The 181,315-nt window shown below is 69.4% G+C and carries 125 protein-coding genes and 3 pseudogenes (1 of these 128 cut by a window edge); 51 read left to right on the plus strand and 77 right to left on the minus strand.

The window, feature by feature from the left end; translation table 11 throughout:
- A protein-coding gene (locus ACLJPY_RS02410) for a VOC family protein (protein WP_410586310.1) crosses the window boundary here: on the plus strand, window positions 1-43 show its end. 326 nt of this gene lie to the left of the window's left edge; 43 of the gene's 369 nt are visible here — the last part of the coding sequence; its start codon lies off the left edge, out of view; it ends in the stop codon at window positions 41-43.
- Window positions 44-76: 33 nt separating this feature from the next.
- A complete protein-coding gene (locus tag ACLJPY_RS02415) occupies window positions 77-826 on the plus strand; it encodes an SDR family NAD(P)-dependent oxidoreductase (RefSeq protein WP_410586311.1) in 750 nt (249 codons plus the stop codon).
- On the opposite strand, the gene ACLJPY_RS02420 is transcribed toward ACLJPY_RS02415, so the two are convergent.
- Entirely contained in the window at window positions 747-1,430 is a 684-nt protein-coding gene (locus ACLJPY_RS02420; RefSeq protein WP_410586312.1) for a glycosyltransferase, read from the minus strand. The two genes, ACLJPY_RS02415 and ACLJPY_RS02420, sit on opposite strands and share 80 nt — an antisense overlap.
- On the minus strand, window positions 1,394-1,612 hold the full coding sequence (locus ACLJPY_RS02425) for a hypothetical protein (protein ID WP_410586313.1): 219 nt from the start codon (window positions 1,610-1,612) through the stop codon (window positions 1,394-1,396). Before ACLJPY_RS02425 ends, ACLJPY_RS02420 begins: the two co-directional genes overlap by 37 nt.
- A gap of 162 nt (window positions 1,613-1,774) precedes the next feature.
- Between ACLJPY_RS02425 and ACLJPY_RS02430 the strand changes: the two genes are divergently transcribed.
- A complete protein-coding gene (locus tag ACLJPY_RS02430; protein ID WP_410586314.1) occupies window positions 1,775-2,017 on the plus strand; it encodes an acyl carrier protein in 243 nt (80 codons plus the stop codon).
- A gap of 485 nt (window positions 2,018-2,502) precedes the next feature.
- Here the strand turns inward: ACLJPY_RS02430 and ACLJPY_RS02435 are convergent, their stop codons facing one another.
- Entirely contained in the window at window positions 2,503-2,811 is a 309-nt protein-coding gene (locus ACLJPY_RS02435) for a DUF3099 domain-containing protein (RefSeq protein WP_410586315.1), read from the minus strand.
- 369 nt (window positions 2,812-3,180) lie between these two features.
- Window positions 3,181-3,444: pseudogene (locus ACLJPY_RS02440) on the minus strand (phytanoyl-CoA dioxygenase family protein); the annotation flags it as partial.
- Between the two features lie 220 nt (window positions 3,445-3,664).
- On the opposite strand from ACLJPY_RS02440, the gene ACLJPY_RS02445 reads away from it, so the two are divergent.
- On the plus strand, window positions 3,665-7,138 hold the full coding sequence (locus tag ACLJPY_RS02445) for a ricin-type beta-trefoil lectin domain protein (RefSeq protein ID WP_410586316.1): 3,474 nt from the start codon (window positions 3,665-3,667) through the stop codon (window positions 7,136-7,138).
- A gap of 381 nt (window positions 7,139-7,519) precedes the next feature.
- On the opposite strand, the gene ACLJPY_RS02450 is transcribed toward ACLJPY_RS02445, so the two are convergent.
- Window positions 7,520-8,701, minus strand: a complete 1,182-nt coding sequence (locus tag ACLJPY_RS02450) for a PP2C family protein-serine/threonine phosphatase (RefSeq protein WP_410586317.1) — start codon at window positions 8,699-8,701, stop codon at window positions 7,520-7,522.
- Window positions 8,702-8,832: 131 nt separating this feature from the next.
- Here ACLJPY_RS02450 and ACLJPY_RS02455 point away from each other — a divergent pair, with 131 nt between their 5' ends.
- The 5 genes from ACLJPY_RS02455 (at window position 8,833) to ACLJPY_RS02475 (ending at window position 11,517) form a co-directional block, all read left to right on the plus strand.
- Window positions 8,833-9,294: a MarR family winged helix-turn-helix transcriptional regulator gene (locus ACLJPY_RS02455; RefSeq protein ID WP_410586318.1), complete on the plus strand. Its 462-nt coding sequence runs from the start codon at window positions 8,833-8,835 to the stop codon at window positions 9,292-9,294.
- 142 nt (window positions 9,295-9,436) lie between these two features.
- Complete coding sequence (locus ACLJPY_RS02460) at window positions 9,437-9,928, plus strand: MarR family transcriptional regulator (protein ID WP_410586319.1); 492 nt, start codon at window positions 9,437-9,439, stop codon at window positions 9,926-9,928.
- A 167-nt stretch (window positions 9,929-10,095) separates the two neighbouring features.
- A complete protein-coding gene (locus ACLJPY_RS02465) occupies window positions 10,096-10,539 on the plus strand; it encodes an STAS domain-containing protein (protein WP_410586320.1) in 444 nt (147 codons plus the stop codon).
- 56 nt (window positions 10,540-10,595) lie between these two features.
- On the plus strand, window positions 10,596-10,754 hold the full coding sequence (locus ACLJPY_RS02470; protein WP_410586321.1) for a hypothetical protein: 159 nt from the start codon (window positions 10,596-10,598) through the stop codon (window positions 10,752-10,754).
- 97 nt (window positions 10,755-10,851) lie between these two features.
- Window positions 10,852-11,517 carry a SigB/SigF/SigG family RNA polymerase sigma factor gene (locus ACLJPY_RS02475; RefSeq protein WP_410586322.1) on the plus strand — a complete coding sequence of 222 codons (666 nt, stop codon included), beginning with the start codon at window positions 10,852-10,854 and terminating at the stop codon, window positions 11,515-11,517.
- Between the two features lie 37 nt (window positions 11,518-11,554).
- Here ACLJPY_RS02475 and ACLJPY_RS02480 read toward each other — a convergent pair whose 3' ends face one another.
- From ACLJPY_RS02480 to ACLJPY_RS02520, 9 genes are all read right to left on the minus strand, one after another.
- Entirely contained in the window at window positions 11,555-11,992 is a 438-nt protein-coding gene (locus ACLJPY_RS02480) for an ATP-binding protein (protein ID WP_410586323.1), read from the minus strand.
- Entirely contained in the window at window positions 11,989-12,375 is a 387-nt protein-coding gene (locus ACLJPY_RS02485; RefSeq protein ID WP_410586324.1) for an STAS domain-containing protein, read from the minus strand. The genes ACLJPY_RS02480 and ACLJPY_RS02485 overlap by 4 nt, the downstream gene beginning before the upstream one ends.
- Window positions 12,376-12,498: 123 nt before the next feature.
- Window positions 12,499-12,825: an ANTAR domain-containing protein gene (locus ACLJPY_RS02490; protein WP_410586325.1), complete on the minus strand. Its 327-nt coding sequence runs from the start codon at window positions 12,823-12,825 to the stop codon at window positions 12,499-12,501.
- Between the two features lie 91 nt (window positions 12,826-12,916).
- Window positions 12,917-13,489, minus strand: coding sequence for an alkaline shock response membrane anchor protein AmaP (locus tag ACLJPY_RS02495; protein WP_410586326.1), 573 nt, complete (start codon window positions 13,487-13,489; stop codon window positions 12,917-12,919).
- The gene (locus ACLJPY_RS02500) at window positions 13,486-14,013 is read right to left on the minus strand and encodes a DUF6286 domain-containing protein (protein WP_410586327.1); all 528 of its coding nucleotides are present in this window, start codon (window positions 14,011-14,013) and stop codon (window positions 13,486-13,488) included. The genes ACLJPY_RS02495 and ACLJPY_RS02500 overlap by 4 nt, the downstream gene beginning before the upstream one ends.
- Window positions 14,010-14,384 (minus strand): Asp23/Gls24 family envelope stress response protein, encoded by a 375-nt coding sequence (locus ACLJPY_RS02505; protein WP_410586328.1) that lies wholly within the window; start codon window positions 14,382-14,384, stop codon window positions 14,010-14,012. Before ACLJPY_RS02505 ends, ACLJPY_RS02500 begins: the two co-directional genes overlap by 4 nt.
- 5 nt (window positions 14,385-14,389) lie before the next feature.
- The gene (locus ACLJPY_RS02510; RefSeq protein ID WP_410586329.1) at window positions 14,390-14,566 is read right to left on the minus strand and encodes a hypothetical protein; all 177 of its coding nucleotides are present in this window, start codon (window positions 14,564-14,566) and stop codon (window positions 14,390-14,392) included.
- Complete coding sequence (locus tag ACLJPY_RS02515) at window positions 14,563-14,871, minus strand: hypothetical protein (RefSeq protein WP_410586330.1); 309 nt, start codon at window positions 14,869-14,871, stop codon at window positions 14,563-14,565. Before ACLJPY_RS02515 ends, ACLJPY_RS02510 begins: the two co-directional genes overlap by 4 nt.
- Window positions 14,868-15,338, minus strand: a complete 471-nt coding sequence (locus ACLJPY_RS02520; RefSeq protein ID WP_410586331.1) for an Asp23/Gls24 family envelope stress response protein — start codon at window positions 15,336-15,338, stop codon at window positions 14,868-14,870. Before ACLJPY_RS02520 ends, ACLJPY_RS02515 begins: the two co-directional genes overlap by 4 nt.
- A 296-nt stretch (window positions 15,339-15,634) precedes the next feature.
- Here ACLJPY_RS02520 and ACLJPY_RS02525 point away from each other — a divergent pair, with 296 nt between their 5' ends.
- The gene (locus tag ACLJPY_RS02525) at window positions 15,635-16,276 is read left to right on the plus strand and encodes a carbonic anhydrase (protein ID WP_410586332.1); all 642 of its coding nucleotides are present in this window, start codon (window positions 15,635-15,637) and stop codon (window positions 16,274-16,276) included.
- A gap of 163 nt (window positions 16,277-16,439) precedes the next feature.
- On the opposite strand, the gene ACLJPY_RS02530 is transcribed toward ACLJPY_RS02525, so the two are convergent.
- Together ACLJPY_RS02530 and ACLJPY_RS02535 are read right to left on the minus strand one after the other, a co-directional pair.
- Window positions 16,440-18,134: a hypothetical protein gene (locus tag ACLJPY_RS02530; protein WP_410586333.1), complete on the minus strand. Its 1,695-nt coding sequence runs from the start codon at window positions 18,132-18,134 to the stop codon at window positions 16,440-16,442.
- A gap of 37 nt (window positions 18,135-18,171) precedes the next feature.
- Complete coding sequence (locus tag ACLJPY_RS02535; RefSeq protein ID WP_410586334.1) at window positions 18,172-19,068, minus strand: hypothetical protein; 897 nt, start codon at window positions 19,066-19,068, stop codon at window positions 18,172-18,174.
- 370 nt (window positions 19,069-19,438) lie between these two features.
- Here ACLJPY_RS02535 and ACLJPY_RS02540 point away from each other — a divergent pair, with 370 nt between their 5' ends.
- The 3 genes from ACLJPY_RS02540 (at window position 19,439) to ACLJPY_RS02550 (ending at window position 22,072) form a co-directional block, all read left to right on the plus strand.
- Window positions 19,439-20,437, plus strand: a complete 999-nt coding sequence (locus ACLJPY_RS02540; RefSeq protein WP_410586335.1) for a ferritin-like domain-containing protein — start codon at window positions 19,439-19,441, stop codon at window positions 20,435-20,437.
- Window positions 20,438-20,524: 87 nt separating this feature from the next.
- A complete protein-coding gene (locus tag ACLJPY_RS02545; protein ID WP_410586336.1) occupies window positions 20,525-20,926 on the plus strand; it encodes a DUF4383 domain-containing protein in 402 nt (133 codons plus the stop codon).
- 468 nt (window positions 20,927-21,394) lie between these two features.
- Complete coding sequence (locus ACLJPY_RS02550; RefSeq protein ID WP_410586337.1) at window positions 21,395-22,072, plus strand: fasciclin domain-containing protein; 678 nt, start codon at window positions 21,395-21,397, stop codon at window positions 22,070-22,072.
- Between the two features lie 356 nt (window positions 22,073-22,428).
- Here the strand turns inward: ACLJPY_RS02550 and ACLJPY_RS02555 are convergent, their stop codons facing one another.
- From ACLJPY_RS02555 to ACLJPY_RS02570, 4 genes are all read right to left on the minus strand, one after another.
- Window positions 22,429-22,716, minus strand: a complete 288-nt coding sequence (locus ACLJPY_RS02555) for an STAS domain-containing protein (RefSeq protein WP_410586338.1) — start codon at window positions 22,714-22,716, stop codon at window positions 22,429-22,431.
- The gene (locus tag ACLJPY_RS02560; protein ID WP_410586444.1) at window positions 22,713-26,759 is read right to left on the minus strand and encodes a SpoIIE family protein phosphatase; all 4,047 of its coding nucleotides are present in this window, start codon (window positions 26,757-26,759) and stop codon (window positions 22,713-22,715) included. Before ACLJPY_RS02560 ends, ACLJPY_RS02555 begins: the two co-directional genes overlap by 4 nt.
- A 417-nt stretch (window positions 26,760-27,176) precedes the next feature.
- Complete coding sequence (locus ACLJPY_RS02565) at window positions 27,177-28,511, minus strand: tetratricopeptide repeat protein (RefSeq protein ID WP_410586339.1); 1,335 nt, start codon at window positions 28,509-28,511, stop codon at window positions 27,177-27,179.
- A gap of 400 nt (window positions 28,512-28,911) precedes the next feature.
- A complete protein-coding gene (locus tag ACLJPY_RS02570; protein ID WP_410586340.1) occupies window positions 28,912-29,271 on the minus strand; it encodes a group I truncated hemoglobin in 360 nt (119 codons plus the stop codon).
- Window positions 29,272-29,600: 329 nt separating this feature from the next.
- Here ACLJPY_RS02570 and ACLJPY_RS02575 point away from each other — a divergent pair, with 329 nt between their 5' ends.
- The 6 genes and pseudogenes from ACLJPY_RS02575 to ACLJPY_RS02600 all read left to right on the plus strand — a co-directional run.
- Window positions 29,601-30,167, plus strand: coding sequence for a TetR/AcrR family transcriptional regulator (locus ACLJPY_RS02575; protein WP_410586341.1), 567 nt, complete (start codon window positions 29,601-29,603; stop codon window positions 30,165-30,167).
- 103 nt (window positions 30,168-30,270) lie between these two features.
- A complete protein-coding gene (locus ACLJPY_RS02580; protein WP_410586342.1) occupies window positions 30,271-31,692 on the plus strand; it encodes a DHA2 family efflux MFS transporter permease subunit in 1,422 nt (473 codons plus the stop codon).
- Window positions 31,689-32,126 carry an SRPBCC family protein gene (locus ACLJPY_RS02585; RefSeq protein WP_410586343.1) on the plus strand — a complete coding sequence of 146 codons (438 nt, stop codon included), beginning with the start codon at window positions 31,689-31,691 and terminating at the stop codon, window positions 32,124-32,126. Before ACLJPY_RS02580 ends, ACLJPY_RS02585 begins: the two co-directional genes overlap by 4 nt.
- 35 nt (window positions 32,127-32,161) lie before the next feature.
- Window positions 32,162-33,514 carry a carotenoid oxygenase family protein gene (locus tag ACLJPY_RS02590; protein WP_410586344.1) on the plus strand — a complete coding sequence of 451 codons (1,353 nt, stop codon included), beginning with the start codon at window positions 32,162-32,164 and terminating at the stop codon, window positions 33,512-33,514.
- 30 nt (window positions 33,515-33,544) lie between these two features.
- The gene (locus tag ACLJPY_RS02595) at window positions 33,545-34,093 is read left to right on the plus strand and encodes an SRPBCC family protein (RefSeq protein ID WP_410586345.1); all 549 of its coding nucleotides are present in this window, start codon (window positions 33,545-33,547) and stop codon (window positions 34,091-34,093) included.
- 451 nt (window positions 34,094-34,544) lie between these two features.
- Window positions 34,545-34,961: pseudogene (locus ACLJPY_RS02600) on the plus strand (IMP dehydrogenase); the annotation flags it as partial.
- A 276-nt stretch (window positions 34,962-35,237) separates the two neighbouring features.
- Here ACLJPY_RS02600 and ACLJPY_RS02605 read toward each other — a convergent pair.
- Window positions 35,238-36,896: a hypothetical protein gene (locus ACLJPY_RS02605; RefSeq protein ID WP_410586346.1), complete on the minus strand. Its 1,659-nt coding sequence runs from the start codon at window positions 36,894-36,896 to the stop codon at window positions 35,238-35,240.
- A 514-nt stretch (window positions 36,897-37,410) separates the two neighbouring features.
- Between ACLJPY_RS02605 and ACLJPY_RS02610 the strand changes: the two are divergent.
- Window positions 37,411-38,007: pseudogene (locus tag ACLJPY_RS02610) on the plus strand (IS701 family transposase); the annotation flags it as partial.
- Window positions 38,008-38,040: 33 nt separating this feature from the next.
- Here the strand turns inward: ACLJPY_RS02610 and ACLJPY_RS02615 are convergent.
- Window positions 38,041-38,196 carry a hypothetical protein gene (locus ACLJPY_RS02615; RefSeq protein WP_410586347.1) on the minus strand — a complete coding sequence of 52 codons (156 nt, stop codon included), beginning with the start codon at window positions 38,194-38,196 and terminating at the stop codon, window positions 38,041-38,043.
- Between the two features lie 409 nt (window positions 38,197-38,605).
- Between ACLJPY_RS02615 and ACLJPY_RS02620 the strand changes: the two genes are divergently transcribed.
- The 3 genes from ACLJPY_RS02620 to ACLJPY_RS02630 all read left to right on the plus strand — a co-directional run bounded on the left by ACLJPY_RS02620 (window position 38,606) and on the right by ACLJPY_RS02630 (window position 40,538).
- The gene (locus ACLJPY_RS02620; RefSeq protein WP_410586348.1) at window positions 38,606-39,277 is read left to right on the plus strand and encodes a DJ-1/PfpI family protein; all 672 of its coding nucleotides are present in this window, start codon (window positions 38,606-38,608) and stop codon (window positions 39,275-39,277) included.
- Window positions 39,274-39,591 (plus strand): hypothetical protein, encoded by a 318-nt coding sequence (locus tag ACLJPY_RS02625; RefSeq protein ID WP_410586349.1) that lies wholly within the window; start codon window positions 39,274-39,276, stop codon window positions 39,589-39,591. The genes ACLJPY_RS02620 and ACLJPY_RS02625 overlap by 4 nt, the downstream gene beginning before the upstream one ends.
- 317 nt (window positions 39,592-39,908) lie before the next feature.
- Window positions 39,909-40,538 (plus strand): IS5 family transposase, encoded by a 630-nt coding sequence (locus tag ACLJPY_RS02630; protein WP_410586350.1) that lies wholly within the window; start codon window positions 39,909-39,911, stop codon window positions 40,536-40,538.
- 18 nt (window positions 40,539-40,556) lie between these two features.
- On the opposite strand, the gene ACLJPY_RS02635 is transcribed toward ACLJPY_RS02630, so the two are convergent.
- Both ACLJPY_RS02635 and ACLJPY_RS02640 read right to left on the minus strand, forming a co-directional pair.
- Complete coding sequence (locus ACLJPY_RS02635; RefSeq protein WP_410586351.1) at window positions 40,557-40,751, minus strand: helix-turn-helix domain-containing protein; 195 nt, start codon at window positions 40,749-40,751, stop codon at window positions 40,557-40,559.
- 434 nt (window positions 40,752-41,185) lie between these two features.
- Window positions 41,186-42,757: a hypothetical protein gene (locus tag ACLJPY_RS02640; protein ID WP_410586352.1), complete on the minus strand. Its 1,572-nt coding sequence runs from the start codon at window positions 42,755-42,757 to the stop codon at window positions 41,186-41,188.
- A gap of 155 nt (window positions 42,758-42,912) precedes the next feature.
- Here ACLJPY_RS02640 and ACLJPY_RS02645 point away from each other — a divergent pair, with 155 nt between their 5' ends.
- From ACLJPY_RS02645 to ACLJPY_RS02655, 3 genes are all read left to right on the plus strand, one after another.
- Window positions 42,913-43,944, plus strand: a complete 1,032-nt coding sequence (locus ACLJPY_RS02645) for a hypothetical protein (RefSeq protein ID WP_410586353.1) — start codon at window positions 42,913-42,915, stop codon at window positions 43,942-43,944.
- Window positions 43,945-44,085: 141 nt separating this feature from the next.
- Window positions 44,086-44,373 carry a hypothetical protein gene (locus ACLJPY_RS02650; protein WP_410586354.1) on the plus strand — a complete coding sequence of 96 codons (288 nt, stop codon included), beginning with the start codon at window positions 44,086-44,088 and terminating at the stop codon, window positions 44,371-44,373.
- A gap of 658 nt (window positions 44,374-45,031) precedes the next feature.
- Window positions 45,032-45,172, plus strand: coding sequence for a hypothetical protein (locus ACLJPY_RS02655; protein WP_410586355.1), 141 nt, complete (start codon window positions 45,032-45,034; stop codon window positions 45,170-45,172).
- 566 nt (window positions 45,173-45,738) lie between these two features.
- On the opposite strand, the gene ACLJPY_RS02660 is transcribed toward ACLJPY_RS02655, so the two are convergent.
- Window positions 45,739-46,512 carry a helix-turn-helix domain-containing protein gene (locus ACLJPY_RS02660; protein WP_410586356.1) on the minus strand — a complete coding sequence of 258 codons (774 nt, stop codon included), beginning with the start codon at window positions 46,510-46,512 and terminating at the stop codon, window positions 45,739-45,741.
- Window positions 46,513-47,281: 769 nt separating this feature from the next.
- On the opposite strand from ACLJPY_RS02660, the gene ACLJPY_RS02665 reads away from it, so the two are divergent.
- The 10 genes from ACLJPY_RS02665 to ACLJPY_RS02710 all read left to right on the plus strand — a co-directional run bounded on the left by ACLJPY_RS02665 (window position 47,282) and on the right by ACLJPY_RS02710 (window position 65,166).
- Window positions 47,282-49,192 (plus strand): FAD-dependent oxidoreductase, encoded by a 1,911-nt coding sequence (locus tag ACLJPY_RS02665; RefSeq protein ID WP_410586357.1) that lies wholly within the window; start codon window positions 47,282-47,284, stop codon window positions 49,190-49,192.
- Between the two features lie 19 nt (window positions 49,193-49,211).
- A complete protein-coding gene (locus ACLJPY_RS02670; RefSeq protein ID WP_410586358.1) occupies window positions 49,212-50,825 on the plus strand; it encodes a CTP synthase in 1,614 nt (537 codons plus the stop codon).
- Window positions 50,822-51,583, plus strand: a complete 762-nt coding sequence (gene pyrF / locus ACLJPY_RS02675) for an orotidine-5'-phosphate decarboxylase (protein ID WP_410586359.1) — start codon at window positions 50,822-50,824, stop codon at window positions 51,581-51,583. Before ACLJPY_RS02670 ends, pyrF begins: the two co-directional genes overlap by 4 nt.
- On the plus strand, window positions 51,561-52,133 hold the full coding sequence (locus ACLJPY_RS02680; RefSeq protein ID WP_410586360.1) for a phosphoribosyltransferase family protein: 573 nt from the start codon (window positions 51,561-51,563) through the stop codon (window positions 52,131-52,133). The genes pyrF and ACLJPY_RS02680 overlap by 23 nt, the downstream gene beginning before the upstream one ends.
- Entirely contained in the window at window positions 52,130-53,317 is a 1,188-nt protein-coding gene (locus ACLJPY_RS02685; protein WP_410586361.1) for a MazG family protein, read from the plus strand. Before ACLJPY_RS02680 ends, ACLJPY_RS02685 begins: the two co-directional genes overlap by 4 nt.
- On the plus strand, window positions 53,314-54,537 hold the full coding sequence (locus tag ACLJPY_RS02690) for an FAD-dependent oxidoreductase (protein ID WP_410586362.1): 1,224 nt from the start codon (window positions 53,314-53,316) through the stop codon (window positions 54,535-54,537). The genes ACLJPY_RS02685 and ACLJPY_RS02690 overlap by 4 nt, the downstream gene beginning before the upstream one ends.
- 1 nt (window position 54,538) lies before the next feature.
- A complete protein-coding gene (locus tag ACLJPY_RS02695) occupies window positions 54,539-56,317 on the plus strand; it encodes an HAD-IA family hydrolase (protein ID WP_410586363.1) in 1,779 nt (592 codons plus the stop codon).
- Window positions 56,318-56,841: 524 nt separating this feature from the next.
- Window positions 56,842-58,035 carry an acyltransferase domain-containing protein gene (locus tag ACLJPY_RS02700; RefSeq protein ID WP_410586445.1) on the plus strand — a complete coding sequence of 398 codons (1,194 nt, stop codon included), beginning with the start codon at window positions 56,842-56,844 and terminating at the stop codon, window positions 58,033-58,035.
- Entirely contained in the window at window positions 58,032-63,566 is a 5,535-nt protein-coding gene (locus ACLJPY_RS02705) for an SDR family oxidoreductase (RefSeq protein ID WP_410586364.1), read from the plus strand. Before ACLJPY_RS02700 ends, ACLJPY_RS02705 begins: the two co-directional genes overlap by 4 nt.
- A gap of 106 nt (window positions 63,567-63,672) precedes the next feature.
- Complete coding sequence (locus ACLJPY_RS02710; RefSeq protein ID WP_410586365.1) at window positions 63,673-65,166, plus strand: hypothetical protein; 1,494 nt, start codon at window positions 63,673-63,675, stop codon at window positions 65,164-65,166.
- A gap of 78 nt (window positions 65,167-65,244) precedes the next feature.
- On the opposite strand, the gene ACLJPY_RS02715 is transcribed toward ACLJPY_RS02710, so the two are convergent.
- The 12 genes from ACLJPY_RS02715 to eccD form a co-directional block, all read right to left on the minus strand.
- A complete protein-coding gene (locus ACLJPY_RS02715; RefSeq protein WP_410586366.1) occupies window positions 65,245-67,977 on the minus strand; it encodes a glycosyl hydrolase family 65 protein in 2,733 nt (910 codons plus the stop codon).
- On the minus strand, window positions 67,974-69,293 hold the full coding sequence (locus tag ACLJPY_RS02720) for an FAD-dependent monooxygenase (RefSeq protein ID WP_410586367.1): 1,320 nt from the start codon (window positions 69,291-69,293) through the stop codon (window positions 67,974-67,976). The genes ACLJPY_RS02715 and ACLJPY_RS02720 overlap by 4 nt, the downstream gene beginning before the upstream one ends.
- Entirely contained in the window at window positions 69,290-70,246 is a 957-nt protein-coding gene (locus ACLJPY_RS02725) for an LLM class F420-dependent oxidoreductase (RefSeq protein ID WP_410586368.1), read from the minus strand. The genes ACLJPY_RS02720 and ACLJPY_RS02725 overlap by 4 nt, the downstream gene beginning before the upstream one ends.
- The gene (locus tag ACLJPY_RS02730) at window positions 70,243-77,304 is read right to left on the minus strand and encodes an SDR family NAD(P)-dependent oxidoreductase (protein ID WP_410586369.1); all 7,062 of its coding nucleotides are present in this window, start codon (window positions 77,302-77,304) and stop codon (window positions 70,243-70,245) included. Before ACLJPY_RS02730 ends, ACLJPY_RS02725 begins: the two co-directional genes overlap by 4 nt.
- Window positions 77,305-77,364: 60 nt before the next feature.
- A complete protein-coding gene (locus tag ACLJPY_RS02735) occupies window positions 77,365-78,888 on the minus strand; it encodes a DHA2 family efflux MFS transporter permease subunit (protein WP_410586370.1) in 1,524 nt (507 codons plus the stop codon).
- Between the two features lie 398 nt (window positions 78,889-79,286).
- Window positions 79,287-80,942, minus strand: a complete 1,656-nt coding sequence (locus tag ACLJPY_RS02740; protein ID WP_410586371.1) for a WXG100 family type VII secretion target — start codon at window positions 80,940-80,942, stop codon at window positions 79,287-79,289.
- 3 nt (window positions 80,943-80,945) lie between these two features.
- The gene (locus ACLJPY_RS02745) at window positions 80,946-83,423 is read right to left on the minus strand and encodes a large repetitive protein (protein ID WP_410586372.1); all 2,478 of its coding nucleotides are present in this window, start codon (window positions 83,421-83,423) and stop codon (window positions 80,946-80,948) included.
- Window positions 83,424-83,509: 86 nt separating this feature from the next.
- Window positions 83,510-83,968 (minus strand): hypothetical protein, encoded by a 459-nt coding sequence (locus tag ACLJPY_RS02750; RefSeq protein ID WP_410586373.1) that lies wholly within the window; start codon window positions 83,966-83,968, stop codon window positions 83,510-83,512.
- Window positions 83,969-84,072: 104 nt separating this feature from the next.
- The gene (locus ACLJPY_RS02755; protein ID WP_410586374.1) at window positions 84,073-84,366 is read right to left on the minus strand and encodes a WXG100 family type VII secretion target; all 294 of its coding nucleotides are present in this window, start codon (window positions 84,364-84,366) and stop codon (window positions 84,073-84,075) included.
- Window positions 84,367-84,403: 37 nt separating this feature from the next.
- Window positions 84,404-84,733, minus strand: coding sequence for a hypothetical protein (locus ACLJPY_RS02760; protein ID WP_410586375.1), 330 nt, complete (start codon window positions 84,731-84,733; stop codon window positions 84,404-84,406).
- A gap of 163 nt (window positions 84,734-84,896) precedes the next feature.
- Complete coding sequence (gene eccB / locus ACLJPY_RS02765) at window positions 84,897-86,309, minus strand: type VII secretion protein EccB (RefSeq protein WP_410586376.1); 1,413 nt, start codon at window positions 86,307-86,309, stop codon at window positions 84,897-84,899.
- A complete protein-coding gene (eccD, locus tag ACLJPY_RS02770) occupies window positions 86,309-87,706 on the minus strand; it encodes a type VII secretion integral membrane protein EccD (RefSeq protein ID WP_410586377.1) in 1,398 nt (465 codons plus the stop codon). The genes eccB and eccD overlap by 1 nt, the downstream gene beginning before the upstream one ends.
- A gap of 135 nt (window positions 87,707-87,841) precedes the next feature.
- Between eccD and eccCa the strand changes: the two genes are divergently transcribed.
- A complete protein-coding gene (gene eccCa / locus ACLJPY_RS02775) occupies window positions 87,842-91,825 on the plus strand; it encodes a type VII secretion protein EccCa (protein WP_410586378.1) in 3,984 nt (1,327 codons plus the stop codon).
- Window positions 91,826-91,951: 126 nt separating this feature from the next.
- Here eccCa and ACLJPY_RS02780 read toward each other — a convergent pair whose 3' ends face one another.
- The 4 genes from ACLJPY_RS02780 to ACLJPY_RS02795 all read right to left on the minus strand — a co-directional run bounded on the left by ACLJPY_RS02780 (window position 91,952) and on the right by ACLJPY_RS02795 (window position 94,006).
- Complete coding sequence (locus tag ACLJPY_RS02780; RefSeq protein ID WP_410586379.1) at window positions 91,952-92,572, minus strand: hypothetical protein; 621 nt, start codon at window positions 92,570-92,572, stop codon at window positions 91,952-91,954.
- Window positions 92,573-92,596: 24 nt separating this feature from the next.
- Window positions 92,597-93,022, minus strand: a complete 426-nt coding sequence (locus tag ACLJPY_RS02785) for a cold shock domain-containing protein (RefSeq protein WP_410586380.1) — start codon at window positions 93,020-93,022, stop codon at window positions 92,597-92,599.
- Between the two features lie 160 nt (window positions 93,023-93,182).
- Window positions 93,183-93,602: a type VII secretion system-associated protein gene (locus ACLJPY_RS02790; protein WP_410586381.1), complete on the minus strand. Its 420-nt coding sequence runs from the start codon at window positions 93,600-93,602 to the stop codon at window positions 93,183-93,185.
- Window positions 93,603-93,733: 131 nt separating this feature from the next.
- On the minus strand, window positions 93,734-94,006 hold the full coding sequence (locus tag ACLJPY_RS02795) for a hypothetical protein (RefSeq protein ID WP_410586382.1): 273 nt from the start codon (window positions 94,004-94,006) through the stop codon (window positions 93,734-93,736).
- A gap of 459 nt (window positions 94,007-94,465) precedes the next feature.
- On the opposite strand from ACLJPY_RS02795, the gene ACLJPY_RS02800 reads away from it, so the two are divergent.
- Window positions 94,466-94,807, plus strand: a complete 342-nt coding sequence (locus tag ACLJPY_RS02800; RefSeq protein ID WP_410586383.1) for a hypothetical protein — start codon at window positions 94,466-94,468, stop codon at window positions 94,805-94,807.
- A 65-nt stretch (window positions 94,808-94,872) separates the two neighbouring features.
- Here ACLJPY_RS02800 and ACLJPY_RS02805 read toward each other — a convergent pair whose 3' ends face one another.
- Genes ACLJPY_RS02805 through ACLJPY_RS02830 form a run of 6 tightly spaced genes read right to left on the minus strand, consistent with a single transcriptional unit; the run spans window position 94,873 to window position 127,418 of the window.
- A complete protein-coding gene (locus ACLJPY_RS02805) occupies window positions 94,873-120,294 on the minus strand; it encodes a hypothetical protein (protein ID WP_410586384.1) in 25,422 nt (8,473 codons plus the stop codon).
- A 33-nt stretch (window positions 120,295-120,327) separates the two neighbouring features.
- Window positions 120,328-120,678 carry a WXG100 family type VII secretion target gene (locus tag ACLJPY_RS02810; RefSeq protein ID WP_410586385.1) on the minus strand — a complete coding sequence of 117 codons (351 nt, stop codon included), beginning with the start codon at window positions 120,676-120,678 and terminating at the stop codon, window positions 120,328-120,330.
- Window positions 120,668-121,111, minus strand: a complete 444-nt coding sequence (locus tag ACLJPY_RS02815) for a YbaB/EbfC family DNA-binding protein (protein WP_410586386.1) — start codon at window positions 121,109-121,111, stop codon at window positions 120,668-120,670. Before ACLJPY_RS02815 ends, ACLJPY_RS02810 begins: the two co-directional genes overlap by 11 nt.
- Window positions 121,111-122,451 (minus strand): type VII secretion-associated serine protease mycosin, encoded by a 1,341-nt coding sequence (gene mycP / locus ACLJPY_RS02820; protein WP_410586387.1) that lies wholly within the window; start codon window positions 122,449-122,451, stop codon window positions 121,111-121,113. The genes ACLJPY_RS02815 and mycP overlap by 1 nt, the downstream gene beginning before the upstream one ends.
- Window positions 122,452-122,467: 16 nt before the next feature.
- Entirely contained in the window at window positions 122,468-124,975 is a 2,508-nt protein-coding gene (locus ACLJPY_RS02825) for a hypothetical protein (protein ID WP_410586388.1), read from the minus strand.
- A gap of 49 nt (window positions 124,976-125,024) precedes the next feature.
- Window positions 125,025-127,418, minus strand: coding sequence for a right-handed parallel beta-helix repeat-containing protein (locus ACLJPY_RS02830; RefSeq protein ID WP_410586389.1), 2,394 nt, complete (start codon window positions 127,416-127,418; stop codon window positions 125,025-125,027).
- 216 nt (window positions 127,419-127,634) lie between these two features.
- Between ACLJPY_RS02830 and ACLJPY_RS02835 the strand changes: the two genes are divergently transcribed.
- Complete coding sequence (locus ACLJPY_RS02835) at window positions 127,635-130,340, plus strand: AAA family ATPase (RefSeq protein ID WP_410586390.1); 2,706 nt, start codon at window positions 127,635-127,637, stop codon at window positions 130,338-130,340.
- Between the two features lie 10 nt (window positions 130,341-130,350).
- On the opposite strand, the gene ACLJPY_RS02840 is transcribed toward ACLJPY_RS02835, so the two are convergent.
- The 11 genes from ACLJPY_RS02840 to ACLJPY_RS02890 form a co-directional block, all read right to left on the minus strand.
- The gene (locus tag ACLJPY_RS02840; RefSeq protein ID WP_410586391.1) at window positions 130,351-130,881 is read right to left on the minus strand and encodes a type VII secretion system-associated protein; all 531 of its coding nucleotides are present in this window, start codon (window positions 130,879-130,881) and stop codon (window positions 130,351-130,353) included.
- A complete protein-coding gene (locus tag ACLJPY_RS02845; RefSeq protein ID WP_410586392.1) occupies window positions 130,878-133,169 on the minus strand; it encodes a hypothetical protein in 2,292 nt (763 codons plus the stop codon). The genes ACLJPY_RS02840 and ACLJPY_RS02845 overlap by 4 nt, the downstream gene beginning before the upstream one ends.
- Window positions 133,170-133,341: 172 nt before the next feature.
- The gene (locus tag ACLJPY_RS02850) at window positions 133,342-135,960 is read right to left on the minus strand and encodes an AAA family ATPase (protein ID WP_410586393.1); all 2,619 of its coding nucleotides are present in this window, start codon (window positions 135,958-135,960) and stop codon (window positions 133,342-133,344) included.
- Between the two features lie 175 nt (window positions 135,961-136,135).
- Complete coding sequence (locus ACLJPY_RS02855; RefSeq protein WP_410586394.1) at window positions 136,136-136,756, minus strand: helix-turn-helix transcriptional regulator; 621 nt, start codon at window positions 136,754-136,756, stop codon at window positions 136,136-136,138.
- A gap of 81 nt (window positions 136,757-136,837) precedes the next feature.
- The gene (locus ACLJPY_RS02860) at window positions 136,838-137,458 is read right to left on the minus strand and encodes a response regulator transcription factor (protein ID WP_410586395.1); all 621 of its coding nucleotides are present in this window, start codon (window positions 137,456-137,458) and stop codon (window positions 136,838-136,840) included.
- Between the two features lie 121 nt (window positions 137,459-137,579).
- On the minus strand, window positions 137,580-138,125 hold the full coding sequence (locus tag ACLJPY_RS02865) for a hypothetical protein (protein ID WP_410586396.1): 546 nt from the start codon (window positions 138,123-138,125) through the stop codon (window positions 137,580-137,582).
- Between the two features lie 86 nt (window positions 138,126-138,211).
- Window positions 138,212-138,493, minus strand: coding sequence for a hypothetical protein (locus tag ACLJPY_RS02870; protein WP_410586397.1), 282 nt, complete (start codon window positions 138,491-138,493; stop codon window positions 138,212-138,214).
- A 262-nt stretch (window positions 138,494-138,755) separates the two neighbouring features.
- On the minus strand, window positions 138,756-139,379 hold the full coding sequence (locus ACLJPY_RS02875) for a response regulator transcription factor (protein WP_410586398.1): 624 nt from the start codon (window positions 139,377-139,379) through the stop codon (window positions 138,756-138,758).
- Window positions 139,380-139,469: 90 nt separating this feature from the next.
- Window positions 139,470-140,297 (minus strand): acetoacetate decarboxylase family protein, encoded by an 828-nt coding sequence (locus ACLJPY_RS02880; protein ID WP_410586399.1) that lies wholly within the window; start codon window positions 140,295-140,297, stop codon window positions 139,470-139,472.
- A gap of 687 nt (window positions 140,298-140,984) precedes the next feature.
- Window positions 140,985-142,391 (minus strand): helix-turn-helix transcriptional regulator, encoded by a 1,407-nt coding sequence (locus tag ACLJPY_RS02885; RefSeq protein WP_410586400.1) that lies wholly within the window; start codon window positions 142,389-142,391, stop codon window positions 140,985-140,987.
- 238 nt (window positions 142,392-142,629) lie between these two features.
- A complete protein-coding gene (locus ACLJPY_RS02890) occupies window positions 142,630-143,835 on the minus strand; it encodes a helix-turn-helix transcriptional regulator (RefSeq protein WP_410586401.1) in 1,206 nt (401 codons plus the stop codon).
- Between the two features lie 506 nt (window positions 143,836-144,341).
- On the opposite strand from ACLJPY_RS02890, the gene ACLJPY_RS02895 reads away from it, so the two are divergent.
- Both ACLJPY_RS02895 and ACLJPY_RS02900 read left to right on the plus strand, forming a co-directional pair.
- The gene (locus tag ACLJPY_RS02895) at window positions 144,342-146,804 is read left to right on the plus strand and encodes a BTAD domain-containing putative transcriptional regulator (protein WP_410586402.1); all 2,463 of its coding nucleotides are present in this window, start codon (window positions 144,342-144,344) and stop codon (window positions 146,802-146,804) included.
- A gap of 58 nt (window positions 146,805-146,862) precedes the next feature.
- A complete protein-coding gene (locus tag ACLJPY_RS02900; RefSeq protein ID WP_410586403.1) occupies window positions 146,863-148,740 on the plus strand; it encodes a BTAD domain-containing putative transcriptional regulator in 1,878 nt (625 codons plus the stop codon).
- A gap of 47 nt (window positions 148,741-148,787) precedes the next feature.
- On the opposite strand, the gene ACLJPY_RS02905 is transcribed toward ACLJPY_RS02900, so the two are convergent.
- The 3 genes from ACLJPY_RS02905 to ACLJPY_RS02915 form a co-directional block, all read right to left on the minus strand.
- Window positions 148,788-151,607 (minus strand): BTAD domain-containing putative transcriptional regulator, encoded by a 2,820-nt coding sequence (locus tag ACLJPY_RS02905; protein ID WP_410586404.1) that lies wholly within the window; start codon window positions 151,605-151,607, stop codon window positions 148,788-148,790.
- Window positions 151,608-151,778: 171 nt separating this feature from the next.
- Window positions 151,779-152,852, minus strand: coding sequence for a hypothetical protein (locus ACLJPY_RS02910; protein WP_410586405.1), 1,074 nt, complete (start codon window positions 152,850-152,852; stop codon window positions 151,779-151,781).
- A 186-nt stretch (window positions 152,853-153,038) separates the two neighbouring features.
- Window positions 153,039-153,995, minus strand: coding sequence for a glycoside hydrolase family 26 protein (locus tag ACLJPY_RS02915; RefSeq protein ID WP_410586406.1), 957 nt, complete (start codon window positions 153,993-153,995; stop codon window positions 153,039-153,041).
- Window positions 153,996-155,075: 1,080 nt separating this feature from the next.
- Between ACLJPY_RS02915 and ACLJPY_RS02920 the strand changes: the two genes are divergently transcribed.
- Window positions 155,076-155,651, plus strand: a complete 576-nt coding sequence (locus ACLJPY_RS02920) for a helix-turn-helix domain-containing protein (RefSeq protein ID WP_410586407.1) — start codon at window positions 155,076-155,078, stop codon at window positions 155,649-155,651.
- Between the two features lie 91 nt (window positions 155,652-155,742).
- Here ACLJPY_RS02920 and ACLJPY_RS02925 read toward each other — a convergent pair whose 3' ends face one another.
- The gene (locus tag ACLJPY_RS02925) at window positions 155,743-156,222 is read right to left on the minus strand and encodes a CGNR zinc finger domain-containing protein (RefSeq protein WP_410586408.1); all 480 of its coding nucleotides are present in this window, start codon (window positions 156,220-156,222) and stop codon (window positions 155,743-155,745) included.
- A gap of 101 nt (window positions 156,223-156,323) precedes the next feature.
- Between ACLJPY_RS02925 and ACLJPY_RS02930 the strand changes: the two genes are divergently transcribed.
- Entirely contained in the window at window positions 156,324-157,205 is an 882-nt protein-coding gene (locus tag ACLJPY_RS02930) for an alpha/beta fold hydrolase (RefSeq protein WP_410586409.1), read from the plus strand.
- A gap of 78 nt (window positions 157,206-157,283) precedes the next feature.
- Here ACLJPY_RS02930 and ACLJPY_RS02935 read toward each other — a convergent pair whose 3' ends face one another.
- Window positions 157,284-158,195: a helix-turn-helix transcriptional regulator gene (locus ACLJPY_RS02935; protein ID WP_410586410.1), complete on the minus strand. Its 912-nt coding sequence runs from the start codon at window positions 158,193-158,195 to the stop codon at window positions 157,284-157,286.
- Window positions 158,196-158,308: 113 nt separating this feature from the next.
- Between ACLJPY_RS02935 and ACLJPY_RS02940 the strand changes: the two genes are divergently transcribed.
- Together ACLJPY_RS02940 and ACLJPY_RS02945 are read left to right on the plus strand one after the other, a co-directional pair.
- Complete coding sequence (locus ACLJPY_RS02940) at window positions 158,309-159,007, plus strand: SDR family NAD(P)-dependent oxidoreductase (RefSeq protein WP_410586411.1); 699 nt, start codon at window positions 158,309-158,311, stop codon at window positions 159,005-159,007.
- Window positions 159,008-159,034: 27 nt separating this feature from the next.
- Window positions 159,035-159,454 carry an SDR family NAD(P)-dependent oxidoreductase gene (locus tag ACLJPY_RS02945; RefSeq protein ID WP_410586412.1) on the plus strand — a complete coding sequence of 140 codons (420 nt, stop codon included), beginning with the start codon at window positions 159,035-159,037 and terminating at the stop codon, window positions 159,452-159,454.
- A gap of 121 nt (window positions 159,455-159,575) precedes the next feature.
- Here the strand turns inward: ACLJPY_RS02945 and ACLJPY_RS02950 are convergent, their stop codons facing one another.
- The 14 genes from ACLJPY_RS02950 to ACLJPY_RS03015 all read right to left on the minus strand — a co-directional run bounded on the left by ACLJPY_RS02950 (window position 159,576) and on the right by ACLJPY_RS03015 (window position 175,709).
- Window positions 159,576-160,073: an HIT domain-containing protein gene (locus ACLJPY_RS02950; RefSeq protein WP_410586413.1), complete on the minus strand. Its 498-nt coding sequence runs from the start codon at window positions 160,071-160,073 to the stop codon at window positions 159,576-159,578.
- Between the two features lie 142 nt (window positions 160,074-160,215).
- Window positions 160,216-160,995: an inositol monophosphatase family protein gene (locus ACLJPY_RS02955; RefSeq protein ID WP_410586414.1), complete on the minus strand. Its 780-nt coding sequence runs from the start codon at window positions 160,993-160,995 to the stop codon at window positions 160,216-160,218.
- Window positions 160,996-161,108: 113 nt separating this feature from the next.
- Window positions 161,109-161,870 (minus strand): NADPH-dependent F420 reductase, encoded by a 762-nt coding sequence (locus ACLJPY_RS02960; protein ID WP_410586446.1) that lies wholly within the window; start codon window positions 161,868-161,870, stop codon window positions 161,109-161,111.
- 37 nt (window positions 161,871-161,907) lie between these two features.
- A complete protein-coding gene (locus ACLJPY_RS02965) occupies window positions 161,908-162,918 on the minus strand; it encodes an NADP-dependent oxidoreductase (protein ID WP_410586415.1) in 1,011 nt (336 codons plus the stop codon).
- A gap of 407 nt (window positions 162,919-163,325) precedes the next feature.
- Window positions 163,326-165,566, minus strand: coding sequence for an SDR family NAD(P)-dependent oxidoreductase (locus ACLJPY_RS02970; RefSeq protein WP_410586416.1), 2,241 nt, complete (start codon window positions 165,564-165,566; stop codon window positions 163,326-163,328).
- Complete coding sequence (locus ACLJPY_RS02975) at window positions 165,557-166,597, minus strand: zinc-binding dehydrogenase (protein ID WP_410586417.1); 1,041 nt, start codon at window positions 166,595-166,597, stop codon at window positions 165,557-165,559. Before ACLJPY_RS02975 ends, ACLJPY_RS02970 begins: the two co-directional genes overlap by 10 nt.
- Window positions 166,594-167,280, minus strand: a complete 687-nt coding sequence (locus tag ACLJPY_RS02980) for an O-methyltransferase (protein ID WP_410586418.1) — start codon at window positions 167,278-167,280, stop codon at window positions 166,594-166,596. The genes ACLJPY_RS02975 and ACLJPY_RS02980 overlap by 4 nt, the downstream gene beginning before the upstream one ends.
- A complete protein-coding gene (locus ACLJPY_RS02985) occupies window positions 167,277-168,059 on the minus strand; it encodes an L-tyrosine 3-hydroxylase (protein ID WP_410586419.1) in 783 nt (260 codons plus the stop codon). The genes ACLJPY_RS02980 and ACLJPY_RS02985 overlap by 4 nt, the downstream gene beginning before the upstream one ends.
- The gene (locus ACLJPY_RS02990; protein ID WP_410586420.1) at window positions 168,056-169,759 is read right to left on the minus strand and encodes an aromatic amino acid lyase; all 1,704 of its coding nucleotides are present in this window, start codon (window positions 169,757-169,759) and stop codon (window positions 168,056-168,058) included. The genes ACLJPY_RS02985 and ACLJPY_RS02990 overlap by 4 nt, the downstream gene beginning before the upstream one ends.
- Window positions 169,760-169,883: 124 nt before the next feature.
- Complete coding sequence (locus ACLJPY_RS02995) at window positions 169,884-171,254, minus strand: aldehyde dehydrogenase family protein (protein WP_410586421.1); 1,371 nt, start codon at window positions 171,252-171,254, stop codon at window positions 169,884-169,886.
- Window positions 171,254-172,309, minus strand: coding sequence for an AMP-binding protein (locus tag ACLJPY_RS03000; protein WP_410586422.1), 1,056 nt, complete (start codon window positions 172,307-172,309; stop codon window positions 171,254-171,256). The genes ACLJPY_RS02995 and ACLJPY_RS03000 overlap by 1 nt, the downstream gene beginning before the upstream one ends.
- A 458-nt stretch (window positions 172,310-172,767) precedes the next feature.
- The gene (locus tag ACLJPY_RS03005) at window positions 172,768-173,634 is read right to left on the minus strand and encodes a UbiA family prenyltransferase (protein ID WP_410586423.1); all 867 of its coding nucleotides are present in this window, start codon (window positions 173,632-173,634) and stop codon (window positions 172,768-172,770) included.
- A gap of 79 nt (window positions 173,635-173,713) precedes the next feature.
- Window positions 173,714-173,974, minus strand: a complete 261-nt coding sequence (locus tag ACLJPY_RS03010; RefSeq protein WP_410586424.1) for a hypothetical protein — start codon at window positions 173,972-173,974, stop codon at window positions 173,714-173,716.
- Window positions 173,975-174,137: 163 nt separating this feature from the next.
- Entirely contained in the window at window positions 174,138-175,709 is a 1,572-nt protein-coding gene (locus ACLJPY_RS03015; RefSeq protein WP_410586425.1) for a salicylate synthase, read from the minus strand.
- Window positions 175,710-176,445: 736 nt separating this feature from the next.
- On the opposite strand from ACLJPY_RS03015, the gene ACLJPY_RS03020 reads away from it, so the two are divergent.
- From ACLJPY_RS03020 to ACLJPY_RS03045, 6 genes are all read left to right on the plus strand, one after another.
- Window positions 176,446-177,129, plus strand: coding sequence for a class I SAM-dependent methyltransferase (locus tag ACLJPY_RS03020; RefSeq protein WP_410586426.1), 684 nt, complete (start codon window positions 176,446-176,448; stop codon window positions 177,127-177,129).
- 314 nt (window positions 177,130-177,443) lie between these two features.
- Window positions 177,444-177,707 (plus strand): hypothetical protein, encoded by a 264-nt coding sequence (locus ACLJPY_RS03025; protein WP_410586427.1) that lies wholly within the window; start codon window positions 177,444-177,446, stop codon window positions 177,705-177,707.
- A gap of 558 nt (window positions 177,708-178,265) precedes the next feature.
- Window positions 178,266-178,985, plus strand: coding sequence for an iron-containing redox enzyme family protein (locus ACLJPY_RS03030; RefSeq protein WP_410586428.1), 720 nt, complete (start codon window positions 178,266-178,268; stop codon window positions 178,983-178,985).
- Window positions 178,985-179,716 carry a GNAT family N-acetyltransferase gene (locus ACLJPY_RS03035; protein ID WP_410586447.1) on the plus strand — a complete coding sequence of 244 codons (732 nt, stop codon included), beginning with the start codon at window positions 178,985-178,987 and terminating at the stop codon, window positions 179,714-179,716. The genes ACLJPY_RS03030 and ACLJPY_RS03035 overlap by 1 nt, the downstream gene beginning before the upstream one ends.
- Window positions 179,717-179,803: 87 nt before the next feature.
- On the plus strand, window positions 179,804-180,478 hold the full coding sequence (locus tag ACLJPY_RS03040) for a cytochrome P450 (protein WP_410586429.1): 675 nt from the start codon (window positions 179,804-179,806) through the stop codon (window positions 180,476-180,478).
- The gene (locus ACLJPY_RS03045) at window positions 180,424-181,110 is read left to right on the plus strand and encodes a cytochrome P450 (protein WP_410586430.1); all 687 of its coding nucleotides are present in this window, start codon (window positions 180,424-180,426) and stop codon (window positions 181,108-181,110) included. The genes ACLJPY_RS03040 and ACLJPY_RS03045 overlap by 55 nt, the downstream gene beginning before the upstream one ends.
- The last annotated feature ends 205 nt before the right edge of the window (window positions 181,111-181,315 follow it).

The raw sequence follows: 181,315 nt of genomic DNA on the forward strand, positions 1-181,315 counted from the left end.
CGACCCCGATGGCTACGCCATCACCGTCCACGACCGCGCCTGAACCCGCCGTGCCTCAGCGAAAGGACCTCCCCCGATGACCGACTTCTCGGGCTCCACGGCCCTCGTGACCGGCGCCACCAGCGGGATCGGCCGGGCGGTGGCCTTCTCCCTGGCCGGACGCGGCGCGCACGTGATCGCCGGCGGCCGGGACACCGACCGCGGCGACGCGGTGGTCTCCGCGATCCGCCGCGCCGGCGGCAAAGCCGACTTCCTCGCCGCCGACCTCGCCGACTCCGACGCCGTCCGCGCCCTCGCCCGCGAAGTGACCGACCTCGGCGGCGGACAAGTCGACATCCTCGTCAACAACGCCGCCGTGTACCCGGCCCCGGCACCGACGGCCGGCATCCACGACGACGACTTCGGCTCCGTCTACGCGGTGAACGTCCGGGCACCGCTGCTCCTGGTGGCCGGGCTGGCTCCTGCGATGGCCGCCCGCGGTCACGGAGCCATCGTCAACGTCCTGAGCATGGTCGCCCGTTTCGGCATGCCGGGATTCGCGCTCTACGGCTCCAGCAAAGCCGCGTTGCTGTCGCTGACCCAGGCGTGGGCGGCCGAATTCGGGCCCCACGGCGTGCGGGTCAACGCGGTCAGCCCGGGCCCCACCCGGACCGGAGGCACCGAGCGGTTCGGGCCGGGACTCGACCGCATGGCCACCGCCGCCCCCGCCGGACGCCCGGCGGTACCCGAGGAAATCGCCGCCGCCATCACCTACCTCGCCGGCCGCGAAGCGAGCTTCGTCCAGGGCGCGGTCCTGGACGTCGACGGCGGCCGCCACGCGACCTGACCACGAACCGGCTCCCCGGGCTCGCAGCAGTCACCGACGGCTGGGCAACGGCTGCCGGGCGGGGTGCGTCGGCGGGCGAACAGAGTGGAGTCGAACGCGTCGACCGTTGAACCGCCATGAGCAGAAGCTGCGCGAAACTGTCGTAGGCCTGGCGGACCCGCTGGGACAGGAAGGTCCGCACGTCCGGGGGCAGGCGCCGGACCAGCGGCGAGCGCAGGTAACGGACGGTGCCGCCCCGCGCCCGAACCGTCCGGATCAGTTCGAGGTTCTCGAAGAGCACTTCGCCGTCGTAGCAGCCGAACCGGTGGAAGGCGGTGCGCCGCACGGCCAGCGTCCCGGGGTAGTCGTGGGCGAACGCCCGGTTGAGCAGGCTGCGGGCGGTGTCCCACCGGCAGTGGCACGGCGTCGGCCGGAAGTAGTTCTGGGGCACGACCAGGTCGGCGCCGTCGAGCGCCCCGGCCACCGCTGCGAGGGTTTCTCCGTCGTACCGGACGTCGTCGTCGGCGATGATCACCCGCTCCGCCCGCACCAGACGCAGGCCGGTGATGACGCCGGCGACCTTTCCGTTTACACACCGCAGATCCGGGTCGGGAGGGACGTGCACGGCCAGGTGCCCCCCCACGCCCGCCGGTGCCGCTCGAACCAGCGCGGCGCCGAGCCGTCGACGACCACGACCTCCGCCCGGCCGGACAGCCACCGCAGGTACGCGGTCAGCTCGGTGAGATCGGCGTCCCGGTCGTGGCGCAGCGGCAGGACATAAGCGGGTCGGTGAGTCGCCGTCGTCATGGTGCGGAGTAGCCCGGAAATGCGGGACTACACCTCGGCCGGCGCCCGGATCGCCTTGTGGATCAGGTCGCACGGTTAATCGCCCGACAACCGGGAAGACCTTTCGAAACCGCGGGGTTGCCGGCGCCGAAACCATGAAAACCGAGCACGGAAGGAACTGCCATGGCCACCGGAGAAACCGGTTTCGACGACGTCACGTTCGACCTGATCTCGGTCCAGTACCACTCTTTGAAGGCCGGACACGACTACGGCCAGTACGTCCGCGACGCCGACAACGCCGGTCGCTCGGACATCGCCGACTTCTTCCGCCGCGTGATGGACGAGGATTCCGCGCGCGCCCGGCAGTGCCACGAGTTCATCAAGGAGCTCTCCGGCAGCTCCGAATCGGGCCCGGCCCTCTCCTGACGGCGATCGGCTCCCGTTCACCCGGAACGGGAGCCGATCGGCTCTGGCGGCGAACGGATCGTCCGAAGTGAGGTCCGGCGGATCACGGCACTGAACTCGGCCTCGCGTCCCACACCGCGTCGAGCGGTCCCGGCAGCCGCAGTTTCCAGCCGTGGGGCGCCGCCCGCCGGCCGGGCGCGGGCCGCCCCGCGGCCGGTGGGCGTGCAGCAGGCCGGAGATCACCGATCCGTCCGGTTCCGCGCGAAGCCGCCGGACGACCGCGGTCAGGGCGCTGTCGGCGGCCAGGTCCACGGCCGCGGCCGCCGCCGCCGGGTCGCGGCCGAAGTCGTTGGCCACCCCGGTCAGCAACTTCCCCCAACGGCGCAACGTTTCCGCGCCGCTGCCGGGGCCCAGCGACTCGGCGCCGCCGTCCGGATCCCGCAGGCGTCACCTGACGAGCGCATGAGCGACCGGGCACCTGCACTCGCCGTGGGCGGCGATGCGGCTCAGCTTCCGTCGATGATGCGGTGCTCGCTGCTCTCCAGCTTCCTCGGGTCGCGCTCGAAGGTGCTGATCTTCCCGGTCTTGCGTGGTGGCCGGTCGTTCGCGATCAGCACCGCCATCCACGGCAGCGGAACGGAGATCGCCAGCACGGCCAGCGCCAGCCACCACGTGCCGTGGAAGACCCCGGCCAGCACCAGACACGGGATCCGGCACGACATCATCAGCAGGTACTTGCGCTTCCGCGCGGCGAGCTGCTCCTCCGGCGAAGAGGCGGCCCCGGTGATCAGCACCGGGGCACCGGTCGTGGTCATGGTCGATCCTTCCCGCCGCGGGTCCAGCGCATACCGCGCCCGCGGCCGAACAAACGCCGGAACAGTCCCGCTTCCGCTCAGCGGAGGCCTGAGCGGGGTCGACCTGCGAGCGGAAGCGGGAGAACAAGGCCGGTACGGGGGTCGCCTCGCGGCGAAAGGCACGACACGGCTCCAGCATTACCGGTATTCCGTGAAGGCAAGGGGTGAGGCCCGGGGACACCGCCGTACCTACACCCTGTACAACGTCCTGCCCCCACCGGTGTTCCAGCCGGTGAACGTGACGTCCGTCGCGCGGCGTGTCACTCCGCACGGTGGGCTCGGCGAGCCGGTGTGCACGTCTCCTTCAGCCACGATCGTTCCCCGGTGATTTCGGCGCAGCGGGGTGAAGTCCCGTTCAGCCACGTATTCCCGCCGTCGCGCAGAGGCGGCGAACGGCTCGGCCAAGGTGTTCTCGACGCTGTCGAACACCACGAAGACGTTCGAGCGCAGGAACGGCGTGCTGTTGTCGGCTGAGCCGTGCAGGAGGTTGGCGTCGAACCACAACGCACTCCCGGCCGGCCCGGTGAACTGATCGATCCCGTGCTCCGCGGCCAGGCGCCGGATCTCCGTCTCGGCGGGCACGCCGCAGAACTGCACCACCGTATCGTTCAGATCCGGGGAAAGCATGGTGGGGCCGTAGCGGACGCTGCGCGATCGCGTCCACGACGCGCTGCGGCAACTCGGCCAGACCGACGCCGGCGCCCGCACGCGGAACCCCGCTCGATCCGTCATTCGGCGGCTGACATGTCCGGTGGACAACGTTGACAGTGAGTGCTCAGGCCGGGACGGCTTGGAGCGTGGACGAGGAGTGCGCGTGTTCCGATCACAGTCGATGAAGACGATCCACACGATGGTGGCGGTCCTGGCCGGCGTGATCGCGGCCGCGGGGACCGCGGCCGCGCAGACCCCACCGGTCCGGCAGGCGGACCAGGTCGTCGTCCAGGACGGCCACGCGCGGTTCGAGGTGCTGACGCCGACGCTGATCCGGCTCCAGTACGCCGGCGACGACCGCTTCCAAGACCAGCCCACCTTCAACGCCGTCAACCGGTCCTTCCCCGCTCCGAGCTTCACGACCACGGTGGCCGGCGGGTACCGCGAGATCCGGACCGCGAACCTCACGCTGCGGTACCGGCAGGGCAGCGGCCCGTTCACCCGGGACAACACTTCGGTGCAGCTCACGACGACGAACGTCACCGCCGCTCTCCTGTTCCCCTCCTACTGCGCGTTCGGCACGGCGTGCGAGGCCGAAAACGGGGTGCCGGGCGGCTCGGCGTCGACCGCCTACGACCACAGCGGGAGCACCGGTTCGGGGTTCCTCGCCGGGTTCACCGCCACCGGGGCGTCGCTCACCCAGGACGTCTCGGCCGTGCCCTCGGCCGGGCAGTACAAGCTCACGGTCCGCTACGCGAACGCGCGGGGCGGCGACGGCCAGACCACCACACGCACCCTCTCCACCACCGTCAACGGCGCCCCCGGCCCGACGGTCACGCTCCCGGTGACGACCAGTTGGGACACCTGGGCGACCGCTTCGGTGACCGTTCCGCTCAACGCGGGGACGAACACCGTGCGCGTTGAACGGAAGTCCGGCGACTCGGGCAACGTCAACCTCGACAGCCTCGCTGTCACCACGGCCGCGGCCGGCTACCCCGCCGCCGACACCTCGCTGCTCACGACCGCCTACGGCGCCGGCCCGAAGTCCGTGCTGGGTGGTTGGGACCGGTCGCTGGACAACCCGGAGGCCGTCCCGGCGCCCGAGCACCCCGGCCTGCTCGACCGCGACGGCTGGTACCTGCTCGACGACACCCGCTCGGCCGTGCTCAACGCCGACCGCACGGTCACCGACCCGCCATCCCACGGCGCACAGCCGTACCAGGACGGCTACTTCTTCGGTTACGGCAAGGACTTCAAGCAGGGCCTGACCGACCTCAACGCGCTCACCGGCGGAACGGCTCTGCTGCCGCGCTCGGCCTACGGCGTCTGGTTCTCCCGCTACTTCGCCTACTCCGACAACGACTACCGCACGACCCTGCTGCCGAAGTTCCGGTCGACGTTCACCCCGATCGACTGGCTGGTCGTCGACACGGACTGGAAGTCGCCTTCGCAGTGGAACGGCTGGAACTGGAACAACGCGCTGTTCCCCGATCCCCAGGGCTTCCTGAACTGGACCAGGCAACAAGGGCTGGCCGTTTCGCTCAACATCCACACGTCCATCGCGGGCAACGACCCGAAGTTCGCGGCGGCCAACGCGACCGCGGGAGGCCTGATCCCCGACGGCGGGAACTACGTCTGGGACTGGTCGAACCCGGCACACCTTCGCTCTTATTTCGACCTGCACAAGCCCTTCGACGCCCAGGGCGTCCGGACGTGGTGGCTGGACTACTGCACCGGTTGCGGCCGCTCGACCGCCTCGGACCCGGGCGTCGCGCCGGACAACTTCATCAACCAGGCCTACGCCGACCACGCGGCCGCCCAAGGCTTGCGCGGGTTCTCCTTCGGCCGCATCGGCGGCGCCGAGCAGGGCGGCATCCACAGCAGCTACCCGCTCGGCCCGTGGTCTGAGCGCCGCAACACGCTGCAGTTCACCGGGGACACCCCGATAAGCTGGGACATGCTGGCCTATGAAGCGCGCTTCACGCCGGACGAGGCGGCCGCCGGCCTCAGCAACGTCAGCCACGACATCGGCAGCTTCCACGGCGGGCACCTGCCGGACGAGCTGTACGCGCGGTGGCTGCAGCTGGGCACGTTCCAGCCGGTCGACCGGTTGCACTCCGACCACGGCGACCGGCTGCCCTGGGACTACCCCGGCGCAGCGGGCGACAGCGCGGAGAAGTTCCTCCGGCTGCGCGAATCGCTGGTCCCTTACACCTACACCCTGGCGCGGCAGGCGAACCAGACCGGCGTGCCGATCACGCAGCCGCTCTACCTGGACTACCCGGACCAGGACGCGGCCTACACCCACCCGCAGGAATACCTCTACGGCGACAACGTCCTCGTCGCGCCGATCACCTCGGCCGGCGGCTCGGTGTCGGCGTGGATCCCGCCGGGTACCTGGACCGATTACTTCACCGGCACCACCTACACGGGACCGTCGACGGCCGCGATCACCAAGCCGCTGTCGGAGATGCCCGTGCTGGTGAAGGCCGGCGGCATCGTCCCGCTGCGCACCAACTACGTCGACAACGCCGCCGCCCCACTGGACCAGCTCACGATCAACGTGACCGCGGGTGCCGACGGCGGCTTCTCTCTCTACGAGGACTCCGGCGAGGGTGCCGGGGCGTCGACGACCACTCGGTTCAGCTGGCAGGACGCCACGAAGACGCTCACGGTCGACCCGTCGTCCGGACCGGCCCGCGCCTACACGCTCCGGCTGGCGAATTCCGCCGCGCCCACTGCGGTCTCGCTCGACGGTCAGCGGCTGCCCGAGACGGCGTGGGCGTACAACGCCCATTCCCGCACGGTCACGGTGACCACGGTGAGTCTGCCGTCGAACGCCCGGCACACCATCACGCTGACCGGTAGCGCGGCCGACAACCCGGCCGCGGGGCAGGTGACCGGACGTGCCGGGCTCTGCCTGGCCGTCCACAACGGCGCGTCGGCCGACGGCACGGCCCTGGAGCTTGCCGCGTGCGACCACTCCGCGGGCCAGCAGTTCACCCCGCCCACCGGGGGCGCGGTCAAGGTTCTCGGCAAGTGCCTCGACGTGGCCGGCGGCGGAACGGCCGCGGGGACCCCGGTCCAGCTCTACACCTGCAACGGAACGGCCGCGCAGGCGTGGACCCAGACCACGGCGGGGAAGCTGACGAACTCCGGCCGCTGCCTCGCCGCCACGGCGGCCGGGGACGGGATGCGCCTCGCCGACTGCGCCGCCACGGCCGACCAAGCGTGGCGCTTCCCACCGGCGCCGGTGACGGGACCCGCCGGGCTCTGCGCCGACGTCGCTGACGCCTACCCCGCGTCGGGTACGGCGGTGCAGCTCTACGGCTGCAACGGCACCGATGCCCAACGGTGGACCGCACCGGGCGACACTTCCCTGCGGACGCTGGGCAAGTGCCTCGACGTCGTCAACGGCGGTATAGCGAACGCCACGCCCGTCCAGCTGTGGGACTGCAACGGAAGCCCCGCGCAGCAATGGACATCGGACACGGACGGATCACTGCACAACGTCGGCTCCGGGCGCTGCCTGGACGACCCGGACAACGCCGGCCGGCCCGGTGACCGCCTGCGGATCTACGACTGCAACACCACGGCCGCACAACGGTTCACGATCGGCACTTCCGGCGTCGCGTGAAGTGCCGGGCAGCAGCGGCAGCAGCTATCGCCTCACAGCCGCGGCCTGAGTGCGTCGCCGGGTACCTTCGCGCCGGTCTCGTACCGACGTCGCGGTCGCGCCGGCGTCACGCCGGGACACGAGATCACCGATCGGGGCGACAGGCTTGCCGATGAGGTTGCGGCCTTCCACCGCGGTGCACAGCTGGCTTCGGTCTGGGCGCCCGCGAGGCGATAGTGGCGTGGGTGGCGAAAAGGACACCGTCGGCTTCGGTGCGGTCGCAGAAAGCGTTGCGGGCGTGGAGGTTCAGGGCGCCAAGCGCGGTATCGATAGCGAACAGGAGTGACATCATCTCGGGTGATCATCACCGCTTCGCTCGACACTGCTCGGCTCTCACGTTGGTCAGGGCGCAGCCGCAGTGACGCGGTCCGCGTCGGGGCCGAACCAGTCGAGGCAGACCACCATGGCATCGTCGATGGTCCCAGCGGCCGCGCGGCGGAGAGCGGGATCGGCCAGGACCGCTCCGGGGACCTGGGCCGCGGGAAGTTCGGCAGTGTCGATGACCGTGCGGGCGAGGCCGGATTCGCCGTGGACGTCATCGCTGAGGCCGACGGCGTCGTAGACGCCGTCGCTGACGAAAACCAGCCGGTCACCGGGAGCGGCCTGCAGGCGCTGAGTGGTGTAGCGGGTGTCGCCGAAGGCGCCCAAGGGCAGCTGCTCGTCGAAGGAGACGCGGCGGGCGTCGCCGTCACGCAACAGCCACACCCGGGGTGAGCCGGTGTCGACGACATCCAGCACACCGGTCGCCAGGTCGAGCTGCAGCAGCAGTGCGGTGACGTACTCGCGCCCGTCGTAGTGACCGTGCAGGGCCTGGTCGGCGAGATCGGCTTGGGCCGTCAAGGACACGCCGGCGCGGCGGGCGTTGCGCAGGGCGTTGACCGCGAGGTGGGTCACCATGGCGGCGTCGACGCCGTGTCCCATCCCGTTGACCAGCGTGACGGTCAGCGATTTGGCTGTCGCAGACCAGTCGAAGCTGTCGCCGTGGACGGCGTAGGCGGGCTCGAGCTGCCCGCCGAGGGCGAAGCCGGGCCGGGTGCAGGAACGGCCGGGCAGCAGTTGCCACTGCATCTCCGCGGCCAGGGTGAGCCGGCTGGTCCGGCGCGCCTGCAAGTACAGGTCGGTGTCTCGCCCGGCGACCAGGAGCTCGTGAGCGAGTGCTTCGGCGATGCGGGACAGTTCGAGCCGGACCGCCGGGTCCGGTGCCGTCGCGAAGGTGACCGCCAGGACACCCAGGCGGTCGCCGCGCACCGAGACCGGGACGTGGGTGGTGACCGTGCTCGCGGTCGTTTCGAAAGTCACCTCCTGGTCGGTGAACGCCGCGCCCGCCAGGGTGCCGTGGACCGGCATCGGCTCCCGGCTGTAGGGAAGGTCTGCCACCGGCTGCAGTTCGGTCATGCCGTAGTCGGCGAGCAGCAGCTCGACGGCCTGGGCGCCCCAGCCCGCGGTCAGGACGGCTCGGAGCACCACGAGCAGTTCGTGCGGCGCGGCTTCGCGCAGCAGCCGGTCGACCGCCGTCGTCTTCACCGGGCTGTGTCCTCCTTGGAGCCCGGGGGTTTCCGGGCTCCTGTCGATGGTGGGTCCGAACCGGTTCTTCCGAGCGGCCAAGATCGCTTGTGGCGCTGCCGGACGGGGGTTCGGATGCGAAAATCGGGACCGTGGACCGGTCGAGACGGTGGCAGGCTGACGGCGTCGCGGCCGAGCCTGCCGACCTGACCGATTCGTTCGAATTCCTGCGGGACTACGCCCGGCGAATCTCCGACGACTCCTTACCGGCCTCGCAGTTCCGGGCCCTCGTGGTGCTCGATCACCACGAAGGCATCAACCTGAGCTCGCTGGCCGAACTGCTCGGAACCACGCCGCCGTTGGCCAGCCGCCTGTGCGACCGCCTCCAAGCCTCCGGGTTCGTCGAACGCACACTCAGCAAGCACAGTGGCCGCGAGCTGTCCCTGTGTCTGAGTGACCGCGGGCGGGCTCACCTGAACCGGGTGCGCGCGCGTCGGAAAAAGCACATCGCCGAAGCGCTCGCCGCGCTGCCTCCCGAAACACGTGAGGCTCTGTTCGCCGGGCTGACGGCGTTTCACGCCGCCGCTCGCCGCGAACGAAGGATAAGTTCCTGACCACACGGGTACCGTACGACAACTGTTGTCATGTGACAACAGTTTGGTGTGTGGATCGCGTGGCCGTTCAGGCCGGAGGCCACTCCGATCGGGTGACAGTGCGCGGTAGGCTGCGTCGACGGCTCGACCCAGGGATGCCACAGTGAACGCCGTGAACCGCTCCCCCAGGACGCGCGCTGCCGACCAGGTGGCCGCGGCTGTGGCCGACACCGCCGAGCTGCTTGAGATCCTTTTCGAGCGGGCCCGCGACGCCTCCCCCAGGCCGCTGTCGGTGTCGCAGGTGCGCGCCGTCGTCGCGCTCGACCGCCACGAAGGACTGAACCTGCGGACTTTGGCGGAACTGCTCGGATCCACCCCGCCGCTGGCCAGCCGGCTGTGTGACCGGCTGGAAGCCGTGGGCTTCATCGAACGGCTTCCCCATGCCCAGAACCGCCGCGAGCTGGCCCTGCGCCTGAGCGACAGCGGCCGCGCCTACCTGCAGGACCTACGGGCGCGCCGCCGGGAAAGCCTGCACACCGTTCTCGCCGCGCTGACCACCGAGGAACGAGACGCCCTCGCGAGCGGGCTACGCGCGTTCCAGGCCGCAGCCAATCGTGATCTCGCCGACGATGACAACCGCGCAGCGGGCCAGTAGGGTCAATGTTGTCATACGACAACTGACGTAGCGGTCGCCTGCTGCGCCAGGCCGTTCTCAGGTCGCGGTTCAGCCGTCAGCCGTGGCGTGCAGCACGCAGTCGTCGTTCTCGGTCGCTCGGACCGGATTTCCTCGGAGCGCAGCTCATGGAACCTGCATCCCCGCCGATGCTGGCGGTCGCCGTGAGATCGATCGGCGACATCGCGGTCCTCGAAGTGGACGGCGACGTCGACCACGTCGTGCGCACGATGCTGCGTGCGGCCATGGCGGCGGCTCTCGCCCGGGGGCCGCGGGCGCTCGTGGTGGACCTGAGCCGGGTGGATTTCTTCGCCTCGGCCGGCCTGTCCGCGCTGGCCTGGTTGCACGAAGCCGCCAAGCCAGCGGGCATCGACGTCACGCTGGTGGCAACCCAGCGCAGCGTGCTGATGCCGTTGGCCCTCACCCGGATCGACGACCTGTTCGACATTCACCCCACCGTGGACGCCGCCGCAGAACACCTTGGCGCGCCCCAGGTTCCGGCCGCCCACCACCCCGAACCCGGCGATCAGCCAACGGCGATCGAGCCGGAGCCCTCTTCACGGCTTCGGCGGTGTGGCGGCCGGCTCCGGTAGTCATCCGGGATGTTCGCGGTGGTTCGGCGAATGGCCAACACGACGGTGTCGTCGGCGTGCAGGACGACGTCCTGCATCCGGGTCACCAGCTCGGCCGGCAGCGTGTCGATCGGGTGACGGGCGTGCGCGCGGTGGCCGCACCGGTTCAGTCGTCGGTCTCGGCGGCAAACGTACTCAACCTCCCCTGTGGAGCGGTAATCCTCGCGGAGGAGTAGCTGATCGTGTGGTTTCGCTTGCGATTGGGTACCAAGTGCGCATGGTTGTCCAAGCGCCCGAACGAAACCCGTCCGGCGCGGCGAGCTGCGGGCGCGGTTGATCACCGAGCACCTGCCGGTGGCCGAACACATCGCCCGGCGCTTCAGCGGCCGCGGCGAGCCGTTCGACGACCTGCTGCAAGTCGCGCGGACCGGCCTGATCCGCGCTGTCGACCGCTACGACGCCGACCGGGGTGCCGACTTCCTGTCCTTCGCCGTACCGACCATCATGGGCGAAGTTCGCCGGCACTTCCGCGACACCGGCTGGTCGATGCGTGTCCCCCGCGCTCTGAAGGAACTCCAGCAGAAGCTCAGCGCAGCAACCGATACACTGGCGCACGACCTCGGCCGGGCACCCACGCCCAGCGAGCTGGCGGCCCATCTGGGGATGGACGTCGACTTCGTGCGGGAAGGGCTGCTGGCGGCGGAGGCTTACCGCCCCCATTCGATCGACGCGCCCGTCCGCAGCGCCGAAGACACGGTCACGGTCGCCGACCACCTCGCCGCCGAAGAACCCGGGTTCGCCCGGTTCGACGACCACGACGCCTTGCAGGCGGCGATGGCCACGTTGCCGGACCGCGAACGAGCCATCGTCAGGATGCGGTTCGTCGACGAGCTCACCCAACGCGAGATCGCGCAGCGGATCGGCGTGTCTCAGATGCAGGTCTCTCGACTGCTGGCCAAGACTCTTGAGCACCTCCGTGTGCACATGGTCGCCGAATGAGCCCGACCGTGTTCACGGGGCCGAAACCGGCGAGGTGTCACGGACCTTGCCGCGCCTCGCAGGTCCAAGTCGTGGTGACCGTAGTGCCGGAACCGCCCGTCTCGACCAGCGCCTCATCCGCCAAGGTGTGAATCAGCGGCAACCCGCGACCGCCGAGGAGGCTGGAGCGCGGAACCGGTTGCCACTGGCCACGGTCACGGATGATGACGATCACGGCGTCGCCGGCCCGGCGGGCGTGCAGAGTCAACGTGCCGATGCGGCCGGGGTAGGCGTGGACGACGACGTTGGCCATGGCCTCGTAGGCCGCCAGCAGCAGGTCCTGAATCCGTCCGGCCGACAGGCCGGCGCCGACGGCCCATGCAGCGAGCTGATCACGCAGGGACCCCAACTGAGCCGCCTCAGCCGGCACGTCCTGAAGCTGCAGGTCGGCGGCCAGAGACGTTTCGTCGGCGGGCAGATCGGCGGAACAAGTCATCGTGGTCGGTCTGCGAGCGCGTCCGCCGTGCTGGTGAACACCGGCAGCAGCTCGTGCATCCCGGTCAGGGTGATCGCGCGGTGAGCGAGACTGTCCTCGACCACCACGACCCGCACTGGGGTGCCACGGCCGCCATCGGCGTGGGCTCGCGCAAGCACCGACAGACCGGAAGAATCGAGGAAGGTCACCGCGGTCAAGTCGATCACGAGCACCGCCGGTCGCCGGGCAAGAGCGGCGGTGACCGCGTCGGTCAGCTGCTCGGTGGTGAGCAGGTCGACTGCCCCGGCCGCGGCGAGCACCAGCGCGGCCGAGGATTCATCGTCGTGCAGGCGAAGTTTCAGACCGTCTTCGACGTGGGCCGGGTGGGCGACGTGGTCGGTCACCGGCCCGCATCCGCTCTGTCGACCATCAGCTCACCCTTCTCCGCGCGCACGAGGAAGCGCAACCGCCACGCTGTTACCCGATCTCGAAGTGGGTCAAACAATGTTTTCGGCCCGGCAGGGGCTCTACGCCGGCGGTTCGGCGGGTGCGTCGAAGGCTGAGCCGAGAGCGTGCTGATGCAGTTGCTCGAGCACGAGCGCCGAGGTTTCGGCGCTGACCGAGGTGGTCTCGGCACGGCTACCGGCGGCCACCACAACGGTTGCGATGTCGTGCAGCTTGACGTTGGTGCGCTGGGAGATGTTCCGCAATGCGTCGAACGCTGTCGCCGCGGTCCAGCCGCGAACCAGCATCAGCATCCCTTTGGCTTGTTCGATGACGGGCTGGGTGTCCAAGGCGTTCCGCAGCTGAGCTACCTCGTCGGCCGGATCGTCCGGAGATCTCCACGACGTCATGGCATCATTCCACCGCACGCAATCGCGGTCGGCATCGCGACGTGGAGATCGGCCACTAGCCGCCGACATTCGGCAACGCCCGCCATTCGTCTCAACGGACCGTGCGCTCGGCCGCGGTGTCGAAGCGGAATTCCACGCTCACCGGGACTGTTTCCAGATCCAGTGCCTGCCGCAGCCGGGGCAGACCGTCGGTCGTCAGGCGGTCGCGGACCTGTCCCGGATCGCCGTCCTGAGACAGGGTCACCACCAGGGCCAGCGTCGGATCGTCGCGAGGGCCGGCCAGTGTGGCCCGCGCCCGGCGCACACCGGGGTAGGCCCGCAGTTCCTCGGTGAAGGGCGCGACCGCGGCGTCGGCGGACAGTTCGGTGCGGCCGCGGTCCGGGTCGCTGTCGAAGCGCCACGTCCGGATCGGCGGGCGGCGGGCCAGCTGGGCGAGGAGCCAGCGCAGCACCAGCAGGCCGACCAGGACGGCCGCCGCGGCGGTGACGTACAACGCCCAGGTCGGCGGCCGAGTCGTTCCCGGCACCAGCGGCGAATCCGGATCGAGCAGCCGCAGCTGCCGGAAGTGGGTCGCGACCGCGAAACCGCCGGCGGCCAGCAGGACCAGCCCGAGCAGGCCCAGGATCGTGCGGTTGAGCCGCGCGGGGCGGTTGAGGTCGGTCATGACGTCCTCCTGGGGTCGCGGACCCGCACCGCCACCGCGGGCCGGGTGGCCGGGCCGATCCGGTCGAGCCGGTCGGTGACCGCCGCGCGGACGGCGTCGGCCAGGCCGTCGGGCCGGGTCCGCGTGGTGTCGACCCGGACCTTCAGCCGCCGGGAACGCAGCTTCACCCGGGCCCCGGAGACACCGTCGACGCCGGCCGCAGCCGCCTGCAGGGTCGAGCGGTAGCTGCCCCGGGCGACGCCGGAGTGGAACGACCCGTCCACCGGCAGCACGGTCGCGGCCCCGGGCAGGACCGCGGCCAGCAGCAACACCAAGCCGGCCAGGGCGAGGACACCGCCGGCGACGGCGGGAAGCACGTCGGTCCACCGCAGGTCGTGCAGAGTGGCGGCGACGGTGTCGTAGCTGATCCACGGGCGTTCGCCGAGGATCAGCTGGATGGCGCTCACGGCGAGGAGCACGCACGTGGCCAGCAACACGAGCGCGGTCAACAGCGCCGGAACGCTCCGGCGTGGTCGGCGTTTCATTCGACCCTCCGACGCTCGGTAGCCGTGGTGTGCAGGGCGGTGACGGTGATGTCGACGCGGGTCACGACGAGGCCGGTCAGTTCTTCGACACGGCGCCCGAGGTGCTCGCGAGCGCGTTCGGTCGTGCGCGTGACGGAGGCGGGGTAGGTGATCGAGAGGCGCACGTCCAGCGTCACCTGGTCTTCCGTGACGTGCGCGGTGACCTTGGCGGAGCGGTCGAGCTCTTCGGCGCCGAGGCTGACGCCGAGGAACCGGCCGGCCGCGCCGCCGACGTCGTCGAGCTCCAGCACCGCGTGCGCGGCCAGGCGTTGCACCGCCTGCTCGGCGATGGTGAGCGTCCCGCGCTCCGGTGCGGCCAGCGTGGTCGGCATGGCGCTCAGCCCCGGTCGCGGCCGGACAGCTGCGACAGGTCGAGCTTGCCGTCGAGGACGCGGCCGACGACGAAGCCGACCGCGCCGAGGACCGCAACGGCGGCGAACGCGCCGAAGCCGCCGAAGGCGACGGCCAGGCCGAGAACGAGGCCGGTGAGCAGGCCGAGCTGGGTGGACGTCACGAGACCTTCTCCTTCGGTTGTTCCTGTGCACTGCGTGGCTCGACGATGTCCGCGACCACGACGTGCACCGCACGCCCGGCCACACCCGCTGCGCTCCGTACGGCCGCGGCGAGCTCCGTGGCCATCAAGGGGTAGCGGGCGGTGACGGCGATGGTGACGTCTCGGTCGCGGACCCGGACGCCCGCGACCCGCTGCGGCGGGCCGAGGGTGGCGATCTCCCCGAACCGGCCGCCGTGCAGGCCGGCCACGCCGGGCACGGCCAGCACGGCGGCGGCGATCCGGACGGCGTCGGGCTCGGGGATCACTGCACCCGGCCGGTGTCGGTGTGCTCGCCCTCGTCGTCATCCGAGGGCAGGTGCAGGTCGCCGACGTGGATGTTCACCTCGACCACCTCCAGGCCGGTCATCTGCTCGACCGCACCGATCACGTTGCGGCGCACCGAACGCGCCAGGTCGGCGACGGAGACGCCGTACTCGACGACCAGCTGCAGATCGACGGCGGCCTGCTTCTCCCCCACCTCCACCGACACGCCCTGCCCCGCCGAAGCGGTCGCGCCCGGGATCCGCTCCCGGATCGCCGAAAACGCCCGCGCGGCACCACCACCGAGAGCGTGCACGCCCGGGATTTCACGGGTGGCCAGCCCGGCGATCTTCTGCACCACGACATCGGAAATCGACGTCGAGCCCTGGGCACTGACCAACGCACCATCGGTCTTCGTGGCGGGCTGCGGCGAGGTGGTCTGCGCGAGGTCCTTGGCAGCGGCGGTCGTCATGGTTGTCTCCTTCGCACGGGGCGGACATGTCTTGTCGTGGCAGAGGAACCAGCCTTGATTGTTTCCTCCACACCGGATCGACACCCACCTCGAAAGATCGTCACGACCCGATCGTGTGAAGCACACCACTTCGGACGACGGGGACAGCAGGGGTATCGCCCTGCTACCCGCGCATTGGACCGCGCCGCCGTCGCCAGTGCGCGCCTACCGCATCCCCCATCCAGCCGGGCCGGTGGTCCACCGGCACGCCACCGCGGTGATCGGCCGCTGCACCGGCTCTGGCCTAGGCTTCGGCTATGCCCAAGACCGAGTCGTTGACCCCTGCTGAGGCGTTCGAGCTGCTGCTGGCCGGCAACCGGCGCTTCGTCGCCGGCGCCCCGGAGCACCCGAACCAGGACGCGGCCCGCCGCGCCGAGGTGACGCCCGGTCAGCACCCGTTCGCCGTGCTGTTCGGCTGTTCCGACTCCCGGCTGGCCGCGGAAATCATTTTCGACCGCGGTCTGGGTGACCTGTTCGTCGTCCGCACCGCGGGGCACGTGGCCGGCTCGGAGGTGCTCGGCAGCATCGAGTACGGCGTGGCGGTGCTGGACTGCCCGCTGGTGGTGGTCCTCGGCCACGACTCCTGCGGCGCGGTGGCCGCCGCGTCCGCTGCACTGGACGACGGGGGGACGCCCGGCGGGTACATCCGGGACGTCGTCGAGCGCGTGACGCCCAGCGTGCTGGCGGCCCGGGCCGCCGGGCGGGCAGAACCGGACGAGATCCTCGCCGAGCACGTCCGGCACACGGTGGATCTGTTGCTGGAGCGCTCCCGCGTACTCGCCAACCGGGTCGACGCGGGCCAGACCGCGGTCGTGGGCTTGTGCTACCGGCTGGCCGACGGCCGCGCGGACGTGGTCGCGGCCCGCGGCCTCGACGTCACCGCGGACTCCGCCTCCTGACCGGAACCCCTGCGCGTCGAGTTCCCGCAGGAACCCGTACAGGCCGCGTGCGTAATCGGCCATCGGCTCCGGGACGGCCACAACGGCGAAAGGCGGCGTCGCATGAGAGAGCGGGGGCACCGGGAATCCGGTGCCCCCGCTCCTCGTGCCCAGCCGCAGGCCGTCAGACCGTGTGCGGGGTGTGCGCGACGGTGTTCCAGCTCGACGCGGTCACGTCGGCGTCGTCGCCGCCGCCGCAGCCGGAGTTCCCGCCGGTGGTGGTGCTGGTGTTCCCCGCGTCACCGGTCGTCCCGGTGGCGCCGGTGTCACCCGAGTTGCCCGACGTCACCGTGGTGTGTGACGTCGTGCCGTTCTCGTGGTTGGAGCCACCGTGGTGGCGGTCCTGCTGCTCGTGGCCGCGGGTCGAGGTGACGGCGGTGTTGCCGCCGGTCGAGCCCGAGCTGCCCGAGTTGCCGGACGTGCCGGTCGCCGCGTTGTTGTGGCTGGCGGCGTTCCCGGCGTCGCCGGAGTTGCCACCGTTGCCGCCCTTGGCGGTGCCGGTCACGACACCCAGGACGCCCGAGCGGCCGCCCTGCTCGTGCCGGTTCCAGCCCCGTCCGTGGCCGCTGTTGTTCGTGACGGAGTTCTCGCCGGTGCTGACCACGGTGGCATCGCCGCCGTTGCCCGCGTTGCCGGAGTTCCCGCCGGTGGTGACGCTGGTGTTGCTCGCGTCGCCGGTCGTCCCGGTGGCGCCGGTGTCACCCGAGTTGCCCGACGTCACCGTGGTGGCCGACGTCGTGCCCTCGTGCTTCCAGCCGGAGTTGTGGCCCCGGCCGGAGTGGTGGTTCCAACCGCACTGCCCGTGCCCACCGTTGTCGTGTCCACGGTCCTTGTCCTGGCCGCCGAGCGTCCACACGATCGCGGCGTTGCCGCCGGTGGAGCCGGAGTTCCCCGAGTTGCCGGAGTTGCCGGTGACAGCGGTGTTGTGGCTGGTGGCGTTTCCGGCGTCGCCGGAGTCACCGCCGCTGCCGCCTTCGGCCGTGCCGGTGACCCTGCCCAGGACGCCCGTGCTGCTGCCGCCCTGGTTGTGCCGGTTCCAGCCCCAGCTGTGCCCACCGTGGCCGGTGGCGGAGTTCTGGCCGGAGCTGACCACGGTGGCGTCGCCGCCGTTGCCCGCCCGGCCGGAGTTCCCGCCGGTGGTGGTGCTGGTGTTGCTCGCGTCGCCGGTCGAGCCGGTGGCGCCGGTGATCCCGGAATTGCCCGAGTCCCCCGACACCGCAGAGTTGGAGCTGGTGGCGTTCCCGGCGTCGCCGGAGCCGCCACCGTTACCGCCCTGAGCAGTGCCGGTCACGGAGCCGAGGACCCCGAGGATGCCACCACGCGAGGAGTGCCCGCCCCGCGAACCGGCGGTGTTCTTGCCGGAGGACGCCGCGGTGCCGGATCCGCCGTTGCCGGCGTTGCCCGAGTTGCCGCCCGTTGTGCTGCTGGCGTTCGAGGCGTTCCCGGTCGAGCCGGTCGCGCCCGTGTTCCCGGAGTTGCCCGAGGACACCGAGGTGCTGCACTTGGCCAGGACACAAACGCCGTAAGCGCTGTTGTGCCCGGTGGCCCCGGAGTTGCCCGAGTTCCCGCTCACAGCGTTGTTGCTGCTGGTCGCGTTACCGCCCTCACCCGAGGTGCCGCCGTGGCCACCGGTGGCGGTCGCCGACGAGGTGCCGGCCACCACCGAGTGCAGCGTGTCGCCGAGCCCGCCGAGCGGGCCCGAGTTCCCGGTGTCCGCACTGGCCACCGCGGACCCCAGCAGGACGAACCCGCCGGAGATGAACGCGGCGGTCAGGCCGCGTCGTACGTACTTGTGCATGAACTTCCCTTTCCGTGCCATCAGTCCTGTGTGGATTTCCGGAGGTGGAAAGGGATCCTCAGCTCGGATGGTCGTTGCCGTAGAAGACCAGCCAGTACGGCGACGCACGCCCGCCCGGCGGAGGCCGCCAGGCGCGGTCGGTGCCCGGCATGAACGCGCCGGAGGCGGTCACGGCGAACTCGCCGCCGTGCGCGCTGCCGGTGCCCGCCGACATCGCACCACCCGTGCCGGACGAGCCCACTGGCAGCCCGCCGCCGGATCCGGACATCGGAGCGGCAACGCCGGCTTCGGCCGGACCGGCACGCCCGGCGAACCGCCGGACAGCCGGCGTCTCCTCGAGGCGCTGGGCAGCGGGCCGCGTTAGGGCGGCCTGAGCACCGAAGACGGCGACCGTGTCCACCACCGGCGGGGCACCGATGTCGTCGCGCGGTGCCGGCGCCGCCGCATTTCCGGCGACCGGGTGCCCGGTCACCGCCGGGACGACACGCCGGCCCCCGATCGCCCGCACCACCGGTGCGGTCACGGGAGCCGTGGCGTGCAGGACCGGTGCGGTCACCGGCGACACCGCGTGCAACACCGGCCGGGTCACCGGTCGCAACGCCGATAGCACCGGCTCCGCCGCAGCCAGCACCGGACGAGCCACCGGTGCAAGCACCGGTTCCAGCCCGCTCGTCACCGGCTCCACCGCCGAAGCGACCCGCGAGGACACCGCGTGCACGGTGCCGGTGACCGGTTCGAGCGCCGGCTCGACCGGCTTCAGCAAGCCATGTGCGGTGTCACCGGCCCGATCGAGCAATCCGGGTCGTTCCGGCGGCGGCGCACCGTCGGAGGCGTGCGCGGTACCGGACAAGGCCATGGCCAGCAAAGAGAACCCGAACAACGCGCCGGCCAGCACGAGCAACCGCAGCATCCGCGGCGGCCCGATCGAGGCGTCGTCGGTCAGGGAAGTATCCATCCATCTCACCCCCTCTCGAGTGTGGACTTCACCGTCAGTCGTAGTTCGCCGCGACAGCTTCACCGGTTTGGGGGCATATTGAGGTTTTTTCTTTCAGTCGAACGAGTTTCGTATCGCGCGTAGCGGGTACGTCATCCGCTTTCTTCGTTGAATCACTCAGTTCGCACTGCTTCCGTCCACATGCAGAGGGGTGAATGCAGACGGTGACCTCGGCAACGGTGCCGATACGCACCACCCGTTCTGAAACCCGGCCCATCCGGGGCGCGCGCAGCCTCGAACGGCAGTTGTCCAGGAAGGATCCGTCCCAGCGCCGGGCATCCGGTGGTGGGTGACGCCCGCCGTACGCGCGCGGGCGGGGAGGAGTTCGTCCGTGTTCGGCAATCGCTATGCCGCTTCGATGATCACCCGGAGCGCCGAGAACGATCAGGACCGCCGCCGCTTCCTCAAAGCCGCCGGCATGACCGGCCTCGGTGTCGTCGGCGCCGGCACCTTCAGCGGTCTCGCCGCCGGTCCCGCGGCTGCGGCCACCGTCCGGCCCGCGGCCGCCGCCGCTGCTGCCGGGGTCAGTGACGGTGCGGTGCTCAACTTCGCCCTCAACCTCGAGTACCTGGAAGCCGAGTTTTACCTGCACGCGGTCACCGGTCGCGGGCTGGCCGACGCGATGACCACCGGCACCGGCACCCGAGGCGGCGTCACCGGCGGCCGCGCAGTGCGGTTCGAAAGCCGCACGGTCCGCCAGTACGCCCAGGAGATCGCCGCCGACGAAAAAGACCACGTCCAATTCCTGCGCTCCGCCCTCGGCTCGGCCGCGGTCGCGCGGCCGGCGATCGATCTGCAGTCCAGCTTCACCGCCGCCGCCCAGGCCGCCGGCCTGGTCAAGCCCGGCCACAGTTTCGACGCGTTCGCCTGCGAGGAGAACTTCCTGCTCGCGGCGTTCCTGTTCGAAGACGTCGGTGTCACCGCCTACAAGGGTGCTGCCCCGCTGATCTCCAACAAGACCTACCTCGAAGCCGCCGCCGGCATCCTGGCGGTGGAGGCCTACCACGCCGGGAACATCCGCTCCCAGCTCTACGAACGCCGCGGCGGCATCCTCGGCCTCGGGCTGCTCGGCCGCGACCTGCGCGAAGCCTCCGTCAAGCTGTCCAACGCCCGCGACAGCCTCGACGGGCCGGCTGATGACGACCATGGCGTGATCGACAGCCGCGGCAACGCCAACATCGTCCCCACCGACGGCAACGGCATCGCCTACAGCCGCAGCCCCGGTCAGGTCCTCAACATCGTCTACCTGACGCCCAAGGCCGCCACCTCCGGCGGGTTCTTCCCCAAGGGCGTCAACGGCGACGTCAACACCAGCGCCGGCAACAGCTGACCAGCGCCTGAACGGCGAAAGGCAGGCAAGAACATGTCGACGTCCTCGGCGCCTCGCACGAATCGCTCCGCGACCCAACTCGCCGCCATGGCGGTGGCCGCGGTCTTCTTCCTGGTCGGGGTGCTCGGTTTCGTCCCCGGCGTGACCACTCACCACGACGAGCTCAGTTTCGCCGGGCACCACTCGATGGCGATGCTGCTCGGGCTGTTCATGGTGTCGGTCCTGCACAACATCGTCCACCTCCTGTTCGGCGTCGTCGGGTTCGCGCTCGCGCGCACCCACCGCGGCGCCCGCGGCTTCCTCATCGGCGGCGGCATCGTCTACCTGGTCCTCTGGATCTACGGTCTGGTCATCGACCAGATGAGCACCGCCAATTTCGTCCCGGTCAACACCGCCGACAACTGGCTGCACTTCGGCCTCGGCGTCGGGATGGTCGCTCTCGGCCTGATCACCGGTCGTCGGCCGGCCCCGCGGGCCACGCGCGGATAAGGGCTCGGCCGGCTTGACGTCCGCACGCACCGCGAGCGGACGCCAAGCCGCGTCCGTCGCCACCCACCGGGTGGTTTCCCTTGACACACTTCCAGAACCAAGACGAAGGGGCCCCGGGCTCGAATCCCGGGTATGGCTGCCACCGGCGTTTCCTCCCCAGCGACCTCGACACCCCCGCGGCCACGACTGCGGATCCTGTCCGCGGCCGCAACCGGGGTACTCGCGTTGGCTGCCGCTCTGGCTGCCGGGCACCTCGTTGCCGGTCTGATCAACATCCCGATGGGGAAGACCCTCACCGGCACCAGCGCCCGTACCTCCCGCAGATCCGGCCGGCCAGTGAGCACGAACACCGAGCGACCGAATTCACCCGATGGTGCGTATCACCCATCCGCTTCCCCAATCGGTCCGAATGACCTGCGACAGACAATTCCGCCTTGGAATGTGCAAGCCGCATTTGGAGTGATTCTTGTGAACAAGCTTCGTGTCGCCGGCGTCGGTATCACCGCGGCCGCCGCGCTGACCCTGACCGCGTGCGGCAACGACTCCGGTTCGTCGAACAACGCGAGCAGCAGCTCGATGGCGCCCTCGTCGTCGATGTCCGCGCCGATGACCAGTGCCGGCGCGACCGGATCGCCGGATGGCGTGACCACCAACGCCGACGTGTTCGGTCCGGCGTGTTCACAGCTGCCGCAGGGCTCCGCGCCCGGTTCGCTGGACTCGATGGGCCCGCAGCCGGTCGCCTCGGCCGCGTCGACCAACCCGCTGCTGACCAAGCTCGTCGCCGCGGTGAAAGCCACCAACCTCGTCGACACGCTCAACAGCCAGCAGGCCATCACGGTGTTCGCGCCGGCGGACCCGGCGTTCGAGGCCTTGGGTGACGCGAAGTTCAAGGAGCTGGCGGGCAAGCCGGCCGAGCTGGCGCCGATCCTGCAGTACCACGTCGTCGGCAAGCGCTACGACGCCAAGGGCCTCGCCGCGGCCGGTTCGGTCGACACGCTCAACACCGCCGGCGGCCCGGTCAAGATCGAGGGCTCCGGCGAGAACATGACGATCAACGGCGCGAAGATCCTGTGCGGCAACATCCCCACCAAGAACGCCACCGTCTTCGTCATCGACAAGGTGCTCACCCCCGGCACCAACAAGTAACCCGGCCTCCGGGACACACCCTTTCTTCGCGGGAGGCCCGGACATGCGGCCGCCGCACCTCGCCCGACGGGTGGAGCTGCGGCGGCCGTGTCACATCCACCGACGGTTCCCGGAGGGGAACGCCGGTGGCTCCGACCGGCGGCGGCTCCCAGGAGATCCGCCGCTGGGGGACGCCGAAAGCGGCGGCGTTCCGCCGGCCGCCGTCACCGCCGGATCACTCCCGGGCGGTGGCGGCGGCCGGCCCCGCCGGTCGCGCTCGCCGGATCGGACGGGCACCCTCGCAGGCGACAGCCGTGCCTGTACAGGAGCCCGCGCGGACCGGTCCGGGGTACCGCTTCCGGACGAGGTCGACCGGGTCATCGCTCGACGTGGACCAACGAGGTCAGGCCGCTGACGGTCAGCACGGGTCTGAGCACCGGGTTGATGAGCAGGCTGATCCGGTCGGCGTGGGCGAACAGCGCGTTGATGGCGCCGCTGTCGAGATAGCCCACTGCTTGGAGGTCGACGATGAGGTGACTGCCGGCTGTGCCGTCGTCGAGGGCGCGGCTGAAGTCGGCGATGTTGCTGAGATCGATCTCTCCGGTCGCGATCAAAACGCGGTTCCCGTCGGCGCGACGGGACGTTTGCAGAGCGAGCGGTGTCATGCGGTGATCCTCGCGTGCAAGTGGACGGTGGTGCCGCCGGCGGTGGGGTGGACGCTGACCTCGCTCACCAGTTCCCGCATCAAGGTCATGCCGCGGCCGCGCCGGGAGTTCGCGGAAGGCTGTGCGGGCTTCCAGGTACCGGTGTCGGTGATGGTCACGTGCAACTGGTCGACGAAGGCGGTCGCGTCCAGCCGGATCGCACCTCCGGGCGTGTCCCGGTGGCCGTGTTCGATGGCGTTCGCCACGGCCTCGCCCGTGGCGACCAGGAGGTTCTGGATTTGTTCGGCGTCCAGCCCGCATCGCTCGAGCCAGCCGCGCAGGGCCTGGCGGGTGGGAGCCAGCTGCCCGGCGTCGGCCGGGAACCCGATCGCCAGCGGGCCGGGCTGCCGGTACAGGAGCACCGCGACGTCGTCTTCGTAGCCGGCCGCGGGTGCCAGCTCCGTCATCAGCTTGTCGGCGAGGTCGTCCGGCGTCGCGGTGGTGCTGTTCTCGACCAGCTCGGCGACCCGGCCGATGCCCTCGTCGAGCGGGTGCCGTCGGCGTTCCACGAGGCCGTCGGTGTAGAGCAGCAGGGTGCCGCGGGGCGGGATGACGACCCGGGACTCGGGCCGGGTGTGCTCGGCGCGCACGCCCAGCGGGATGGAGTGGCCGTCCTCCAGCAGCTGGGTCGTGCGGTCGGCGTGGACCAGGAGCGGGGGTGGGTGGCCTGCGCTGGAGTACGTCAGCTCGCCGGTTTCGGGAGTGAGTACGGCGCAGAAGGCCGTGGTGCAAGTGGCGCCCGGCAGCCTGGCGGCGAACCGGTCCAGCGCGGCCAATGCGGCGGCCGGGGTCGGGTGTTCGAGGAGCATGGCGCGGCAGGCGCTGCGTAGCTGTCCCATGACCGTGGCCGCCGCCAGCCCGTGCCCCACGCAGTCACCGACGACCAGCGCGATCCGCCCGCCGTCGAGGTTCACCAGGTCGTACCAGTCACCGCCGACCTGCAGGGGCCGGGTGGCCGGCTGGTACCGCACGGCGAACCCGCCGGGCAGCTGCTGCGGGCCCAGGATGGCGTGCTGCAGCGCCAGCGCGGTCTCCCGCTGCTGGTCGTGCTGGTGGACGCGCGAGAGGCCCTGGCCGAGCCGCCCGGCGAGCACCGTCAGCAACGTCTCGTCTTCGGAGGTGACCCGCCGTCGCTCAGCCAGCTCCAGCCACAGGACCAGCACGCCTTCGGGGTGCTGCAGCGCGATGCCGACGGCCTCGGGGTCGCCGGTGACGGGAGTGAGCGGGTCACCTGCCCGCAACGCATCGATCGTCTCCCGCACCCCCGGCGCGAGTTCGTCCCAGACGGCCGGCTCACCGGAGCACACCAGCTGCGGCTCCGCACCTTCGGGGAACGTCACTGCAAGCGCGCGGCGTGCGTTCCACATGCGGCACAGCTCCTCGACCGATGCCGTGACCGCCTCGGCCACGGTGTCGGCTTGGGCGAGCTGCTGGCTGAGCGCGGCCAGCGCGGCCTGGCGCTGCACGGTGTAGTGCTCGGCGGTGACGTCGCGGAAGGTCCCGACCGTGACCCGGCGGCCGGTCTCCGGGTCGTCGACCTGGGTGAAGCTGGCCGAGACCCACACCCGGTGCCCGTCGCGGTGGATGACCGGAACGGTGAGACTGCCGCGGGAGTCGCCGAGCAGGGCGGCATACGCTTCGGAGGCCTCTTGGTGGGCGATGGGATCGGTGTCCGGATCCGGCCACCAGGGGTGCCGAGGCGGGTAGGGCAGGCCTTCCGGGCCGTACCCGAGGACGTCGGTGAAGGTCGCATTGATTTCGATGACCGAACCGTTCTCGTCGCAGACGAAGAACGCCTCCTGCAGCGAGTCGACCAGCGCGGTGCGCCACCGGGCGTGGTGGTTGCGCAGCCGCGCGAGCTCGACGTTGGCCCGGACCCGGGCCAGCAGCTCGGCCGCGGCGAACGGCTTGACCAGGTAGTCGTCGGCCCCGGCTCGCAAACCGTCGATCGAAGCCTCCTGTCCGGCGCGCGCGGAGAGCAGCAACACGGGCACCGCGGCGGTGCGGGCGTCCGCGCGCAACTCGGCCACCACGGCGAGCCCGTCCAAGCCCGGCATCATCACGTCGCTGATCACCAGATCCGGCGGATCGACGCGGGCCGACTCGAGTGCCTGCCTCCCGTCGACGGCGGTGGTGACCAGGTACTCGGCGTCGGCCAGCAGGCGCGTCAGGTATTCCCGCATGTCGGCGTTGTCATCAGCGACCAGAACACGGGCACTCGTCTGCGCCGGGCGCGTGGTGTCCTCGGGCCGCGTTTCCTCCGGTAGCCAGCGCAGGGCTTCCTGGACGTACTGCTCGGCGATGGCGAAGCCGGCGGCGCGCGTCCCGGCCGGTGCCAGGGCCTCGGCGGGCAGGTGGGCGGCTCCGAACGGCAGCCGGATGACGAACGTGGTGCCCGCGCCTTCGGTGCTGCCGGCGGTGATGGTGCCGCCGTGCAGCTCGACCAGTTCCCGCACCAGCGCCAGTCCGATGCCGCTGCCTTCGTCGGATCGGGCCCGGGTGTTTTCGATGCGGTGGAACCGCTCGAACAGGCGCGGCACCTCCGCGGCCGGCACGCCGACGCCGGTGTCAGCGACGGTGACGACCGCGCGGTCCTCGTCGCGGCTGACGGTGACGGTGATGCCGCCGTCGAAGGTGAATTTGAGCGCGTTGCTGAGCAGGTTGAAGATCACCCGTTCCCACATGCCGCGGTCCAGGTACACCGGCTCGTCCACCGGCGGGCAGTCCACTGTGAACGTCAGCCCGGCCTTCTCGACCGCCGACCGGAACACGCTGGCGAGCTCCGCGGTGACTGCCGCGAGGTCAGCCGGTTCGTACCTCGCCTGCATGCGGCCGGCTTCGATACGGGAAAAGTCGAGCAGGGTGTTGACCAGCTTGCTCAGCCGGAGGCTGTTGCGGTGGACGACTTCCAGCTCTTCGCGGTCCCGCTCGTCGCCCTCGGCCCAGCGGCTCCGCAGATCCTGGACCGGCCCGAGGATCAGCGTCAGGGGCGTGCGGAACTCGTGACTGATGTTGGAGAAGAACGTTGTTTTCGCCCGGTCCAGCTCCGCCAGTTCTTCGGCACGGCGCTGCTGGGCCTGATAGCTGCGGGCACTGGCGATCCCGGCGGCGACGTGCCCGGCGACGAGGTCGATGAACCCGCGGTAGCCGTCATCGAGTTCGCGGTACCGGTTCAGCGCCGCCACCAGGAACCCGTACGGTGCGCTGCCCGGCTGCCGCAGCGGCACGACCAAAGCTCGGGTGGGCGGTTCCGGCCACGAGCCGGACGGCAGATCCGGGAGGACAACGTCGTCCAGCTCGACCAGCACCGCCTCTCCCCCGGCGACGCGGTCGACCGGCCACGCGGTCGCCGCAGGCGCGGCCTCCACGCCGGTCGCCCCGGCGAGCACCGCGTCCGGACCGTCGAAGAGGTAGGTCAAGGTGAACGGGAGGTCGCGCAGGTCCTGACCGAGCTGCCGGCCGGCGAAGGCGAGCACCTGCTGTTCGGTTTGCACCACGCTCGGGTCCGAACCGAGATCCCGCAGCATCGCCATCCGGCGCTCGCCGATGACCCGCTCGGTCTCTTCGGCGACGACACAGAGCATCCCGACCACCTGGCCGGTGTCGTCGCGCAGCGGGCTGTAGGAGAAAGTGTGATAGGTCTCCTCCGGGTAACCCGAGCGCTCCAGGAACAGCAGCAGTGCCTCGTCCCACGTCGCCTCGCCCGTGGCGAGCACCGTCTGGATCCGGGGACCGATGTCGTCCCAGATCTCGGCCCACACCTCACTCGCCGGCCGCCCGAGCGCCCACGGGTACTTGCGGCCCAGGGTGTCCCGGCGGTAGGCGGCGTTGCAGAAGAACGTCAGCTCCGGGCCCCAGGCCATCCACATCGAGAACCGCGACGACAGCAGGATGCTCACCGCGGTCCGCAGGCTCTGCGGCCAGCCGGCCGGCGACCCCAGCGGAGACGACACCCAATCGACCCGGGCCAGGTCGCGCCCGACCTCGTCGTCGGCAGCGAACACCCCGGTCAACGGACTGCCTCCAGCAGCTTCAAGACGCACTCAGGCCCTCTCATCGTCGGCTGCCCGGCGTCAGCATTCTGCCGTGATCCGCACGTCTCAGCACCTCGCACGGTGAGGTGTTCGGAGCCGGCGAGCCGTCAGAATGCCCCGCGCAGACGACCCCGACGGCCCTGGGTTCAGGCCCGCCAGGGTCTGGATCCGAAGGAGCCCGTACGGGAGATCCGGATCTACGATGCCCTTACCCGGCTGCCGAGCACTGAAACACGAATCGCTCTCGACGCACCCTTCGTTGCGCGCAGCCGTCTCGCAGCATCTCGGAGAGACCGGCATGAGCAGCGACCATTACAGGTAGCGCGACAAAGACCATTTCGTCGCCGACCGCGAGGCTCGGCAGCCCGCGCCCGGGCCTCGCTCTCATCACGTGTCTCGGCTCCTCAGTTCGGACAGTGCGACCAGGTTGGCGTCCGCGTCGGCGTGGCCGGCGTCAGCGGCCTGGCGAAACCATCGTTCGGCCTCGTCCAGTGCGCCGTGGCGCCGCGCCAGCAGGACGCCCAAGTTGGACATGGCGGTCGGGTGGCCGGCTTCGGCGCCTCGCCGGAACCAGCGCTCGGCTTCGGCCGGGTCACCTCGCTGCTGCCGCAGCAGACCGAGGTTGGACATCGCGTCGGTACCGCCGGCATCGACGGCCTGGCGAAGCCAGCGCTCGGCCTCGTCCAGCCGGCCGTCCTGCAGCAGCAGCACACCGAGGCTGCTCATGGCCATGGCGTTTCCCAGCTCGGCCGCCCTGGTGAACGCCTGTCGCGCCGGAGACGGCAGAGCGTGGTTGACCATGGCCTGGAAACCGAGGGAGTACAGCCCTCCGTCGTCATCGGCCGAGTCGATGGCGAGCTGCCAGGTCGTGGCCGGAATGGGCTCGTTGCCGGTCGCGAGCTGGTCGAGGGCGAAGTCGTACACGCGGTATGCACCGCCGACGGGTTCCAGGAGCGACACAGCCGGGTTGATCTCCCGGGTCGCCCAGTCGAGTGCGGCGGAGTACTTCGCTTCGTCGGCCAGCTCGCCCTGCTGCCTGCTGCTCAGGTGCGGTGCGGCGAGCTGCGGCAGCAGCTCGCCGGGGACCGGCTGGGCGAGACCGGCACGAGCCCAGTCCCCCGCGCCCACGACCAGAGCGTGACCGAGCGGGTTGGCATGCGCCCCCGCGCTGAGCTGGTTGCGCACGTGTTGAGCAGCGCCGACGTACTCTCCGATGCCGATGCGCGCGATCCGTTCGCGAACCGCCGCGTCGGGGATGGCCCGGCGCACATCCTCCTCGGCCGGTCCGTCGCGCCGGCGGTCCAGGGTCACCACCTCGAACAGCCGCAGCACGTCCCACCCCGGAGGCCCCACGATGACCACCGGCCGACGCGCACGAAGGTGCTCCTGCACCTCGCGCTCTTTGGCGGCGCGGGGCAAGTAGGCCACGTCGACGACGGCGGTGTGGACGCGCAGATCATCGAGGCTCGTCCCGGCGAAAGTGCGGGCGCCGTTCTGCACGCTTCGCCGGATGACACCGGCTCCGGCCGTCCGCTGCTCGTGCCGGCGCTGCCAGATCGGCCCCACACCGGTCACGACGACGGCCAATGCCGCGGCCACACTGATCACCGGCCACGCCGCGCCCGGCCACTTCTGCGCCGCGGCGAGCCCGGCGGCGACGCCCAGCAGCACGACCAGCACCGCGAACACGAGCCGCTGCCGCTGCGGTCGCAACTCGCCCACGATCCCTCCCCCACTCCCCGCAAGCGTCGCACACGGCCCGGGCTTCCGGCACGGGTCGCCGCCAGGATGCCCGGAAGCTGAGCGTGCCCCGCGCGCGGCCGGCAAGGTCGTCCTGGAACCCGGTGAACCCGCGTCCGCCCGGCTCGCGCAGATCAGCAGTGGGTGGCGGCCGTGGGCCATCGGACGGGTGAGGAGATCACGTTCGCCGAGTAGGACCGCAGCCCGGGCGGTGTGGTGTTGAGACCGGGCGATGTGCCGGCGGCGGCCTCTCGGAGGCATCCTGCGCAACACCGGTCACCGTCGACCCGGCGTCGTGCGCTGGTGGAGCTGATCGGGCGATCGCGGGGGCCAGCGCCTCAGGCGTCCGCCGGTGGTGCGTCCCGGCGGGCGCCTGCCCCCATCAGGCCGGGGAGACGATGTCCGGCGACAACGGCGCGATGGCGCCGATGATGTCTTGCGTGGTCTCCTCGGGCACCCCCGCCGCGAGCAGGGAATCAGCCAGGTACTTCGCGACGAGGTCGAAGTGGTGCTGAGCGATGCCCCGCCCGCGGTGGACGTCCTTCATGGACCGCCCGCGGTACTCGTCCGGGCCGCCGAGCGCCGCGGTGAAGAACTCGACCTGCATGCCCTTCAGCCGGGACATGTTCGTCCCCCTGAAGAACACCGCCAGTTCCGCGTCCGCGAGAACGCGCTCGTAGAAGTCGTCGACGACGGCCGTCAGAGCTTCGTGACCGCCGATCTGCTCGTAGATGCTGGTCAAGGTCGCCTCCCGATGGTGCTGGTCACCGTGGTGGCCAGGGAACCGCGGGAAGGTTTCCGGCGCGTGAGGTCACCATCACCCGGCGGTTAGATGGTTCTCACCGCTCGGGAAGCCCATGGCCGTTGTGCGATGTCACCGGCGCCCGCTCGGTGGGCGGTCGGTCGGGGTGTTCGGCGATATGCGACCGGCACAAATCGATCTGTCGCCCATGCCCCAGGATGGGGCACAGCGAGAGCGGTCGGTCGCCGACAACGGTCCACGGTTGCCGGACCACGTGGTCCGGTCTCGGCGACTTGACAAGGCGACAGTATGAGTGATTGAGTACTCACATGACGAACGAGCGGCCACGGCAGCTTTCCACCGCCGAGGAACGACGCGAGACGGTACTGCGCACCGCGATCGGCGCCTTCGCCGCACGGGGGTACTGGGGCACCACCACCAGCGAGGTGGCGAAGGCAGCCGGCATCTCGCAGGCTTACGTCTTCCGCTTGTTCCCCAGCAAGGAAAAACTGTTCACGGCGGTCGTCGAGTACTGCTTCGTGCAGGTGCGGGTCAGCCTCGAGCGAGCCGCGGCCGACGCGAAAGGCAGCTCGCCGGAAGTGGTCCTGGGCGCCATGGGTGAGGCGTACGCGCGATTGATCACCGACAACGACCTGATGCTGATCCAGCTCCACGCCCAGGCCGCGGCGGTGTCCGAGCCGGCCGTGCGCGACGCGGTCCGCCAGGGCTACGCCCGGCTGGTGGAGTACGTGCGCGGCGCTTCCGGCGGCACGGAGGCGCAGGTCCAGGACTTCTTCGCCCGCGGCATGTTGTGCCATCTCATCGTCTCCATGGGAGCCGAAGAGGTGGACGCGCCTTGGACTCGGACGCTGACGGCAGGCATCAGGCACTACTGAGGTCCGCCGCGGACGCGCGGCGGGATCGGACGCACCGGGCGGGGCGCACAGCCCCGCCATTTTCGGCCCGCAAGAGTGAGTGACTAACCACTCAAGGTGTGTCATGAAATCCACCGCCAGTCGAGGGGCCGCGCTCGCCGCCCTGGCCGGGGCGCAGTTCGTCGTCATGCTGGCGACGTCGATCGTGAACGTGGCCCTGCCGCAGATCCGTGCCGGTGTGGGCCTGTCGGACACCGCCACCACCTGGGTGGTCAACGCCTACGGGCTTGCCTTCGGGGCCCTGCTGCTGGCGGGCGGCCGGGTCGCCGACCTGCTGGGCCGCCGCCGGGTACTGCTGGCGGGACTTGCCGTGTTCGGGATCTCGTCACTCGCCGCCGGTCTGGCCGCCTCGCCGGTCATGCTGATCGCGGCCCGGGCGGTGCAGGGACTCGGTGCCGCGGTGATCGCGCCCGCCGCGCTGGCCCTCGTGATGGGGCTGTTCCCGCCCGGCCCCGGCCGCGGCCGGGCGCTGGCCGTGTGGGGTGCGGTGTCGGGCGCCGGCGGCGCGGCCGGCGTCCTCCTCGGCGGTGTCCTGACTCAGGCCTGGGGTTGGTCGTGGATCTTCCACGTGGTCGCGATCGGCGCGTTCGCGGTCCTGGTGGGGGTGGTGGCCGGCGTGCCCGCGGAACCGGCCGTCGACAGCGGACGGTTCGACGTGTTCGGCACCGCCACCGTGACCCTGGCGCTCACCGCACTGGTGTGGGGCCTGACGTCGGCTCGCCGCTCGGGCTGGACGGACCCTGCGGTCCTGTCGGCCTTCGCCGCCACGGCAGCGCTGCTGACCGCGTTCGTCCTGATCGAGCGCCGGCACCCGAACCCGCTGCTGCCGCCCCGCCTGTTCCGCACCGGCCGGGTCACCGCGGGCAACACGCTGATGGCGTTGCTGGGCTCGGTGTGGATCGCCCTGTTCTTCTTCCTTCCCCTTTACCAGCAGGAAGTCCTCGGCTCGAGCCCGCTGGTCACCGGCCTGGGACAACTGCCCTTGGCCTTCGCCAACATGCTCGGTTCCACGCTGGCGCCGCGGATCTCGCGGCGGATCGGTTCCGCCGCGACCGTCACCGGCGCGCTGCTGACGGAGGCGGCCGGACTGCTGTGGCTGTCCGGCATCAGCGCCCACGGCAGCTACCTCGCCGACGTCCTCGGCCCCGGCATCCTGATCGGCCTGGGGCTGAGCGTCGCCTTCGTCGAGCTGACCGGCTTGTCCGTCGAGGGCGTCCCCCGGCCGGACGCCGGGCTGGCCGGTGGCCTGGTCAACACCACCCGGCAGGTCGGCGGCGCGATCGGGCTGGCGGTGCTGGCCACCCTGGCCGGCACCACGACCGCCCACACGGCCCAGCCACGCCTGGAAGCGCTCACGGCCGGCTACCGCGTCGCGTTCGGGATCTCGGCCGCGGCCGTCCTCGCCCTGCTCTTCACCCGCCGCGCCACGACCGGCGCGAACCCGCTCGTCACCAGTTCCCCGCAACCGAAAGGCGACCCGTCGTGATCACCATCGACCAGACCGCTCCCGTCATCGTCCGCCTGTCCACAGTGGTCGACGCCCCGCTGGAGCGGGTCTGGGCCCTGCACACCGACATCGACGCCTGGGCCACCTGGAACACCGACGTCGACCAGGCCCAGCTCGACGGGCCGCTGCGTCCCGGCAGCTCCTTCCGCTGGAAGACCCACGGGCTGGACATCGCCTCCACGATCCAGGAGGTCGTCCCCGGCGAGCGCGTGGTCTGGGGCGGTCCCGCCAACGGCATCGACGGCGTCCACGTGTGGACCTTCACCCAGACCGGCGACCAGGTCGTCGTCCACACCGAGGAGTCCTGGAGCGGCGCTCCCGTCGAGGCCGCCACCGCCGAACTCGGCCAGGCGCTCACCGACTCCCTGACCGCCTGGCTCGCCGCCCTGAAGGCGCGCGCCGAACAAGCCTGAACCACCCCCACCACACCAGGAAACGAGGTTCCGCCATGACCACCGAGAAGCCGTACCTGATCGGCCACTACACCCCGGCCGTCGACGAGATCACCGCCACCGAACTGGCCGTCGAGGGCGCCCTGCCGCCCGAGCTGACCGGCCGGCTGATCCGCAACAGCCACAACCCCAAGCCCGGCGTCACCCCCACCCACTGGTTCAAGGGCAGCGGCATGGTCCACGGGATCCGGCTGCGCGAGGGCCGGGCCGAGTGGTACCGCAACCGCTGGGTGCACACCCCCGCCTTGGACGGTGCTCCCTACCTGACCGAGCAGGGCCCGGACCTGACCGCCAGCACGGCGGGCACGCACGTCATCGAGCACGCCGGACGCCTGCTGGCCCTGTGCGAGGCCAACTTCCCCTTCGAGATCACCCGCGACCTGGACACGGTCGGCGCGTACGACTTCGACGGCAAGTTGCGCAGCGCGATGACCGCGCACCCCAAGACCGACCCGGTCACCGGGGCGCTGCACTTCTTCGGATCGTCCCCGTTCCCGCCGTACCTGATGTACTACGTCGCCGACGACCAGGGCCACATCACCGAAAGCTTCGAGGTGCCGGGGGCCACCGCCTCCCTCAAGCACGACTTCGCCGTCACCCGCAACCACGTCGTCTTCGTCGAGGGCACGGTGACCTTCGACCCGGCCGAGCACTCCGGCATCCCCTACAGCTGGAACGACGCGCAACCCGCCCGGATCGGCGTCATGCCGCGCGGGCCGCAAGGGGCCGAGAAGATCCGCTGGTTCGCCATCGAGCCGGGCAACATGCTCCACGCGGGCAACGCCTACGAAGACGCCCAGGGCCGCATCGTGCTGGAGGGTACGACCGTGGACCGCGAAGGCTTCCAGCTCTCCTGGAACTGGTGGGTCGGCGCCCCCGGCCGCGGCTCCGAGCCGAACACCCGCTCGTACAACCGCCGCTGGGTGGTGGACCTGGTGGCCGGCCGCGTCGACGAGCAGGTCGTCGACGACCTCGCCGTCGAGTTCCCCACCCTCAACGAGGACTTCCTCGGCGTGGAAAACCGTTACCAGTACGCAATTTCCTTTCCCGACCAGCACGGGTACGGCGGCTACGGCGTTGTGAAGTACGACCGCACCACCGGCACCCGGCAGATCCACCGAGCCGGGGACGCCCGCCTGCCCAGTGAGGCCGTCTTCGTTCCCGCCGCCGGTGCGACCCGCGAGGACGACGGCTACCTGCTCACCGTCGTGTCCGACCTCAAGCAGGACGCCTCCCAGCTCCTCGTCCTGGACGCCGCCGGGCTCGACCGGATCGCCACCGTCCACCTCCCGCGCCGGGTCACCGGCGGCATCCACGGCTCGTGGATCCCCGACACCGCCACCCGCTGACCCCCCATACCTCCGGAAAGGCCCACTGCCATGCGCACGCTCACCGCGGCGAAGTTCGCCGCCACCACCATCGTGCTCCTGCTCGCCGCCGCGGGCACCGCCGACGCTCGCCCCGCCCCCCGCGGCGACGTGGGGATCGACGAGACCGCGCCGGTCATCACCCGCGAGAACGTCCTCATCCACGCTCCCCTGCCCACCATCTGGAAGATCCAGACCGAGGTCGAGAACTGGCCCGCCTGGCAGCCCGACGTCGAAACGGTCGTCAAGGACACCCCCGGCCGCCTTCGCCCGGGCTCGGCGTTCCGCTGGTCCACCGAGGGACTCGACATCACCTCCACCGTCAAGCAGGCCAAGCACGGCAAGCGCCTGGTGTGGGGCGGCCCGGCCCAGGGCATCACCGCCGTCCACGTGTGGACCTTCACCCCGGCCCGCGACGGCGTCCTGGTCCACACCGAGGAGTCCTGGACCGGCGCGCCCGTCGTCGCCGACCAGGCCGATCTGCAGGCCGCCCTCGACAACTCCCTCCGCAACTGGGTAGCCAACCTCAAGCACGAAGCCGAGGCCAAAGCGACCGGCTAGGGTGCGCCCCGCTCAGCGCCCGGCGTAAGGCCCGCGGCTATGCCGGTGAAATCGCACCGCCGCCCGCAGTCCGCGAGGCTCCGGAGAAGCCGACCCCGAAGTACCTGGTCTCGTGAAAACGAAGCACATCGACGCCTTCGCACTGATCTGCAGCTCGAGTGACCCGCCTTGGTGCGGAAATCTCCCACGTCCACGTGTTCACAGGGAACTCACTGAAGCTCTTGGCAGCGGGGCGTCCCCGCGCACGCGGGGCTGGTCCGTTCGAACGCGCACCACCGCGCGACACCATGGCGAGCAGGACCGAGCCGCTCCACTCGCCGCCGATGGCGATGCCCTGCACCAGCCGCAGCAGCACGAGCACCAGCGGAGCCGCGATGCCGACCAGCTTGACAGGAAGGACCGGCTCGGCCGAAGCCGCTATGACCGCGCGGTGGAAAAGAGCCGGCCGTCGATGCTCGGCAGCCTCCTCGCCGGCACCGCCGAGGCACCGGGAGAACTCGTGTACATCGACGGCGAGCAGTACAAGACCTACCGGGGCATGGGCTCACTCGGCGCCATGCAGTCCCGCAACGGCAGGAAGTCGTTCTCGAAGGACCGCTACTTCCAGGGTGACGTCCTGGCGGAGGAGAATCTCGTTCCCCAGGGCATCGAGGGCCGGACGTCGTTCCGCGGCCCGGTGGCCGACGCCGTGTACCAGCTCAACGGCGGCCTCCGAGCCGGGATGGGATTCGTCGGTGCCCGCACCATCAAGGAACTGCAACAGGCCCAGCTGGTACGAATCACCGCGGCAGGCCTGCGGGAAAGCCACCCGCACGACATCACCATCACCACGAACGCACCGAACTACAACACCCCGGGCCGTCGCTGATCCACGCCCGACGCCGGGATTCCAGTCACTCACCGGCGCGAGGCGTACAGGCAATGAGCAGATCTGCTTGAGTGACCCGCTCTCGGATGTCCCGAAGGCGAGCGACTGGAGGAAATCCACGATGAACCGGGGCAGCGCCCGAAGGTGATCATTGAACTCCAGAGCCCGGCAGGTCACCACGACATCGCCGAACTCGACGGCTGCTGAGAGCAGCTCGGAGATGCCGTCGACGCGCAGGTGGGCGCCCGGTGCTTGGCCACGGGCACCCACCTGGCCTCAGATCAGCTTGAGGCCCTGCGCCACGGCCTGTGCTTTGTTGCCACCCCGCAGAAGGGCTTTCGGGTCCAGACCGAAGACCTCGGTGATGACGACATCGCGCAGCAGGCGGAAGGACTTGTGGTCGTCCTTGGCGAACAACCGTGCGTTGAGATCGCTCGGCACATGGTAGGGCCTGGTCACGTACTTCGCCGCATTCTCCAGGTTGAGCCGCTCGGAAGCGGGCATCTGCGGGCTCAGGTCCGGCTTGCCGACCGTACTCGCCGTGGCCGAGGTCGAAGCGCCCTGGGTGACGAGACCTCCCAACCCCGGGTGCCCGACACCGAACTCGAAACAGAACAGGTGGACCGCCCGGTCCTCGTGGTCGCCCTGGAAACCGCGCGCGTAGTCGACGCTCAGCTCGATCTTCAACTGGTTGGCCAGGGTGAAAGAGAACTTGTAGCGGGTGGACTTGATCGTCAGAGCCTTGACCAGCGTCGTGCTCGCCTCCGCTGCCGCGAGTGCGTGCGCCTTCTCGAGGGCGTCCCGCAGCACCCGGGCAACCACGTTGTCCACCGTCGTGTCGAGCACGAATGTCGTGAGCTGCGCGAGGTCTTCCGCCTGGCTCGCCACCAGCCGGGCCTGCCCGGCGTATCGGATCACTTCGCCGTTCTCCGCCAGTGTTCGTCCCTTTGCCGCGAGCAGGAACGTGTCGGCCGGGTCGGTCTTCGGCACGCTCCGCCGACGCAGCACGAGCGCGTTGCGCAGTAAGACATGGTCGGCGCCGAGGGCGGGAGTGAAGTCGTAATAGGTGTCGACGGTCTCCATCATCGGCTCCTCGGTGACCTCGACGAGCATCAGCCGCCGCCGAACGTCGTCCAGGGACCCGCCGCAGAACGACCGGGCCTTGGCGAGCAGGGTGTCCAGTTCCTCCGTGGAAGCCAGCTGGTACTCCGACTCGGCTTCGAGGTTCGTGGACATCGGCCGGTCGGCTTGAAGCAGCGTCGGGAACTTCTGGAACACCGGCCGGAGGTTGCTCATCTTCTCACCGAGAGTCCACTCGGTACTGAAGACCTTCTCCGAGGCCTTCAGCGCGGCCTCGGTCAGCGGCGCCAGCCGGACGACCCCGGACCCGCCCTTCAAGCCATACCCACCGCTGGAGTGGTTCTGTCCGTTCTTATCACCGATTTGTCCCTGCGCCGCCAGCCAGCTCGCCTCCACTGCGAGACCGCCCGGCAGCGCGGCTTGGATCGCGTCGACCGAGGTGGCGGCACCGGCCAGCTTGGCGAGCTGATCGAGGGTGAACTCGACCTTGATGTCCCAGGTGTTGAGCTCCAAGGTCGGCCGCAGGCAGACGAGCTGGAAGTTTTCCCTGCCCGGACGCACGTGCAAGGTGACGGGCACGCAGTCGAACTTCTCCCCGTGCTGGCGACACATGTGCTCGTCGTTGCAGGTCACCGTGAGGTTCAGGGTGATTCCACCCGGTCCCAGCGGGCCGTGTTTGACATTGATCGTCGCGGTGCCCTTGTTGTCGTTGCGCCGCCCTGTCACGGTGATCGTGGGTAGCGCACCACGACGTTTCAGGCCGGCCCGGTCGATTTCACCGGCCCTGGTCACCGCCTCGGGTGTGGCGAACTCGAAGTTGTTGGCCCCCGTGGGCAGATCCCTGTCGCAGGTCAAGACGTGGTCTCGCCCTCCGGGGCTCGCGGTCGCAATGTTGAGCGACGGCTCGCTTAACGAATGACTCATGGTGTTCCGGCCTTTGCTCGGTGAGCTCGGAGGATGCGCTGGCGAGCGGTAGGTCGTGGGTATGCGCGCGATCGTTAACGCCGCGAGGCTCCGTTAATCACAACGGACCAACGGTTCAGTCGAACGGCCCCTTGATCGAGGGAACCCATGGCTGAGCGAGTGTGGAGTGAGAAGGACCTGGTCAGGCGCGCGAACCGGCGCCTGGCCGTCCTGCGTCACGCCGAAGAAGTCAGCGGCAACGTCGCGGCGACCTGCTCTCTTCCGCGCCTCTCCGCTATTGGCTTCCGCCTCGGCCCCGGCTTGACATGCAGCTGCCCGAGCTGGCCGCCGCAGCCACCTAGTACTGCAGCGGCAGTTAGTGGTGTTGTGGTAGATCATCCTCGTGGTGGTCGATGTGGTGATGGAGCAGCTGGATCGGCTGCAGGAGCCGTGCCAGGCCATGGCGATGCTGGCGCGGGCGCTCGCCGCGAAGGTGCCCTTTGCCTGGATCACCGCAGATGAGGCCTACGGGCAGGTCAAGTACCTGCGGTTATGGCTGGAAGCCCACGATGCCGCGCACGTGCCGGCCACCAAGGTCAACGACACTCTGGTCACCACCGGCGGCCGCGAAGCCCGGGCCGACAAGCTGATCGCGGACCTGCCCGCTCGGGCGTGGCGGCGGCTGTCGGTCGGTGCTGGAGCGCACGGGCCGCGGGAGTACGACTGGGCGCGGGTGCCGATCCGGATCGGCTGGCAACCCGGGCGCGGGCACTGGCTGCTTGCCCGCCGCTCACGCACTGACCCGACCGAAATCGCCTACTACGTCTGCTACGGACCCCGCCGGTCAACCCTGCTGGACCTGGCTTGGATCGCCGGCATCCGCTGGCGGATCGAGGAGTGTTTCCAGCAAGCCAAGAACGAAGCCGGACTCGATCCCTATCAGGTCCGGTCCTGGCGGGCCTGGTATGCCCACATGCCCCTGTCGATGCTCGCCCACGCCTGGCTCGCCGTCTCCGGATCCCTTGTCAGCCACTACAAACGCCGCGGCTACCCACTCACCTAACTGCCGTTGCAGTGCTAGGAGCTGTCCTGTAAGTCATCGGAGCGAGAGCACGATGGCGGCGATGGTGTGTTCGGCCTGGTAGTAGGCGGCGCGTTTGGCGTAGCGGGTCGCTAGGTCACGGAACTGCTCGAGCCGGTTGAAGCAGTGCTCTACGACGTTGCGCTGCCTGTAGCCCTCAGCATCGAACACGGTGGTCGCCCGCCGCGGGAGCCTTTCGCTGCGCGGCCGGCGACCTGATCGTTACGCTCGGGGCTGATGAAGGTGATCCGTCGCTTGCGCATCGCCTCGCGGGTCGAAGGATGCGAATGAGCCTTATCGAAGCGCTGCCGGCCTCGAAGGTCAACCCCCGGGGCCTGCCCCGGAAATGAGCAGGCGCCGGGCGATGCCGGTATTGCCGAGCCGGTGCGCGAGCAGTCGGAACACGTCGTACTCGCGGACCGTGACGCCCGCGTCGCGCAGCTCGCGCGGAAGCCGGTGCTAACCCGGCCGCCGTCAGCCAGTGGCGAGATTCGGGTTGTCTTTGACCGGATAGCCCGTTGTCGGTCACGCCGGGAGTGCGCAGCATGGCGAGTGATCACCACCGGCGAAAGGATCACCGATGCCTCACCCACGAGCCCAGTTCGTGCTCTTCGACGGCTTCGACCCGCTCGACGCCGTCGCGCCGTACGAGGTCCTGGGGGCCGGCGGCCAGTTGCTGGGCGGCGCCCTCGACGTCGAGTTCGTGTCCGCCGAGGGGCCGCGGGACGTCGTCTCCGGCATCCCCGGCATCGCGCTCACCGCGACCGCGGCCCTGGACCCGGCCGTTGCCGGGTACGTCGTGGTGCCCGGCGCGGCCGGGCCGGTCGACGGCGACCCGGACGAGGTCGACACCATTCCCGTGCTGCTGTCCCGGTTCGCGGCCGGCGCGGCGACGCCGCTGTTGCGCGCGTGCCTGGACAACCCCGCCGTCACCGTCGCGACGGTGTGCGGCGGGTCCCTCGGGCTGGCCATGGCCGGACTGCTGGAAGGCCGCACGGCGACCACGCACGTCCTCGGCCTCGACGTGCTCGCAGCGGCCGGCGTCACGGCCGTGCGCGCCCGCGTCGTCGACGACGGCGACCTCGTCACGGCCGGCGGTGTCACCTCCGGCCTCGACCTCGGGCTCTACTTGCTGGAACGCGACTTCGGGCCGCGGATCGCCCACGCCGTCGAGGAACTGTTCGAATACGAACGCCGGGGCACCACGTGGAAGAACAGCGGCCTCACCGCCACGACGGGAGCCGCGCGATGACCGGGATCATTGGAACCTGGCACCTGCGCATGAAGACGCCGATCGGCACCTTCGACGCCGACTACCGGTTCACCGAGACCGACGGCGGCGTCACCGGCACCGCCCTCGGAGCGGGCGAGGAGACCACGCTGGAGAACGTCGTCCGCACCGCGACAGCCGACGGCGAGCGCGTCACGTGGCGTCAGGCGATCACCAAGCCGATGCGGCTGAACCTCGAATACGACGTCACTGTCACCGGCGACGCACTCGTCGGGCACTCGCGCGCGGGACGCCTGCCCCGGACTCCCGTCACCGGCGAGCGGACGGACGTGTGAGGCGTGCCCGCCCGCACAACCGGCCGGAACGCATCATCCTCCGGAGGTGAGCTCAGCGAACGCGAGCGCCGGTTTTGGCGGAAAACGAAGTCGCCCAATGTCATCGGCGCGTCGAAACCGCGACCGGAGGAAAAGGAGTGTCGGAAACGCCCGTGACGCCGGGCAGCTGACCTGATAGTGGCGGAGAGAAGAGGTGGGTTCCCGCCGGGAACCCACCTTCCTCTCCGGACCGAGTTCACGGCCGCCTCGGACTCGGCGACCGCGCCCGCGCGGCGACGGGTGAGGAAGCTGCCCAAGCGGACCTGGTCGTCGTTTCCGTGCCGCTGACCGCCTATCGGCACCTGCCGGGCGACGCCTTGGCCGGCCGGATCGTGGTGCACGCAGGCGCATCAGCATGCGGCAGGTGTGCGGAAAAGGGGGATCTGCAGGCCGAGCCGCCGGGTGGGGTCACCGTCGAGCCGGAGGATCATGCGTTGGGCCGGTCCCGCGGTGGGTTGACCACGAAGCTGCATTTGGGGTGTGAGCAGGGACAGAAGCCGTTGTCGATCGTGCTGACCGCGGGGCAGCGCGGCGATAGCCCGCAGTTCGTTCCGGTTCTGGCCGGGATCCGGGTGCCCCGACCGGGCGTCGGCCGGCCGCGGACGCGTCCTGATCGGGTTCTTGCCGACAAGGCTTACACCTCGAAAGCCAACCGGGCTCACCTGCGCGGTCGCGGGATCAAGGCGATTATCCCGAGCAAGGCCGATCAGGATGCGCATCGCAAGGCCAAGGGGTCGAAGGGCGGCCGGCCACCGGCCTTCGACCCCGAGATCTACAAACAGCGCCACGCGGTGGAATGCGGCATCAACCGGCTCAAACGCCACCGCGCTGTGGCCACCCGCTACGACAAGCTCGCCGTCCGCTACGAAGCCTTCGTCCACGTCGCCGCGATCAACGAATGGCTCTGACCGACTTCGATACAGGCCCTAGACACGCCGGGCTTGGTCCATGGCCCGGTTGAGGTGGGTTTTCACCGTGCCGGCGCTGATCGTCAGCCTGCCGCCGATCTCCGCGTTCGACATGCCGTGCCCGACCAGGCGGACCACATCGGTCTCCCGGATGGTCAACGACGTCAACGCGGGGATCCGCCGGTCGTCAGCGGGCGGGCTTATGTTCACCATCGCCTATCTCAGCTACGGCAGTCCAGAACCGGCAATCGACGAACTCGACACCCTCGCTCGAGGGTCGCACACCAACATCCGCTCATGCCGCTGGGCGGATGCACCCGAGACACGTGCCCGATGCGACACAGGAGCACGCGCGAGCCGAATCTCGGAGCCAGGTAGCACAGCCGGTCAGTCGTGCAGTTCACGAAGATTGTTAGCGCGTGCACACAACCGTACCCGAATGCTCCACGGGATCCTGCCCGCTCGGACCAACCGTGAGGCCGAACCGCCGGTGCACGAGTCCAGCCTGTCTACCAACCGCGGTCCGACGTGACCGATCCGGCCGAAGTGAGTCTCGCTTCCGGACAGATTGGATGCGAGCCGCCGGCGAGGATCAATTACAGGTCGAGGCGGCTGTGGCGGAGAACCGGGCGAGCCTGCTCCTGCGGTCAAACCGGGCTGTCTTCGCGCGGCCGAGACGATAGTGGCACGGATCTTCGGGATGGAAACCAGGCGCGGTCGTGCAGAGGATGCCGAAAGTTGCCGGCCACCACGCCGCCGACCCCGATGAGGGCCAGGAGCAGGCCGTACCCGTTGAGCTCGGCGTGCCCGAGCGCAAGAATCGTGGCCACCGCGCCGACGATGCCGATGGCCAGCAGGAGAGCCGCGCGCACTGTGGTCGACCAGCTGGCGGTCGCCGCCGGCGTCGTGACCCAGTTGGCGCTGTCGGCCACGACGCGACCCAGCCGACCGGCACCGCGGCGTTGGTCACCGGCGATGGTGAGGCGGCCGGCCCCGGCGGCGGTGAACTGGTCCTGCCAGAACCGCATCGCCGCGCGGCTGGCTGGTCGGCCGAACAGGATGACCTCGCACCCCTTGAGCCCAGGCAGGCCGGCGGTGGGTTCTTCGTGCAGGTCTGGGGCCCCGGCCCGGCCCGGCGCGGCGATTTCGTCTTCGAGACCGGCCACGATGAGCCGGTCCAAGGCCGCGGTGCTGACGCTGCGGATCGCTGTCAGGTAGGTCCGCAGCGTCTCGGCCCTGCTCGACCCGTCGGCGGTCGCCAGGCTCGGCATGTCGAGGAAGGTCAGCGCGCCCGTGGACAGCTGCAGTGTCGCCAGGTCTGCTCCGCCGGCCGGGGAGTCGGGTGGCAGTAGATAGCGCACTCGCGGCCGGGTGCCGCCGTGGTGGGCCAGCCGGTCGAGCAGATGACGCAGCAGAGACGTGGTGCAGGTGTCGGTGCTGAGTGCGTAGATCTCGGGAGTGCGGTCGGTGATGCGGGCCTGAGCCATCATCTGCTGCAGCAGCTGCCACTGCAGAGTCAGGGTTTTGCCGTTCACGGTCGAGCCGACACTGATCATGCCGATGCGCAGCACGCGGGGTCGGGCCGCCGCGCACTGAGCGTCGTCAGCCGCCTTCGCAGCAGCGGCGACGAAGGGCTCGGAGGCCAGCGTGCGCTGAGGGGCGCGCTGGAACGAGGTCAGCAGGTCCCGCCAGCTGCCGTGCTCGGCGTGGTCGAGCAAGGTGGCGCTGGTGGTGGCGGCGGTCTGCAGCAGTTCGTCCAGTTCCGCCAGTTCCGCGTCGGGGGACGCGACGGAGGTGGTCGTGTCGTAGGAGATGAACATCTGCATGCTGGCGGTGTCCTCGAGGGTGGTGGATTCGGCCAGCAGGAAGGCCGCGGCCGCGGTGAGCACCTTGCGGACGATGCGCTCCTGGGCCGGGTCACCGTCGAGGTCGCTCAGCTCGACCGGCGGTGGAGCATACCGGTCGATCAGCATCGTGGAGGTCGGGAAGAGGCTTTCCAGCAGCATCCGCCAGCGTCGGCCCGGCGTGTCGGCGGGCGTGGGCCCGTCCGCGGTGCCGGCGTGCACGCGGCGGTGCGCCCGGTCAAGGGCGTCCACCCCCTCGCGGGCCGTCAGTTCGACGGTGTAGAGCACGGCGAGGGACAATTCCCTCCCGAGTACACCGAAACGGGTTCCTATGCGATCGGCCACTGCCCTAGGAAACGTTGGCGTTCCCGTCAAGTCAAACGTTGTCCAGCTTCTGTCCGTTAATCAATGGCGCGATACATGAATCGTGACGAGGCTGGGCAAGCGTGAATCACGCATCCGCCGGCCGTTCATGATCGCCGATTCGACAGAGCGTGTCGGCGTACGCACAGAACCGCATACTTGCGTGTATGACCGCGCACGACCCCGCCGACCCCCAGGCTTCGGGCCGCACCGCGGCCGCCGAAAGCGGCTCGCCGGCCGACGAGCGCCCGCCACCCCCGCCAGCTGCGCCGAAAGGACGCTGGGAGCACCCGCGCGGCCGCGGACCCGCGGCGTTGATCCCGGTCGTCTACGGCATCGGCGTGGCCACCGAGGCCGCCGCCGAAGCCGTCATGGGACAGCTCGCTCCGTGGGTCCGCACCCGGCTGGTGGGCGTCGAGGAAGTCACTCCCGCGGTGCTCGACGTGCACGGGCTGGTGATCGTGCTGTCTTCCGATGTCGGCGGCCGCCAGAAGCCGCGGTTCCGGGAGCTGCGGCAGGTCGGGGAGCGGTTCCGGGCGGCGCGACCCCTGACCGCGGCGGACGCGTTCGTACCGGGCTCGGGCAACTGGCACCGAGCCAGCACGTTGTGGGTGCTCTACACCGACGAGGCACTGGGCGATCCCGACGCGCGCGCCCTGGTCGAGATGGCCTGCGCCAGCTACGTCTTCGCTCCCGGCGTGCCGTTCACCGGCGACCTGCTGGAGCTCTACGAGTCCGGCGTCGCCCAGGCTCGAAGACGCAAGGACCCCGCGGAGGCAGTGACGATGACCAACTGGGCGTGGTTGGGCAGCTTCGGCATCCACGATGTCGCGTTCGCCACCACGATCAAGAACGCCATCGAGGCTCGCTGCCGCGAGTGCGACGATCCCGCCTCGCCGAAGATGGCGCGGCCGATCCCCGGTGTGGAGATGAACCGCCTGGAGCTGGTGCTGTTCGCACCCGACCACAAGCCGCCCGCCGACCCCGCGCTCACCCCCAAGGAGCAGGAGCGGGAGGCGACCAACTTCACCGCCACCGGCGCCCGTGCCGTGCGCCTGCACCTGGTCAAGCTGACGCAGACTTTTGCCGGCACCGACACCCCCTTCGAGGTCCCCGAGCGCTACCGGAAGGCGAAGAACAAGCAACCCCTCTACCGTCGCCTTTACCTCACCCTGCGTGCGGTCACCGCCGATTCATGATCACCGAACCGGTTAACGCTTCACGCACCTGCAACGCAATCAACGAATAACTCACCCGCTGTCGATGCACGCTTCACGGAATCGATGATCGTTCATTTTCGGTGATTTGTCGCCGCCTGGTCGGTGCCGTAGACAAAAGGTATGCGCAAAAGCCTGAACGCCCGCGTCGCCCTCGCTGCGACTGCTGTGCTCATCGTGATCGCGGTGCTCATCGCCACTTCGATCAACCCGTCGCTTCTCTACGGCATGCCCGCGCCGCTGTGGGCGATCGCCGAGATCATCAAGGCGATCAACGGCACCCCGCGTGACCGCAGGCCCCGCCGGCGTCTGCTGCGCGGCCCGGCGGCCGAACCCGAGCTCGGCGCAGTCGGCGACGAAGACGACGGCAGCGAATCGGAGGACGACGGCCCGTCCCTGCAGCGGCCCTGACGTCGCGGCCATGACACGGGATGTCGGCTTTGAACCACCGCGAGCCCCAGCCGGACCGGCTGGGGCTCGTCGCATGCTCGGGTCGGGATCCGCTGGCGATCTTCGCCGACATCGTGAGGTTAGTGGCTCTCGGCGACCGGTAGCCTGCGCTCCGGATAGGGAAGCCACCTGGCTACCTCACTTCGCGACGATGCCGCCGTCGTAGACATCGACGCCGGTGCAGGCGGGCAGCGTCTTGACGTCCGGGTGGCTCCGGAGCACAGGCCCGCGGCACGTTCGAGCGGCATCGCTCCGAACTTCGCCGTCGCCAGTACCAGCGGAGCCGTGGCGTCTCGGCAGGGTGCGGCGATCCGGAAGGGCGTCTACGACCGGGTGCATTGCTCGAACGATGGCGCCGGGTTCGGCGCTGGCCGATCATCCCAAGACGGTGAACCCACGCGAGGACGTCGTGGTCCCACCGATCAACGACTGGCTGCGCCAGATCTTCGTCCCAAACAAACCGCGTTGAAGGGAACCGAGGAGAAGCTACGGCGACACCTGGCGGCCATCGAAGCGGGTGTCGACCCCGTCAACTCCGTCGAGCCCATGAAGCGCGCACAGGCCGAGCCAGGCTGCTATCGAGGAGCTGAAGCACCTGCCGGACACGCAGGCGGTCGACGTGGCAAAGGCATATGCGATGCTCGACCAGCTCGGCGACGTCGCCAGGCACCTCGACTCGCGGGCTCCGGAGAGGATCACACAGGTCTACCGCGACCTGAGCCTGCAGGTGTTCTACGACAACAAAAAAAGGCAGTCATAGTGCACGCGTGGTCCTGGCGGCTGCACAGCTGCCGGCTCGTTTGCGACACACCTGCAGACTACGTCCGAACGCGCACCTGACTCGGTACCCTCGCCTGCACGAGACCTCATCGCGGCCCGGCGCACGCGACTGGGCGCTGGCCCTGCCGGGCGCGGAACTGGCCGCCCGGCTCGGTCTCGAGCCGGGAACGCACGAAGCCATCATCGCGCACCCGGACGACGTCACGAAGGCACTGCAGGCAGCTGCGGCTGCGCAGAGACGACCGGGTGAAGCTCGACCGGGCTGATCACGGTGGTCGTGCGACATCGTCGCCCATGAGCCGACATCGACGGCCGAGCGGTCCGCAAAGCTGCTCGAAGAGGCGGGCCAGCGGCCCTCCGCGGGCAGGCCCCCGGTGCGAATCCACTCCCAATCGTCGCCGGCCACTGAACATCCTCACCGCGCTCATCGGATTGCCGGTTCCGCGCCGAACGACGCTTACCCATTGCACCAGTGCGACTCGCCGATCAAGCAGCCCACCTTCGTGCACGCGTCCGGAGGAACAAGCTCCGAGAGCGACTTGCGGCCTATTGGACGACGGCGCCAGCGGCTGCACGGTATCGTGTCCGCTCAGCCATCAGCACTGCACGGGTGACCCGGCCGAGATCGAAGGCATTGCGACGCATGACTTTGGCGATCGCCGTTGGGTCGATCGTCGCGGTCCGGCCGGTGACGGACAGAGCCACCGGTGGCTGATCTGCACAGCAACCGTGCACCGGAACCGCGACCGTCGTTGTCCCGCGAACCGTGTCCTGACTCTGCGCCGCGCCCAGCAACCGGACCGCCGCGAGCTCGGACGAAAGAGCTGGATCGGTGTTGACGTCGTCCGCGGCCAGCACCGATTCCACCGCGCCGCGTTGCACCCCGTTCGAGATGGAGGTCCCGCCGCAACTTCGGTGCCCGAACACCTCGTTCACCTGACGAATCCCGTCACCAGCCAAGAGGCACACCGCCGCGTACTCACCGGTGATCCGGTGCAGATCGACCAGATACGGCGTGGATTCCCGTCGAAGTACCGTGATGAAGTGTGAATCGATGCAGTGACCGGGTTCTGAAAGGTGGCGACCGGGAACGTACTTGTCGCCGAGCCGCGCTACGACGCCGTGCCTTTGCATCACGCGCAACAGACGGTGCACGGTCGCCTTGGCCAGGCCGGTCCGACGGCAAAGTGCGGCGAGGTTCAGGGAGTTCTCGTCGATCAGTACGTTCGTGAGCACAATCATCGCCTTGTCGACCGCGGTCATCACGGGCTTTCCAACGCGATCAGCATCGATTTTGCCGAGGTGAGCGACATTGTCCACGGGAATTCCATTTCGCTCGAAACATCCGAAGTCGTTACTATCCGAGCGTAGGCGACTACGTGGAGCAAGTTCCCGCCGCCGGGTGACGGGGAGACCTTCAGTCACCAAATGTGCGCGAAGCGCCCTCAAACCGAATCTCCGGGCAAGTGTTCGGGACCGCACGCCCACGCCGAGCGCCGCCTCAGGCCTATTCACGGGGTCGTCCGGCCGCGGGGGCAGGGACCGGCGCTCAGGACTCGACATGCCGGCCTCGGGTTCGCCGGCCGCAGGGGCGCGTTCGACCAGGTCGGATGGCTACGAACGGGCCAGGATGACGGAACCGGGCCCGGCGGTTCAACCAGGCCGGAGGGTGTGGGCGCCCACACGGGGGGACGATCGTACTGGTTCGACCCTTGACCAGCAAGCGGTTCGACGCAGGATGACCACCCCACGGCAAACACTGCCTGAAGAGGCCAAGATGGCTCAACCGGGAAAAAGTGAGCATACGATGCACGAAGTGTCTTCGTTGTGGTTCGGACAACGAGAAATCTTCGAGCCGACAGCGCAGATTTACGAGGACAAAGGAATATCGGCAAGCCGTAGCGCACAACAACGAACTCCGGTAGCCGATTCGCACGGGAGCAACGATGCCGCCAAGGTTTCCGTCCGCAGTCTTCTCCGACACGACCGGAACGCTTCCCGGGTGGGGCGATTCGCTTCAGGTTTGCACGTCTCGCGCACCGCGGGTGTCGATTTCCTCGGATGTCCTCGCGCTGCCAAGCCCAGGTGAATGAGCGTGGTGGGCGAAGCCGGACCGGTGCACTCCTTCTCGCCGGCGGACGCGCGCGCCGATCCGCTGTTCGAGCCGATCTCTTTGGGGCCGGTTGTCCTGCGCAACAGGATCGTCAAGGCGGCCATGGCGACGAACCTGGCCACCGGCGAAGGCATGGTGACCGGCCGCTTGCTCGACTACTACGCCGAGGTGGCGCGGGGCGGAGCGGGGCTGGCCATCGTCGAGTTCTGCGCGGTCGACGACCAGGCCGCGGTGTCTTGGCCACTGCAGTTGCGCGCGCACTCCGAGACGCACATCGGTGGCCTGTCCCGGCTCGCGGACGCGATCCATTCGGGAGGCGCTCGCGCCGCGCTGCAGCTCTGTCACGGGGGAACCCAACGGCTGGTGCCAGGTGCTCGCTGGGCTCCGTCCATGCGATCCGACCCGGACCTGCACATTCCCTCCGCCGCAGACCTCGACGCGCTCGTGCGGGCTTTCGCAGCCGCTGCCCGGCGCGCCCTGCTGGCGGGTTTCGACCTGGTGGAGGTGCACGCCGCCCACGGCTACCTGATCTCGGAGTTCCTCGCACCGGACACCAACCGGCGGGAAGACGAGAACGGGGGCGATCTCGCCGCACGCAGCACGCTCCTGCTGCGCATCGCGAGGACGGTGCGGGAGACCGGAATCCCCGTGATGGTGCGGCTCAACGGCTCCGACCTGAGAACAGGGGGAACCACCCCTGCCGACGCAGCGGCCATAGCGCTCACCTTGCAGAGCGCCGGTGTGTGTGCCGTCCACGTTTCCGCCGGTACGTACGAGAGCCGGGATGAACGCAGCACACCGTCCTACGCAGACCGCGGCAATCTGGTTGGGCTCGCCGCCGGGGTCCGGCGCGCGGTCGAAATCCCGGTCATCGCGTCGGGCGGTCTTTCCTCCGCGGACGCGATGCGGCGCTTGCTCCACGATGGCCAGGCCGATCTGGTCTCGATGGCCAGACAGCTGCACGCCGATCCGCAGTGGCCGGAAAAGGCCGAGACCGGACGGGAAGCGGAGATCCGGCCTTGCATCCGGTCGAACCGGTGCGTCCACGACGGCCTGCGAGCTGTACCGGTGCGCTGCGATGTCCGGCCGGACACGGCGGCCGGCCTGGAGCCGGCCTCGCGCCCGCGACGGGTCGTGGTCGTCGGCGGTGGTCCGTCGGGGATGGAAGCCGCGCGGGTGCTGGCCCGGCGCGGCCACCGGGTACGGCTGCTCGACGCCGCCGCGGAACTCGGGGGCGTGCTGCGGGCGGCCTCCCGGCCGGACTTCAAGAAGGATCTCGCGGCCTTCCTCGCCTACCAGCGGGCACAACTGCGGGCGCTGCCCGTGGTGGTGGAGCTGAACAGCTGTGTCACGGCTGCTCAAGTGGCCGGACTCGGCGCCGAGGTGCTCGTGGTGGCGACCGGAGCGGCTCCCCGCAAGCCGGTCACACCGGCCGCGGTCGCGGCGCTGGACGTGCTTTCCGGCGTCGTGGTTCCCGGCGCCCGGGCCGGCGTGGTCGGGGGCGGGATCACCGGCTGCGAGGTGGCGTTGCACCTGGCCCGCAGCGCGCACGAGGTCACGCTGTTCGAGCGCGGCGGGACTCTCGCGGAGGACCTCGAACCTTCGCACCGGAGGTGGTTGCTGGCCGCGCTGCGCAGACACGGGGTCGAGGTGCGCCTCGACACCGAAATCATCGCCGAAACCGACGGTGCTCCCCGCGACCGAAGCGGATCGTGCGGGCCGGCGATGGACACGATCGTGTCCGCCGTCGGTGTCCACCCGGGCAGCTCGCTCACTGGGGCTGCACGCGCCGCCGGTCTGCCGGTCCACCCGATCGGCGACTGCGTGCGCCCCGGTGACCTCGGTGCCGCACTGCGGCACGCCTGGAACACGGCGATCGCCGTCTGAACGGAAGGCAGCACCTGACGTGAAGTTCGTGTTCGTGACCGGCGGTGTGGCTTCGTCGACCGGGAAGGGGCTCGTCGCCGCTTCCCTCGGCACCCTGCTCGCCGCCCGCGGGCTGACGGTGACGTTCCAGAAGCTCGACGTGTACCTGAACATCGATGCGGGCACCATGAACCCGGTCGAGCACGGCGAGGTGTTCGTGACCGCGGACGGCGCGGAGTGCGACCTCGACATCGGCGTGTACGAGCGGTTCACCCCGGCGGTGCTGTCACGCGCCAACGACCTCACCGGCGGTGCGGTGTATGCCGCGGTGCTGCGCAAGGAGCGCGCCGGTGACTACGACGGTGCGACCGTCCAGGTCGTCCCGCACGTCACCGACGAGATCAAGGAACGCATGACGGCCTGTGCCGCAGACGCCGACGTGGCGATCATCGAATGCGGCGGCACGGTCGGCGACCTGGAACCGGTGCCCTTCCTCGAGGCCATCCGCCAGCTCCGCCAGGAGCTTCCGCCGGGCGGCTGCGCGGCCGTGCACGTGGCGGCGGTTCCGTTCTTCTCCGGTCCGCAGGAGGTGAAGACCAAACCCGCCCAGCATTCCGTGCAGGCGCTGCGGCAGGCGGGCATCCACCCCGACCTGCTCGTGGCCCGCTGCGACCGGCCGCTGGCCGCGCGCACCAGGGGCAAGCTCGCCGCGTTCTGCGGGCTGCCCGCGGATTCGGTTCTGGTCTCTCCGGACGTGAACAGCATCTACGAGCTCCCCCTCGTGCTGCACCAGCAGGGCTTCGACGAGCAGATCCGCCGGCTGCTGGCACTGACGACCGGTCCCGCGGAACTGACGTCCTGGCAGGCGGTCGTCGACGTGCTGCGAACCGCACCGGCGGGTCCGGTGATCGCCGTGGTCGGCAAATACGTGGAACTGGCCGACTCGTACAAGAGCCTGAACGAGGCGCTGGTGCACGGCGGCATCGCGTGCGAACGCAGGGTCGTGCTCAGGCACATCGACGCCGAGGAGATCGAGCGGTCGGGCGCCCACCGCCTTCTGTCCGGCGTGGACGGGGTGCTGGTGGCCGGCGGGTTCGGCACCAGGGGGATCGAAGGCAAGATCGCCGCGGCGCACTGGGCACGCACCACCGGAACGCCTTACCTCGGGATCTGCCTCGGGCTGCAGGTGGCGGTGATCGACTACGCGCGCGACGTGCTGGAGCTGACGGATGCCCACTCCACCGAGTTCGCCCCCGCCACGCCGGACCCGGTGATCGACCTGCGGCCCGACCAGCGCGCCGTGCGCGATCGAGGCGGCACGATGCGGCTCGGCTCGCACCTGTGTGCCCTCACCCCGGGCAGCGGCGCGGCGAACGCGTACGGAAGGGACCAGGTCGAGGAGCGGCACCGCCACCGCTACGAGGTGAACAACGCCTACCGGGAAGCACTCGCGCGCCACGGCATGGTCGTGTCCGGGCAATCACCGGACGGTTCGTTCGTGGAGATCGTGGAGCTGCCGGAGCACCCGTATTTCACCGCATGCCAGTTCCACCCGGAGTACCTGAGCAGGCCCACCGCTCCCCATCCCCTCTACCGCGCCTTCGTCGCAGCGGCGCTGGCCCGGGTTCCCAGTACGAACGGAGTCTTGCAGTGAGCACATCTCAAGCGCCGCCCATCTCGGTCGCCCTCGACGTCCCCGACGCCGGTCGGGCACGCGAACTGTACCGCGCGCTACGCCCGTACACCGACCACTTCAAGATCGGCCCCCACCTCCTGCTCGGCTCCGGCCCGGGCTTCGTCCGGGAGCTGGCGGACGACGGCGCCAAGGTGTTCCTCGACCTGAAGTTCCACGACATCCCCCAGACGGTTTACTCCTCCGCGCTGCAAGCGTGCCGTCTCCGGCCGTTCATGTTCGACGTGCACGCCCTGACCGGTGACGAAGCCATCCGCCGCGCGGTGCGTGCCACGAGAGACAGCGGGATCGCCCCCCGACCGAACGTCCTCGCCGTCACCGTGCTCGTGAGCCACGGTCCCGAGTACTTCGACGCCTACCTGGGCGGTCAGCGCCCCACCGAGGACGTCGTCACGCGCTACGCCGCCCGTGCCCGGCAGGCCGGAGTGGACGGGATCGTGTGTTCGCCTGACGAAGCGGCCGCGGTCCGGGCGGCGCACGGTCCGGATTTCCTCATCGTCACCCCGGGGGTGCGCTTCCGCGAGGAACAGGCGGACGATCACGCCCCGCACCGGATCGCCACCTTCGGCGACCCACGACTGAAGAACTCTTCGGTGCTCGTGGCGGGAAGGCCGATCATCGCGGCGCCGGACCCGGTCGAGGCACTGCGCACCGCGCAGCGGCTCCTCGACGAGGCCGTGACGGGGGGTGCCGACGGTGCCGCAGCCACTCAGCGCTGACGACCTCACCGACGTCATCCACACCGGACACTTCGAATTGACCAGCGGGCTGCACAGCGCGGTGTACAACCAGACCGCCGTCCTGCACCAGGACCCGGCGCGCTGCACCGCCTTGTGCACGCAACTGCTGCGAGAACTGGGGCGAGAATTCGACGTCGTGGTCGCTCCGGCGCTCGGTGCGATCGTGTTCGGCTTCGAATGCGCCCGGCTGGCCGGCCGGCCGTTCCTCTACTCGGAGCGAGCCGGTGGCAGTCAGCGTTTGCGGCGAGGCCAGCACTTGGCACCGGGGCAGCGGGTGCTCGTGGTGGAAAACGTGCTGACCACCGCCGGCACCGTGGAGGAGGTACTTGCTCTCGTGCGCGGCGCGGACGCGCGGCCGGTGGGCGTCTGCGCGCTCGTGGTGCGGCGAACTGTCCCGTACCCCTGGGAGAACGAGGTCCCGCTGGTGGCGGTGGTGCGCCGCGATATGCCCGGTCACGAGCCGGCACGGTGCCCCCAGTGCGCCGCCGGGGTGGGCATCGACAGCCCCGGCAGCAGGCGGGCGTCGTGAGCGGCCCGCTGATCGCTCTGATCGGGCCGGCGGGATCGGGGAAGAGCACCGCGGCCCGCTTGCTGGCCGAACACCTGCCTGGATACCGGGTGGTCGAGTCGTCGGCCGCGCTGCTGGACGAGTTCGAACGGCGTCGCGGCCGGCCCGGCGCTCGCCTGGACACCTACCGCGCCAAGGCGGTGGCGCGCCGTCCGCTCATCGAGCTGGCCGAGCAGCTGCGCGCGGACGCGCCGCTCTGGTTCAGCGACCGGGCGCTGAACCACCCGGGGCCGCTGATCGTGGTCGGTCTGCGGTGCGCACCCGACCTCGAACGGCTGGAGGCCCTGGGCGCGGTGTTCATCCAGGTGCGGGCGGGCCGCCGGACCCGGTGGGCACGGCTGGGGACGCGGGCGATGGTCCGGGCGGCCGCCGACCCCTTCGACCGGGAGCTGGCCCGGTTCACCGGGGCGCGGATCGTGGTGGACAACGACGGCACCGTCGACGAACTGGACGGCAGGCTGGCCCGGATCCGGGACTGGCTGCCCACGCCACGCACCGCCGCCCTGCGCGAGGCCGCGGATCTCATGGAGCGGCTGCTGGCCGGATCCGGCGGCTGTCCCTGGAACCGGGAGCAGGACATCCGCTCGATCCGGCAGTACCTCGTCGAGGAAACCTTCGAGCTGCTGGACGCCATCGACGGCGGTGACACCGAAGCGCACCGCGACGAGCTGGGCGATCTGCTCTTCCAGGTGCTGTTCCAGGCCGCACTGCGTGCCCGGGACGGAGACTTCGACCTGGCCGACGTGTGCCGGACGCTGGTGACGAAGATGGTCCGCAGGCACCCGCACGTCTTCGCGGGTCTTCCGGTCAGCGGCACCGACGAGGTCCTCGCCAACTGGGCGGCGATCAAACGCGCCGAACAGGGCGAGCAGAGCCCATCCGGCGTGCCGCTGGCCCTTCCCGCTCTGCTGCGTGCCCAGCGCGTCATCGAGCGGGCTTCCGCGGCGCCCTACGGCACCGCGGCCGAGCAGCTGGCCGGTTTCGAGGCGGCGGTGGCGCGCGGTGACACCCCCGGCGGGGCCGCGCTGCTCGGCGCGCTGCTGTTCAGTCTCGTCAGGCAGGCGACGGCCGCGAACATCTGCGCCGAGGACGCTTTGCGCGACCAACTGCACTCCTCCCCCGTTTCGGCTGGTGGTTCCCGATGAGCACGACGTATGACTGCGACCTGGCCATTGTCGGCGGAGGAGCCGTCGGCCTGGCCACGGCGTACCACGCCGGGCGCCGCGGCCACCGGACCGTGCTGCTGGATCGGCGGCAGTTCCTGCACGACGACACCGCCTCTGCCGGGACCTCACGCCAGTTCCGGATCCAGTACAACGATCCGGCCATCTCCCGGCTGGTGCTGGACTCGATACCGCTGTGGGACCAGTTGAGCCAGGACTCGGGCGAGCAACTCGCCACCCGGGCCGGTTGCCTGTGGTTCGGGGATTCCCGCGCGCCGGGTGCGGAAGGCCAGATCGAAGCCGTGCTCAGGGTGATGGATCAGCTGGACGTACCGTTCGAGGGGCTGACGGCGCAGCAGGTGACCGAGCGGTTCGGGTTCCGGGGCATTCCTCCGTGGTGGAGCGGCTTCTTCCAGCCCGACGGCGCCGCCACGGACGTGAAGGCCACTCTCCGGGCGTTGCTGCGCGGTGCTCGGGCCGCACCGCACGTCACCCTCCTGCCTGGCCGTCGTGTGATCGACATCGACGTCAGCGGTGCGGGCATCAGCCTGAGTACGGAGTGCGGCAACACCGTGCACGCCGCCAAGCTGGTGGTCGCGGCGGGCCCGGAGTCCAACGACGTGCTGCGCCTGCTGGGATTCGAGCTCCGGACCGTCGTCTGGGAAATGATCTCGGCCTACTTCCGCGCCGCACCTGCCGCGGCCGAGCTGCCCACCTGGATCAACTTCCAGGCCACGAGCGAGGACGACCCCGGGCTGTACTACGGATTCCCGGCGCTGGCTTGGGACAAGCCGGGCTACGCCCGGGTCGGCGCCAACTACCCGAGCCGAGTGCTGCGGACGCCGGCCCAGCGTTCGGCCGAGCCCGAGCCGGCGGTGGTCGCCAGGATCGGGGCGTGGGTCGCCGAGCACATGCCGGTGCTGGATCCCGTTCCCGTGGGCGCTTCCACCTGCACGAGCGCCTTGTTCACCGCGCCGGACCGGCCCGGCGAACTGGTGCGGGAGATGCTCGTCGACTTCGCCCCGGACGTGCTGGCACACCACCGCGACATCGTCGTGTGCGCCACCGGCTGGGTGTTCAAGATCGTGCCGCTGCTCGGTGCCGTCTGCGCGGACCTGGCACTGGACGGCCGTACCGCGTTCGACATGAGCAGCGCTGCGCTGCGCCCGGAACTGTGGCACCCGACGGTGAGGCAGAACTGAGATGGAATCCGACGTGAACGTCCGGCGGTACACCTCGAGGTCGGGGGTGACCTTCCACGTGGTCCACGAGAAGGATCCCGGTGCGGGCCCCGCCAACGGCGGCCTGCGTCTCCTTCCGTACCCCGACGACGCCGCAGCGCTGGCCGACGGTGTGCGGCTGACCCGGCGGATGATGGTCAAGCACGCGCTCTACCGCACCGGGTTTTCCGGCGCCAAGATCACCGCGCGTGCCGATCCCGCCACCGTGGACCGGGTGGACCTGCTCCACGCGGTGGCCGAGGTCCTGAACTCCGCAGCCGGTGACCTCTACACCGGCTGCGACATGAACATCGGCAACGCGGATGCGCAGCTGCTGACCGAGTTGTCCCCATACGTGCTGGCGGCCGTGGACGCTCCGGTCGACGCGAACGTGGCGACCGCGCACGGTGTCGTGGCTTGTGCGAGGGCAGCATTGGGGGGCCGGCTTTCCGGCCGGTACTTCCTCGTGCACGGCGTCGGCAAGACCGGCAGCGTGGTCGCCGCGCTGCTGGCCGCGGCGGGTGCCGAGGTGCACACGTACGACAAGGACCCTGCTCGGCAGGCGGTGCCCGGCTGCACCGCGCTGTCCTCGGACGCCCCCTGGTGGCGTGTACCGGTCGACGCGCTCGTGCTGTGTTCCGCTTCCGGCCTGGTGAATCCCACACTCGCTGCGGAGCTGCGTTGCCGCGCCATCATCAGCGGGGCCAACTGTCCGTACAGCGACGACGTCGTCGAGAACATCTTGAAGTCCCGGGGAATCCTCTCGGTGCCCGACGCGCTGGCGAACGCGGGTGCGGTGATCTGCGATTCGATTGAATACCGGCACCCGGAGTTGTTCCGTTCGGCCGTACCGGACGAGGTGTACCGATTCGTCGCCGAGACTGTGACCGAACGGACCCGTGAATACCTCGCGCTGGTCGAGCGCAACCCTGGCGGCGAGGTCCTGTCCCACCTGCTCGCCGGTGCTCCACCCACCGTGTGCGGTGACCGGTTCGCGGCCACATCGCCGGCGACCGGGCCGGCAGCGGTGCTGTTCGACCTGGACGGCACGCTGATCACGACCGAGGAGGTGTGGAACGAGGCGATCAGCGAGGTGCTGCGGGGGTACGGGGTGGCGGTGCCGGAAGCACTCCTGCGGAACACGACCGGACTGGACATCACCACCACCCTGCTCGTGATCGCCGACGCGCTGCACGTCTCCCTGCCGGTGGAACTGGTTGCTGCTGCGGTCGAGTCGCTCGTGGCACGACGGCTGAGCACCGTGCCGTTGGCCGTGCCCGGTGCCCGCGAACTGCTGGCCGACCTCGCCGCCGCCGGGGTGCCGACCGCACTGGTGACCTCGACCAGACGTGAGCTCGTCGACTCCGTGCTGCCGGTGCTGGGGCACACCTTCGACGTGGTGGTGTGCGCCGACGACGTCATGGCCACGAAGCCGGACCCGGAACCGTACACGACCGCCCTCACCGCGCTCGGCGTGCCGGCCGGCCGCTGTGTCGCGATCGAGGACACTGTTGCCGGCGTGACCAGCGCAATTCGAGCGGGGTGCGCGGTTGTGGCCGTGACCGCCCAGCCGATCGACTTGGCCACTTCCTCGGTCACGCTCTTGTCGGAGGTGCGAGTGGAACAACTCGGCGCGGCCCTGCGGTTCCACCGGCAGCCGAGCGCGACGTCGGACGCGATCCCGCTCCCGCTCCCGCAGGGGAAGACGCCGTCGAGCCCGCGCGGCGCAGCGGTCACTGCGGAACCGCAGTACCAGCCGTGATCGGCCGCGCCACGAGCCACGGCACCCGCCTGAACAGCTGACGAGCCGCTGGTCGGCCGAGTTCGACAGCGCGGGCGAGCGTCGTGACCGACCGAAGGCCGGATCAGCACGGCAACGGCAGCCAGACGGCGGCCGTGGGCGGTAGCTGACCAAGCAGCCGCCGGAGTCGACGCTCGAAGGGCACGGACGCACGACTTGGCGGGAAAACGTTCCGCCGCTCGGAATGCGCCATTGCCGCGGCCGCGCGAACCGGGCTAGCTTGCGTTCGACCAAGCGATCTTCCGGCTCCATCGGAGCCGGCCCGAGTTTCACCGGCGCTTTCGGCCCCGGTTCCCCGCTTCGGAAGGATCATCGTGTCTTATTCGTCGTCCGCCGGACCGGTTTTCCTGTTCCCGGGGCAGGGTGGCTACCTGCCCGGTTGTCTTTCGCGTGTGTGCGCCGGCCATTCACTTCCGGCCGTAGTCGGTGAAGTGGACGCCATATCGCTCCGATACGGCGGCCCCACTATCTCCGCTTTGCTGGAGATGATGGACGCGCCGGCGTTGGACACGCTGCTGGCCGGTGACGTCCCTGCCCTGAGCCTGGCCATCTTCGCCACCGAACTGGCGGTTCTGGAACTGTCCCGTGAACTCGCCGGTGTCACGCCCGGCCTCGTGATCGGGCACAGCTTCGGCGAGTTCGCGGCGTTGACCGCCGCGGGAGCGCTCGACCTCGCGGACGGGGTCCGGCTCGTCATCGCGCGGGACCGCGCGCTGCACGCTTCGCGCGGCACCGAGGGAGGAATGGTCGCGTTGCGCGTCGGCCGGCAGCGCGGAAGCGCCCTCGTCGGCGCTCTGGCTGACCGCGCCGTAGCCGTCGCCGCCCACAACGGGTACGACCAAGTCGTGGTCTCGGGCCCGCACGAGTCGCTGAACCGGCTGACGGCACTGGCGGACGTCCTCGAGGTCGAGGCGACGCGCCTGCGTGTCCCGTACCCGTTCCACAACCGCCTGCTGTCCGAGGCGAACCGGTTGTTCGAGGCGGAGGTGGCCGGGATCCGGATACGCGCTCCGCGGGTGCCGATGTATTCGCCGGTGCTGGGCCGTTACGTCGAAACCGAGCAGGACGGCCGCGAGATCTTGACCAGCCACCTCGAACGAGAGGTCGGCTTCCTACCGGCCTTGGTGACGGTACGGGGTGACGGGTTCACCCGGTTCCTCGAGTGTGGTGCCCGCGCCGCCCTGACCGACTTGGTGAACGCGGCCCTCCCCGGGACACGGACCGCGGCGCCCTTGCGGCAGCGCCGAACTCTCGACGAACTACGGAGCGCGTTCGCCGCCTTGTCCGCCGAAGAGGCTGGATCAGACGCATTGCCGGTCGAACGGGCCGGGGCGGAGGTGACGCCGGCCGAGCCGGTCCCCGCCGTCCCCGTCCCCGAGGCGGCACCCGCGCCGGCCGGATCTTCGCCGCCCGTGGCCGTGGCCGGTCCCGGCCTGTTGGGCGAGTTGCGTACCCTCTACGCCTCCGCGATCGGCTATCCGGAGGAAGTGTTCGAGGCCGACGTCGAACTCGAGGCGGACTTGGGGATCGACTCCATCCGGCAAACCGAGCTGCTTCAGCGGGCCCGCCGGAAGTACGGTCTTCCCGAGGCCGAGCACGTCCGGATCACCGACTACACCACCCTCGCGTCGATCGCCGGTCTGCTCACCGAGCTCGGAGCCGGGCGGGTGAACGCGTGACCAGGTCACGCGCCGGGGCCTTCACCGACCGGATCTGCCTCGTCACGGGGGGCTCGAAGGGGCAGGGCCGGGCGATTGCCCGCGAACTGGCCCGAGGCGGGGGCCATGTGATCGTGAACTGGTTCCACGACCTGGACGCAGCGCGGCAGACCGTTGCCGACATCCTCGCCGAAGGTGGCTCCGCGGAGCACCTGCGGGCGAGCGTGGCCAAGCAGGAAGCGGTCGAGGAGATGTTCGCCGACGTCGCGCGTCGGCACGGCCGGCTCGACGTGCTGGTCAACAACGCCGCCCGCGGCGTGTTCGAGCCCGGTCACGTGCTCACCGACCGCGACTGGGAGCGGGCGATCGACACGAACGTGCATGGTCCCCGCCGCTGTTGCCGAGCCGCGTTTCCGCTGATGCGGGAGCGCGGCGGAGCCATCGTGAACCTGGGGTCGATCGGCACCAGTGTGGTCATCGACAACTACAGCTGCGTAGCGGTGTGCAAGGGCGCGCTCGAGCAGCTGACGAAGTACCTCGCCGTGGAGTTCGGTCCGCACGGTATCCGGGTGAACATGGCTTCCGCGGGGATGCTGGTGAGCAAGACGGTCGACTTGTTCCCCCGCAGTGAGGAGGTCCTGGCGGCGACGGTCGCCGGCACCCCGCTCGGCCGGCTGGGCACGGTCGAGGAGCACGCGAAGCTGGTCGCCTTCCTCGCCTCGCCGGATGCGTCGTGGATGACGGGAGAGAACGTCGTCAACGACGGCGGAATACGGCTGGGCGGGGCGCTGATTCGCGCCGGGGGCACGTGGGGCGACGCCGTCCGGCCATCCGCAGGTATCGCCGCACTCAGCCCGCCGACCGCCCCGAAGGCGTCGATCCACGGAGCCGCACACACCGTCGACCGTGCCGACGACGATGGTGCCATCGCCGTCGTCGGGATGGGGCTCGTCGTTCCCGGCGCGGAGTCGCCCGAGCAGTTCTGGGAACTACTGCGGTCCGGTGCTCCTGCGTTCACCGAACCGGGAGACCGTTATCCGCTGGACACGTTTTGGGCCGCCGATCCGGGCGACCGCGACCGCACGTATGCACGTACCGCGGGCTTCGTCCGGATGGGGCGGCACGAGGACGTCGCTCCCGATGCCAGCCTGTCCTCGTCCTGGCTGCGCCACGCCCTGGGTCAGGCGTTGCCGGACGGGTCGTCGACCCGCTCTTCGCTGTTCATCGGGGCCTGCTCCGACGGTGATCAGCACTTCGAGCAGGCCATGGTGGTCGAGGGGTACGCCCGCATGCTCGCCGGGCATTGGCCTTCGCCGGGGGGCCCGGACGCGGACCGCCTGCGCTCCCTGCTGCGGGAGCGCTACCGGTTGGCCGCGGGCAGCCCCGAGACCCACTTGCCGGACGGGATCGTTCGCAACGCCCTGCGCGGCCTGCTGCCGGACACCACGCCCGTCACGATCGTGGACACCGCCTGCTCCTCCTCGCTCTACGCCATCGACCTGGGCGTGGCCGCCCTCCACGAGGGCCGCACGGACCTGGCGCTGTGCGGTGGCTACTTCATGGTCACCCCACGCTTCAACGTGCTGTTCAGCAAGCTCGGTGGGCTCAGCCGCCGCGGTGCGGTCGACGCGTTCGACGGTTCCGCGGACGGCACGCTCTTCTCCGACGGGGCGGCCGTGGTAGCCCTTCGACGGCTGGGTGACGCGCGGCGCACCGGCCAGCGAGTGCTCGGAGTACTGGCGGGCTTCGGCGCCGCGGCCGACGGCCGCGGCAAAGCCATCGCCGCCCCCAATCCGCGCGGGCAAGAACTCGCGATCGCCCGCGCCGGCCGCGGGAGTGACCGGGAGCCGATCTGGGTGGTCGGGCACGGTACCGGCACCCGGGCCGGCGACGGGGTCGAGCTCGCCGCGCTGGACCGGTCGGCCGGCCGGGAGACGTTGTGCACCAGCAACAAGTCACTGGTCGGCCACACGGGTTGGGCGGCGGGTGCGGTGTCGGTGATCCACGCGCTGCTCGGTCTGCGGCACGGTGTGGTCCCCGCCCAGCGCCCCCGGCCGGATGCGGCGGTGACCGCCGAGCACGTCACCGTTCCCCCGCAGGAGACGCCCCTGCCGCCCGGACCGCGGCTGGTCGGCGTCTCCGGGTTCGGCTTCGGCGGGACCAACGGGCATCTGCTGCTCCGTGATGACCCCCGTCCCGGCGAGCCGGCTCCGACCGCGCGGCCACCGGCGAAGGATGACCGGATCGTCCTGGTCGCGTGGAGCGCCCACCTGCCGGGCGCACCACCGTCGGCCGAAGTCGCGGACCGTCTCGGCCATGGGCGTGCGCCCGCCGCCGAGGCCGGCTTCCCGCTCCCCTACCCGGCGCCGGACTGGCAGGTCAGCCGGCTGCCCGCCGCGGTGTCGGATGCGATCGACCGCACCCACTTGATGGCGCTGGACGTGGCCGAGCGCTTCCGGTCCGAACACGGGCCGCTGTGGGAAGGCCGGGAAGAGACCACCGGCGTCATCGCCGCCCACTACGGACCGACCCTGTCCTGGTACCAGTCGGCACTGCGCTGCTACGCCGACGACCTGCTCACCGTGGCGCCGGGTGAGCTCGACGCGCGCGAGTTCACCGAGGCCGCGCGCGCGGCCGGCCGCGCGGTGCGGGCCGCAACCGCCGCGACCACCCCGGACACTCAGCCCGGCTTGATGGGGAACGTCATCGCTTCGCGCATCGCCAACCGCTACGACCTCAACGGTGCCGCGCAGCTCGCCGACGCCGGGCCGGCCGCCACCGCGCACGCGGTCCAGACCGCGGTGCGGCACCTCCGCAGCGGAGCCCTGGACCTCGCGCTCGTGCTCAGCCTCAACGGCAACAGCACCGATGAACTGCGCACCTTGCTGGGACGCGGTCCTCTCGGCGAAGGCGCTTTCCTCTTCGCCCTGGCCCGCGAGAGCACCGCCGCCGCGGCCGGATGGCCGGTGCTGTGCCAGGTCTCGGTCGTCACCGGCGGCGCCGAAACACCGGGCGGACGGGCACTGGACTACCTCGGCGCCAACGGCGCGTGCGACCTCATCGGCGTGCTGTCCCGGTTGAGGGACACGGCCGTGGTGATCGCCGACGGCCCCTCGGCGCCCGGGATCATGCTGACGCCGCACCCGGCCACCCGGCCCGTACCGCGCAACGAGCGCTACGTCTGCTCCTACGTCGAAGAACCGGCTCCCGACACGGAGTGGACCACCCCTCCCGGACCGGATTGGCTCGTCATCGTGGAACCCGGTTGCGAGGAATCGGTGCCCACGGACGTCCGCGCGTCCGGAGCGCGTGTGCAAGTACTGGACGAGACCGTACCGATCGAAGCTCAGTTTCCCGGCGCCGCGACGGGTACGGGCCGGTTCAGCCACGTCCGCCTCTTCGCGTCCGCCGGTGGGACGGCCCCCGGGGAGACCGTTTCGGAGAGCACCCTCCGCGCGCACGAAGCCCTCTTCCTCGCGGCGAAGTCGTGCCGCGACCGGATCGACGCCGGCGGCTCGCTCGGGGTCCACCTCATCGACGAACTCCGCAGCGGTGTCCCGCACCCCGCCACCGGTCTGTTCACCGGCATCGTCAGCAGCCTCGCCTGGGACCTCCACCAAGCGCGGCTGGCCGTGGTCATCAGCTCCGAAGCCGGCGCCTGGGCCGCCCTGAACCGGGAACTGGCCGGCTACGGCGGCTACCCCACGGTGCTCCATCACGACGGTGTGCGGTTGCGCACCAAGCTCGTACCCGCCCCGCTCGATCTGCGCTCGAACGTGTCGCCGCTGCGGCCGGGATCGGTCGTCGTGGTCACCGGAGGCGCGCGGGGGATCACGGCCGCCTGCGCCAAGGAGCTCGCGTCCCGGACGCCGCTGCGGTTGTGGCTGCTGGGGTCGTCCCGCCTGCAGGACGTACCCGAGGACCTGCTGGAGGCCGACGACGATGAGCTCGCCGGCCTGCGGGCGGACTTCCTCAAGACCGAGCGCGCCCGCACCCCGGGCGCCACGGTGCGAGAAGTCATGGCCCGGTTCGACCGCCTCCTCAACGCCCGCGAATCGCACCGCACCCTTCGGGAACTGCGCGAACTATGCGGTACGGACGCAGTCGACTACCTCACCTGCGACCTCACCGACGCCGAGGCCGTCCGCGCGACCGTCGGCGCGATCCGGGAGAGCACCCCGGATGTCGATCTGCTCGTGCACGGGGCGGGCCTGCACAACGGCGGTGACATCGCCCGCTTGTCGCTCGACGGGCTGCGGCACATCCGCGGAGTCAAGATCGAGGGATACCGCAACCTCAAGGACGCGTTCGGTGCCGCTCAGCCCGCCCAGTGGTGCAACTTCGGCTCGGTGGCCGGCCTGGTCGGGTTGCCCGGCGAGACGGATTACGCGCCCGGAAACGACTTCCTCCACGGGGCAGCCCGCCAGGCGGCGCTGGTCCGCGGTGCGGACGAACGGACACTGATCTGGCCGATCTGGGCGGAAATCGGCATGGGCGGCTCCGAGCTGATGCAGGGCAACAACGACCGGGCGGGGATCATGGCTCCGCTCGCTCCCGCCGAGGGCGTCCGGCACCTGGCTGCCGAGCTGACCACGCCCTCGGTCGCCCAGCCGCTGGTGGCGTTCCTCAACGCGAAGGAACGCAAGACATTCAGCGAGCAGTTTCCCGGCTTCGTGCACCCGGTGCCGGAACGCTCCCGGTGGATGCTCGGTGTTCCGCACCGCATCACGCGGAGTGCCACGCAGTGGCTGCTGGACCTCGGCGAGCGAACCGCGGGCTTCCTGGCCGACCACACGGTGAACGGCAAACCGACCATGCACGGCACCGGACTGGCCACCATCGCGGCCGAAGCGGCGACCGCCGTGGTTCCCGAGCTACCTGTCCACACCCTGGAGAACCTGCGGTTCTCGGCGTTCGTCACGCCGAAGGCCGGGCCGGGCAACCCCTACCGCGTGACCGCGCGGCCGTCCGGCGCGGATCGTGTACACGTCCGGATCACCAGCGACGTCGTGGACCGGCGTGGCCGGGTGCTCCGCGCGGACCGGGAACACTTCGCGTGCGACGTGGTACTGGGCCCGCTGCCGGCGCCGCCGCCGGCCCGAAACGTCGCTGCCGACCGTCCGTCCGAGGATCCGTACTACCGCGACGACAGCGCCGTGGTCCTTCGCGGGGTCTACCGCGCGAGCACCGACGGCCGGGAAGGACCCGGCGGCACCAGTTCCCGCTGGGAGCTGGTACCAGCGGTCACCGACGCCGACCGCGCCCTCCTGGAGAACCCGCCGGTCCCCACGGTCATGCTGGACGCCCTGGCCCGGACCCGGTTGCTGCGCACGGACGCCGACGGCGTGCACCTCGTCGCGGTACCCCGCTTCATCGCCCGTGTCGAATTCTTCACGACAGGCAGTGACTTCGCGGTGACCAAGTCGAACCCGGACGGCATCCGGCTGATCCACGTCGACGACGCGAACGTCGAGGAAGCCGTGAACGCGGACGGGCGGGTCCTGATCCGCATCTCGGGCTGCGAAACGTTCGACGTCGGCGAGACGAGCTGATCCGGCGCCGCGGGCGCGACCAGCACGGCCGGGCCTCGACTTCATCCGCGTTCACCGCCTGACCCCGCTCGCCGCGCGGCCGAGCGACCAGAACAGGGAGACGACCATGAAAGTGACTTCACCTGCTCGCTGGGACATCGGCTCGGTCAACGGATCCGAAATTGTCGGCATGCCACAGCTTGAGCACTACGCAAATGCTTTCCCGGGCGCATTGCGTGACATTCACATCCTTTACGTCAACCACTCGATCAGCGACGCACTGATGGTGGCTCGTGCGTTCACTCGACTCGGGGCCACCCTGACCAGCGTGCTCGTGCCTTATTGCGGCGTCACCAGGACCACGCAGCAGGCAGTGAGACGCGGCTACGCAACACTCGGCGACAGTTACCAGCCGTCACAGCCTCATCCGCTCCGGTTCGGCGAGGTGATGCGCAGCCAAGTGAGCGACGCCATCCGCTGCTCCGCTGAAGAATCGGCCTCCACCGGCCGCCGATGGATGATCGTCGAAGACGGGGGGTATGCGTTCCCCGCACTGCACGACGATCCGACGCTTCGCCCTCTGCTCGGCTCTTGCCTCGGCGCTGTCGAGCACACCTCTCGCGGCAGGTGGAACTACGAATACACCGAGTTCGACGACGTGCCACGCACGCCGAGGACGCTCGAACGGCCGGCCGTGACCATCTCCGGTTCCATGCTCAAGACGACCCACGAAGGTGGATTTGTCGCTCAAGCGCTGCTCGACGAGGTTCACTTTCTCCTTCGCCGCGAACACCAATTTCTCCGCCACCGCACCGTGGCCATTGTCGGCTACGGTCGCATTGGCAAAGCCTTGGCTCACGAGATCACCACGTTCACCGACGACGTCGTGATCGTCGATCCCGGCCTACCCGGTGGGCTGCCGCCCGGAATGCGCGCGGCCACGCTCGTCGACGCCGTTCGCAATGGCGCCTTCCTTGTCTTCGGAGTCACCGGGATATCTTCGTTCTCCCGTGAAGCATTGACGGCGTTTCTCCAGACCAGCCGCACTGGCACACTGTACCTGGCCAGCGGCTCGTCCAAGGCACTGGAATTCGCCGAAGCCATCACTTTGCTGGAGCGCGCGGCGACCGACCAGTCGCTGGCTGAAGATTTGGCCGGCGAGGACGCCACTGTCACCGTTCACCCGGAATCCGACCTGGGCATACGCTATCGGATCCGCCGGCCTGGGCGTGAGGTCAAGCAGATCGTCCTTCTCGGCAACGGCTACCCGGTCATTTTCTTCCCCCCGGACACCCATGGTGCCCCGAACCGCGCAATGGACCCCGTGATGACTCAGCTCTTCCTCGCCGCAGTAGGGCTTGCGTCTGGCCCAAGGATGCTGCCTCGCGTCTATGACCTCAACCGGCTGCGCACGCTCCCGCAGGCGCAGCTACCTGAGGCATGGAAAAACCTTCTCGACGAACAGAACCTGCTGGCCCAATGGTGCTCGTTCAACGACATCGACTGGCCCACCTATCGTCGTGCCATCGGATTCGCTTCCGAAGGCCCGAGGGCGGCACGGCCTGCGGCTACGGCCGCTACGCCGTCGCCGGTCTCTTCGGCGCTTCTGCGTCCCCAGTGAAAAGCCGCCTGCGCGAGCTCGATGTCGGCTGCGAGCCGATTCGCCAGCGGGAAGCCGTCCGCTACAGCCAAAGCACCATCAAGCTCCGCAGTTCATCGGGTCGCCTGCCGGATGCCTGGTGGGAATGCGCAAAGCGGCGCCGGGCCGGACCTGCTCGAGGCTACCGCCGGCCCGTACCGGAAGCGGCGGACCGGAACGAAGGGTCAGCTCGGTGACCTGCTGACCTACCGACAGGTCGAACGTACGGCCATGCCAGCCGACTCCCGTGATGTCGACACCCGGCAGCTGGGGTGGCAGGAACGGGTCGACGGTGACGGCGTCGGTTCCCCAGCGCATGCCGGTGAACCCGTAAAGAAACTCCTGCAGGTAGCCGCCTTGACCGGTGGTGAAGTCGAACGCACCGCCGGTGCGGGTCTCGCGCCACTGGTTGAACGGCGCGACCAGGTAGGGGCCGGCGCTGTTGCGCAAGGAGGTGTAGACGGCGCAGCCGGGCGAACCGAGGGCTGCCCCGGCGATGGTGGCGATGGCGTCCGTCATCGAAGGTCCGTCCGGGTCGGTGCGCTGCTGGTAGTAGTCGAGGTCGTGCTGGGCGAGACCCGGTGGCATCGGCACCGCCCAGGGGTACTGCAGCAGCGTGACGTCGGCCTGCTTGACGACCTGCCCGGCGTATCCGTCGAATTCCGGATGGACGTTCGCCGTGGTGTCGACCGGGATTTTCAGGCCGTCGGCGACCCTCCCCCACAACGGGTCGGCGCTCCGGCCGAGGATGCCCGCTGCGCGGATCGCGATGCGCAGTGAGGCTTGTGCCCCGGCGTTGGTGGTGACGCTGTTGTCGACGTTGTCGTGGTATTCGTCCGGGCCCTTGACGTCCTTGACGGCGTATCCGCCGGCCGGGTCGGGCACGGCACGGGTGACCCAGTAGTCGGCGATGTCCCGGAGCACCGGCCAGGCTTTGTCCCGCAGCCACGTCGTGTCGCCGCTGGCCTCGTAGTACTGCCACTGCGCCAGGGCGACGTCGGAGTCGATGTGGATTTCCTGCTTGCCGTCAGGAGACCAGCCCGGAGTTGTCTCCTTGCCGGTCAGCGCGCTCTGCCACGGGAACTTCGCCCCGCTGATCGGGTGGTCCGGCGTCGACAATGCCGCAGCGGCGTCCCGTGCGGCCGACAGCCGCTGCTGCCGGTAGGCGTTCGCGCCGCGGGCCAGGTCGGGGTGCTGGGCCAGCAGCGCCGGATACATCCATGTCTCCATGTCCCAGAACACGTGACCGCTGTAGCCATCCGAAGACAACCCACCCGGGCCGGCGCTCCAGTCGACTCCGGCGCGCACACTCGCCAGCAGGTAGAACATCGAAGCATGGATCTGCGCGGTCATCGCCGTGTCGCCGGGCACCGAGATGCTCGACTGCCACAGTCGTGACCATGCGTCGTCGTTGCGCGCGAGCGTGTGCCGGTAGCCGGCTTCGGCGGCGCCTGCCGCGGTCGTCGCGGCGGCCTGTTGCGGGCTCGCCGCGCGAAGCGGCCGATCGGTGTCGACGCTGGAGGCGACGCCGACGTACTTCGTGATCCGCAGCGGCTGTCCGGCGCGGACCGGGAAGTCCGCGCGCTGCCCGGCACCACCGTCCATCGGGTCCGCGAGTGCGCGGGTGGGCAACGCCTTCTCACCCACCCGCAGCACCGAGTTCAGCCCGGCGGTGACCAGATTGCCCGCACTGACCACAGTTTGTGACAGCGTCGCGGTCCTGCCGTCCACCCGTGAGTCCAGACTGGTCGCGTGATCGAGTCCTCGCCCGTCCAGTTCGTCGACGACGGTGGCCGTTCCGCTCCAGTGCGGAACAACCCGCACACTCACCGTGCCCAGATGACCCTCCGCCCGGTTGGCGTTGACTTCGTAGGCGAAGCTGGTCTTGTCGCCTGCAGGCGAGGTCCAGTCGAACGATGTGGTCAGCACGCCGATGCGCAGGTCGAGTGCCTGCCGGTAGTCCGTGGTGGTGCCGACGGTGGCGGACGCGATCTGCGTCGGCAGCTCGGCGCCGGCCGGGTACAGCGCCAGGTAATCGACGTTCACCCGCGCCGTGTCCCCTTCGCCGACGGTCACCTCGAGCGTGTTCGAGCCCGGGTTCGCCGTGACCGGCACAGTCAGCACCGCCCAGTCGTCCCAGCCGGCCAAGTTCGGTACCGTCACTTGCCGGAGCTTCCCGTTCACACCGATGTGGACGGTCTGCGGAATCCCGCTGGCGTTGCCGTACCGCACGGCCAGCGTCGCCGGACCGGCCGGCGCCCCGCGGACCGGGATGACACCGGTGCCCCCGATCGTCGGGGTGTCGTCGGTGTTCAGACCGGCCAGGTAGCTTCCGGTGATCGAGCCGGAATGGGAGTTCTCGACGAACGCACCTCCGGAAATCTTCCCGTACGCGCTCGGGCACAACTGCCCGTACTCGCAGGACCAGTCTCCGGTCCCGTACACGTCGCCGCTCCGGCCGAAACCGAGTGTCGTCCAAGCCGGCAGGCCGGCTCGCTCTTCTTGCCCGGCCGACGGAGCACCGTAGAAGCCGGCGAGCTGGGACTGGGTGACGATGGGCCTGCTGCTGTATCCATGGCCCGCCGCGGGTACTCGCGCGGCCAGGTAGCCGTTGCCGACGAACGTCGGGGAGTAGTTCGCCGACGTGTCGTTCGTGCTCAGCACCCAGCCGCCGTCATCGGCCGGCCCTGGCGCGGACGTGGCCGGCGGCACTGTCACAGTCAGCAGCAGGCCGCAAGCCGCCAGGACTGACCTGACCCGGCGGCCACCGGCGGTCTTGCGGTGGTTCGTCATCGAAACGGCACCTCTCGGTCGACGGCACGGCCGGCCATCCCGCCGCCGGGGCTGTTTCCCGAGCGGCCTTCGGCAGCCGGCCGTTCGCCCGCGCCGGCCAGCACCTCGCCGACGATGTCGGCGTTCTTGTACTTCGCGATCTCGTCGATCCGCACCAGCCGGTCGACCACGCGCTTGCCGAGGCGGAACCTGCGCAGCCAGGGCACGATGCGGCGGAACAGCAATTCGGGCCTGCTGTTCACGACGAAGACCTTGCGGTCGGCCGCCGCGCCGTCGAGGTAGTGGCCGATGTAGGGCCGCAGCGCCCGCTCCCACGCAGCCAAAGCCGTCCTGACGTCGCCGGGATGGCGTTCGAGCATCACCCCCAGCAATTCTGCTCCGGTGAGTCCTGCCGAGACGCCCATCCCCGCATAGAGCGTCACGCACCACGCGGCGTCGCCGAGCAGGACGACACGGCCGGAGTGCCAGGTGTCCATCCGGACCTGCTCGGCCGAGTCGAACAGGACGGTGCCCGCGGACTCGGCCGCGTCCAAGACGTCCTCGAGTGTGCTGCCCGGCGCTGGTGGCCCGAAGACCTCGCGCAGCCGGTCCGGCGGACGACGGCGGAATTCCGCGTCGACGTCATCGGTGCGATAGGTGATCAGCACCGTCGGATCGTGATCGCGGTAGGCGAAGACCCACATCGACCGATCCGGCTCGAGCAACGTCACCGCCTGTCCGGGGACGAGCCCCGCCGGGGTGCCGGTGAACTGGTAGGCCGCGATCATGTAACCCATCCGCCGCAGGTAACGCTCGTGCGGGCCGAACACCAGGGCACGGACGGTCGAGCGCACGCCGTCCGCGCCGACGACGAGGTCGAACCGCTCGGTGACCGACGTGCCCGCGGCGACGTCGAGCAGCGTGACGTCGACGCCGTCGGCGTCCTGCACGATCGCCGTGGGCACAGTCGAGTAGCGAAGCTCCACGTCGTCCGGTAAGACCGCAAAGGCGGCCTTTTCGACATCGCCGCGCAGCATCGTCCACGGCCGGCCGGGCAGGTCGGAAAAGGACACCCCCGGGCGCGCGGAGCCGTCGCGATCGACATCGAGTTTCGGGGTCGTCGTGGCCCGGTCGTGCAGGACATCCTGCATCCCCAGCCGGGCCGCGGCGGCCTTGCCCGCGCCGAACAGGACGATGAAGTAGCCGTCGGAGCGCCGCTCCGGCGCCCGCTCGACGAGCACGGTCCGCCACCCCGCCCGGCGCAGCCGCGCCGCCGTCGCGATCCCGCTGACTCCCATGCCGACGACGAGTACCCGACCGGACTCGGGCTCGGTCATGCCCATGTCCCTTCTCCGGCGAACAACCGCGCGAAGTCCTCGGCCTGCCGCACGCTGGTCGGATCTTGGAAGTAGACGATCAGCTCCTGTACCCCGGCCTCCTGGAACGCGGCGATGCGCTTTCGCACGGTGTCCACGGTGCCGACCAGGCCGTACGCCCCGACGTCACCGGGGAAGACGAACTTCGAAGCAAGCGGGATCAACGCTCGCGCTTCGGCGTCGGTGTCGGCGATGATGCAGGGGGTGGTCACCGTGCGGGTGATCGCGTCGTAGTCGCGTCCCAGCTCAGCGCAGTGGTCCCGCAGCACCTGGAACTTTCGCTTCGCGACTTCGGGTGAATCCATGATGTTGCAGGCGTCGCCGTACCGGGCCACCAGCCGCAACGTCCGCTTCTCGCCGGCCCCGGCGATCATCAGCGGGATGTGCGGGAGCTGCACACCCTTCGGTTCGTTGACCGCATCTTCGATCCGGTGGTGACGCCCGTCGAAAGTCGCCTTCGGTTCCGTCCACAGCGCGAGGATCACCTGCACCGCCTCCTCGAGCTTCCGCAGCCGCTCGCCGGTGGTGCCGAAGTCGAAGCCGTATTGCCGGTGGTCCGGCTCCAGCCATCCCGCCCCGATGCCGAACTGGAGCCGACCGGCGGACAATACGTCCACTGTGGACGCCATTTTCGCCTGCAGGGCCGGATTCCGGTAGCCGTTGGCCGTGACCAGGTGGCCGATCCGCACGGTGGTGGTTTCGCGAGCCAGCGCAGCGATCAGTGTCCAGGCCTCGAAGACCATATCGTCCGATGGCCGGACCGTGGTGAGGTGATCGGGTGCGAGTACCGCGTGGTACCCGGCGTCGTCGGCCAGCTTCGCGATCTCCACCAGGCGGGCGAACGCCGTGATCGGGTCGGCGAAGGCGGCGAATTCCCCGGCGAAGCCGGTGGGCAGGAAGATGCTGTACTTCATCGGGTGCCGCCCTCCTGGAGGAAGTGGGTGATCCGGGCCCAGAGACCGGTCCAGACCGCGTCCTTGTGGTCGGTGTCGTGCGCGAGGCCGGGCACGACGACCAGCTCGGCGGCAATTCCCGCCGCACTCGCCTTGCCCGCCAGCTCCTCGGACTCCGCGAGCGACGCCACCGGGTCGGCGTCACCGTGCACGATGAGCAGTGGCGCGCTCACTTCGCCGAGGGCGCTCAGCGGCTGCCGCCGCGGCGAGGAGAAGTACTCCTCGATCGCGGCCGGATCGCTCGGCGGCAGGAGAGAGCCAGGCCGGGCCTGGTCGGCGAGCACGAACCGGACCGGGTCGTAGAACCCCATGAGCAGCACGCCGCGGCGCCACAGGCCCGGCGCGCGCTCCAGCGCCAAGAGCGCGGAGTACGCGCCGCGGCTGGTCCCGAGGACGTCGATCCGCGTCGCATCGATCTCGGGCCGCTCGGCGAGGTACCGGGCCGCCGCGACCACGTCGTCGATGTCCCGGTTCCCGATTTCGGCCAGAGCGCGGAAGCCGGGACCGTGCCCCGGTGCGCCGCGCTGATCGACGGACAACACCGCGAACCCGGCCGCGTTCAACGGCGCGTGCTCGCTGGTGTGCCGGTAGCCGCCGTCGGCGTCGAGCACGCCGCCGTGGCCCGGCAGGCAGACGACCACCGCCGGGTGCGGACCAGGACCCGCCGGCAGGCTGAGATGTCCGTACACCACCGTGCCGTCGTCAGAGGTGATCTCGTGGACGGTGAGCGGTGTCCCGGCGGCCGCTTCCGGGCGGGCGCGGTCCAGTTCGTCGGCGAGCAGGCCGCTGAGCACGTCGACGCTGAGGCTGCGCTGCAGCCGGGCCGCCGGAACGGCCACGCCGAGCTGCTTCTGCAGCAACACGCGCAGCTCCACCGCGGTCAGCGAGTCGACGTCCACCGCCTGCTGCTCCCTGAGCTGCTGCTCGCCGAGGCCGGTCGTCCGCTGCAGCAGCGGGGTGACCAAGGGGGGCAGCATCGCCGTGCGCTCCGCCGGGCTCGCCTGCTTGAGCCGCAGCGCAACCGACTCTTCGCCACCCAACTCACCGTCGGCGTCCGCGGCGCCTTCCGGCACGACCGCGCGGAACTTCGGCAACGCGGCCAGCTGCCGGTTGGCGCGGGCCCAGCGCCGCCAGTCGACGTCGGCCACCGACACTTCGGCCGGGGCGGTGCGCAGCAGCGTCCCCAGTTCGGTGAGCAGCCGGGCCGGCGACATGCCCCGGTGACCGTTGCGCCGCAGAACGTTCCCGACGTGGCCGTCGCGACTGACCGCCACGCCGACCTCGTCGATCATCCCCCAGCCGACGGCGGTGGCGGGCAGGCCCAAGGCGTGCCGGTGGCGAGCCAGGCCGTTGAGGTACTCGTTCGCCGTCGCGTAGGCACCCGCGCCGAGCGCGCCGAGCTGTGCCGCGACCGAGGAGAACAGCACGAAGAAGTCGAGCCGGTCGGCCCGGGTCTCCCGGTGCAGGTGCCAGGCACCGTCAGCCTTCGGCCGGGTGGCTCGCACGAGCCGGGCCGGGTCGGTGTCCGAAAGCACCACATCGTCGAAGTCGGCCGCACCGTGCACGATCCCGCCGAGCGGGGGCATGAAGGCCCGCACCCGTTCCAGCAGCAGACGCACCTGTTGACGGTCGCCGACGTCGGTCTTGTGGACCCGCACCCTGACCCCGCGCGCGGTCAGCGCGGCCACGTCCTGCGCCGCGGCCGACGACGTCACGCCGTTTCGTCCGGCGAGCACCAGGTACCGGGCGCCGTGGTCGGCGAGCCACCGCGCCACCGCGCGGCCGAGACCGCCGAGACCGCCGGTGATGAGGTAGGTGACGTCGGAGCGCACCGGCGAGCCGGGCAGCGACCCCGCCGGAACCGCAACCGGCTCGTCGGCCAGCCGCACGACGATCTTGCCGTGGTGGTCCGGGCGCGCCATCGCCCGGAACGCCTCGCCGACCTCGGCGGCCGGGAACTGCGTGCACGGCAGCGGAGCGATCGCGCCCCGCTCGTACAGGTCGGCAACCGCGCGCATGCTCGCCCGGACGTCATCCGGTCGCAGCGCCATCATCTGGTCGTAGTCGAAGGAGTGGAACGACAAGGCCCGCCGCGCCGAGGCCAGCCGCACCGCATGGTCGGCGACCTCGCCGGGTTTGCCCAGCTCGACGAACCGCCCGAACGTCGCCAGCGCCCGGAGACTGTGGCCGATCATGTCGGCCGGCAGCGAATTGACGATCACGTCGACGCCCGTCCCGCCGGTCCAGCCGAGCACGTCGTCGGCGAAGGACGTCGACCGGGAGTCGGCGATCCGCGTGAAACCCTCCCGGCGCAGCACCTCCCGCCGCTGCTCGCTGCCCGCGGTGACGAACACCTCGGCGCCGAGCCACCGCGCGATCCGCGCGGCCGCCAGGCCGACCCCACCGGCGGCCGAGTGCACCAGCACCCGTTCTCCCGACCGCAAGTTCGCCAGCCGTACCAGCGACAGATACGCGGTGACCACGGGCAACAGCGACGCGGCCTCGGCCACCGACAGCAACGCCGGCTTCTTCACCACGCGGAACGCCTCGACCGTCACGTGCGAAGCGAACAGGTCGCGACTGTGCACGAACACCTCGTCCCCGACCCGCAGATCCGCCACCCCTTCGCCGACGCCGACGACGGTTCCCGCGCATTCCAGCCCCAGGGCCGTCCCGGAGTGGCTGCCCTCGATGGCGTGCGGGGAAATCAATCCGGTCTGCTTGAGCACGTCCTTGAAGTTCAGGCCCACCTGACCGACCGCCACCTCGACCTCCTCCGGCCCCGGCGGACGCCGGGTCGCCGCGACGAAGCCGAGGTCACCGCCCGCTCCCCCGGCCTGCCGCAGCCGCACCGCCGTCCGGTCGGTGCTGGTGCGGACGTGGTCGAACTCCGAGCCCTCCTCGGCCGGCACCAGCCGCCGGACGTACCGGCCTTCGACGCGCAGAGCCACTTCTTCGACACTGTCCTGGGTGAGCTCGGCGAGCAGCGCGCCGGAACGCACGCCCGGACCGAGGTCCACGAGCCGGCAGCGCAGCTCGGGTCGTTCGGCGGACACGACCCGTCCGAAGCCCCACAGCGCCGCGGCCGACGGCGCGGTCGTGGGATCGTCGGCGGAAACGCTCTGCGCACCCCTGGTCACGAGGACCAGATCGCCGGCCGGAAGTTCCTGGACCAGGCGCAGCGGAGCCGCGACCGGACCGCACGCGGGCGCGTCGACGTCGTGCGGGCCGTCGACGTAGACGACGCCGCGGCGACCCGGCTCACCGGCCATGGCGGCGAGCACGTCGTCGAGCCAGCGGTCGCCGGCGGGGTCGGCGCGGACGACTTCGGCGTCCGTTTCGGACAGCTCGCGGACGATCTCGTCCGCGGCGGCCGAGGTTCCCACGACGATCCAGCGGCCGTCGACGCCGGCGACCCGCTCCAGCGGTTGCGGCTCCCAGGCGTGCCGGTAGCCGAGCTTCGCCACCGGCTCCCCGGCTTCGGCCAGCCGGCTGGCCCGCAGGCCTTCGATCCGGGCGACGACTTCGCCGTCGTCGGTCACGAGGGTCAGGTCGCACTCGATGGTTCCCCGAGTGCCGGTGTCCCGGCCCCGGCCGTGGATCCACAGGCTGGTGCCCGGCGACCGGAAGAACCGCACCGCGTCGATGCGGGCGGGCACGTAGGTGCCGGCTTCGACCGCACCGCCGAGCAGGTGCGCACCCGTGATGACGGCCTGCAGCGCGCCGTCGAGCAGAACCGGGTGCAGCTGGTGGCCCTCCTGGTCGACGGTGTCCAGTCGTAGCTCGCCGAAGACTTCGCGGGTCTCCGTCCGCCACCACAGGCGTCGCACCACGCGGAACGCCGGCCCGTAGTTCAGCCCGGTCCCGCCGAGCCGCGTGTAAACGTCGTCGTGACCGAGTTCCGGCAGTCCTCCGGTCAGCTCGGCGAGGGTCTCGGTCCGCGGTGGCTCGGGACGGGTCTTGGCGACGTGGGCCCGGCGGAGCTCGGCGTGCAGCGTCCAGACGTCGTCATCGGGCTCGCTCCGGCTGTGCAAGGTGACCAGCTGCCGCGCCGGGTCGTGCCCCACGCGCAGCGTGGGGACCGAGGCGGCCGGCAGCGCGAGCGGCCGGTGGAAGACGACGTCTTCGAGGACGCACGGGACATCGTCCGGGAAAGCGGCCAGTGCGGCTTCGAGGTAGCCGGAGCCGGGGAAGATCACGGACTCGCCGACCTTGTGGTCCCGCAGGTAGGGGAAGGCGGACGCCGGCAGTTCCACATCCCGGACCGGGCTGACCGAAGGAACGGGACGGCCACTCAGCCGCGGGCCGTCGTGGCCCAGCCGCCGCTGCCGGGACGCGGCCGATTCGATCCAGTGGCGCTCCCGGTGCCACGGGTACCGGGGCAGGCCGAGGTGCTCGCGCGGCCCCGGGTGGACGCGGTCCCATGCGGGCTCGGCCCCGAGCTCGTAGAGCTGACCGAGGGTCTCCGCGAGCTGCTCGCGCTGCGGGCGGTCGCGACGCAGCGACGCGAGCCGCGCGACGGTGTCGGACCGGTCGGTGAGCGCCTCGTCGATCGCCGAGGCCAGCACGGGGTGCGGTCCCACTTCCACCACGGCGGCGACCCCGCGGGTGAGCACCTTGCGGAACGCGTCGGCGAACCGCACCGGCTGACGGACGTTGCGCCACCAGTAGCCCGCATCCAGCTCGGTCCCGTCGACCTGGTCGCCGGTCACCGTCGAGAACAGCGGGATCTCCGCTCGGCGGGGTCGGAGATCGGCCAGCGACGCGAGCAGCGGTTGCCGGAGCTCCTCCATCTGCGGGCTGTGGTAGGCGACCTCGACCCGCAGCTGCTTCACCGATGCGCCGGCCGCGGTCAGCGCGGCGGTCACCGCCTCGACAGCCTCGCGGTCCCCGGCGATGGTGGTCGCGTGCACGCTGTTGATCGCGGCCACCGTCACACCGTCGACCAGGTGGGGAGTCACCGCGTCGACCGGCAGGCCGACCGCCGCCATCGAGCCGCGCCCGGCCAGGCGCGCCTGGAGGTTCGCCCGGTGGAAGCTCACCGTGAGCGCGTCTTCGAGGGAGTACACGCCGGCCGCGTACGCCGCGGCCACTTCGCCCACGCTGTGGCCGACGATGACCGCGGGTTCGATGCCCCGGTCGCGCCACAGCGCCGTGAGTCCCGCTTGGACGACGAAGTTGGCGACCTGCGCGTAGAGCGTGCTGGTCAAGCGGGACTCTTCCTCGTCACGACGCAGTTCGTCCGCGATCGACAGACCGTAGCGGGCGAGCACCTCGTCGCAGGCCGCGACCACTTCCCCGAACCGCGGCTCCTGCTCCAGCAGCTCGCGGCCCATCCCCCACCACTGTGGCCCCATCCCGGTGTAGACGAAAGCGATCGCCGGACGGCTCACCCGGGCCGGGGTGAGCACCAGCTTCCGGAGCCTTGCCGCGGCCTCCGCCGACGTCTCGGCGACGACGAACGTCCGCATCGGGTGGTGGTCACGCTGCCGTGACACCGCCCGGGCGACCTTCCGGAGCGGTGGCGCATCCGGTTCCTCCAGCAAGGTCGCGTAGGAATCCACCAGGGACCGGAGGGCTTCCGGGCTCCGGGCCGACAGCGGCAGGAGCACCGGCCCGCCGTCGTCCGATCCGGCCGGCTCACGCTCTTGCCATTGTTCGAGGATGGCGTGCGCGTTGGTCCCGCCGAAGCCGAACGAGTTGACGCCGGCCCGCCTCGGTCCCGGCCCCGCGGGGAACGGCACCGACTCCGTGGGCACCCGGATCGGCAGCTCGTGGAAGGGAATCCGCGGGTTCGGCTTCTCGAAGTGCAGATTCGGCGGGACGACCCCTCGCTGCAGGCACAGCACGGCCTTGATCACCCCGGCCACGCCGGCGGCTGCCTCGGTGTGTCCGAAGTTCGACTTCACCGACCCCAGCCAGTGCGGTCCCGGCGAATCGCCGAGCACCTCACCGATGGCCGTGGCCTCGACCGGGTCGCCCGCCGCGGTGCCGGTTCCGTGCGCTTCGAAGTACCCGATCGACGCCGGTTCGACGCCACCGACGCGGCAGGCACGCTCGATCAGCGTGCGCTGGGACCCGACCCGGGGCACGGTGATGCCGGGCGTGCGGCCGTCCTGGTTCACCGCGGTACCGCGCACGACCGCATGGATCCGGTCGCCGTCGCGCACCGCCGCCGGCAGCGGCTTGAGCAGCAGGACCCCGGCGCCTTCGCCACGCGCATAACCGTTGGCCCGGTGGTCGAACGACTTGCACCGCGCGTCGGGCGAAAGGAACTGCCCCTTGGACATCAGGATGGAGGTGACCGGGTTCACCATGACGTTCACCCCGGCCGCCACGGCCAGCTCGCACTCGCCGAGCGCCAGCGCGGTGCAGGCCTGGTGCAACGCCACCAGCGACGACGAGCAAGCGGTGTCGAGGGTGAACGCCGGACCCCGCCAGTCGAACGCGTAGGACAACCGCGCTGCCAGCATGGTCATGCTCACCCCGGTCGGCGTGGCCGAACTGACCAGGTGCTGGTTCGACTCGGCCAGCTGCAGCGTCGCCGAGTCGAACGTGAAGCCGCCGACGTAGACCCCGACGTCCGCGGCCGCGGTGGAACTGGGCGGAATGCCGGCGTCTTCGAGAGATTCCCAGGTGACTTCCAGCAACAAACGCTGCTGCGGATCCAGCGCGGCCGCCTCGCGCGGCGACATGCCGAAGAACCCGGCGTCGAAGGCGTCGACCGGCGTCCGGAGGAAACCGCCCTGCCGGACGAACATGCGGCCGGGGGTCGCACGATCCTCGTCGAAGTAGTCCGCGATGCGCCAGCGTTCCTCCGGTACGTCGGTGATCGCGTCGGTACCCGCGACGAGCAACTCCCAGAACCCGGGCAGATCCGCCACCCCGCCGGGAAAACGGCACCCGATGCCGATGATCGCGACGGGGTCCGCACTACCTGCGGAAGCGGGGCGGACCCCGTCGGCGCCGGGCGCACGGGCCGGCGTGGTGGGTGTGCGCGAAAGTCCTGAAAAAGCCATGAACGGGTCTCCCTACACGACTGCCGGCGCGGCGGTTCGCGAGCCGGGCTACGAGGTGGTTCAGGCGGTCTTCGCCATCGCCGGGGTGGTGCGGCGCATCGCCGCCGCAGCGATGGCTCCCAGGAGCAGGACTCCCACGGGAAGCAGCAAACTCTGACTGGCCGCTTCACCCAGCCCCCGGTGGACGGCTTGGGCGGCGAGAACATCGGCTCGCGCGGCGAGATCCGGCGGGAAACCGGTCACCCGCACCGGGACAACTCCGTAGCCGCCGGCTGACACCACCGCGTCGGACACATGGTCGGCGAGAAGCTTCCGATAGTGCTCCGGCAGCAACGCAGCCGCGGCGGTCGCATCGACCGTACTGGCGACCATGAGCCGTGCCTGCAGCAGAACGCCGACCATCGCACTACCGAGTACCCCGCCGACCTGGCGGGCCGTGTTGAAGATGCCGGATGCGGTGCCCATCAGCGTCGGCTCGATCCCGCCCAAGGCGAGGCTGCTCATCGGTGCGAGAACGAGCCCGAAACCGAAACCGCACAGGAGCAAGGCGGGCAGAAGCGCCGCCGCCTCGACCACTCGGCCGGTCTGCACCGCCACGAGGCCGAGCCCGCCGGCCAGCACGACGAGACCGGACAACACCAGGTACTTGCCGCCGACCTTGTCCGACGCACGGCCGGCGAACGGCCCCGTGGCCGCGGTGACAACGGCCATCGGCGCGGTGAGCAGTCCCGTCGCGAACGGCGTGAGGTCCAGTACCGACTGGAGGTAGAGCACCAGTGGCAGGAGCATGCCGGTTATCGCGAAGCCGACAGTGGCCCAGGCGAACGTGCCCGCCGAGAAGTTCCGGTCCTCGAACACTCGCAGCGGCATCAAGGGCTCCCGGGGAGTGACGTGCTGCCAGAAAACGAACAGCCCGAGCAGCACCACGCCGATCCCGATGACCTCGAACACCGAGATCGGACCGATCACCCTGGCCCAGCCGTACTTTTGCCCGTTCTGGACACCGAAGACGACGAGGAACAACCCGGCAGCGGAAAGCAGGATGCCGGTGACGTCGAAGGAGCGGACGCGGCCCGGTCGCCAATCGGGAACCAGCCACCAGGTCAGCACGAACGTGATCGATCCGAGCGGGACGTTGACGAAGAAGACCCACTGCCAGCCGAGGTGCTCGACCAGCGCACCACCGAGCAGCGGCCCGGTGATCGTGGCCAAACCGGCGACGCCGGCCCACACACCCATGGCCGCTCCCCGTTCGGACGGCTGGAACAGGTGACCGACGAACGCGAGTGTCTGCGGGGTCAGCAGCGCGGCACCCAAGCCCTGCGCGGCTCGCGCGACGATGAGTGTCTCGACCGCACCCGACAGGCCGCACCAAAGCGACGCAAGGGTGAATACGAAAAGCCCGGCCAGGAACACTCGCCGCGGCCCGTATCGATCGCCGAGCCGTCCGGTGAACAGCATCGGTACCGCATAGGCGAGCAGATAAACGCTGACCACCCAGACGATCGCGTTGAGACTCGCGCCCAGACCGCCCACCATCGCCGGAATCGCGACTGTTACTATCGTGGTGTCCAGCAGGATCATGAAGAAACCCAGACACAGAACCGAAAGTGCCGCCCACGGCCGAACCGGACCGGTATGCATGAACGTGCCCTCCGCGATGAGCCGACACGGAAAAATCGCCGGGAGGCCGGCCGGAGCGAGCAGATCATTCCGGCCGCCGCGAGATCACCATTGTCGCGAAAAGTATTTCCCAGAAAATAGCCGATCGGGTTGCCGGTCGGCGATGATTCATCGTGGCACAACGCCTGTTCGTCGAGCCGCTCTGCCCGATGATGCACCCGCTCCGCGCGTTGCCCGGCATCAGCTCAGCGCGTTGGGCTGCTTGCGACGTTTCCCGAGTTCGCCAAGAATTTCTACGGCATTCCCGAATTCCTTACCGGCGCAGGTCATCAGCCGGCGTGTCGGCTGATGAGGTCCGCTCACTCCGAGTTCGGACGGCCGAGGCGTTCCAGCACGCGCCGCAGCTCTTCCGGGTCTTGAATCCGGGTCAGGTCTTCGCCGCCGGCCGGAACTTCTTCGTCGGCCGGCGGCGAGGTGGACCGGCGACCGAGGACCGGCGCACCATCGCCGCTGTGACTCCACGCACCGGGTTCGGCTTCCAGGTAGCCCGCCGGGTCGCGCGTACCGGCGTGTTCTTCCGCCCCCGTGCCGTCACGGAACCCCGAACCCAGGAAACCGCCGCCGACCGACGGATCACCGCCCCCTCTCGGCGCACCGGGCACCTGCGGCCCGACCGGCGGGGCACCGGCGGTCGCGGCGTCCAAGTTCCCGGTTACCGGGTGGAACGCCGGAGAGGGTGGCAGCGCACCCGGCGGACGAGCCGTGCTCGGCATTGCCTCGTGAGCCGGCGAAGGGAGCGGCTCGCCGGACAACATCGGCACCTGCCCCGGCGCGGGAGCCGGGTGTGCGGTGGCCGGCGTCCCTACCGCCGGCAGCACGGGCGCGGTGTGCGGCGAGATCGGCCCGGGCGGCGCCGCCACGGTGATCGACTGCGCTGTCCGCGCACCCGGGACTGCGTGCGCGGTGGCCGGAACCGCCGGCGCTGTCTGCGCTGCCGGTGCCGTCACCGTGGGGACGGTGGCCGGTTTGGTCGTGGACGTCGCCCCCGGTGGTTCCGCCGCGGTCACCTTCTCGTGCGAATGCGGCGCAGACGTCGTCAGCACTTCTTGCGTCCCCGCCGCGGGCTCGTCCCATCCGGCCGCCGCAGCGGTCGCGCCCGGGTCGTCCGTGGCTCGCTCGTCCCGCTTCGCCCGCACCGACCGGATTCCCGGTCGCATCACCGGTACCGGCCGGCCCAGGACAACAGCGGTGTCCCGCTGCTGCGGCTCGGCATCGATCGACGCCGTCTCCGCAGGGGCCCGCCCCAGCACGGGGGAGGTCGCGCAGGACGTTTCGGTCGGCGAGGTCGCCTCGGCGGGCGGGGTCGGGGCCAGGATACCCAGAAACGCGAAGGCACCGCCGGGAGTGAACCCCCCTGCCCTGGAGTTGTCCTGGCCGGCCGAGAACGTCTCCGAATCGTCAGAGCGCTCCCGCTGGGGGGACGAATTCGCGTCCGCCTCGCCGACGCTCGGCGCGCTTCGCTCATCCACCACGGCCCTCGGAGCGGACGGAGCTTCGGGCACACTGGTCAAGATCGTACCCAGGTCCTGGTAGGCGGTACCGAGGTCGTACACCACCTGGCGGGCCGACTCGGCATCGCTCTGACGGTTCTGCGCCCGCAGGTCGTGCATGCGCTGCTGAGCCTGCGCCAAAGCGTCTCCCACCCGACGCAGCACCGCGCCATGACCGGGGTCCGCCATGGCCTGCACCACCGCGTCGACGCGGCTCGACAGCTGCCGCGCGAAAACTTCGAACGACTCCGCGCCTTGTCCCGACCAGGCTTCCCACAGGTGGCGGGTCTGGCGGTCGAGATCCGACCGGACCTGCTCGAACCGCACCACAGCGGCTTCGAACGCCCGGGCCCGCTCGTAGAAGACCTCCGGGTTCACTTCATCGACCAGCTGAGCGAGCTGGTCGAAGGTCAGGGCCTGCAGCTCCGGGTCGAGAACCGGGGGCAGGGACTCCGGCGGCGACATCTCTCAGCTCCTGCCCAGCACGTGACCGCGTCGCTCGTCATCACCATCGCCGTTGTCCCACGCGCCTTGTTCGACTTGCAGCCAGATCTGGGGTTCCCGCTCCTTCTCCCCTTGGCCACTGTGTCCCCCGCCCATCCCGCCCATGGGCCCCATCGGCCCCATCGGCGAGCCGGCGGGACCCGAGTTCGCGGACGCCACCGGGGCGAGAGAACTGCCTTGAGTCGTCGCGCTGCCGCTGCCCTGGAACGGCTGGGTGTCGAACTTGCCCGCTACCGGGTGGTCGCCGCTCCCCGGGGTGCCCCAGCCGCTGCTCGCACCGCCGCGGGGGCCGGGTCCGGCCGAGGTCGCAGGCAGGCCGGCGCCGGCTCCCACGCCACCACCCACGCCCCCCGCGGGTGCCACCAAGCCGTCCTTTCCGGGCGGCTTGAGGAAGTCGTGCAACGCCGAACTCCCCGCTGCTCCGCCGGTACCGTCGATGGCCTGGTTGATGGCCTGCTTGGCGTCGGCGAGCGCCTTTCGTTCGGCGGGAGTGTCATCGGGTCGAGCGAGCGCGTCCACCGCCTTGGCGGCTTCGTCTTTCGCGTGCTGGAGTGCCTGCTCGTGCCCGGGACCGTTGAGCTCCGGCGTGTCGTTGAGGTCGCCGATCGCCTGGTTCGCGGCATTCTTGGCGGCCTCGAGCGCCTGCTGGCGTTGGGGGTCGTCGCCGGCCGCGCGAAGCCCGTCGATCGCACCGTCGGCAGCGGCCTTCGCGTCCTGCACATGCTTGAAGTGGTCCGGTGCCGCCACCTGGTCGATCGCATCGCCCATGGCCTTCCGGGCGTCTTCCAAGGCCTGTTTGCGTTCGGGGTCGTCCGTCTTGCAGATCAGGTCGTCGATCGCCTTCTGCGCCTCGTGCTTGGCATCGAGCAGTGCGGCGCGGTCCTGCGGGTGGGCGGGACCGTTCTCGTCGGTCGTTCCCGGCTGGTCGGCCAGGCCGTCCATCGCGTCGGCCGCGGCTCGCTTGGCGTCGTCGAGGCCCTGCTTCCGGGCATCCGAGTCGCTGGGCTGCGCGAGGTCGTCGATGGCGTGCCCAGCGGCGTCCTTGGCCCTTTCGAGGTCGCTTTTGTCCGGACCACCGACGACCTTCTCCGGCGCGCCTGCCGGATCCGCGAGTCCGTCGATCGCGTCCTCCGCAGCTTGCTTGGCTTCCTCCAGGGCCTTCTTGCGCTTCGGGTCGGTGGTCTGGCCGGCCAAGCTGCCGATCGCGTTGCCGGCAGCGTCCTTCGCGTCCGCCAGCGCCTGTTTGGTTGCCGGGTCGACTCCGCCGACCGCCCCCGGTGTCGCAGGAGCGTTGTCGAGTGCTCCGGGCACCGAGCCGGTAAGGCCGTCGATCGCTCCCTGCGCCGCCTGCTTGGCGTCCGCCAGCGCCTGTTTGCGCTGCGGGTTGTCAGACGGCGACGTCAGGCCATCGATAGCCGCGGTCGTGGCCTTCTTGGCGTCGTCGAGGGCTTGCTTCTGCGTGTTTCCGACGGCCTGAGTGGTGTCACCGGCCAGGCCGGGTTGCGCACCGGTGGGGTTTTCCGCCCGTATCCGCTCCGCCGGAATCGCCCCCTGCCCCGGTGTCACCTCTCCTGGTGCCGCCGGAGTCGCGGGTGCGTCGGCGTTTTCCTGCTGCCGGTCGTACCTCCGGTTCGGATCCGTGTTTTCGGACCTGTCCTGCTGCGGGTTGTTCGTCCGGACCTCGGTGGGGTTGTACGTCCGCTCCTGGTCGGCGGCGATCTGTTGCTGAGCGCTGCCCTGCGGCGCGGCGGTGGTCGTGTCCCCGTCGGAGATGTAGAGCGGAACCAGGTCGGCCGCCCGGGCGTTGTACTGGGTGCCCAGCCCTCCCAGTGCGTTCTGCAGGTCTTTCAGCAGCGCCGAGTCCTGGCTGGTCTTCATGGCGGCCAGATCGGTCACGTAGTTCGACACGATGGTCGCCACGTCCTGTTGCGTCTTCGCCTGGGTGAGCAGTTTTTGGGCGTTGTCACCGATCGATTTCGTCAACTGCTCCCGCACCTGGGTCGACGCGTCGTGGATGTGCCACCAGCTGGCCGCGAAGTTCTGGGAAGCACGGCCGATGTTACCCATCGTGGTGTCGAACTGCTTCTTGGTGACGGTGTCGTAGACCTCCTCACTGGTTTTCAGGACGGCCGTGGCATATTTGGCGAAGGCCTCGCCCGCCTCACCCTCCAAAGCGTCCTTCACCGCTTTGATCTGCTTGGTGAACCTTTCGTTCACCGTGGCGAGAGCGGCCTCGGCTTTCTTCATGGCCGTCTCGAGGTCGTACCACGCCTGAGCCGAAGTCGACTTGCTCGATCCGGCCTTCGAACCGTCTGCGTTGTGGACTATGTCGCTGACAATGTCCTCGATCGAGTCCAGGGTGGCATAGGAGGAGGGGTCCAGAGCGGGCGCGGCCGCCGAGTACTGACCGACCAACGGCGCCGTGCCTTCGGGAACGGGCATCGAAAATTCCTTGTCTTGGAGGCTGACACCGGGGCCGATCGCTGCAACACTTTCGCTGAACGACTTGCTTTTCGCCCGGCAGAGGGTTACTCGGTGACTTGGTCGTTCAGATTGTCGTTGTACCCGTCTCCGTCGTGCGGATTGTTGAAGCCGGGACCGGTGTGATCGTTGTCCCGCGTGTAGTTGTGCTGCGCGGACTCGGTGTTCCGGTCGAACGAATGAACCGAGCCGACGACCGAGCCTTCCAGCCCGGCCACCGCCTTGCTGATCGCCTGAGCGTTGTCGCCGTCGGCGTTCTGGAAGTTCGTCGCGATTCCGTTGAGCTTCTTTTCCATCTCGTCGAAGGCGATCTTGAGGTGGTCCGCGTGCGCGACGATCGCGTTCCGGCGGTCGTCGACGACACGCTCCAGCCACACCGCGAGCTTGAACTTGCCCGCATTGGGCCAATGTTGCTTGAGTGCCTCGAAGGCACTCATGTCGTCCATGAGACCGCCGATACTGCCGGCGGCCGCCTTGATGGCTTGGGCATCGAACTTCGTCGACACGGCAACTCCTCACTGGTCAGGGCCACGTCCGAAACAGCCGCAGGAAATGGGAACACGGTGTGCCGGGGCTTCAGGGGGAGGGTCTCCCCGGCACACCGTGTGGTCTAGTGCATGCCCTTCGCGCCACTGGCGTCGGCGTGCTTCATGCGCTCGGCCGCGTCTGCCAGCGACTTGCGCAAGGTGTCCAAGTTGCTCTTGTTCGCCTCGATGTCCGACCGGAGGTCGTTGGCGAGCTGGTTGTAGGCATCGGCCGTCGTGCCCTTCCAGTCGACCATGATCCGCTTGACGTCGGATTCCAGGTCGCCGGCCTGGTTCTCGATTTCGTTGGCCTTGGCGACCATCATCGAGAGGCATTCTTCGATGACCGGGTAGTCGTAGGTGATCGTACCATCGGACATGGGGGGTCTCCTTGTGCTCGTGCTCGGTGGGAAGGGGTCAGACGCCGAGGAAGTTGCCGGTCTCCATGGGAACGTTCAGGATCGCCTGCATGCTCTCGGAGTCCATCGCGTCCTGGTTGTTGGCCTCGCGGCGCATGTTCTCCGCCATCGCGTGCATGTGGTCGAGGACGGACTTGCGCACCGACTCCACCCAGCGGTCGGTGGTCGTGCTCAGCGCCCGCGTAGCAGCGCTGGGGCTGGCCGCCAGCGTGGATTCGATGTGCGTCTTCAGCGCGTCGAGCTGAGCGCTGATGTGGTCGGCCGTCTCCTCGTGCTTGCCGGCCTGCTGGTTGATCGTCTGTGCGTTGAGCTGAGTGGAATGCGACACTTCGAGTCCTCCTGCGATGAGTGCTACGACTTCGGTGAGCGCTACGTTTCTGGGAGTAGCACTGTCACGATTCGAAACTAATCATGGAAAGTCGGCCGTAAGTGCGTTTTTCGGCGCTGCGGAACCGCAGTAGGGATTTCCCTTGCGAAGCTCTGCCGCAGCGTCACGAAGGAGCCCCCTGCGTCTGGCGAGCGGCAGCCACGCTCAGCACCGGTCCGGTCGGAAGCAGGTCGAGCAGCGGCATGGGCACAGGAACTGCTGCAGGCTCGGTGTAGCCGAGTGCGGCGACGGCATCGCCGTCTGCCAACGGGAACTTTTCGCCCGTTTCGGTGACCAGGTAGATCACTCCTGCGGTGGTACCCGGAGCCGGCGGGTTCCTGGCGAGGACACCGCGGCCCGCCGGGATCGCGACGCGATCGGCTGTCGCGCCCGCCTGGTGTGTACCCAGCGGCACCGAAGCCCGTGACACCTGATCGTCCGGGAGCAGTTCCGCCACCGCCGGTCCCCCGGCCACCGGTTCCTGGCGCACGCACGGTTGTACTCCCGCCGGCGGGGTGACGATTTCCGGAGGATCCGGCGGAAGATCGCTCGCGACCCCCGCCGAAGCCGCGATCGGCAGGCCGCTCAACGCGTCCGGACCGACACGGGCCGGCTCGATGGGAGTGTCCGGATACGCCTGTCGGGTGTCCGGCGCAGCGAGCACCAGCGCGGCCCCGGTCCGGCTGAGGACAGCCAGACCGTCCGGGCGAACGAGGTAGTTCTGCTCCGTGCCGAGCGCCGCGTTCCGTACCTGGTAGACCTGTCCGATCCGGCTCTGCTTGCCTCCGATCACCGGGCCCGGCCCGCCGGTACCGGGCACCACCGGCGCCACCAAGTCCGGGCCCTGCGGGATCGTGTTCAGCCAGGCCGGCGGCACGTCGACCGGACGCAGGGCGCCGTAGCCGAGAGAAGCCGCGACCGCTCCGCCCGGCAGGCGGAACCGCTTTCCCCGCGAGATCAGGTAGCCGGTCCCGTCCGGAACCGCGACGTAGAACGCCTGCGCCTCCGTGAGAGCAGTACTCGTCAGCCGTCCCAGCAGGACGGTCACGACCGGCTTGCCCGGAACCGCCGAGGAGGTGCACACCGTCCACGGTTCGGCGGTGGCCTGTGCCGGAGCGGGTAAGGAGTCCGGTGCCCCCGCGATCCCGATCGGCTGCCCCACCGGCGTGCCGGCCAGCGCGCCGGGCGCGACGGCGGTGAGCTTGCCACCGGACTGGGCGGATACCAGCCTGGCCGACGAGTAGTTGAGGACGGGCCGCAACTGGCCGCCGAGGTAGACGTAGCGCGCGCCGCTCGTTTTGTCCATCACGACCGCCCCCTCCTGCCGCCAGGACGAGTCGCCGGTGGACGGGACGAACATCCCCAAGATCCCGAACACACCCATGATGACCGCGGCGAGGACGAAACCGAGCACCGTTCCGGTGGTCATCCGCTTGCTCGGCGACTCCAGCACGTCCGGCTTGCCGTGCGTGACGGCGGCCGCCAGCCGGCCGACGACGAAGAAGTAGGCCTGAACCTGGTCTTTGCGCGACTTCATCAGCCGGCCAGGTTCCGCATGAAGGTGTAGACGTGCAGGACCTGCAGGAGGATCGGCAGGACGGCGATGGCCGTGATCAGCTCGAAGATCTCCACCGTGCGCCCCCAGTAAGGCCGGAACCGTCTGCCCGGCAGGCGTTCCGCACCGAGCAACAGCAGCCCTGCGGCGAAAGCAAGCGGGACGACGACCACGAGCCGTGTCTCCGCCGGCTGGGCGGTGCCGAGGACGGCGACGGCCATGACCACCACGACACCGGCGGGGAACAGGAGGGCCCAGCGCTGTACCACTCCGTTCGGGTGCCGGGAACGCAACACCAGTAGCAGCGCGATGACGAGCGCGAGCGTCAGTTGCCAGCTGTCGCCGCCGACGAGCAGCACCGGCAGCAGCAGTGCCTGCGCGAGTCCCAGTCCGACGTGCAGCGCCGTCGCATACCCGAAAGTCGCGGCACCGCGATCCACCACCACCCGGTGCGGCACGGCGTCGATGTCCTCGTGCAGTTCTTCGGCACCGGTCGGCAGCATCGGCAGCGTCAGTCCGGACAACCGGAACGCGGTCGCCGGGATGAACAACCCCAGAAGCAGGGAGACCACCAGCCCGACGGCGGTGGCTTGGTCCGGGCCTGCCGGCGTGACCGAGCCGGTCAGCCCGGTGATCAACAGCACCACCGAAAACAGGATCGCCGCAGCGAACAGGAGCGCAGCGTCCGCGACCACGATCATCCCGGCCAGCAGGGCCAGCAGGGCACCCGAGGCCGCACCCGTCAAGCCCATCAACCACGTTGCGCCCGGATCCAGCAGGACCACCAGGCGGAACCCCGCCAGCGCGCCGTGACCGGCCGCGGCGCCGGCCAGGATCACCGCGGCCGCCGGATTCGCCGCACCCCGGGCCACCAGCGCCGCAGCCGCCAGGAGCGCGAACGCCAGTCCGGCCGAAAGCAGCACCTGGACCGCGGCGCCCGAGCCGGCCTGCAGCTGCAACCAGACGCCGAGCAGCAACGCCACTACCGCACCCGAGCGGAACACCCAGCGCAACCGTGCCGGCGTCACCGCGCCGGCGTGTTCACGCACCTGCTCCGCGACGCCGTCGACCAAGTCGTCGTAGTCGATCGCGGCCAGCTGCTCCGACCGGGGAAACAGGTGCAAGCTTTCTCCGTCGAGCACACCTGATTCGACCAAGGACCGGTCTTCGTCGAGCGCGGGTTCACCGATCCGCTGGACGACCCAGCCTTCGTGGTCCGCTCCCTCTTCGATCGCCTGCGCCCCGAACTGGGTGAGGACCGCGGGCAGCAGGTCGGCCAGCGGCACCTCCGTCGGCAGGGCGAGATCTCGCGCCTGATCACCCAAAACGAACCGTAGCCTCGCCGAACTTGTTGTGCGATGCTGTATCTGCTCTTCCATCGAAGCATCAGGCCCTTCCTGCCAGGTCCAGCCCTGAGACCGGTCCCGACGCTAACGACGCACCGCCCCCGGCGGCGCGCCACCAGCACCGCCGGACCCGAAAACGGGGAAGACCACTCACCAACGGGAGAGCCTGTGAGTACCACCTTGTTCGCGCGCCGGGCCCGCCGGCCGAAACCGCCGGCACCCGACACCCAGCTCGAGCTGCAGTCGCCGCCCGGCGTGCCCGAAGACACCGGTGGCGGCATCAGCGCGGTGATGATGTACGCCCCGATGGGCCTCGGCTCGCTCGCCATGGTCATGATGTTCGTCCGGCCGGGCGCCGGGGCGTTCGCTTACGTCGGCGGCGGCCTGATGGTCGTCTCGGCCCTCGGCATGCTCATCACCCAGATGTTGCGCAGCTCGGTCACCCACAAGCAGAAGCTGAACGGTCACCGCCGCGACTACATCCGCTACCTCGGCCAGCTGCGCAAGCAAGCGCGGAGCGCACTGGCCGCGCAGCAGAAGTCAGCACGCTGGATCCACCCCGATCCCCGCGCGTTGTGGTCGATGGCACTCGGCTACCGGTTGTGGGAGCGCCGTCCCGCGCACGACGACTTCGGCGAGGTGCGGCTGGGCCTGGGCCCTCAGCGCTCGACTTTCAAACTGGTCCCCCCGGACAGCAAGCCCATCGAAGACCTGGAACCACTGGCTGCGCACGCTCTGCGGCGGTTCATGCGGGCGTACAGCACGCTTCCGGACGCGCCGATCGCCGCCTACCTCCGGGGGTTCGGCCAAATCCAGTTCGCCGGGGACGACGAAGCCGTCCTCGGTCTCGTACGAGCGATGCTCGGCCAGCTCGTCACCGCGCACGCACCCGGCGATGTCCGGATAGCGGTCTGCGCGACGGACGAACGGCTGAGCCGCTGGGACTGGCTGAAATGGCTGCCGCACAGCCAGGACGCGGACAGCCGGGACGCGGCCGGCGCCCGCCGCCTGATGGCCGGCGACCTGAACCAGGTCGAGCTGCTGCTCGGCGGCCCCGCGTTCACCGGGCGGCCGCGGTTCGAAGCCGACACCCCGATCACCGCTTCGGAACCGTTCGTGGTCCTGCTCCTCGACGGAGTGCCGGTGCCCGCCGACCACCGGATCGCCGACGAGGGTTACCGCAACGCCGTGGTGCTCGACATCTCCGGTTCGCTGCCGTGGCAGGGACGTCCCGGTGTGCTCTTCCTGCAAGTCGAGGCGGATGACCTCCGGACCGTGTCCTTCGACCGGGTCGGCAAGCAGGAAACCGCATCCCTGGGCCGCCCTGACCAGTTCAGCGAGATTTCGGCGAACGCCCTCGCCCGCAGCATGGCGCGATTCCGGATCGGGGAGGCCGTCGAAGAAGACGAGCCCCTGGCCGGCGACTACGACCTGGCGTCTCTGCTGGGGATCGGTGACGTGGCGACGTTCGACCCGGTGAAGTACCGCCGCGACCGGATGACCGGCAAGCGGCGGTTGCGGGTGCCGATCGGGATCGCCGGTTCCGGCACTCCTCTCGAACTCGACATCAAGGAAGCCGCCGAGGACGGGATGGGCCCGCACGGCCTGTGCGTCGGTGCGACCGGGTCCGGCAAGAGCGAGCTGCTGCGCACCCTGGTGATCGCCTTGGCCACCACCCACTCCCCGGAGGACCTGAACTTCGTGCTGGTGGACTTCAAGGGCGGCGCGGCCTTCCTCGGCTTCGACCAGTTGCCGCACACGTCCGCCGTGATCACCAACCTGGCCGAAGAGCTCGAGCTGGTCGACCGCATGCAGGACGCCCTCACCGGCGAGATGAACCGGCGTCAGGAGCACCTGCGCGCGGCCGGCAACTACGCCTCCCGGCGCGACTACGAGGCCGCTCGCGCCCAGGGAGTGCCGCTCGAGCCGATGCCGGCGCTCTTCATCGTGGTCGACGAGTTCAGTGAGATGCTGTCGAGCAAGCCGGAATTCATCGACGTGTTCGCCATGATCGGCCGGCTGGGCCGGAGCCTCGGTGTCCACCTGCTGCTCGCGTCCCAGCGGCTCGACGAGGGGCGCATTCACAAGGTCGAAACCCACCTTTCGTACCGGATCGGGCTCCGGACGTTCTCCGCGATGGAAAGCCGCAGCGTCATCGGCGTCCCGGACGCCTACGAACTGCCGAACAGCCCGGGCAACGGCTACCTCCGCCCGGACACGCAGACGCTCGTCCGGTTCAAGGGTGCCTACTCTTCCGGCCCGTACCGGCCGAAGCAGCGACGCGCGGGGGTCGCGGTCGAGCAGCACATCGTTCCGTTCGGCACCCAGTACGTCGAGCCGCCGGCCACGCCGGAGCCCGTGGTCGAAGAGCAGCTGCCGGACGAGACCACGCAAACGGTGATCGACGTGCTGATCGGCCGCTTGCGAGGGATCGGCCCGCGCGCTCACCAGGTCTGGCTGCCTCCGCTCAAGACGGCGGCGACGCTGGACCAGCTCCTGCCGCCGCTGGTGGACCACCCGGAACACGGACCACGTCCGGTCGGCGACCTGGACACGGCGAACCTGTCCGTTCCGGTGGGACTGATCGACCTGCCCGCGCAGCAGCGGCGCGAGCTGCTGATCGCCGATCTCTCGGGCAGTCAGGGCAACGCCGCGGTGGTCGGGGGCCCGCAGAGCGGCAAGAGCACCCTCTTGCGCACGCTGATCTGCGCGCTCGCCCTCACCCACACCGCCGAACAGGTCCAGTTCTACTGCCTCGACTTCGGCGGGACACTCTCCGCGCTCGCGGCGATGCCCCACATCGGCAGCATCGCCAACCGGCTGGACCGCGACCGCGTCACCCGCACCGTGCTCGAAGTCACCAACCTGATGGCGCGCCGGGAAGCCATCTTCGCCGAACACAACATCGACTCGATGGCCAGCTACCGCCGCGCCCGCGCGCGCGGCCAGTACCGGGACATCGATCCGTACGGGGATGTCTTCCTGGTGGTCGACGGCTGGTACACGATCCGCCAGGACTTCGAGGACGTGGAGGAGAAGTTCACCGAACTCGCCGCCCGCGGGCTGAGCTTCGGCATCCACCTCGTCATCGCGTCCAACCGGTGGTCGGAGATGCGCCCGTGGCTGCGGGACGTCATCGCCACCCGGTTCGAGCTCAAGCTCGGCGACCCGGTCGACTCGGAAATCAACAGCCGGTTCGCCGCCACCGTGCCGGCCATCCCCGGCCGGGGCATCACACCCGAGCGGCTGCACTTCCTCGCCGCCCTCCCCCGGATCGACGGTGACTCCCGGACCGACGACCTCGCCGAGGCCACGGTCGAGCTCGCGGAGGCACTGGCGCCGGCCGGCGTGGCCCGCGCGCCGCAGGTCCGGCTCCTCCCGCAGACACTGTCGGTGGGGGAGCTGCCCGGTCCTCACGCACCCACGCCTTCGGCGGAACTGCGCATGGCGCTCGGCCTCGAGGACCAGCACCTGGAACCGGAGTGGCACGACTTCGACGCCAGTCCCCACCTGCTGATCTACGGTGACGCCGAAACGGGGAAGACGAACCTGCTCAAGCACATCGCCCGTTCGATCGTCGCGCACCACACCGCCGACGAAGCCCGCATCATGTTCGGCGACTTCCGGCGCGAGCTTCGGGACTCCGTTCCCGTCGAATACCAGCTCGAATACGCGGTCGGGGCGGAAGCATTGACCAAGTCGATCGCCGGCGCGGCCTCCGTCATCGAAAAGCGCATCCCCGGTCCCGAGATCAGCCCGAGCAGGTTGCCGTTGCGTGACTGGTGGAAGGGCGGCCGGCTCTACATCATCATCGACGACTTCGAGCTGACCGAGTCCAGCGGTAGCGCAGGTCCGCTCCAGGCGTTGATGCCGGTACTGGCCCAGGCCGCCGACGTCGGGGTGCACGTCATCATCGCCCGCGGCACCGCGGGGGCCGGGCGGTCGATGGGCAACGCGGCCATCCGCCGGATGTGGGAGCTCGGCACGCCGGCGCTCCTGCTGTCCTGCCCGAAGTCGGAAGGTGCCTTCCTCGGCAACCTCAAGCCGCGGGTGCTCCCCCCGGGCCGGGCGCAGTTCGTGAACCGGCGTCGGTCGGTGCGGCTGGTGCAGACCCCGCTGGTCGACGAGGATCCGCGGCCCGCGGCCGGGTGAGCACGGACCACCGGACGGCGACCTCGACACTCGAGGTCGCCGTTCTGGTTCCGGGAAGGAGGTTCTCCTCGGGGACGGGCAGTGTCATGTGGTGCCCGCGACGTCATGTGGTGCCCGCGACCGCCTTCAGCGGTGTATTCGCAGCTCCGCCAGCAGATCCGGCCCGGGCACCCGGCGAGTCGCGCCGACCGCTCGTACCGTGTGCAGCAGCCTGCCGCTTGCAGCCGCGACCCGAGGCAGCACCGCGACGACCCGGCAGCCGGTCAGGACATCGAGGTCGGCCTTCTCGATCCGGTTGGCCACCAGCACGGCGGGAGCCGTGAATCGGTGCGCCGAGCGGCGCAGCACTTCGACGAACTCGCTGTCCACCCGTTCGGTCGCGTGGACGCACACGTCCACCTCGGGCGACGGCGTTCCCGGGCCGGCCAGGACGAGTCCCGAGGCCCCGCGCAGGCAGGCGCTCAGCCCGACCAGCGTGAGAGGTTCGATCGCGTTCGGCAAGACCCGGACCGCGCGGCCGAGCCGCGGTATCCCCCCGGCCGGTTCCGTCGCGCCGCCCGGCGCTTGGCGCCTGGCGAGCACCGACCACCGGTCCAGCAACAGATCGCTCCAGAGAAGCTGCAGCCACAACCGTCCGGGTTCTTCCGGGTTGTAGTGCCGCCGGATGTAGCGCCGGACGTCGCCGAGCTCGGCTTCCAGGTCCCGCAGTTCCCTGGTCCCGGCCGGCGCCACCCGTGGCTCAGGCACCCGTCCCGCGTTCTTCACCGCCCGCTACTCGTCGATCCAGCCATGCTTGCGCGCCAGGCTCAGGAAGCTCTGCCGCACGGCGACGATCTGCTGCCCGGTGAGGGACGGTACGTCGGCCAGCACCGCCTCGGTGAGCTCGTCGCGCAATTCGCCGGGAGAAAGGACGTCGCACGCCATGTCGTCGTCATAGCCGGTCGCGGCCGGGCCGGCGACCGGCTGCGCTGCCGCCTCGGGCCGCGGTTCGACCAGATTCACCCTGGCCGCTTTCCGCCCCCGGTCACCTTCCTCCGCGGCGAACCGGACGCGTACTCCGGGCACGATCAATCGCTTGTCGCACTGCAGGTCGTTGACGTGAAGAAAGACGTCTTCGTTGCCGTCATCAGGGGCAACGAAGCCGTAACCGCGGACCTCGTCGAACCGAAGCACTTTGCCCGTGATCACGGAAGACATTCGTCACCTCACGCGTTTCCCGAGCCGCGGCCGATACCGCGGCACGTAGCCGACAGCCGATGCTAACGGCGGCAGCCGACCGGCAGCCAGGCCACCGCACGAACGGGCATCCGATCCTGTCCGAACTTCCCCGGACACCCCGCCGAGGCCCGGTTCCGTCCTATTCGGACCGACGGGTTGGTTCCGGCGCAGGCTCCCACGTGATCACGCGCGAACTCGAAGCGTCCCGGCCGGCGTTCGCGTGGAGGGCGTCGATACGTGCGCCGTCCATCGCGAGCGTCTCGCGCAGGAACTCACCGCTCAGCCGCACCGAAGCGGGGCCACCGGGGTTGAACAGCGCGTCGGCTCCGTCCGCGAGGAGCCCGACGAGTTCGCCGAGATCGACTCGCTGCCAGCCCGGCGAGGCGATCCGCCGCCGATGCGGCTCCCCGGTCACCACGACGACGCACCGGACGTCGTCCGGTGACTTCGTGGCCAGCGGGCGGTCCTCGCCGGTCATGGCGACGTCGAGCAGCGTGTCGCGGAGGACCAGCTGGATGTGCTCGGATTCGGCACGTCCCTGCAGGACCAGGCGCAGCACCGCGTCCAGCGTCTTCCACCGGCCACACCCCGACGACGGCCCCGATCGGCGGCTCGTCCTTGTCGGACGAAGGGCTCCAGGCCGGGTCCACCAGCAGGAACCAGTTTCCAGCGAGCCGTCTTCGCGCAGGCTCATGGTGCCCAATACTGGTAGGACAGCCATGGGCCGGTCAGCTCGGTCAGCTTCGCCAGGAACGCTTCGTTGAGCGAGTGGTCACCCGGGGGCACGTCATTCGCGAAGGTGATCACAGCCAGGGGCGGGCGCACCGGACCGGCGGTCGATCGCCGGAACTCGGCGCTCGCGGACAGGCGCTCGGCCGGCTCCGCGGGGGTGAGCATGGCGTGGCGGCCGTTCTTCAGCGGGGTGTAGAACCGACCGTTCGCGGCGCTGAGCAGCAGGCGCACCGGATTCACGCCGTCGGCCCAGTCCGCCGGCACCGGGGGCGCCTCCGGGTGGCCGGCTCGGGAGACGTCGCCCCGGGTGACGCGGCAGCCGGGGCGACGGCCGGCGTGAGGAACGGCGTACCACGGGACGCGGACCAACTCGGCGGCGCGTTTTCCGGCACTGTTTCGCGCGCGGCCTCCGCCTGGAGCACTCCGAGCGCTTCTCCCAGGTCGGTAGCGCCGGTGCGCAGGGGTGGCTCGCCGCCGGGGCGCAGGTCGATCCACTCGGCGTCCTTTCGGGGCTGGTCGCCCGGGTACGACGGCTGGTCCTGAGAGTCCTGGACACCGGCCGATTCGATCGACCGCGCCGATGGCGCGGCCTGTGGTGCCAGGTGTTCGGGCCGGTCGAGGTCGAAGTGCAGTGGCGCGTCGGCCGGAACGGGCAGCTCGTAGGTGGCCGGTTCGGTCCAGCCCCCCCGAGTGCCGCTGGCTACGGGGATGCTGTTTCACCCAGGGCTCGCCGTCGAGGCCGACGAATCCCGGCCGGCCGTCGGACGTATGGCCCAAGTCGCCGACCCGCACGGCCGGGCCCCGGCCGTGGACGCCGATCCACAGCAATTTCTCGGGCCGGTACACAGCCTTCCCGAGCTCGGAGGCGAACTCGAGGGTGAAGACGTCCAGCCCATCGACGTTGCAGGCATGAACCCGGATCAGGTCGGAGCCGTTCCACCCGCCTCGGCGCAGCGCTTCGCGCGCCGCGGTCACATCCCGTACTCCAGGATCCACCATGATCAGCCCGAAGATGCCGTCCTCCTCGGGTAGCCACCGGGCCGCACGTCCCCACGCCGAGTGCGGGTCGCCGAGGACGACGCCGGAGCGGACCGGCGTCACCGCACGGCCGTCCGAGAGGAAGGAAGTGGTTCTGGCGCCGGAGCTGCGCGACCTTCGGAGCGCCCGCCGGATGACAGCGGGCCCCGGCGGCGGGCCGGCGCGCGATCGGCCAGCCCGGCGGTCGCCACGGCCTCGTCGAGGTCGGCGATCGCTGACCTGCTTCGCTCGCTGCCGTCGCGGTAGAGAACCCAGCCCGCGCCGTCGGCGGAGTTCGGTGCAGCCGCGCCCCGTGCGGAGAACGCGACCGAACCCGACCGCACCCCGCCGTGCGCCGGCCGCAGGACGCCGCCGGTCGCGACGAGTACCTGGGCTCGGCTGTGCTTCGAAATCGTTCCGGCGAGCGTCCGGTCTCCCGCGACCGGCGCATCGGGCAGCGTGTCCGCTCCGTCGGCCAGGACGACGAACTTGAGCTGCTCGGTCACATCCTGGTACCGCAGGTGCAGCAGCTGGGCGAACTCGCTGAAGGTCCGGGTGCTCCCGTCCCACAGCCGCACCTGCTTCCGATCCGGAGTCAGCGTCACCTGGACGACCTGGACACCGGCGTAACGCGGAAGCCGCTTCGCGGCGTCGACCGCGGACGGCAGGCTCTGCCCGGCGGACGGGAAGACGAGACCGTTGCCCGGCGCTCCCACGGTCAGCAGCCGGTTGCGCTCGTCGTTGGTGTCGGTCAGCTGCCAAGGCCGAGTCGCAGCGTAAAGCCGGATCGCCTGATCACGTGCGGCCTGGCTCAGCTCCAGCAGGTCCAGCAGCTCCTGGAACCGGTCCCACCGCTCCTGATCGCTCAGCGGGGTGGCCCCCGGGTGCCACAGCACGTCGGGCCGCCGCAGTGCCTCGGTGATCCGCGAGCCCTTCGCGGGGTCGGCGGCGGCGCGCAGGATCGCCAGGCTGAGCTCCGCGCGGATCTGCCACACCGCCGGGTCCAGGCTGCCGCTCCAGAACCTGAACTCGACCCGGTCGGTCGTGTCGTCGCCGAGCACGTGCTGGAAGTTGACCGCGTCGTACTTGCCGAGGCTCAGCGACCGGACGTCGGCCGGTGTGCGCACGCTGCCGGGATCGAGCGGCCACGGATTGGGCCCGACGGAGCGGAGGTTCCGCTGACCGGCGGAGCGAACCGGATTGCCCAGCCGGAACAACGTCGCCTCGAACGCCTTCACGATCTGCGCGACCCGGGCGTAGACAGCCGGCGGCGTGTGCCCGGTGAAACTGACGTTGACGTGTCCTCCGCTGTCTTCGGCGACTGCGCCGTGCTGTCGCAGCACGCCGGTCACCTCGGCGACCTGTCGCCACGGTCGGAGCTGGGCGGTCAGCACGGGCGAAACGAACTCGACGCCGTCTTTCTGGGACTCTTCCGAAACGAAGTGCCACAAGGCCGTGATGGGGGTGTCATCCGGAGAGAGCAGCGAGCTGGAGTCGTCCTCGCTGATCAGCCCGTTGTGGCGGACGTCCGCGTTGATCGCCCGGACCCGCTGCCGGAAGTCACCGCCGGTCAGCTGGGCTTCGACCTCGACGCCGAGTCGCGCGTCGGGTTCCGAGCTCACCCCTCCGGGAATTCCGTCGGCGTGGTACCCGATCGGATCGGCGCCCGAGCCGTCGGCGCCCAGCGCCGCCTGCTGCACACGCTGGTCCGTCAGGCGGTGGTGCACCTCCACCTGCACCCGGCGCCGCGCCGCGCCGCCGCCCCACGCGCCGTCCCGGCCGACCGACACGGTTTCCACTTCGGTCGTCAGCTCGGCCAAGGGGGGCAGGCTTTCGCCGTTTGCGGTTCGATCCCGGTGTTCCGCGGCCATCCCGGCCACCAGTAGTTCCTTCACCGCGGCTGCGCGCTGGTGGCCCGTCTTCCGCGCGGAAGTCAGCGAGTTCCCGTAGCCGACCAACCGGACGGAAGTGTGGGGGCGCCCTTGCCGGTGCTGCTCCAGGCGCTCGGCGAGCAGAGCTCGGCCGAGCTCGATGAGTACTTGCCGGTCGTGTCCTTCCGGCCTCTTGGCGCCCTTGGCGAAGGCCACGGTCGACAGCGTCGGCCTCTCGCCCGCCACTGCACCCGTCCCCGCGTCGACCGGCTCGGGGCCGAGGTGGGCCGGCGCGGGAAGCCCGAGCCGCGGTGGGGCCTGGGCGGGCGTGGGCTCGTGGTAGTCGGGGAACCGGCCCCGCTTGACGAGCTTGCGGTGCTTCGCCGCACCCCGCCAGCCGTCCGCCAGCTCCCGGAACGCCACCCGGCCCTCGGCGGTGAAGGTGGGGTCGCCCACCCGCACGGCGGCGCCGGGTGTGTTCACCCCCAGCCACAGCAGCCCCTTGGGCCACGCGAGGTCGACGTCCAACGCCTGGTGCAGCGCGGTGGCCATGCCGTCGAGGTCGTTGACGTTGCAGGCGTACAACCGGATCCGGTCGGTGCCGTTCCAGTTCGCCGCGCGCAGCGCCGAGACCGCCGCCGGCACACTTCGCAGCGTGTGGTCGAGCAAGACCAGGCCGAGGACCCCCTTCTCCGCCGGCAGCCAGCTCGCTGCCCGGCCCACCTTCGAATCGGGGTCGCCGAGGACAGCGCCCACCCTGGCTCGCGTGGCCGCAGTTCCGAGGCCCAAGGGCCGGGCGATGGCAGTCGACTGGTCGCGCGATCCTGACACGACGCCGTTCGTGGCCGACGCCGAGCGACGCCGGGTGGACGCGGGCCTCCGTCCGGTCGCAGCGGGCCTCCCGCCGGTCGCCGAGGCGGGGCGCGCCGCCGCCGGGTCAAGCCCCAGGGCACGCGCGCCGGCCCCATCGACGCGCAGGCTGATCGATCCGTCGGGACCGAGGTGCCGGACGGTCGTGGTGCCGTCCTGGGCACGGAGGGTGATCGTCGGGTGGAGCGTGGCCTTGACGAGGTAGACCGGCCGGCTCTGCTCCGGACCGGAGTGGGCGTCGGTACGGTCGGGCTGGTCTTGGGGCAACGCGTACGTCTTTTCCCGGGTGTACACGGCCAGGTCACCGGCGAGAGTGGCCGCCATTCCGCCCAGGGGGGTCGCGGTGAACTTGCTGGACCACCCGACGGTCCGGTCGGCGTTCTCCTCGGAGTCGTAGTGGCTGGTCACGGTGCCACCCGGGATGGCCCGGACCAGTTGCCGGTCGGTGAGGTCGAAGGTGATCGTGATGCTCGCGACCGTGCGGCTGTCCACCGTCACGACATGCCCGGTCCCGGTCAACGCGGTCACGAAGTGGTGGCTCAGCCGGTCGGCGCGGCTGCCGACCAGCAGGCCGTGTCCGCGGCCGGCGTTCAGGTCACCGAGCAAGCCCGTCAGCTGGTTCTGCAGTTTGGGCGCAGCGAAGGGCCAGGCCGAGACGACAGCGTTCTCGGGAACGCCGGGGGTGGTCCCCTCCTGCCGCCACTGTTCCCGCAGTGAGCCGGGCCTGCGGTCGAAGCTGGTTCCGCCGGCGGGCAGCACCGGAACCGTCGAGCGAAGAGCCGCCGTCAGCTCCAGACCGGGTACCGGCCCGAGGCCCGAGACAGGGGCCTTGCGCAGCAGTGGGATCTGCCGCCGGTACATCCCGGAGCGCGCCCAGGGGCGCACCAGGAACTCCACCTTCAGGCCGTGCTCGTGCCGAGCGGACTGGCCGGTGTGGACGTACGTCGTGGTGTGCTTCTCCATCCGCACCCGGCCATCGCGCTTCACCCGGCTGCCTTCGAAGGCTGCCTTGGGTTCGACCGCGCCGCCCAGCAGAAGCTCGGCACCGGGCAAGGCGGGCGTCGGGATGGCCGGTTTGCCCTTGGCCGAGAAGCCGTAGCCGATCGTCGAGACGACTCCCTGCCGCACCAGCCGGTTCGTCGTGGCTGTCGAGCGGTGCGTCTCCTGCGCGGCTGTGTTCAGCGAGCGGGTGCCGCTTCGCTCCGCCCTGATGACCACGAGCTGTTCCAGCTTGCCCGACTTCCCGACCCGGGCAGCGAACAGCTCGTCACCGCCGTTGAGCATGTTGCGCATGGTGACGTCGAAGCCGCCCAGCAGCAGACGGCGGCCGAAGGCGAGCGCCATCGCGTCGTGCAGCTCCGCGTAGTCCGCGGCGATCTCGGCGTCGGTGATCGTCTTCTCCCAGTCGTGCAGGCGCGCCCGCATGCCCTGGACCAGCTCGGTCACCAGACCCGCCCGCGCGGGCTCGTAGCGGCTCATCTCGAACGAGCCGACCGGGTCCGGGGCTTGCGCCGCCCCGGCCGGGGACTGGCCCGGCCGGTCTTCGGGGAAGAGGTTGTGTTTCACGTCATGGCGGCTGAGCTGCTCGATCGGCGGCAGATCACCGGCCGGAATCCACACCCGGATCGCCCGGGGAACGAACTTCACCTTGTGTGCGGTGGTGGCTTGACGGTCGTGCTTGCCACCGAGCGGTCCGGTGAGGCGTTCGTGCACCGAGGTGTCCAGCAGGTGCCGCGCGTCGAACTCCACCAGGTAGCCGCGCTCGACGCGCCGGTGCTCGTCTCTGGTGCTGATGACGTCGATTTCGTTCGCCGCCGGGCCGCGGTGGTAGCTAGCCGACACCTCACCGCTGCCGGTGAACACCTCACCGGCCGACGCGGACACCCCGGCGGACGCCGGCACACCGGTTTGCTTCGTCTGGTCATTGGCGATCACGGTCTGAGTGCTCTCGGCATCGCCGAACACGTGGCTCAGCTCCCGATCCACGATCCGCGGGTTGCCGTAGACCGTCGACAGCGCCGCTGTGCCGATCAGGTCACGACCGCCCAAGCCCAGGTCGCTGCCCGGATTGTAGTTTTCCAGCAGCAGCACGTCGGACGGGCCGGCCGCGAGCCGGAGCCGTCCCTGGCGGCTGGTCCAGTTCGCCCATTGCTCCAACGCTTCCTGGGACGCAGATGCGGTCTCGTCGTCCTCTCCCCGCTCGCCCAGGGCCTCGGGGGCCGGTCCCAGCAACAACCGCTTCCCGACCGCCGAGAGCCGAGCCCCGGTCGCCTTCGTCGCGGTTGTCTTCAGCATCTCGGCGGCCGTGGAGAGGAGCCCTCGCACCGGGGCCACCGCGTCGAGGTCGTAGCCGGCCGGCAGCGTTCCGGGCCGCATCGACGGGATCAGCCCGGCACCGACCGAGTCTGCGTCCAGCCAATCGGTCTCCTCGGCGACCGGCGTCGGGTCGGTTTCAGCACCCAGCCCGCTCCGGGCGGCGACCTTGATCCCCAAGCGGCCCTCCAGTCCCGGCCGGTACTCGGGTTCGGCGTCGGCGGGGTCTTCGTCGCGCCACTGCAGGGGCGGGTCGAGATGCGCGTGGTCGGTGCCCAGCCGGGCCTGGATGACGACGGGGTAGCGGTACTGGTGGATGTCCGCGTCCCCGCTCCACGCCTGTTCCCGTTGCACGGTGTGCATGACGAAGCCGCCCCGGTCCTTCTTCATGGCGAGAGCCAGCGCTCCCGAAAGGCTGACCGGCCCGGCCTCTCCTTCGACCGACACCCCGAGCTTCTTCTCCCGGCGACGGCGCAACTCCACCCGTTTCTCTTCGCGGGCGGTGATCACCCCGCCGAGGTCTTTCCGAGGAATCGGCCCGAGATAACGGCCCCGAGCCAAATCCACCTCGCCGACGAGGAACAAGTCCTTTCCGGCTCCGTCGATCGGGAACCGGACGCCGTCGCCGCCATCGAGCATGGCGCGGGTGTTCCGGTCGTCAAGGAATTCGATGAGCTGATCCCGCACCCGTTCGGCGTCGGCGCCGGCGACGACCTCGTCGAGCACCAGCCGGCGCACGATCCGCCCGGCCAGGTCGGCCACCGTGTCTTCGGTCAGCTGCCACGCGCCGCGCACGTAGTCGGGCACGTGGGCATCCGGCAGCCCGGCCGGACCCCGAGATCCGGAAGGTGGCCTGCTGCCGGACGGGCTGGAACGGTCGCTGTCCGGTTCGGCCTCCTCCGCCAGCGCCAGAAGAGCTTTGGCGGCGAAGGTGAAGGCCACCCGCGGGGATTCGTGCCGATGCCACAGCCTCCGCGAGCGGCTCCCCCTCTCGTCGTCGCGCATGACCGACTGCTCGATCTCGGCCACGGACACGGCGAACGTGAACGGCGACCCGTACTTCTCCACGTTCCCGCTCGTCCACTCGGTGGCCTCGGCCACCACACCGTCGACACCCTGCTCGGCCTGCTCGGCCTGCCTCCCGTACGACACGCCGACCTTGAGCTTGGCGCCGGCCACGCCGAGCAGGTCCTCCCCCAGCTCGACCGAGAGTTCTCCGCCCCAGCCCTGGGTGTCGCGGTGCTCGACTCCGTGGCTTCGGCTGGCCTGCCGCCGGTGCCCGACGCTCTGCCGCGTCCGGCCGAGGAAGCCGGCCACGGCCGTCGGATCCAGCCGCCGGACCAGCATGATTTCCACCGGCCGCTTGTACCCGGGGAGCTGGAAGACCCGCCGCGCCACCCCACCGGTGAACAACTCGACGCCGTGGTCGGGGCCGATCCGGTCGAGCCATCGGTCGAGTTCCGTGGCCGCCGCACTGGACCGCTCCAGCTTGAGCTCACCGACAAGCTGGTCGTACAGCTCCGCCAAGCCGGTGAACCACACCGACTTGATGGCCTTGCGGGCCTGCCGGAACGCTTCGAACATCGCCGTCAGCTGCTGTGGGGTCGCGGACTGGGGAGCCTGCGGATAGGCCATCGGCACCATCTGCCCGCTCGCGCCGGCGCCCGCGTCGTGACGCGGCCACTCCAGCCGCATCGGCACCGCGACCTCCCGCACCACACCGGGCCGGTGGCGGTGCAGCACGCGTCCGGCCTTGGGGCGCACCAGCACCCGGTGCACCACAACATGGTCCGATCGCGACACGTCGCCCCGCTCGCGCACTTCGGTACTGCGGTTGACCTCGCTGGTGGCCCGGGTCCGTCCCACCGAGGAAGTCCCGGGGTCCTTCAGACCCACTCCGACGGTCACCGGCCCCGCCGGAATGCTTTGGTTGGTGGGGTTCAGCGGGGTCCGCGTGGCTTCCGCGACCGCTTCGGTCGTTTGCCGCTCGCCTTCGTAGTGGTGGCTGATCTCGCCGGCCCCGCGCACCTCGTCCATCGGCGCGCCGATCCGCACCACCTGGACTTCGACCTCGACGTCCTGGTCGGCGTCGTGGATCGTTTCCAGCGTCCGGTCCAGCTGCCGCAGTACCTCGTCCGTAAACGTCTCGGCTACCCAGCGCTGCCAATCCTTTTGCTTCTCGCCCACCTGGACCAGCTGCTCGAGCATCACCTGCCGAAGCCGCGCGAAGTCCGGTTCCCCGGCGACGGACGGGCGATCCAACCGGGCCCGCTCCGCGCGCTCCAGGCCCTCGAGCACTGTGGCGTGCGGCGCGCCGCCATCCGCCCCGGGAGACACCGCTGCCCTCGGTGCCCAGGCCGCCGTGTCGGACAGCGCCCGCGCCCGCCGCAACTGCCTCTCCCCGTCCTGCGCACCTTGGGACTGGGCGGCGGCCCGGTCGCGCTGTCCGCGCGCCGGCGCCAGATGCACCTCATCGCTCAAGCCGTAACGACGCGGCGCATCATCCGGGAACGGCTCCTCGAACCACGCCGGCACCTCCCCCCCATCAGCCAGCACCTCAACCCACCCGGAAGACCCCGCGAGCTCCCGGAAAACGGGCCTGGCCTCATCGTCGAAACCCTCCGAACCGACCCGAGCCGCAAACCTCGGCCATCCCGCCACGTCCTCACCACCGACGAACAACAACCCCGCCGGACGGAACAGCCGCACACCCACCGCCGCCCGCAGCTCCCGCGCAAACTCCGCCAACCCATCCGTATTGCACGCCCACAACCGCACCGCATCAACCCCATTCCACCCCCCATTACGCAACGCAGGCACCACCACCCGCACATCACGCACACCATGCTCAACCAAAACCAAGGCAAACTCACGATCAATACGCGGGAAATACCGCGCCGCCCCCGCAACAGCCACCCCCCGATCACCCACCACCACACCCGAACGCACCCCAGTAACCTCAAACCCACCCGAAGAACGCAACGGCTCAAACCGTGTCTCATCCTCCGCGCGCGCAATTCGCGAGCCTTCACGCCTGCGCCGCATCTCTTCCTGCGCTCCGCCCCGCAACCCCGCCGGAATCTCGGACCCGGTCTCCTCCGCCTCGACGAACCCGCCACCCGACGGCGCCTCCCACCCCGGGAAAGCGAACTCACCGAAGCCCGACCCCAACCCGAACCCGAACGCATCCTGCTCGCCGAACACCTCGTCGAACCGGGCAAGCCAGTCCGAGTCGAACCGCGACGGCGAATCAAGGGCTGCCGCACCGGAACCGGCTGCCGGCTGCCCGCTCAGTCCCGCCTCGGCCGCGTCGAAGTCAAAGAACTCCGAGACCTGATCGTCCGGCTCGACCTGCGCGTCCGGCCGTACGGAGCGGCCGGACGCAGCCGCCCGCACGACCTCCTGCCGGTCAGCGGGGGTCCACAGGTTGGTTCGCCATCGGGACTTCTCCGGCAGGCCGGAGAGTTGTTGCACTTCGGGCCACGTGACCGCACGACCGGTGCCCGGGTTGCGGACACCGAGCATGGATCGGGCCCACGTCCTGGCCAGCTTCCAGCCGGCTCCCCTCAGCCTGGTGAAGTCGACGGCTTCCGAGTACTCACCGGGCAACTGAGAGCGGAAGCTCAGGACCTCGTCCCACCACGTTCGCGAACCATCCCAGACCGTCGGCCGCCACCCACTCAGCTTCCGGATGACCGCATCGGAACCAGGGCCCGTCGCAGGAGCGAGGTCGGCCACCGGCGGCTGCGCCAGTGGCTGTTCAGCGACGGGCGCATTCGCCCGTGGCCGAACACCGTTCCATTGCTCGGTCACCCAGTGGGCTTGAACGGCAAAACCTGCCAGCCTCTGAACGTCGGCCTTGGTGGGCTTTCGGCTCTTGCTCAGTTTTTCCAGCGACTTCACGGATTTGACCCATTCCCGGAACAGGTCCCAGAAAGCGCCTGGCCCCGGATAATCGCTGGGCGGCTTCACGTAGTCGGGCCCCAGCCGGTCACTGACCTGCAGATAGGTGCCGTACCAGGTCTCCGAACCGTCCCAGATCTTCGACGCCGGCTGCCAAGTACGCAACCCATCCAGCAGCTCTTCGACGGTCGGCTCGACCGGCTGCGCCGACTCCATCGCGTCGGGCACGGCCGCCGACGCGCCGGCCTCCGGCAGCACCTCCTGCGCCTCCTCCTGCCGCCTCGGCGAGGCTTCACCGCCGGTACCGGGAGGCTCGGCGAGCCCGCCACCCGACGGCCCGGCCCGATCGTCATCGAGGACGACGTCGCCGGAATCTTCGGCGCGGCCGGACCGCTCGAATTCGAGCCTGGAGCGGGTCTCGGCCTGAAGGGCCGCGGCCGTCCGCGCGACCCTCTGCCGCTCCGCGGTGGTCCACAGCTTGGCCCTCCATCCGGATTTACCCGGCAAGCCGGAGAGCTTTTGCAGTTCGGGCCACGTCACCGCCCGGCCGGTACCCAGGTTCTGCGCCCCGAGCATCGATTCGGCCCACGACCTGACCAACTGCCAGACAGCTCCCTTCTGCTGGGCGAAGTCGGCCACGATCGAGTACTCACGAGGTAACTGAGCGCGAAGCCGTTCGAACTCCTTCCACCACGTTCCCGAACCATCCCAGGCTGCCGGTCGCCAACCACGCAATCCTTTCAACAGCTCCTCGACGGGGGGACCGGACGGGTCCAAGCCGGCTTCCTGCCGCGGCGCCGAGACCCCTCGCGACGGCTCCCCCTGCTCGGCACCGAACCCGAATCCCGCCAGGTCGGCCCCCGGACCGAAATCGAACCCCCCGTGCGGGCCGAGAATCTCATCGAAGGCAGCGAACCAGGGCTCCGCGTCGGACGGCGGAACGTCACCCACTTCCCTTGCGCGCGGACGGGAAACAGCAGGCAGACCCGCTCGAGCCGCTCCTCGGTGGCCTCGCAGCCGGGCCTTTTTCCACAGGGGCGGAGCCCAACTGTCGGGCACGGTGAAACCAACGACCTTCGCGACCTGGTAGCCGGTGACGGGCAGGCCGGATTCGGGGTCCTGCACCCCGTCCATGGCCGTGGCCCACGACCGCGCCAGCTCCCAGAGAGCCCCCTTGCGCGGGGCTTCGTCGATCGGCACCTTGTACTCGGGTGGCACGAGCTCATCCGGCAGCGTGGCGAGAACCCGCTCCAGCTCACCGAACCACGTCTGCGTACCGTTCCAAGTCGCCGGTTGCCAAGTACGCAATCCTTCCAACGCTGTCTTCAGCGCCAACTCCGGCGACACCGGCGGTCCGGACGGATCGGGCCCGAGCTCCGGCTCCGTGCTGCCCCGCCCGGGTGTGGGCGCCAGGTGCACTGGTTCGTCGAGGTCGTACTTCTCCGGCGCATCGGCGGGGAACGGCTCATCGAACTCCGCACGCACCTCCTCTCCATCAGCCAGCACCTCAACCCACCCGGAGGACCCCGCCACCTCCGTGAACACCGGCTTCCCCACCTCGTCGAACCACGGCTCCCCCCACAAGTCCTCCACCATCGACCCCACTCGAGCCGCCCGGCTATCCCACCCCAGCGACTCCGGAAGCCCCACGAACAACAACCCCACCGGCCGGAACAACGGCACACCCACCGCCGCCCGCAGCTCACGCGCAAACTCCGCCAAACCATCCACATTGCACGCCCACAACCGCACCGCATCAACCCGATCCCACCCCCCATCACGCAACGCCTGCATCGCCACCTGAACATCCCGCATACCGTGCTCAACCAAAACCAACGCAAATTCACCATCAACACGCGGGAAATACCGCGCCGCCCCCGCAACAGCCACCCCCCGAGCACCCACCACCACACCCGAACGCACCCCAGTAACCTCAAACCCACCAACAGACTCCAACGGCTCAAACCGCACCTCGTCCGCGCCGCGCCCCACCCGCGACATCCCCCGATTCCGCTGCCTCACCGCCTCCGCCTCCGTCAGCAATCCCGCCGGAATCTCCGACCCCACCTCCTCCGCCTCGACAAACCCGCCACCCCACGGCGCCTCCCACGGGAAATCGAACGCCCCCTGCTCACCGAAAACCTCATCAAAACCCGCGAACGCCGACGGATCAAAACCCGCCGGCAGGCCGTCATCCCCCAATGCATCGACACCCCGCTGCTCCTGCTGAAGACCGAGCTGTTCCAGCGCGGCATCCTCGTCGAAATCCCCACCCCACACTTGCTGCTGCACCGGCTCCACCGGCTCCTCCGCCGGCGCCGACTCGAACAGGAAGTCATCGAAGTCGCCAACCGGATCACCAGGAGCATCCATGAACTCACCAAGATCCCACCGCTGCACCGGAGCCTCAACACCAACACCGGCGGCACCGGGCTCAACATCCAAGCCGAGCACATCCTCGATCAGCGGATCTTTCGAGCCTCGAGGATCATCCGCGTCTTCGGCCCCCTCGCCGGCGACGGCTACCTGCAATCCCGCAGTGAACACGGCGGGGATCTCCGACAGCCGCAAATCGACGCCCGGCTCAATCCAACCGGTTCCCTTCCGGAACCGGAAATGAGTGTTGATGAACGGGTCCGGGTATCGCGGACCGTCGGGCATCGCCCGCACAACCGACTGGATCACCGAGCGCACCGAACCGATGCGCTCATGCTCTTGCTTCCCTGCCTGAACGTCCAGTTCCACCAGCAACGATGGCGGCGAATCCCCGGCACCAATCACATTGCCGACAGCTCTCTGCAGCCAGGCACGCAGCTGCCACTCCACGGCAGGCGACAGCTGGTACATTTCCCGCCGAAATAGAGATTTGGTCGAGAAAGCGGATTTACCGAGGAAGTTGCCTTCCCACCTGGGTACGTCCTGGATCTGTTCTTTGGTCATCAGCGGTGCGGGCATCACCGTTACCGAAACCTGCGGTTCCAGCAGCGAAGACGTACGGTGGATGAACTCGTTGAACCTCCAGCCGGATGGGTCGACGCCGTGTTCACCCAGCCGCTTCCGGAGTTCGCGGATCACGAAGTCCAGCGTGGTGCGCTCATGCTTTTCCTGGAATCTCGGTTGTGTCAATCGGATCCGAACGTCCGGCATCCCCACCTTGCCCCGCACGGCATTCCACTGTCCGGCGAACTGCCGCGCGAACTCCTCCAACCCATCCACGTCTTCGCTCTCCGGTAGCGAAACCTTTCCCGGTCGTGCAATGTGCAGCTGACCACGCCACGGCGGGACCACCAGCCGCGACGGCCCCGGCACCACCACACCCGGCACCCGCGACGCCGGCTCGTCGTCCACCACCACCGAACCCACCGACATCCGCTGCGGCCACTCCCCCGCCTCGTGCACCGTCAGCTCCACGTGCACCCGATCACCCAACAGATCACCGAGGACTTCCGCCGCCAACCCGTTCAGCCACGCTTCCCGCTGAACCCGCAACTTCCCCGCATCCGGCCCCGATACCAGCACAACCGACACCGTCACCGGCCCCCGCAGCTCCCCCGCCCCCGCGCGCGCTGCAACACCCTCGAACATCCACCGAAGCCGCTGCTGCACCACCGGCGCCGGCTCCACCGCCTCCGGCCTGAACACCACATCCAACACCCGCGCCGATCGATACCCCGCGACCGAACCCCCCGGATCAGGCCGTACCCACACCTCCAGCGAGAACCGGTCCTGACGACTACTGGGAATCAGCACCGACACGAGCCGCCCCGGATCCCTGCCCAGCAGATCCGGATCACCAGCCCGCCGTGCCGCCTCAGCCAGCAAACCCCCCACCCGGGCCCGCTCAGCAGCCACCAGCTCACGCTGTTTCGCCGGAGACGGCGCACGATCCACGTACCGGACGACCTCGATCGAGAGCGGTTCCAAGCCCGCAGCCGCACGAGCCCGCATCAGCGGAACGATCCCATCAGCCCATTGCGCCTGAGCCCGGACGTCCTCCTCGGAAGCTTTGATCCCACTACGCCACTGCAGCCCGACCCGCCCCGGCTCCTGCCACCAGCCGGCCAACGCATCGCCCGCCACCGGTTTCTCCGTCTTCCCGCCCTGTACTACAGAGACGCGAACCGGAATCTCCTCATTGGCTCGCCTGGAAACCGCGCCTTGGTAGCGAATGCTCACCTTGGGAGCGAGATCCAGTGACGGACGGCCTACCTTGAACCCTTCACCGACCAAGTTCTGGAAGTAAGCCTCCCGTGCGCGTCGTGTCTCATCGGTTCCATCGAGCACCGTGTCCAGCTCGAACACGAATGTGGGCAGTGCACCATCGGGCGTGCGCTCGGCTGCACCCGCGGCCATCTGCCGTACCTGCTCGGCATGTACTTCCGGCAGTTCGTTCGTACGGCTGAGCAGCACCAGCTCCAGCGATGTCAGAGTCCGGAAGTGCGCCAGCGGCAGACCCCCACGATCCGGATGGTGAACCAACTGGAGCCGCGCGCCGCCGGCCAGCTTCCGCAGCAGCACGACCTTGGTCAGCCGGACACCCTCTGCCTCCAGGGTGTCCAACACCTGCTTGTGGGCACGATCCAGCCTGGCCAGCATCGGCCTGAGGGCTGCGCTGCCGGACGTGCCGGAGAGCACCAGCCGCAGGTCTACCGGTAGCTTCTCGGCCGCATGCCGGGCCCTCTGCTCGGCGATCAGCGCCTCTACTTTCCCGGGCAGTACGTCCAGGTCGTCGTTCACGATCTCAGAAGAGTTGACGTGCTGGAAATGGCCTGTCCACAGTTCTTGCGGGCCGAGTTCAGAACCCTTTTCTCCAGAGTTCGGGTTCGCATCCGGGCCGGGGTCGGCGTTCTTTCTCCGTCTGGCGTCTTTTCTCAGAGTGTGGCCCCAACCGTCAGGCAGCTGAAGGCCCGAAAGCCGCTGGACCGCTGCGCCCGACATAGCCGTGTCGGAGCCCGGCTTCTTGACCCCCTCCATGTCTCGGAACCACGAGCGCACCAGGTCCCAGAAGGGCCCACGCCGGCGCTGGATTTCGCCCTCGTCAGCCGGCCGTGCGTAGTCCGGCGGCAGTTGAGCGCGGACTGCTTCGTAGGCGTCGGCCCACGTCTGTGTTCCATCCCATGCTGTCGGGCGCCAGGACCGTAGGTCGTCCAATACCGCGCTGACTGCTTCCGGGTCGATTCCGTGTCCGCCGGTCTCACCGCGTGCACCCACCGGCGACGGGGCCAGGTGCACTGGTTCATCGAGGTCGTACTCCTCCGGCGCATCAGCGGGGAACGGCTCATCAAACTCCGCACGCACCTCCTCCCCATCAGCCAGCACCTCGACCCACCCGGAGGACCCCTCCAGCTCCTTGAAAACCGGCCTGGCTTCGTCATCAAAACCCATCGAACCAACCCGAGCCGCCCGGCTATCCCACCCCGACGACTCCGGAAGCCCGACAAACAACAAACCCACCGGCCGGAACAACGGCACACCCACCGCCAACCGCAGCTCACGCGCGAACTCCGCCAACCCATCCACATTGCACGCCCACAACCGCACCCCCTCAACCCGATCCCACCCACCATCACGCAACGCCTGCATCGCCACCTGAACATCCCGCATACCGTGCTCGACCAGCACCAGCGCAAACTCACCCTCAACACGCGGGAAATGACGCGCCGCTCGCGCAACAGCGACATCCCGCCTGCCTACCACCACACCCGCACGCACCCCCGTCACCTCGAACCCACCCGAAGGCACCAACGGCTCAAACCGTGACTCCTCCGAGCCACGCCCCACCCGCGACAACCCCCGACCACGCCCCCTGGCCGTCTCCGCCTCCGCCAGCACCCCCGCCGGAATCTCCGACCCCACCTCCCCCGCCTCGACGAACCCACCACCCCACGGCGCCTCCCACCCCGGGAAATCGACCTCACCCCAACCCGACCCCGGCCCGAAATCGAACATCCCTTGCTGGCCGTACACCTGATCAAAACCAGCAAACCCGGACGGATCGAAATCCGCCACCAAACCATCGTCTGCCAACGCATCGAATTCCCGCTGCTGCGGCAGCAGACCAAGCCCCGCCAGCGCCGCATTCTCGTCGAAACTCCCACCCCACACCTGCTGCTGCACCGGCTCCACCGGCTCCTCCACCGGCGCGGGCTCGAACAGGAAGTCATCGAAGTCGCCGACCGGATCACCCGAAGCATCCATGAACTCACCAAGATCCCACTGCTGCACCGGATCCTCGACGCCAACACCAGCGGCACCCGGCTCAACGTCCAAGCCGAGCACATCCTCGATCAGCGGATTCTCCTGCCCAGGCGGATTCTCGGTGGCCTGCGCTTGCTCATTCGCCAGAGCATCCTGCAGCGCCGCAGAGAGGTGTGCCGGGACTTCCGACACCCGCAAGTCGGCGCCCTCGTTGTCCAGGCTGAAAAACGCACGCCGGAACCGGACATGACTGTCGATGAAGCGGTCCGGATACCGCGGGCCGTGGGGCATCGACTGCACACCCGAGTGGAGGACCGAACGCACCGAACCGACACGCTCGTGGAAAGGCCTTGGCCCCACGGAGTCTATTTCCACCAGCAACAACGGCGGCGAGCCCCCCGCATCAAGCACATTGCCGACAGCTCGCTCCAACCACCGACGCAGCTGCCACGCCACCGCCGGAGACATTTCGTTGTACTCCGCTCGCGGATTTGAAGAATTCGTAAAGGCGGACCTGCCGAGGAAGTTCCCCTCCCATCTCGGCGCGGCCTGGATCTGCTCCTTGGTCGCCAACGGTGCCGGCATCACCGTCACCGACACCTGCGGAATAATCAACGCAGGCGCTTGGTGAATGAACTCGTTGAACCTCCAGCCGGATGCGTTGACGCCGTGTTCACGCAGCTGATCCCGGAATTCTTTGATCACGAAGTCCAGCGTGTCGTCCTCATAAATGAGCTGCGACTGCGGTTGAGCCAGCCGGAACCGGATATCCGGCGTCCCCATCTCCGCCGGCGCGGCCTTCCACTGCGCAGCGAACCGCCGCACGAATTCCCGAAACTGCACCAGGTTCTCATCAGCAAGCCATGACACGTCCGCCGGTGCCCGCTCATCCTGCCGCCGGCCCTTCCTGAGCTCCCCTTGCCGCTTCCTCAGCTTCTCGACGTGCAACTCACCGCGCCACGGCGGCACCACCAACCGCGACGGCCTCGGCACCACCACACCCGGCACCGCCGGCACCGCGCCGTTCTCCACCACCACCGAACCCACCGACAGCCCCCGCGGCCACTCCCCCGCCTCGTGCATCGTCACATCCACGTGCACCCGGTCACCGAGCAGATCACCGAGGATCTCCGCCACCACCCCGTTCAGCCACGCCTCCCGCTCAACCTTGAGCTTTTTCTCAGCCGGCCCCGACACCACAGCAACCGACACCGTCACCGGAGCCCGTTGAACGTCCCCTGCGCTTGCCCGCTCCGCGACACCTTCCAGCATCCACCGAAGCCGCTGCTGCACCACCGGCGCCGGCTCCACCGCATCCGATCCGAACACCACATCCAACAAACGCGCCGACCGATACCCCGCAACCGAACCACCCGGATCCGGCCGCACCCACACCTCCACCCCAGAGCGATGATGACGCTCACTGAGCAGCCGCGCCGACACGAACCGGCCCGGATCCCCCTCCAGCAGACCCGCAACACCAGCCCGCCGAGCCGCCTCAGCCAGCAAACCCCCCACCCGCGCCCGCTCGGCAGCCGCCATCTCGCGCCGTGTGACCGGAGACGGCACATGATGCGGCGTGTAGCGGATGACTTCGATCGACAGCGGTTCCAGGCCCGCATCCACGCGAGCCTTCATCAGCGGAACGATCCGATCGGCCCACTGCGCTCGAGCCTGCACAGCCTCCTCGGAAGGCTTCGCCGCGCCACTCCACTGCAGCCCGACGCGTCCCGGCTCCTGCCACCAGCCACTCAGCACACCATTCGTGATCGAATGATTTCTGAATTCGATTGCTTGTTGATTGAGTTTACGCGAAGACGGTTTCGCTTTTTTCTCTACACCAATCGCGAAGAGAACCGGAGCGCCGGATTTATTTTGTTCGAACTCTTTTTCTCGATACCTGATGGTTACTGTGGGCTCGAGGGGCGCCGCCGACTGAACACTATTCACCCCCTCGCTGACCAGGCGCCGGAAGTAGGCCTGCCGCTCAGCTCGCGCCGCATCAGTATCGCGGCGCAACTCGCGCAAACTGAACACAAACGATGGCAGTACACCATCCCGCGCGCGCTCGGCCGCGCCCGCCACCATCTGCCGCACCTGCTCAGCGTGCACCTCCGGCAACTCGTTCGTATACCCGAGCAACGTCAACTCAGCCGAAGAAAGACCCCGATAGTGCGCCAGCGGCATACCCTCACCATCCGGATGAAGAGCCAGCTCCAAACGCGGACCGTTAGTGTTGTTTTCCGGCAACACGACCTTGGTGAGCCGTGCACCCTCCGCCCCCAGCGAGAGCAGTTTGTCCAGCACCACCTTATGGGCGCGATCCAGCTTGGAACCCATCCCCTTGGTTTGAACACCTCTTGTCGCAGCGGAGTAAGTCAGCCGTAGGTCCAGGGGGATCTTCCCGGACTCGTGCCGCGCCCGCTGCTCGGCGATCACCGTTGCCGCCTGCCCGGCCAAGGCCTCCAGTTCCTCCTCGACCACCACGCTAGACCTGGGACCTTCGAAGTGGCCTTCCCACAACTTTTGCGGACGGGACGCCCCACTGGCCTCTCCCGACGGCACGATCGCAGCCGCCTCGGAGCGAACAAGCTTCCCCTTTTCTGATTGTTTGATGTTCTTGACCCAGCCGCGAGGCAGTTGAAGGCCAGTGAGCCGCTGGATCTCCGTCATCGGTATTGCGGTTTCCGTGCCTGGCTTCTTGACCCCGTCCATGCCCAGGACCCAGGACCGCACCAGGTTCCAGAAAGGCCCCGTCCGCTGCTTGCGGCCGTCGGTCGGTTGCGCGTACTCAGGTGGCAGTTGAGACCGCACTGCCTCGTAGGCGTCGGCCCACGTCTGCGTTTCATCCCACGTCTGCGTTTCATCCGACACCGTCGGCCGCCAAGACTGCAGACCCTCCAACAGCGCAGCAACCGCCTCCGGAGCCAACTCGAGCTCGCCAGGCTGCCGGGGTGTTCTCTCCGGCAGTTCCCCGGCCAAATCGGCATGCGGCTCGGTCGCGCGACTGCCGGAGCCCTCGCCGGCCTCACCGCGGGCTCCCCGTGCCCCGCGCACTCGCGGTGCCTCCACGAGGTTGGCCAGCTCGCGCGCCAGTTCTGTGACACGTTGTTCGGCCGCGGGAGCGTCGATTCCCCGGACGTGATCGGTCACCCGCTGCGCGGTCACGATCGTCGCGAACACCCGGTCCCGGCTGATCAGGTCGCGCTGCGCCGGGGTCACGGGTGCGATGAAGGTCTGGGTCTGGTAGCGGTCCGACAGCAGTTGCCGGGCGCGGACGGCCAGCCCGTCCACCACGGCGGCGGGCAGCTTCGACGACCCCAGCACCTGCCGCGCCTGGTGCCACTTCCGCACGATGTCCGCGGGTAGGCTCTCGGCCAGCTCGGGGAGCAGCTGCCCGGTGCTCGTCCCGTCGGCATCCGCGACCGCCCCGTCCTCGGCGAGCACCACGCCGTCACCGGCGAAGTCTTGCGCAACCTGCTCCGAGCCGGTTCCCGCTGCCGGTTCAGCCACTGGTGAAGTCCCGGGACCTCGTCCGGCCTGAGACGGCGCTGTCGCCGCGTGGCTGAATTCTTCGTCCAGGTCCGCCGAAGAGCCGGCAGCATGCTCCAGCCACGCCTGCCACGCCCCTGCAGTATCGCGACCCCCACCACGCCGGGTCCTCAACTCACCGAAGCGTTCCTCGAAATCCGCCTCCCGGGCGGCCAAGAACCCATCATGAACCCGCTCGACATCACCCTCCGGCAACACCGCGTCCGGGTTCGCCGCCCGCCACCGCGAAAACCCCTCCGCGAACTCCCGCTCGGCAGCGTTGAGCGCACCGGCAAGACCTTCGTGGTAGGTCAGCTCGATCGCCCCCGGCTCGCGATCCTGATCGTCGAAACTGACCCCAGGCAACGCTTCTACGGCCGCGCGTTCGAATTCCTCGCGCAGCTCCTCCGAAGACCGGTCCGGAGCATCCAGCCACGCTTGCCACGCCGCCCGAACACCACCACCGGCGCCTCGCCCCGCCCGCAGACTGCCGAACCGCTCCTCGAAACCCGACTCCCGACCCGCCACGAACGCATCGTGAATCCGCTGGGCAGCCTCCTCCGGCAACACCGATCCCGGATTCGCCGCCCGCCACCGCGACAACCCCTCCGCGAACTCCCGCTCAGCCGCATTCAACGCACCGGCAAGACCCTCGTGGTAAGTGAGGGAAACCTCCTCGCTCGCTTCATTTCGCGATTGTTGCTCAGGTGGCCGGGCTTCCGGGGTGGGTTCGCCGGTGCCGGTCCGGGCGGCGCGGTCCGTGGGCGGCGCGTTCGGCCGCGCCGAGCCGAGGTCGATCGTGGGGTGTCCGGAGTTCGGCTGCAGTGGTGCCACCAAGTCACGCAGTTGCTGCTCCGCCTCGGCCAAGGCCGGGGCGTCGTCGGTGGCGACCGCCTCGGTGTACTTGATCACCACCTGCTGCACATCCGGGTGCTGCGACAGCTGGTAGATCTCGTCCTTCGGCGACGAGTAGTACACGACCTCGCCGCCCTCGCCGCTACGACCTGCCCGGTTCTCTGCCTGCACGTCGATGTCGGCGGAAATCTCCGAGTGCGCGGTCACCCGCACGAGCAGGCCCCCGCGCTCCTTGGCCTCCCGGGTGGTCGATATGTCGACCCCCCGCGCCCCCTGCATGTTGATCACCAGCACCTTGCCCAGAGCGCCGGCCCCATCGATGATCCGCTTGAACGCCTCGTCGAAGTTCTTGCCCTGCTCCACCTGCCACTTCGCGTCGATCGCCTCGTGCTCGACGTTCATGTCGGTGAGCAGTTTCGAAATTGCGGCGACCTGGTCGTTGCGGGTGGCCAGGATCAGCTGCGGCTGCCGGGATCCGTCCGGCGACTGCATGTCTCGCGCCTCCCGGGCCAGTTGCCTGAGTTTCAGGTCTTCGTCGGCCGCGATCACGTCGGCGGACTTCTTCAGCCGCGATTCGTAGTAACGCGATATGTCCTCGATGACCGGCGACAGACCCATCCCGGCGAACTTCTCGCCGTGCCCGTTCGCCGTCCCGGACGCTCCCACCTTCTGCCCGTACTCTTCCTTCGCCAGCAAGTCGTGCGCGGTGACGCTCTTGCTTTTGTCATTGTCCGAGTCGCTGCGGACTCGCAGACCGCGCTTGAATTCGACCGCCTGCGCCAAGCCACCGTTCCAGCGGCTCTCAGTGCTGGTTTCCGGGTTGAACATGACGTTGTGGGTGGTCTGGTCGATGATGTAGATCTTGCCGTTGTGCTCCACGTAGTGCACGTTCTCGCGGTACTCCCACTGCGCTGCGGCAGCCATGTCGATCCGCGAGGTTTCTTCTCCGGTCAGTGGCCGGCCCAGCAGCAGTTCCACCTTCTCGCGACCCGGCTCGGTCAACCGGGCCGGGCCGCCCGACTGCCCTTCCCGGCGACCGAAGTCCGCCTCGTCCAGCCAACCGCTGGCCATGCCGTCGCGCACCAGGTCATGTGCCCACTCGACCTGTTCGAGGACCTCCGGCGATGCGTCACGCTGCACGCCTTCGCTCAGGATGTACTGAGAGTTGGAGTAGACGAGCGCCTCGTCGATCTCGTCGATGCTGACGGTCAGCAACACCGGATCCTCGGCGCTCTTCTGCCCCGGCAAAGTTTCGTGCCGCAAGAAGGTGAACCCGACGTCTTCGGCCGTGCCGAGGTACACCGTCGGGCGGCCGTCCCGCGGCGACGGTGGCGGATTGTCGGGATTGAGCCGGTGTACGTCGATCCCCAGCACCGACATCAGTTCCTGGTAATGGGGCAGCTCCCGGTCCGCCAGATTGCCGCGCGTGGTGGTGACCTGCACGGCGTCCACGCCCGGGCGCGCGGCGTTCACGGCGGCGTGGGCGAAGAACAGCCAGGATTTGCCCTCGCCGGCCGCCATGTTCGCCACACGCCCCGTTCCGAAGGCGTGCACCGCCTGCACCTGCGTCCACCGCAGTGCGATCCCCTTCTTCCTCCGGATCAGCTCGAACACCGTGGCGAAGGCATCTGCTTCGGACCCACGTGAGTACAGCCGGGCCAGCTCGGCGTCATCGATTTTCGTCAACCGCCGGTGCTCCGGAACCGTCGAAGCCGACCGCGCTGCGATGTCCCACAACGTCCGGGCGGCGTCATGGGCCTTGTTCGCCCCCGCCAGCCACGCCTCGTACGCCACCACGTCGGTGCCGTGCTCGATCCACCCGCCGCCTTCGGCGGGCACGAACACTCGCGGCTCCGGCAGCCACCGCCCCTCCCCGTCCTTCAGCTGCCGGTACGCCACGACCTTCTCCACACCGCCGTGGCGATCGACGATCCTTTCGCTTTCCCGCGGAAGTTCCGCCAACAACGACCCATCCGGCCGGTGCAGCGTCTCGGTCACGTCGGTCTTGCGCCCACGAACTTCCCCGGCCTGCGTGCGCGGCGGCGACCAACTTCCGTCAAGACCGCGCTCGAAGCTGACCCCGTCCCCCAGTACCACGTGCTGCACCGCGCCGCTGCCGTCGAAGACGGCGCGGGCTCCGGCCGGCACCGCGACCGGTTCGCCGCCGCGGTCCAGCGTCCCCGGCGCCTCGGCCCGGTACCAGCCGTCTTCGCCACGCGACCACGTCGTGTCCAAGGCCGACGACCGCCTCGGCCACACCACACCACCCGACGGATCCACGACGACCGCCGGCTGTTCCGAAGCGACCCGTGGCGGGTTCGCCGCCGGTGTCTCCGCGGATTCCGCGGGGGTGTCCCGGATCGCCGCCTCGATCGCGGCGACGTCGGCATCGTCGAGACGGGTGCCGGGTTCGCGCGCGGGCCGGCCGGACATCGGCGTGGTGTCCACCCCGACGAACCGCAACAGCTTTTCCACGGCCGCGTCCAGGTCGCCCGGCGACCACTGCCGCTGATCGCCCGCACCCGTACCCTCGTCCACCTCGACCGGCACCCGCCGGGCGCCGTCCCGCTCCCACCCCGGCCGCGGTGGCCCGTTCGGGGTGTCCGCGTCGATCACCACGTGCAACCGGTCGCCGTCGGACAACCGGTGCCGGCCGTTGATCCGCTCGTCCAGCAGCCGCTGCACCTCCCGCGCCAGTGCGCGCCGCGCGCTCGCGTCGACCCGGCCCGATGTCGAAACCAGGTCGACCGGGACGGACAGCTCCCGCACCCGCTGTCCCGGCGCCACCTCGCCCCGTCGCACGTCGAACCGGACCTGCGAGACCGACGCGTCGCCGTCGAACCGCTCCCCGCGGTGCCGGACCGGGGTGACCGTTTCCCGTACCTCGCCCCAGTCGGCGGCGACCGGTTCGGGCCCCACCGGCCGGCCGCCACCGGACGAACCGGGTGGCGAGCTCGTCGCCAGCTGAGCCGCCAGCGCCGCGGCTTGGACGTCGGCGGTGTCCGCGGACTCGCTGTCCCGCCCCGGCTTCGGCTTGTTGCCGTCGGCCTTGTCGGCGACGCGGCTGTCGGACGTCCCGGAGACGTGCGGCGGCTCGAGGTGCGTCTTGATCCCGTCACCGGCCGGCTTCCCGGCGGCGGCCGGTTTGTCGCTCGTCGGTGCAGGCGCCTCTCCAGGCCGGTGGGCCGCGGGCGCGGCTTCGGTCCGGGGCTGGTTCGGGGCGCTTGCGCTGTCGCCGCGCAGGAACTGCTGGGCGGTGGAGCCGCCGAAGCGCCCCGTGCCCGGGGACTGCGGCCGGTCCGTACCTCCGGGTGAAGGTTGCGTCCCTTCCTCCCAACCGGAATCCCGCCGCACCAATGCGTGCTGCGCCCCCGAGCCCGGCCGAGCGGTCTCGTTCCCGGTCGGCTGCCCGCTGGTGTTCGGAGGCCGTTGCGCCGGGCCGTTGTCAGCCGGGGGCGCGAGGATACCGGTGGCCGGCCGGGCCGGTGGCGTCGCCGGCCGGCCTGGCTGCGGGTCGGCCCCGGTGACCGGCCGAGTTTCTCCATCCGGTGGCACCGGGCCACCACCCGGCCGAGCGGCCGACGGACCCGGCCCGCTCCGGGGGTGGGCCCCGGAGTCACCGGTGACCGGCTTCCCCGCCGGCTCCGCGGCGGTCTGCCCAGGTGTCGCGGGCTGCCCGCCGGTGCCCGTCCCCGGACGCTCCGCCGACGACGGAATCACACCGGACGTCGGCTGACCACCGGTGCCGGTCACCGGACGCCCGTCCCCACTGCCGGCACCGGAAACCACCCGCTCCGACGCAGGCTGACCGGACGTCGGCTGACCACCGGTACCCGTCACCGGACGCCCGTCCCCACTGCCGGCACCGGAAACCACCCGCTCCGACGCAGGCTGACCGGACGTGGATGCCGGCTGACCACCCGTACCCGTCACCGGACGCCCGTCCCCACTGCCGGCACCGGAAACCACCCGCTCCGACGCAGGCTGACCGGACGTGGATGCCGGCTGACCGCCGGTGCTCGTCGCCGGACGGGCGTCCTGGCCTGGCGAGACCGGGCCACCGGTCGACGACGCGGACGGCCGGGCGGCCGGGTCGCCGGACGGCCGCGCTGCCGCGTCGGTCGGCGGCTGGCCCGCCACGGTCGCCGGCTGGCCGGTCGTGCTGGTGTTCGGGCGCGTCGTCGAGTCCGCGAGCGGCCGGCTCGGCTGGGTGCTCGTGTCCGCGCGGGTTTCGCCGGCACCGGGCCTTGCCGGGCTCTCGACCGTGCCGGCGCCCGGGTGGGTTGTCGTGGACGTGAACAGCTGGCCGAGCTGAGTACCCCCGCTGGTGACCGGGCGCTGCGTGATTCCGGGCAGTTCGCCGGACGTCGGTCGCGCGGTCGCGGGCTGGCCGCCGGTGGTTCCGGTGGCGGAGCCCTGCCGGGCCGCCGGCTCAGCCACCGGAGCCTGCCGGCCCGCGGCGTCGCCGGTCGGGCTGTGGCCACCCACCGTCCCGGCACCCGGCGCCTCGGCGCTCACGGTCTCCGAGGGAGCAGTCCGCCCGGCCGAAGTACCGCCGACCGTGCTCTCACCGCGCGCAGTTCCGGTGGCCGGTGTCCGGCCGTGCGTCGGGTTGTCCGCACCCGCCGTCCCCGACACCGGCTTGTCCACACCCACCGTCCCGGCGGACGGGTTGTCCGCACCCACCGTCCCCGACACCGGCTTGTCCACACCCACCGTCCCGGCGGACGGGCCGTCCGCACCCGCGGTTCCCGACGCGGAAGCCTGATCACGCGAAGTCACTCCGGCCGGAGCCTGGCCGCCCACAGTGGCCGGAGTCCGGCTGTCCGAGGTGCCCGTGGCCGGCTTTTCACTGGTGGCCGGCTCCGCCGTGATCACCAGCTTCGGCGGCTTTTCCCCACCAGGCGCGCCCGGCTTCTCCACTCCGTGTGGCAACGACACATCGACGTCGCCGACATCCTCCAGCCTCGTAAAACCCTCGCCTCCGCCGGAACGGTCAGGCAGCCGAGGACGACCGAAGCCCGACAGAGCACCCAGAGCACCGCCCCAGAACGCATCCGGGTTGTGCAGCACCTTGTTCACGACCGGATTGCTCGCCATCACCGCGGCAACCTGTCCTGACGCGAACCCCAAGTGTCCCGCCACCACCAACCCGCGCGGGATCTTCTTCCCCAAATCAGCGGCAGTCGACTTCACCAAGTGGATCACGGCCCGGGCACCGGTCGTCGCCGCTCCCGCGAACGCACCACCGAGCGCACCACCGACTGCGGACTGCCACACCGACTTCCCGTCGATGTGATCACGCTTGTGGTTCTTGTTCTGCCCCAGCTGGGTGAAATAGTCCGCCGCGGTCAAAACGCTCGCACCGACCGCCGCGGACACCCCGATGTCGATCGCCGCGGTCTTCAGCCACGGCGCGATCCGGATCATCGCCTGCTTGACCGCTTCCCACGACAGCTTCTCCAGCGACAGCGACGTCAGCTTCGCCAGCAGCTGCTGCATGATCATGCGCATCGTCAGCTGCGCCGCGGCCTCCACCGCCGGCGCCATCCACGAGAAGATCACCGACGCCAGGAGGGCAATCACCTGGGCCAGCGCCAACGTCCCGGCCACGATGATGAGGATCTGCGCTTTTTCCACGTCCGCGGCGGAGTTGCGCAGCATCGCCGACATTCTGAGGACGTCTTTTTCCAGCTGGTCCAGAACGGACGCCACCGTGTCCTTCAGGTGCAGCGCCATCGCTTCCGCGTACTCACCGTCCATCGAGCGGTCCAGACCGGCAGCCCGATCCCGGACCCCGTCGGCGAACTTCGCCACCACCGGAGCGAAATTCGACCACGCCTGCGACATCGCCCGCATGCTGCGAACGTTGCCCTCGGGCCACTCCATACCCAAGGTGACCTTGAGGAACTTCTGCAGTTTGGCGGGCGGATGCACCGGCCCGTCACCTGATTCGAACACCGCCCACCTCCCTTGCAACCGACCGTTGGTCGCTTACTTGTTCTTTTCCTCTTCCTGCTTGATCGCCTCGGCAAGCTGGTGATCGAACACCTTCGAGTTGTCCTCGTCCAGCCCCTGGAACTCATCGACCGTGGCACGGATCCCATCAGCCAGGTCGTGGGTCCCGTGGGCCACACCACTCAAGCTCTCGCCGAGGTGCTTGGCGTTCTCCACGTAACCCTCGGCGAACTTCTTCCCCGCTTTGTCCCCGCCCCAGCACCCGTCATACCGTTGCAGCGTGGCCGACAACGGTCCCAAGGCGTCCGAGAAGTCTTTGATGCTCCCGTCCAGTTTCGCCATCTCATCCCGGGTCCCCGCGGGGTCGAGCCGGAACTTATCCGCCACTGCGCTCACCCCGCCCGCGAACATCGAGGCCCACGCCCTCGAGCATCGGCCCGATCAACGACTCCAGCAGTTCCTGAGGATCTGCAGCCCCGGAAGCCACCGCACCGTAGTCCAGACCCGACACCCCACCGGTCCCCATGACCTCCGACATCTTCGCCATCGATTCCGCCTTCCCGCGCTGCAGCGTCTCCACCACCACACTCGCCAGCTGCGCGGGCGCCAGTTTCCGGTACTTCGACTCGTTGAACACCAACTCGACCAGCTCGCCCCGGCCGTCGAACGTCATGGACAGCGACTGATCTTTCGCCCGGACCGTCGTGCGCCCCTCACGCCACAACACGCCAAGGCGGCCCAGCTTTTCCCGCTCACGATCCAGGGCGGCCAGTGCCTCGCCGACACCGGCGTCATCTTCGAACGAACCTTCGGAAACCATCACTCACCACGCCCTTCAGTCGAGTGCTTCCGCCACGCTCTCAAATTCCCGCTCGCCGCCCCAAGGAAATGGGGCCCCAAACGGGTGTTCATCGACGAACCCTGCCCGCCCGCACCAGAAACTTCGGCGATGCGGGCGGGCATCCAGCGCCGGGTGCGCGCACCGCGCACGAGCCTGAAGAGCAGCAACGCCAGCAGGGCGAGGGCCGGAACGGTGATCGCGGCTGCCAGCGCCACCGTCGAACCGTCGCCCGGGACCGGTCGCACGGGCGGAAGCGGGGCGGGTGCGGCGGTGACGACCGGTCCGGTCGCACCGCTCTCCTCCGGGATCACGGTCGTGACGGCCGCCACCGCATTCACCGCACCCCAGCCGAATCCCGGATCGGGCGGTGTCGCCGCCGGGTGGTCCGCCGTCAGCTCGAGCCGCCGCTTCACCTGCTTGGCGGTCAGATTCGGGTGGTAGGCCCGCACCAGTGCCGCGACACCCGCGACGAACGGCGCCGCGTAACTCGTGCCACTGCCCAGCCAGTGCCCCGCCCCGCCGGGGCCCACACTCGTCACGCCGACTCCGGGCGCGACCAGAGACAGGAAGTCCCCGGTTTGGGAAAAGTCCGCTTTCTTGCCGGCTACGTCTATGGCGCCGACGGCGATCACGGTCGGGAAGGCAGCGGGGTAAGTGACCGGATCGCCTTGCTGCGCACTGTTCGCGGCGGAGGACACGATGACGACGTCGCGCTCGGCGGCGTAACGGACCGCGTCGGCCAGTTCCGGATCGGGGACGTTCGTGCTCGCCGATATGTTGATGACCCGCGCGCCGCCGTCGACCGCGGCGCGGAGACCGGCGGCCATCTGGACGGCGGTCAGCACCGGCGGCGAGCCGTCCTGGGGCACCGTGGCGCACCGGATCGGCAGGATCGTCGCTTCGGGCGCGATCCCGCTGAACCCGGTGTCCGGCCGCGCCCCCGCGGCGATGATCCCGGCGACGAACGTGCCGTGGCCGAAGCAGTCCTCGTCCGCGGGCCCCCCGTCCGGGTTCGCGACGTCCACCCCGCGCTGCACGCGGCCGCCGGCCAGCTGCGGGGTTTTCGCATCGACGCCCGTGTCCACCACACCGACGGTCACCCCCGCTCCCTTGGTCAGTGACCAGACACGCGCCGGAGCCAGCCGCTGCTGGGCCCACGGCACGCCGGCCTCGGAGCTGACCGGCGGTGGCAGGCAGCCTTTCTGGTCCGCGGGCAGCGGAGCGGGCACTGGCTGGGCGGCGACCGGCCCCGCAGCCATGACCGTCCACAACAGACTTGTCGCCAGCAGTGCCGGGAACCGGCCGGTGTTCTCACTCATCAACTGGGACGCCTCCTCAAGAAGCCAATGTGGCGGTGTGGTTGGCCGTGGCCCGGGACACCGCTTCCGCCTGCCACTCGAGCAGGGAGGTCGTCACCCGGCCGACCACACCGGAGTCGTCGACGACCCGCAGGGTGCTCCGGTGCCGTCGGTCGAGCGCCTCGTCGAGCTTGGCCAGTGCCGCAAGGTCCCGTTCGTCGAGTTCTCCGGACACCGACGCCTGCTCGCCGGGCGCGAGTTCGCGGAACAGTGCCGCCGTCCGAGGTGCGGCCGGATCGCCGGCTGGGGCACCCTCGGCCGGTTCCACGGTCCGGACAGCCAGTGCCTTGAACCGCGCGCCGGCGAAGAACACGACCTCGTTCGCCGGACGGCCGATCCGCAGCTCGGCCGTCCGCCGAGCCGAGGCGGGCCAGATGAGGACGTCGAGGTTCGCGTCCGGCACCGTCACGTCGAGATCCGTGGTGCCGACGAGGAAGCCCGGCTCGGTCAGGACCGTGCCCGGCTTCGCTGTGCTTTCCGGCGCTTGCCCGGGCCGCCCCTGCCGGAGCACCGCACGCCGGTGGGTGGGTAGCCGGCGCAGGCCCGAGACCAGGCACGGGACCTGGCCGGCGAGCTCGCCGTCGTGTCCGTTCCGAACAGCGGCGCCGAGGTCGGTGGAGCTGCCGGCGCCGCTGCCCAAGTAGAGGCACACGGCGACGTAGTCCGCTTTGGCGCCGGGGTCCGGCCGACGCATCGACGGCCAGGTCGCCAACGCGGCGTTGACGGTGGCGAGTGCTTCGCTGTACGCCTCGCCGGCCGCGGTGGTGAATCGGGCCTGCTCCGCGGCGGTGCTGGCCCGATCCGCAATCACCAGCGCGGCGCCGGTCGCGATCGCCGGTGGTGCCGCGGGTTCGGCAGGCGGTTGCTGAGCGGTATCGGAGCCGGGCACCTCGGCCGGACCGGGTTCCGCTGCGGGGGTGGAGGCGATTTCGGCTGTCGGCGCACTGTTGGCTTCGACGGCGGCAGGAGGTGCCGGTCGGGCGGTCTCCCCGATCCCCGCATCGTCCGGCGGAGCCGGCACCGGCGCGACGGGTTCCGTACCACCTGGCGCGCCGGACACGGTCGCGACCGGAGGCCCGGAAACCAGCAGCGGCCGCGGCACCGCCGAACGAGGATCGACCGGCCGTGGCCTCTCGCCGGCGACAACCGGTCGCGGATGGTCGCCGGGCGGAACCGCCGTCACGGCTCCGGAGCGGTCCACATGAGCCGCCGTCGGAGGAGCTACTGGCCGCTTCGGCTCTTCATGGCGCGAAGGAGCTACGCCTCCCGGAGCCGGGCCCGGACGGACCGGCATCGGCGGTCTCCTGGGAACGGGACCTCCAGCCGGCGGCACTGGAGCACGCGAAACTGCGTCCGGCGGGAGATCGCCGAGCAGTTCACGGGCCCGGTCGTCCAGCCTCCCCGCCAGCCGGAGCCGCGCGGCGGCCTGGGTCTGTGCATCGATTTCCTTCAGCACCGCCTCGACCGCCGCGAGCAGCTCGGGCCCGACCGGTTCGCCCGGTGTCCCGATGTGCAGCGTCCAGCCGTGCGGGTCGAACGCCGGCTTCGCAGCGGCGGGGTCGGCCGGGCCGGTGTGCAGCGCCAGACCGGATGGCACGACGTCGGCCGCGACCGCGCCGAGGCGGTAGCCCGCGTGGCCGCGACGCTCCCAGCCCGCGGGTGGTGGGGCTGCCTCGATCACCTCTTGTGAGCCGTCCACATGCTGCCGGAGCAGCGACGCGAACGGCCCGAAACCACCCGCCACGACCACGTCCCGCCCGAGCGCCTTGGCGAACTCGCCCAGCCAGGCCCGGGTTCGCCCCGCGGAAGGAAGCACGACGAGCTGACTGGGAACCCGCGGAAGCCCGGCGACCGCCGCGGCCACCGCGGCCGGCGCCAGCTCGAGGCCTTGGACGACGATTCTTGCCGCCTCGGGATCGGCCGGAACGGCGAAGGCCGGACCACCGGGCGTCGCCGGGCGCTCGCCGGGTCCGCGGACCAGCACGCCGGCGGGAACCGGCTCGAGCACCGTGTCGCGCACCACGAGCGGCGCGGCAGGCATCACCGCTTCCCAGCGCGGCACCGGGTACCGGTGGCCGCCGGGGACCGGCGGAACTCCGGGACGGAAGTGACGCCAGCCGCTGACGGCGTAGAAGACCGCACCCGGCTCCGGGCAGAATTCCCCGACGGGGGCGAAGATCGCGATGTTCAACGCGTCGGCCAGTGCCTGGGAGACCAGCGCGTCCGCGCCCAGGTCCGGCAGGCCGATCCGCACGGAACGGACGTCGCCGGCCGCCATGGCATGCCGGTGCAGCAGCGACGGCAGGTGGGTGATGAGCGCCGGTTCCTCCGCCGCCCCGGCGGACACCCACACGAAGACCTCGCCCGGGACCGGCGCCGGCCTGCCATGCGGTCCGGCTTCCCCCGGCCGGCGGATGACCAGGTCCAGACCGCGTCGGTCGACGACGAAGCCACCGGCCTGGTGAGAGGTGGCGTTGCTGGTCATCTCTTGCCTCCTGAGGGGGGCGAGCACCCGCACACCGGGCGTCGGCGATTCAGGCACCGGGTTCGAAGTCTTCGGCTTTGAGGAGGGTCAGGTCAGCCGCGGTGAGCGTCGGCGACTCGGCGAGACGCGATGCCTGCCGGTCCGTCATCCGCTCGAACACCCGCCGCGCCGTCCGGCCGTTGCCGAACGTGCCGTCCTTCGGGATCGCTTCGAAGTGGTCGCGCAACGCCTCCGCCGCGCCGTCTTCGAGCTGGTAATCGTGCTTCGCGCACTGCGACCGGACGATCGTGACGAGCTCGTCCGCCGTGTAGTTCGCGAACTCGATGGTCCGGCTGAACCGTGACTCCATGCCGGGGTTGGCCGCCAGGAAATGCTGCATCTCGGCGCTGTAGCCGGCGGCGATCACCACCACGTCTTCCCGGTGGTCCTCCATCAGCTTGACGAGGGTGTCGATCGCTTCACGGCCGAAGTCGGGCCCGGCGCCGCCCTGCCCGGAGCTCAAGGTGTAGGCCTCGTCGATGAACAGGACGCCGCCCAGCGCCGTGGTGAACGCCTCCGTCGTCTTGATCGCGGTGCCCCCGATGATCTGCGCGACGAGGTCGGCCCGCGCCACCTCGACCAGGTGGCCCTGTCGCAACACACCGAGCTGGGCGAGAACCTGGCCGTACAGCCGGGCGACCGTCGTCTTGCCGGTGCCGGGGGCTCCGGCGAACACCAGGTGGCGGGCCATCGGCGGCGCCGACAACCCGGCGTCCTGCCGGCGCTTGGCCATCTTGTTGAGGTTGATCAGCGAGGTCACTTCCCGCTTCACCCCGGCCAGCCCGACCAGGTTCTGCAGGTCTACGAGCGGGTCACCGGCCGGCTTGGCGTGGTCGGCCGGTGCCGGCGCAGGTTCCGCGGACCCGGCGGACGCCGAGGTCCCATAGGCGTCGGGTTTGGAGTTTCCGCCGGTGATCAGGTCGAGCACTTCGATCGCCGTGCCCGGGCGAAGCTGACGCACGCCGCTGCCCTGGTTGTCCCGCACGGTGCAGGACGCCACTCGCACGGCTTCCTCGGTTTCGAGGAGGATCCCGTCGGCCTTGCCGCCGGTGAATTCGGACTCGGTCACCGTGCCCGACGCCCCTTCGGCGAACCGGCAGCCCGCGCCCGCGCTGTTCTGTACCCGAGAGCGGGCCACCGACAAGGTCGCCCCGGCCGCGGCGTGGATCCCGTCCGCGCCTGCGCCTTCGATCGCGCTGTCCACCAGGGACAGAGTGGCCTCGGCGACTTCGACGCCGGCGCCCACGGTGTTGCGCACGCTGAGCCCGCTCATCGACAGCCGCGCGCCGGCACTGACCCGCAACCCGGTCCGTCCGCCGTCGATCTCGACGTTCTCCATGGTGCCGCGACCTCCGCCGTCGAATTCGATGCCGGCGCCGTCCGAGCCGAGCACGTGCAGCCTCCGGAAGAAGGGATCGGCGGAGCCGGAGACCTTGAGCCCGGCGGCGGTGCACCCGGAGATCGCGAGCCGGTCGAACTCCGGCGCGGACCGCTCGGTCACGTGGACCCCGATCCCCGTCACGTCGGAGACTTCGCAGTTCGAGACGACGCCATTCGAGCGCGCGGTGAAGTGCACGCCGTGAGAACCGGTCACGCGGACCCGGCACCCGTGCAGCGACGGCTTGCACCCGTCGGCGACGAACACACCCTCGGCGCCCACCTCTTCGGCAGCGCAGTCGGCCAGCGTGACCTCCCCGTTGCTGGCCAGGTAGAAGCCGATTCCCGCCACATCGGTCACGGTGAGCCGTTTCGCATCGAGCACTGCTTCCTGCTCGACCGCGACTGCAGGCTTGGCCGTGGCCGAAATGGTGGTGTCCTCGACGACCAGGCGGCCACGGCCGTTGAGGCAGATGCCGTTGCCCGTTGCGCCGCTCAGGGCGCACGCGCGCATCAGCAGCGTGCCGTCGTCGGCGACCACGACAGCCGACGTCCCCATCGAGTCGAACCGGCAAGACTCGAGGACACCACCGTGCGGTGAGGTGACCACGACCCCCGCGCCGATTTCGTTCCGCACTGCACAACCGCGCATCAGGACGGTGCCTTCACCGGAAGCGAAGACTGCCGACCAACCCGCTCCCTCGATCGAGCATTCCGTCAGGCTCAGCTGTCCCCGGGTGACGAGGACCGCCGGGTTGTCCGCGTCCGCGGACACGGCCGTGACCCCGGTGAGCGCGGCGGACGCGGTGGCGAGGGTTACCGCCACCCCGGTCCTGGCGTAGATCGTCACCGTTCCGGCGCCGCGCTCGGCGGTGATGGTGACCGGCTTGGACAGCACCAGGTTCTCGGCGTACCGCCCCGGTCCCACGACGATCAACGCGCCCTCCGGCGCTCCAGCGATCGCGTCACCGATCTGCCGGTAGCCGTGACCCGGCGTCTGAGTGACCGTGAGGACGTTCTGGCCCATGCTGCAGCTCTCCTTCGTCGACCATGCCCACCTACGGCCAAGTCGGATTGCAGCCAACCAACCGGGCCTCAATGAAATCTCCATTCGCTCCGGTGGACGCACCGGACCGGCCCAGCAGCAGTGACGGCGACGAGATCCGGGACTTACGGGCAGGATCACCGGCTGAAGTCACCTCCGCGCCGCATTTCCACGGCGGGACCTGCCGATGATGTCCAGGTGGATGACATCCTCGACACCGTCTCCGCGACGGAGAAGCCGCTGGTGTTGCTCACCGGGCTCGCAGGCACCGGCCGCACCACCTTGCTCACACGGTTCTCCGATCGCTGCGAAGCCGAAGGCCGCCACGTCTCGGCGATGCGGTTCACTTCGGCCGGCGACGTGGTCCCGGCGCGCTTCTCCGGCTCGCCGGACGTAGCTCGAACCGACGCCGTCACCGTGCTGCGGGGACCGGTCCGCACCGAACCCGCGTGGGCGACGATCGGCCCGGTCACCGGAGCTGCCGGAGACCCGGCGGTGGCCCGCCGGGCAGCCCACGCCGCGGCCGCGGCCCTGCGACGCGCCGGCGACACCACGGTCCTGCTGCTGGACGACCTGCAGTGGATCGACCGTGATTCTCTGGCGGTGCTCGAGGCGCTGATCCGGATGCGGGTCAAGTGCGTCGGGACGTTGCGCGTCCCGGCAATCGGCGCCGCGGCTCGGTTCGGTCCGGAGGTGCTGGCCCGGCTTCGCGGTGAAGACCTGGTCGACACCCTGCGGCTGCCGCCCCTGAACCGGCGTCGACTGGCCAACCGGCTGGCCGGCGACCTCGGGGCCGTTCCGGAACCCGAGCTCGTGGACCACGTTCACTCGGCGAGCCGTGGTGTTCCGGCCGTACTGGATGACGTCGTGGACGCGCTGCACCGGCGTGGGGCGATCCGGGTTGTGGACCGGTCCGCCTACTTGGTCGCCGATACCTCTGACCGCCCCGTCGAGCCGGGCCGCTGCGTCAACGCCGTCCGCGAGCTGGGCGACGAAGCATGGGAAGCGGCGAAAGCGCTGGCTCTCCTGGCTCCCCTGGGCGACGCGGCCCCGCAGCTGGCCGGCGAAGTGATCGGCGTCCCCGCTTCGGAAGTGCTGCGGCGCTGCGACGTGCTACGCGCCGCGGGGGTGCTCCACCGCGGCGGTCCCGGCGCGGGCTGGCGGTTCCCCATCCCGCACGTGGCCACCGCGTTGGCTGCCGCCTGCGGCCCGTACGAGCGGCGCGTGCTGGCCGCGGCCGCGGTGACCGCGTTGTGGGCGGGCACCGCCTCCTGCGCCGATCCGGTCCACCGGAAGAACCTGGTCGCCGCGGCCGGCCGGCTGGTCGCCCCCGCCCGCGCGTCCAGCGAACTCCTGCACGACGCGGACGACGCAGGGGTGACCGACAGCCGGTCCGCCCTTCGCCGGATCGCTGCTGCGGCCGAGCTCGCCGGCGATCCGGCACGTCGAGCGGAAGTGCTCCTCTTGCTGGCGACGACCTACGATCGGTACGGCGATCACGAACGGACCCGGCGCACCGTCCGGTCGGTGCTGGCCGACTTCCCGGACGTACTCGACCCGGAAGCCGCGCTCGAAGCCGGCGTCCTCCTCGTCCGCGCATCGAGCGGACTTCGCGACACCCCCTCACTGCGCTCCATCGCCGCCGGAGAGACCACGCTCGCTCGAGATCCCGCCGTCCGGACGACCATCCGCGCGCTCGCGTGCGGAATGCTCGACCGTTGGGCGGACGCCGAACGGTGGTCGGACAGCAACGAGGCGCTCAGCCGGAACGGGCACGTCCGCGCGGTCAACGATCTGATCCAGGCGGCAAGTGCCCTGTGGCAGGGGCGTGCGGGATTGTTCGAGCGGGGGCTCGCGCACCGGGAGAACTGGTCCGGGAACCCCCGGCTGCGTGCCGAGCAGGTCGACACCCACCTGGCCGGACTGCTCCTCAACGGCGAACTCGGCCAAGCCGAAGACCTGCTGGCGGCCGAAGGACTCTCGTGGGACCAGACCCGGCCCGCCAACCAGGTGATGGCCATGGTCCTGCAGGGGGAATTCCGGTTCGCCACCGGTTTGGCGTGCCGTGCCGTCGCCGTCCGGTCTGCCCCTTCCTTCTCGGCCGCGACGACCGGGATGTTCCACGCGGCGGTCACCGCGCTCGTCAGCCAGGGACGGCTCACGACGGCCCGGGAACTGCTGACGGCAGCCGAGCGGACGAACCCGGTTCTCGCTCACCTGCTGGACTTCACCGAGGCTCAGCTCGCGCGAACACTCGGCGATGCGCGAGGTGCGGCCGAACGGCTCACCATCGCGCTCGACTCGGCTCGTTCGCACGGCCTGGTCGTCGGCTGCGACGTCGCGTACGCAGAGCTGGCGGACCTGGCTCTCGAGCTGGGCGAGCACGACACGGCGGAAGCCTGCCTGTCGGCCGTCGAACGGCTGGCCCGGGTGTCGCCTTCGGGCCGCACCACGTTGCTCGCCCGGTTCGTCCGAGCCGCGGTCGCCGGAGACGAAGCGGCGGGGGTCCGCTCCCTGCGGCTGGCGCGTGATCGCGGCCAGCCGTTCGAGCTGTCAGTCCTCATCACCCGCCTGGTCAAGCACGGAGTCGCGGATCCGCCGCTGCTCAGCGAGGCCTACGAGCTGATGGGGCAACTCGGTGCACTCTTCCACCGCGCGGAAACCCGGACACTGATGCAGAAGCACGGCGTGGTCGTTCCCGGCCGCCGCAACACTCTGGCGGAGAACGAGCGGTTGCTGGCGACCCTGGCCGCCGAAGGCTTGGGCAACAAGCAGATCGCCGCGGCGCTGATGACGAGCGAGAAGAGTGTCGAGGGGCGCATGAGCCGGCTGTTCACCCGGACCGGCTACCGCTCTCGCATCGAACTGTCCACCGCGATGGCGAGCGGAGAACTGGACTTCTGAGAGCTCCGAATCAGGCTTCCTCCGCCAGCGCACGCACCGCCTCCGCCACCAGGCGCATCGACGCGGGCGAACCGGGGTTCAGCTGGACGTCCACGCCGCGGGGCGGGAGAGCTTCGGCCAGCTCCTCAACGGTCACGTCCAGCCAGCGGACATCTTCGCCGAACCCCACGCGGTGACCGTAGGAGGTGGTCACCTGTACCGAAGGCACACCGTCCGGAGCGGGACGAACCACCGCGGTCCCCGCATCGTCGGTCGCGATGCCGAGCACCGCGTCACGGAGCACCACCGGCAAGTGGTCCGCAACATCATCGCCCTTGGCGAGAGCGCGGAGCACAGCGTCCACGGGATCGAGCGGGGAATCCGATGAGCCCGGCCGGTACCAGGGATTCGGGTGGAACCGGCTCGGCTCGCCCACTTCATCGACGAGCCATGCTCCCAGCACGGCCTCCACCGGTACGTCCTGCTCGCCGTCACCGGAGGAGAACGCCGGGTCGAGAAGCAGCAGCAACCGGTTGTCGGCCCCGTCCTCGGGTCCGCTCACCGTGACGCCTCCTGAACCGGCACGGCGGCGACACCGGGCACCCGGGCGAACCGGCTCAGTTCGGCGTCCGGCACCGGCTCGGCTGCCCGGACGTTCCGGTCGGCGAACGCCTGCAAGGAAGCTCGGACGAGGTCATCGCGGCTGCCGCCGTCGCCGACCTCCGAGGCCGCCAGCTCGCGGAGCAGAATCCTGCCCCGCCGTTTCTCACCGGGCTCGACGGCTTCGAGCACCCGAAAACGGGTTCCGGGCGGGAAGAGCACGCGACCGGCGACAGTGCCGTCCGACGGCTCGATCGATGCGGTGAGTCGCCCGCTGAGTGACCAGACGACGAGGTCGGTCGATCCGCTCTCAGCCGGGCCGAGCGTGGTCCGCGTATGCACGAACCCCCGCTCGACCAGCACGGTCCCCGCAGTGAGCAGCGGCCACAGCCCCCCATCGAGGTCGAGCACCGTGGCCGTCGCTTTGCGGTGCATCGGGAGCTTCTCCAGGCCGCAGGCCACGCACCGGCCGAACTCGACATGACTTCCGATCGTGCCGGCGAGCAGCCCGGCGTCGACGTCCGGATCGCGTCCGGCCAGGTAGAGGCCGGCGGCCACCACGGCGGTCAGCCTGCTTCCCCGCGCGCCGCGATCGGCGGAGAACCGGCGCACTACCGCCCCGACCCGTTCGGACAGCGCGTCGAACTCGGCCTCGCGACCATCGCGGACGACGGTTTCGTCGACCACGAAACCCGCGGGCACCGGCCACACCCGCGCGGCCGGATCGGCTACGGCCTGCTGAACTGCCCAAGCCGAACGCTTGGGGGCCTCGGGACGGGACGCACGCGGAGCGGGCAGAGTCGTCACGGCCGGATGGGAGATCCTCGTGGTGACCCCGGCAGCTTCGCTGTACGCCGGCATCGCGTCGTCGGGCTTCGACCGTGCACCGAATCCCGTCTCCGGCAATCCGGCGAGGCGCGATACGATCTCCGACTGCTCCATCATCAGCCGCGACAGCCGGGGTAGCGGATGCAGCGGCTTTGTCAGGTCGACTCCGAACGGACCCCGCGGCAGTTCCTCGGGGACAGCGATGGGCACCAGCTTGGCCACGGCCCGGACTTTGCCGGGCAGCTCCTCGAGGATTGCCGCGGCGAGCCCGTCATCCGCAGAGTCGTGGAAGACCAGAACGGTATCAGGGTCGACGGATGCGGTACGGACCGTTGCCGCATGCGCGGGCTCACCTTGAGGGCGTACCCACAAGCCGGCCTGGACGACTTCGACCACCACGCCGGAACTGTGCTGGTAGAGCCCGGGCCTAGCCTCGATCAGGCCGTCGGCAGGCGGCCTGGAACGCCGTATCCGCGGGGCGGCAGGCTCGGCCGTGACGTCGTGCCGAGGCCGGAACGCCACCTGGTCGGCGAAGACGGGAACGCCGTGCGAGCCGTCCGGTCGCAGGGCGAACATCTCACCCGCGTCGGCACTCCCGGTCGGCACTCCGCCGTAGCAGACGATTTCTTCACCGAGTGCGTCGGCCAACGCCTGACCGGGACTGACCTCGCCGGCGGCGTCGAGTTCGCCGAAGCGGAAGAACCGGGCCCGGTTGCGGGCGTCCGGGTCGGTGGCCGTCCACCATCGCGCGACATCGGCCAGGGGCAGCGCGGGCACCCCTGGAGCCCCGAGCACGACCGTGAGCTCCTCAGTGGAGACGCGCAACCAGCGGGTGAGCCTCGCGCGACCTGCTTGAAGCCACGACTCGGGGCCGTGCGGCCGGAGCCAAAGCCCGGCGGGCAACGGTTCTGCCGTCGTGGCTTCCCCGGCCCGGTGGAGATCGAGGTCCAGGGTTCGCTCCCACTCCGGCACCGGGAACCGCCGTCCCCGCCTCTCCGGAGGCTGCCCGGGCGCGCACACGGTCCATCCGCGACTGCTGTGGGGCGGCAGGAAGACCAACCCCGTGGGACCGGCCTGCATCGCGCCATCCGGGAACAACACGGGCGCACCCAGCCGGTCGGCGAGCCACTGCGCGCCGGACAGCGGAATCTCCCGGGCCGTAGCGGCGGGAAACAGCCGAACCGCTCGCGGCGCCGGCGGAAGAGCCGCCGCCACCGCTTTCCACACCTCGATCGACGCACCCTCCGTCGGGAAATCCGCGACGACGAGGACATGATCGGCTTCGGCTCGCAACGAGGACGCCAACTGGGCAGCCTGCTTGCTCAACCCCGGCTTACCGTGGACGACCAGCGCTTCGCCGACTTGCCGGCCTGAGACACCAGCGCTGCGCCGGCTCAGGCGCGGCAATTTGAGAAGCTGCATCGGTTTCGCCTTCCCATGGCGGCGGACGCCTGAACCGGCCGCCCGCTCGAACGGCAGAGGGGTTCAAGCAACCTGGTGGTCCCACTTTGGCGGGCGGGAGAACTGACCGCTCCGCCGATGGCTCATCGGACGGGTATCCGGCGGATATCCCTCACGAACCCCGTCGGTCGGATCAGGCGCCGATGGCCTGGCGGTCGATCCTCAGAGCCGCCATGGCCAGGCCGTACCTGGTCCGGCAGCCGACCTTGGCGAACAGCCGGGTCAGCTGCTTCTCGACCGTCTTCTCGCTCATTCGCATCATCCGGGCGATCTGCCGGTTCGTCCGGCCTGCCCTGATGAGCTCGACGATCCTCGATTCCGTGTCGGACAGAACCTCCGGCGCCTTCCGATCGGTTGCCGCACCGGCGACGGCTGTCGCCGGTTCTGTCCCGACGCCGGTAGGCGAGCTCGCGTGCGATTGCCGGAGCCAGCCGTGCGGGGAATCGGGCATTCGAGCCGCCGGGTCACGCAACAGCACCAGCTCGCTGTCGCGGTGTGGCCGGAGCAGCCGTTCCGCCGTCCGGATCTCCGTCTCGTCCCCGCCGGCGAGACCTCGCACCAGTGCCAGCACTCCGTGCGACCGAGAAGTTCTGTGGCCTTGGTGGTGCGACTCGGCGACATCGACGACGGCGCGGCGGTGACTCGGATCGTCGGAGTGCCCTGCCAGCCAGGCCAGCCGCAGCAGCAGCCTCGACGTCCCCGGATCGGCCGAACTCGCCGGACGGATCCGGAAGGCACGACGACCGGCCGCGAACGCTTCGTCGTCCGCACCGGCCTGGTGACACAGGGCCGCCTCCACCCAAGCCCTCAGGTGTGGGAGCCGGCTCGGTTCCGGTACGGCCGCCAGCCACTCCGCCGCTTCCCGGCTTTCGCCCCGCCAGCCGCACATCTCCGCAGCCAGCAACCGAGCGTGTTCACGGACGGGTGCTTCCACCGCCTCTACGTTTTCGAGCTCCGCAACGGCGGAAAGCGCGTCGGCCCAGCGACCTTCGTCGTATCCGGCGCGTACGCGATGGAATACGGCCAACCGGCCACGCTCGGGTATGCGGTAGTCCGCCCCCAAGACCGCCGCGAGAACCGGGGCGAGGTCCCTCGCGGCACAGGCGTCGGCGAGCAGGGCAGCACGCCGTTCCCCGAGCCGGGCTCGCCGGACCGGCTGCGGGGCGGTAGACCCGATTCGTCGCCAGACCGGAAGCAGCGCGGCCGAGACGCCGGCCGGATCGACCGGCTCGCCGGCGAACCACCGGTCGGCCAGCCGCAGAACGGGCTGCGCGTCGTCGCACTGGCGAAGGTGTTCGCGGACAGCCCTCTCAACCGGGGCCCCCAGGTGAAGTGCCGCCAGAACGGCGCCCAGAGCCAACTGGGCGCGTTCTCCCTCACCCGGGCCCGCATCGAGCGCGTCGGCGACGAACGAGGTCATCGAACGATAGTCGGCGACGCGAACCAGGTGCCGGACGAGTTCGGTCTGCCGGACGGCACGTCCGTCTCCCGGCTCACTGTGCCACCACCCGGCATACAGGTAGCGCGTGCGTGCCGGGGAATCATCGGGGAGCGAGCGCTCAGCGTCCAGAAGGATTGCGGCGAAGTCCGTGCGGACGGGCTGCTCCCGTCCGGCCAGGGCCACGTGCCTGGCCACGTTGCCCGGCCGCACCGAAAGCAGGTCACCGTCTTCGAGCATTCGCTCGACGATGCTCCGGTGCAGCCGGTTCCGTGGGCGGTCTTCCGTTGTTTTCCCGACTTCCGCGGCGACACCGGGTATCCGGCACCGGATCGTGCCCGAGGAATCGCAATCGAGGACGCCGGCCTCGACAAGAGAGTCGACCAGCCGGCCGGCGACCTTGGCACCGTTGCCACCACCGGCCACGTACGGCAGGTCGTCGACGGACAGGCCGTCCGGCCCCGCGGCGAGAAGGACGACCTCCCGGCCGGCTTCGCCCGACAACTCGAGGCCGTCGAAGACCGGGTGTCCGATCGGGACGGTCACCGGAGTTTCGGAGTTCCGCAGTCGGGCGAGACCGCCGCTCACCTGGATCTCGCCGCGGGCGCGGAGGCTCGCCACCGTGGAACTGATCGCTCCCGGATTTCCCCACAACGGGCCGAGCGCCTGCTGGACGGCCGATTCCGTCTCGGGTGCGACCGCTGATCTCAGAAGCCGCCGCAGCAGGTTCGACGCGGCCTCCGGGGTCAGGGGACCGACTTCATGCAACTGCCGGAACACCGCCTCGAGCGAGGTCACGGGGTCGGTGGACCGAATCCGACACGACGCGACGACGGTGTGTCCGGACCGGTGAATTGCCGCCGCCGCCGGAATCGGCTCAGGCAGCCGGTCGAGGTCGTCGAGGATGACCGTGATCGGCTCCGACCTGCTCAGGCGGGAGAAAAGAGTGCTCATGGCGTGCAGTAGGCAGAACCTGGTCCACGGGTCGGCGTAGCCGTCCTCCGTGCACAGCCGGCTCACGTCGTCCAGCGAGTGCGCGAGCCGTGGATGCGTGTCGAAGCAGTCATATTGCTCGCGCACGGCCGTGAGCACCGCCCGGAAACCAAAGCGATCCCATACCGGACCACCAGCGGAGAAGGATACCTTCAGCACCGGCACGCCCCGGCCGGCCAGGACCGCGTTGAACTCCTCGAGCACAGCGCTCTTCCCGCTGCCCGGAAGACCACGCAACAGGATCGGACCGGACCCGCTGTCTTCGAGAAGAGCCTCGACCTCCGATCGCCTGCCGATCAGGCCGCCACGCTGACGCACCATCGCCCACCCCTCCGATCCCGATTACCCACTCCTTCGCGTAGGACCAATACCATCACGAGTGACTCAACGAATTCTTCATTCGAAGGCCGGAGTTCATACAGGCAAACAGGATGGGTTAGGCGCACTTCGCCTGCGCAATCGAAAGAAATGCCCCGAAGGGCAGCGCAGCAGTGATTCAGATAACTCCTGCCTGTACTGCATACGCTACCGCGTGCGGACGGTTCCGCAAGTTCAGCCGGGCGCTCATCTCGTAGATCACGTTTTTGACGGTGCGCTCGGAGTAGCACAGCACCTTGGCTATCTCACCAGTGTCAAGCCCGTCCGCCATCAGTCGCAACACATCGACTTCGCGTGCTGTCAGCCCGGCCGCACCCAGCCCGCGAGGTGCGAGCACATCTCGCTGCAGCCGTCGGACCTTGTCCAGCAGGCCGCCCAGAAGATCCGGCGGCAACACACCTCGTCCGGACGCAGCGGCGAGCACCGCCTGCACCAGTCCGTCGCCTGAAGTCTGCCGTCTCGGCAAAACCACGACGACCCGGCTCTCGACTGCGTTCAACAAGTCGTTGTCCTTCAGTTCATCGACGAGCAGCACCTTCGGCACCTTCGCCCAGCTCTCGGCGCGCAGCTCCGCCGCGAGTTGCGGCGTCATCCGATCCACCTGGAACACCAGGATGTCGCCTTGAACCAGCTCTTCGGGCTCGACCACGGCGATCTGCCGATGCGTCTCGAGCAAGCTCGTCAGCCCGATTTGCGTGATCGAATCAGCTGCCCGGACACCCACACGCACCGGTTCCATTTCGGACCTCCACTCAGGTTTACGGCGCCGAGGCCGTCAATCGACGACTCCACCGCCACTCGAGGTGCACGCAAGGCTCTGTCAGATCACCCCGGCTCGCATCGCATAAGCGACCGCGTGGGACCGGGAGTTGAGGCGAAGCCGGGCCATCAGGCCGTACAGCACGTTCTTGACCGTGCCTTCCGAGTAGGTGAGCTGTTCCGCGATTTCGTCGGTCTGGAGACCTTGCGCAATCAGCTGCAGAACGTCGCGTTCACGAGTCTCGATCCCGGAGAGCGTGAACCCCGCCGGAGCCAGGACCTGCGAACGCAACTGGTGGAGCTGGTCCAGCAAGATACCCTGCATCCGGTACGGCAGAAGCGCGGCGCCCTGGCTGACGGCGATGACCGACGACACCAGGGTGCTTTCTCGCAGGTCTGCGCGAGGCAGCAGGGCGACCACTCCGCACTCGACCGCCATCAAGAGGTGTTCGGAGTTGAACCTTTCCACGACGAGCACCACTCGCGGCCCCGTCTCGCAGCTGCTCGACTGCCACCGCCGGAGCATGGCGAACGTGCCCGTGCCGACCACCTCGTCTTCGACCACGACCAGGACGTCCGCGCACGACCCGGGTTCAGCCGGCACGAACTCCATCTCTTCGCAACCGCCGAGCATGGCCCGGACACCCGCCAAGCTGATCTCGTCGGCCGCGTGAACCGACACCTTCACTGTCCCCACGCCGCCTCTACCTCCCGGTATCCCGACTCGTTACCAGGGTGAGGACGACGTCTTCACGAAATCTCCACACGCTCGCATACACTGCGCACAGTTCAACTACAGTGAGTCACCGAGTGCGTGACGCCTTCGTCTCCAGGGGGTGCCAGAAGACCCCGAAGGCACTCGTGAGCTTCACTGTTTCCAGCCCTCGATGCGAGCCAGGCCAAATCTGAAGCAGCGCCGACGCCATCAGCAGCGACCGGCCACGGGAGTCACCGTCCGCGTCCGGCAGCTGCTTCACGTGGTAGCGAAGGCGGTACTCGCCCGGGCCGGCGGACAGCGACGTCGAAGCGTGCACCATTGCTTGCGACCAGTCCAGAACGGCCGGCGTTCCGGTCGCCGAGAGGTAATCGATCTCTATCACGTCATCGAACTCGTCGACAGCACCGGCAGGCTCGGCCGAATAAGCTTCGACCACGACGCGTGCCCGGTGCAGGACAGGCGGAAGCAGGAGCTTCAGTCTCCCAGCCGAAGCAGTAGCCATCCCCCGCCAGTCAGCATCGCGGTGACCAACCGGCACCGGGCCCTCGCTGACATAAAAAAACGGAGATTCGGTGTCGATTTCGAATTCGGCAAATCCACACACTTCAGGCTTGTCTTCTCGGGCAGACATGCCTTGTTTCTACCGAAACGAGGCAACCGAAGACGCCGTCAACGACCGTCAGGGGACTTTCGTCATCGGCTTCTGCCCGAACTGTCTCACTCGAACGTGGATCGTTCGACTGTTACAGTTTCCTCATCAACGATTTTGACGAGCATCCGAACCGCCGACTCCAGCCGGCGTGCGGCATCGGCGCGTTCGCCGCGATTCGCCAGCCGCAGCGCCTCGGCCGCGTGGGTGAGCCCGGTCGCCAGGTGGACACATCGGCGGGCGATCTCGGGAATCCCGAACCGGGTGCCACTACGCAAGAGCCCCTCCGCGTGCCGCTCCAACCCAGCAGCCAGCTCGAGGGCCGGAACCAATCCCTCACCGATCTCCACTACGGGACCACGCGGGTCTTCCCTGCACGCTGGTTCCACGATGCCTACCCCACTGTTGGCGACCATCGACAGCTTCTCGAGGACGTCATGATCCCGTACGAGTGAGGCACTGGGCACCGCCGTTCAGCCCTTCGCGCGGCGCTCAGATCACCGAACACAAATCTGCGCTCGCTCCGAACCGAGAAGAGCCGGACGCCGGCGCCGCGTCGTCGCGCGCGGGCTTGCTGGTCTTGTCCGGCCACGAGCCGCCTCAGCGACAGAATCAGATCGCACCCGCACGCATTGCGTAGGCGACCGCATGAGGTCTATTGCGCAAGTTGAGACGAGTGGTCAACCCGTAGACGGTGTTTTTCACGGTGCGCTCGGAGTAGCACAGTTTATGCGCGATCTCTGCGGTGTCGCATCCCTCGGCCATGAGCCGCAGCACGTCCACCTCGCGCGCCGTAAGCCCCGCGGACTCCGCAGCGGGTGAAACCGGCCTTGCGTCCGGCAACCGCCGCACACTGTCGCACAGCCGACCAACGAGCTCGGTAGGGAGCAGACCGCAATCAGGCACCACCGACAGCACCGCGTCGACGAGCTGTTGACCCGAGGTGGCGGCTCGCGAAAGCACCGCCACCACACGGCATTCCACGGCCGTCAAGATGTCGTTCTCGCGCAGCTCGCCCGTGACCAGAACCTTGGCGGCGCGAGCCCGCGGGCCGGCGCCGCGCAGTTCGGCCGCCAACTGCACCGTCATGCGGTCGGCCTGAATGACCAGGACGTCCCGTTCGGTCAGCTCATCCGGCTCGACCACAGCCAGCTCGGTGCGCGCACACAGGAAACTCGTCAGTCCTGCATGCATGATCGAGTCTGCCGCTTGCACCGCCACCCGTACCGGTTCCACCGTGCTTCCTTCCGCCTGGACGCCTCCCGATAGCCTCCGTCGACCGGCTTCACGTTCTCTCAACGCCGAGGCGCTAGCGCAGGACGGGGCTCAGCTGGCTCGCAGCGGATGGGTGCGGACCAGGTAGGACGGCGAGACCAGTCCGACCGGCATCGGCAGCCGGCCGACGCGCATGTCCACCCGGCGGAAGTGCCCCTCGACAGGCGGCCCGGAGACGATGGCATCCAGGGGGTCGGTGTAAGACCCGCTCACGGTCAGGTCCACGTGGGCGGCGCGCTGTTCGAGAGGCTGATCCACGGTACGGAACGTGACCAGGCGGGGAACGGACAACCCGAAAGTGCCGAGCACGTTGCGGAATGGCTGACCGAAGATTGGCGGCAGCGTATACTTGTGGTCACCTAGTACACCACGCAGACGCAACAGTTCAACTCCACGTCGACGCACCGTGGCGTGAACGACGTAGTCTTCCTCCACCCAGTCGATCTCTGCGATCTTCTTCGGGAAGCCGAGCGTTTCGCGTCCGCCGATCAGTGCTGTGTCGTCGTCCACCACGATCCACGGGCAATGCGCAGCTTGAGACCGTCGGTGTCGGACGTTGAGGAAGATGGCCGCCTCGCGGTAGACGCTGTTGAAGTTCGTCCACGGGTAATCCGCGACGAACAGCAGCGCTGTCGACGCTTCGGCCATCCGCACGCCGAAGGGCAGCAGCGCGTCACACACCTTCCGGTCCACCGGAACGATGGCCGACAGGAACTTCGCGTTTCGGTATTTGAGCGTACCGGGGCCCTGCCGCCGGCGAAGGTCAGCCAGCCCCTCGGCGACCGTGAAAGTCGGCCGGGCCCCCACGGGTGCGACTCCCTCTTCGGACATCCGAGTCTGTTCCTCTTCGGACACCCGGGCCTGTTCCCCTTCGACCACAGTTCTCTCCTCTTCTACGGCTCCCGTTCTGACTATCACTCTCAGGAGCGCGGGAAAACCAGCCGCCGGGCATCAGAGGGGGTTCCTCCACGAACGAGCGGACACAATCGCGCCGTCGACGCGGGGACTTGGACCTGACACGTTCAGGACGAACGGGCAGCCGTACACGAAATAGGGGCATCGATGTAGGCATCCGGTTACCGACGCATTTAACGTGAGGCGTGCTCACGACCCCCATTGCTCCTCCCATCAGGTTGCGGCGCAGGTGTCCGGTGCGCGGGTGCACCTGGCGCGGCCCGTGCCCCGACCACGACGTCCAGCACGTTCGGCACCCGGACGTCGAACTGGCCCGGTTGATGCGGCGGCGCCCGTTCGGCGCAGGTCGGAAGCAGCGACGCTCGGCTGCCCGGTACGCACAGCCGACCGCAACCGCGTCACCGTTGGTGGTGAGCACCATCGCCGCGCGCGACACCGAGCCACCGCAGCCGTTCAAGCGACAACGCTCGGCCGATCCGGCCTGCCCGCCGAGGGCGCCCGGAGCGGGACCCGAAACCGCTCCATCCGAGAAGGCGGGTGCTTCCTCGCACGGGTTTCGCCGACGCCGCGGGGTACGCAGCCCCCGCGCCCAAGCCACCGCAGACCGAACCGTTGCCCGGCTGCTTGATCACGCCACATCGGACTGATCACCTATAATATGGGAACTCTGATCGCACGCAGTTCGCTTCTTCCGCCGATCACCAGTTTGCGATACACATTCGAAAGGTGGAATTCGACAGTCGAGATCTTCAGTTGCAAGCGGTCGGCTATTCCTCCGTTGCTGAATCCGGCCTGGGCCAGGTTGGCGACCTGTCGCTCCCTCGACGTCAGCTTCGCGGTCTCGGCATTCGCCGCCCATCGTCGTATCGCACTGTCGGCCCGCGCCAGCCACGCCATGTTGTGCGCCGACAAAGCGTTCTCGCGCAACGCTCGCAACACTGGCACGACTTCTTGATGGTGCCCCTCGAGTCTCAGTTTCAGCGCCAGTTCGTATTGGCTCTCCATCAGGGTGCCCAGCGCACGGCTTCTGGTCAGCAGCTGCACCGCGTTCCTCAAGGTCTTGCCGTCGCCGTCGGCGCGTATCAGGCCGACGGCACGCAACGCCGTGCCGACCGCTCGGGCGGTCCCCCACCGCCTCGCACTGCTGAGCTCCTCCTCGGCGAGAGGAAGAGCGACGGCCTCCCGTCCGGTCGCCGCGGCGCACAGCGCCGCACGTGATCGCCACGGGTTGACAGCGGGATTGGTGACACCCCAGCCGACGAGCTCCCGCCCGCAGGCGACGAAGTCCTCGTAAGCCGACTCCGGCCGCCCGGCCGCCCGGCTCAGGAGGCCACGTGCTCCGAGCACCTCGGCGCGATCGACCACTGCGTCCAAGCTGCCGGCAAGAGCGTGCGCACGCATCAGCTCATCCGCCCGATCGAGTTCGTCGAGGTCGACCAGAGCCTCGATGGCCCAGGCCACTCCGACCTCCGTGAACTGATCCTCATCACCGTTGGTGACAACGGGAACGAGCAACCGGACTGCGGTCGCGGCGTCGCCGGTCGAAGCCGCAATGCGAGCCCGGAGCACAGTGAGCGCCGATGACGCTGCCCACCCCGCCCGAGCCATGGCGCGCTCGCAGTAACGCTGAGCCGCCTCGAAGTCATCGAGGTACAACAACACCAGTATGCAGTTCCAGAAGGTATCGACATCACGCCAGGTGAACGACTCCAGTGCCCGGTGGGCGAGCTCGGCCGCTGCCGGTGCGTCGTTCCCGTGGTTCACCAGCAACATCCCCTGCACGGCACTGAGGCGCTCCGGCGGGACGATGGCCGAGTTGCCGCGGCGCTGTTCCTGAAGAGCCGGCCGAGGGCGGCCTGCCACGTAAATCAGCCTGCTCACATCCGGCCCGACCACAGCCGGGACAGCATCCGCGAGGACCCAGCGCAAAGTGCGCACGGCGGCTTCGTCAGCCTCGGTCCACCGACCCAGTTCGGCCAACCTTCCCCGCTCGGCCTGCGCGGCCTCGAGCGCTTCGAGAGCCGCTGCAACCGCGTCCATTTTGTGGCTTTCAGGCATGCCTCTCCGACCACCCAACCGTCCGGCCGCCGACCGGCTTGGCCATGCCCCTTCGCGCACTCATCCCGCCGCCAGGGCGGGCATCTTCTGTCGGCATGATACTACGATAGGTGAGCCGACACGCACACACCGTCAGAAGCAGACGGAGATCACGAATGTCCGGCTTTGATCCCGGCCTCGACCGGCCGAGTCCGAGCGCAAGCGACCGACCCGGGCACCACGGAGGCACTCGTACCGCTCAAGGAGCCTTCGACGGCTTCGCCATCAACGCTCGCCTACCGGAAATCCCGAGCTTGCGATAGACGTTGGAGAGGTGGAACTCGATCGTGCGCACAGTGAGTACCAGCCGCTCGGCGATCTGCTTGTTGCTGTAGCCCGCCCGCGCCAGTTCGGCTATCTTGCCTTCTTGCCCGGTCAACGATGCCTGCCGTTCGGCCTGGGTGAGATCCCGCAGCATCCCGTCGGCCAGGTCCGCCAGTTTCGTGTTGCCGATCCGCCCTGCCATCCGCGCAGCTCGCTCCAGCTGCTCCCTCGCCGCGGCATCCTGGCCGGAGGTCATCAGCCGGACGCCTTGCTCGTAGCTGGTGGCAGCGAGGCCGGCCGGCGACAGCGCGAAATCCAGCAGATCGATCGCATCGGTGAGCAGCCTGGAAGGCACTTCGGGTTCGGCGACCATCGCGCGTACGTACTGCGCCCAACCGGCGTACGCCAGGCCGCCCCAGCCTCGAGCGGCTTCTTCCTCTTCCGCCGCCAGCGCGGCGGCCAGCTCGAACCGCCCGTCGGCGACAGCGGCCAGCGCCGCCATCCCCCGGCGGCGCACGACCGCGGAGTGCGCCGCCACCTCCGCGATCGGGCCACGGAGGCACCCCAGCAAGTCCGCCAGGGCCATGCTGGGCCGGCCGGCCGCGAGGTGGAGCGAGCCTCGGATGGCGAGCAGCAGCGGGCCAACGGCAGGTCTCGTCGCCGCCAGCTCGGCGAAGTCGTACTCGTCGGCCACTGTCTCAGCGGCTCCGAGGTCACCGGCTGTCACGTGCGCCTCGACCAGAAGCGGGGCCGCAAACTCACGCGCGGAGCGAGAAGACGACGTCGAGAGGACCCGTTTCAACAGTTCCTTCGTCCCCGCCACGTCCCCGACGTGCTTGGCGTGCTGGGCTCGTAGCAGCGACAGGACATCGGCGAACGTGTCATCCCGAAGATTCTCCAACCTTCTGAGATGCCCGTCCGCACTCACCAGCTCGCCCGCGCAGATCAACACGGTGACCCCGCGCCAGACGCAGCGGGCGTGACTCAGACAGGAGCCATCGGTGAGCGCGGTGTCCGCCAGCCGGACGGCATTGAGCCGGTCGGTGCATCGAATCAGATTCGTGAGCGCCACCGCTGCCGGGCAGCCTTCGTGTGACTCCAGCGGATCAGTCCAGACCGCCTCGAAGCCACGGTTGTTCACCGACCCCGGCAAAGCTTCCGTCCTCGTCGACGAGTAGGTCCCCGCGCCTCGGGCGCCCGCCGATGTGGGTCAGGCGCTCGAGAAGCCGCCCCCCAGCAGGGACAGTAACCGAATGCGCCGGCCCGCTCACGCACGAACCCGGGCATGTCACCCGATCGAACCAGCGGTTTGCTCGGTGATCCGGCGGAATCCCTGGCAGGCAGCGGTACCACGGCCGCGCCGGCGATCATCGGACGTGCGACTGCCGAGAGGACTGGCCGTCCACGCCGTCGAGGAAGTGCCCTTTCTCGACGGCAAGTTGAAGATTCTTCGGCTTTTGGTCCGGACGGCCTGGGGTCCAACCACAGTATCTCGCCCCGAGGGCTCGTCTGCCGCGGGTGGCCAGCCGATGATCCTCAAGCGCCGACCGGGCCGTTCGGGGCGATCGGTTGCCTCGACTGCCCTACTCGAGCACCACTGCGTGAGGGCCCGTACCTGATACCTGCGAGCAGAAGAGGGAGCCGAAGATGTCCTTGCAACTCGATCTCTTCGGCCCGGTACGCGCTCGGTGGGACGGTGAAGAGGTAGAGCTCGGGCCGGCTCAGCGCAGGACGCTGCTGGCCGTCCTGGCGTTCCGCGCCAACCAAGTCGTCACGCGCTCGGAGCTGATCGACGCAATCTGGGGCGACGAAGCGCCCGTCAGCGCTCACGGCATCATCTACACCTACGTCTCCTCGCTGCGTTCAACCCTTGGTCCTGGCCGCACCGATCGCGGGGCGACCGCGGTGCTGGCGTCGAGCGGACCCGGCTATTGCCTCCGCGTCGAGGCCGAATCGATCGACGTCGTCCGGTTCGAGAACCTGCGCGATCAAGCGCGTTCACGTCTGCTCCGACGGGACGTCGCGGGCGCTCTGTCCGCGTTGGAAGAAGCCCTCGAGCTCTCTCACGACGAGCCCATGGCCGGCCTGGGCGGTCCCTACCTCGAAACACAGCGCGAACGGCTGAAGGAGCTGCGGCTGGAGGTCGTCGAACGCCGTGCCGGAATCCTGCTCGACCGGGGTGAGCACCAACGAGTGCTCGCCGAACTGACGCCTCTCGCCGCAGCGCATCCGGCTCGTGAGGATCTGCTGCGCCTCCAGCTGCTGGCGCTCTACCGATGTGGACGTCGCAGCGAGGCGATGAGCCTGTTCGAGCGGCTTCGATCCGCCACCGTCGACGAGTTCGGGATCGAGCCGGGCGCCGAGCTGACGGCGCGGTACGAGCAGATCCGGACCGACGACCCGGCGCTGTGGCATCGACAGGTGATGACACCACGAACGCAGGCCACCGCCCGCATCGCCCGCACTGCACGCCAAGCACCCTTCGTCGGCAGGTCCCGCGAACTGAGCACGATCGGCACGGCGATCAGAAGGCTTGCTGACGGGCGTGGTAGTTCCGTGTGGATCGAAGGCGAACCAGGCATCGGCAAGTCAGCGCTGGTCAACGCCGCGCTCGCGAACGCGGGTGCCTGTGTGGTGGTCCACGCCGAAGCGGATCAACTCGCGCAACACAGCGTCCTCCAGGCCGTGCTCGACTGCCTCCGGGTTGCGACGCACCCAGCCGACGTTCGCCGACGGGAGGTCGTGCGCACGGCTCGCAACCTGGCCGGGGCAGATGAATCAGCACTTGCGCTCGCGAGTAGCCTGGTCGTTCAACTCGTCCGCGACCTCTGTCGCGAGCGCCCGTTGATCCTGGTGATGGACGATCTCCAGTGGTCAGACCCGGCCGACCTCGAGGTTTGGCTTCACCTCGCGCATGCGGCGGACCGACTGCCGTTGCTCCTGATCGGCGTGAGCAGGCGTCTTCCACCTTGTCACCGGCTCGGCCACCTGCGTGCCCGAATCGACCGGACGCGCACGCAAGTCCACCACCTCGCGCCCCTCGATTGCCAGGAAGTGCACGGCCTCCTCACCGGTCTCACCGGCGCCGTGCCCGGTCCAGCGCTGCTCGCGCTCTCCCGTGCCGCGGCCGGGAACCCCCTGTTCCTGCGAGACCTGGTCGACGCCGTGGATGACGACGAGCCGCCGGGCGTCGTGGCCGCCGAAGGACCGCCGCGCATTCCCCGGCTCACGCTGCAAACCGTCTGCCGCCGTCTCGGCTACCTCACCACCGACGCCTTCGAGCTGCTCCGGTGGGCCGCGCTGCTGGCCCGGTCCTTCACGAAGGACGACCTCGCCACGGCGTTGGGCACATCGACGGCGGAGCTTGCTCCCGTGCTCGCCGAGGTGGTGGCGGCCGGGTTGGTGGAGAGTGAGCAAGGCAGGCTCACGTTCCGCCACCCGGTGGTCCGCGAGGCGCTCTACGCCCGGACTTCACCTGCCATCCGGCTGGCTCTGCACCGGCAACTCGCGGAGGCGTTCGCCGACGCGGGTGCCCCGGTCGAACACGTCACGTTCCAGTTGCTCGCCGCGCCGATCCCGGCCGACAACTGGTTCTGCGCTTGGCTGGCGCGGCACGTCCATCAGCTGGCATCGCGATCACCTCTCGTCGCGCTACGGCTGCTCAGGCGAGCCACCAGTTCAGGGGTCATTCCCGCCGAGTCCCGCGAACGGCTTCGAACCTCGGCCGCGCGGGTCACGCGATATCTCAGCGCAGTCACCAGTCTGATCACTGGCGCGCGAGGCTCGCAGGACCGTCCGGCACGCGATCACTTCACAGGCGAACCGCATCCGCTCGGTATCCGTTCCCGGCGGATGGGGTCAGCCTGCGGTCCGGCGGCCTCTTCCCGGCTCTGCCGAAAGGTACCCCGCGCCGGCCTCCCACACCGGCTACGACGTGAACCGGCACTCGCCCGGGACGAGTTCGACCGATCCTCGGAACTGCACCGGCTCAGCCGCAGCGCGGTGACATCGCCGTCCACCGAGACCATTCGGACGACGCGTGCGCTACCCCGCTGTCGTTCCAGGCCGCGGCCCCCGCCGACCAGGCCCGTACCAGCACGACGCAAGTAGGCGGCGCGCTGCGCGGAGGACGCAACAGCGGTTCACCCGCACTCGAATGGACTCTTGCATGGACGAAAACGCATACCGAATCCGAGCTCTGGGCCCGCTGCGGGTCTGGTGCGGTGCGGAAGAGCTCGAGCTGGGCCCGGCGCGCCAGCGGGCGGTGTTCGCCGCACTGGCGACGCGTGCCACGAACCGGCCGATCACCAGCACTCAGCTGGTCCGGGCGGTCTGGGGTGCCGACGCGCCGGCGAGCGCGACCGGCAGCGTCCACACGTACATCTCGGGGCTACGCCGAATCCTGGAGCCCGGCCGCACTCGCTGGTCGACCGACGGCGCCCTGGTCTCGGAATCCGCCGGGTACCGGCTCCGGGTCGGTCCCGCAGCGCTCGATGCCGGGGAGTTCGACAGGCTGCACGCATCGGCTCGCGCGCGTCGACGTGAGAAGGACGCCGCCGGCGCGGTCGAGGCGCTGGACCGCGCGTTGGCCTTGTGGACCGGGGAGGCTTTTGCCGGCGTCCCCGGCCCACATGCGGCGTCGCTGCGTGCGGACCTCGACGAAAAGCGCCTGTCCGCGCTCGAAATGCGCGCGGAAGGCCTGCTCGCGTTGGACGCCCACGAAGATCTCGTGCCCGAACTGAGTTCACTTGTGCGCGAGTACCCGCTCCGGGAATCACTGTGGAAGTCGCTGATGATGGCGTTGCACCGCGGTGGCCGGACCACCGAGGCTCTCGACGCCTTCCGTACCGTCCGCGAGATCCTGCACGACGAGCTGGGTGTCCGGCCAGGACGGGAGCTCGCCGAGGCGCGCCAGCAGATCCTTCGCCACGCACGTCGATCGAGTACGGCAACTGCGTCTGCGATCCGCGTCGAGAGATTGGCGGTCCTGCCTCGCACCGTCGCCCATGAGATGGCGGTCCGCCGCGAGTTGCCGGCCGCCTGCTACGGGCGCGAGCGAGAAGTCACCGCACTCACCGGCTTCACCGAAGACGTGCTGGCCGGAGGTGGCCAGGCAGTGTGGATCGAAGCCGAACCCGGCATGGGAAAGTCCGAGCTGCTCCACTGCGCGCTAGCCAGCATCGGCGAACGCGGTTGCCACGTTGCTTGGGCAGAGGCGAGCGAGCTCGGCCGGAGATTGCCGTTTCAGGTACTGCTGGACTGCCTGGGGATGGACGTGACGAGCGCCGCGGCGGGGACGACGGCGTACGAGCGTGAAGCCGCCACGGCGGACCGCATCCTCGCCCGGGTGGACCGGCTGTGCGCCACGGCGCCGCTGGTGATGGTCCTTGACGACTTCCACTGGGCCGACGAGGCCAGCGTGCGCACGTGGAGCCGCCTCTTCACAGCCGCACGCCGGCTGCCGCTGCTGTTGATCACCGCGTCCCGCTTGCTGCCACGGCGAACAGCGTTGGTGCCGGCGCGGCGGGCCGCAGAGGCTCGCGGGCTGCAGGTGATCACTCTCGGTCCGCTCACCGACGCCGCCGTCGACGACCTGCTCGGCGATCTGATCGGGGCTCGCCCAGGTGAGACCCTTCGCTCCTGCATCGCCACGGCCGCGGGCAACCCGCGTGACCTCCGCGAGGTGGCGGGCGCCTTGGTGCGCGAAGGTGGCCTCGAAGTCGTCGGAGGAACTGCGCAAGTTCGGGCCGACGCGGGCATCAGGGCCGCGGAGCCGATGCTCGATGCAACAGACCGGACGCTGCACATGCTCAGCGAACCGTCGAGGGAGACGCTCCGGCACGCAGCGGTGCTGGGGATGGAATTCGACCTGGCCGAAGTGGCGGCCATGCTGTCCAAGAAGCCGTCTGACCTGCTCGACGCCTTCGAGGAGGCCGTCGAGCTGAGAATCGTCGTCGACACCGGAGTGCGGCTGGCGTTCCGCAATCCGCTACTGCGCCGGGCGCTGTACGACGGACGGGCAGGCAAAGCCTCATCTTCGAGCTGAGCCGCTGATCGGCCACGCTTTCGTCCGGACGAGGAACCAACCCGGCCTCAACTGCTGCCGGCCGTGCTCACGTCTTCGAGCGACGCAAGAAACGCCTGGGCCACCCCGGCTTCTTCACCGTCCAGGCGGAGGAAGATGTCCAACGCACGCCGAGCCTGTTCACGCGCTTCGACGAACCGAGAGTTCCGCCGATGCAACTCGGCCATGCCGAACCGAGCCAAGGCTTCGTGGTAACGGTCACCCAGCCTTACGCAGAGCTCCAGAGCGGTCTCGTATTCCGCCACGGCATCGGCCATGTTGCCGAGGTCGCGGTGTGCATGTCCCAAATTGACCAGGATGTTCGCCGCCAGCAGGTCGTTACCCGCCGCGCGAGCCGCATCGAGGCCGGCACGGCCACACTCGAGGGCCTCCGCTGGACGCTGCGACTCCACGTACAGTTCGCAAAGCGCGTCGAACGATCCCGCTTTTTCGTACGGGCCACCGACCTTCAAAGCCAGCTGCACTCCCTCCCGCGCCCGGACGATACCTTGGTCGTACTGCTTCGCCTCCCGCAGCGTGGACGACAAGTTCACCAGCAAACCGATCCGAAGACTGTCGTTGTCCGTCCCGCCGGCGATCGCGAGAGCCTCTTCGAGGGTTCTGGCAGCGATGTCGTTGCGTCCCAGCCTGGAGTTCGCAATACTGATGTGGTTGAGAATCCGCAGCCGCGGAACCACACCGTCTCGTTGTTCCGCTGAGCGGAGAGCGATGCGGAGAACCTCGAGCCACTCCGTCACCAATCCCGCCGAGTAGTAATGGTTGTACATGTACCAGGCCATTTGCCAGGCCGCTTCGTGCTCACCCAATTCCGCCGCACATTGCATCAACGCACGGATGTTCGCTGCTTCAAGCTGACACCAGGCGTAAGCATCATCACCGGTGGCGAAAACCGGCAATTCGTGCACCACTTCAGGTAGGTCCAACGGGAAGATTCGATCATGCGGCATGATGCAGCTGTAAGCAGCCCGCAGGGTGTAGACGTACCAGCTGAGCAGCCGACGGGAGGCGGCGCTGCGCTCGTCCGCAGAATCAACGTGGTCACCGAGTTCGGCAGCGTAAACACGGACGAGGTCGTGGAAGCCGTACCGGTCACCTTCGCGCTCCAGAAGGTTCTGCTCGCACAACACGGCGAGCAATTTCGCTGCTTCGCCGGGCGACCGGTCCAGCGCAGCGGCGGCCGCCTCGACACCGATGTCTTGGCCAGGCAACACCCCCAGGTATCGAAAAGCTCGGGCCACCTCCGGGTCCAGCGAGTGGTATGACCACGAAAACACCGCCCGCACCGACGACATGTCATCGTCGCCAACGTCGAGGGCGTCGAGCCGATCTCGCTCGACCGTCAAGTTCTCAACCAAATCCTGCAGACTCGCCTCGGGATCGGAGGAGATCTTCTCGGCTGCAATGCGCAGGGCGAGCGGCAGGTACCCGCACAACCGGGCCAGCGCTGCCGCTTGCTCGGGCTCGGAGCCGACTCGCCGCCCGCCGACCGATGCACGCAGCAACTGAATCGCCTCTGCCTCACTCAGCAAGCCCAAGGTGAGCCGATGAGCACCCTCGCGGACCACCAGGCCGCTCAACCGGTTGCGGCTGGTGACCAGCACCAAGCTGTTCGACGGACCGGGCAACAACTCCCGCACCTGCTCAGCCGACGCGGCGTTGTCCAGCAAGATCAGCATCTGCTTGTCCGACAGCAACGTCCGGTAGATCGCCACCTGCGCGTCCAGCTCCTGACGCCGCCCTCCGGCACCGAGTGACCACAGCAGCTGTGCCAGCGCCTCTTGGACGGTCAACGGCGTTCGGTGCGGGTCGAACCCACGCAGGTTCAGGTACAGCTGCCCGTCCGGGTAGAACTTGGCCACCTGCCGCGCGAATCGGACGGCCAGCGAGGTCTTTCCCACGCCGCCGAACCCGTCCACGGCTGAAATGATCAGGGCGCGGCCCCGGGTGCCGACAGCAGCGTTCCATTCTTCGAGCTGGGCCAGCTCATGGCTCCGACCGACGAAATCCGCCACCTCGTGCGGCAGTTGCGCCGGCGCTACGGACGCCGGACGGGTGATCGGCGCCTCGAGCTCCGGATCCGCTCGCAGGATCCGGGCGTGCAGCTCCGCCAGCTCCGCTCCTGGGTCAAGCCCCAGCTCAGCAACGAGCAACCGCCGCGCCGTGTCGAACTCCGCCAGAGCTTCCGCCCGCCGGCCGCTGCGGTACAACGCCAACATCAACAACGCCCGTAGCCGCTCCCGGAACGGCTCCGCCAGCACCGCCTCCCCCAGCTCAGCCACGAGCTCGCGGTGGCGCCGCAACGCCAGCATCAGATCCGCGCGCTCTTCGACGAGCTGGTACCGCAACTCGGTCAACCGGACACGCTCCGCCTCCGCCAGCGGCCCCGGCACGCCCGCCAACGGCACCCCACGCCACAGGCCCAGGCACTCGTCCAGCACCCGCACTGCCGCCGCGTTCTCCCCCGTGCCGGCCAACTCCCGCGCGCGCCGCACGCCCAGCTCGACGGCCGTCACATCGACGGCAGCCGGCTCGAGCACCAGCCGGTAGCCGGCTCCGGTCCGCACGAGCATCTCTCCGCCGGTCGCTGACAGCACCCTCCGCAGTCCGTGGATGTAGGTGTGCACACTCCCCTCGACCGACGCGGGAGCCGACTCACCCCACACTCCGTCGATCAGCTCCGAACGGGACACTGTCGCACCGGCTCGCAACGCCAAGACAGCCAGCACCGCACGTTGCCGAGGCGGACCCACCGCCAACTCGCCGCCCGCTACCCGGACCCGGACCTCACCCAGCAGATCAACCTGCACAACCGGCTCAACCGCACCCACGCCGACCCAACCTCCACCTGTTGCCCCAGGACGGCACCGCAAAAGGATTCACTTCACACGGCGACCGCCACCCGCCGCTGCGGCTACTTTCCGCAGGCATGACGATGACCGCGGTACCGGCGGCCGGCAGCTCCGTGCGGTATGAAACAGCTCGGCTCAACCGACCGGAACCTATGACTGAGAAGCACTCCACACGGGCTCGGCCTCCTTGGCCGGCCTCAACGCCGCCAGCGCGCGGCTCAGGGTGACGGTGTCGAGTGGCTGCGGCGGTCCGCCGACTCCTCTGAGGTGCCGGAGCAACTCGGCCTCGGGCGCGAGCTGGTGAGTCCGCAGGTAATAGGTCACCGTGTCCGTCCAGATCCAGCTTCCGTCCGTGCGGAAGTTCATCGGTACGACCCGGCCACGTGCCGGATCGACGATATCGCCCAGCGTTCCGGTCGTGACGAGGAGTTCGGTGCCCGAGTCGAGGTATTCGACCAGCCGGGCGCGCTCGTCGTCGTCGGCGATCTTCGCGTGGTCCGGAGCGAACCGCGGACCCGAATCAGCGTCCACCTCGTCGAAGACCCTGGCTACGTTGAGCTGCAGATCTTCGTGGGGCGACCACAGAAGCTTGCCGGCCGACTGCACGGCCCGCTGGTAGCGGTTCCGGGCGCCGTGTATCGATACGATCTCGACTTGCGGGTCGCGTTCTCCTGCTGCGAGCAAGATCTCTTGCAGCCGTGCGGCCAGTTCTGCCGGCTCGCCGGCATCGTCAGCGTCGTCGTCGACTTCAGCCACGTAGACGACCCGCGGCTCGGGATGCGGTTCGTCACCGATGGGTCGCCGCACCGCACTCCACAATCCCCGTATACCGGGTACTCGAACGACTTCGGCCAGCAAGTCCTGCTCCGCGAGCGCGGAGATCAGCATGGTCCCGTCCTCGCTCGAGCCGTCTCCGCCCTCCGGCGTCGCACCCCAATCCGGCGCGAACCGCCAGAGCAAGGTCGTGCTCGGAGGGATGAGTTCCATCGCCTCGAGGACGGCGGGGTCCTCGCCCTCGGATTCCAGCAGTTCAGCCAAGGCGTCGAGGTCGTCGTCGTCCAACGGCAGCACCGTCCGCCTCCCGGAAAACGCCAGAACCCGGGCCACCTCGACACAGCGATCGTCCGCGAGCGCAGCGCGGCTGTACGTCAGAGCGTCGTCGGGCAACCAGCCGGCCACCCGGAGGAGCATGTCGTGCAATTCGGCGGTGAAGGGGTGGCTCATCGGTCGCTCCCTGCGGTTTGCGGTGTACCGGCCCAGTTTGATCGCTTCGGCAGTCGGCCAGGCCGCTCGCGAGCGATGAATGCCCGAAGGCGCAGCCTCGTTGGCTCAACTCCCCGGCGGACACCGAGGCCGGCCACCTCTCGTCGGCCCCACTTGCCCCGACACCCCAGCTGACTCGCGATCGCTTCATGGATTCAGGTACGGGTCTTTTGCCATACGCCGGTATGCCGCAAGCGAGGTTGCCGAAGAGTTGATCTGCCAGTGCCGTTCTTTGTCGACATCGAACCAGACGACCGCCTTGATCGAAGGGAAGCTTTGCTTCAGCGTGGGAACAACGTCATCGATCCAGCGACCCTTGTCGCCACCGGCTTCGTCGGACGCCATCTCGCCGATGATGATCGGCTTACCCACCTCAGTCAGCCGAGCATAGCTGTCAGCGAATACGTCGTGGAAACTTTGCCAATCGAAGTCCGCATCGGAATTTCCCCAGTTGTAGCCGTCGATCCCGGTCCAGTCGACGTACTCGTCTCCAGGGTAGTACGACATCGCCGGCGGACCGCCGGCACTGTCGGTGTTGTTCGGACACCAAACCCAAACGACGTTCGTTGCGGAATTCTCGGCAAAGATGTCATGTATGTGCCGGTAAGCCGCAATGTACTTGTCAGGCAAGTGACCACCCCAGCCTTCTTCCTCGTTCATCTCGGCCGCGAAATCAAGAAAAACCTTGGCGGCCAAATTTTTGACCCCATTGGCGCGCGCCGCGATGGTGGCATCCAGCCTTCCGTCGATGATGTCGTCGAAGGAGACGCCGAACGGCTCCCAGTTGATCAATGGTATTCGACCACTGGCCAGGTCGGCACGCGTGGCCGCAGCGGCAACCCAGTCGTCCGCCCATCCGTAGTACGACAGGTGAATGTTCGGCTTCCGCCCGATCCGCGCATCGGTGTCTTCAACGCTTCCCGCCCCGTAATAGTGACCAAGAAGAACACCTTGCGCAGGCACCAAGATCTCGCTTCCGCCCTTCGGCGCTTCGGCGCGAGAAGTCGACGACAGAGCCGTCGGCCGGATCTCACTCATCGAGCAGGACACCGTCAGGACGGTCAGCGAAATCACAAGCCCGACGGCCGGCAAGAGTTTCTTCATTTTCGATTCCTCTTCACTACACACACGGGCCGAACACTTCGAACAGTGGATCACCGCGATGATACGGACGACTCGCACCACGACTTGATGCACACGCGAAGCCGGTGCGTATAGCCAACAAAACTGCCCGAATCGCCACAGCCCGCTCAGAGGAGTACCACGGCTACCGTGCCGAGCGTCGGTACAGGCAGTTCGTCAGCGGACTTTTACTCCTTCCAGCGCACGGCAGATCAACCCGGGATCTCGAACACCGCTCGCCCCTCTCATCGGCGTACCAGCGACCGACGTTCTCCACCCTAGGAACAACCTGCAGTTTATTCAAATGAGTGCTTTGCACTTGTACGTTTACCCCCACGCAACCACCGGTCGGCAGCCGCGTGGGGAAGGTGACGCTCGCGGACGCCTGGGCCGCCCCAGGCTGGGACACCGCGGTGGCGTGCCGAGCGAGCCCCCTGTCGGGCCAGGCCTCGGTGGCGTCGAGGTGCAGTGCGGTTCCGAGCGCGGCCTTGAGGCGATCTGCCCGCTCGTCGATCGGGTTGGCCGGCTGGAGGTTCAGGTAGGCGAAGCCGACTTGCGCTCGGGCGCCGGCGTGAGCAAGGCCGCCGTTGACGCTGTCACGGTCGAAAGCCTCCAGCACGCCCGGTACCCGTGGGTGCACTGTGCCACCCGGCGGCGAGCGGCGCCACGAATGAGGAGGCCGGTTGCGGCCGAGGAGGTTCGAAAGCCTGGTGGCCAGGCGATGCCCCGCTCAGCCGAGTTCGTGCAGCCGGTGCAGCAGCTGCGGGGACAGATCCGGCGCCGTCACCGAGGCCCGGGGAACTGCCGTGCCGGAGCGAGCGCGCCGGCGCCGATTCCGCCGGCCATATCGACCGATGCGCGCGAGTTCGTCCCCGAACCGACCTGCCAACCAGGACGTGAGGTACGTCTGCCGGACCTCGTTGTCCGAGTCCAGCAGCCGCGCGGGAGCGAGCGACTCGTCGGAGACCGGCGAACATCCGAGATGCTGCGGACGGCGAGCGGGTGGGTGGCCATGGCTCCGACAGTACGATCATCTTGCCCAGATCGGGTACCGTCTTGCTGATGAAGCAAGAAGACGATCTGGACAAGACCGTCCGAATGCGGATCCGGAGCCTGCGAAAGTCGCGTGGCTGGTCCTTGGATGCACTCGCCCAACGAGCCTTGATGAGCCCGTCGAACCTGAGTCGCATCGAAACCGGAGCGCGAACCCTCAGCCTGCACCAACTGACGTCCCTCGCCCGGGCGTTGAACATCTCACTCGACCAGTTGACGGAGAGCGACGACGCCGCTGACGTCGTCATCCGGCCCCAGCAGGACGAGCACCGCGGACTGACCACCTGGTTGCTCAGCCGCGCGGATGGTCCGGGCAGCACCGTCGCCAAGATGCGGATCACCGACGAAAGCCTCGACCCCGGCTCGGTCCGGCTCGGCGTCCATCCTGGCCGGGAGTGGTTCACGGTCCTATCCGGCACCGTCATGTTGCTGCTGGGCTCACGCGCCATCCGCGTCGAGACCGGGCACGCCGCCGAGTTCTCGACGATGACGCCGCACGCCGTCAAGGCACACGGCGGACCGGCGGAAATCCTGTGCATCCTCGACCGCGAACGTCGGCACCCCCACCTCGATCCCCCCGAGTGACCGCCGAAGCTGCCGAGCTGGGCGTCGGCGGCTGTTTCGCCTTCGGCCAGCGCGCACCGGCCAGCCCGGTGTGACACCAGCATCCGAACGGTCAACGGGTGCGCTGGTAGTGGCGGCGCGCTTTCATGCGGTTGCCGCACGCCGCCATCGAGCACCAGCGGGCGCGGTTGGCGCGGCTGCGGTCGAGCAGGAACAGCCTGCACTCGCCGTTGGCGCAGGGCCGCAACCGGCCGGGTAGCTGCTCCTGCGTGGCGGCCCACTCGAGGACTACCGCAACAGGCAACTCGGCGTGCGGAGGGGTCCTGACCGTCCACTTGAGACCGTCAGCCGTGAACTCGGGGACCTGCTGGACCCCTTCGAGCAGCGGGCTCAACGCGGCGGGCGGAGCCTCCCCCAGCGCCACGTCCCGTATAACGTCTCGCGCCTGGCGAAGCAACGTCAGCTCCGCCAGGCTTCCGTCACCGCCGTGCTCCCGCCCCCAGCGCCGGCCCGCGACCGGGTCGCCGAGCGCGTCCTGCTCCTCCCCGTCGACCAGTGGCCTGCTGTTGAGCAGGTCCAGCAGTGCAGTCATCCCAGCTCCACTCCCCTAACCTGTTCGAATCATTTGACAGGTTACCCGGAATCATGCTTGCCTAGGGACCTAACCAGACAAAATCGATGAAGGGGTTAGATGTGAACCGCGTACACCACCGGACCGCTGTCATCGACGGTCACGAGATCTTCTACCGCGAAGCCGGCCCCAGCGATGCCCCCGTCATCGTCCTGCTGCACGGCTACCCGACCAGCTCGTTCATGTTCCGGGAGCTCATCCCGCTGCTCGCCCGGGACTACCACGTCATCGCACCGGACCACCTCGGCTTCGGTCGCTCCGCCGCTCCACTCGTGTCGGAGTTCACCTACACTTTCGACGCCCTCGCGGAACTCACTTCCGGGCTGCTCGACCACCTGGAACTGGCCCGCTACGCCATCTACGTCCAGGACTACGGCGCTCCCATCGGCTGGCGCCTCGCACTCAAGCACCCCGAACGCATCTCCGCCGTCGTCACTCAGAACGGCAACGGCTACGAAGACGGCTTCGTCGAGTCGTTCTGGGCCGGCGTCTGGGCCTACGGGGCTGCCCCGGGGCCCGACACCGAACCCGCTGTCCGTGCCGCACTGAGCCTCGATGCCATCCGCTGGCAGTATCTGCACGGCGTGCCCGACCCGAGCGTGGTCAGCCCGGACACCTGGGAACACGACTTCGCCCTCGTCTCCCGCGAAGGCAACGACCAGATCCAGTTGGCGCTGTTCCGCGATTACCAGAGCAACCGCCCGCTGTACCCGTCGCTGCACGAGTTCCTGCGTTCCAGCGGCGTACCCGTCCTCGCCGTTTGGGGTCGCAACGACGAAATCTTCGGCCCGGCCGGCGCGCGAGCCTTCGCACGTGACGCCGAAGACGCCGAGGTGCACCTGATCAACGGCGGGCACTTCCTGCTGGAAAGCCACTTGGACGTCGTCGCAGGTTATCTCCGCGGTTTCCTCGGCCGCGTGCTGGACCGACCCGGAGTCTCGTGATGTCAGCGGCGCCGACCATCGCTATTCAGCGCCTGGAGCACGGCGTGATCGGGCTGCTTGAGCCGGCCGAAGTCGATTTCAGTTCTCCGGCGAACTCGCGGAAGATCTCGCCGACCGGACCGGGCCGGCCCCGTCCCGGCTCGGTGGACCAGTGGCCGCGGCCAGCCGCAGGTCGGTCTCGGCGGCACTGCCGGGGGCGGCGGTCATGATCACGATCTTGAGCTCGGTGTCGCCGTCTCCCAGCACGTCGCAGTTCACCACGATCGGGCCCACCGACGGGTGGTGGATCGTCTTCTCGTCCTCGCGGTGACCGGCGACGGAGCCGGTGGCCCACAGCTGAGCGAACCGCTGGTTGCCCGTGGTCAGCTCCCGGATCAGCCCGGCGAGGCGAGCATCGCGCGGGAACCGTCCGGTGGCGCGGCGAAGATCGGCGACGACCGCGAGGTCCGTGGTCTCGGCGTCGAGTTCGGTCACCGGCCACTGGGCCAGGCGAGCGGGGCTCGCGTCCAGCGGGAAGCGGTCGCGGGCGAAGTTGCGCAGGCGGGGCTCCGACGACGAGGGATCGCCCAGCAGCGCGGCCCAGCCGCGGTTCCACCAGACCAGCTGCCAGTCAGCTGCGAACACCCCGACCGCAACGTCGCCGAGCCGGGACAGCACCCGGTGGACACCGGGCGGGATGTGGTCGGAGATCATGCCGTCCGTGGGCGGGGTGAGCCCGGCGAGCCGGTACAGGTGATCCCGTTCGGAGGCCGAGAGTTGCAGAGCCCGCGCGAGAGAGGCGACCACCTGCACCGACGGCGTGGTGGCCCGGCCCTGCTCCAGGCGCACAACGTAGTCGACCGACAGGCCGGCGAGGTCGGCGAGCTCCTCGCGGCGCAGCCCGGCCGTGCGGCGGTTGCGGCTCACCGGCAACGCCGCGGCCGACGGCGGCAGGCGATCCCGCCAGGTGCGGATCATCGCGCCCAGCCCGGCCCCGGGTGTCGTGGTCATGACCCCATCTTGCCCCGGCACGAAAGCCGGGGCCGCCCACGATGGTGGTACTGCTGTTCCTACCGTCGAGGCGTCCCTGGCCGGCCGCGCTCGGCGGGCCGAGGATCGACTGCATGACGATCACCTTCATCACCGGAGCGAACAAGGGTCTCGGCCGCGAGACCGCCCGCCGTCTCGTCGAAGCCGGCCACACCGTGCTGCTCGGCGCCCGCGACCCGGAGGCCGGAGCGAGGGCTGCTGCTGCGGTGGGCGCGCGGTTCGTACCCATCGACGTGACCGACGACGCGTCCGTCGCCGCCGCGGCCGCCGACGTCGCCGAGCACGAGGGCGCGATCGACGTGCTGATCAACAACGCCGGCATCCACGGCCCGGCGGGCGACCCCACCAACTTGACCGGCGCCGATGCCCTCGCTGTCTTCGACGTCAACGTCGCCGGCGTCGTCCGGACGACCACCGCGTTCCTGCCGCTCCTGCGCCGGTCGGCGGATCCCGTCATCATCAACGTCAGCAGCGGCATGGGGTCGCTCGCCCTCACCCACGACCCGTCGCGGGCCGAATCCAAAGTCGTCGCGCCGCTCTACACCGCCTCGAAGGCGGCGCTGACGATGCTGACCACGCAGTACGCGAAAGCATTTCCCGGCATCCGCGTCAACGCCGCCGATCCCGGCTACACGGCGACCGACCTCAACGGCCACAGCGGCCCGCAGACCGTCACCGAGGGCACCGACGCCATCGTCGGGCTGGCCACCGAGCGGCCCGGCGCCGGCTCCGGGCGTTTCGTCGCCCGGACGGGCGAGATCGCCTGGTCCTGAACGGCGACCAGGACGATGGATCTCCGCTTGAGCGGCAAGCGCGCCCTGGTGACGGGCTCCAGCTCCGGCCTCGGCGCGGCGATCTCCGGATACTTGGCCGCCGAGGGTGCCGCGGTGGTGGTGCACGGCCGGGACGCGACGCGGGCCGGCACGGTTGCCGACCTGACCACCGACGACGGAGCCGAGGCGACGCTGGCCGGCGGCCCGATCGATATCCTCATCGACAACGCGGGCAGCTACGACTACCTGTCGTGGGCTGACGCGAGCGCGCGGGCGGCGTGGGCCCGGACCTACGAGGTCGACGTGATCTCCGGGGTCCGAATGATCCACCGGTTCGTTCCAGGCATGCGCGACCGTGGATGGGGCCGGGTCGTCACCATCGGCGGTGGCCTGGCGATCGAACCGACCGTCCGCGTCGACGGCGGGCAGGTCCGCAGCGTCCAGTAGCGGACCGGCGAGCCGGATGAACGACGCGGCCACACGAGGGTTCTGCCGCGTCGTCCGATCCCCGGGTTCGCGGTCGCTCCGGAGCTCGCGCAGGATCGAAAGCCCGCGACGACGGCGCGCCTCACCGCGCCGGACGCCGGGCGAACGCCGCGCGGGCGAGCTCGGCGAACGCTTCCACCTCGGCCGGGCCGGGTTTGTTCTCCGCGGTGAACATGGCCGCCTGCAGCACCGGGCCCAGCTTGCCGGGATGACGCTCCATGTCGGAGCGCCGGATCGGCTGGAGGATGAAGTGGATGTGGGCCGCCACGCCGCCGGTGTGCGACCACTGGCAGGTGTAGACCTGCACGGGATCGGTGAGTGCCGTGACGACGGCGGCGGCCTCCGTGAGCACGCTGCCCAGTTCGCCGGCTTCCTCCGCCGCCAGGTCCGCGACGTGGACGACGTGCCGCCGTGGGACCACGGCCAACGCCCCCGGGCCGAACGTGCCGAGCACGTGCATGACCAGCCAATGCGACGTTTCGTGTATGGGGCCGCCAGGCAGTGGAACTCGCGCGTGCATCATGTCGCACGGCACGCAGCCCGCCACGCCCGCGGGTTCGGGGATCTGCTGGACCGCCATGACCGGGCCTCCTTGCGGCGCTGTGGTGGGCAGGGTGGTTTCTGCGTGCCTCCGCCGACCGCGTCCCGCCGACGACGACGATCGTATTCGCGGGTCTCTGCAGTTGCCGGTCCGCGGTGCGGCACCGTTTCTGGTGGTGGGCTCAGGCGGTGAGAACGTCGAGCGCGGCGGCGTGCAGTCCCGGGGCGGCGGCCAGATAGCTTTCCGAGGTGATCTGCCAGGGCTTGCCGTCGAGGTCGGTGACCACCCCGCCCGCCTCCAGCACCAGCAGCACACCGCCGGCGTGGGCCCGGACGTTGTCGAACTGCCAGTGCAGATCCATCCGGCCCGCCGCGACCTGGGCCAGCTGGTGGCTGACCGGCACCGAAATCCGGACGTAGAGCGCGGCCTTGGACATCGCGGCGAACGAAGCGGCGGTGCGGTCGGCCAGGACAACGGTCGTGCCGGGCTGCGCCTGACCGGTTCCGGTCACCGCGCCCTCGAGTGACTGCTTGTCCGAGACCCGCACGGGCACTCCGTTGAGAAACGCACCGCCGCCCTCGGTGGCGGTGAACATCTCGTCCAACAGCGGGAAATAAAGCACTGCGAGCACCGGGCGGCCGTCCCGGACCAGGCTGACGCCGATGTTCCAGTCGGTCATTCCGTGCACGGCGTTGAGGTTGCCGCCGACCGGGTCGATCAGCCACCACGCGCCTTCGGGCAGCGGGCCGGAGCCGTGCTCGTCGTTGAGCCAGCGTGCCTCGGGGAGGATTTCGGCCAGCGCCGGTTCCAGCACATCGACGACGGTCAGGTCATTGGCGCGCAGATCGGCGAGCAATTCGGGCAGCCCCGGCTGGCGGGCGGCGGTGGAGTAGCGCTTCAACAGCCGGGCGCCCGCCTGGCGGACGGCGGCGGCCGTGGCACGCACCGAATCTTGAGACATGGACAGCTCCTCGATCGGTTGTCAAAGGTGAATTTTCACAACTTCCGCCTCATGAGACGGGTTCGGTCAGCGCGGGGTCATCCCGAGCATGCCCGCAAGGGGACGTCGACGGATCAGCGGGCGAGGGAAACGGCGAACGGGGTGAAGCCGTGGCGGCGCAGGATGTGCGGGACGACGAGGATCATCGCTTCGGTGGCACGGGCGGTGGTGATGTCGCCGAGGTCCTCGATCCAAGCGGGATCCCAGCCCAGGTCGTCGAGAAGGCCGGCGACGGCTTTCTTGGCCTGTTCGTCGTTTCCGGACAGATAGGCGGTGGGCGGGGCGCTCAGCGTAGCGGGGGCGGTCATGACCATGAACAGCATCGTGTTGAGCGTCTTGACGACCCGGGTGCCGGGCAGCGCGGCCTGGAGCTGTTCGGCGAGGCTGCTGCCGGGGTAGCACAGGTCACCGGGCAGGCCGTCGGCGGCGTCGACGGTGGCGTTGGAGACATCGACGAGGATCTTGTCCGCGAGCTCGGCCTGCAGGGCGGTGAGCCGGTTCAGTGCGCTGTCGCCGGGGGTCGCGTTGATCACGATTTCGGCGGTGCGGGCGGTGGTGGCGTGATCGGCGTAGCGGATCTCGGTCCCCTCCGCGGGCGGCGTGCTTCTCGCCTCGGTGTCACGAAGGCCGAGGGTGACGTGGTGGCCCGCCGCGGCGAGGGCGCGGGCGAGGTTCGTGCCGACGCGGCCGGCGCCCAGGATGCCGATGCTGGTCATGACGGAAAGCTCCTTGTGTTCTTGGCTCGGACGGTCTCGGTGAATCTGGCTAGCGGAGGGGGCCGCTCGGGTCCGGCGCAGCCCGGAAGCCGGCTTCGTGACATCGCGGATGTTCGACAGGAAGAGTGACGACCACGGTCCGAGAAGGCTTTCGCGGTCATGCGAACGCCAGCACGATCTTGCCTCGGATGTGCCCCTCGGCTGCGCGTTGGTGCGCGGCCCGGGAGTCTTCGAGCCGGAAGATGGTGTCGATCGCCACGCGGATCGTGTCGTCGTCGAGCAGACGGCCAAGCTCGGCGAGCTGTGCACCACTGGCACGGACTTGGGTCGCGGTGACCGTGACACCGAGCGCCGCGCTCTCTTCGTCGTCGAACACACCCGGGTACACCGGGTAGAGCGCCCCGCCGCGTTTGACTACGCCGAGAAACCGCCGGCTGCGAGGTCCCCCGACGCAGTCCAGGACGAGGTCGACGCCTCGAACGGCTTCTTCGGCCCGGACCTTGGTGTAGTCGATGAACTCGTCGGCGCCCAGCTCACGGAGAAACGACTCGTGAGCGCCGGAGGCCACCGCGATGACCCGGGCTTTCCGCCATTTGGCCAACTGAAGTGCCAGATGACCGACGCCGCCGGCAGCGCCGTTGACGAGTACCGTTTTCTCACCGTCAAGGGCCATCGGTCTGTGTCTTGCCTTCTGGAACGGCGAGGGGTACTCGTGCCCCACATCGATCAGAAACTGCCACGCCGTCAAGCCCGACATCGCCGCCCCCGCGGCTTCCACGTGGTCGACGGCAGCCGGCTTGTGAGCCAGGTCGGATGCCGGCGCGGTGACGTATTCGGCGTAAGCGCCGCTCTGCATGACGGTGGGAAACCGCAGCAGGCCGAACACTTCGTCCCCGACGGCGAAGCCGTCCACGTCGGCGGCGACCTCCTCCACGACCCCCGACACATCGGTCCCGGGAATCAGAGGGAGAACCAGCGATGGCTTGAGATCGGGCGGCACATCGGGCATCCCCTCGCGCGCGTACCAGTCCGGCGGGTTGACGCCGACCGCGCGCACGCGGACAAGCACTTCTCCCGGGCCCGGCGCCGGGACGGGAACCTCATCGAGACGCAGCACCTGCGGTCCGCCGAATTCGTGCAGCCGGATCGCCTTCATGGTGCGAGTCACGACACTCTCCAAGTCGTTCGGGGGTGACGCTACGATTCGTTGCGACGTGTGCGGCATGCCCTCCTGCCGTGGCAGCGATCGATCGCCGAAAAGCCGACGGCCGACCGGCTACCTGTTCTCGTGGCGTCTGCCGCGGCGGGAGCGCTCATCCGACGGTAACGGCGAAGTTCGGGAACCAGCGTCGCTCCACCGCGGTCGCCGTCAGTTCGTCGAGAGCTTCTGCCCGATCATGCGCAGCCGACCACGATGCGGCTCAGACCGCCGCGAAGGCCGGCACGGCGTTCTGGCCGCCGACACCAGACGAAGGACAACGCCGGCACCCGTCCTGCTGGGTCGCCCAGGAGAACGGGTCGCCGACGACCGACGTGATCAGCAGCGGAGCCCGTTTTCCCGGCGTCGCACCGAGTTCACCCTCCTGTTCCGCCACCGGCGACCGCAGTCTGGACGGGGCGGCCTTTCGGCAGCACGTCGTCCGTCTGGACACACCGGCCGGCCGAGTGATCGGCCGCGCCCGTCACCACGGCGACCAGCGCCGCCGCCGAGTCGGCGGCGGCCGTGAACCGCCCGGCCTCGCGCGCTTTCACCGTCCACGCCAGGATCTCGTCCTCGTAGCGGTTACCCGTCCGGCCGCGGTCCAGGTGGGAACGGGTCATCCCGGCGTCGACCAGACCCGGGTCGAAAGCCACCGCCACCCGCCCGGAGCCGGCCAGTTCGCCGGCCAGACTCGCGGTCAACGAGATCAACGCCGCCTTCGTGGCCGCGTAGGCGCTGGCGTGCGGCCAGCCGACCGTGCCCGCCCTGCTCACCACGTTCACCACCCGCCCGGTGAGGGCGGGCAGCACGGCTCGTGCCATCCGCGCCGCCCCGAAGAGCCCAACTTCGAACACCCGCCGCCACTCGGTTTCGTCAACGGTCCACAACGGACCGATCGGCCCGGGGACACCCGCGTTGTTCACGAGCACGTCGAGACCGCCCAGCTCGGCCACGATCCGCTCGACCCCGCGTCTCGACGAGCTTTCGTCCGTGACGTCGAGGTGCACCCCGGTCGCGGATCCGCCGGTCCGCCGGATCTCCTCGACGGTCTCGGCCAAGGCGTTCCGGTCGCGACCGGCGACGGCCACCGACAGCCCGGCGGCGGCCAGCGCACCGGCGAACGTGCGTCCCAGCCCGCGTCCGCCACCGGTGACCAGTACCCGCAGCGCCGGGGGCCGCGTCCGCTTGCCGGTCGAGGAGCGCGGGATCGCCCGCACCCGCTCGATGGCCCGCACCCGTTTGTGCGGGGCGACCCGGTCCGCGACGTAGGCGGTGATCTCCGCGAGGGGGACCGGCGCACCGAGCACGACATAGGCCTTCGGGATCTCCCCGGCGACAGGGTCGGGCACGCCGGCGACGCAGGCCTCCACCACCGCGGGGTGGTCCGTCACCACCTCTTCCAGCTCGGCGGGCGAAACCTGGTGCCCCTTGTACTTGATCAGCGACTTCGCGCGGCCGGTGATCCGCAGGAAGCCGCGGGTGTCCCGGCTCGCCAGGTCGCCGGTGCGCAGCCAGCCGTCCGCGTCCGCCGACGCGCGGGCGATCTGCGGGCCGCGCAGCCACAGCTCGCCGGACTCCGCCCCCGTGCCGCCGGTGAACCGTACCTCGGTGCCCGGAACCAGTACGCCGGTGGAGCCGGGTGGCACCTCGACGCCGTCCGGGCTGAAGCTCACGCACCCCGCTTCCGTCATCCCGAAGCCCTGCACGACCGGCACGCCGAGGGTTGCGGCGCAGCGGTCGGCGTCCGACGAGGGCAGTGGGGCCCCGCCCGAGACGACCAGCCGCAACGACGGCAATGGCCGCCCGCCCGCACCGAGCTCGGTGACGACGCTCGGGACCAGGTACGCCAGCGACACGGCGTCCTCGGAGACGTCGCGGGTGAAGTCCGCGGCCGAAAACGGCGTGGCGCCGATGACCAGGGTGGCGCCCGCCTTCAGCACCGGGTTCATCGCCATCTGCATCCCGTAGACGTGCCGCAGCGGTGGGACCGACAGGACGACGTCGTCGCCGCGTACCCGGTGCAGGTGGGCGATCTGCCCGAGGTTGGCGGTCAAGTTGCGGTGCGACAACGGGACGAGTTTCGGCGTGCCTTGGGTGCCGCTGGAGCTCATCAGCACGGCGGGCCGCTCGCCCCCACGCGGGGAGCGCGGCCGCGGCGGCGTGGCAACGGCTTCGTCCCACGGCGTTCCGCCTGAGGACGCAGGGCCGACGCAGACGGCCGGCAGCGAGACTTCCGGTGGTCCCAGTGCCGTCTCGGCGATCAGCGCTTTCGCCCTGGACTCGGCGATCACGGTGCGCCACCGCTCGGCGGTGTCCCGCGGATCCAGGGCGAGCACCACCGCGCCGGCCGCGAGAATCCCGTGGTAGGCGACCACGAACTCGGCGCTGTTCTCGGCCAGTACCGCCACCGTGTCGTCGTCGCCGACCCCCGCTCGCCGCAACCACGCCGCGAGTCCGGCGACGGCCACGCGCAGCCGTCCGTAAGTCCATACGAGACGCCCGCCGCGGGAGCGGTCCACCACCGCGACCTGATCGTCGTCCGCGGCGTCCGGCCGCAGGACGTACTCGCCGAGGTGCGCATCGACGGGTACCTCCCACGCCGCCGTCACGGCCACACCAGCACCTTGACGGCTCGCAGTCCGGCCATAGCCGCGTAGCCCGCGGCGATGTCATCGAGCGGCACGGTGCGGTCGAACAGCGGCGACGGGTCCAGCTCACCGGCGAGGACCCGGGCGGCGAGGTCCGGCAGGTAGCGGCGCACGGGCGTGAGGCCGCCCGTCAGAGTGATGTTGCGCTGGAAGCACGCCGCGGCATCGACGTGGCCGTGCGGGCCGCCGACCAGGCCGAGTACGCCGCCATCGGCACACGCGGCCATCGCGGTGTTCAGGGCCGGCTGCTCCCCCACCGCGTCGACCACGAGGTCGGCGCCGGTACCGCCGGTGGCGTCGCGGACCGCCGCGACGGCCTCGTCCCCGCTCTCCGCCGTGACCACGTCAGTGGCGCCGAAGGCCGCGCCGATCGCCAGCCGCGACTCGTGCCGGCCCAGCAGAAAGATGCGTTCGGCCCCCGCGGCCCGGGCCGCGAGCACCGAACTGAGGCCGACCGCGCCGTCCCCGACGACCGCGACCACCCTCGAGCGGTCCGGCGGGATCTGGCGCAGCCCCTGGCTCAGCACGTGCCAGCCGGTGGCCACGACATCGGTAAGCGTGACCAAAGCCGGGATCCGTTCGTCGTCTTCGTCGACGCGAACGGGGACCAGCGTCGCGTCGGCGAACGGCACGAGGACCGCTTCCGCCTGTCCACCGCCGGCCGCGACGCCCCACATCCCGCCCGCGGAACACGACGTGGGCACTCCGCGGCGGCACGGCGTGCAGACGCCGTCGGAGAAGGTGAAGGGCGCGAGGACGAAGTCACCGGGTGCCAGCGTTACGACGTCAGTGCCGACTGCCGTGACAACCCCGGCGAACTCGTGCCCGCAGTGCGGGCCGCGCACCGGGCCGGCCCGGCCGGCGAAGCCGCGCACATCGGTGCCGCAGATCCCGGCGGCGACCACCCTGACGACGGCATCGGTCGGCGCGCCCGGCACGGGGTCGGGCACCTCGGTCACGACGACCTCTTCGTGAGAGATCAGCTGCGCTGCCTTCACCGCTCCTCCCGGTCTTTCCTCCGGGCCAGGGTGACCCCGTCCGCGACGGTGAGGAGCACCGACTCGACGCGGTCGTCCCGCCGCACGTGCTCGTTGAACTCGCGGATCGCGCGAGCGTTGCCTTCGGCGCCGGGTGAAGCCGCCTCGCCGGCGTAGAGCACGTTGTCGGCCACGATCAAGCCGTTGGGGCGCAATCGGGGCACGAGCTCCTCCCAGTAGCCGAGGTAGCCGACCTTGTCCGCGTCGAGGAAGGCCAGGTCGATGAACGGCTCTTCGGGAAGGGTCCGCAAGGTTTCGGCGGCGGGACCGAGCAGAAGTTCCACCCGGTCGGCTACGCCGGCCGCGGTCCAGGCGGCGGAGGCGATCCCGGCCCAGCGGTCGGTCACGTCGCAGGTGATCACCCGGCCGCCCGGCCCCACGCCCTCGGCCAGTGCCAGCGTCGAGTAGCCGGTGAACGTGCCCACCTCCACCGCCACCCGGGCATTCGTCAGCCTCGCCAGCAAGGTGATCAGCGCGCCCTGCTCCGGGGGGACCTGCATCTCGGCCACCTCGCCGAGGGCGAGCGTGGCGTCGATCAGCTCACGCTGGACGTCGGTGAACGGCGGCAGCTGACTCCGGACGTAGTCGAGCACCTGCGGGGTGATCGTCACCGCCTTCTCCGGCTGCTGCGCTGCGGTCGTCATGCCTTGGCTCCTTCCCCGAGAGCCGCCTCGGCGATCGGGACGAGGCGGCCGATGTGCACCGGCAAACCGGTCTGGAACTGGTTCACCGCGTCGCGGTCGTAGGTCACGCGCACGGGCCACTCTGTGAGGTCCGCCAACAGCGCCGACGCCCGTGCCCGCACCGCGGCACCGAAGGCGTGCGCGCAGACCGCAGCCCGGTCGACGAGGAAGAAGTCGTCGACCAGCGCTTGTTCGGCCTCCGTGGGCACGTCGTGGACGTCCCGCCCGGCGTCGCGCAGGAGCGATCCCCCGGCCGGCACGAGCCGCGCGGCCACCGTCACGTGCACGAGGCGGTTGAACTTCACCGCCGCCTTCAGTGGCGACCCGGGAGCCGGCTGCGCTCCGGCGAGCAGCGCGGAGACGTGGCGTTGATCGCGCACCCACTTGCCGCTCATCGCCGGGTGCCGTGCCGCCATCCGCGGCCGGATGACCGAGCGGTAGACCTCGGGGCGACAGCTGCCCGCGTAGAGCAGCAGTGCCGAATAGGTGTCGTAAAGGTCCGCGGCCTCGCCGAGGTCACCGCGGGCGAGCGCCGCGGCGAGCAGCCGCCACGCGCAGAAGGCGCCGTGGTGCCCCAGCAGCCAGCGGTACCAGGCGAACTCGGCCTCGCTGTCGAGTGGCGCCGGCCCGACGGCTTCGCCGACCTCAGGCTTGCCGACGTCGCCGGCCAGTCCGAGGCAGGGGGTGAACGGGTTCTGCGGCAGCGGAACGGTGAGCCGCGGCAGCAGCGAAGCAGTCACGGCATCACGTCCGTGACGTGCTCGTCCAGCACATCGGCGGCCGCGCGGATGTCCTCGTCGAGCGGACGGTCGCGGGTCAGCGGCTGAACTCGCTCGGCCAGCGCCGCGACCAGGCTCGCGCAGTGCGGGGCGGTCGGCGTGCGGTCGCCGATGTGAGCGGCTTGGCGCACGGCCACGCCGAGGCAGCCGTGCAGCAGCCGCAGGAGGCGGGTCTGCTCGTAGGCGGTCAGCGCGGCCTGGGTGCCGAAGGGGACGACGTCCTGGTTGTGCAGGTTGGTGGGAACGCTCTGCATCGCCGCGGGTGTGCACGCTCGGCGCATCGCCACGACGACCGACGTCGCCAGGATCTGCAAGCCCTGGATCGCATGCTGCTTGCCCGGCTCGGCCGCAAGCATCGGGGGCCGACCGCCGTTGCGGCCCGGGTCCACCAGCAAGTCGACCTGCCGCTCGGCGAGATTGCCGACCTGGGTCACCGCCGAAGACAGCAGGTCGGTGGCGAAGGCGGCCGGCTGGCCGAAGAAATTGCCGCCGTGGGCGACGAGGTCTTCGTCCGGGAAGAACAGTGGGTTGTCGCTGACCCCCCGCAGGTCGTCGGCGACGGTCCTGGCCGACCACCCGACCGCCGACCGCGCGGCACCGAGCAGCTGCGGCGTGCACCGGAGGCTGTAGGGCTCTTGCAACGGCCGCTCCGGAGCCGGGGTTGTTCCCTCGAGCCACCACGACAGGTCCCGGCCGGCCGCTTCGGCTTCGGGATGGCCGAACGCCTTCAGCAGTGACGGCGCCAGGAAGGCGGGTGCGGCCCCGAGAACGTCGGCGAGAGCCGCCGTCAGCGCGAGGGCGATTTTCAGGGAGCGCTGCGCCGACAGCACGGCCAGACCGGCGGCGGCTGTCGTCACCGATGTGCCGTTGACCAACGCCAGCGCGTCCCGGCCGTCCAGTTCGAGCGGAACCAGGCCCGCGGCCCGCAGGGCGTCGGCGGCAGGCATCCGTTCGCCGTCGAAGTAGGCGTACCCGTTGCCGCGCAGGCTTTGGACGGCGTGCGCCAAGGGAACCAGGTCCCCGCTGGCGCCGACCGAGCCCCAGGTCGGGATGGCGGGGGCGAAGCTGGTGGCGAGCATCCGCCCCAGTGCGTCCACCGTGGGCAGCGATACGCCGGACAGGCCCCGGGCCAGGGACCGCGCGCGCACCAGCACCGCTGCTCGGGCAACGGCGACCGGCAGGTCGGGTCCCTGTCCGACGGTGAGGTGCTGCAATACGTTCTCGCACTGCGCGGAACTGTTTTCCCGGCCATCGAAAACGACCAAGGGCCCGAATCCCGTCGTGGCGCCGTACACCGGGCGTTCACGCTGCGCCAGCGTCGCCTCGACGAAGCTCCGGCCGCGTTCGATGTCCGTGATGACGTTCGCGGGCAACGAGATCCGGATCGGCCGGACGGCGGCCTCCAGCTGAGTGAGCTTCACGGGAACCGAAAGGTCGACGGAGGTGGTCGCGAAATCGATCGGGCTTATCATGTCATCGCCCCTAAAGCGGCCGAAACGGGTTTGAACGCAATTCTTGGCCACGTCGGGCGTGTCAGCGGTGCTCCCGCGACTAACTTCCAGGATGACTGCCCGAAAGGTCAGCGTCCGATCTGGGCTGTGACAGGTGGACTTTTCGTACTCGATCCGGGTTCGCTCCCGACCGCCGGTGCCGGCGAGCATCTGCCCGTCCCACACGTCAGCGAGCTCGGCACGGCCCGAAGACCGCGCCGCCGCCACGAGTGCAGCCGGCCCAGCCGACACGGCCGGCCCGCACTCCAGGCTTGAACTGTCCTCTCCGGACCTGTCAGCGGGAACCGTCCTCCTGAACCACCGTCTTGCTGCGCATCAGGAATTCCGCGAGATGCCCGTCGTGCGGGAGTCCCGGCCGCATGGAGTACGTGGGGACGTTCCCGATGTGCAGGTTGCCGATGGTGGGGTCGTCGGCCAGCTCGGACAGCAGTTCGTCGTCCTCGGTGAGCGCGGTGACCGTCAGGCTGCCGCGCAGGGGACCGATCCCATCCGCGGTGCTCCACGGCGCCACCCAGACGCAGGGGAACGGGAGCTCCACGTCGAGCTGCGGTGCCTGTGCCCGGTCGAGGAGCACGACGGCCGGCCGCAACGTGGCCCCGCCTTCGGGCAGGGGCGTGAACAGCTCGCCGCCACCGACCAGCCGGCCACCGCCGATCTTGCTCCGCAGGTGGGCCTCGATCGAGCGAGCTCGCTCGCTCGAAAAGGCGGGAAGCACTGCCGCGTCACTCACCGGCGACGCCACAGCGATCCGGGCGAGCCGATGCGCGAGCTCTTCCGCGAAGCCCCTGGCGTCGCCTTCCACCAGCACCGCAGAAGCGTTGACGCAGGCGGTCCCGCCGAATCCGGCGACCGAGTCGGCCACCACGTCGACGCTCCCCGGACGGTGACCGTCGGTGACGAGGATCTTCGACCGGCCCGGGCCTTGCACCAGAACGTCGCTCCGTCCCCCGTATTCGGCGGCGACGTCCGCTCCCCCGTAGACCACGGCGAGATCGGCCGCAGCCACGAGCTGGCGGGCGACGGCGTGGTCGGTCGGCAGGTAGGCGACGTGGTCGTCGCCGAATCCGCAAGCGCGCAGGGACTGCACCAGCCGGTGCGCGGTGAACGGTTCGCGCCCGGACGGGCGGACAGCCACGCGGTAACCCAGCGCCAGCGCCTCGAGCCAGATGCTGTGCGTCGCCGGGTGGTTCGCCGGCGATTGGACCGCGAGCACTTCCCCCCGGCGCACCCAGGTCGCACCGGCGGACCGGACGTCGCGCCAGCTTTCGCTGGTCGACGTCGGGCGGGCCCGGCCGACACTGTCCCCGACGACCGAAGCGCTGTGCGCGATCGACCGCGACGCCGTCTCCACGACCGGCAACGCCACGCCGGACGACGCGGCGACGAGCCGCTCGTGCTCCGGCAGTGACACCCCGCCGACCTCGTGCAGGAACAGCTTGCCGGCTTCCCCGAGAGCGGCGAGCCGAGCCGGAAGCGCGAGCGGCCGGGCCCGCCGCAGCTTGTCGATCGTCCGCTTCACGTAGAGTCCGGGTACCAAGCTCAGCTCGGCGATGCCCGTACCGTCCACACCGGACACGAGCTCGGTTCGGCCGGCGCGGAACTCACCTGACGGGCCCAGCGCGGCCAGGTGCGGCAGTGCGCTCATCAGTAGACGCCTTCGATGACTTCGGCATGCTCGAAGACCGGAACCGGAGTCACGTCGGCGACCGAAACGCCCAACGACCCCGGCGGCGGTGCGACCCGGGTGGCCAGGTCCCGCTCCAGGTTGTTGGGCAGGAGGAGCGACTTGCTGACGTGGTGCATGACGACTTGGCCGCGCTCGCCTTCGGCGACTTCGCCACGGGTATCCGGATCGACGACCGAAAACGTCGTGTACGGCGAGAACGAGTCGAAGACGCAGTGCGCGCCGGCCGGCGCCTCCCCCGGGCGTTCCATGCTGCCGCCGAGGATCATCGTGCTGCCGTACTGACCGCACAGGGGTACGTTCGGGAACACGTCGTCGCGCAGGATCCGGCGGGTGTCGGCGTCCAGGTGCGCCCCGCCCCACATGATGACATCGACCTTGCGGTTGATGAGCTCGGTCAGCTCCTCGCGTTCGGCCATTCGCACGAGCAACGGGGGCGTGACCACCAGGACGCCGATTTCCTGGTGGCGGAGCACGGTTTCGGCTTGGTCCACGATGTGCTCGGCGTACCGGTTCGCCTCGTCCGCACGGCCTTCGCTCAAGCTCGTGCGGACCCACCGCGGGTCGAGGTCCACCGTGAAGCAGATACCGCCGCGCATCCGCGTGACCTCGGCCATCAGCCGGCCGAAGATGTGCGGGCCGCTCGGCGTGACGTTCAGCCAGTTGACGCGCCGGGGGAATCCGAACTCGTCCATCCGCGCCGACTTCCACGACAGCGAGCTGTGCAGCCAGTCCGAGTGCAGCAACACCCGTTTCGGCGTCCCGGTCGTGCCACCGCTGTCGAACGCGCCGATGATGTCGAGGTGTTCGCCGTACCCGCGCGGAACCAGCGCTTCGAGCGGCAGTTCCCGCAGTTCGTTGACGAGGTTGGGGAACCGATGCAAGTCGGCGTGCGTACGGACGTCGGTGAGCGGATCGAAGCCGAGAGCCGGCGCCTTCGCCAGCCAGAACGGTGACCCCGTCTCCGGGCTGAAGTGCCACTTCATCGCCGCCGGGTAGAACCGGCGCTCGTCCACGAAACCATTGTCCTGTTCGATAGGGAAAACGTCCAAAGCCATCAAGGAAAACCTCCGTCGTGCACGCAATGGAATCGCTTCGGGCAACACCTCCCCGGCGACCTGACGGCGGTCGACTGGTCTGAATTCACGTCGCCCCGCCGCACAGACACCCTGGGTCAGATTCAGCTCACAGTGACGAGCCTAGGCATTCGCCGCTACGGTGGGCATCCCTCCTGCCACCTCAAGTAATTAGGTCGGGAAGTGTTGCCCGTTGGGGCATCTGTTGCAGGCGTGAGATGTGACAGTCTGGGCTCCTGATCAACGAACGAGGGCATCGACAGGTTGAACGACCGCTCGAGCGCCTCGCTGGACTACGCGACGAACGTTCATCTCGAAGTGGTCGAGAAGACTATCCACCTGCAGCAGCACACAAACACCCGAAAAACCCAGCCCAGCGCCGGCAGGCTCTCTTGTATTCAGAAGATCAGCATCGGAGCCACTGCCATCGACATGTACCAGTAGACAAGAACCGTGTAGGTGACGTGATCTTTTCGGTAGTTGATCGGGCCGCGGAGACGCACGCATACCGCAACGGACATCAGCGCTTGGACAGCGGCGAAGGCGAGGAGCGCGAGCCGGCTTGCACCTAGGCGCCAGCCGACAAAATAGATGATCACCGGGGCAGCGATGAATGCGACGCACAAATAGGAGCGCGCGGCGCGCTGGCCGAGTCTGATGGGCAATGTTCGGCGGCCACACGCCAGGTCTCCTGGGATATCACGCAGGTCTTGCAGCGGCATCAGCAGCGCCAGCACTACACCAGTCAGTATGATCCATCCGAAGACTGCAGGCTGCATCGGGGCGGTGATCTGCCAGGCGGCAGTGAGTTGGACAACGGCCTGGAACCCGACGACCACCGGTTTGGCGAGGACGTTGCGGGCCAGGCCCATGTGGTCGTTCAGCCACGACAGCAGAAGCCAGCTCAGCGCCTGGAGGATGACTCCCGCAGGGATCGAGACAAGCAGCAGGGCGAATACGGAGAAGAGCAATCGACGCCGCGCCCGATCGGGGTTCACCAATGCTGCAGGAAGCGGCCTTCGTGGTTTGTTGTGCCGATCCTCCTCGATCCCAGTCAACTGCTGCGACAGATCAGAGACGTAGATCGCAAAGCAGGCGAACACAACGACCTCGGGCACGGCCCAGGTCCTTGCGACACCTGCTTCACGCACCATGGCCGACAGCGACATGAGCAACGCCGGCGGAACTCCTATGAGGAGGTTCGACCTGGTGAAGAGGTAGAACAATTTGAATTCATACTCAATACCGCTCAGACGAGCGTGCATGCGAACCATAGCTTCACCAGTCAATCAATACAGTGGATTCCAGGCCCGCACCGGCCCAAGTGCTCACACCCGGAGAAGCTCATTCCGGCTGCGGCATCTGGTACGGGTGATAGGTCGAGCCGATCGGTCGTCCGGGCCACCGCCACTGGAACGGGTCAACGACGTCCGGCGGTTCGGGGACCCACGCCGCCCCCGATTCGTGCGGAGGGGCGGCGCTCTGGGCACCGACCTCCACTTCGATCTCGGCGGTGATCACCGACCAGACCACACCGCGCCCCATGCGCGGCAGGTCCGATGGCTGCGGTGCGAGGACGCCCTCCGGGTGCTGCGTTTCAGTCATTCGCACGATCTCCCTGAGCTGACTCCAAGTCGAATCTCCGGCCACATGGTCCGATGGGGACGGCGCCGGCGGCACGTGCTCCGGAATGGGAACGCCGGCTGACGCACAACCTCGCCAGGGGTGTCCCGGTGCTCGCATGTTCCGGTGTCCGAAGACGGCCCGCCTACGAAGCGGCGCGCACCAGAAAGCGGCTGACGCTGCGCAGCTTCTCCCGCGTCTCCTCCAGCTCACGCTCGGGGTCGGACTGCGGGACGATCCCGGCTCCGGCCCGCAACCACGTTCGTCCTTCCTGCCTGAACACGCTGCGCAGCACGAGAGCCGCGTCCAGTGCGCCTTCGGAGTCGACAGTCAGCACGGCTCCGCTGTACAGCCCGCGGTTGCCGGGCTCAACTCGGTCGATGAGCCGGCAAGCCTCGGCTTTGGGGATCCCGGACGCGGTCACGGCCGGAAACAGCACCGAGAACGCGGCCCAGCAATCGGTGCCCGGGCGGAGCCGACCGGTCACCTCAGAGCCCAGGTGCTGAACGCTGCCACGGTCCCGGACCGACATGAAGTCTCCGACCCGCACAGTGCCCGGAACGCAAACCTCCGCGAGCTCGGTGGCCGACCGCCGCACGGATATCGCGTGTTCGTAGACCTCCTTGGGGTCGCGGCTCAGCTCTTCTCGACGAGCGCGGTCCAGCTCGGCCTCACCCACCAAAGCCCTCGTGCCGGCCAGCGGTTGGGTCACGGCGATCCCGTCCGCGGTCACCGTCGCGACGATCTCCGGGCTGAATCCGGCGGCCTCCCAGTTGCCTTGGCGGACCACGAACGACCGCACGGGGTCATTGGCCCGGCGGCCGGCCAAGTACGTGGCGGGCAGGTCGATCGCGCCGGGCACCGGGACCCGGCGGGAGAGGATGACTTTCTCGAGCGTGCCCGCCCGGATGGTGTCCACGGCTTCGGAGACCGCCCGGCGATATGAGTCGGCCCCTTCTTCCAGGTCTACCTCGACGAGTTCGCCGCCCGCGTCTGCGGACGCGGTGACCAGCCGGTCCCGTAGCTGATCGAGTTCGTCTTCGGTCCGCGCCCGGAGTGCTGCCACGTCGCCGTCGAGCACGATCTCGCGCTCCGGCACGGTGAGCCGCAGCACCGGCTCGGGAGTCCGAACGGAGCCCGCCAGCACTTGACTCAGCTCGAAGGCCGCCCAGCCGTAGGCGCGCCACCGGTCCCCGGCGGCCGCGGTTCCGGCCGCGGCCAGCGCCTCACCCACGGTCGCCAGCGGGGAGCCGATGCAGGAGATGGAGACCTGTTCACCGCCCGCTGATACCGTCAGGTCACCGTCGCCACGGAGTTCGACCACGGCGAGTTCACCTTCGGCCCAGCACACGCGGCCGCCGCTTTCGTAGAGCACGTGCGGGTCCCGGCTGCCGGCGCACAGACCGGCCGCCACGGCAAGGCGGTCCCCGGAGAACGGCACGCTTCTGTCTGCGAATTTGCTCAGTGCGGTCTCAGTCATGTTTCTTCCTCCCCGAAAGATCGAGTAACCGTCCACCACCGGTCTGGTGGCGACATCGACGCCGGTTGAGTGCTCCGCGGTGATGCGTCCGACGTGGTTCTGGACGAACTCCTCGTCGACCGGCGGGCGCGGGGGCAGTTGCAGCCGAACCCGCCCGGTACGTCGTTTCGCCACAATGGGAGTACACCCATGTCGATCTCGCCGACGACGAGGCTGTGCAGGGCGCTTCGAGGTCACACCACCGTATCCCGGGTCTCAGCGGAATCCCCATGGCCCCGCTACTCGGATGGCGTCGCGAAGGTGAGGACCGCGTCGATTCGGTCCGCCCCTAGTCCGAAGCCCCAGCTGATAACCCGAACCGCCTGTCGGCCACCATCGGCGTCGGCATCGCCGACCCGATCACCTAGCCCGTGTCGACGCCCGAGGAGATCTACCGCCGCCTTTCGTCACGACCTCTCACACCGGCTGGAGGCGGAGCGCTGCCGGGCGGCTGAGGGCGCGTTCGCGCCGAAAGCCGCGGCCGGTCGGCTCCGGCACCCCCGGGTGATTCCCGCGACCAGCGGGTAAGCCCGGTCTGCCAAAATCCTCGTGACGATCGAACCCATCGGCCCGGGCTCGCACAACGCGACCCGCGGCCGGTCCGTCCTCGGCATCCGGTTCTCCCCGCATTCGTAGCTGCCGCCAGACACTTCGTCTCCATCCGGCGAAATCCATCATCGATCAGGATGGTGCCCTTCTCGACGGCTTGCGGGGCAGAACCCTTGTCCAAAATACTCCGGCACGCTGTCGCGGGCCGCTGCGGTGAGGAACGACCGGTCGCGTCAGCGCCGGAACCGGCCCCTCGACAGGAAACCGTCATCCTCAGGCCCGCAGCGAAACTCGTCACCGAGGTACTCGGCCGGAATTGGTAGTACGCGTACCCGGCGAGCGTGCTTATAGTGTGCTCTTGTCATACCTTCGACAAGGGGCAGTCATGGACGTCCACACCTTCACCTACGAAGAGCTTTACAGAGGCGGCACGCCGATGGGCCGGAACATGCCGTGGGACCTGCGTGCACCGCAGCCCGCGGTCGTGGCACTGGCCGACGCGGGCGCGTTCACCGGCGAGGTTCTCGACGTCGGCTGCGGCCTCGGCGACAACTCGGCGTTCCTCGCCTCCCGCGGCCTGCACGTCACCGGCCTGGACATCGCCCCGTCGGCGGTCGAGCTGGCCCGCGACCGTGCGCCGGGCGTCACCTTCGCGGTGGCCGACGCGACGAAGCTCGAAGGCTACGAAGGCCGCTTCGACACCGTCCTCGACAGCACGCTCTATCACTGCCTCACCGAAGACCAGCGCCGCGAATACCTGGCGGCCCTGACCCGCGCGACCCGCCCGGGCACACGGCTGCATCTGTTCGCCTTCTCCTCCGAGTTACCGGCCAGCTTCCCGGCGCCCTACTCGATCAGCGAAGCCAACCTGCGGGAGACCGTCGGGCGCGACTGGACGATCGAGAAGCTCGAGCCCACCGTCTACACGACGTCGATGACGCCGGAAGAGCTGCGGCAGATCGCCCGGGCCTTGCTGGACGAGGAACCCGCCGACCTGGCCAGCCTGGCCACCGACGCCGACGGACGCGTCCTCGTCCCAGTCTGGTACCTGACCGCGGTCCGCCGTTAGACGTTGCGCCGGCACTGGCCGCCGGCCTCGAAGAACGCGAGCGGTCGGTCGATGCCACCGGGTCCGGTGTCCGCCCGGCGAAATCGTGCCGGCGGCCGGAGGCAAAGTCATGCCGGCCCCTGGGGCCACAGCCCCGGTAAGTGACCACGAAGACGGTGACCAGGGGCGACCAGGGCTGCGCCGATCTTGCCCACTCGCGGGACGATGTGGACGGTGCCATCGGACACGCCGGACCGAGCCTGGTGAAGAAGATATGAAGAGTTGCGTCTCAAGCTGGGTCAGTGTGAAGGTGACCCACTGAGACGGTGATCGCGATGACCGGGTTCCGATGCGAATTGAGCCGGCGTGAACTGGCGATACTGCGGGCCGTGGCGGCCGGGCGCGGAGTGCTGTTCGCCGGCTGCGAGCCCGCCCTCACGATCGACGGCTGCTGGTGCGATCACGTGGCGGTGCACAACCTCGTCGGGGCCGGCCTCATCGAGAGCGAACTGCGGCTGGCGTACGGCCTGGCGTCGCCGGCGGCGATCACGGAGACGGGGGAGGCCGCACTCCTCGAAGCCGGGTGGAACGCCGGATGAGGCGCACCGACCGACGAAGAGCGTGCCCTTTTGTCGATGTTTTGCGCGTCTTCCGCCTTTCGCGGCTGTTCGTGCTCGGTCACTTTGTCCAGTGACGTTGCCCTACGGGGCATCCGGTGCAGGGTGTCGTCCGAAAGGCGTCTTGTTCGAGGTACGGTCACCGGCGAGCCGCGCGATGGTGAGCGCACCGGACCTGACGGATCGAGTGTTCGTCACTTGCCCGCGGCAGGACACGCGCCGCACCGAGATTCGCTCAGTTCACGAAGATCGAATACCAAGGTCCAGGGGACCCATATGATTATTCATGGTCTCGCGTCCGGTCCAGCGCGCGAGCTGGTCTGGTTCGTCACCGATGTCCTGTGCACCGAACGCCGATGTCGTGGCACACGCCGGCGAGTACTGCCTGTACTGGCAGGCAGCCTTCCCACGGCGTCTCGACTGGTGGGGCCGGCACCGGGCAAGCGGCACTTCGCTTGAGACTTACTCGCCAAGGTCAAATTCACGTCATATAGAGCAATCCGCGACGTTGTAGCAGCGACAAGACTCCGGATGGTGAATATGAATGCATTCATCGACGACTACGAGCAAGCCATGGTTCCCCGCCGCGAGGCGTTCCGTGCTGCGCCCGCAGTCACAGAGCTCATTGCGCCAGAATGTTCCGTCGAACGCTTCACACGTTGGATGCTCAGGTTCAGTGCACATGGACCGAAGATGACTGCGCCTGTGGAAGAGTGGATTGCCTCCGCTGGAAAGCGGTGCCAGGAGATCGGAATGAACGCGCTTGGCACCGCACTAACAGCTCATTCCCACGCTGAGGCTGGTCACGACGCTTTGATGGTGGCAGACGCCTATGCCATCGCGGCGTGGCTCAACGAGCACGGAGAACATATTGACGCGCAGGCTCTGCTGGCCCAGCCACTACTTGCCAGCTCACAAGCGTACCGTGCCCTGCACGAAAATGTCATCAATGGCCCTCAGCCTTTTGGTCAATTGGCAATCGAGTACGAGATCGAGATGCTGTCCGTTACGATCGGACCGCCAATGCTACGTAACTGCGAACGCGTATTCGGGCCCGGCAATCGGCAGTACACCTTCCTGGCCGAGCATGTCGAGCTCGACGCCGGCCATACCGCCTTTAACCGTCGGCAGCTCAGTGAGGTTCTCGCCGTGAAGCCAACTGCACTTCCGATGATGATCGAGACCGGAACCGCTGCCCTGGACGCTTATGGCGCATTCATGGCCGAGTGCATGGAGCTAGCCGAAATGGACCTCGGGTGATGTCCATACCGCATCTCTCGTACAACCCGAAGCTGGAGTTGCACCTGCCCGTAAAAGCTAGGTCCGCGACCACTCAAGAGCCATCCGAGCCAGACTGGTTATCGAACATCCGGTCGTTCCGGGCTCGCGTTCTGTGGAGCCGCGGCCGTAGGCCTGCGTTTCGCACTGCCGACGGTCGCTTTGTCGACGCGGACACTCATGACACGAGCGCCTATCACCTCGTCCTCCGTGAACCGGCACGGGGCGATATCCTGGCCTGCGTAAGATGCGCCCCGCTGGAGCGGCTGAGGTCCAGCCGAGTTCGCAGTCTCGCTCCCGAGGCAGCCTCTCAACTGTTGCGTGGGGCTGAAATCAGCGACAGCGACGTACTCGAAGGAGCTCGGCTCGTCGTCGAGCCTACGTGGCAACGATCAGGGCTGGGCTCCCGGCTTCTCGTCGCCGAGACCGCGTTGGCACAACTGCTCGGGCGCCGGTTGGTATGGGGGACGATGGGGTGCAGGCAGGGCCAAGATAGATTTTTCGCCAAATTTGGGCGCACACCTCTCGGCGAACAACGCTTCACCTTGCCACAGTACGACGACGAAGTCGTCATCATGATCGGAAGGCCCGAGCAGGTGCCTTCTCACCTCGAAGGAGCCGTAGCCTCGGCCAGGGCGGAACTCCGCTCCTGCTTCGACAAACACGTCACCTCACTCGCACAACCATCGACCACTGAGATCACCGGACATTGACGGCGTATCGGTTCAGCACGGACATAGAAGTCCTAGACAGCAATGAAAGCGCAACGTTTTGCGCTTCCGGCGGTGATACAATTGCCCATGAACATCAGATATCGACCCCTCGAAATTTTGTCATGGCTATACCCTAGATTTGGCCCGATTATTCGATTTGGACGTATCGTCTGTTTACTCGGACCGAGCGCAAACCAGTTCGTGTTCGCCAACTCGAATTTGTTCCGTTGGCGCGAAGCGTTTGACGTATTGGTGCAGGTCGATGGCGGCTCCACAGCGCTGCTCGTGAGCGACGGAGCAGAGCATCAGCGGCGACGACGGGCGGTCCAGCCGGCCTTGCACCACAGGCACGTGACAACTTTCTTGGAAATCATGTCCGAGAACGCGGATGCAGTCCTGGCGGGTTGGCATTCCGGCGAACTGGTTGACGTTTACGAGGAATTCAGGGCCGCGATTCTGAATAGCACTGTTCAGTCACTATTTGGTAATCAATTTGCCGAACATGTCAGCTTTTTCGGCGATCACGTGCAATCACTTCTTGACATGGTCGAACGAGTTCCGATCATCGTCACTCTGCACCGTCGGCTCCGTACCCCTCAGTGGCGTCGTGCCATGGTTGCGCGCGCCAAAGTCGACGAACGGGTCTACGCTGAAATCGAGCGGGCCCGCGCTGGGGCCCCAGCGGCACGGTTACCGGCATACTCGACATGCTGGTGCATTCAAGTACGCTCTCTAATAAAGAAATCAGAGACCAAGTCGTAAGCTTGATCGCTGCAGGATTTTCCACAACCAGCGGGGCCATGGCGTGGGCGGTCTACGGACTGCTCACAACTCCTGGAGCCTGGCGACGAGCCGCTGCCGAAGTCCACGCGGTTATTGGTGACCGCGCTCCGACCGGTGCGGATCTGTCGCGGCTGACTTACCTCAACGGCGTGGTGCACGAGGCGTTACGACTGTTTCCCCCAGCAGCTATATGGGCGCGCTCGGTTGTCGAGGAGTTCGAGTTCGCCGGCAAGCGGATCGGCGGGGGTTCGTTCCTCCTCTTCAGCCCCTATGTTACGCACCGGCTGCCGGAGGTTTGGCCGGACCCGCTGCTTTTTCGGCCCGAACGCTGGGACCCTGATCGAGTTGACTATCGCAAGCCCGGACCGCACGAGTTCCTGCCTTTCGGTGGCGGCCCACACAGGTGCATCGGCGCAAACATGGCAACCACGCACCTGACGATGATGCTCGCCCGCCTTGTTGCACACACCGAACTCCGCCTGGAGTCGACCAAAATCCGTCCGGTCAGCCCGACAATCCTGCGGCCGCGGCATGGTCTCCTCGTAAAGATATTAGAGCTTCGCAACGAGGTTGGCGCCAAGACAGTCCACACCGAGGCCCAACAGGATTGATGTGCTGGAAGCGGCGCTCAACTAGGGCCTGTATCGAAGTGGGTCAGAGCCATTCGTTGATGGCGGCGATGTGGATGATGGCTTCGTAGCGGGCGGCGAGTTTGTCATAGCGGGTGGCCACCCCGCGGTGGCGTTTGAGGCGGTTGATGCCGCATTCCACGGCGTGGCGCTGTTTGTAGGTTTCGGGGTCGAAGGTCGGTGGCCG

It is taken from the genome of Amycolatopsis sp. lyj-23, from assembly GCF_046549135.1.
GTDB lineage: Bacteria > Actinomycetota > Actinomycetes > Mycobacteriales > Pseudonocardiaceae > Amycolatopsis.

Coding starts and splice junctions, on each gene's coding strand:
- ACLJPY_RS02730 (WP_410586369.1), bottom strand. CDS start 77,304: ATGGCTTTTTCAGGACTTTCGCGCACACCCACCACGCCGGCCCGTGCG.
- ACLJPY_RS02555 (WP_410586338.1), bottom strand. CDS start 22,716: ATGACACCGCTCGCTCTGCAAACGTCCCGTCGCGCCGACGGGAACCGC.
- ACLJPY_RS02855 (WP_410586394.1), bottom strand. CDS start 136,756: ATGGAACCGGTGCGTGTGGGTGTCCGGGCAGCTGATTCGATCACGCAA.
- ACLJPY_RS02955 (WP_410586414.1), bottom strand. CDS start 160,995: ATGTCTCAAGATTCGGTGCGTGCCACGGCCGCCGCCGTCCGCCAGGCG.
- ACLJPY_RS02755 (WP_410586374.1), bottom strand. CDS start 84,366: ATGTCCGATGGTACGATCACCTACGACTACCCGGTCATCGAAGAATGC.
- ACLJPY_RS02910 (WP_410586405.1), bottom strand. CDS start 152,852: ATGAGCCACCCCTTCACCGCCGAATTGCACGACATGCTCCTCCGGGTG.
- ACLJPY_RS03005 (WP_410586423.1), bottom strand. CDS start 173,634: ATGCACGCTCGTCTGAGCGGTATTGAGTATGAATTCAAATTGTTCTAC.
- ACLJPY_RS02665 (WP_410586357.1), top strand. CDS start 47,282: ATGAGCGTGGTGGGCGAAGCCGGACCGGTGCACTCCTTCTCGCCGGCG.
- ACLJPY_RS02530 (WP_410586333.1), bottom strand. CDS start 18,134: ATGGCACGGAAAGGGAAGTTCATGCACAAGTACGTACGACGCGGCCTG.
- ACLJPY_RS02465 (WP_410586320.1), top strand. CDS start 10,096: ATGCTGGCGGTCGCCGTGAGATCGATCGGCGACATCGCGGTCCTCGAA.
- ACLJPY_RS02940 (WP_410586411.1), top strand. CDS start 158,309: ATGACGATCACCTTCATCACCGGAGCGAACAAGGGTCTCGGCCGCGAG.
- ACLJPY_RS02520 (WP_410586331.1), bottom strand. CDS start 15,338: ATGACGACCGCCGCTGCCAAGGACCTCGCGCAGACCACCTCGCCGCAG.
- ACLJPY_RS02935 (WP_410586410.1), bottom strand. CDS start 158,195: ATGACCACGACACCCGGGGCCGGGCTGGGCGCGATGATCCGCACCTGG.
- ACLJPY_RS02735 (WP_410586370.1), bottom strand. CDS start 78,888: ATGATCCTGCTGGACACCACGATAGTAACAGTCGCGATTCCGGCGATG.
- ACLJPY_RS02535 (WP_410586334.1), bottom strand. CDS start 19,068: ATGGATACTTCCCTGACCGACGACGCCTCGATCGGGCCGCCGCGGATG.
- ACLJPY_RS02480 (WP_410586323.1), bottom strand. CDS start 11,992: ATGACTTGTTCCGCCGATCTGCCCGCCGACGAAACGTCTCTGGCCGCC.
- ACLJPY_RS03040 (WP_410586429.1), top strand. CDS start 179,804: ATGAACATCAGATATCGACCCCTCGAAATTTTGTCATGGCTATACCCT.
- ACLJPY_RS02895 (WP_410586402.1), top strand. CDS start 144,342: ATGTCCTTGCAACTCGATCTCTTCGGCCCGGTACGCGCTCGGTGGGAC.
- ACLJPY_RS02990 (WP_410586420.1), bottom strand. CDS start 169,759: ATGCTCGCCGGCACCGGCGGTCGGGAGCGAACCCGGATCGAGTACGAA.
- ACLJPY_RS02900 (WP_410586403.1), top strand. CDS start 146,863: ATGGACGAAAACGCATACCGAATCCGAGCTCTGGGCCCGCTGCGGGTC.
- ACLJPY_RS02620 (WP_410586348.1), top strand. CDS start 38,606: ATGCCTCACCCACGAGCCCAGTTCGTGCTCTTCGACGGCTTCGACCCG.
- ACLJPY_RS02505 (WP_410586328.1), bottom strand. CDS start 14,384: ATGCCGACCACGCTGGCCGCACCGGAGCGCGGGACGCTCACCATCGCC.
- ACLJPY_RS02575 (WP_410586341.1), top strand. CDS start 29,601: ATGACGAACGAGCGGCCACGGCAGCTTTCCACCGCCGAGGAACGACGC.
- ACLJPY_RS03020 (WP_410586426.1), top strand. CDS start 176,446: ATGGACGTCCACACCTTCACCTACGAAGAGCTTTACAGAGGCGGCACG.
- ACLJPY_RS02425 (WP_410586313.1), bottom strand. CDS start 1,612: ATGACGACGGCGACTCACCGACCCGCTTATGTCCTGCCGCTGCGCCAC.
- ACLJPY_RS03035 (WP_410586447.1), top strand. CDS start 178,985: ATGTCCATACCGCATCTCTCGTACAACCCGAAGCTGGAGTTGCACCTG.
- ACLJPY_RS02625 (WP_410586349.1), top strand. CDS start 39,274: ATGACCGGGATCATTGGAACCTGGCACCTGCGCATGAAGACGCCGATC.
- ACLJPY_RS02850 (WP_410586393.1), bottom strand. CDS start 135,960: ATGGTGCGTCAGCGTGGCGGCCTGATCGGCAGGCGATCGGAGGTCGAG.
- ACLJPY_RS02595 (WP_410586345.1), top strand. CDS start 33,545: ATGCGCACGCTCACCGCGGCGAAGTTCGCCGCCACCACCATCGTGCTC.
- ACLJPY_RS02785 (WP_410586380.1), bottom strand. CDS start 93,022: ATGTCTTCCGTGATCACGGGCAAAGTGCTTCGGTTCGACGAGGTCCGC.
- ACLJPY_RS02715 (WP_410586366.1), bottom strand. CDS start 67,977: ATGACGAACCACCGCAAGACCGCCGGTGGCCGCCGGGTCAGGTCAGTC.
- ACLJPY_RS02720 (WP_410586367.1), bottom strand. CDS start 69,293: ATGACCGAGCCCGAGTCCGGTCGGGTACTCGTCGTCGGCATGGGAGTC.
- ACLJPY_RS03045 (WP_410586430.1), top strand. CDS start 180,424: ATGCTGGTGCATTCAAGTACGCTCTCTAATAAAGAAATCAGAGACCAA.
- ACLJPY_RS02865 (WP_410586396.1), bottom strand. CDS start 138,125: ATGTCTGCCCGAGAAGACAAGCCTGAAGTGTGTGGATTTGCCGAATTC.
- ACLJPY_RS02580 (WP_410586342.1), top strand. CDS start 30,271: ATGAAATCCACCGCCAGTCGAGGGGCCGCGCTCGCCGCCCTGGCCGGG.
- ACLJPY_RS02710 (WP_410586365.1), top strand. CDS start 63,673: ATGAAAGTGACTTCACCTGCTCGCTGGGACATCGGCTCGGTCAACGGA.
- ACLJPY_RS02885 (WP_410586400.1), bottom strand. CDS start 142,391: ATGCCTGAAAGCCACAAAATGGACGCGGTTGCAGCGGCTCTCGAAGCG.
- ACLJPY_RS02650 (WP_410586354.1), top strand. CDS start 44,086: ATGCGCAAAAGCCTGAACGCCCGCGTCGCCCTCGCTGCGACTGCTGTG.
- ACLJPY_RS02980 (WP_410586418.1), bottom strand. CDS start 167,280: ATGACGACCGCAGCGCAGCAGCCGGAGAAGGCGGTGACGATCACCCCG.
- ACLJPY_RS02745 (WP_410586372.1), bottom strand. CDS start 83,423: ATGCCCGTTCCCGAAGGCACGGCGCCGTTGGTCGGTCAGTACTCGGCG.
- ACLJPY_RS02430 (WP_410586314.1), top strand. CDS start 1,775: ATGGCCACCGGAGAAACCGGTTTCGACGACGTCACGTTCGACCTGATC.
- ACLJPY_RS02695 (WP_410586363.1), top strand. CDS start 54,539: ATGGAATCCGACGTGAACGTCCGGCGGTACACCTCGAGGTCGGGGGTG.
- eccB (WP_410586376.1), bottom strand. CDS start 86,309: ATGAAGTCGCGCAAAGACCAGGTTCAGGCCTACTTCTTCGTCGTCGGC.
- ACLJPY_RS03025 (WP_410586427.1), top strand. CDS start 177,444: ATGACCGGGTTCCGATGCGAATTGAGCCGGCGTGAACTGGCGATACTG.
- ACLJPY_RS02490 (WP_410586325.1), bottom strand. CDS start 12,825: ATGACGTCGTGGAGATCTCCGGACGATCCGGCCGACGAGGTAGCTCAG.
- ACLJPY_RS02415 (WP_410586311.1), top strand. CDS start 77: ATGACCGACTTCTCGGGCTCCACGGCCCTCGTGACCGGCGCCACCAGC.
- ACLJPY_RS02435 (WP_410586315.1), bottom strand. CDS start 2,811: ATGACCACGACCGGTGCCCCGGTGCTGATCACCGGGGCCGCCTCTTCG.
- ACLJPY_RS02700 (WP_410586445.1), top strand. CDS start 56,842: ATGATGGACGCGCCGGCGTTGGACACGCTGCTGGCCGGTGACGTCCCT.
- ACLJPY_RS02915 (WP_410586406.1), bottom strand. CDS start 153,995: ATGAAGAAACTCTTGCCGGCCGTCGGGCTTGTGATTTCGCTGACCGTC.
- ACLJPY_RS02500 (WP_410586327.1), bottom strand. CDS start 14,013: ATGAAACGCCGACCACGCCGGAGCGTTCCGGCGCTGTTGACCGCGCTC.
- ACLJPY_RS02825 (WP_410586388.1), bottom strand. CDS start 124,975: ATGACCAGCAACGCCACCTCTCACCAGGCCGGTGGCTTCGTCGTCGAC.
- ACLJPY_RS02645 (WP_410586353.1), top strand. CDS start 42,913: ATGACCGCGCACGACCCCGCCGACCCCCAGGCTTCGGGCCGCACCGCG.
- ACLJPY_RS02815 (WP_410586386.1), bottom strand. CDS start 121,111: ATGGTTTCCGAAGGTTCGTTCGAAGATGACGCCGGTGTCGGCGAGGCA.
- ACLJPY_RS02635 (WP_410586351.1), bottom strand. CDS start 40,751: ATGGTGAACATAAGCCCGCCCGCTGACGACCGGCGGATCCCCGCGTTG.
- ACLJPY_RS02845 (WP_410586392.1), bottom strand. CDS start 133,169: ATGCAGCTTCTCAAATTGCCGCGCCTGAGCCGGCGCAGCGCTGGTGTC.
- ACLJPY_RS02950 (WP_410586413.1), bottom strand. CDS start 160,073: ATGGCGGTCCAGCAGATCCCCGAACCCGCGGGCGTGGCGGGCTGCGTG.
- ACLJPY_RS02590 (WP_410586344.1), top strand. CDS start 32,162: ATGACCACCGAGAAGCCGTACCTGATCGGCCACTACACCCCGGCCGTC.
- ACLJPY_RS02740 (WP_410586371.1), bottom strand. CDS start 80,942: ATGTCGCCGCCGGAGTCCCTGCCCCCGGTTCTCGACCCGGAGCTGCAG.
- ACLJPY_RS02920 (WP_410586407.1), top strand. CDS start 155,076: ATGAAGCAAGAAGACGATCTGGACAAGACCGTCCGAATGCGGATCCGG.
- ACLJPY_RS02495 (WP_410586326.1), bottom strand. CDS start 13,489: ATGACCGACCTCAACCGCCCCGCGCGGCTCAACCGCACGATCCTGGGC.
- eccD (WP_410586377.1), bottom strand. CDS start 87,706: ATGGAAGAGCAGATACAGCATCGCACAACAAGTTCGGCGAGGCTACGG.
- ACLJPY_RS02995 (WP_410586421.1), bottom strand. CDS start 171,254: ATGAGCGCACTGCCGCACCTGGCCGCGCTGGGCCCGTCAGGTGAGTTC.
- ACLJPY_RS03010 (WP_410586424.1), bottom strand. CDS start 173,974: ATGACTGAAACGCAGCACCCGGAGGGCGTCCTCGCACCGCAGCCATCG.
- ACLJPY_RS02925 (WP_410586408.1), bottom strand. CDS start 156,222: ATGACTGCACTGCTGGACCTGCTCAACAGCAGGCCACTGGTCGACGGG.
- ACLJPY_RS02690 (WP_410586362.1), top strand. CDS start 53,314: ATGAGCACGACGTATGACTGCGACCTGGCCATTGTCGGCGGAGGAGCC.
- ACLJPY_RS02525 (WP_410586332.1), top strand. CDS start 15,635: ATGCCCAAGACCGAGTCGTTGACCCCTGCTGAGGCGTTCGAGCTGCTG.
- ACLJPY_RS02545 (WP_410586336.1), top strand. CDS start 20,525: ATGGCGGTGGCCGCGGTCTTCTTCCTGGTCGGGGTGCTCGGTTTCGTC.
- ACLJPY_RS03030 (WP_410586428.1), top strand. CDS start 178,266: ATGAATGCATTCATCGACGACTACGAGCAAGCCATGGTTCCCCGCCGC.
- ACLJPY_RS02725 (WP_410586368.1), bottom strand. CDS start 70,246: ATGAAGTACAGCATCTTCCTGCCCACCGGCTTCGCCGGGGAATTCGCC.
- ACLJPY_RS02830 (WP_410586389.1), bottom strand. CDS start 127,418: ATGGGCCAGAACGTCCTCACGGTCACTCAGACGCCGGGTCACGGCTAC.
- mycP (WP_410586387.1), bottom strand. CDS start 122,451: ATGAGTGAGAACACCGGCCGGTTCCCGGCACTGCTGGCGACAAGTCTG.